General features: G+C 52.1%; 193 protein-coding genes, 1 other RNA gene, 4 pseudogenes and 2 riboswitches (1 of these 200 only partly in view). Of the genes and pseudogenes, 118 read left to right on the forward strand and 80 right to left on the reverse strand.

Annotated features, from left to right (window positions below; translation table 11 throughout):
- On the reverse strand, positions 1-464 hold the 5' portion of the coding sequence (mutH, locus tag IE054_RS05610; RefSeq protein WP_189404191.1) for a DNA mismatch repair endonuclease MutH. 211 nt of this gene lie to the left of the window's left edge; 464 of the gene's 675 nt are visible here — the first part of the coding sequence; the start codon lies at positions 462-464; its stop codon lies beyond the left edge, outside the window.
- Between the two features lie 94 nt (positions 465-558).
- Here mutH and rppH point away from each other — a divergent pair, with 94 nt between their 5' ends.
- From rppH to IE054_RS05650, 9 genes and pseudogenes are all read left to right on the forward strand, one after another.
- Entirely contained in the window at positions 559-1083 is a 525-nt protein-coding gene (gene rppH, locus IE054_RS05615) for an RNA pyrophosphohydrolase (RefSeq protein WP_189404193.1), read from the forward strand.
- Positions 1084-1092: 9 nt separating this feature from the next.
- Positions 1093-3411 (forward strand): phosphoenolpyruvate--protein phosphotransferase, encoded by a 2319-nt coding sequence (gene ptsP, locus IE054_RS05620; RefSeq protein ID WP_189404195.1) that lies wholly within the window; start codon positions 1093-1095, stop codon positions 3409-3411.
- A 239-nt stretch (positions 3412-3650) separates the two neighbouring features.
- Positions 3651-4418, forward strand: a pseudogene (locus IE054_RS17940) (PAS domain-containing protein); the annotation flags it as partial.
- 117 nt (positions 4419-4535) lie between these two features.
- Complete coding sequence (locus IE054_RS17945; protein ID WP_268245060.1) at positions 4536-4946, forward strand: methyl-accepting chemotaxis protein; 411 nt, start codon at positions 4536-4538, stop codon at positions 4944-4946.
- A gap of 164 nt (positions 4947-5110) precedes the next feature.
- Positions 5111-5917, forward strand: a complete 807-nt coding sequence (locus tag IE054_RS05630) for a sulfite exporter TauE/SafE family protein (protein ID WP_189404199.1) — start codon at positions 5111-5113, stop codon at positions 5915-5917.
- A gap of 3 nt (positions 5918-5920) precedes the next feature.
- The gene (gene lgt / locus IE054_RS05635) at positions 5921-6745 is read left to right on the forward strand and encodes a prolipoprotein diacylglyceryl transferase (RefSeq protein WP_189404201.1); all 825 of its coding nucleotides are present in this window, start codon (positions 5921-5923) and stop codon (positions 6743-6745) included.
- Positions 6742-7575, forward strand: a complete 834-nt coding sequence (locus IE054_RS05640; RefSeq protein WP_189404203.1) for a thymidylate synthase — start codon at positions 6742-6744, stop codon at positions 7573-7575. Before lgt ends, IE054_RS05640 begins: the two co-directional genes overlap by 4 nt.
- Before the next feature lie 11 nt (positions 7576-7586).
- Positions 7587-8606: a response regulator gene (locus IE054_RS05645; protein WP_189404205.1), complete on the forward strand. Its 1020-nt coding sequence runs from the start codon at positions 7587-7589 to the stop codon at positions 8604-8606.
- Complete coding sequence (locus IE054_RS05650; protein WP_189404207.1) at positions 8603-9574, forward strand: sensor domain-containing diguanylate cyclase; 972 nt, start codon at positions 8603-8605, stop codon at positions 9572-9574. The genes IE054_RS05645 and IE054_RS05650 overlap by 4 nt, the downstream gene beginning before the upstream one ends.
- A gap of 9 nt (positions 9575-9583) precedes the next feature.
- Here the strand turns inward: IE054_RS05650 and IE054_RS05655 are convergent, their stop codons facing one another.
- The 6 genes from IE054_RS05655 to rapA all read right to left on the reverse strand — a co-directional run bounded on the left by IE054_RS05655 (position 9584) and on the right by rapA (position 18519).
- Complete coding sequence (locus IE054_RS05655; protein WP_189404209.1) at positions 9584-11758, reverse strand: response regulator; 2175 nt, start codon at positions 11756-11758, stop codon at positions 9584-9586.
- 145 nt (positions 11759-11903) lie between these two features.
- Positions 11904-13244, reverse strand: coding sequence for an AmpG family muropeptide MFS transporter (locus tag IE054_RS05660; protein WP_189404211.1), 1341 nt, complete (start codon positions 13242-13244; stop codon positions 11904-11906).
- 173 nt (positions 13245-13417) lie between these two features.
- The gene (locus IE054_RS05665) at positions 13418-13741 is read right to left on the reverse strand and encodes a hypothetical protein (RefSeq protein ID WP_189404213.1); all 324 of its coding nucleotides are present in this window, start codon (positions 13739-13741) and stop codon (positions 13418-13420) included.
- A gap of 282 nt (positions 13742-14023) precedes the next feature.
- Positions 14024-14935, reverse strand: coding sequence for a DUF3530 family protein (locus tag IE054_RS05670; protein ID WP_189404215.1), 912 nt, complete (start codon positions 14933-14935; stop codon positions 14024-14026).
- Between the two features lie 57 nt (positions 14936-14992).
- Positions 14993-15694, reverse strand: coding sequence for a bifunctional tRNA pseudouridine(32) synthase/23S rRNA pseudouridine(746) synthase RluA (gene rluA, locus IE054_RS05675; protein WP_189404217.1), 702 nt, complete (start codon positions 15692-15694; stop codon positions 14993-14995).
- The gene (gene rapA / locus IE054_RS05680; RefSeq protein WP_189404219.1) at positions 15694-18519 is read right to left on the reverse strand and encodes an RNA polymerase-associated protein RapA; all 2826 of its coding nucleotides are present in this window, start codon (positions 18517-18519) and stop codon (positions 15694-15696) included. Before rapA ends, rluA begins: the two co-directional genes overlap by 1 nt.
- A gap of 418 nt (positions 18520-18937) precedes the next feature.
- Here rapA and IE054_RS05685 point away from each other — a divergent pair, with 418 nt between their 5' ends.
- Positions 18938-20335, forward strand: coding sequence for a PhoH family protein (locus IE054_RS05685; RefSeq protein WP_189404221.1), 1398 nt, complete (start codon positions 18938-18940; stop codon positions 20333-20335).
- 96 nt (positions 20336-20431) lie between these two features.
- Here IE054_RS05685 and IE054_RS05690 read toward each other — a convergent pair whose 3' ends face one another.
- The 3 genes from IE054_RS05690 to IE054_RS05700 form a co-directional block, all read right to left on the reverse strand.
- A complete protein-coding gene (locus IE054_RS05690) occupies positions 20432-21379 on the reverse strand; it encodes a hypothetical protein (RefSeq protein ID WP_189404223.1) in 948 nt (315 codons plus the stop codon).
- A 136-nt stretch (positions 21380-21515) separates the two neighbouring features.
- Positions 21516-22910, reverse strand: coding sequence for a siroheme synthase CysG (gene cysG, locus IE054_RS05695; RefSeq protein ID WP_189404759.1), 1395 nt, complete (start codon positions 22908-22910; stop codon positions 21516-21518).
- Between the two features lie 112 nt (positions 22911-23022).
- Positions 23023-24735: a DEAD/DEAH box helicase gene (locus IE054_RS05700; protein ID WP_189404225.1), complete on the reverse strand. Its 1713-nt coding sequence runs from the start codon at positions 24733-24735 to the stop codon at positions 23023-23025.
- 213 nt (positions 24736-24948) lie between these two features.
- Here IE054_RS05700 and prsT point away from each other — a divergent pair, with 213 nt between their 5' ends.
- Positions 24949-27714: an XrtA/PEP-CTERM system TPR-repeat protein PrsT gene (gene prsT / locus IE054_RS05705; RefSeq protein ID WP_189404228.1), complete on the forward strand. Its 2766-nt coding sequence runs from the start codon at positions 24949-24951 to the stop codon at positions 27712-27714.
- 27 nt (positions 27715-27741) lie between these two features.
- On the opposite strand, the gene IE054_RS05710 is transcribed toward prsT, so the two are convergent.
- Positions 27742-28563 carry an ion transporter gene (locus IE054_RS05710; RefSeq protein WP_189404230.1) on the reverse strand — a complete coding sequence of 274 codons (822 nt, stop codon included), beginning with the start codon at positions 28561-28563 and terminating at the stop codon, positions 27742-27744.
- 93 nt (positions 28564-28656) lie between these two features.
- Between IE054_RS05710 and IE054_RS05715 the strand changes: the two genes are divergently transcribed.
- Entirely contained in the window at positions 28657-28806 is a 150-nt protein-coding gene (locus IE054_RS05715; RefSeq protein ID WP_189404231.1) for a hypothetical protein, read from the forward strand.
- A 101-nt stretch (positions 28807-28907) separates the two neighbouring features.
- Here IE054_RS05715 and tolC read toward each other — a convergent pair whose 3' ends face one another.
- Positions 28908-30299: an outer membrane channel protein TolC gene (tolC, locus tag IE054_RS05720; RefSeq protein ID WP_189404233.1), complete on the reverse strand. Its 1392-nt coding sequence runs from the start codon at positions 30297-30299 to the stop codon at positions 28908-28910.
- A 270-nt stretch (positions 30300-30569) separates the two neighbouring features.
- Here tolC and nudF point away from each other — a divergent pair, with 270 nt between their 5' ends.
- From nudF to IE054_RS05765, 10 genes and pseudogenes are all read left to right on the forward strand, one after another.
- Positions 30570-31196, forward strand: coding sequence for an ADP-ribose diphosphatase (nudF, locus tag IE054_RS05725; RefSeq protein ID WP_189404234.1), 627 nt, complete (start codon positions 30570-30572; stop codon positions 31194-31196).
- The gene (locus IE054_RS05730; RefSeq protein WP_229805016.1) at positions 31193-31633 is read left to right on the forward strand and encodes a DUF1249 domain-containing protein; all 441 of its coding nucleotides are present in this window, start codon (positions 31193-31195) and stop codon (positions 31631-31633) included. Before nudF ends, IE054_RS05730 begins: the two co-directional genes overlap by 4 nt.
- Positions 31630-32364: a metallophosphoesterase gene (locus IE054_RS05735; RefSeq protein ID WP_189404236.1), complete on the forward strand. Its 735-nt coding sequence runs from the start codon at positions 31630-31632 to the stop codon at positions 32362-32364. The genes IE054_RS05730 and IE054_RS05735 overlap by 4 nt, the downstream gene beginning before the upstream one ends.
- The gene (locus tag IE054_RS05740) at positions 32361-32975 is read left to right on the forward strand and encodes a YqiA/YcfP family alpha/beta fold hydrolase (RefSeq protein WP_189404237.1); all 615 of its coding nucleotides are present in this window, start codon (positions 32361-32363) and stop codon (positions 32973-32975) included. The genes IE054_RS05735 and IE054_RS05740 overlap by 4 nt, the downstream gene beginning before the upstream one ends.
- A 128-nt stretch (positions 32976-33103) precedes the next feature.
- The gene (gene parE / locus IE054_RS05745; RefSeq protein ID WP_189404239.1) at positions 33104-34999 is read left to right on the forward strand and encodes a DNA topoisomerase IV subunit B; all 1896 of its coding nucleotides are present in this window, start codon (positions 33104-33106) and stop codon (positions 34997-34999) included.
- 150 nt (positions 35000-35149) lie between these two features.
- Positions 35150-36538 (forward strand): annotated as a pseudogene (locus IE054_RS17950) (chemotaxis protein CheB); the annotation flags it as partial.
- Between the two features lie 1113 nt (positions 36539-37651).
- Positions 37652-39670: pseudogene (locus IE054_RS17955) on the forward strand (putative bifunctional diguanylate cyclase/phosphodiesterase); the annotation flags it as partial.
- Positions 39671-39675: 5 nt separating this feature from the next.
- The gene (locus IE054_RS05755; RefSeq protein ID WP_189404243.1) at positions 39676-41190 is read left to right on the forward strand and encodes a GAF domain-containing protein; all 1515 of its coding nucleotides are present in this window, start codon (positions 39676-39678) and stop codon (positions 41188-41190) included.
- Positions 41191-41234: 44 nt separating this feature from the next.
- Entirely contained in the window at positions 41235-41903 is a 669-nt protein-coding gene (locus tag IE054_RS05760; RefSeq protein ID WP_189404247.1) for an HAD family hydrolase, read from the forward strand.
- 65 nt (positions 41904-41968) lie between these two features.
- Positions 41969-43255, forward strand: a complete 1287-nt coding sequence (locus IE054_RS05765) for a hypothetical protein (RefSeq protein ID WP_189404248.1) — start codon at positions 41969-41971, stop codon at positions 43253-43255.
- Positions 43256-43322: 67 nt separating this feature from the next.
- Here IE054_RS05765 and IE054_RS05770 read toward each other — a convergent pair whose 3' ends face one another.
- Positions 43323-43637 carry a hypothetical protein gene (locus IE054_RS05770; protein WP_189404250.1) on the reverse strand — a complete coding sequence of 105 codons (315 nt, stop codon included), beginning with the start codon at positions 43635-43637 and terminating at the stop codon, positions 43323-43325.
- A 140-nt stretch (positions 43638-43777) separates the two neighbouring features.
- Here IE054_RS05770 and IE054_RS05775 point away from each other — a divergent pair, with 140 nt between their 5' ends.
- Entirely contained in the window at positions 43778-43978 is a 201-nt protein-coding gene (locus IE054_RS05775; protein ID WP_189404251.1) for a hypothetical protein, read from the forward strand.
- Here the strand turns inward: IE054_RS05775 and epmB are convergent.
- A complete protein-coding gene (gene epmB / locus IE054_RS05780; protein ID WP_189404252.1) occupies positions 43975-45000 on the reverse strand; it encodes an EF-P beta-lysylation protein EpmB in 1026 nt (341 codons plus the stop codon). The two genes, IE054_RS05775 and epmB, sit on opposite strands and share 4 nt — an antisense overlap.
- 33 nt (positions 45001-45033) lie before the next feature.
- Here epmB and efp point away from each other — a divergent pair, with 33 nt between their 5' ends.
- From efp to IE054_RS05800, 4 genes are all read left to right on the forward strand, one after another.
- Positions 45034-45603, forward strand: a complete 570-nt coding sequence (gene efp, locus IE054_RS05785) for an elongation factor P (protein WP_189404254.1) — start codon at positions 45034-45036, stop codon at positions 45601-45603.
- Between the two features lie 67 nt (positions 45604-45670).
- Entirely contained in the window at positions 45671-46645 is a 975-nt protein-coding gene (gene epmA / locus IE054_RS05790) for an elongation factor P--(R)-beta-lysine ligase (protein ID WP_189404256.1), read from the forward strand.
- 97 nt (positions 46646-46742) lie between these two features.
- On the forward strand, positions 46743-47378 hold the full coding sequence (locus IE054_RS05795; RefSeq protein ID WP_189404258.1) for a gamma-glutamylcyclotransferase: 636 nt from the start codon (positions 46743-46745) through the stop codon (positions 47376-47378).
- Positions 47379-47888: a GNAT family N-acetyltransferase gene (locus tag IE054_RS05800; protein WP_189404260.1), complete on the forward strand. Its 510-nt coding sequence runs from the start codon at positions 47379-47381 to the stop codon at positions 47886-47888.
- Positions 47889-48174: 286 nt separating this feature from the next.
- Here IE054_RS05800 and IE054_RS05805 read toward each other — a convergent pair whose 3' ends face one another.
- Positions 48175-48774, reverse strand: a complete 600-nt coding sequence (locus IE054_RS05805) for a peptidylprolyl isomerase (protein WP_189404261.1) — start codon at positions 48772-48774, stop codon at positions 48175-48177.
- A 64-nt stretch (positions 48775-48838) separates the two neighbouring features.
- The gene (locus tag IE054_RS05810) at positions 48839-50017 is read right to left on the reverse strand and encodes a methyltransferase (protein ID WP_189404263.1); all 1179 of its coding nucleotides are present in this window, start codon (positions 50015-50017) and stop codon (positions 48839-48841) included.
- A 30-nt stretch (positions 50018-50047) separates the two neighbouring features.
- Here IE054_RS05810 and IE054_RS05815 point away from each other — a divergent pair, with 30 nt between their 5' ends.
- From IE054_RS05815 to IE054_RS05830, 4 genes are all read left to right on the forward strand, one after another.
- Positions 50048-50668 (forward strand): alpha-ketoglutarate-dependent dioxygenase AlkB family protein, encoded by a 621-nt coding sequence (locus tag IE054_RS05815; protein WP_189404265.1) that lies wholly within the window; start codon positions 50048-50050, stop codon positions 50666-50668.
- Between the two features lie 10 nt (positions 50669-50678).
- Positions 50679-51005 carry a BolA family protein gene (locus IE054_RS05820; protein ID WP_189404267.1) on the forward strand — a complete coding sequence of 109 codons (327 nt, stop codon included), beginning with the start codon at positions 50679-50681 and terminating at the stop codon, positions 51003-51005.
- Between the two features lie 5 nt (positions 51006-51010).
- Positions 51011-51592 (forward strand): nucleotidyltransferase family protein, encoded by a 582-nt coding sequence (locus IE054_RS05825; RefSeq protein ID WP_229805017.1) that lies wholly within the window; start codon positions 51011-51013, stop codon positions 51590-51592.
- A gap of 198 nt (positions 51593-51790) precedes the next feature.
- Positions 51791-52504 (forward strand): substrate-binding periplasmic protein, encoded by a 714-nt coding sequence (locus tag IE054_RS05830; protein WP_189404269.1) that lies wholly within the window; start codon positions 51791-51793, stop codon positions 52502-52504.
- Positions 52505-52543: 39 nt separating this feature from the next.
- Here the strand turns inward: IE054_RS05830 and IE054_RS05835 are convergent, their stop codons facing one another.
- Complete coding sequence (locus IE054_RS05835; RefSeq protein ID WP_189404271.1) at positions 52544-52834, reverse strand: hypothetical protein; 291 nt, start codon at positions 52832-52834, stop codon at positions 52544-52546.
- A gap of 223 nt (positions 52835-53057) precedes the next feature.
- Here IE054_RS05835 and IE054_RS05840 point away from each other — a divergent pair, with 223 nt between their 5' ends.
- On the forward strand, positions 53058-54623 hold the full coding sequence (locus tag IE054_RS05840) for a SulP family inorganic anion transporter (RefSeq protein ID WP_189404272.1): 1566 nt from the start codon (positions 53058-53060) through the stop codon (positions 54621-54623).
- 111 nt (positions 54624-54734) lie between these two features.
- Here IE054_RS05840 and IE054_RS05845 read toward each other — a convergent pair whose 3' ends face one another.
- The 4 genes from IE054_RS05845 to ccoG all read right to left on the reverse strand — a co-directional run bounded on the left by IE054_RS05845 (position 54735) and on the right by ccoG (position 60253).
- A complete protein-coding gene (locus tag IE054_RS05845; protein ID WP_189404274.1) occupies positions 54735-55367 on the reverse strand; it encodes a thiol:disulfide interchange protein DsbA/DsbL in 633 nt (210 codons plus the stop codon).
- Positions 55368-55541: 174 nt separating this feature from the next.
- Positions 55542-57473 carry a TonB-dependent receptor plug domain-containing protein gene (locus tag IE054_RS05850; RefSeq protein WP_189404276.1) on the reverse strand — a complete coding sequence of 644 codons (1932 nt, stop codon included), beginning with the start codon at positions 57471-57473 and terminating at the stop codon, positions 55542-55544.
- A gap of 54 nt (positions 57474-57527) precedes the next feature.
- Positions 57528-57760, reverse strand: a riboswitch (cobalamin riboswitch).
- Positions 57761-57833: 73 nt separating this feature from the next.
- Positions 57834-58820 (reverse strand): serine/threonine protein kinase, encoded by a 987-nt coding sequence (locus tag IE054_RS05855; protein WP_189404278.1) that lies wholly within the window; start codon positions 58818-58820, stop codon positions 57834-57836.
- A gap of 2 nt (positions 58821-58822) precedes the next feature.
- Complete coding sequence (gene ccoG, locus IE054_RS05860; RefSeq protein ID WP_189404280.1) at positions 58823-60253, reverse strand: cytochrome c oxidase accessory protein CcoG; 1431 nt, start codon at positions 60251-60253, stop codon at positions 58823-58825.
- A 300-nt stretch (positions 60254-60553) separates the two neighbouring features.
- On the opposite strand from ccoG, the gene IE054_RS05865 reads away from it, so the two are divergent.
- The 5 genes from IE054_RS05865 (at position 60554) to IE054_RS05885 (ending at position 67150) form a co-directional block, all read left to right on the forward strand.
- On the forward strand, positions 60554-60913 hold the full coding sequence (locus tag IE054_RS05865; protein WP_189404282.1) for a hypothetical protein: 360 nt from the start codon (positions 60554-60556) through the stop codon (positions 60911-60913).
- A gap of 172 nt (positions 60914-61085) precedes the next feature.
- Positions 61086-61613 (forward strand): DUF3016 domain-containing protein, encoded by a 528-nt coding sequence (locus IE054_RS05870; RefSeq protein WP_189404283.1) that lies wholly within the window; start codon positions 61086-61088, stop codon positions 61611-61613.
- Positions 61614-61929: 316 nt separating this feature from the next.
- Positions 61930-65496 (forward strand): ExeM/NucH family extracellular endonuclease, encoded by a 3567-nt coding sequence (locus IE054_RS05875; RefSeq protein WP_189404285.1) that lies wholly within the window; start codon positions 61930-61932, stop codon positions 65494-65496.
- 22 nt (positions 65497-65518) lie between these two features.
- Positions 65519-66070, forward strand: a complete 552-nt coding sequence (locus IE054_RS05880; protein ID WP_189404287.1) for a hypothetical protein — start codon at positions 65519-65521, stop codon at positions 66068-66070.
- Positions 66071-66289: 219 nt separating this feature from the next.
- Positions 66290-67150 carry a tetratricopeptide repeat protein gene (locus IE054_RS05885; RefSeq protein ID WP_189404289.1) on the forward strand — a complete coding sequence of 287 codons (861 nt, stop codon included), beginning with the start codon at positions 66290-66292 and terminating at the stop codon, positions 67148-67150.
- A 238-nt stretch (positions 67151-67388) separates the two neighbouring features.
- Here IE054_RS05885 and IE054_RS05890 read toward each other — a convergent pair whose 3' ends face one another.
- Positions 67389-69149: an acyl-CoA dehydrogenase family protein gene (locus tag IE054_RS05890; protein ID WP_189404291.1), complete on the reverse strand. Its 1761-nt coding sequence runs from the start codon at positions 69147-69149 to the stop codon at positions 67389-67391.
- A 214-nt stretch (positions 69150-69363) separates the two neighbouring features.
- On the opposite strand from IE054_RS05890, the gene IE054_RS05895 reads away from it, so the two are divergent.
- Together IE054_RS05895 and IE054_RS05900 are read left to right on the forward strand one after the other, a co-directional pair.
- A complete protein-coding gene (locus IE054_RS05895; protein WP_189404293.1) occupies positions 69364-70116 on the forward strand; it encodes an SDR family NAD(P)-dependent oxidoreductase in 753 nt (250 codons plus the stop codon).
- Between the two features lie 2 nt (positions 70117-70118).
- Complete coding sequence (locus tag IE054_RS05900) at positions 70119-70967, forward strand: amidohydrolase family protein (RefSeq protein WP_189404295.1); 849 nt, start codon at positions 70119-70121, stop codon at positions 70965-70967.
- On the opposite strand, the gene IE054_RS05905 is transcribed toward IE054_RS05900, so the two are convergent.
- Together IE054_RS05905 and IE054_RS05910 are read right to left on the reverse strand one after the other, a co-directional pair.
- Positions 70957-72144: a mandelate racemase/muconate lactonizing enzyme family protein gene (locus tag IE054_RS05905; protein WP_189404296.1), complete on the reverse strand. Its 1188-nt coding sequence runs from the start codon at positions 72142-72144 to the stop codon at positions 70957-70959. The two genes, IE054_RS05900 and IE054_RS05905, sit on opposite strands and share 11 nt — an antisense overlap.
- Positions 72145-72173: 29 nt before the next feature.
- Positions 72174-72941, reverse strand: a complete 768-nt coding sequence (locus IE054_RS05910; RefSeq protein ID WP_189404297.1) for a class II aldolase/adducin family protein — start codon at positions 72939-72941, stop codon at positions 72174-72176.
- 374 nt (positions 72942-73315) lie between these two features.
- On the opposite strand from IE054_RS05910, the gene IE054_RS05915 reads away from it, so the two are divergent.
- From IE054_RS05915 to IE054_RS05930, 4 genes are all read left to right on the forward strand, one after another.
- Positions 73316-74377, forward strand: coding sequence for an efflux RND transporter periplasmic adaptor subunit (locus IE054_RS05915; protein ID WP_189404299.1), 1062 nt, complete (start codon positions 73316-73318; stop codon positions 74375-74377).
- Between the two features lie 2 nt (positions 74378-74379).
- Entirely contained in the window at positions 74380-77484 is a 3105-nt protein-coding gene (locus tag IE054_RS05920) for an efflux RND transporter permease subunit (RefSeq protein ID WP_189404301.1), read from the forward strand.
- A 19-nt stretch (positions 77485-77503) separates the two neighbouring features.
- Positions 77504-78664, forward strand: coding sequence for a topoisomerase IV (locus IE054_RS05925; protein WP_189404303.1), 1161 nt, complete (start codon positions 77504-77506; stop codon positions 78662-78664).
- A gap of 197 nt (positions 78665-78861) precedes the next feature.
- Positions 78862-80481 (forward strand): methyl-accepting chemotaxis protein, encoded by a 1620-nt coding sequence (locus IE054_RS05930; RefSeq protein ID WP_189404305.1) that lies wholly within the window; start codon positions 78862-78864, stop codon positions 80479-80481.
- A gap of 77 nt (positions 80482-80558) precedes the next feature.
- Here the strand turns inward: IE054_RS05930 and rpoD are convergent, their stop codons facing one another.
- From rpoD to rpsU, 4 genes are all read right to left on the reverse strand, one after another.
- Positions 80559-82388 (reverse strand): RNA polymerase sigma factor RpoD, encoded by a 1830-nt coding sequence (gene rpoD, locus IE054_RS05935; RefSeq protein WP_189404307.1) that lies wholly within the window; start codon positions 82386-82388, stop codon positions 80559-80561.
- Positions 82389-82698: 310 nt separating this feature from the next.
- Complete coding sequence (dnaG, locus tag IE054_RS05940) at positions 82699-84480, reverse strand: DNA primase (RefSeq protein WP_189404309.1); 1782 nt, start codon at positions 84478-84480, stop codon at positions 82699-82701.
- 53 nt (positions 84481-84533) lie between these two features.
- A complete protein-coding gene (locus IE054_RS05945; protein WP_189404311.1) occupies positions 84534-84980 on the reverse strand; it encodes a GatB/YqeY domain-containing protein in 447 nt (148 codons plus the stop codon).
- Positions 84981-85139: 159 nt separating this feature from the next.
- The gene (rpsU, locus tag IE054_RS05950) at positions 85140-85355 is read right to left on the reverse strand and encodes a 30S ribosomal protein S21 (RefSeq protein WP_012517258.1); all 216 of its coding nucleotides are present in this window, start codon (positions 85353-85355) and stop codon (positions 85140-85142) included.
- A 230-nt stretch (positions 85356-85585) separates the two neighbouring features.
- On the opposite strand from rpsU, the gene tsaD reads away from it, so the two are divergent.
- Together tsaD and IE054_RS05960 are read left to right on the forward strand one after the other, a co-directional pair.
- Positions 85586-86626: a tRNA (adenosine(37)-N6)-threonylcarbamoyltransferase complex transferase subunit TsaD gene (gene tsaD / locus IE054_RS05955; protein WP_189404313.1), complete on the forward strand. Its 1041-nt coding sequence runs from the start codon at positions 85586-85588 to the stop codon at positions 86624-86626.
- Between the two features lie 65 nt (positions 86627-86691).
- Positions 86692-87909, forward strand: a complete 1218-nt coding sequence (locus tag IE054_RS05960) for an alkaline phosphatase family protein (protein WP_373293846.1) — start codon at positions 86692-86694, stop codon at positions 87907-87909.
- A 14-nt stretch (positions 87910-87923) separates the two neighbouring features.
- On the opposite strand, the gene plsY is transcribed toward IE054_RS05960, so the two are convergent.
- Complete coding sequence (gene plsY / locus IE054_RS05965; protein WP_189404314.1) at positions 87924-88526, reverse strand: glycerol-3-phosphate 1-O-acyltransferase PlsY; 603 nt, start codon at positions 88524-88526, stop codon at positions 87924-87926.
- A gap of 125 nt (positions 88527-88651) precedes the next feature.
- On the opposite strand from plsY, the gene folB reads away from it, so the two are divergent.
- The 6 genes from folB (at position 88652) to IE054_RS05995 (ending at position 91834) form a co-directional block, all read left to right on the forward strand.
- Positions 88652-89005, forward strand: a complete 354-nt coding sequence (gene folB, locus IE054_RS05970; protein ID WP_189404316.1) for a dihydroneopterin aldolase — start codon at positions 88652-88654, stop codon at positions 89003-89005.
- On the forward strand, positions 89006-89509 hold the full coding sequence (gene folK, locus IE054_RS05975; RefSeq protein WP_189404318.1) for a 2-amino-4-hydroxy-6-hydroxymethyldihydropteridine diphosphokinase: 504 nt from the start codon (positions 89006-89008) through the stop codon (positions 89507-89509).
- Positions 89506-90303 carry an undecaprenyl-diphosphate phosphatase gene (locus IE054_RS05980; protein WP_189404320.1) on the forward strand — a complete coding sequence of 266 codons (798 nt, stop codon included), beginning with the start codon at positions 89506-89508 and terminating at the stop codon, positions 90301-90303. The genes folK and IE054_RS05980 overlap by 4 nt, the downstream gene beginning before the upstream one ends.
- Positions 90304-90331: 28 nt before the next feature.
- Positions 90332-90700, forward strand: coding sequence for a histidine triad nucleotide-binding protein (locus IE054_RS05985; RefSeq protein WP_189404322.1), 369 nt, complete (start codon positions 90332-90334; stop codon positions 90698-90700).
- 351 nt (positions 90701-91051) lie between these two features.
- The gene (locus IE054_RS05990) at positions 91052-91489 is read left to right on the forward strand and encodes a hypothetical protein (RefSeq protein ID WP_189404324.1); all 438 of its coding nucleotides are present in this window, start codon (positions 91052-91054) and stop codon (positions 91487-91489) included.
- Between the two features lie 123 nt (positions 91490-91612).
- On the forward strand, positions 91613-91834 hold the full coding sequence (locus tag IE054_RS05995; protein ID WP_189404326.1) for a 6TM ABC transporter family protein: 222 nt from the start codon (positions 91613-91615) through the stop codon (positions 91832-91834).
- A 218-nt stretch (positions 91835-92052) separates the two neighbouring features.
- Here IE054_RS05995 and IE054_RS06000 read toward each other — a convergent pair whose 3' ends face one another.
- The gene (locus IE054_RS06000; protein WP_189404328.1) at positions 92053-93759 is read right to left on the reverse strand and encodes a DUF8614 domain-containing protein; all 1707 of its coding nucleotides are present in this window, start codon (positions 93757-93759) and stop codon (positions 92053-92055) included.
- Between the two features lie 473 nt (positions 93760-94232).
- On the opposite strand from IE054_RS06000, the gene IE054_RS06005 reads away from it, so the two are divergent.
- Together IE054_RS06005 and IE054_RS06010 are read left to right on the forward strand one after the other, a co-directional pair.
- Positions 94233-95069 carry an HDOD domain-containing protein gene (locus IE054_RS06005; RefSeq protein ID WP_189404330.1) on the forward strand — a complete coding sequence of 279 codons (837 nt, stop codon included), beginning with the start codon at positions 94233-94235 and terminating at the stop codon, positions 95067-95069.
- Between the two features lie 248 nt (positions 95070-95317).
- Entirely contained in the window at positions 95318-97396 is a 2079-nt protein-coding gene (locus tag IE054_RS06010; RefSeq protein ID WP_189404332.1) for a collagen-like triple helix repeat-containing protein, read from the forward strand.
- Positions 97397-97421: 25 nt separating this feature from the next.
- On the opposite strand, the gene IE054_RS06015 is transcribed toward IE054_RS06010, so the two are convergent.
- Positions 97422-98594 carry a benzoate/H(+) symporter BenE family transporter gene (locus IE054_RS06015; RefSeq protein ID WP_189404334.1) on the reverse strand — a complete coding sequence of 391 codons (1173 nt, stop codon included), beginning with the start codon at positions 98592-98594 and terminating at the stop codon, positions 97422-97424.
- 120 nt (positions 98595-98714) lie between these two features.
- On the opposite strand from IE054_RS06015, the gene IE054_RS06020 reads away from it, so the two are divergent.
- Entirely contained in the window at positions 98715-99269 is a 555-nt protein-coding gene (locus IE054_RS06020) for a helix-turn-helix domain-containing protein (protein WP_189404336.1), read from the forward strand.
- 42 nt (positions 99270-99311) lie between these two features.
- Here IE054_RS06020 and rdgC read toward each other — a convergent pair whose 3' ends face one another.
- Both rdgC and IE054_RS06030 read right to left on the reverse strand, forming a co-directional pair.
- A complete protein-coding gene (gene rdgC, locus IE054_RS06025) occupies positions 99312-100223 on the reverse strand; it encodes a recombination-associated protein RdgC (protein ID WP_189404338.1) in 912 nt (303 codons plus the stop codon).
- A gap of 102 nt (positions 100224-100325) precedes the next feature.
- Positions 100326-102062 carry a sensor histidine kinase gene (locus IE054_RS06030; RefSeq protein ID WP_189404340.1) on the reverse strand — a complete coding sequence of 579 codons (1737 nt, stop codon included), beginning with the start codon at positions 102060-102062 and terminating at the stop codon, positions 100326-100328.
- 274 nt (positions 102063-102336) lie between these two features.
- Between IE054_RS06030 and phoB the strand changes: the two genes are divergently transcribed.
- From phoB to IE054_RS06095, 13 genes are all read left to right on the forward strand, one after another.
- A complete protein-coding gene (phoB, locus tag IE054_RS06035; protein WP_189404342.1) occupies positions 102337-103026 on the forward strand; it encodes a phosphate regulon transcriptional regulator PhoB in 690 nt (229 codons plus the stop codon).
- 78 nt (positions 103027-103104) lie between these two features.
- A complete protein-coding gene (phoR, locus tag IE054_RS06040) occupies positions 103105-104409 on the forward strand; it encodes a phosphate regulon sensor histidine kinase PhoR (RefSeq protein WP_189404344.1) in 1305 nt (434 codons plus the stop codon).
- 80 nt (positions 104410-104489) lie between these two features.
- Positions 104490-105410, forward strand: coding sequence for a PstS family phosphate ABC transporter substrate-binding protein (locus tag IE054_RS06045; protein ID WP_229805019.1), 921 nt, complete (start codon positions 104490-104492; stop codon positions 105408-105410).
- A gap of 11 nt (positions 105411-105421) precedes the next feature.
- Positions 105422-106231 (forward strand): prolyl hydroxylase family protein, encoded by an 810-nt coding sequence (locus tag IE054_RS06050; protein WP_189404348.1) that lies wholly within the window; start codon positions 105422-105424, stop codon positions 106229-106231.
- Between the two features lie 126 nt (positions 106232-106357).
- Entirely contained in the window at positions 106358-110422 is a 4065-nt protein-coding gene (locus IE054_RS06055) for a beta-helix domain-containing protein (protein ID WP_189404350.1), read from the forward strand.
- A 93-nt stretch (positions 110423-110515) separates the two neighbouring features.
- Complete coding sequence (locus tag IE054_RS06060; RefSeq protein WP_189404352.1) at positions 110516-113218, forward strand: TonB-dependent receptor domain-containing protein; 2703 nt, start codon at positions 110516-110518, stop codon at positions 113216-113218.
- Between the two features lie 210 nt (positions 113219-113428).
- Positions 113429-114184, forward strand: a complete 756-nt coding sequence (locus tag IE054_RS06065; RefSeq protein ID WP_189404354.1) for a DUF3450 domain-containing protein — start codon at positions 113429-113431, stop codon at positions 114182-114184.
- A gap of 13 nt (positions 114185-114197) precedes the next feature.
- Positions 114198-115562 (forward strand): MotA/TolQ/ExbB proton channel family protein, encoded by a 1365-nt coding sequence (locus tag IE054_RS06070; RefSeq protein ID WP_189404356.1) that lies wholly within the window; start codon positions 114198-114200, stop codon positions 115560-115562.
- 2 nt (positions 115563-115564) lie between these two features.
- Complete coding sequence (locus IE054_RS06075; protein ID WP_189404358.1) at positions 115565-116083, forward strand: MotA/TolQ/ExbB proton channel family protein; 519 nt, start codon at positions 115565-115567, stop codon at positions 116081-116083.
- Between the two features lie 29 nt (positions 116084-116112).
- Positions 116113-116520, forward strand: coding sequence for an ExbD/TolR family protein (locus tag IE054_RS06080; protein ID WP_189404360.1), 408 nt, complete (start codon positions 116113-116115; stop codon positions 116518-116520).
- 3 nt (positions 116521-116523) lie between these two features.
- Positions 116524-117132, forward strand: a complete 609-nt coding sequence (locus IE054_RS06085) for an energy transducer TonB (protein WP_189404362.1) — start codon at positions 116524-116526, stop codon at positions 117130-117132.
- A 5-nt stretch (positions 117133-117137) separates the two neighbouring features.
- A complete protein-coding gene (locus IE054_RS06090) occupies positions 117138-118463 on the forward strand; it encodes a tetratricopeptide repeat protein (protein WP_189404364.1) in 1326 nt (441 codons plus the stop codon).
- A gap of 203 nt (positions 118464-118666) precedes the next feature.
- Positions 118667-119689: an energy transducer TonB gene (locus IE054_RS06095; protein ID WP_189404366.1), complete on the forward strand. Its 1023-nt coding sequence runs from the start codon at positions 118667-118669 to the stop codon at positions 119687-119689.
- A gap of 140 nt (positions 119690-119829) precedes the next feature.
- Here the strand turns inward: IE054_RS06095 and IE054_RS06100 are convergent, their stop codons facing one another.
- The 3 genes from IE054_RS06100 to IE054_RS06110 form a co-directional block, all read right to left on the reverse strand.
- Entirely contained in the window at positions 119830-121713 is a 1884-nt protein-coding gene (locus IE054_RS06100) for an acyltransferase family protein (RefSeq protein WP_189404368.1), read from the reverse strand.
- Positions 121714-122000: 287 nt separating this feature from the next.
- Positions 122001-123572: an AMP-binding protein gene (locus tag IE054_RS06105; RefSeq protein WP_189404370.1), complete on the reverse strand. Its 1572-nt coding sequence runs from the start codon at positions 123570-123572 to the stop codon at positions 122001-122003.
- 84 nt (positions 123573-123656) lie between these two features.
- The gene (locus IE054_RS06110) at positions 123657-124106 is read right to left on the reverse strand and encodes a hypothetical protein (protein WP_189404372.1); all 450 of its coding nucleotides are present in this window, start codon (positions 124104-124106) and stop codon (positions 123657-123659) included.
- Between the two features lie 80 nt (positions 124107-124186).
- Between IE054_RS06110 and IE054_RS06115 the strand changes: the two genes are divergently transcribed.
- The 6 genes from IE054_RS06115 (at position 124187) to IE054_RS06140 (ending at position 132145) form a co-directional block, all read left to right on the forward strand.
- The gene (locus tag IE054_RS06115; protein WP_189404374.1) at positions 124187-125269 is read left to right on the forward strand and encodes a PQQ-dependent sugar dehydrogenase; all 1083 of its coding nucleotides are present in this window, start codon (positions 124187-124189) and stop codon (positions 125267-125269) included.
- A gap of 190 nt (positions 125270-125459) precedes the next feature.
- Complete coding sequence (locus IE054_RS06120; RefSeq protein ID WP_229805020.1) at positions 125460-126308, forward strand: hypothetical protein; 849 nt, start codon at positions 125460-125462, stop codon at positions 126306-126308.
- A gap of 255 nt (positions 126309-126563) precedes the next feature.
- Entirely contained in the window at positions 126564-129176 is a 2613-nt protein-coding gene (gene acnB / locus IE054_RS06125; RefSeq protein ID WP_189404376.1) for a bifunctional aconitate hydratase 2/2-methylisocitrate dehydratase, read from the forward strand.
- A 68-nt stretch (positions 129177-129244) separates the two neighbouring features.
- Positions 129245-129691 (forward strand): DUF192 domain-containing protein, encoded by a 447-nt coding sequence (locus tag IE054_RS06130; protein ID WP_189404378.1) that lies wholly within the window; start codon positions 129245-129247, stop codon positions 129689-129691.
- Between the two features lie 39 nt (positions 129692-129730).
- Complete coding sequence (gene lysC, locus IE054_RS06135) at positions 129731-131080, forward strand: lysine-sensitive aspartokinase 3 (RefSeq protein ID WP_189404380.1); 1350 nt, start codon at positions 129731-129733, stop codon at positions 131078-131080.
- A gap of 270 nt (positions 131081-131350) precedes the next feature.
- Positions 131351-132145, forward strand: coding sequence for a polysaccharide deacetylase family protein (locus IE054_RS06140; RefSeq protein ID WP_189404382.1), 795 nt, complete (start codon positions 131351-131353; stop codon positions 132143-132145).
- A gap of 58 nt (positions 132146-132203) precedes the next feature.
- On the opposite strand, the gene IE054_RS06145 is transcribed toward IE054_RS06140, so the two are convergent.
- On the reverse strand, positions 132204-132944 hold the full coding sequence (locus IE054_RS06145) for a glucosaminidase domain-containing protein (RefSeq protein WP_189404384.1): 741 nt from the start codon (positions 132942-132944) through the stop codon (positions 132204-132206).
- 200 nt (positions 132945-133144) lie between these two features.
- Here IE054_RS06145 and IE054_RS06150 point away from each other — a divergent pair, with 200 nt between their 5' ends.
- On the forward strand, positions 133145-135277 hold the full coding sequence (locus IE054_RS06150) for a TonB-dependent siderophore receptor (protein ID WP_189404386.1): 2133 nt from the start codon (positions 133145-133147) through the stop codon (positions 135275-135277).
- A gap of 58 nt (positions 135278-135335) precedes the next feature.
- Here the strand turns inward: IE054_RS06150 and IE054_RS06155 are convergent, their stop codons facing one another.
- The 8 genes from IE054_RS06155 to lptD form a co-directional block, all read right to left on the reverse strand.
- Positions 135336-135557: a transporter substrate-binding domain-containing protein gene (locus IE054_RS06155; protein WP_189404388.1), complete on the reverse strand. Its 222-nt coding sequence runs from the start codon at positions 135555-135557 to the stop codon at positions 135336-135338.
- Between the two features lie 60 nt (positions 135558-135617).
- Positions 135618-137642, reverse strand: coding sequence for a HAMP domain-containing methyl-accepting chemotaxis protein (locus IE054_RS06160; RefSeq protein ID WP_189404390.1), 2025 nt, complete (start codon positions 137640-137642; stop codon positions 135618-135620).
- A gap of 316 nt (positions 137643-137958) precedes the next feature.
- Positions 137959-138771, reverse strand: a complete 813-nt coding sequence (locus tag IE054_RS06165) for a symmetrical bis(5'-nucleosyl)-tetraphosphatase (protein ID WP_189404392.1) — start codon at positions 138769-138771, stop codon at positions 137959-137961.
- A 14-nt stretch (positions 138772-138785) separates the two neighbouring features.
- The gene (gene apaG, locus IE054_RS06170) at positions 138786-139166 is read right to left on the reverse strand and encodes a Co2+/Mg2+ efflux facilitator ApaG/CorD (protein ID WP_189404394.1); all 381 of its coding nucleotides are present in this window, start codon (positions 139164-139166) and stop codon (positions 138786-138788) included.
- Positions 139163-139987: a 16S rRNA (adenine(1518)-N(6)/adenine(1519)-N(6))-dimethyltransferase RsmA gene (rsmA, locus tag IE054_RS06175; protein WP_189404396.1), complete on the reverse strand. Its 825-nt coding sequence runs from the start codon at positions 139985-139987 to the stop codon at positions 139163-139165. The genes apaG and rsmA overlap by 4 nt, the downstream gene beginning before the upstream one ends.
- Positions 139984-140970, reverse strand: coding sequence for a 4-hydroxythreonine-4-phosphate dehydrogenase PdxA (gene pdxA, locus IE054_RS06180; protein ID WP_189404398.1), 987 nt, complete (start codon positions 140968-140970; stop codon positions 139984-139986). The genes rsmA and pdxA overlap by 4 nt, the downstream gene beginning before the upstream one ends.
- Positions 140971-140981: 11 nt before the next feature.
- Positions 140982-142265 (reverse strand): peptidylprolyl isomerase SurA, encoded by a 1284-nt coding sequence (gene surA, locus IE054_RS06185; protein ID WP_189404400.1) that lies wholly within the window; start codon positions 142263-142265, stop codon positions 140982-140984.
- Between the two features lie 60 nt (positions 142266-142325).
- Positions 142326-144563 (reverse strand): LPS assembly protein LptD, encoded by a 2238-nt coding sequence (lptD, locus tag IE054_RS06190; protein WP_189404402.1) that lies wholly within the window; start codon positions 144561-144563, stop codon positions 142326-142328.
- 464 nt (positions 144564-145027) lie between these two features.
- Here lptD and djlA point away from each other — a divergent pair, with 464 nt between their 5' ends.
- From djlA to mazG, 11 genes are all read left to right on the forward strand, one after another.
- Positions 145028-145864 (forward strand): co-chaperone DjlA, encoded by an 837-nt coding sequence (djlA, locus tag IE054_RS06195; protein WP_189404404.1) that lies wholly within the window; start codon positions 145028-145030, stop codon positions 145862-145864.
- Between the two features lie 2 nt (positions 145865-145866).
- Entirely contained in the window at positions 145867-146784 is a 918-nt protein-coding gene (gene xerD, locus IE054_RS06200) for a site-specific tyrosine recombinase XerD (RefSeq protein ID WP_189404406.1), read from the forward strand.
- Between the two features lie 227 nt (positions 146785-147011).
- Positions 147012-147728, forward strand: coding sequence for a bifunctional protein-disulfide isomerase/oxidoreductase DsbC (dsbC, locus tag IE054_RS06205; protein WP_373293844.1), 717 nt, complete (start codon positions 147012-147014; stop codon positions 147726-147728).
- A gap of 70 nt (positions 147729-147798) precedes the next feature.
- Entirely contained in the window at positions 147799-149523 is a 1725-nt protein-coding gene (gene recJ / locus IE054_RS06210; protein WP_189404410.1) for a single-stranded-DNA-specific exonuclease RecJ, read from the forward strand.
- Entirely contained in the window at positions 149516-149791 is a 276-nt protein-coding gene (locus IE054_RS06215) for a hypothetical protein (protein WP_189404412.1), read from the forward strand. The genes recJ and IE054_RS06215 overlap by 8 nt, the downstream gene beginning before the upstream one ends.
- An 8-nt stretch (positions 149792-149799) precedes the next feature.
- The gene (gene recO, locus IE054_RS06220) at positions 149800-150507 is read left to right on the forward strand and encodes a DNA repair protein RecO (protein ID WP_189404414.1); all 708 of its coding nucleotides are present in this window, start codon (positions 149800-149802) and stop codon (positions 150505-150507) included.
- A 135-nt stretch (positions 150508-150642) separates the two neighbouring features.
- Entirely contained in the window at positions 150643-151389 is a 747-nt protein-coding gene (gene pdxJ / locus IE054_RS06225; RefSeq protein WP_189404416.1) for a pyridoxine 5'-phosphate synthase, read from the forward strand.
- A 2-nt stretch (positions 151390-151391) separates the two neighbouring features.
- Entirely contained in the window at positions 151392-151775 is a 384-nt protein-coding gene (acpS, locus tag IE054_RS06230) for a holo-ACP synthase (RefSeq protein ID WP_189404418.1), read from the forward strand.
- Between the two features lie 14 nt (positions 151776-151789).
- Entirely contained in the window at positions 151790-153148 is a 1359-nt protein-coding gene (gene rlmD / locus IE054_RS06235; protein ID WP_189404420.1) for a 23S rRNA (uracil(1939)-C(5))-methyltransferase RlmD, read from the forward strand.
- Between the two features lie 8 nt (positions 153149-153156).
- Positions 153157-155337, forward strand: coding sequence for a GTP diphosphokinase (gene relA / locus IE054_RS06240; RefSeq protein WP_189404422.1), 2181 nt, complete (start codon positions 153157-153159; stop codon positions 155335-155337).
- Entirely contained in the window at positions 155315-156133 is an 819-nt protein-coding gene (gene mazG / locus IE054_RS06245; RefSeq protein WP_189404424.1) for a nucleoside triphosphate pyrophosphohydrolase, read from the forward strand. Before relA ends, mazG begins: the two co-directional genes overlap by 23 nt.
- An 8-nt stretch (positions 156134-156141) precedes the next feature.
- On the opposite strand, the gene IE054_RS06250 is transcribed toward mazG, so the two are convergent.
- A complete protein-coding gene (locus IE054_RS06250; RefSeq protein ID WP_189404426.1) occupies positions 156142-157038 on the reverse strand; it encodes a transporter substrate-binding domain-containing protein in 897 nt (298 codons plus the stop codon).
- Between the two features lie 273 nt (positions 157039-157311).
- On the opposite strand from IE054_RS06250, the gene rplM reads away from it, so the two are divergent.
- The 10 genes from rplM (at position 157312) to IE054_RS06300 (ending at position 164742) form a co-directional block, all read left to right on the forward strand.
- On the forward strand, positions 157312-157740 hold the full coding sequence (gene rplM, locus IE054_RS06255) for a 50S ribosomal protein L13 (protein ID WP_189404428.1): 429 nt from the start codon (positions 157312-157314) through the stop codon (positions 157738-157740).
- A gap of 12 nt (positions 157741-157752) precedes the next feature.
- Complete coding sequence (gene rpsI / locus IE054_RS06260) at positions 157753-158145, forward strand: 30S ribosomal protein S9 (RefSeq protein ID WP_189404430.1); 393 nt, start codon at positions 157753-157755, stop codon at positions 158143-158145.
- A gap of 374 nt (positions 158146-158519) precedes the next feature.
- Positions 158520-159152: a ubiquinol-cytochrome c reductase iron-sulfur subunit gene (gene petA, locus IE054_RS06265; protein ID WP_189404432.1), complete on the forward strand. Its 633-nt coding sequence runs from the start codon at positions 158520-158522 to the stop codon at positions 159150-159152.
- Between the two features lies 1 nt (position 159153).
- Positions 159154-160419, forward strand: a complete 1266-nt coding sequence (locus tag IE054_RS06270; protein WP_189404434.1) for a cytochrome b — start codon at positions 159154-159156, stop codon at positions 160417-160419.
- Complete coding sequence (locus tag IE054_RS06275) at positions 160416-161150, forward strand: cytochrome c1 (protein WP_189404436.1); 735 nt, start codon at positions 160416-160418, stop codon at positions 161148-161150. The genes IE054_RS06270 and IE054_RS06275 overlap by 4 nt, the downstream gene beginning before the upstream one ends.
- 108 nt (positions 161151-161258) lie before the next feature.
- On the forward strand, positions 161259-161891 hold the full coding sequence (sspA, locus tag IE054_RS06280) for a stringent starvation protein SspA (RefSeq protein ID WP_189404438.1): 633 nt from the start codon (positions 161259-161261) through the stop codon (positions 161889-161891).
- Complete coding sequence (locus IE054_RS06285; RefSeq protein WP_189404440.1) at positions 161888-162349, forward strand: ClpXP protease specificity-enhancing factor; 462 nt, start codon at positions 161888-161890, stop codon at positions 162347-162349. The genes sspA and IE054_RS06285 overlap by 4 nt, the downstream gene beginning before the upstream one ends.
- 163 nt (positions 162350-162512) lie before the next feature.
- Entirely contained in the window at positions 162513-163214 is a 702-nt protein-coding gene (locus IE054_RS06290; protein WP_189404442.1) for a spondin domain-containing protein, read from the forward strand.
- A 9-nt stretch (positions 163215-163223) separates the two neighbouring features.
- Entirely contained in the window at positions 163224-163937 is a 714-nt protein-coding gene (locus tag IE054_RS06295; protein ID WP_189404444.1) for a spondin domain-containing protein, read from the forward strand.
- A 58-nt stretch (positions 163938-163995) separates the two neighbouring features.
- Positions 163996-164742 carry a response regulator transcription factor gene (locus IE054_RS06300; protein ID WP_189404446.1) on the forward strand — a complete coding sequence of 249 codons (747 nt, stop codon included), beginning with the start codon at positions 163996-163998 and terminating at the stop codon, positions 164740-164742.
- On the opposite strand, the gene mgtE is transcribed toward IE054_RS06300, so the two are convergent.
- The 12 genes from mgtE to IE054_RS06360 all read right to left on the reverse strand — a co-directional run bounded on the left by mgtE (position 164735) and on the right by IE054_RS06360 (position 174065).
- Positions 164735-166093 (reverse strand): magnesium transporter, encoded by a 1359-nt coding sequence (mgtE, locus tag IE054_RS06305; RefSeq protein ID WP_189404448.1) that lies wholly within the window; start codon positions 166091-166093, stop codon positions 164735-164737. The genes IE054_RS06300 and mgtE overlap by 8 nt on opposite strands.
- Positions 166094-166273: 180 nt before the next feature.
- On the reverse strand, positions 166274-166546 hold the full coding sequence (locus IE054_RS06310) for an HPr family phosphocarrier protein (protein ID WP_189404450.1): 273 nt from the start codon (positions 166544-166546) through the stop codon (positions 166274-166276).
- Positions 166546-167391, reverse strand: a complete 846-nt coding sequence (rapZ, locus tag IE054_RS06315; RefSeq protein ID WP_189404452.1) for an RNase adapter RapZ — start codon at positions 167389-167391, stop codon at positions 166546-166548. The genes IE054_RS06310 and rapZ overlap by 1 nt, the downstream gene beginning before the upstream one ends.
- Before the next feature lie 27 nt (positions 167392-167418).
- Entirely contained in the window at positions 167419-167862 is a 444-nt protein-coding gene (gene ptsN, locus IE054_RS06320) for a PTS IIA-like nitrogen regulatory protein PtsN (RefSeq protein ID WP_189404454.1), read from the reverse strand.
- A gap of 13 nt (positions 167863-167875) precedes the next feature.
- Positions 167876-168163: a ribosome hibernation promoting factor gene (gene hpf, locus IE054_RS06325; protein ID WP_189404456.1), complete on the reverse strand. Its 288-nt coding sequence runs from the start codon at positions 168161-168163 to the stop codon at positions 167876-167878.
- A 29-nt stretch (positions 168164-168192) separates the two neighbouring features.
- Positions 168193-169671, reverse strand: a complete 1479-nt coding sequence (locus tag IE054_RS06330; RefSeq protein ID WP_189404458.1) for an RNA polymerase factor sigma-54 — start codon at positions 169669-169671, stop codon at positions 168193-168195.
- Positions 169672-169742: 71 nt separating this feature from the next.
- The gene (gene lptB / locus IE054_RS06335; protein ID WP_189404460.1) at positions 169743-170468 is read right to left on the reverse strand and encodes an LPS export ABC transporter ATP-binding protein; all 726 of its coding nucleotides are present in this window, start codon (positions 170466-170468) and stop codon (positions 169743-169745) included.
- A 2-nt stretch (positions 170469-170470) separates the two neighbouring features.
- A complete protein-coding gene (lptA, locus tag IE054_RS06340; RefSeq protein WP_189404462.1) occupies positions 170471-171034 on the reverse strand; it encodes a lipopolysaccharide transport periplasmic protein LptA in 564 nt (187 codons plus the stop codon).
- Positions 170991-171581: an LPS export ABC transporter periplasmic protein LptC gene (gene lptC / locus IE054_RS06345; protein WP_189404464.1), complete on the reverse strand. Its 591-nt coding sequence runs from the start codon at positions 171579-171581 to the stop codon at positions 170991-170993. Before lptC ends, lptA begins: the two co-directional genes overlap by 44 nt.
- Positions 171578-172132 (reverse strand): 3-deoxy-manno-octulosonate-8-phosphatase KdsC, encoded by a 555-nt coding sequence (gene kdsC / locus IE054_RS06350; protein ID WP_189404466.1) that lies wholly within the window; start codon positions 172130-172132, stop codon positions 171578-171580. The genes lptC and kdsC overlap by 4 nt, the downstream gene beginning before the upstream one ends.
- Entirely contained in the window at positions 172132-173109 is a 978-nt protein-coding gene (locus IE054_RS06355; RefSeq protein ID WP_189404468.1) for a KpsF/GutQ family sugar-phosphate isomerase, read from the reverse strand. The genes kdsC and IE054_RS06355 overlap by 1 nt, the downstream gene beginning before the upstream one ends.
- Complete coding sequence (locus tag IE054_RS06360; protein WP_189404470.1) at positions 173109-174065, reverse strand: calcium/sodium antiporter; 957 nt, start codon at positions 174063-174065, stop codon at positions 173109-173111. The genes IE054_RS06355 and IE054_RS06360 overlap by 1 nt, the downstream gene beginning before the upstream one ends.
- Positions 174066-174418: 353 nt before the next feature.
- On the opposite strand from IE054_RS06360, the gene IE054_RS06365 reads away from it, so the two are divergent.
- From IE054_RS06365 to murA, 7 genes are all read left to right on the forward strand, one after another.
- Positions 174419-175219, forward strand: coding sequence for an ATP-binding cassette domain-containing protein (locus IE054_RS06365; RefSeq protein ID WP_189404472.1), 801 nt, complete (start codon positions 174419-174421; stop codon positions 175217-175219).
- Positions 175216-175992: a lipid asymmetry maintenance ABC transporter permease subunit MlaE gene (gene mlaE / locus IE054_RS06370; protein ID WP_189404474.1), complete on the forward strand. Its 777-nt coding sequence runs from the start codon at positions 175216-175218 to the stop codon at positions 175990-175992. The genes IE054_RS06365 and mlaE overlap by 4 nt, the downstream gene beginning before the upstream one ends.
- Positions 175993-176001: 9 nt before the next feature.
- Entirely contained in the window at positions 176002-176475 is a 474-nt protein-coding gene (gene mlaD / locus IE054_RS06375) for an outer membrane lipid asymmetry maintenance protein MlaD (protein WP_189404476.1), read from the forward strand.
- Positions 176476-176579: 104 nt separating this feature from the next.
- Entirely contained in the window at positions 176580-177206 is a 627-nt protein-coding gene (locus IE054_RS06380; RefSeq protein ID WP_373293847.1) for an MlaC/ttg2D family ABC transporter substrate-binding protein, read from the forward strand.
- Positions 177203-177511, forward strand: a complete 309-nt coding sequence (locus IE054_RS06385; protein ID WP_189404481.1) for an STAS domain-containing protein — start codon at positions 177203-177205, stop codon at positions 177509-177511. The genes IE054_RS06380 and IE054_RS06385 overlap by 4 nt, the downstream gene beginning before the upstream one ends.
- Positions 177512-177545: 34 nt before the next feature.
- Positions 177546-177803 (forward strand): BolA family protein, encoded by a 258-nt coding sequence (locus IE054_RS06390; RefSeq protein ID WP_189404483.1) that lies wholly within the window; start codon positions 177546-177548, stop codon positions 177801-177803.
- Positions 177804-177821: 18 nt separating this feature from the next.
- Positions 177822-179084: a UDP-N-acetylglucosamine 1-carboxyvinyltransferase gene (murA, locus tag IE054_RS06395; protein ID WP_189404485.1), complete on the forward strand. Its 1263-nt coding sequence runs from the start codon at positions 177822-177824 to the stop codon at positions 179082-179084.
- A 188-nt stretch (positions 179085-179272) separates the two neighbouring features.
- Here murA and IE054_RS06400 read toward each other — a convergent pair whose 3' ends face one another.
- The 3 genes from IE054_RS06400 to IE054_RS06410 all read right to left on the reverse strand — a co-directional run bounded on the left by IE054_RS06400 (position 179273) and on the right by IE054_RS06410 (position 183775).
- On the reverse strand, positions 179273-180367 hold the full coding sequence (locus IE054_RS06400; protein WP_189404487.1) for a trypsin-like peptidase domain-containing protein: 1095 nt from the start codon (positions 180365-180367) through the stop codon (positions 179273-179275).
- A gap of 232 nt (positions 180368-180599) precedes the next feature.
- Entirely contained in the window at positions 180600-182624 is a 2025-nt protein-coding gene (locus tag IE054_RS06405; RefSeq protein ID WP_189404489.1) for a glycoside hydrolase family 97 protein, read from the reverse strand.
- Between the two features lie 149 nt (positions 182625-182773).
- A complete protein-coding gene (locus IE054_RS06410; RefSeq protein ID WP_189404490.1) occupies positions 182774-183775 on the reverse strand; it encodes a LacI family DNA-binding transcriptional regulator in 1002 nt (333 codons plus the stop codon).
- Positions 183776-183964: 189 nt separating this feature from the next.
- Here IE054_RS06410 and IE054_RS06415 point away from each other — a divergent pair, with 189 nt between their 5' ends.
- The 3 genes from IE054_RS06415 (at position 183965) to galK (ending at position 187320) form a co-directional block, all read left to right on the forward strand.
- Positions 183965-184972: an aldose epimerase family protein gene (locus IE054_RS06415; RefSeq protein WP_189404492.1), complete on the forward strand. Its 1008-nt coding sequence runs from the start codon at positions 183965-183967 to the stop codon at positions 184970-184972.
- A 156-nt stretch (positions 184973-185128) separates the two neighbouring features.
- On the forward strand, positions 185129-186181 hold the full coding sequence (locus IE054_RS06420) for a UDP-glucose--hexose-1-phosphate uridylyltransferase (RefSeq protein WP_189404494.1): 1053 nt from the start codon (positions 185129-185131) through the stop codon (positions 186179-186181).
- Positions 186178-187320, forward strand: coding sequence for a galactokinase (galK, locus tag IE054_RS06425; RefSeq protein ID WP_189404496.1), 1143 nt, complete (start codon positions 186178-186180; stop codon positions 187318-187320). Before IE054_RS06420 ends, galK begins: the two co-directional genes overlap by 4 nt.
- A gap of 172 nt (positions 187321-187492) precedes the next feature.
- On the opposite strand, the gene IE054_RS06430 is transcribed toward galK, so the two are convergent.
- Complete coding sequence (locus IE054_RS06430; protein ID WP_229805021.1) at positions 187493-190615, reverse strand: glycoside hydrolase family 2 TIM barrel-domain containing protein; 3123 nt, start codon at positions 190613-190615, stop codon at positions 187493-187495.
- A 192-nt stretch (positions 190616-190807) separates the two neighbouring features.
- On the opposite strand from IE054_RS06430, the gene IE054_RS06435 reads away from it, so the two are divergent.
- Complete coding sequence (locus IE054_RS06435) at positions 190808-192097, forward strand: alpha/beta hydrolase family protein (RefSeq protein ID WP_189404498.1); 1290 nt, start codon at positions 190808-190810, stop codon at positions 192095-192097.
- 55 nt (positions 192098-192152) lie between these two features.
- Here IE054_RS06435 and IE054_RS06440 read toward each other — a convergent pair whose 3' ends face one another.
- The 6 genes from IE054_RS06440 to glpK form a co-directional block, all read right to left on the reverse strand.
- Complete coding sequence (locus IE054_RS06440) at positions 192153-194282, reverse strand: alpha-galactosidase (RefSeq protein WP_189404499.1); 2130 nt, start codon at positions 194280-194282, stop codon at positions 192153-192155.
- A gap of 161 nt (positions 194283-194443) precedes the next feature.
- Positions 194444-195166, reverse strand: coding sequence for a SapC family protein (locus tag IE054_RS06445; protein ID WP_189404501.1), 723 nt, complete (start codon positions 195164-195166; stop codon positions 194444-194446).
- A gap of 12 nt (positions 195167-195178) precedes the next feature.
- The gene (locus IE054_RS06450) at positions 195179-196699 is read right to left on the reverse strand and encodes a tryptophan halogenase family protein (protein ID WP_189404504.1); all 1521 of its coding nucleotides are present in this window, start codon (positions 196697-196699) and stop codon (positions 195179-195181) included.
- Between the two features lie 21 nt (positions 196700-196720).
- A complete protein-coding gene (locus IE054_RS06455; RefSeq protein ID WP_189404506.1) occupies positions 196721-198157 on the reverse strand; it encodes an SLC5 family protein in 1437 nt (478 codons plus the stop codon).
- Between the two features lie 204 nt (positions 198158-198361).
- On the reverse strand, positions 198362-201136 hold the full coding sequence (locus tag IE054_RS06460) for a TonB-dependent receptor (RefSeq protein ID WP_189404508.1): 2775 nt from the start codon (positions 201134-201136) through the stop codon (positions 198362-198364).
- Positions 201137-201422: 286 nt separating this feature from the next.
- Positions 201423-202907 (reverse strand): glycerol kinase GlpK, encoded by a 1485-nt coding sequence (gene glpK / locus IE054_RS06465; RefSeq protein ID WP_189404509.1) that lies wholly within the window; start codon positions 202905-202907, stop codon positions 201423-201425.
- Between the two features lie 223 nt (positions 202908-203130).
- Between glpK and IE054_RS06470 the strand changes: the two genes are divergently transcribed.
- Both IE054_RS06470 and glpD read left to right on the forward strand, forming a co-directional pair.
- Positions 203131-203889, forward strand: coding sequence for a DeoR/GlpR family transcriptional regulator (locus IE054_RS06470; protein WP_189404511.1), 759 nt, complete (start codon positions 203131-203133; stop codon positions 203887-203889).
- Positions 203890-203974: 85 nt separating this feature from the next.
- Complete coding sequence (gene glpD / locus IE054_RS06475; protein ID WP_189404512.1) at positions 203975-205498, forward strand: glycerol-3-phosphate dehydrogenase; 1524 nt, start codon at positions 203975-203977, stop codon at positions 205496-205498.
- Positions 205499-205569: 71 nt separating this feature from the next.
- Here the strand turns inward: glpD and IE054_RS06480 are convergent, their stop codons facing one another.
- Both IE054_RS06480 and IE054_RS06485 read right to left on the reverse strand, forming a co-directional pair.
- Positions 205570-206934, reverse strand: a complete 1365-nt coding sequence (locus IE054_RS06480) for a DegQ family serine endoprotease (protein ID WP_189404514.1) — start codon at positions 206932-206934, stop codon at positions 205570-205572.
- Positions 206935-207036: 102 nt separating this feature from the next.
- Entirely contained in the window at positions 207037-207480 is a 444-nt protein-coding gene (locus IE054_RS06485; RefSeq protein WP_189404516.1) for a ZapG family protein, read from the reverse strand.
- A 272-nt stretch (positions 207481-207752) separates the two neighbouring features.
- On the opposite strand from IE054_RS06485, the gene zapE reads away from it, so the two are divergent.
- Both zapE and IE054_RS06495 read left to right on the forward strand, forming a co-directional pair.
- Positions 207753-208850: a cell division protein ZapE gene (gene zapE / locus IE054_RS06490; RefSeq protein ID WP_189404518.1), complete on the forward strand. Its 1098-nt coding sequence runs from the start codon at positions 207753-207755 to the stop codon at positions 208848-208850.
- Between the two features lie 113 nt (positions 208851-208963).
- A complete protein-coding gene (locus tag IE054_RS06495; RefSeq protein ID WP_189404520.1) occupies positions 208964-209686 on the forward strand; it encodes a YebC/PmpR family DNA-binding transcriptional regulator in 723 nt (240 codons plus the stop codon).
- A gap of 308 nt (positions 209687-209994) precedes the next feature.
- Here the strand turns inward: IE054_RS06495 and thiH are convergent, their stop codons facing one another.
- The 7 genes from thiH to IE054_RS06530 form a co-directional block, all read right to left on the reverse strand.
- Positions 209995-211101, reverse strand: coding sequence for a 2-iminoacetate synthase ThiH (thiH, locus tag IE054_RS06500; RefSeq protein ID WP_189404522.1), 1107 nt, complete (start codon positions 211099-211101; stop codon positions 209995-209997).
- Positions 211098-211868, reverse strand: a complete 771-nt coding sequence (locus IE054_RS06505) for a thiazole synthase (RefSeq protein ID WP_189404525.1) — start codon at positions 211866-211868, stop codon at positions 211098-211100. Before IE054_RS06505 ends, thiH begins: the two co-directional genes overlap by 4 nt.
- Before the next feature lie 2 nt (positions 211869-211870).
- Positions 211871-212071: a sulfur carrier protein ThiS gene (gene thiS / locus IE054_RS06510; RefSeq protein WP_189404528.1), complete on the reverse strand. Its 201-nt coding sequence runs from the start codon at positions 212069-212071 to the stop codon at positions 211871-211873.
- A complete protein-coding gene (locus IE054_RS06515; protein ID WP_189404529.1) occupies positions 212056-212814 on the reverse strand; it encodes a HesA/MoeB/ThiF family protein in 759 nt (252 codons plus the stop codon). The genes thiS and IE054_RS06515 overlap by 16 nt, the downstream gene beginning before the upstream one ends.
- Entirely contained in the window at positions 212804-214348 is a 1545-nt protein-coding gene (gene thiE, locus IE054_RS06520) for a thiamine phosphate synthase (protein ID WP_189404531.1), read from the reverse strand. Before thiE ends, IE054_RS06515 begins: the two co-directional genes overlap by 11 nt.
- A complete protein-coding gene (gene thiC / locus IE054_RS06525) occupies positions 214345-216033 on the reverse strand; it encodes a phosphomethylpyrimidine synthase ThiC (RefSeq protein ID WP_189404533.1) in 1689 nt (562 codons plus the stop codon). Before thiC ends, thiE begins: the two co-directional genes overlap by 4 nt.
- 79 nt (positions 216034-216112) lie before the next feature.
- Positions 216113-216225: riboswitch (TPP riboswitch) on the reverse strand.
- A gap of 393 nt (positions 216226-216618) precedes the next feature.
- Entirely contained in the window at positions 216619-217047 is a 429-nt protein-coding gene (locus tag IE054_RS06530) for a DUF4168 domain-containing protein (RefSeq protein WP_189404535.1), read from the reverse strand.
- A 282-nt stretch (positions 217048-217329) separates the two neighbouring features.
- Here IE054_RS06530 and rnpB point away from each other — a divergent pair.
- The 3 genes from rnpB (at position 217330) to IE054_RS06545 (ending at position 219248) form a co-directional block, all read left to right on the forward strand.
- An RNA gene (gene rnpB / locus IE054_RS06535) (RNase P RNA component class A) lies at positions 217330-217675 on the forward strand.
- A 132-nt stretch (positions 217676-217807) separates the two neighbouring features.
- Positions 217808-218653, forward strand: coding sequence for a transporter substrate-binding domain-containing protein (locus tag IE054_RS06540; protein WP_189404538.1), 846 nt, complete (start codon positions 217808-217810; stop codon positions 218651-218653).
- A gap of 106 nt (positions 218654-218759) precedes the next feature.
- Entirely contained in the window at positions 218760-219248 is a 489-nt protein-coding gene (locus IE054_RS06545) for a 3'-5' exonuclease family protein (protein WP_189404541.1), read from the forward strand.
- A gap of 1 nt (position 219249) precedes the next feature.
- On the opposite strand, the gene IE054_RS06550 is transcribed toward IE054_RS06545, so the two are convergent.
- On the reverse strand, positions 219250-219765 hold the full coding sequence (locus tag IE054_RS06550; RefSeq protein WP_189404542.1) for a hypothetical protein: 516 nt from the start codon (positions 219763-219765) through the stop codon (positions 219250-219252).
- 212 nt (positions 219766-219977) lie between these two features.
- A complete protein-coding gene (metK, locus tag IE054_RS06555) occupies positions 219978-221126 on the reverse strand; it encodes a methionine adenosyltransferase (protein ID WP_189404544.1) in 1149 nt (382 codons plus the stop codon).
- Between the two features lie 312 nt (positions 221127-221438).
- On the opposite strand from metK, the gene tkt reads away from it, so the two are divergent.
- From tkt to IE054_RS06580, 5 genes are all read left to right on the forward strand, one after another.
- Positions 221439-223430 carry a transketolase gene (gene tkt / locus IE054_RS06560; RefSeq protein ID WP_189404546.1) on the forward strand — a complete coding sequence of 664 codons (1992 nt, stop codon included), beginning with the start codon at positions 221439-221441 and terminating at the stop codon, positions 223428-223430.
- Between the two features lie 16 nt (positions 223431-223446).
- Positions 223447-224460 (forward strand): erythrose-4-phosphate dehydrogenase, encoded by a 1014-nt coding sequence (epd, locus tag IE054_RS06565; RefSeq protein ID WP_189404548.1) that lies wholly within the window; start codon positions 223447-223449, stop codon positions 224458-224460.
- A 30-nt stretch (positions 224461-224490) separates the two neighbouring features.
- Complete coding sequence (locus tag IE054_RS06570) at positions 224491-225666, forward strand: phosphoglycerate kinase (protein WP_189404550.1); 1176 nt, start codon at positions 224491-224493, stop codon at positions 225664-225666.
- Positions 225667-225786: 120 nt separating this feature from the next.
- Positions 225787-226686, forward strand: a complete 900-nt coding sequence (locus tag IE054_RS06575; RefSeq protein ID WP_189404552.1) for a fructose bisphosphate aldolase — start codon at positions 225787-225789, stop codon at positions 226684-226686.
- Between the two features lie 204 nt (positions 226687-226890).
- The gene (locus tag IE054_RS06580; protein WP_189404554.1) at positions 226891-228060 is read left to right on the forward strand and encodes a GGDEF domain-containing protein; all 1170 of its coding nucleotides are present in this window, start codon (positions 226891-226893) and stop codon (positions 228058-228060) included.
- A 317-nt stretch (positions 228061-228377) separates the two neighbouring features.
- Here IE054_RS06580 and IE054_RS06585 read toward each other — a convergent pair.
- Positions 228378-228779, reverse strand: a pseudogene (locus IE054_RS06585) (transposase); the annotation flags it as partial.

Raw genomic sequence — 228779 nt, forward strand, 5'->3', positions numbered from 1 at the left:
CAGTCTTGTCGCAGTAGCGCGTCTTCCTGCTCTGACGGCGACCATAGAAAGCCACTGGCAATGCGCCGCTGTGCGAGCGGGATCTGTCTGTCCCCCTCCAGCGGTAACCACAATACCTGCTGCAGTTTGTTGCGCACGTTACTGCTTTCCCAGGTGAGCCCCGGTTGCGCGATCAGTGGAGCGTAGCACACATAAGTGGTTTCAAGGACCTTTGCGCTGGCGTCAATAGGAAGGGTTTTAAGCTCCACGCCCAACGCCGGAAAATCCTGTTGTGGTTTTGAACCCGCGCTGGCACCCAGCCACAATTCAATAAGCATACCCGGCCAGCCTTTGTGACGCGACAAATCTGCGGGGATCTGCACCTCTGCGAGTTTTGCCAATTCGCCCAAAGACAGACCGGCTATAGCCTGGCAGCGATCAAGCAGTTCGTCGGTTGTGGCAGGAGGCGTAGCTGGTGGTTGCATGGTGGATTGCTCTTACAGCGATTAATGCTTTGAAAGGGCTATAGTTTATGGAAGAATGCAATAATAGATAAGTCTAGCATGCCCGGGAGTCTATGTGATAGATGCCGATGGATTCCGTGCGAATGTGGGCATAGTGATTTGCAACAAAATGGGTCAGGTATTTTGGGCAAGACGTTATGGTCAACATTCATGGCAGTTTCCACAAGGCGGAATTGATGAAGGGGAAACTGCGGAACAAACCATGTTCAGGGAGCTGCACGAAGAAGTAGGACTGACGCCAAAAGATGTCACTATTTTAAGTGTGTCGCGAAACTGGCACCGTTATAAGCTTCCCAAGCGACTAATACGCCAGGGAAGCAATCCGGTCTGTATAGGCCAAAAGCAAAAATGGTTTTTGTTGCAGCTTGACTGTGACGACAAAGATGTTGATGTACTGAAAACTGGTCATCCGGAATTTGATGACTGGCGGTGGGTAAGTTACTGGTACCCGATACGCAACGTGGTGTCGTTTAAGCGTGATGTGTATCGCCGGGTGATGAAAGAGTTTGCCGGTGTGGTGATGAATCAGAACCAGCGACAACATGCTCCGCGACGATCGCGAAGGCGGCGGCGAGGATAGGAGTCAACAGTGGGTCAGACCGGCAGCAAAGGCACAACGCTGACAACGCTAAAAAGTATCGTGCAGGAGATGAATCAAATCCCCGAGCTCGATAAGGCGTTGTTTCGTCTGGCAACTCGGGTTAAACACACGGTTAATGTTGACTCGTGCTCTATCTATCTGGCCGACTATGAGCATCAGGAATTTATTCTTAAAGCGACTGATGGGTTACATCCCGATGCGGTTGAGCAGGTCAGGATTGGCTTTTCAGAAGGACTGATTGGTCTGGTGGGGCAGCGTGAAGAGCCGCTCAATATTGAAAATGCGCACCAGCACCCGCGCTTCAAACACTATGACGAGGTGCAGGAAGAAAACCTGAACGCCTTTCTTGGCACCCCCATTATTCATCAGCGCAAAGTGCTGGGCGTAATAACGCTGCAGCAGCAACAAATGCGCCGCTTCAGCGAAAATGAAGAAGCCTTTCTGGTAACGCTGGCCACGCAACTGGCGCTGGAAATCACCAATGCAGATATTCGCGGCGCGCTGGGTACCAATACCTCGTTTGGAACAGCCCTGCGCCAGAAAAACGTGGTGGGTATACCCGGCTCACCAGGACTGGCGGTAGGCAAAGGCTTCCCGCCGGATCGCAGCTTTTCTCTACGCACCTGGGTGGTACGCCGTACCAATTCGCCGCAGGATGAAATTCAGGTATACCGCAAAGCGGTTGAAATTACCCGTGAACAGGTCGATTCGCTTTCCAAGAGCCTGGATGACGGTATTCCGGACGATGTTAAGTCCATTTTTCAGTTGTATCACCATCTGCTGGATGCCAATAGCCTGGGGCGGGAAGTGGAAGAGAAAGTCCGCCAGGGCTGGGACGCCGGTTCGTCACTGAAAATGGTAGTCGACGCCTACGCCACGCGATTTCAGGAAATGGATGACCCTTATATGCAGGAACGGGCGATTGATATTGTCGATCTGTCTAACCGCATTCTGACCAATATCCTGATCGAGGCCAAAGGCAAGAAGATTGTCGAAAAGCAGCCTCTTGAAGACAGCATTCTGGTGGCCGAAGAAGTCTCAGCGACCATGCTGGCCGAATTTCCGCGGGATAAACTAAAAGGCATTATTTCAATTAAAGGCTCGGCCAATTCCCACGCTGCCATCCTGGCCCGGGCCATGGGCGTGCCGGCTGTGATGGGCTGTCAGTCATTGTCGCCAGCGCTGTTGGAAGAGAAAGATATATTACTGGATGGCTATTCCGGTGAAGTGATTGTATCGCCTGAACGTACTATTCGCAGTGAGTTTATTCACCTCATTGAGGAAGAAGAGGCCATATCTGAGCGCATTAATGCGGAGTCGGATCAGCCCTGCCAAAGTCAGGACGGCTGCCGGATGTCGCTGTTTATCAACGCCGGGCTATCAGCCGAAGCAGAGCTTGGTAGTGCCAATATGGGCGCGGGTATTGGTCTGTTCCGCACAGAAATTCCGTTTATGATGCGGGAGCGCTTCCCGTCCGAAAAAGAACAGGTTGAGCTCTACCGTCAGATACTCAGTGCCGCCCCGGATTTGCCCATCACCATGCGTACCCTGGATGTCGGCGGTGATAAACCATTACCTTACTTCCCCATTAATGAGGAAAATCCGTTCCTGGGCTGGCGCGGAGTAAGGCTGACTCTGGATCATCCTGAAATATTTCTTGTACAGATCCGCGCCATGCTTCGTGCCAGCATTGGCTTTGATAATCTGCAAATCATGTTACCAATGATTTCCTCGGTAGGCGAAGTTGAAGAAGCCAGGCGGCTGATTGACCAGGCGTTTTTTGAGATCCGCGATGAGATAAAAGACTCGGGCGAGCGCCTTAACAAGCCACGTATTGGTATTATGCTGGAAGTGCCCTCGGTGCTGTATCAGTTACCGCAACTGGCTAAACAGGTAGACTTTTTTTCGGTTGGCAGTAACGATCTCACCCAGTATCTGCTGGCGGTGGACCGCAATAATACGCGGGTGGCCGGGCTATACAACAGCTACCACCCTGCCGTGTTAGGGGCGTTATATGACATTGTGAAACAGGCGAATGTCAGCCAGGTTCCGGTAACTGTCTGCGGCGAAATTGCCGGCGAACCAGGCGGTGCCATTCTTCTGATGGGAATGGGCTACCGGCGCTTAAGTATGAATGCGTTTAACCTGCGCAAAGTAAACTGGCTGATACGTAACGTTAATCTAAGCGAAAGTAAGCACCTGCTATCAAGGGCGCTGACATCCTCGTCGCACCAGGAAGTGTTTCTGCATCTTAATCAATACTTGGAAAGCAAAGGTCTGGGCGGGCTGATTCGGGCCGGTGCCTGACAACGGGGAGCACGCATTCTCTGTATGTCTTGGGCACTGCTTTTGTAACAGTTTAAGCTACACTTGATTGTACATTCGTAAGGAACGTGAGCGGGTTATCCCGTCGTTTGTTCTGTCTTATGCGACAGACTGAGACAGGTAACGGCCTGCGTTTCGGTATTCAGGGAGAATGCGAATGCATCTGAGGCCGCAGTGTTACTTCTGGCCTGTTCGCATCTTTCTTAACACAAAGGACTGTTTTGAAATTATTCCGTCTATCACCCTCAAAAACTGACACCACCATCACTGACACCCAGGATAACGACAGTGCAGCCTTACAGGCGATCCGGGAAAATACCGGTATGATTGTATTTACGCCGGATGGCCACATCGAAGATGCGAATGCGTTGTTTCTTGATGTCGTGGGCTACCAGCGCGAGGAGCTGATTGGTCAGCACCACAGGGTGTTGTGTCCACCAGAGTATGCGCAGTCACCGGCTTACCGTGAATTCTGGCAGGCACTGGCAGCAGGGCGTCAGCAACGTGGCACGTTCCGGCGTGTTGATAAGCAACAGCAGTCTGTCTGGCTGGAGGCAACCTACTGCCCGGTTACTGATAATACCGGGGCGGTGACAAAGATCGTGAAACTGGCCAGCGATATCACTGACAATCACTACACTATGCTACGCAGCCAGGCCCGCCTCGATGCGCTTGACAGAAGCATGGCTGTGATAGAGTTTACCCCCGACGGTAAAATTCTGACTGCTAATGACAATTTTTTGGACGTGATGCACGTATCCATGGAAGACATTAAAGGCAAACATCATCGTATTTTTTGTGATGATCGCTTTTACACGGAGCATCCCGACTTCTGGCATAAGCTGGCACAAGGTGAGTTTTATTCGGGGCGCTTTGAACGCCGGGACGGACATGGTCAGACGATATGGCTGGAAGCAACCTACAACCCAGTGACTGGCGAGGACGGACAGGTTGAGCGTGTGATCAAGTTTGCGTCCGATATTACGCAACGCGTTGCCTCGGCGAGAGACGCCATTGAGCTTGCCAGCCAGACATCGGCAATCACCTCCCAACAGACCAGTGACGCCGTAAGTGCGTTACACCGGGCCATTGATATTTCTGAGCATATTCGCACGCAGGTCGATAAGACCACGGGCAGCAGTGAGCATCTTGCCAGACAATCTACTGATATTCGTAATATCGTTTCAACCATTCGCAGTATTGCAGAGCAGACCAATCTGCTTGCCCTGAATGCTGCCATTGAAGCGGCACGTGCCGGGGAAGCCGGCCGGGGCTTTGCAGTGGTTGCCGATGAGGTGCGGACTCTGGCTGCCCGGGCGGCGACAGCAACAGAAGAGATTGAAGACGTGGTGCTCACCAACGGTACCCTCATTAACGAAATTGACAGTCAGATTCGGCAAATTTATTCGGGTACCCAGGAAAGTGAGAAAGCCATGGGGTCTGTTTCTCAAAGTATCCAGGACGCGCGCCAGGGAATGGAACGTCTGGTCTCTGAAATTCAGAGTCTGATTAAGTAGTTTTTCAGGCGTTGGTGCGTGTCTGTCTTCGCTTAACGCCTGAATACGCACGGGGGGCTGACTTGATGAGTTGCCCGATTGTATGACGGGGAGGCCACCGACTTATTCGCACCCTTTTTCAACAATCTGTGGTAGGCTACCGGTGTTTTTCAGAAGGACGTCGCGTGGATCCAATAATAATAACTCTCGTGTGTTGCGCAGTGCTGGGCGTGGTCGTTGGACTACTTGCCGGTATGCTGGGTATCGGCGGTGGTGTCATTATTGTTCCCGCGCTCTCATACCTGCTTGTTCACCTGCATGATATGGATGCCAGCATCGTTATGCCGGTGGCGGTTGCAACGTCGCTATCCACCATTATTTTCACCGGGGCATCGTCTGCCTTTGCACACTACAAACTGGGCAATTTGCGCAAACATATTGTACTGTATACGGGCATTGGCATTGCTGTTGGCGCGATTATAGGCGCGCAGGTGGCCAGTCATATTGACGGCGATCTGTTACGTCATATCTTTGCCGGGCTGGTCATTCTTATTGCGCTGCAAATGATTTTTGGTAAAACCCGCGAGTCTGCGACGCCCGCAACACCGTCAATACTGATCACGGCAGGCGGCGGAACAGGCATTATCAGTGCGCTGATGGGGATTGGTGGCGGCGCAGTGCTGGTACCGGCGCTGGTCTGGTTTAAGGTCAATATGCGCCATGCCATAGGTTGCGCTGCGTTAGGCGGGATGGTGATTGCCGTATTTGGTACACTTAGCTTCATTATCGCGGGCCTGGGCAAGGTAAATCTGCCTGCAGGTGGCCTGGGCTTTGTCTATTTGCCAGCTACAGCCGGAATTGTGGCAACGTCAATCTTTACGGCCAGTATCGGTGCCCGGCTTGGCCAGAAAGTAAACACTAAATTTTTAAAGCGTCTGCTGGCTACATTGCTGGTGGTTGTCAGCATTCGCATGATCGCAGGAATAGAGTAACGGATGGTTGAAAGTAGTTATTTTGTTTTTCCCAGTATCGATCCGATAATTTTCAGTATCGGCCCGTTGAGTGTCCGCTGGTACGGTATGATGTATTTAGTCGGCTTTATTGCGGCTTATCTGCTTGCTCAGAAGCGTCTTGAAAATACCTCGTGGAGTCGCGATCAACTCAGTGATCTGCTGTTTTGGGGCTTCGTGGGTGTCATCATCGGCGGGCGTCTGGGTTATGTGCTGTTTTATCAGTTTGGATTATTTATAGATAATCCGCTGTATCTGTTCAAAATCTGGGCCGGCGGTATGTCATTTCACGGTGGTCTGCTGGGCGTGCTGGTGGCCTTGTACTGGCAGTCGCGGCGTATGAAAACCACGTTTCTGGCTCTGGGTGACTTTGTTGCCCCGCTTGTGCCCATTGGTCTGGGTGCGGGAAGAATCGGCAATTTTCTCAATGCGGAATTGTGGGGGCGTCCGACCGATGTGCCCTGGGCGGTAATTTTCCCTGACGCCGGTAATCTCCCTCGTCATCCTTCACAGTTATATGAGTTTGCGCTGGAAGGTGTACTGCTGTTTATTATCCTGTGGCTTTACTCAGCCAGGCCCCGTCCTACTGGGGCAGTCAGCGGTCTGTTTTTAGCGGGATATGGCAGCTTCCGCTTTATCGTTGAATACTTCCGCGAACCCGATGCGCATATTGGCCTGTATCAGCTCGGCTTGAGTCAGGGTCAGTTACTTTGTATACCTATGATTTTACTGGGCGTATGGCTTATTATTCGTGCATACACCAAGAACAGCAGAACAAACGCTAAGACCAAGAATTCGGCATCATCATGAAAGAATATTTAACGCTTATGCGCCATGTACGCGACCATGGCGTCGAAAAAACGGATCGTACCGGTACCGGCACCCGCAGTGTGTTTGGTTATCAGATGCGCTTTGATTTACAGCAAGGCTTCCCGCTGGTGACCACAAAAAAATGTCATCTGCGTTCAATCATTCATGAATTGTTGTGGTTTTTGAAAGGCGATACCAATATTGCCTACTTAAAAGATAATGGCGTATCCATCTGGGATGAATGGGCAAGCGACGAAGGCGAGCTGGGACCTGTCTATGGCCATCAGTGGCGCTCCTGGGATCGCGGCGACGGCACCAGTATAGACCAGATTACGGAGGTCATCGAACAGATTAAAACCAACCCGGACTCCCGACGCCTTATCGTTAGTGCCTGGAACCCATCGGTTTTGCCGGATACCCGTCTCTCACCTAAAGAGAATGCAGCGCAGGGCAAACAGGCATTACCACCCTGTCACACCATGTTTCAGTTTTATGTGCATGACGGCAAACTGAGTTGTCAGTTGTATCAGCGCAGCGCAGACATCTTTCTTGGTGTGCCTTTTAATATTGCCAGCTATGCACTGCTGACCATGATGATAGCGCAGGTATGCGGACTTGAAGCGGGCGACTTCATTCATACTCTGGGCGACGCGCACCTGTATAGCAATCACATGGAGCAGGTAGAAACACAGTTGTCGCGCGTGCCTTATCCAAGGCCGCATATGCGTATCAATCCCGAGGTGCGGGATATTTTCAGCTTCAGTTATGACGATTTCACTCTGGAAGGATATCAGGCGCACCCGCATATCAAAGCGCCAGTGGCTGTGTAGAGGAAGGCTGGATGAGTACCCATGTTCTGATCTGTGATGATTCATCGTTTGCCCGCAAGCAAATGGCGCGCAGTATCCCTGACAACTGGGACGTGTCACTTAATTTTGCCGAAAACGGTGAAGAGGCACTGACCATGATCCGCGAGGGAAAGGGTGACATCATGTTTTTGGATCTGAATATGCCGGTCATGGATGGCTATCAGACCATGCAGGTTATCCGCAACGAAGACTTACCCTGTCTGGTGATCGTGGTGTCGGGCGACGTGCAGCCTGAAGCACGTACCCGTATGGTCGCAATGGGGGCGCTGGACTTTATCCGCAAACCCATCGATAACGATAAACTCACCAGTTTGTTGCGTCAGTATGGTATTTACAGTGGCGACAGCGCCGTTTCGCAAACGCAAGATGCGGCCCTGACGCCCGGGAAGGCCAGCGATGAGGAAAAGCTCGATGCGTACCGGGAACTGGTCAACGTCGCCATGGGCCGGGCAGGCGAAAATCTGGCGAAGTTAATGGGTGAATTCATCCATCTGCCGATCCCCAATGTCAATTTGCTGGAAAGCAATGAGCTGCTCATGGCGGTGGCTGAAATTAACCACAACGAGAGCGTTTCTGCGGTTTCTAAAGGGTTTGTCAGCGCCGGGATAAAGGGCGAGGCGCTGGTTATTTTCAGTGATACCAATACGCAGAATATTGTGGAACTGCTGCGGTATGAATCGACCGTGGGCGGCCATCGTCAGGAGTTAGAGGCGCTGATGGATGTCTCAAATATTCTTATTGGCGCCTGCTTAAATGCACTCTCAGAACAACTTTCTCTGCGCTTTAGTCATAGTCACCCGATTTTGCTGGGTCGCCATCAGGGACTGGATGTATTGTTGAAAGATAATATTCGTCATCTGGATAAGATTATGGCAGTAGAAATTGGCTATGCCATTAAAAGTCGCGACATTAGCTTTGATCTGTTATTGCTGTTCCCGGATGATGCCATGGAGCGTATTTATACCCGGTTTGTTGATAAGGAGGGGGCATGAGCGAAACGCCAGCCACTGACTGGATGCAGGAGCTGTTCAGCTCCATTGAAGTTGGCATCGTAGTGCTTGACCGGGCGTTTACCGTCGAAGTCTGGAATCAGTTTATGGAAAACCACTCCGCTCTGACATCCGAGGCGGTATGCGGCGACTCGTTGTTTACGCACTTTCCTGAGATTGATGAAAAGTGGCTGCGCGCCAAGGCAGGGCCGGTGTTCGATTTAAATACACCGGTGTTTCTGATTTGGGAGCAGCGCCAGTACCTGTTTAAATTTGGCAGCACCCGCCCGGTAACGACAAGCACAGAATACATGTACCAGAATGTCACCATGTTTCCGCTGTTAAATGCTGACAAAGGCGTAGATCGGCTTTGTATGCTGGTGTACGACGTAACCGATCAGGCCCTGGGCAAAACCCGGGTAGAGCAGCTGAACGAAGAACTAAAGGTAATGAGCCGGATTGATGGTTTGACAGGCTTGTATAACCGTCGTTACTGGCAGGAGCGGTTCGACTACACCTTCAAGCTGGCGCAGCGTCGCAACAAGCCTATTACTGCCCTAATGCTCGACATTGATCACTTTAAAAAGGTCAACGATACCTACGGCCACCAGGCGGGGGATAAAGTTATTCAGGCACTGGCACAGGTGATTAAAAAGAGTGTGCGGGAAACCGACCTGGCGGGCCGGTATGGCGGTGAAGAATTTGCCATCATACTTACCGACTCAGACAGCACCAATGCCACGAAGGTTGCAGAGCGGATCCGCGCGCTGTCTGAAGCAGAAGTGGTGACGCATGAGGATGACACCATTCGCTTCACGGTCAGCCTGGGGCTGGCAGAGTACTGCCCGGACTGTCACTCGTCCATGCAGTGGCTCGAGCTTGCCGATCAGGCGCTCTATGACGCCAAGCAAAACGGCCGCAACCAGTTTTGCATTCGCACCTATGATGCCAGTCAGGGCGGCCAGCGCTAAATACGTAGCTTAGTCTGATAACGTCAGACGCAATGTGTTTTTTAATTCCTGATAGGTTACGGGTTTCACCAGGTGATAGCGGATCCCCGCCTGCCGGGTTTGTTCCTTTTCACTGGCAAAGGCATTCGCGGTGACCGCAATGATGGGAATTCTCACGCCTTTTTCTCGGGCGATTAACGCTAACTCTACACCATTCACGTCAGGTAAATTGATGTCCAGTAACACGGCATCAAACACTTCGGTGTTAAGTCGCTGCAGCGCATCCTCGCCGTTATGTACAACGACACTGTTGTGACCCATGCAGTGCACCATATGCCGAATAATATCAGCATTGATGGGCTCATCTTCGACGATCAGAATACGGGCGTCAGGGATGGGCGTCAGGGGACGGAATGCACGATTGGCAAGCTGCTGTAAGGTGTCGGACAGGCGGTGCTGGTCTAACGGTTTGACAAAGGCCTGCCACGCGCCAATCTCACTGTTGGCCATAATGTTGGCTATATCAGGCGTGGCGGACATCATGATCACCGGCGGTGTGCGCTTGCCAAACATGGCTGAGACGGTCGACGCGAGCTCCAGGCCATTAATCCCGGGCATGTAAAAGTCGGCAATAATTGCAGCATAGCCTGGAATACGGTCGTTGTTAGCCAAAAATTCAGAGCCGGAGGAAAAACAGTCCGCAGTAAATCCCTGTTGCTGAATAATGTTACTCACATGCAGCCGGCTGATCTCCAGATCGTCAACCACTGCAAAGCACACGCCCGGTTTGACTTGCGGCGCTGACGCGCGATGTGTACTGCGATTCAGCGGAAAGGTCAGGGTAAACTCGCTGCCAATACTTTGCTGGCTTGCCAGGTGGATTTCTCCGCCACAGGCTTCAGCGTACTTTTTGGCGACCGTCAGGCCAACGCCAGCGCCGGCATATTGCTGGTAGCCGGGTGCATCGACGCGGTAAAAACGATCAAATATCTTCTTCTGGTCTTCGTCTTTAATACCAATGCCACTGTCGGTGATCTTAACCGTCAGCTGGTAGCGCTTGTTCACCACGTGACAACTTACCAGTACGTTGATAAATCCATCTGACGTAAACTTAATTGCATTGTCCATGACATTTTTTATCACCCTGGTAATGGCATCAGGATAGCCGGTAACAAAGGTGGGCATGGTGGTCTCACACTGCATACTAAACTCAAGTTGTTTGGCGCGGCTGGGCGCAGACCAAGGTGCAATACACTCATCCAGAAGGGCAATCAGATCAAAGCTCTCCCTGGTGGGAGAGGGCGCTGCTGTATTACCCATAATATCCAGCAGGTTGTTGGTCAGATTAAGTAAGCGGTAACAGGCCTGTTCCGCCTGTTGGATCAGCTCATCCTGCCTGGCACGCATATTGGGAATGAGCTCCAGTGCGCCGACAATAGCGCTGATGGGGCCACGAAACTCATGGCTGATGGTAGTCAGAAAGTGCGCTCTGGTCTCGGCGGATGAATTGTTTTGCAGCTCCTGCTGATGTAACGCCAGATTCTCTCGGCATAGCGCATCAATTGCGGCACCAACGTGACGCCTGGCCGGGCGTAAGAGGAAGCTCCAGCAGAGTATATATACCAAAATAAGCAAAATGGCACCGGTTAACAGCCATTGGTTTTTGTCTCTCGCTTTATCTGCAATGAGCTGCTCAAACAATACGACGGCTCTATCCAGACGGTCGTACAGCGCTTCGACTTCTGCTGCGCTGGGCGTTGGGTAATCAGGCAGGGCATTGACCGGAAGCTTGCCCATCTGTTGGGCTCGAAGGGCAAAGCGTTGACTGCGCTCATCCAGTGACAAAAGATGGCTGGAATAGTAGTCATCAATAGCATTGCTCAGCGGTGTCGCGCGCTCATCACTGGGCTGCTTGCCGGTGAGTACTGCATGATTGTGTTGAAATGTCGTGGCGAGTTGACGCAGTTCTTCCTGTAAGGCCGCAGTATTGGTCCGGGGCGCAGACTTTAACTGATACGTCACGAATGCTATCTGGCGTGCAAGTGCGCGCTGCTTGCCCGCCATATTGACCAGTTGTGGTAAATACGCGTCATCCCGGGCTTGCCACGCTACACCGGCCAACAGCAATGCGGTTGCCAGTCCGATACAGACCAGGGTATTGATATGTGCTCGTTTGAGGTGACGGCGCGCGGCGTCTAACTTCATTATCAGCGGTTCCCTGCTAATTGTGTCTGCCCTGATTTATCCAGTTCGGTGTCTGAAGGGACATCCAGTCACCTGTCAAACATAGAGGCTCTTGTTGATAATTGCAAAGTAGAGGCGGGCATTTGCGATGAACAGCCAGTCAGATTTATCCAGCCCTCTGCTCGAGACGCACAATATGGTGACGGATACGATACAAAAAAATCAGGCTGGGAATAACCATGATGGCGGTGATAATAAAAAACAGACGCCAGTCGCCGTCCAGACCATCCACAATAAAGCCGCTGGAAGAAGCCAGTAAGGTACGCCCCGCTACACTCAACGATGCCATCAAAGCATATTGTGTTGCGCTGAAGGCGCGGTTACACAGCAATGATATAAACGCGACCATGGCAACCGTACTCCAGGATGCGGTAAAACCGTCAATGATTACCGCGGCGGCCAGTAGTGAAGTACTCGGCCCTGTGGTGGCCAGCCATGCAAACATCAAATTAGAGGAAGCCATTGCAATGCCGGCAATCATCAGGCCACGATAAATGCCGTAGCGAATATTGACTGCACCACCGATAATTGAAAAAACAATGGTTACCCACCAGTTGAGTAACTTGGAGTAGCTGCCAATATCGCTGTTAGAAAAACCAATCTCCTTGTAGAACACGATACTCATCCGGCCTAAAAAGGCTTCGCCAATTTTGAACAAAAACACGAATAACAAAATGGACAGTGCCAGGCGTACACCGTTGCGTACAAAGAAGTCACGAAAAGGCTCAACCAGGGTTACCATTATCCAGGTTGTTGTGGCGCGTAGCAGTGGGTGGCCGGTTATATCGGTAAGCCGTGACTGATAAGCCTTCGCCGCCGCAGCATGAATAGCGTCGCGATCGATCTGAGGCTCGTTGGCAAACAGTGTAGCCAGCGCCAGTATTACCATGCCTATACCTAATAAAAGGTATATTTGCGGCCAGTACCAGCTTGCCGAATCGGCGATGAAAAAAGGTACAGCGCCTAAGCCGCCATAGCCCGTCCACCAGCCAGCAGTGGCCATTGACGAACCTGATGAGAGCTTCTCTTTTTCATCCTCATCGATGATATCAATACGGTAGCCGTCAATGGCGATATCCTGTGTGGAGGACGCAATCGCAATCAGCAGGCCGGTGATGGCAATCGCATACAGATCCGCGCTGGCATTAAGTGAAGACATGAACAGGCAGCACGTTGCAATAACAAGTTGCATTGCAAGGATCCAGCCACGCCGCTGCCCCAGCCATTTTGGTCGGACTCTGTCAATCAGAGGTGACCACAAAAAGTTGACGGAGTAGACAGCGAAAATGGCACCAAACAGCCCAATGGCAGAGCGAGACAGCCCCTCATCTTTCAGCCAGGCCGACAGCACCGAGCCGATCATGACCCAGGGAAAACCACTGGAGATGCCAAACAAAAATATACTGACCAGACGACGGTCAAGAAATGCATTAAAGGCGCTTATCACAGCAACGACTTACCGACAGGCAAAACCGTATTGGGCCATGAATTCAGGCTGAGTGCAACGTTAGGAAGATGCGAATAAGTCTGTCATCACTCGACGAGTCCAAAAGTGCGTAGTCGCAAGGCAGGCTTTGTAAGTAATGGCCGTCGCCTAAGGTAAGAAAGCGCTTGCCTGATTCAGGGACGAATACCAACACAGTCGAACGGACAGTAGCCTTTGCCTTCCAGGTAGTGAATACAATTGGCCAGTTCTTCAATGAGGTAATTATCGTACATAAGCTTGTCTTCGTGCCAAAAATGCATTTGATGCAGCAGGTGCCAGAAAACACGCTCCTTCTGGCTGTAAGGCTGGTCGAGCTGATAGCTAACCTGACCCCATTCTTCCAGCGTATCCCAGAAGAACAGCTCCAGCTCCCGGAAGGGCAGATCACCCTGCCAGAACGCTCGAAGGTAAAAACACAACTGCCGGGCTTTTAGGTTTACAAATGCTTTAACTTTCACGCGTCGCCAGCCACCTTGCATAAAGACATATCCCTATTATAGCTAGCTGCAGCAACATTTCCTGCCCGTCCCCGGATTTTGGGGTGAGGCGATTGAAATTTCGGTTAAAAAATATTTTTTGTTTATAAAGTAGCCGGTGTGCATGCGTGGGAAGAGAATGCACAGGTGTCCTGACGCGCGCCGTGACTGCCAAATTAATATCATCAGGACAGGTATGGGCGGTATACATGCACCTATCGCCAGGTGATATCTGCTACAAATCTGTTTCAGGCTGAATAACCGTCACCAGCCAAGGTGTGTTGTCCAGCCGTAAATGCGCCCTGCAAGGCGCGTGGCAAAGGGCGACACCGCAGAAGCGGTTGACGGGGATGCGGTTGCTGGCACAGTTGTGCCAATCTGACGGCCGCCAAAGCTGGTCGAGCCGGCAATAGACGATGAGCCCAGTGCCAGCATAACCTGCTGCCGATAGAGCATTTTGAGTTCGGTTCGGGCTTTCTGACTACGGCGGTGACGGGTAGACAGCGCCCAGTTATTATAGTCGTCCATTCCCACATCCAGCACCGGATACGCCGATTGTGCAATGTTGTCAACGACGGCCTGGTTATGTACCCGCTCAGGCCAGAAGGGCGAGAGCACGATGGCAGTATCAGGCGGCGATACGTTTTCACTGTTGGTAATGTCCAGTAACAGTGCCGCGCCCATTCCCTGAGCAATCACCATACGAAATCCGTCTTTGTCAGCCGTATGCTGAAACACGGCGTTGAGCAGCAGGGTAAAGGTGTTACGCGAATCCGAATAACCAATGACCGGCGTCTGACTGTCAGCGCGGGGGTGAATAAGCGTGTCTTCAGAGGGAAGCGCAGGGGTTGCCGTAACGGGCGTAAACATGGCGGGTACGAGCAATGTATCCCAGCCCTGATCGTTGAGGCGCTCACTGATTTGTGCAGCCACATCAAAGGTCAGCCCCATACTTCCGGATTCGTATAACAGTACGGCAACGCCGCGCTTTAACGGGATCGCAGAGGGAGAAGGAAAAACCGCAACAGACTGTTCACCCACCATTAATGACTGGGTTTCGTCAGCAAAAAACTGCCGCGCTGTGTCATTGTCAGCCGGCGCTGCTGTCGTGTTCCCCACGCTGAAAAAGAGCGCTGTGACATACGCAATGATGGCTGATACTGCGTTGCTTTTCATGGCCTTTAGTACGTTTACATTCGGTATTAACAGATATCGGCAGGGGCAGGCATAACTTCACTGTTCGTCTGTTGTTAATTGTGCAGGCTGATAATCACTGAACGGCAGGGTACTGCAAAAGTGCATCCAGTTGCCTGCAACCGGGTGCTGCACAATGAGGGTTTGGGCATGCAGTTGCAGACGCGGTGCACGGGCTTTTGCCTCCGATGACGCGTACAGTCTGTCCCCCAGGATTGGGTGACCAAGGGCCAGCATATGGACCCGCAGTTGGTGCGAGCGACCCGTCACCGGATGCAATTCAACCAGGGTTTCTGCTGTGTCACGCTGAATGACCCGATATTGCGTGAGCGCCGCTTTGCCACTTTCATAGCAAATTTTTTGTTTAGGCCGGTTTGGCCAGTCAACAATCAGCGGCTCAGTAACTTCACCTTCGTCGTCACGGATCTGACCATCGACTCTGGCGTAGTAGCGCTTCTTTGGAATGCGTTCGCGGAATTGCCGCGACAACTCACTGTTGGCGGCTTTATTCATGGCCAGGATCAGCAAGCCGGAGGTAGCCATGTCCAGGCGATGGACGATACTGGCAGTGGGGAACACCCGCTGCGCGCGGGTGGCCATTGAATCGTAGTGGGCAGCACGTCGTCCTGGCACACTCAGCAGGCCGCTTGGCTTATCCACTACCAGAATGTCGTCATCCTGATAGATAATTGGCAGCAGTGGCGACGGGGGCGGATTGTAGACAAACTCAGGGTTTACCATCAGGGGTTGTTCACCACAATCCGCAGCGCATCCAGGTGTACGTCGGCACGCTGGATGGCTTTATCCAGCGCTGACAGCTGATGCTCAACAAAATCGATCTCACTGTCGCGAATCGCCGGATTGCGCTGTTGCAAATCACGTAAACGCTGAGCTTCTGCTCCCAGCACCTGATGCGCTTCTTCCAGCGCATCATGCTGAAGCTGGTTGGCTTTCTGATGCGCCAGCTTACGTGCCTTTTCAAGGTGCGTACTGACCGGCTGCTGCAATGCACCGAGTAGTTGTTTGGCTATTTTTCTGCCTGCCGGACGGCGTACATCGAAGTTAAGATCTACGTTGTTGCCTTGCGCATCTATACACAGACGAATTGGCGTGGTCGGCAAAAAACGCTTCAATTGCAGTGTTTTTGGTGCGTTGGCATCAAGCACAAACAGCGCCTCCAGCCAGTAGGCGCCTTTCGGTAATGAAGGATCAACCACAAAACCGATGCTGCTTTTACCGTGAATATCGGTCACTACCATATCAATCGCATGGTGCACCAGCGGGTGGTCCCAGCTTAAAAAGTGAACGTGTTCAAGGGCCGTGGCGACACGGCGCTTGTAGGTTACCGTCATCCCTTCTGCGGGCAGTCCGGGTAACTGATTGACCATGGATTCACCGGGCTTAAGAATGAAACAGTCGTGGCCTTTTTCCTCCTGGACAACACCTATGGCATCCAGCAAACGGCCCATAAACCGGGACAGACCAAGGTCTGAGTCTAGCTCGATTATTGACTCCAGCAGCCCTCCCACTTTACCGTCACCAGATGCATTAAGTTCCAGCAGACGATCGCGTCCGGCTTCAAGCTGCGCAGTGAGTTCGCGATTCACATGCTCGCTGCGATCGACAAGCTCTGCCCGGGTCACCGGATCGTCCGGTTGCAGACAGGCCGATAACAGCAGGGTTTTGACATCGTCAAACACGCCCTGACCGGTAGGGCAGGTATGACAGAACGCATCAAGCCCTTCGTCGTACCATTCTTTCAGAACATCCTGAGCACTGTCTTCAAGATAAGGCACGTGAATCTGTACCTCGTTCGTCTGGCCAATACGATCCAGGCGCCCAATACGTTGCTCAAGCAAATCCGGTGTCAGTGGTAAATCGAATAACACCAGATGATGAGCAAACTGAAAATTTCGTCCTTCACTGCCAATTTCGCTGCACAACAGTATTTGTGCGCCCTCTTCCTGTTGTGAGAAATAGTGGGCGGCTTTATCACGTTCAACAATTGTCATGCCTTCATGAAAGACACTGTGGCGAATGCCGGTCTGCTGCCGGATCACTTCCCCTAACTGTTGCGCTGTGGTTGCACTGGCGCAGATAAGCAAAACTTTTTCAGGCTTGATGGAGCCTAAGAACGACAATAACCAGTCAACCCGCGGATCAATGCTGGTCCAGTCTGAAACAAGCTTCGGCTGACGCTCCGGGTACAATGCCAGAGTTAAATCATCGCCAGCCACAGCATGTTCGTATTCATCAGGAAGTGGCAGCGGATACTCATGCATTACACGGCCCGGAAAGCCTTCAATGCCGGCCCGACGATTACGGAACAGCAGTCGGCCGGTGCCATGGCAATCAATCAGTTGATGTAACAGCGCATCCCGTGCGTTGGCATCATCCAGATCGCCGGTATGCGCCATCACCTCCGGTGCCAGCTGACGGAGCTGCTCGCGCTGACTGTTATCGGGCACCGTATCGGATAACAGCGGTGCGACGGCATCGGCCAGATCACTGTAGCGGGATTCTTCCTGCAAAAATGCCTGATAGTCGTGAAAACGCGCTGGATCCAGCAATCGCAACCGCGCAAAGTGACTTTCATGGCCAAGCTGATCCGGTGTGGCAGTGAGCAACAGCACACTGTCGATAGCATTGGCCAGTGCTTCCACACACTGATACTGAGACGACGGGGCATCGGCAGACCAGGCCAGATGATGGGCTTCATCCACAACCAGCATGTCCCAGCCAGCGTCTAATGCCTGTTGGTGGCGCATCGGATTATTGTTCAGAAAGTCGAGACTGCACAATACCAGCTGGTCGTTTTCAAACGGGTTGCCGTCGGTGTCTTCCAGCGCTTCGCAGCGGCTTTCATCGTAAATAGAAAAGGCCAGGTTCACGCGCCGGAGCATTTCAACCAGCCACTGATGAACCAGCGAATCGGGAACCAGAATGAGTACCCGGCTGGCACGCCCGGTTTGAATCTGGCGGTGAATTATCAGTGCCGCTTCAATGGTTTTACCCAGCCCTACTTCATCGGCCAGCAGTACCCGGGGGGCATGGCGGTCGCCGACTTCTGAGGCGATATGCAACTGGTGCGGAACCAGCGCGATACGCGCGCCACCCAGGCCGATAGTCTCAGAGCGGTAGTAATTGTACTGATGCTCGACGGACGACAGACGTAAGTCGAACCATTTAGGGTGATCAAGCTGATTGGCAAACAGCCGCTTTTCGGGTTGATTAAGACGAATATGGTGATCGATTAGCGGCTCAGGGAGTCGCACCTGCGCTTTGGTATCTTCACGCAGGCCGTGATAGATGAGTGTACCGCTGCTTTCTTCTACACGGTCAATGTTGCATTCCCAGCCGTCTTCGCTTTTCACGGTCTCGCCGGTTTCAAAGGTCAGCCTGGTCAGAGGCGCTTCCTGTTTGGTATATATCCGGCTTTCACCCACTGCCGGGAACATGACCTCGACTGAGCGAAAGTCTACATTTACCACGGCCCCAAGGCCCAGTTCAGATTCAGTGTTACTTAACCAACGTTGCCCGACAGCAAACGGCGTATCTGCACTCATAATTTACCCATCATTAAATCAGGAGGGTATTGTACGCACAGGCTTAGGGTGAGGAAAGTCTGGCTGCTCAAATTCCCTGATGATCGTATTAACTGGTATTCGGTTGTTGCTGCCTGAGGCACCGTGCTTAATACCAGGCACAACGTCTCCGGCAGCGCCTTGTTGAGTGTAGCACAGCAGAGAACCCTGGGGTCTGCGCATCTGACTCAGCCTGGCGATACGAAAAATTTTTAACAGAAAAACAGTGCTAAACCTCATAAACTGAATTAAGGTGAAGTTACGAGCTGCAAAAAACAGTTCGTCATGTCGATGCGATACCGTGTAGTGGTCGGTTCGGCTGATTCCTACACCTTCGCGAGACGCCTGACTGCGCGTCAGCTGAACTGACGGGCCCTGGTTTTGTTTACTGGAGCGAAGGATGCCACGAAAAAAATCCACCGAAACCAAGATCTACGTCCTGGACACCAACATCCTGCTACACGAACCCCACGCTTTCCTTTCATTCAAAGAACACGACGTTGTTATTCCTATGACGGTGTTAGAAGAGCTGGATTACATCAAAGACAGTAAGAAAGATGTGGCGCGTGATGCACGGGTATCGATTCGGGCGATGGAAGACCTGCTGCACAATGCCACACCGGAAGATATGCTTGCGGGCGTGTCACTTTCCGGAATTGGCGCCGGAGACACAGCGCCCACCGGCTCCCTGTCAATTTTTTCTGATCTGACCATGATGGACGCGCAGCAGGTGTTTACCAGTGACGAAAATGATAATCGCATTATCAATGTGGCACTGCATCTGCAAAAAACCTATATGCCACAGCAGGTCGTACTGGTCACCAAAGACCTGAATATGCGCCTCAAAGCGAAGGGAGCGGGTCTGGCGCATGTCGAGGATTACCGCACCGACCAGCTCATCAGTGATATTAAATATCTGTCAAAAGGCTATCACCGCTTTGAAGGCAATTTCTGGGAGCAGGTTAAGGATGTCGACAGTCGTACCGAAGGGCGCGACACAGTGCACACAATTCCCCGCAGTATGCTGTCAGAAGCTTACATAAATGAGTTTTTGCTGGACGAGACCAATCATTTTGCCGGGCTGGTGGAGTCGATGACGGACGATTCCATGGAGGTACTCGACTTAGGATACGAACGGCTAATGGGCCGGCATGCCTGGGGGATCACACCGAAAAATATCGGACAGGCGATGGCACTGCACGCGTTGCTCGACCCGCATATCGATCTGGTGATACTGACCGGTCCGGCGGGCAGCGGTAAAACCCTGCTGGCGCTGGCCGCCGCTCTTGAGATGGTGGTAGAGCGCAATATGTATGACAAGATCCTGGTCACCCGCTCTACGCCGGAAATCGCTGAGTCGATTGGCTTTTTGCCTGGCACCGAAGAAGAAAAAATGTTGCCCTGGCTGGCGGCGATTACCGACTCTCTGGAAGTGCTGCATAAGCATGACGAGAATGTGAAAGGTTCAATGAGTTACATCATGGAAAAAGCCAACATTCAGTATAAGTCAGTGAATTTTATGCGCGGTCGCAGTATACAGAACTCCATTGTCATTCTGGATGAGTCGCAAAACCTTACCGCGTCACAGCTAAAAACCATTATCACCCGCTGCGGTGAAGGCACCAAGCTGATTGTGGGCGGAAACCTGGCGCAGATAGACAGCAACTACCTGAGCGCAGTCACCTCCGGCCTGACGTACCTGGTTGAGAAGTTTAAAGACTTTTCAGGCAGCGCAACGATTAACCTTGATGGGGTAGTGCGTTCGCGTCTGGCTGATTTCGCAGAGCGTCACCTGTAAGCATTGCTGCCGGCCCGCGGGCCGGCAGGTATCAAAGTAGGAGAGCCATTTTCGGCGCCCTGCCTGGAATTTCTTCATTAACTTTGGGGCCCGCAACTAGTTAATCACTTCGGTGGTATATAACCCCGACGCCAGCTCCCGTTTGGTGGCTGAGGAAACCTGGCCAAACGGCATCAATGCCGGGCCGGTGGGGTCGAACACCACATAGCGGGTATTGCCCTGTGTGATGAGGGTTTCACCACTTAGTGGGGTCAGCGCAATGCCGAGCACGGCATGCTCGCGCAGCAGCACCAGCAGCATTGGCGTATCGGGCAGAAAGGCACGCGTAGCGGCCGCGGTCAGTACGGCTTTACTGTCACAGTCGCCTTTATTTTGGGTCAGCAGCGTCAGCGGCGGAGAAAAACCGGCACCGTTGCTTTGTGCCCGGTTTTCCAGTTCATCATAAGGTATAGACTGTACCCAGCTTAGCAACAGATTCAGGTACTGGCGCGCATCTGACTGCGCATCGACTTTTTCGTAAAAGGCCTGTGCCAGGGGGATGAGTGGCTCAATACTTTCCTGTATATAACGCAGGTGGTCGGGTTTTACAGCCTGTTGCCGGTATGGCGTGGTGAATCGGGCAAAGTAGTGTTCATGCAGGTAGGCAGTGAAGGCGTCTTCCTGTGCCTGTCGCAACTGTGTTTGTACGTCCTGTTGCAGCGACGCGTTGCGGGCCCGGATATTGAGCAGGATATCCTCACCGCGCGGTGTGATTTTAATGCGAGCCGTACGCGGGTCAATACGCTGAGCTGCCTCCATCATTTTCACCCATACGTAGCGCTGCGCGATGGCTTTACGGTAATTGGGCTGAATGGTAGGTAACTGTTGCAGACGCTCAACAGGCAGGGCAAAACGCACGTTCTCCGCATTATTACTGAAATCATGCCACTGGTAGCGAAACAGGTGGCTGTTCCCGTCACGGCTGTAAGAGAACTGCTGTTGCTGCGACCAGGCCGGTGCACTCAGCAATATGGCAGTGAATAAACAACAAAAGAATTGGCGCATTACATATCCATAGATTCCCTCTCTACAGTATGTGCCAATGCGGCAAAAAGGCAACAGCGATTGGCGCAGGGCGGATTATCCGTTCAGCGCCACGTTCTGGGAAGCGGCGAAGCGTGTGCTGCGCACACGCATTGTGTTATGAGCCGTTAAACCAGTTTAGCTGGCGGTGCAGTGAAACCACGGAGCCGACAATAATAAGGGCTGGCGGTGTCACCGTGGGCAGGTCCGGATGCGTCGGCATAGTCGACAGCGTGGCGGTCAGCACCTGCTGTTGCTCAGTGGTGGCTGACTGCACCAGCGCAATCGGGGTCGTTGCGTCCAGACCATGGGTAATCAGTTGCTCGCAGATCTGAGCCAGCCCAGTAAGCCCCATATAAATGACCAGCGTCTGATTACGCTGAGCAAGTGCGGGCCAGTCAAGATCGACCGTATCATCTTTAAGATGACCGGTAGCGAAAATCACTGACTGAGCATGATCGCGATGGGTAAGCGGGATCCCCGCATAACTGGAGGCACCGCTGGCGGCCGTAATACCAGGCACTACCTGAAAGTCGATACCTTCGCCAAGCAGTGTCTGAATTTCCTCACCGCCGCGGCCGAATATAAATGGGTCTCCTCCTTTGAGGCGGACCACACGCTGACCATTTTTAGCGTGCTCTACCAGCAATGAATTAATATCCTGCTGCGGTAAGGTGTGATTACTGCGCGCTTTGCCGACATAAATTTTTTCTGCATCGCGGCGCACCAGCTCAAGAATTTGCGGCGACACCAGACGGTCGTAAATGACTACATCGGCTTTTTGCATCAGACGCAGCGCCCGAAACGTTAACAGGTCAGGATCGCCAGGCCCGGCGCCGACCAGATAAACCTGGCCGGGGCTGCGTGTTTTGTCCTGGTCAGCAGCCTGTGCAAGGGCGGCATCGAAGGCGCTGACAGCTTTATCATCCTGGCCTTTCTCCACCATTTCAGCGATATCGCCGTCAAGCACATCTTCCCAGAAGTTTCGCCGTGCCGTTACGCCAGACAATGTCGCTTTTACCCGCTCCCGAAAACGTTCGGAAAATGCCCCCAGGCGGCTTAAATTAGCAGGCAGCAGGGATTCCAGTTTTTGTCGCATATAACGCAACAGAACAGGCGCAACCCCGCCGCTGCTCATAGCAATTACCAGCGGGGAGCGGTCAACAATAGACGGCGTAATAAACTGGCACAATGGCGTATTGTCGACCACGTTAACCAGTACTTTGTGCTGCCGGGCAAGATCGTGCACATGCTGATTAACCGCCGGCTTATCGGTAGCTACAAATACCAGCGTGTGACCGGTCAGATCCTCATCTTCAAATTCACGTTCGAGCAAGGTGATGTTGGGACTTGCCGCCAGGCGTTTAATGGTGTCACACACCCAGGGCGCGACGACGGTGATATGCGCCTGCGTTTTAAGCAAAAGTTCCAGCTTGCGTGCGGCAACTTCTCCGGCCCCAACCACCAGACAATGCATGTCCTGACTGTCGATAAAAAGCGGAAAGTATTTCACCATTCACTCCGGGCGCAGATAAAAAGAATGGCGCCATTGTGCGCCATTTCTTATGAATTAGAAAAAACAATTTTAGAATTGTTATTCCTATTTGTTATTTAAAGCCGTGGCATTAATTTGGCTTGCGCTTTTTCGAATCGCGACGCTTCGGCGGTGTGTCTGACCACTCGCGGATCCCCAGACGCTGACCGGCAACCCGGGCTTTAGTCAGCACATCACGGGTTTCCGGTGGCATACCTTCAGGCAAATCCACGGTGCTGAAATTATCATAAATTTCAATGGCCCCGATGTGTTTGGAGCTGATATTTGCTTCATTGGCGATAGCGCCAACAATATTACCGGGTTTGGCACCATGGGCATGACCAACATCGATGCGGTAACGCTGCATACCGGCCTCAGGTTTACTTTTGCCTTTAGCAGCTTTCGGGCGACGTTCCTTACCATCGCGGCGCGGCTTATCGCGGCTGTCCCGTGGCGGTTTGCTGTGCAAATCAGGCCGGTCGCTCTCTTTAAGCAGTAGGGGCTCATCACCCTGTGCCAGTTTAAGCAGCGCTGCCATCAGTGTTTCCGGTGCGACCTCGTTTTCTTCTTTGAGCTGCTCAACGACCGGCATCAGCGACTCCAGTGACGCATCACTGACAGCCTCAGAGACGGCCTGTTTAAAGCGGTTCAGACGGGTTTCGTTGAGCTGCGTGATCGACGGGATCGGCATAGCTTCGATCGGTTGCTTAGTGGTTTTCTCAATTGAGAACAGCAGCCGTTTTTCACGGTGTGAAATCAGCAGAATAGCTTCACCACTGCGCCCGGCACGCCCGGTACGACCAATCCGGTGCACGTACGATTCACTGTCATACGGAATATCAAAGTTGATCACGTGACTGACGCGCTCAACATCAAGACCACGGGCAACCACATCTGTCGCTACCAGAATGTCGATCTTACCCTGCTTGAGTTTATCAACCGTGCGCTCTCGGCCCTGTTGCGGAATGTCACCGTTCAACGGCTCAACATCAAAGCCCCGCGCGGCGAGTTTATCCGACAGCTCTACGGTGGCCGTCTTAGTACGCACGAAGATGATCATGCCATCAAAGGCTTCAACTTCCATTATGCGAGTCAGTGCCTCAAGCTTGTGATGCGGCGCAACCTGGCAGTAGCGCTGACGGATAGTACTGGCGGTGCTGACTTTTGACGCAATTTTCACCTGCTTGGGTGACTTCAGGTAGCGCTCAGTAATTTTCTTGATCGGGCCTGGCATGGTCGCCGAGAAAAGTGCAGTCTGACGCTCTGTCGGAGCATGACTTAAAATGGTTTCGACATCGTCAATAAACCCCATACGCAGCATTTCGTCAGCTTCATCTAACACCAGAAACTTCAGTGCGCTTAAATCCAGCGTTTTGCGTTTAATATGGTCAATTACCCGTCCCGGGGTACCTACCACAACCTGAACGCCCCGTTTGAGCTGCCGTATCTGATTGTCATAAGCCTGCCCGCCATAAATTGGCAGTACTTTGATTTTCTTGCTAAAACTTGCATATACCTGAAAGGCTTCTGCAACCTGAATGGCCAGCTCACGGGTTGGTGCGAGGACCAGCAGCTGGGGCAGCTTTGCCTCAGCATCGATGTTGGCCAGCATAGGCAGTGCGAAAGCTGCTGTTTTACCGGTCCCGGTTTGTGCGGTGCCCAGCAGGTCGTGCCCGGCCAATAGCAGTGGGATACTTTCAGCCTGAATTGGCGAAGGTTTCTCGTAGCCAACCTTTTCCAACGCCTGTAGTATAGGTTGTGGAAGGTTGAGATCGTTAAATGTCAAATCGACAGTGGTGGTCATTCAGGGTCCTGATGCGTGGGCGGGCGCGGCATACTTAGTGCAACCATGCTTAGTACTACATAGTCACGGGTTGTGAGCACTTACATTGTGCCGGCTGAATTGCAAAACCCGTATTATACGGGATTTCATCGCTGGTTGCCATGATAATTATGGGCCTGCGTTAACGATCCTGCGTTCAACGACAACAACAAGAAACCGGGAGATTATACGGACATGTTACACCCCAGAATGTTGAAAAAAATAACCAGCCTTATGTGTGTCATCGTGCTTGCTGCTACCACAGGCTGCAGCGAAAAATCGGTGGATACGTATCTGGAGGAAGCCCGGGCAAAAGCCCAGCAGGGCGATGTTAAAGCGGCCGTGATCGAATATAAGAATGCCATCAAGCGCGACCCTGAGGCTCCGTTGCCACGCTTTGAACTGGGTAAGCTGTACCTTGAAAATAAAGATTTTGCGAGTGCCGAGAAAGAATTATCAAAAGCCCGTGAGCTGGGGTATTCGGCATCTCAGGTACTGCCATTACTGGCCCAGTCTTACCAGCAGACTGGTGCAGAAAACGCGTTGGCCGATGTGGATCATACCACGCAGGGAATGAGCAGTGCCGAGCGTGCTGAGGTCGGATTTTATAAAGTCCAGGCATTACTGGAGCTGGAAAAAGAAGAAGAAGCCCTGGCACTGATCGAAGAGTTAAAAGCGCTGGATACGACATCCGTATATAAAGGGTTGCTTAGTGTTTTTGAAGATGCGGTAAACGAGAATATGGAGGCCGCGCGGGATCGTGCACTGGCACTTTATGAGCAGGCTCCCCTCAATAAGGATGTACTCGTTCAGCTTGCCCGTCTGCACCTTGCCAATGACGATATGGACAAGGCAACGGCAACTTACAAGGAATATGTACAGGCGTTTCCGGACGATCTCCCCCGCCAGTTTACTCTGGTGGCATTGCTGATAGAGCAGCGGAAGCTGGATGATGCTGAACCATATGTCGATGATCTCTTAGCGGCCAGTGAAAATCACCCAATTCTGAATCAGTACAAAGGCCTCATAGCAGCCTCGCAGGGCAACTATGAACTTGCGCTGTCACGGTTTGAGACGGCAGTTCAGAATGGCAATGCGGATCCGGTGGTACGGTTGGTTGCCGGCTATGCGGCATACCAGTTGCAAAACTTTGCAGGGGCGAAAAAGCACTTGTCGATGATCGCCAGTAACCTGCCCGACAATCATCCTGGACTACGCATGCTCGCACACAGTTTATTGCAGCAGGGTGACAGTGAAGATGCCTACGAAGTGATGTCGCGCTTTGAAGGTAATCTGGAGAATGATGTTGCGCTGTTTTCCAGTGCCAGTCTGCAATTATTGCGTGAGGGCAACGTGGTAGATGCCAGAGCACTGGTAGATAAAACTGCGCCTCTGTCTGACTCGCCACAGGAGCTGGCGAAACTTGGCGTTTTGCAGTTGTCTTTAAACGATGTCAGTGGACTGGTTAATCTGGAAGCGGCAGTAGAGGGCGCACCGGACTCGGTAGCAGCACAAAGCGCACTGATTCGCGCCTATCTGATGGCAGGCGATACCGCCAAAGCGCGTGATGCGGCCCAAACCTGGCGTACGAAAGCGCCGGACAGTATCGAGCCGTTACTGGCGCTGGCTAATATTGCTATTGACGCTGGCCAGACAGAGCAGGCTGAAAGCTATATCAGTGAAGCCATTCAGTCAGAACAGGATGCACCGCAACTGACATATACCCAGGTGCGACTGGCGATTGCTACTGACAGCCGAAAAGAAGCAGCGACCTTACTGACGCAACGACTTGATGCGGCACCAGACGATGTGACGGCGCTGGCCATGCTGTATGCGCTGAAGCGTGAAGACGGAAACACGGCATCGGTGATTAGCCGCGCACAACAACAACTGGCCCAGTCAGATGATTTACGTTTGCGTTTATTGCTGGCCCGTATGCAGATGGCCGAGCAGAAACCGAAGCAGGCGCTGACACTGCTAAAAGATATTGAGGCTAGCAAAGACAAACCGCTGTTGTTCTGGCAACTGAAAGGCCAGTTGCTCATTGCACTGAACGACGTGGACGCGGCAAGTGCCCACTATCGCCAGTGGCTGGATTATTATCCACAAAATGAAAATGCCGTCAGCGGTATGGTGCTTATCCTGGATGCGCAGCGTCGTTACCAGGATGCGCTGATGTTTGTTGAAAAAGCCCTGGCCAAGCAGCCAAATCCGCAATTGCTTATCCTTAAAGCCTATTTTCATACCATGCTCAATGAAACGCAGGCGGCCTGGGATATTATCAAGCCACTGTCACAAGAGGCGCAGTCGCTGCCATTTGTGCGTGGCATTCGCGCCCGGCTGCTGGTTAAGGACGGCCAGCCAAAAGCGGCTATTCCCCATGCGCTTGCCGCCTATGAAAGCCGCAGTAACCCAATGAATGCGGTACTTGTCACCGCAGCTTACGAACTCTCTGAGCGCCCTCAGGACGCCTTCGCTTTTCTTGAGCAACATGTAGACGGGCATCCTGACGATACCCGCGCCGCCATGCTGCTGGCAGAGCGCATGATCGCGCGGGATAAGGACGAAGCCATGAGCACCTATGAAACCATCCTGCAAAAGACGCCGGAGAATTTCGTAGTGCTGAATAATCTGGCGTATCTGTATTTTGAGAAAGGCGAGACTGATCGCGCAGCAACACTGGCCCAGCGTGCGGTTGAGCTTCGTCCTGAGAACGCCGATGCGGTGGACACGCTGGCTCAGATTCGCCTTGCTCAGGGACGTGATAAAGATGCACTGGCGTTATACAAAACCATTTCAGGTAAAGACATTGCCAACGAAGAAGTGTACTTAAACCATGTTGAGTTGTTGCTGAAGACCGGTAATACGGCGCTGGCTAAACGTCGGCTGGAGGAGCGCAAGTTTACCTTGCCGGCATCACAGCAGCGGGCCAGAGCACTGTCAGAGCGCTATTCGCTGTAAGCAGGGGCTCAGCACTAAAACGGGGCATCATGCCCCGTTTTGCCTGTCAGAAGGCGGCGTCTTAAGACGCGACTCAAGCTCATTAAGCTTGGCCATAATATCACCCAAAGACGGCTCCTGACTGGTATCATCGGCTTCCCGCCGCGCTTTCTCATTTTCCTGCTCCATCACATTCACAACAATGCCGATCACCATATTCAAAAACGCAAACGCGGTAAAAAAGATAAATGTCAGATAGTACATCCAGCTAAGCGGGTAGACCGCCATGGTTTCGTACATAACATCTGTCCAGTCTTCGAAGGTCATCACCCGGAACAGGGTCAGTAGCGAGATGGTGATATCACCCCATAGCTCCGGGTTAATGGCCTCAAACAGGGTACTGCCAATTGCCGCGTAAATATAAAAAATGATGAACATCAGCAGCATGACATAGCCTAGCTGAGGAAGCGCCTTGACCAGCGATACCAGTAAAATCCGCAATTCGGGAATAATGGAGATCATACGCAGGACCCTGAATACCCGCACCAGTCGCGCAATCAGTGCAAGATCGGTATTTTCAGCTGGGATCAGGCTGACAACGACAATCAGGGTGTCAAATACATTCCAGAAACTTTTAAAAAAGTGTCGTTTGCGTTTTTCCCCTAAAAAGCGAATGGTGATTTCAGTGAGAAAGAATGCACTGATAAACCAGTCCATCAGCAAGGTGACAGAGCCAAATCCGGCGGGTAGCTCATAGGTTTTGGCGCCAACCAGCAAGGCGGAGGCAACAATTACGCTGACAACAAATATTTCGAACCATTTATTGGCACGAATTTTTTCAAACTTGGTTTGGAGCTCTGTGGCTTGCATTACGATTATTTCACTAAGTCTCAGATAAAGGACGGTTGTAGTTCGGGCAAAAATCAGACTACACTGGCCTTACTAATAAAAAAGAGGTTTATCATGGAAGACGAACTTGGCAAATTGCAAGGAAAACTGGCGCGGGTCGCGAACGCGCTTCACCATTTTGTCCCGTCAAGTGCACATGCGCGGCAACTTCGTAACGACATGCGTGAGTTGCTGTCTATGTTAGAAGCCAGGAAACGACAGTAGTCATAGCGGACTTTCCGCGTTCTGTTCGCCTTCAGTACAAAAAATAAAAACAGCCTGGCGAGACCAGGCTGATTTCATTATTTACGACACAGGGTACTGATTTAGTTATCAGTATTGTCCTGTGTCGTACCGGCGTTATCCCGGGCAGCAGTAAGGCCCCGGTTAACCATGGCAACATCTTCGCCGCTAAGCGTACCGGCCGCCTGTTTAAGCGCAACAACTGCCTGAATAAAGTCATAGCGTGCGCCTGCCAGATTGCGACGCGCGTCGAACAGGTTGCGGGTACTGTCCAGCACATCCACAATGGTTCGGGTACCAACGTCAAATCCCGCTTCGGTCGCCTTCAGTGCACTTTGCGCTGAGACCACGGCCTGCTCTAGTGCGCGAATACTGGAAATTGAGGCTTTCACGTCATTGTAAGAGCTGCGAACGGACTGTACGGTCTGGCGATAGGTCTGCTCAGCCTGCTGACTTGCAGCGACATACTGATACTGGGCCTGATCGGTTTGTGAGGATACGCGCAGCCCCTGAAAGATAGGAACATTCAGGGTGACACCGATAGATTCATTATCCAGATAGGGCGTTTCGTTGTTAAACAGAATTGACGATGTATCTGTTTTTGTGCGGCCTTTAGAGGCACTCAGGTTCAGCGTAGGGTAGTGACCTGAACGCGCAGCAGAAATGTCTTCTTTGGCAATGTCCATAGCCAGGCGATCTACCAGCAACGCCAGGTTTTGATCCTGCGCCATTTCAAGCCATGACTCGACACGCTCTGGTGCCGGCTGAGTGGCAGAGAATTTGTCAGTGTCCAGAGAATATAGCTGGTCATGGTATTTGCCGGTGATTACCCGCAGCGTTTCCAGAGCAAACTCAAGATCATTTTCTGACTGAATTTCCTGAGCAACGGTGCGGTCGAAATTCGCCTGGGCTTCATGCACATCAGTAATCGCCGTCAGGCCCACTTCAAAACGCTGACGGGTTTGTTCTAACTGACGTTCAATGGCCCGTTTTTCAGAACGGACAAACTCCAGGCTGTCACGTGCCCGTAACACATCAAAATAAGCGGTTACGGTGCGTACTATAAGTTCCTGCATGCTGGCGGCATACTGGGCATCGCTTTGCTCAGCCACTTTTTCTGCGCGATCCAGTCCGACCCAGTTGGCATAGTCAAACAGCGACATATCCAGCGAGATCCCGTAGCGGCTGGTTGTGGTATCTGACTCAAACTGAATAATTTCAATTTCCTGAGAGCTACCAAAGGTTTGCTGACGTTCGGAGGTGGATTCTTCGTAGCTGACGCTGCCCGATATCTGAGGTAGCAGGTTTGCCCGGCTGACACCGATGCCTTCATAAGCAGCGTCGCGCTGTGCTTTGGCCTGATTGACCTGAGGATCATTCGCCAGCGCCCGCTGATAAACCTGCATCAGGTCGTCTGCAAAAGCTGATGTGGACACGCTAATTCCAATGATCAGCGACAGTAGTGTTCGTTTCATGCTTGCGCCTTTTACTTTATAAGGTGTTCGTCCTGAGGACTGTCATGACGTTAAGTGTATGAAAAATAATTAGTCAACCGGTAGCACACTCTGGTAACAGTCCGTGTTTAACTGTAACAGAATATGTTTCTGCTGCGGGTTTTCTGTATCTCAGTACGCTGTATCTCGTCGAGTATGAACACATTGCAACCAGGCAACCAAATCGTGTACACATACTGACGCAGCTTATACCATGGATGATAATCGTAATTAACCTCAATGTGGCTGTTAATGAGCAAGAAAAAACCTGCTTTTACCTCAAATGACGTAGAAATTCTGAATATCGAGCCGGTATATGACGGATTCTTTACCATGCAGCGCTATCAGTTCAGGCACAAACTGTTCGATGGTGGGTGGAGTGACACCGTGACCCGGGAGATTTTCGAACGCGGCCATGCGGTGGCCGTATTGCCCTACGATCCGGTTACCGAAGAGTTTGTGCTTATTGAACAGATAAGAATAGGGGCACTTGCTACCGCTTCAACCCCCTGGCTGATAGAAATTGTTGCGGGTATTATCGATGAGGGTGAAACGGCTGCCTCGGTCTGTCATCGTGAAGCCATGGAAGAAGCAGGAATAACCCTTGAAAATCTGACCAAGGCCTTAAGTTATCTGTCGAGTCCCGGCGGCACCAGCGAACGACTGCATATCTTTGTTGCGCAAACCGATGCCAGTGCTGCCGGCGGTATTCACGGGCTGGATAATGAGTCCGAAGATATTCTGGTGCACCGCGTTGCCGAACACCAGGCGCTTGAATGGCTCGAAAGCGGTCATATTGACAACGCAGCAAGCGTAATTGCGCTACAATGGTTTTTCTTGCACAAAACATCCTTACTGGAGAAATGGCGGACACCGTGACGTACTCAAAACGAAAATACGTGCCTGACTTGCCCAAGCTGCAGGCGCTGTGCGAACTCAATTACACGCAGTTTCTTCAGATCCTTCCTGACTGCGACGCTGAGCATTTATCTTACGCCTTTTCAGTGAGTGCTCACTTACGCTATGTGGTTCAAATCACTGAGGCAGCGCCCTATACAACGACGGTTTCAATTGAGCAGCAGGCGCCCGATACGCCCACTTTTCTTAAACCAAAAATGACGGTTCGACTGTATCATGATGCAAGGATGGCAGAAGTCCTGAGCAGTCAGAATACCGGGGCACTCAATGCCTCGTATCCGTACCCGAATCAGCGGATGCGACAGCGTAATGAAAAGTTCCTGGTCAACCTGTTTCTGGCTGAATGGCTGGACTTTTGTCTTAAACAACAACCCAAAGCAGTGTCCGAGGTGCAATGAAATTAATTCAGATTAGCGATTGTCATCTGTTTGATGACACCGAAAAAACCGGTAACGGTGATATTAATCCCTACCATACCTTGTCACGTGTACTGGACGATGTGATGCAGCAGGGCTGTGATGCGGTGATTGTCACCGGTGACATCAGTGAGGACGATAGTCATGCCAGCTATAGTCACTTTATGCTGATGATGGAAGAAAAGCTTGGTGAACTGCCGTGGAAAATGATCCCAGGCAACCATGATAACAACGACCATTTTGAGGAACTGTCTCAACGGCACCTGGTTGCTGGCGATCCCTGGGACCTGGAGAAGTGGTGCCTGCACGGCCTGGATTCGCGGACATCCACATCGCAAGGCAATGTTGACCAGAAGCAACTGGCGGCGACAGAGTCGGCACTGGCGCAGTACACGTCAAAATACCATTTGCTGTGCCTGCACCACCATCTTATTGATACCAATAGCTGGATGGAAAAGCACAATATGACCAACGCCGAGGACGTTCTGGACTGGATAACGGACCAGCCGCAACTCGAACATGTGATTCACGGCCATATTCATTCGCCTGTAGAGTCTGACTATCAGGGTAATAAGATTTACGCAGCACCGGCCACATGCTGGCAATACGCGTTGTCAGAGGAATTTGCGCTGGCGGATGAAGCGCCAGGTTACCGTATTATTGAACTTCTGGATGACGGCACCTTTACAACGTCTGTGAGGCGGATTTCGTGACGGAGATACTGTACCTGCATGGTTTTCTGAGTTCTGAGTTGTCTGTAAAAGCCGTTGCCACGCAGCAGTTTTTCGCGTCGCATTATCCACACGTCAATCTGCAGGTGCCGCGCCTGACCAATTACCCGTCTCAGGTGCAGGATCAGCTGGAAACGCTGATCGCGGCCAGACCCGCACTGACAGATGGCGGGTTGCGCGTTATTGGCAGCTCCATGGGTGGGTTCCTGGCAACGTATCTTGTCGAAAAGTACGGTGGCCGGGCCGTGCTGATTAATCCGGCCGTACGCCCTTACGCGCTGTTGCAGGATTATTTAGGCCAGCACCAGAATCCCTACACCAGGCAGGACTTTGAGCTGGTCGCATCAGACATCGAGGCGCTGGTTGCGCTGGATACTCCGGCGGTCAGGCAGCCCAGTCATTACCGCGTTTTGTTGCAAACCGGTGATGAAACACTCGATTACCGGGAAGCACAGAATAAGTATGCTGGCAGCAGTTTGGTTATCGAACAGGGCGGCGATCATAGTTTTACCTCCTATACCTCGCACCTGCCTGAAATTGCTGACTTTTTGCTAGCCCGAGACGCAGTGATTGCCGCGCCTGAGAACCCCTGATACCATCATCTGTAGAATAGGAAAGGTGCGGGCTTCACAACACCTGTGTTATACCGGTTTCCTTACTTTCTGTAGAGCCTTATGCATTCCTGCATCGGGCGATGTCATCGAGTACACAAATAACGCTTATGTCGACACAATATAATTCCGATGCAATTGAAGTTCTCAACGGACTGGAGCCTGTTCAGCGCCGTCCCGGCATGTATACCGATACGGTCAGACCTAATCACCTCGGGCAGGAAGTCATTGATAACAGTGTGGATGAGGCGCTTGCTGGCCATGCTTCAACCATCAAAGTGGTGCTGCACCAGGACCAGTCGCTGGAAGTAACGGACGACGGACGGGGGATGCCCGTTGATATTCACCCGGAAGAGAATATGTCCGGCGTCGAACTGATTATGAGCAAGCTGCATGCGGGCGGCAAGTTCTCAAACAAAAACTATGCGTTTTCCGGCGGTTTGCACGGGGTCGGTATTTCGGTAGTCAACGCGCTGTCTACGCGGGTGGAAGTGACCATCCGCCGCGGTGGCAATGTGTACCAGATCGTCTTTGCCAATGGCGATAAAATTGAAGAGTTGCAGGTCATTGATACCTGTGGTCAGCGAAACACCGGCACGCGTGTTCACTTCTGGCCGGATCCGCAATACTTTGATTCGGCGAAGTTCTCGGTAAGCCGTCTGAAGCACAACTTACGCGCCAAAGCGGTATTGTGCCCGGGGCTTAAAATTCGCTTCGATGATAAAATTTCCGGTGAAACTGAACAATGGCACTACGAAGACGGGTTGCAGGACTATCTGCATCAGGCGGTTAAAGACTACGAGACGTTGCCGCAGGATGTGCCGTTTGTGGGCAACTTCAGTGGTAATACCGAAGCCGCTGACTGGGCGGTAATGTGGTTGCCGGAAGGCGGTGAGATGATCACTGAAAGCTACGTGAATCTGATTCCCACGGCACTTGGCGGGACCCATGTGAATGGCCTGCGACAGGGGCTGCTGGAGTCGATGCGTGAATTTTGTGAGTTCAGAAACCTGTTACCACGTGGCGTAAAACTGACCCCGGATGATATCTGGGATCGCTGCGCGTACATCCTGTCTACCAAAATGCAGGATCCCCAGTTTGCCGGTCAGACCAAAGAGCGACTGTCCTCGCGGCAGGCATCCGCCTTTGTCTCAGGTGTGGTCAAAGACGCCTTCAGTCTGTGGCTGAATCAGCATACCGATATCGCAGAAGCGCTGGCTGAGATGTGTATCAGCAATGCACAGCGCCGGCTCAGACAAAATAAAAAGGTAGCGCGTAAAAAAGTCACTCAGGGGCCGGCCCTGCCCGGCAAGCTTACCGATTGCGCCTCGCAGGACACCGCCATGTCTGAACTGTTTCTGGTTGAAGGTGATTCGGCCGGCGGCTCAGCCAAACAGGCCCGGGATCGTGAATATCAGGCCATCATGCCACTGCGCGGAAAAATCCTGAATAGCTGGGAGGTCGACAGTTCGCAGGTACTTGGCTCACAGGAAATCCATGATATTTCTGTGGCACTGGGCATTGATCCCGACTCTGACGACTTAGGCGGACTTCGCTATGGCAAAATTTGTATTCTTGCCGATGCGGACTCTGACGGTTTGCATATCGCGACGTTACTGTGCGCGCTGTTTGTCCGGCATTTTCGTGCGCTGGTTGCAAATGGCCATGTGTATGTGGCCATGCCACCTTTATTCAGAATCGATGTAGGTAAAGAAGTGTTTTACGCCCTTGACGAGGGTGAAAAGCAGGGGATCCTGGATCGTATCGAAGCCGAGAAAAAACGCGGCAAAGTCAACGTCCAGCGTTTTAAAGGTCTGGGAGAGATGAACCCCATGCAACTGCGTGAAACCACGATGGACCCTAACACCCGTCGACTGGTCAGGCTAACCATTGATGATGCGCAGGATATGCTGGAAATCATGGATATGCTGCTCGCTAAGAAACGGGCCGGTGATCGAAAGACCTGGCTTGAAAGCAAGGGGAATCTGGCAGAAGTTGTTCAGTAAACGCACTGCCAGCGCCCAACAAGATGACAGCACACGGACAGGCTGTTTTACCTTCAATTATTAAATCTTCGGTGACCACCATCATTACATCAATCGATATGGTAGAGTCGCCGCGGTTTAGCCTGTGAAACAGCGGAGATGAAATCGCGTATGGATACAGATCAGAAAAGCAATGAGCCGGTGAAAAATGACTCGCCTTTTGTCGTAGGGCTGGGTTCATCGGCTGGTGGTATTGAAGCTTTAATCAATCTGGTTTCCGCATTGCCAGACGATCTCAATGCGTCCATTGTCGTGGCGCAGCATCTGTCACCTACCCATAAAAGTCAGATGACAGATATTCTGTCGCGTGAAACCGACTATAACGTCGAAGAAATCAGCAATAATATCCGGGTCAGAAAGAGTACCATTTACGTCGGGCCCCCGGGCTATCATATTGTGTATAAAGAGGGAAAGCTGCTTTTAGACAAGCATCCCGAAGAGGTCGCACCAAAACCGTCTGTCAATATTCTGTTTGAGTCGATGGCGGATGAGCTGGGTGATCATGCGATTGGCGTTGTTCTCTCAGGCACCGGTAATGACGGCTCGCGTGGCCTCAAAGCAATTAAAAGTGTCGGCGGTTTCGCACTGGTCCAGGATCCCGGCTCGTGTAAGTACGATGGCATGCCACGTTCGGCACTGGAAACGGTAGAAGTTGATCGGATCCTCGACGCTGAGGACGTAGGCCAGGAAGTGGCGAATATTACTCAGAATATCGCCCGCAGCCTGTTTCCGCCATCGGATGAGGCGCGCAATGAGCTTATGCAGGCGCTGTACAGCAAAATTCGCGAAGCCACGAAAATTGATTTTAGCTTTTATAAACAATCAACACTGTTAAGACGTGTCAATCGTCGCCTGATAGCCACGCAGAAGACCAGCCTGTCAGATTATCTCAGCCATCTGGAAAATAATCAGGATGAAGTTCTGGCTTTGTCTAAGGAGCTACTGATTTCGGTCACGGACTTCTTCCGTGACAGTCATGCATTTAAAGCCATCAAACTGTACGTTTCTGAGATCGTTGAAAAGAAGAACACGGGGGAGTCGGTACGGCTGTGGGTGGCTGGCTGTGCGACCGGTGAAGAGGCATATTCACTGGCACTGCTGTTTTTGGAAGAGATTGAAAATCAGCAAAAAGATTTGTCATTACAGGTGTTTGCTACTGATATTGATGATCAGGCACTGGCCGTTGCGCGAAAGGGCGCGTACAGCCCGCACGCCGTTAATTCACTGGATTCACGCTATATTGAAAAGTACTTTCAGTTTGTTAACGATGCCTACGTGCCGAAAAAACGATTACGTGATGTCATCACCTTTTCGCGACAGGATATTACCCGCGACCCGCCCTTTTTGCATCTGGACATGGTGTCGTTCAGAAATGTACTGATTTACTTCAATTCCGACCTGCAGCAACGTGTACTGTCATTGTTCCGCTATTCGCTGCTTAACGACGGGATCCTCTTTCTCGGTAAATCAGAGTCCATTGGTCTCAAAGAAGATCTGTTTGTCGCCATGGATCGCCGCTCGCGTATTTTCAAGGTCAGCGAAAACTCCAAGCGCCCGGCGATCCCTAAAATGCTGAAAAACAATATTTCAGCGCCACGTTCAAAAGACGTTGTCAGCAACAGTTATGAACGCATTTTCACACGCGCCGTGCTCGATCAGTACGGGCCGGCATTACTGATCAACAAAAGTTTTACCATCCTGCATTCGCACGGCACCCTGCATCCGTTTATTAACTTCCCGTCGGGTGTGCCGGACTTTAATTTGTCCAAGCTGATTACACCTGAGTTTTCCGCAGAACTGATTTCGTCTATGAATAAGGCGAAGCGAAGTGCACAGATCACGAAGGGGCGTGTGCGTCGTCTTGAAAGTGACAAAAGCAAGCGCTGGGTGCTGATAATTGTTCCGATTGAAGAGAAAGATCCTGAGCACTTTCTCATCAACTTCAGACCGGCCACTGATGACCGGCCGGTTGAGGAAAAGGAAGTTACAACCAAAGAAACGGAAGAGGCCGATGTCGCAGAGCTTATTGCGGCACGGGAGCAGCTTCAGACACTGACCGAGGAAATGGCGGCTTCTGCGGAAGAAATGCAGGCGCTGAATGAGGAAGTGCAGGCTGCTAATGAGGAACTGCAGGCCAATAACGAGGAACTCGAGGCGACCAACGAAGAGTTACAGGCCACCAACGAAGAGCTTATCAGCGTTAACGAAGAGAGTATGCGTAAATCCTCTGAGCTGGCCGCGATCAATTCCGAACTGGAAAGCGTCTATAACACACTCGACTTTCCGATCCTGGTGTTCGACACCGATCGCAGGCTCAATCGCACCAACGAAGCGGCAAACCGGCGTTATCACTTAAATACCGGCTCTTTTGGTCAGGCAATGCACGAGCTAAACCTGCCGGAATATTTTGAAGATATTGAGCAGCGTATTACCGGTACGCTGCGGACCGGGAACAAAGCCAACATCATCATAAAGCCCTCGGTTAAAGAAACCTACAATATCTTTGTTACGCCAATTTTTAATAACCGCGAGCGGATCACCGGCGCTATTCTGGTGATTATTGATAACTCGGAGCTGGTGCTGGCACACGAACGGATTGAAAAGAGCCAGGAACAACTGTTGTCGATTATGAACAACTCGCTGGCACTGATTGCGCTTAAGGATAACGCGGGTCGCTACGAATTTGTAAACACCCGGTTTGAAGAGCGTTTTGGTGTGAATGCACAGGATGTTATTGGCCGCACTGACGCCCAGGTGTTCGACAAACATATAGCCTCGCTGTTTCGTGAGCGCGACTTAGATACAATGCGCTCGCTGGCACCGCTGGAAACCGTCGATGAACTGGAAATAGACAGTGGAAAGGTTACGCTGGAAAGTGTGCGTTTTCCTATTTTCGATGCTGAAGGTACGATCAAATCCATCTGTACCCAGGCCACGGATGTCACCAAATCCCGCCATGCTAATGAACAGTTGCGTCTGGCAGGTAAACTGTTTGATAAAGCCAGCGACGCCATTCTGGTGACCGACAGTGACTGTAATATACTTACCGGTAACGATGCATTTACCGAGCTTACAGGCTACGAAGTCAGTGAGTTGATTGGTAAGCCGCCTTCCTCGCTGAAGTCTGATGACCACTCCAAAGCATTTTTCGATGAAATGAATGACAACCTGCAGGCATCGGGTTTCTGGCAGGGCGAGGTCATTAATCTGTGTAAGAACGGCGAGAAAAAACGGTTATGGCTGACCATGAGCGCCGTTCGCCATGGCGATGATAAGCCAGTGAATTACATTGCTACCTATAGCGATGTAGACGAAATAAAAAGTGTGCAGCGTAAAATTGAGTTTCTGGCTACCCATGACGAACTCACCCGCCTGCCCAACCGCACGGCGCTGCTGGAGCGTCTGGAACTGATGGTCAGCAACGCACGCCGTGCCGATACGCTGTGTGCGGTGTTGTTTATCGATCTGGACAACTTTAAAGATATCAATGATACCTTCGGCCACACTATCGGTGATCAGTTGCTTAAGCAGGTAGCCCGCCGTATCCGCGATAATTTACGTGACGTCGACTTACTCGCCCGCTTGGGCGGCGATGAATTTGTTGCGCTGGTAAGTGCCACGGCCATTGCTGAAATTGATGATGTTGCCAGCCGTATATCAAGCGCAGTCAGTACTGCCTTTGAGGTGAATGAACACGCGCTGCAGGTCTCGGCCAGTATCGGTATCAGCGTCTACCCGCAGGATGGCGATGATAGTCAGACACTGCTTAAGCACGCCGATGATGCCATGTACACCGCCAAAGATGCCGGCAAGAGTCAGTACCAGTACTTTACCGACGATATGCGTGAACAGGCCCGGGCGAAACACGCTACCCAGCAAATGCTTAAAAAGGCGCTGGACAACGATAGTTTTGAGCTGGAGTTTGAGGCGAAAGTTGATATTCCGAGCAACGCAATTGTCGGTGCCGTTGCGCACTTAAAGTATGACGGAGCCTGTATTCGGGGTGAAGAAGTCAGGCGTTTGCTGGACGCCGCAGAGCGCAGCGATGTGATCGCTTCACTGGACTTACACACCGTTGAACTGGTCATTCGTGCGATGCTTGACTGGCAAAAGCAGGGCGTAGCATTACCGCTAATCACCGTGGTGGTGTCGGACCGGCAATGGCATAAAACGGACTTTGCCAGCAGCGTGGCAAACCTGATTGATGCACATAAAGTGCCGGCAGAGAAACTGGTGTTTGAAATCAGTGAAACCTGTCTGGCAGAAGTAGACGAAACGGTGCAGCAGGAAGTAATGCAACTGCATAAAATGGGCGTCGGGGTCAGTGTCAGTGAGTTTGGTGGTGCGTCCTTTGCGCTACAAAACATGATTCATTCCGGGATTACTGAGATCAAACTGCCGGCTCAGTTAGTACAAAAACTAACACAGCAAAGCAGTGACGAAGCGCGCTTTATCACGGCAATTATAAGCTTTGCCAAGGCAATGGCATTAAAAGTGGTTGCTCCGGGCGTCACAAGCGAAGAGCAGCTTGATGCGTTAAAGCAAATGGGCTGTGAACTTGCCGAAGGCACCTATTTTGCTGATGGTATGGACAGGGTCCAGGTTGCAGAGAAGTTAAAACGGCAAGGCTAGGTGTTATGACAAGTGAAATCCAAAATCAGGAAGCGCTTACGGCCAACTGTGAAAAAGAACAGTTACATCTGAGCGGACAAATTCAGAACATTGGCTATATGATCGTAGCCGATGCCGACACGCTGGATATTGTTGCCGCCAGTGACAATATCAGCGGGCTTACCGGTGCTGACCCACAGCAGATGTTATCGCTTAGTCTGTCTGCCATGGACTGGCTGCCAGAATCGCTGTTAATTGAACTGAACAGCTCACCAGGCAGCAGAGCCTACGCCTTTAATCACTACATTCATAAAGAACGCATGCATCTGCGCAGTTTTCGTGCAGAGTCACGTATCATTATCGAAGTAGAGCCGGCCCGCAGCGAACACAGCTTTTCCTATGCGGGAAATAATGGCAAATTTCCTGGCTCGTCCCGGGACACAGACTGGGATGAAACTGACTACTGGAACCATCTGCTGGACGAACTCATGGCGATTTTGCCGTTTCACCGTTTTGTCCTGTATCGTTTCAGTGATGATTTTAGTGGCGAGGTCGTCGCTGAACGGGCAGAAGGCGGCGATACCCAGTATCTGGGCCTGAAATTTCCGGCATCAGACATCCCTGCGATTGCCCGTCAGATGTACTATGAAAACCCATCGCGGCTGATTGCCGATGTGAATGCGTCTGCGACAGACCTCATTGGCAAGGATGAAGAGACGGTCAATCTTACCTGGTCTGAGCTTCGTAGTGTGTCGCCTGTACACAATCAGTATCTGAAGAATATGGGGGTCTGTACGTCCTACTCCATTCCGCTGATGATCTCAAACCGGTTGTGGGGCATCGTGTCCTGTCATCATCCAACTGCTTTGCCCTTAGATGCCCAGTTTCGCTATGAAGCCGAGCAGTCTGTACGTCGTTTCTGTTCGACCTATGCCACCTATTTATCGCGGCGTAAACTGGCGATGCTGCGTGACTACGATGATGTGCTAAGCAGCCTGTTGGCACAGATGACGCTAACGGACGATGCAGACGAAGCCAACCAGTTTTTCGTCGACGCGCTAAAAGCGCGCTATGAGGCCAGCCATGTTGCGCTGCGGGTGAAGGACGGCTGGTATCACAGTGACCAAGAAGATGCGTTCAGTCAGGATTTAGATAAAATTGATCGTAAATACCGCCAGGATATCTCCGACTATATACTGCATACCCAGTCAGTACGGGACATCGACGGGCTCGGTGACATCACCGCTTCGCAGTTGCGTGGCCTGATGACGATTCGGGTTAGTTTTGAGCGCAATGCGCCGCGGTTGTATCTGTTCAGGCCGCCTGAAGCCCAGATCACGAACTGGGCGGGGAATCCGGATAAAAATAAACAGGCGCAGTCAGGCAGCAATGTGCTGTCGCCGCGCACCTCATTTGAAAAGTGGACACAAGTCAAAGGGGAGTCAAGCATGCCCTGGAGTACCGGCGACATTCTGTTTGCCAAAAAGGTCCGGGTGTCCATGCTTAACCTCATCAACCAATCGCATGGTAACTGGTCTTAAGGCCCTCCAGGGGCCTGCCAGTCACAGTCTGAAGAGAAGAGCGAATGACCGCAATAACATCACAGACCCGCGCCATCCTGTTTGATCATGATGGCACCCTGATTGATTCAGAGCGTACCCACTTCGAACTCTGGCAGGCCATTGCCAGAGAACAGGGGGTAACGATTGATCATGACTTTTACTGCCGGGTAATGGCAGGGATCCCGGTGAAACAGAATGCACAGGACCTGGTGTCGCATTTCTCTTTGTCGGTGGGTGCCGATGTACTGGCTGAGAAGAAATATGCAGCCATGCGTGACTTTCTGGCTACCCAGGCGTTCCCACTGATGCCGGGCGCAAAGGCCGTCATTCAGGCCAGTGTCGAAGCAGGTTATACGCTTGCTATTGTAACCGGCGGCAGCGGCTTATCGGTGCGCCGCACGATAGAAAAACACGGACTGGACGGGCTGTTTAGCACGGTCGTTGCAGCGGAAGACGTGGTCCGCTCCAAACCAGCCCCGGACTGTTATAACCTGGCACTGAAGCAACTGAAGTTTAGCAGTGAGCAGGCTATTGCGGTTGAAGATACAGTACATGGCATGCAGGCAGCGCTGGCGGCGAAGCTGCGCTGTGTGGCGATCCCGGGCGATTATTCTGACGGTCAGGACTTTTCGGCCGCAACCGTGACTTATGCGTCACTGCAAGACTGGTGTGCGGCGGAACTTAATGACTGAATAAGGCGTCTGACACCGCATTATACCGCCCGGAACCACAAACCTATGCTAAAGAGAGTCTCGACGTGAAAGTTGTCCGCGGTTTACTGATCATCGTAATACTGTTTGCGGTAGCCATGTTTGCGCTTGGTGTGCTGATGGTAGAGCGCAGCCCGCTTGTGACGGTGAGTGCATCGACTCAGGTCAGCCAGGCGGACACCGTAAACCCGCTGCTAAGGCAGGTAGAGCTTGCGTTACGCGACCGCCATGAGCGACATGTTATTACCGTATCTCAACAGCAGTTTGAGAGTCTGGTTGGGGTGGTCCAGCGCGGCATTCCTGCATTTCGTGGTGCAATGAAAACGACACCCGAGGCAGGCGAGCTGACATTCAGTATCGCACTGGCCGAATCGGACTGGTATATCAATATTGAAACCCGGGTTTTACCGGGCGATGAGCTAGCGCTGGACTATCTGCGCATTGGCGATCTTGTGATGCCGGGCAATCTGAGTCTGTCAGTGATGGAGTTTGTCCTCAATACCTGGACACGCAGTGACATTGCTACTCAAGCGCGTTCCCGTATCCGGCGTGTCATGTTGTTACCGGATACGATTAAAGTCCACCTCGCGCCACTTGATAGTCTGCTGAAGCAACTGAATGAGGTGAAAAATGGCTTATCGGTCGACCAGGACGATGAGCTAAAAGAACTGACGGCCTATTATTTTCGATACATTGCCGGTCGCGAACTGGCGTTGCGTGACACGCCGCAATCACTGCTGGCCTATATGAAAGAGGGCATGGCGCGTGCCCGGGAACGCAGTAATTCGCAGAATGCGGCACTGCATAATAAAGCGGTGATCCTGGCGCTGTCCGTGTTTGTCGGGCACCACCGAATCGCGAACTTTATTGGTGATATTCATTCAGATCCGCTGCGCGCACTAAAACCCAAAACACCGGCGATTTTACGCGACAGGCCTGATCTTGCTCGACATTTCATTATCTCGGGGGCGCTGAAACTACTGTCTCAGGATGACATTTCACTGGCGATTGGCGAGTTCAAGGAACTGATGGACCGGGCGATGGGCGGTAGCGGCTACAGCTTTGTCGATTTGTCGGCGGATATGGCGGGGGTGGCCTTTGCCAATGTTGCTACGGATCCGGCCTACGCCGCACATGTGCAGTCCGTAATCATCAATGCCAGTGATGAGTCGGTCATCATGCCGGAAATTGACGGCTTACCGGAAGGATTCAGCAAGCAGCAGTTTGAAGCGCAGTACGGACAGGTTGACAGCCCGGCGTATCGGCAGCAGGTGGCGCGCATCAATGCACGCTTGCGCCGCATTGACATCTACAGGCCGGTGCTGGGTAACTAAATTTGCCGCTTTTCCTGCAAAGGGCACTGTACGGTTACCCCAGCCACCGGCCACGCTTCAGGCCTGATCAGCCCTTTTTCAGTGTTTCCTGAAATTGACTTAAGGTTCTAAGTGCAAGTTCTATTTTTGTCACCAGTAACGGCAGTGCCTGTTTAGCCGTGTCTTCATCCATGTCTTTGAGGGCCTGCCAGTCACTGGCAATTTCCTCTACATACGGGCCGAACCGCTTGGCGTTGGTAGTAAAGGGGCTGTCACTTGCAAAAATGGCCGCAAACTTGCCCTGCTGCGACTGTTGTAACTGATCAAGTGCGCGATCCGCATCAATCGATTTACGGTGAAGTACAGAAAGGGTGTCCTGTAACTGTTGATGAATTGCCTGCATGTTTCTCCGGATAAAAAAGACTAAAGATTTACTAAACCATGTCGATACAAGGGGAGATGCGGTTAAGTCTGTCGCATCTTCCTTAAGCGGGTAATTTTGCCCGCTTTTGATTGTAGCTACAAGCAACTAAGGAAACTGGTATGGATCTACAAGGTGCTAACGCCTCTGGAACGTCCGGTGCGTCGCTTGAGTTGGCCTCTCTTAAAATGGCAAAAGACCAGCAAAAACAAGAGGGACAAGCAACGCTTCAGCTATTGGAGTCAACCGCTTCATCTGCTGACGTACCAAAATCGACATCTGCAAACCCGGCCATAGGTGCCAACATTAATACCTTCGCCTAAGGATGCAGCTGTAAATCGACAGGCGTTTTGCCAGGCTGGCCGCCAATCTCCCTGACGAGTTTTGGTACCAGAAAACCTGGCAGGCGCTTTATAACTTCTGCCATGATCGCCCGGGCGGTCTCATCATCCAGATAAAAGTGCGACGCCCCGCCGACTTTATCCAGCATATGCAGGTAGTACGGCAGAATTCCAGCCTCAAACAGCGCTTCACTCAGCGCCACCTGCGCCTGTCCTGAATCATTGACCCCTTTAAGCAGCACCGCCTGATTTAACAGTGTCACTCCAGCCTCACGCAACCTGACAAGCCGTGCTTTCAGCTCATCACTGACCTCACTGGCATGATTAATATGTAATACCAGAATGCGCTGCAGTGGACTTGATGCAAACCAGTCGAAAAATTCGGTGTCCAGACGCGCAGGCAGCACGACTGGCAGGCGGGTATGGATCCGCAAACGCCGGATATGGCTGATGCCGGCAATTTCGTCTGCCAGCCAGGCCAGGTGGCTGTCCTTGGCCATCAGCGGGTCGCCACCGGAGAGGATCACCTCATTGACCTCTGGTGTGGTACGCAGGTAGTCCAGAGACTGCACGAACTGCTTACGACTGGCGGCATTATCTGCATAAGGGAAGTGGCGGCGAAAGCAATACCGGCAGTTTACGGCGCAACCGCCGCGCACAATCAGCAGCACCCGGCTCTGGTATTTATGCAGTAAACCGGGCAACTCGGTGTCGTGCTCATCCAGCGGATCGCTGGTAAATCCCGGTGCCTGGGTGAATTCATCACGCAGTGGCAGCACCTGACGCAGCAACGGATCATGTGGGTCGCCTTTGCGCATCAGTGAGGCAAAGTGGCGGGGCACACGCATCGGAAAAAGCTGGCGGGCCTGGCTGTCTTTTAGAAAGTCTTCCGGGTTTAATGACAGGTAGCGAAGCAGGCTGGCCGGGTCGGTAAAACTCATTGCCAGTTCTTTTAGCCAGTTATGCTCTACAGAAATCGTTTTTTTAGGTATCATTTGCCCCACAGATTTTTACTCTAATGCGTTAACAGAGGAACTATGGCGAATATAAGCACCAACGAGTTCAAAGGCGGCCTGAAAATCATGCTGGACGGCGAACCCTGTACCATTATGGAAAACGAATACGTTAAACCAGGCAAGGGACAGGCGTTCAACCGGGTTAAAATCCGTAAGCTGATTTCAGGCAAAGTGCTGGAAAAAACCTTCCGCTCCGGTGAAACGGTAGAAAGCGCAGACGTGGTGGATACTGAGCTGGCTTACCTGTACACCGATGGCGAATTCTATCACTTTATGAATAACGAAACATTCGAACAAATCGCAGCAGATGAAAAAGCGGTGGGTGATAATGTGAAATGGCTGGTGGAAAATGACGTGTGCACCATTACGTTGTGGAACGGCTCGCCAATCACTGTAACCCCCCCGAACTTCGTTGAACTGGAGATCACTGAAACTGATCCGGGCCTGAAAGGCGATACTGCCGGTACCGGCGGCAAACCGGCGACGTTGAGCACCGGTGCCGTGGTACGTGTGCCATTGTTTGTGCAAACCGGTGAAGTGATCAAGGTTGATACCCGCAGTGGCGAGTACGCATCACGGGCACAAAAATAACGCTGCAATCACACTTTTCTGTCCATACTATGCTGCCGCTCGGGCAGCATAGTGTTTCGGTGACGTTATGACAGACTCTACCTGGCAACCCACCAGCTCCCATCAGGCGCGCCTGGCACGGGCGACACTGTTGCGCCGTGTCCGGCAGTTTTTTGATGAGCGCGACGTGCTTGAGGTTGAAACACCGCTGTTGTCTCATGGTACGGTTACCGACGTTTATCTGGATGCCTTTGCCACCCAGTTCGATGGCGGCGGCGGGCAGCCAGCGACCCCGCTGTTCCTGCAAACTTCACCTGAATATGCCATGAAGCGCTTGCTGTGCGCGCAAAGCGGTCCAATCTATCAGATTTGCAAAGCCTTTCGTCATGAAGGCGAAGGACGCTGGCATAACCCGGAGTTCACGATGCTGGAGTGGTACCGCCCGGGCTTTGACCATCAGGCGCTGATGGACGAGGTGGACGCATTGCTGCAGGTCTGCCTGGATACGCCAGGGGCCACCAGGCACGCCTATCAGGCACTTTTTTTACACTATCTGAATATCGATCCTCTGACGGCAGATAAGTCTGTGCTAATTGACGCGCTTGATCGCCACAGTATCGATATCGATAGCCCGCAATCACTGAGTACCGACAGCCTTCTGCAACTGCTGTTTGGCGCTGTGATTGAGCCACAGATTGGCCACAACGCCCCCGCTTTTGTGTACGGCTTTCCCGCTTCGCAGGCGGCACTGGCACGGCTAAACAGCGATGATCCGCGCACCGCAGACCGGTTCGAGCTGTATTATCAGGGCGCAGAGCTTGCCAATGGTTTTTTTGAATTAAGCGATGCCAGCGAGCAACAACAGCGCTTCAGGCAGGACAACGCGCAGCGCAACACACTTAACCTGCCAGAGAGGCCAGTCGATCATCACTTGCTTGATGCATTAAAAAGCGGGCTGCCATCCTGCGCGGGCGTGGCACTGGGTCTCGACCGGCTGCTGATGATTCAGCTAGGTGCCAGCCACATTCATGATGTGCTGAATTTTCCGCTGAGCCGCGCCTGACTGTCCTATCTGAATAATTCCCCCGAATGGGGGGGATGACTTGCACCACCCCAGGAAAAACGCGTAGCATAGACTGTTATTAGTCTCTGGAGGTGGCATGCAGCAGGCAATTCTGGACACGTGGTTTGAACAGGTTTCGCAGCCTTACCTGGTGCTGGGTTACGGCAGCCTGATGAGTGCCGACAGCCGTCAGCGCTTTTCTGAAATACAGGTGCCAGGCTTACCGGTGATGGTCGAGGGCTTTTACCGGGCCTGGGTAACCCGCAGCGAAACCGAACAGCAGACGTACGTCGGCGCCATCGCAGAACGCGGTGCCTCGCTGAATGCCCAGTTGATCCCTGCTTCGATAGATCCTGCTCTGGAAGACCGGGAAAAAGACTACCGGTTTGTGCCTGTCAGTCTGGCGTCGGTTGATTTTTCCTTACCTGCAGAGCAGGCGCGGGCATTAGGCGACTGGCTGTCAGAAAAAACACTGTTTATCTGCGAAACCCTTGATAGCCAGCCGGCAGATACATCGTTTCCGGTCAGTCAGACCTATATTGATACCTGTCTGGCAGGCTGCCTTGAGCATGGTGGCACAGGCGAGGCCAGACGATTTATTCAGACCACACGGGGCTGGCAGCATCCACGCCGACAGGACCGCGACAGGCCGTACTATCCACGGGCTGCCCACGTCGCGCCAGCGGTTCTTCAGCAAATCGATGCCTTGCTCTCAGGTGCCGGAGGCGCATAAATGAAATCGCCTGTTATTGATACGCCCCGGTTAATCTTGCGGGGGCTGGTTGAAGATGATGCAGACTGGGTACATACCCTCAATCACGACCCTCTGTGGCTACGGTATATTGGCGACCGTGGTGTGGCGTCGCTGGGTGACGCGCATGATTATATCGCGCGTAGCCAGCAGCAAATGCACGAGTGGGGGTTCAGTATACTGGCGATTATTGACAGACAGAGTGAACGTCCGGTGGGGATGTGTGGCTTGCTCAGGCGGCCTTATTTTGAAGTGCCGGAACTGGGGTTTGCACTCTTGCCTGAAGGTCGGGGGAAAGGAATAGGGCAGGAAGCTGCCCGTTACGTGGTGAACTACGCAAAATATACGCTTGGCTTTCACCAGGTCCTGGCGTCGGTCAATCCGGCCAACGCGTCTTCTATTAAGCTGTTAGAGAATACCGGGTTTATCCGGCTGGGACAGCTGTTTGCGCCCCAGTTATCCGGTCAGCTTCTGTACGCGCTTTCAGACTAAGCCACGCCCATTTTTCGTGCTGCCTCGGTGAGTGGTCTGAGACCTCGGGCAATCTCATCATCCAGGCTGTTCGCCAGCCTGATAAGCCTCCAGATTCTTCTCACCGCACAAGACTGCCAGTTTACCGAACGCTTCTGTTGTCGGCAGAAAAAACCAAAACCAGGTCGTTTCAAAAAAATATTCGTCAATAGACTCACAGTCCTCACACCACATACTACTCTCATACACATATTAAAAAGTAATACGGGTACGGCACGCTAAAATATTCAGTTCTATGAATATTTTTTCATAATGGCGGCAGTATCTCAGCCTTTTTCAGAATGACCGATTCTTTTGGCGCATGCGGGGCATTCAGGGTAATCTCATACTCGGTTTCGACCTCGGAGATGGCCTCAATCACGTCTTCGCCTTCCAGGATCGTACCAAATACCGTATAGCCCCAGTCTTTACCCGGATCGAGGCTGGTATTATCGTTGAGATTAAAAAAGAACTGCCGGGTAGCGGTATGGGGATCGTTCTGACGCGCCATGGCAATAGAATACAAGGTGTTCTTCAGGCCGTTACCGGACTCGTTAAAAATTTCGCCAAACGATACTTTTTCCTCAAGGTCAGTATTGTACCCGCCGCCCTGAACTACAAAGCCGGGGACGACACGGTGGAAAATCGTGTTGTTATAGCTGCCGGTATCGACATAGGTCAAAAAATTGTTCACGGTGATAGGCGCGCGACGACGGTACAGTTCAACCACAATCTCGCCCATGGTGGTGGTCAGCTTAACCCTAGGGTAGTAATTATCGGGCTGGATATCCGCGCCGTCTTTTTTGTTTTTTGCTGACACTGAGGCCGTGAGCGTCAGTAACAGTGTCAGTAGCATAATGCGAAGCATAGGCTTTCCTCGTGAAAGGTGCTGGCAAGGCCGGATCACTGTTGTGATGTGCCTGCCACACAAATTAACGTTTAGCTGCTCCCAAGATAACGAACTTGTTGTGGCTTGCAAGCACTTTTACCCCGCCAAACAGGCGCTTAAGCTTGGTGTGGTAATCAAGGTGACGGTTACCGACAACGATCAGCTGGCCACCCCTGGTCAGCAGTTGTCGTGACTCACTGAACATTTGCCAGGCGATATGATCAGTAATGGTATTGTGCTGATGAAAGGGTGGGTTGCAAATTACTTTGTTTACGCTGTTTGCATGCGTCTTCAGCAGACTTTCAAGGCAGTTGCTGATATGAAAGGTACAGTCGTCTAACTGCTCAGGCAGATTGCGGCTTACGCTTTCTCTGGCACTGGCAAGCGCCATGTAGGATTCGTCCACAAAATGCACCTCTGTACCGGGTGCCATGTCCAGTGCACTGAGTCCCAGCACGCCATTTCCACAGCCCAAATCAATCAGGGTGTCTGACGGCCTAATCTGCATATGCTCCAGCATAAAACGGGCGCCGATATCCAGCGATGTACGTGAAAACACATTCGCGTGATTGTGCATGGTCACAGTGCGCCCTGATGTAAGCGAACACTGCCAGGTGGTCGGGTAGGGAGAAGAGAGAGTCTGGGCCTTGCCCGGCGTGGCGAAAATTAGTCGTGATTTCTTTTTCGCCAGTGAAGTGCGCGTCGTGCCAATGTACTTTTCGAACAACGCCAGTACTGACGACGTAACGCTTCTCACTTTGCCGGTAGCGACAATGACAGTGTCAGGTGTCATTACGCCAGCAAGCTGAATAAGCTGATGTTCAAGCAGCGCCAGTGTACGCGGAACACGGATAAGCACCAGTTGTGGTGAGGCTGGCAGCGGCGTCATCACCGAATGTGCACTGACCGGCGCGGTTACACGCTGGTCACTGACCTGCACGTCGTGGCCGTTTTGTGCCAGGTTCACCGCCAGTGAGCGGTGCGAAATATGAGAATCGGAGAGCCACACTGGCGAACGGTCGGCAAACCAGCACCCCAGCGCACCAAAATCGTCATTGAAAATGATACACTTGCTGTGTAGCTGTGGGGCAATATTCTGCTCAACATAGTCGATCAGTAACTCATCGGCACCGTCCCACGCCTGCAGGCTTTTATGCTGCTTTTCCTGCGGATAGCGAACCAGGGTAAGGTGGCGGTTGTTTAAAGAGAATTGTGTATTCATGGTCACCAATTACAATGTGGAGTGAACAGCATGCAGATGTCGCTGTTTTCAGATCCGGCACCAGCTTCGCAGTCGTCTGTCAGACTGCCATTGCCTGATGCAGACGTGCAGTATTATCCGCGCTGGCTGACCCAAGCGCAAGCCACCGCATTACAGCATGAGCTTGAAACAACGCTGCCCTGGCGTCAGGATACGGTGCATCTGTTTGGTAAAACCATGCCGATTCCGCGATTGCAGTCATGGCACGGCGATCCTGGCTGTGAATATGGCTATTCGGGCATGCGCCTGTCACCGAGTGCTTGGACAGAGGCCCTTACGACGCTGCGTGAACGCTGCCAGCGTACTACCGGCTGCCCGTTTAACAGCGTGCTGGCAAACTGGTATCGGGATGGCGCCGACAGTATGAGTCTGCATGCCGACGATGAACCGGAGCTGGGGCCTGATCCTGTGATCGCCTCTGTCTCTCTGGGGGAAGCCCGGCCCTTTATATTCAAGCACAAGCACAGCAAAGAGCGCATTACTCAGGTACTTGAGCACGGCAGTCTGCTTGTCATGGGGCACGGGACACAAGCACATTACCTGCATGGGATAAATAAAAGCCGAAAGTTACTGAGCAGCAGAATTAATCTGACTTTCCGATACCTTCGCTGAGGAGCAAAAAGTGGAAAATGTAAAACAGTTTATTCAGGACACCCTGACAAGTGAACTGTCACCGGTATTGCTTGAGGTGACAGACGAAAGCTATATGCACAATGTACCGGAAGGCGCGCAGTCGCATTTTAAGGTAACGGTTGTCAGCGAACATTTTACTGGCAGTCGGCTGATTGCCCGGCACCGTCAGGTAAACGGCCTGCTCAGTGAGGCACTTGAAGGACCGGTACATGCACTGGCGCTGCATACCTTTACACCACAGGAGTGGGAGAAGCGCGGCGGGCAGGCCACAGCGTCTCCGGCCTGTCTGGGTGGCAGTCGCCTCGACAACCGGTAGCGTCGGTGCCTGACCAGATCCAGGGGGCCTCGACCTCGCAACTGCACCGTACCTGCGCGATCATTCGACAGGACCCCTTTCGCATGCGTTGCCTGCGTGCAGTCCGGGAGCTTTCGCTGCCGGACTGGTTTATTGCTGCGGGCTTTGTGCGCAATGCCATATGGGATGCGCTGCATGAGCAGTCTTCCACGCCTTTAAATGATGTCGATCTGGTTTATTATGATAAAGACAATGTCAGCAGAGACAGTGAAATGCGTTTACAGGAAAGGCTGACATCCCTGTGCCCTGACGCAGTCTGGCAGGTGAAGAATCAGGCGCGAATGCATACAAAATACGGACGAGCCCCTTATACCGACTGCAGCGATGCGATTGCTCACTGGATAGAGCTGCCCACCTGCGTTGGCGTGCGATTACAGCCAGATGATGGGTTACTGGTGTGCGCACCATTCGGACTAAGTGCTGTTTTTTCACTGCAGGTGGCGATCAATCCACGTTATCCGCAACCGGCCGTTTTTCGGCAGCGTGTAAAGCAGAAAAACTGGCAGGCAAACTGGCCGCAACTGCACATCGTCTCAGCACAAGCCTGACCATCCGAGGCGCCGATTATCGCAGCCGTTGCGGTATTAATCGTAGTATGGGCCAGTCATCAATGACGGGCTGTTATCATAATGTAACTAAAGGATTGAAAAGCCAGTAGTATGCTTTTCAATGCGCAGATATACACAAGGACAGGGGAAAAACACATGTGGCTTGCGCCTTCCCGCCGGAGCGGCGTCATCAGAAAAATGCTACGTATACTAGTAACGCTGTGCATCAGCTTTCCTCTGACTGCTCAGGCTGCACAACCGGTGCTGCAAAGCTCGGTGTCGCCGGAGTTTCCTGATGGCCTGCACGCAAAATACCTTCGTTATATAGCGCAAAAAATGGACAGTGACCTGGCTATCTACCCCATGCCGTTTGCCCGTCGTATTGATGCACTGAAGCAGGGGGAAATCGATATCATGGTAGGGCTTAAAAACGCCTACGAAGAGGACGGCTTTGTGTATTTAAAGCCAGCCTATGAAGACCTTAGAAATACCTACTTTATTCGTGCAGATCATGGCGAAACCCTGCAATCGGCGAAGGATCTGTCTTCACTGGTTGTCGGGGTGACGATTGATAATCCGGCATCGATGCTGGACCTGAAAGGCATGTACCGGGCGGTGGTCCGGGTATCCAGTCTGCGGCAAAAAATTCAGTTGCTGCATTTAGGCCGAATCGATGCGTTTACACACTTTGAAAGTAGCACCCGTCTTGAACTTAGGGAGCTGGGGCTGGATGACGAAATTATTGTTGCAGACTATCAGCCAGGAAAAATACGCAGCTATTATGTTGGCCTGAGTAAACAGTCAGACTTCTACCCGGACCGACAAAAGCTCAACCGGATTATTGAGCAGGGTGTTGCCAACGGCGATTTCGCCGCCCTTCGCCGTGCCCATGAAAACGCCGCTCAGCCGTAGCTACGCGCCTGCGGCGATATGGCAACAGGTAGGCCGGTTTCAGGGGGCGCGCATGACACGTAAAAACCAGCCAACAAACACAGACACCAGTAACCCAAAAAAACCAATACTGACAGTAATAAAAAGCAGGTGACCAGAAAAATCGACGTTTTCGCCGGTGCGTTCACTGATGAGTACGCCTGAGGCCTGAAAAATGTATAGCGCAGCAATACTGAGCAGTAAAATTACCGCGCTTGACATAAGCGTTGCACCCCAGAAAGATTTCGGGGCAAACCAATGAATGATAAAGGCAACAACGACGGCCAGGCCGGTGAGTAAATAAGGGACCACGCATACTCCTGTGAAAGTGCAACTGGGTGTCTACAGGCGCGTATTATTGCTGAGTCGGCAGGGAATTAAAACCATCATACGCGTTACCAATCCCCCAGGCTGGCTCATCAGTGCCTCACTGATATATCTGCATTGTGCCTTTTTACAATCTGTTAAAAGACTTAAATTTCGTTTGGTGATAGAATCGCCGCCCGATTTTTAACCAACAAACACTTGGAAAAGCATGTTTGACATCATCACCAATAAAGACAGCAACGTCAAAAATGATGTGCTGTCCGGAATAACGGTTGCGCTGGCACTGGTCCCCGAAGCGGTCGCCTTTGCCTTTGTTGCCGGTGTAGAGCCGATGGTCGGTCTCTATGCGGCCTTTTTCATGGGCCTGATCACCTCGGCAATCGGTGGCCGGCCGGGTATGATCTCCGGGGCGACCGGTGCCATGGCCGTGGTCATGGTCGCGCTGGTTGCTCAGCACGGCGTACAGTATTTATTCGCCGCCGTACTCGTAGCCGGGTTATTACAGATATTGTGTGGTGTGTTCAGGCTGGGGAAATTTATCCGTCTGGTGCCCTACCCAGTCATGCTGGGCTTCGTAAACGGTCTGGCGATTGTGATTTTCCTGGCGCAACTGGGGCAGTTCAAAGTTATTGATGCGGCCGGTGAACTGACCTGGATGCAGGGCACCATGCTTTACTGGATGTTAGGGCTGGTGGCGCTGACCATGGCTATCATTTACCTGCTGCCTAAGCTGACTACCGCCGTACCGGCGTCGCTGGTTGCTATTGTAACGGTTACGTTGCTGGTTCATGGCCTCGATCTGGAAGCGCGTACGGTACTGGATTTTGTGCGCGATCTGCTGCCAGCCGGACAAAAAGAGAATGCCACCCTGGCCGGGGAACTGCCGTCGTTCTCTGTACCCATGGTGCCCTTCACCTGGGAAACGCTGATGATTGTGCTGCCAACCTCGGTGATCCTGTGTCTGGTGGGCCTGATTGAATCACTGCTGACGCTGTCGCTGATTGATGAAATGACCGATACCCGTGGCCGCGGTAACAAAGAGTGTGTAGGTCAGGGTGTTGCCAATACCGTTAACGGTTTCTTCGGTGGAATGGGCGGTTGTGCCATGATTGGTCAGAGTATGATCAATATTAATTCCGGCGGTCGCGGACGCTTATCCGGGATCACGGCGGCGCTGGTTTTACTGGGCTTTATTCTGTTTGCTGCACCGCTGATTGAAATGATCCCGCTGGCCGCCCTGGTCGGTGTAATGTTTGTGGTTGTGATTGCAACCTTCGAATGGGCGTCGTTCAGAATTATCCGTGGTGTGAACAAAGAAGATGCGTTTGTGTTGTTTCTGGTTACTGCGGTCACCGTTGCAGCCGACCTGGCCATTGCGGTGGTAGTGGGTGTAATCGTGTCAGCGCTGGTATTTGCCTGGAAGCATGCGACGCACATTGCGGCGAAGTCACGGATTGATGATGACGGCTGGAAGGTTTATCACCTGGAAGGACCGCTGTTCTTTGGCTCTGTGTCGCATTTCAGAGATCTGTTCGATGTTGCTAATGATCCGACGGATGTGGTTATCGATTTTGAAGAGTCGCGGATATGGGACTCGTCGGGCGTTGATGCGCTGGACTCGCTGGCCGATAAATATGAGCAGAACGGCAAGAAGCTACATATTCGTCATATCAGCAAAGAGTGCCGGTCGCTGTTGCGCAAAGCGGATAAGTTTGTGGAAATCAACGTTAACGAAGATCCGCGCTACCGGGTTGCCACCGATGAGCTTGGATAATAAGCACACTGTGGTACAAACCGCATAAGGTAAAAGTGGAAACAAGAAAGGGGCCAGAACGGCCCCTTTCTTATGCATGACTGTGAGTCACCTCACAACTGCCTGTAGCGGTTACTGGTTTGACAACCAGACAATCAGGTTAACCATATCATCCTGGGTCATTTCGCGGGTAAACACCGGCATATATTTGCCATTGATAATAAACGTCGGCACGCCGTTTAAGTGCGAACGGTAGTCGTCGATCATTTTCTGGTTTTTCTTCACCATGCTGTTCACGCCGAAGCTGGATGCCAGCTTGTCGAATTCAGCCGTGTCGACACCGTTGACAGCAAAAATACTGCGCAAATCTTTCATGCCGGTAACCGACGCGCGCTGCTCGTGGATGTAATTGAAAATCGCTGCATTAAGCTTTTCACTCTGCTTAAGTGCACGACCAATCATCATCGCTTTGGTGGCATCATCCTGAACGGCCTGGCCACCGCCTACCCGCATAAAATTCACATGGACTTTATTGAACCGGGTATTGTCACCCATGTTGTTTTTTATCTGGGCGACAATGGGTTCAAAGTTGTAGCAGTGCGGGCACCAGAACGAAAAGTACTCGGTGATGGTTGGCTTGTCGGTCGCGTCTTCATCCAATACTTTATAGTGTGTTCCTTTTTCCCATTTCGCACCCTGTTCCTGGGCACAGGCCTGTAATGGTAATAACAGCGCCATGATGAGCAATACGGCAAACTTTTTCATGTGACGAACTTTCCTCAGTCAATCTGAATTAAAACGATTTGAGCCTACCACAGAGAAAAGGGCGCGCCTAGCGTCTATATCTACGCAGTCGGGGCGTTTGCCGCAGAGAGCAACGGGTACACCACGGCGAGCGACATCGGTGACACAGCGACCGCAGCAGCGGCCGCAACAGGTTTAGAGGGTATAGGATAAGGTCAGACGTGCGCGCCGCCGTTCACCAGCATAGCCCACAATATCCTCATAATCGGTATCCAGTGCATTATCAATGCGCAAGGCCAGCTGCCAGGCAGGGCTTAGCGTATAACGAATGTTGACCGATGCCAGCGTGTAAGGCCTGAGTGCGATGCGACGGGCAGACTGAGGATAAGGGGGATAAAACATATCCTGACGGCTGCCGGTATAGCTGAGTTTGAGGTAGGTGCTCAGCTTTTCAACACCCAGGTCAGAGCGCAGACTCAGTGCGCCCTGGTGCCTGGCCCGGCGCAGCTCGGCCAGCGTGCTGTTGCCGCTTTGCTCATCTGCATCCAGGTAGGTATAACTCACACGCAATGTCGCCAGGCTGGTGGCATAATCCAGGCTGCCTTCAAGCCCACGCCGGTGACTGTCGAAACGCGCATTCTGTGCGGTTGCACTACCTAGTGCGGGCACAAATACGTATCCCAGGATCTCATCGGTAAGTGTTGTATCAAAGGCGCTGATACTGATATCGGTATCGCTGACCTGCGTTCGCACCCCTACTTCCCATTCGCGGCTGGTTTCGACGTTAAGATCAGGGTTGCCCACGAAGCTGCCGGGAAAATAGCCAAATCGCTCTGTGAAGGTTGGCGTTTTCACCGCCTGCCCGACACTGACAAACAGTGCCGTGGCCCGACTGACATCCCAGGTGAGGCCTGCCCGGTAACTTACTGCATCGTCGTACTCGCTGTTATCGTCATAGCGGGCGCTCAGAGAGGTATGCCAGTCGGTAACCGGCGAGCCGGCCACCTCGGCAAACAGCGCACGTGTGGTATCGTGACGGGTCTGGTTGGGATCGCCAAAATTAACCGGGCCGCGCTGTTCAAACTCGCGGCGCTGATAGTCGAGGCCGGCGGCGACCTGCCAGGTATCAGACACATCGTAACGATTGAGCCAGGTCAGTTGCTGGCGCCGGCCTGTGGTGCCACCCGCGTCAGCCTGCGCGACACGGTTATCGTTTTTGTCCTGATGGTACTGCCAGCTCAGCTCACCTGAATAATCGCTGTTGACCGGCGTGTAGCGCCAGCGCACGTTACTGGTGAGTTGCGTACCATCAGTCACATTGTCGGAGTCGGCAGGCAGGCCGGTATTAACCGAGTCAATGCTGTCATAGTCATTCTGGTAGTCGGTATAGCGCAGGCGCCAGTCGAAGGCATGCTCCGGCGACAAGGCGTAGGAAAACGCTGCGCCAGCGGTCAGGTTTTCATAGCCATCGTCTTCCGTGCCGGTGCGCGCAACATTGTCACCGTCGGTTTCAAACCGGTTGAGGTAGCCACGGAAGGCCAGTTCATCATTGCCGGTTGCGACATTGAGCGCGGCCTGCGTTGTATTCCGGGAACCTGCGCCGACCCGGCCACTTACGTGTGTTTGCCCGTCCTCGGTTGAGGCTGACAGGGTGGTAATACTTAGCACACCGCCAATTGCGCCACTGCCCCACAGTGCACTCTGCGGGCCTCGTAGCAATTCTATGCTGGCAATATTAGCGGTGGTTAAATGGGCCAGATCAAGCAGACTACCCTGGCCAATATCGTTGGCGACGACGCCATCTATCAGTACCAGCAGATGGTTAGACTCACTGCCGCGCAGACGGATTTCGGTCAGTGCGCCAGGGCTGCCGGACTGCGCAATACTCACGCCGGGTAAACCGCGCAGTAAATCAGTAACCTGTATTGCGCCACTGGCTGTGATGTCCTCACGTGTCAGTAGCGTGCGCGCTGCCGCCAGTTGTGCCCCCGGCAGGGCCAGGCGCGAACCGTTTACGGTAATGTGCTCGAAGTGTGATTCGGTTGGGGCAGCGATAGCAGGTTGCAAAAACGCGCAGCCCGCCAGGGCAGCAATACCCGCTGCCTTGTAAAAGGTCGTATTTGTCATTGTGTGTTCCCGTTTGGCACTCCACCCGAGTGCGTGACGTAAAAAAATGTGTCGAATGACACCTGATGGGTGGCCGGTATCCGGGCTCGCGAACGCAGGTGCGCTATTTCCGCCTTCCCAGGCTGATATCTGGCACAGGGTTACCTGTGCGGTTTATCGGCCCAGTGACTGTCTGGCGACTGGAAATAAAGAGGTGACTCTTCGCTTACCGTTGCGGGGGCAGCGTCAGTTTTTCACTGACTTCCCGTTTAACTCATAAAATGAGCACCACAACCGCGGCTGAGTATACCTGCAGTAACGGCATTATGAAATTGTCAGGTAGTTATAAGGTATTGATAAAAAAGGTTGCGTAGAGGCGGATCACCAATTCCCGCCCTGCGGCGACAGGCTCAGCGGCGGTTCATCCAGTGCCGAGCGCTGCTCTTTTAAGGCCAGTATCTGGTTCTCCCAGTATTTGTCTTCTGCAAACCAGGGAAATGCCCGGGGAAAGGCGGGATCTTCCCAGCGTCTCGACAACCAGGCCATATAATGCACCATACGCATTGCGCGCAGCGGTTCGATAAGCGCCAGTTCCCGACTGTCGAAGGGCTGAAATTCTTCATAGGCCTCAAGCAACGTGTCGAGTTGCAGTAGTTGCTGTTGCCGGTCTCCGCTGATCATCATCCACAGATCCTGAATAGCCGGACCCATCCGGCAGTCGTCGAGATCAACGAAGGTCGGGCCGTCGCGCCACAATATATTACCGGGGTGGCAGTCGCCATGCAGGCGAATAGGACGGTAGTCGGTATACTGTGCACGGGCACAGTCAATGACCGGATCAAGAATAGCAAAAAAGGCTGTCTTAAGCTGATCAGGAATCAGCTGGCTGTCTTCCAGTGTACCTCGTGACGCATCCAGAAAATCCGCCGTGGTAATACTGGGGCGTTCACTGAACGGACGGCTCTGGGCAACGCGGTGAATACGCCCAATAAAGCGGCCCATCCATTCCAGCTGGTCGAGGTTGTCATTTTCAAACTGACGACCACCCACAGACACAAAGACTGCAAACCGGTACCCCTGCCAGTGGTGAAGCATGGCGCCATCAATCTCCAGTGGTGCCACAACCGGGATATCCGCATCTGCCAGCTCGCGCGCAAACTGATGCTCTTCATTAATTTGCGCATCGCTCCAGCGTAATGGCCGGTAAAACTTAACGACCAGGCGCCGGCCGTCGTCAGCGACAAACTGATACACCCGGTTTTCATAGCTATTCAGTGGCAGCAGGCCGGACTCCGGAAAGATGCCGCAGTGTTCCAGTGCATCCAGTATCATGCCCGGCCCAAGGCCGGAAAAAGCAAAATCAGACATACTCAGCGATACAGGAACTTGCTGGGTTCATCGACCTCTACCACACCGCTGTCGGTGCTTTTGGTACGAACATGGAAATAAATTTCAGTCACTGCCTGCTCCAGGTTGTAGGCGTCCGTCGCAACGGAAACCGGCATGCTAAACACCTCCCCGCCATCAACGGTCACCGTTTGCTCTCCGGTGTAGCGATAGTCAGGCAGCCCTTTTACGGCCACCGTATAGGTATGGGTCTGTTGCGATTTGTTCAGAATTTTCAGCGTATACACATTTTCGATGAGGCCATCACCGGTCTCACGGTAAAGGGTATTACGGTCGCGAATTATATCGACTTCCAGTGGTACCCGCAGCATGATATTGGCCAGTAACAGACCTATCATGATCACAAGGACAATCAGATACCCAAGCAGTTTTGGCCGTAATATGTGGGTTTTACCGCCTGACAGCGCTTCTTCAGAGGTAAAGCTGATGAGCCCCTTGGGATACCCCATTTTATCCATGACCCCATTACAGGCATCCACACAGGCACCACAGTTAATACACTCGTACTGCAGACCGTTGCGAATGTCTATGCCGGTCGGGCAGACCTGCACACACAGGGCACAGTCAATACAATCACCCAGGCCCTTCTCCTTAACCTGATTATGCGTGAGTTTACGTGGTCGCGGTCCGCGTTGCTCGCCCCGCTTGGCGTCATAGGCTACGGTGAGTGTATCTTTATCGAACATCACCGACTGAAAACGGGCATACGGACAGATATGGGTGCACATGATTTCGCGCATATAGCCCGCGTTGCCGTAGGTACATACTGCGAAAAACAGCACTGAAAATGCGGCCCAGAAGCCGGTGTTAAACGTAAAAAAGTCTATAAACAACGCATCAATGGGCGTGAAGTAACCGACAAAGGTGAGTGATGTCAGCAATGAGACCAGCACCCAGGCAGTTTGCTTGGCGGTTTTACGCCAGAATTTATCCCAGTCCATTTTGCGTTCATCGAGCTTAATACGTTTGTTACGCGGGCCTTCACATTTTTTTTCAAACCAGGTGAAAATATAGGTCCAGGTAGTCTGCGGGCACATAAAACCGCACCAGACACGGCCTGCAAACGTGGTCACAAAAAACAGGGCAAACGCCGACACGATGAAAATGTAGGCCAGTAAGGTCAGATCCTGCGGCCACAGGGTCAGTGAAAAGATGGTGAATCGCTGCTCGGCAATATCAAGTAACACTGCCTGATGGTCGTTAAACCGAATCCAGGGAATAAGTGCAAACAACGCCAGAAAGAAAAAACCGAAAAAACGGCGGAACGTTTCCAGAGGCCCCTGTACCGCGCGAACATAAATACGGTTTCGGTTAGCTGATTTGGCAGCATCCGCTGAGGAAGGTTTGTGGACTTTAACCGGTGCGACATTTTTAACCGGGATCTTTTCGTTCATGAGTGACCAATCCGTTTCTGGCAAGACAGCGCGGGCAAGTATAACAAGCGATGCACTTCGTTGTTTAATTTAGATCAATGTTCGGGGTATGATCGCTGTTTATGAACTTTCAGTCAATACTGAAAGTTTTGAAATAGTATGAATTTTATACCTATGACGTGTGGCGCATAAGCATTATTGGTAGGTTTGGGCCAATACCGCAGGTATAGTAACGATTACGTTTATGAGATCACATACGCACGGTATCAGACAACAGGCAAATTCGTGCAGGTCAGTTCAGCAAGTAGAGGTCAGGCAGTCATGTTTCGCTGGTTAATCATCCTATCAGAAGTCGTAATACTGATAATGGCGCTGCAGTCTACCTTTGCGCAGTATTTGTTGTCTGATGTGCAGGGAAAAGTGTCCGGCTGGATTGAACATGTTGCGACTATTCCTGAAAAGGTGGAACTCAGACAGGTTCACGAAGCGATGGCGGGGCCAATGGAAAGCATGCGTCCTTATCAGCGTGAATACCTGAACGACGTGTTGAAGAACAAAGGCAGTGTTCGCCATTTTCACAAGTATTACTGCAAGGGTGATGACAAAAACCCCTTCGTCAATGGTGCCTCGCTGCACTACTTCTGTTCACAGATCGAAGCCTCTGAATTACTCACGATTTGACCTACCCTGATAATGAAGGCCAGAGAATATCTGATTAACCGGCCTGCTCTGCCTGAATAATGAACTGTTCAGGTTTAGTTCAGTAAAAATACATTAAGGTAACGTAAAAGTGCAGATAAAGCTGACGGCTGCTGTCTGTGCTTTGTAACTGATACTGAATGTGGAGGTGAACATGAAACCTGTCTACAGCAAACTGGCCACAGCAGCGCTGCTGTGTTCGCTTGGCACGACACTCCATGCCGCAGAGGTGAAAGTGACCTGGCAGGAGCCTGATGAATACCGGGATATTGATCCTGCTAATCAGTCCCGGGGGGCGTTCCGAAAACAGGTATTTACTAACCTTGAGGAATACTTCAACGAGCTTGCGCAGGACTTACCTGACGATGCGGTCTGGGATATAACCGTTACCAATGTTGATTTGGCCGGGCAGGTCTGGCCCGCGTCATTCGTGGGCTTCGGCTCTACAGGCGGCGAAGTCAGGCTGATTAAAAGCGTTGATATTCCACGTATAGCTTTTAGCTATACACTGACCAGCGGCAGTGGTGAAGTAATGAAAAGCGCCGATGTGTCGATAAAGGATATGGGGTTCATGGATGGACTCACGCAACGTAATCACTGGGACAACCTGCGTTATGAAAAGCGGATGCTGAAAGACTGGTTTAATGAAGAATTAAGCCAGAAACAACTGTCCAGACAATGAATTTTTTATGACAGTTTATTTAAAACTGTCAGGTCTTTTTACATCCTACCACAATGGAAGCAAAACCCACTAAGGCAGAAGGAATAAGCCAAAGTGGGTTTTTTTTCGCTTTCTGCCAGCCCTGCAGGCGTCAGAAAAATTTACAAGAAAATGGCGCTCGATTTTGTTCAAATCCTCAAGTGTCTGTTTTTAATGAATATTTAATGTATTCCTGAACATCTGGTCAGTGTCAAGAATCTGTCATTTATCCCTGTTACGTTTCAGTTCCTTTAGCGCCCCGAATGCGCGCCGAAAATAAATCAAAAAAGGAATGCCCATGAAACTGGCCTATCCCGCACTGCTAACTGCACTTGTCAGCAGCACTGGCATGTCGACGCCTGTATTTATTAATGAGTTTCACTACGATAACGCTGGCAGCGACCGTAATGAATTTGTTGAAATTATTGCCCCACAAGGCACGGATCTGAGTGGCTATCAGCTCATCCGGTACAATGGTGCCAACGGCGAGCCTTATGGCACCGATTCCCTGTCCGGCCTGGTAACCTCGCTTGGCACAGGCGTAGGCACCTACCTGCTGACATACCCTTCAAATGGAATTCAAAATGGTGCACCCGACGGCCTGGCGCTGGTTAACAGCGCAGGCGAGGTGATTCAGTTCATCAGTTACGAAGGAACGCTGACTGCCAGCGCTGGGCCGGCGGCCGGAGAAACCAGTGTGGATGTAGGCGTCAGTGAAGACGGTAGTACCTCAGACAGCATGTCGGTACAGCTACGTGGTGACGGTGCAGACTATACAGACTTTACCTGGACAACCGGCATGGCCACGCAGGGCGATACGAATGAACAGCAAACTTTCGATTTTAGCCGCGAACCGTTTATCAATGAGCTGCACTATGACAATACCGGCGGTGATGTTGGCGAGTTTATTGAGGTTGCGGCGCAGGCCGGCACGGACCTGGGCGGCTATACCCTGGAGCTGTATAACGGCAGCAATGGCACACGCTACGAGACCCTCGTATTAAGCGGCGTCGTGCCGAATGAGCAGGCGGGTATGGGAACCCTGGCTTTCTTTCAGCCCGGTATTCAGAACGGTGCACCGGATGGTGTTGCTCTGATTAACCCTGCTCAGGAGGTGGTGCAGTTCATTAGCTATGAAGGTACGTTTACCGCATCAGAAGGGACAGCCGCAGGCATGCTCAGCACCGACATCGGTGTCAGTGAAAGCGCTGTTGCCGTTGGCGAATCACTGCAGCTAGGTGGTGAAGGCAACCGGTATGAAGACTTTTCCTGGCGTGACGCGGCAGCACAGACACCCGGCGAGAAAAATCTTACTCAGGTATTCAGTAACACATCTGATGAAGACGGTGGCGATGACGGTAGTGACAGTGGTACAGGTGACACATCGTTGTTGTTTATCAATGAGTTCCATTATGACGATGTGAGCACAGACAATGACGAGTTTGTTGAACTCGCAGGACCTGCCGGTACCGATCTGAGTACTGTCTCTCTGGTTTTTTATAATGGCTCAAATAATAGCGTGTATCGCACTGAGCAGCTGTCCGGCGTGATAAGTGAAGCGCCAGACGGCAACGGCTTTGGTGTGACGGTACTGTCGTTACCCACGAATGGCATTCAGAATGGCGGACCTGATGGTATTGCACTGGTGGCAGACGGGCAGGTGCTTGAATTTATCAGTTATGAGGGGGTCATGACGGCCAGTGGTGGTCCGGCGGATGGCATGACCAGCACAGATATCGGCGTTCAGGAGAATGGCGAGGCGGAAGGCTTCTCGTTGCAGCGCACCGGCACGGGCTACAAGCGCTGTACCTTCACCTGGGACGGACCGGTGGCACAGAGCGCCGGAAGTATCAATGCGGGACAAACCTTCACCGATACCGATGTCAGTGACTGTGACCAGGGGCCTGGCGACGACGGGGATAATGGTGACAATAACGCCCAGTTAGGCCAGTGCGGTGAAAACGCAACTCTGATCAGCGCCGTGCAAGGCAATGGCTTTGTCACGCCACTGGAAGGGCAGCAGGTTGTTGTCGAGGGGATCGTGACGCATGTCGCCCCAGGGCTGGACGGCTTTTATCTGCAGGAGGAAGCCACTGACACTGATAACGATCCGGCCACGTCTGAGGGAGTGTTTGTGTATGCGCCCGGTGAGTCCGTTTCACAGGGTGCGCAACTCCGCGTACTGGCGACAGCGGGCGAGTACTTCTCCCAGACCCAGTTATCTGATATTGCAGGAGTGAGCGAGTGTTCAGCGTCCGCAGATACCATCGAACCGACGGCATTGAGTCTGCCGGTGACCTCAGAGGCTGACTTTGAAGCGCTGGAGGGCATGCTGGTAGCTAGTGAGCAGGCGCTTACTATTACTGAAACCTACAACTATCAGCGGTTTGGGGAGCTGGGTGTGGCGTCTGAACGATTGTATAACCCCAATCAGCTCTATGCACCGCGCAGCGACGAAGCGCAGGCTCTGCGACAAAGCAATGCGCTCAACAGTCTGCTGGTGGATGACAGCGACACGGCGCGCAATCCCACGCCGTACCTGCCTCCAAACCTGTCACCGTTTAATACGCTGCGTGCAGGCGATGCACTTAGCAATATTCAGGGTGTCATGGGCTATGGCTTTGACCGTTACCGGGTACAGCTGACCGGTTTGCCGGATGTGGTTAACCTTAATCTGCGCAATGAAGCGCCAGTGCTGACAGACGCGGATATGCGCATTGCCAGTTTTAACGTGCTTAACCTGTTTAACGGTAATGGCGATGAAAGCGGGTTTCCAACGGCACGTGGAGCAGACACCTACAGCGAATACCAGCGCCAGCTTACTAAGATTGTAAATGCCATTGTTGCTATTGATGCAGATGTCATCGGATTGATGGAAATAGAAAACGATGGGTATGGTACACAAAGTGCGATTGCACAGCTGGTAAATGCTCTGAATAGCGAAGTCGGCAGCGACAGCTACGCCTACGTGAATGCGTCGGCGCTGACCAATGATCAGGGCACGCTGGGAACCGATGCCATTGCGGTGGGTATTATCTATCAGGTAGAGCGTGTCACGCCTTTGAATGCGCCTAAGCTACTGGATAGCAGCAACAGCATTAGCGATGAGCGTGGTGTACTGTTCGATGATGGTAAAAACCGTCCGTCGCTGGCTCAGGCCTTTACCCACAGCAGCTCAGGCAAGACCTTTGTGGTTGATGTGAACCATCTTAAATCGAAAGGCTCAGGCTGTGGTGCAGGCGATGACGATACCGAGTTCGGCCAGGGCAACTGTAACCTGACCCGGACCCGCGCTGCCCAGGCGCTTGACGCCTGGCTTGGCAGTGAGTTTGACGCTATGCCGGCGATTATGCTGGGCGATTTGAACGCCTACGCCAAAGAGGATCCCATTCAGGCACTGCTGGATGCCGGCTGGATCGACAGCGCAGCCACCGTGTTAGGGGAGTCGGCTTACAGCTACACCTTTGATGGTCAGCTCGGCACGCTGGATTACCTGCTGGTGAACAAGGCGGCCCATGCCTGGCTTACCGATGTCACCGAGTGGCACATCAATGCCGATGAATTGTCACTGCTTGATTACAACGAAGAAGACAAGGCGTCATCCCTGCTTAACACACTGGTTTACCGTGCCTCTGATCACGATCCGGTCATTGCTTCATTTTCACTGCCAGCCGCGCAGGTGCGGGGTGACTGGGATAGCGATGGCGATGTCGATATCAACGATATACGTGGTCTGATGACCGCAATAGCGGCCAGGCAAGCCATTGATATGGCCTTTGATCTCAATAGTGACGGTGTGGTCAACATGCTGGACATTTACACCCTGTACAGCCTTTGCACCCGCCAGATGTGCGTTGCTGAATAACTAAGAAAACGGAGTATTACCTATGAAAATCTTAACCGCACTATTGTTGCTGCTTGCCAGCGCGAATACCTCGGCTGCGATGATAACGCTAGATATCAGTGGCGCTGATGACGCCCTGACAACACCACTGACGCTTTCGGCTATCCTTGATGTAGACGAAGGCAGCGGTGAAATGGTGGCATTCAGCAGCTTTAATCTTAACGTATTGTTTGACAACACACTGTTTGACTATGTGACTGACAGCGCGTCGTCTTCACTGCCTATGGGCGTTATTGCTGCGCAAAACCCGGCGGGGGTGGGGGTCACCTATTTCAATTTAGGTGATGTAATGGTGTCGGCAGATACAACCCTGTTCTCACTCCAGCTGCAGGCGCTTTCGGCAGGTACCACCAGTTTATCGCTAATGCTAAGTGAGCTGTACAGCGGTGGCTTTATGACGCCAGCAATGCCAGTGGTACTGGCGCAAAACACGGCCAGTCAGCAGGTCACGGTGGCGCAGTCTGTGCCGGTACCACACACGCTGGGACTATTTGTACTCGCGCTTGGCCTGATGCTGCGTCGTTTCAGACGTTAAACCCTTTCCGCTGGCCTTCGCCAGCAGTACGATCCCGTCGCCCTCTGACCGCCAGGTCAGGGGGCTTTTTTCACTAAGTGTGCGCCAGCACATTGATATAATTATAAAAATTTAGACTGCCGATGAAAATAGTTTGCAACATAAAAGTTGGAAATATGTAAATTTTTGATTTATGTTACGACAGGAAGATTAAAAAAATTTCATTCAGGGATGTATATCATGATCAAAAAAATGCTACTCCTTCCTTTACTGACTGCGGCTTTCTACACGACGGCCGAGCCTGTGAAAATGGGCGAATGTGATACGTCAGAATGCCGCGAATACTTCAAGGATTATAAGCGCTATGCGAAATCGCACATTGATGCCTCGTCAATGGTCGGCGATATGTATCTGAATGGCTATGGTACTGATGTAGACAAAGAAAAGGCGCTGGACTACTACAAAAAAGCGGCGCGCTGGGGCTCGGTATTGGGGCGCTACAAAATGGGCCTGCTGATGCTCCAGCACGGTGAGCAGGAAGAACGGGAAGAAGGCCTGGTGCACCTGTCCGATGCAGCCAAGCGCGACCATCCCACCGCGATTTACTTTATGGGCGAAGTGCTGAGTACCGATAAATACGGACTAAAAGATTTGGAGCGTGCGGATGAATGGATCGCACGTTCAATCAAAGAGCAGAATCATAATGTGATTTATACGCTGGGCCGGCTAAGTGACGAGGGCGAACTGACCGAAGCAAATTTGCCTGCCACCATTGCCGCCATAAAACGCGCTCCAGACTCGATGATCCCTGGCCAAAGTCCTGAAACACTGGAAACGTATCGTCTGCCACCTCCCGATGAGCGTTATGAGGTGATCACGGTTAACGGGCCAAATCTGGCAGAAGTACTGGATTATGGTCTGAAACTGTTTAAGGCCGCGCCCAGTGATATCCACAAAAAGACCACTGGTACCCGTATCAGAGGCAGGGACTGCGAAGATGTCTTTAGCTGCTCCACGGTCCCGGTGGCCAACTGGCAGCGTTACATGGCTTACCAGTTTCACACCCCATTTGAAGTCGAGTTATTCAACTCACGTTTCTAATGTCAGATGCGCCAGTCTTCATCAGGCTGGCGCACTACACTGAAGTCGTCAGTTCAGAGCGCGTAACTGTGGAGAGCGGCTGGCTCCGCCAGCGCTAAGAAGGCTGACGTCCTGCGCAGTGTTACTGGCCGTTGCCAGATATCTATCTTACAGTAATCATTGAGAATATAACGCGCGGACATGCTGATTGACGAAAGCAAAACACCCCTGTCCGGGGTGTTTTGTTGTGGTGAGGGGATTACAGGTAATCGAACTCACTGCCAGCTATTGCAAGCACATCCTCGCAGCCAGCCTGAAAGGCAGCTTTGTGTGCATCACGGCGGGGCAGTACCCGGCTTTCATAAAACTGACAGGTTTTCATTTTTGATGAGGCAATGGTGGCATTGTCACCGCGCGATGCCGCATCCGCCATGCTGTACCACATCACGCCAATCAACGAGTATGCGCAGTAGGCCAGGTAATCGCAGGCAGCGGCGGCAGCATCCGCTGCATCCATCGACAGGCAGTCTTTTGAGCTTTGATGCCAGTCATCCAGAAGGATGCGGGCTTTGTCTGTCAGGGCCTCATCGGTCATCGTGTCAATAAGCGCAGCGAAAGCCTCATAGGTCGCATCGAGCATCTTGCCGCCATCGCGGGTCAGTTTACGGCCAATCAGATCCAGCGCCTGAATACCATTGGTGCCTTCGTATAACTGCGCGATACGGGTATCACGCATCAGCTGTTCCATACCCCATTCCCGAATATAGCCATGACCGCCATAAATCTGGATACCTAAGCTGGTGGTTTCCAGTGCCATATCGGTCATAAAGGCCTTGCAGACCGGGGTTAAGAACTGCAGGACCTTATCAGCATGTACTTTTTCATCATCACTGCCGAGTTTTTCAATGTCCATGTATTTGGCATAGACAAGTGACAGCGCCCGGCAGCCTTCCGTCAGAGACTTCTGGATCAGCAGCATACGGGCGACATCCGGCTGAAAGACGATGGCATCCGCCTTTTCATCCGGTTGCTGAACGCCTTGCGGGGCACGTGACTGCAGGCGCTCGCGGGCGTATTCCAGTGCGCCCTGATAAGACGCTTCTGATGCGCCCAGACCCTGCAAGCCAACCTGGAAACGTGCATCATTCATCATGGTAAACATGCACGCAAGACCCTGGTGCTCGCCACCCACCAGATAGCCAGTGGCACCGTCGTAGTTCATGACACAGGTGGGGCTGGCTTTAATGCCCATTTTGTGTTCGATACTGCCAACGGACACGGCATTGCGTTCACCGGCATCGCCATTAGCATCCGGCAGAAATTTAGGCACCAGGAACAGGCTGATCCCTTTAACGCCTTTGGGGGCGTCAGGTAAGCGCGCCAGCACCATATGAATGACATTGCTGCTCCAGTCCTGATCACCGCCGGTAATAAAGATTTTATTGCCGGTAATTTTATAGCTGCCATCACCTTGCGGTTCCGCTTTGGTGTTCAGCAAAGACAGGTCAGTACCGGCATGGGGCTCGGTTAGGTTCATCGTGCCTGTCCATTCACCGCTGATAAGTTTCGCCAGATACGTCTGTTTTAACTCATCCGTTGCATGCTTTGTGACGGCCAGAACAGCACTTTCGGTCAGCATGGTAGTTAGCCGCCAGCTTAAGTTAGCCGAGTTGAGCATTTCATGCACCGGCACCGCCATAGTATAGGGCAGATCCTGCCCCTCATACTCAGCCGTGCCAAGCATGGCATTCCAGCCATTCTCAACATACTCCTGATAGGCTTTGGCAAATCCGTCGGGGGTCGTGACTTCACCGTTTTCCAGACGACAGCCCTGCTCATCACCTTCACGGTTAAGGGGCGCTACCACGTCGGTAGCAAATTTAGCACCCTGTGCCAGTACTTCACTGGCCAGTTCCATATCGAACTCACCGATGCCCAGGTGTTGATAGTGTTCATCCATCGACAGCCAGTCTTTCATCAGAAACTGAAAGTCGGCCAATGGCGCCTGATACTGAGGCATGCGCGTCTCCTCTTTTCAAACAAGTGTTTTAATTTTTCCAGTATACGCCGAAACGAAGCACGATGTAACGCGCAACGGTGAAAACTTAATGCAATTTAACCAATACGGCGAACCACACAAAACCGGGTAAGCTGCAGAGGTGTCGCATCCAGTCTGATTTACTGGCATGCTTTGCGCTATGAAATGAAAGCGCATGAAAACGTTGGAGTAAGAAATGACAGACACCAGTCAGCCACTGTGTATTGTAACCGGCGGCAGCAAAGGGATTGGTCTGGCCGTGTGCCAGCTTTTTTCCGCACAGGGATACCAGGTTGTAAACCTGGATCTGGAAGACTTTTCTGAAAAGGTGGCAAACGCCACCTGGCTGCAATGTGATGTCAGTGATGTGTCTGCGGTCGAGCGCTGCATAACCGAGGCCGGGCAGCAAAGCGGGCGCATTGATGTGCTGGTGTGTAATGCCGGTTTTCATGTCTCTGCCACCATTGAAGAAACCGATGAAGCGCTGCTCGACCGGGTATTTAATGTGAATATTAAAGGCGCGTACAGCGCGATTCGTGCCGTGTTACCGCGCATGCGTGCCCAGCAACGCGGCGCCATTGTGGTGATGGGATCGGATCAGTCGTTTGTGGGGAAACAAAGCTCGTTTGCGTATGGTATGAGCAAATCGGCCCTGGCGTCGATCGCCCGCACTACCGCGCTGGATTACGCCTCTGACAACATCCGTGTAAATGCGGTGTGTCCGGGCACTATCGAAACGCCGCTGTTTCATAATGCTATCGACAACTATGTGGCGCGTGCGGGTGTAGATAAACAGGCTATCGTTAAAGAGGAAGCCGCTGCGCAGCCAATAGGACGTCTGGGACAGCCTGAAGATGTGGCAGAACTGGTTTACTTTCTGGCCAGCGACAAGGCCAGTTTTATTACCGGCAGCTTACATGCGGTTGATGGCGGTTATACCGCGCAGTAAGTATGAAAATTGTCGATCCGCACCTGCATTTCTTTAATCCCGACGAGGGGGACTATCACTGGCTAGCGCCACAAAACCCGCCATTCTGGCCGGACAAGCACCGGCTGTGGGAACCGGCGCTGCCGCACTTATTGCCTGTTGCTGGTGAACCGGCAGTAGCGGGCTTTGTCCATATTGAAGCCGGCTTTGACAATCAGCGACCGTGGCGTGAAATCCACTGGCTTAACCGGGTATGCCGGTTGCCATTTAAAGCCGTGGCGGGCATTGATCTCACGGGCTCGGCATTTAACGCGCAGCTGGCGGCCCTGTGCCAGATGAATTCTGTGGTGGGAGTGCGCTATATTCTGGACGACAACGCGGCGCAGATACTCTCTGCTCCCCAGACTATCCATCGCCTGCAGGCGATTGCTGCAGCCGGGCTCTCCTTTGATGCCCAGTTTGCACTCAGTGATAGGCACGCTGTAAAGGCACTGTGTCATGTCCTTGAAAAAACGCCGGCGTTACGCGTTATTATCAATCACGGGGGCGTGCCCGTACCAAAGGGCGGGGCACAGCGAGACTGGCGTGCAGGGCTTAAAACCCTGGCTCAGTATCCGCAGGTGGCTATTAAGTTATCTGGCTGGGAAATGCAGCAGCGTGACTGGCAGTGGCAACATGTACAGCATGTGCTTGAGACAGTACTGACACATGTTGACACCTCGCGAGTGATGCTGGCTTCCAATTACCCGCTGTGCCGCTGGCGTATGCCCTACGCGTCATTGTGGCAGGGTTACCGGCGGCTGCTGCCGCCAGCGCTGCAGCAACCCCTGCTGGCGGCGAATGCCTGTCACTGGTACCAGCTTAACCTTTAAGCTCGGTAACGGTCATATGGGGTGAGCGGTAGACAACCTCATCATTCAGTTCAATGCCGATGCCCGGCGTGTCTGGCGCTTCAATATAGCCGTTGACGGGCTGTGGATCCTGAATACACAGCTCCCGGTTCCAGTCCTTGGTGGCATAGGTGTGATGCTCGTGGATCAAAAAGTTAGGGATAGCCGTTTCCAGGTGCAGACTGGCTGCCGTGGCCACCGGGCCACCGCACACGTGGGCCTGAATACGCACATCATAAATATCGGCATAATCACAGACCTTCTTGGTCTCGGTAAAGCCGCCACACAGGCCAACATCAGGCTGCAATACATCAATCGACTGCTCTTCCAGATAAGGACGGATATCCCAGCGGTTGTACAGGCGTTCCCCACCGGCAATAGGCACATTGACCTTACGGGCAACTTTGTCATGCAGGCGTGCATTCAGGTAATTGACCGGCTCTTCGTAATACAAACAGTCCATTTCCTCAACAATATCGCCTAACTGTACGGCGGTCGTTGCACCTAACAGGCTGTGACATTCAAAAATAATGTCACCGTCATCGCCCATCACATCGCGCATGGCTTTTAGCCGTGCGCGGAACAGGTTCATTTCCTGACGGGTAAACAAGCGGGTGCGATCATAGTGCGTGACGCCGTCTTTGTCGTAAACAATAGGGTCGACCTTGACCGCATCGTATCCGTCCTGCATGGCTTTCTCGGTAGCGCGGGCATAGTCAGCCGGCGCATTCAGTTTGGTGATCTCATCATCCCAGTCGAATTGCAACTGACTGGCGTAACAGCGCAGCTTACCGTTGGTCTTGCCACCCAGCAGGTTATATACCGGCTGGTTTAAGGCCTTGCCGCGAATATCCCACAGTGCGGTATCGATGGCACTCATGGCCGCATATATCACCGGACCACCGCCTAATCCCCAGAAACTTTCCCGCAGCATCTTGGCCCACAGGGCTTCTGTAATGAACGGGTCGAAGCCAATCAGCATGGCTTCAGCAATCTCTTTGATCATATGCGCCGCGGCGCTGTGACCAAGATCATACGCCAGCCCCGCTTCGCCGGTGCCATGGATCCCTTCATCGGTATAGATGCGCACAAATACCGGATTCCAGACTGGCCGTTTCGGGCATTCAATATCAAATATTTCTACTTTGGTTATCTTCATATTCTGCGTCCTTTAAGAAAAGTAAGTGGTTACTCGCAAAAACCGGGATCAAGACGATATGCTTTGCGCAGCATGGCAGGCCAGGCTTTTTGTCCGCCGGTTTCACCACTGTGTACTTTGCTTGCCTGGGCATAAATGTTATCCACGATGGTCTCTGGAATTTCGATGACGGGCGCATTCATTTGCATCAGCTCTATCTGGATTTCACAGGCACGCTGTAAGTCATAAAAGCGCATAAACGCATCCCCGACAGTTTCGCCGAGTGTCAGACCACCATGATTATGCAACAGCATATGATTAGTCTCGCCCAGATCAGACTGCAGACGGGCACGTTCGCCATCTTCAACCGCCAGGCCTTCGTATCCGTGGTAGCTCAGAGAGGGCAGGGAAAACAGAGAATACTGACTCCATGGCTGCAAGCCCCCCTCACAGGACGCAACCGCAATGGTGGCTTTGGTGTGTAAGTGCAAAATGCAGTGTGCGTCCTTACGTGCTTCGTGAATGGCGCTGTGAATGGTAAATCCCGCGGGGTTAATGGAATACGGAGAATCACCAATGATATTGCCACTGAGATCGACTTTTACCAGGTTAGAGGCTGTGACCTCTTCAAACGCCAGGCCAAACGCGTTGACCAGGTAGTGCTCGGTACCCGGTACTTTGGCAGATATATGCGTGTAAATCAGATCGCCCCAGCCCATATCGGCAACCAGCCGGTAACAGGCGGCAAGATCGACTCTGATACGCCACTCCTGTTCAGATACGGTGTCTTTTATGTGTAATGATGGTAATTCAAACAATACAAACCTCTCTTTACGAGTAAAAACAGACGGGTAAGCAAACTTCTCGTTTGTTTAAGATTATTGCGTACTTTGCCGCGCTTTGGCCAGAGACGTCATGACGGGCTGTTGCACACGGCGGGTGCTCAGTCACTGCGTTTTGCTGGCGACTTGCCATCCAAAAAGCGGTAAATCCCCTAAAATCCCTGATAAGTCTCCCGTTATATGAGCCAGAACTGCGTACACTCAAAGTATAACAACCCACGTTGTTGTGTGATGGTGACGGTTATTCCAACCAGGCCCCACAATACGACGGATCCCTATATAATAACAATGCTCAATCGGGTGAGCTACGGTCGGTACACGCCGGCTTTGCTAAAAAGGAAATAAAGCGTATGCGTCTCGCGGGTAAACTATCGCCACTGATCCTCGCCGTTATCGCACTGGGAGCGGTGCTGGCTTACATCAATCTGCCACAATCAGAGCAGGGCAATCAGCAACAGGCACAGGCCACACCGGTGCGCGTGGCAACCGTTACACGGCAAAGTTTTCCAGTAACCATAGAAGCGCTGGGTACTGCGACAGCTAACGAGTCAGTGTCCATCACCGCTCAGGTAACCGACACCGTGCACAGTATTCATTTCGACGATGGCGACACGGTAGCCGCTGGCGCGCTGTTAGTACAACTTAATAATGATGAAGAAAAAGCGCGCATCGATGAATTGAAGGCCAATATTGCTGAGGCACAACGTCAGCGTGACCGTATCCAAAACCTGCGTCAGTCCAGCGCCGCCTCAGAGCAGTTGCTGGATGAACAGCAAGCCCGAGTAGAAGCACTGACTGCGCAACTGGATGTGGCGCGCGCGCAGCTTCAGGATTTGCAAATTGCGGCCCCGTTTGCCGGGCTGCTTGGCATCAGAGAGATAAGTAAAGGCTCGCTGGTGCGCCCAGCGGATATTATTACCACGCTGGATGATATCAGCGTGATCAAGGTCGACTTCAGTGTTGCCGAGCGGCACCTTGCCAGCCTTTCTGCAGGCCAGCGTATTTCGGCAACCTCTGCGGCTTACCCGCAGGCGAGTTTTGAAGGCAAGGTGAGTACCATCGGCTCCCGGGTCGATCCGGTAACGCGCTCGGTCATGGTGCGGGCCCTTATTGATAATGCTGACAGTCGCCTGCGACCGGGTATGCTGCTTACGATTGTAGTTGAAAAGCGCGTGCTGGATACGCTGGTTATCCCGGAAAAAGCCCTGGTGCCGGTGCAGGATAAGCAGTTTGTGTTTGTGCTGGAGGGAGACACGGTAACACAGCAGGCAGTGACTATAGGCATCAGAAAGCCCGGCCAGGTGCAGGTCACAGAGGGGCTTGATGAAGGAAGTCAGATTGTGACTGAAGGCACACTGCGGGTGCGTGATGGCTCCAGGGTCAGTGTGCTTAATGCCGGTGAGGACGCATAACCATGTTGTTATCTGACGTCTCTGTTAAGCGGCCGGTTTTTGCCACGGTAGTGAATCTGCTGCTGATTATCTTTGGTGTTGTTGCATTCAGCATGCTGTCGCTGCGTGAATACCCTGACATCGATCCGCCTATTGTGTCGATAAACACCAACTACCCCGGTGCCTCGGCCAATATTATTGAAACCCGCATTACTCAGTTGCTGGAAGACAGGATATCCGGCATTGAAGGCATTAAAAATATTACCTCCAGCAGTCGCAACGGGCGCTCAGACATCACTATTGAGTTTAAGCTAAGCCGGGATATTGACGCCGCAGCCAATGACGTTCGCGAACGGGTCAGCCGGGCTCTGAATAATTTGCCTGATCAGGCCGATCCGCCGGAAGTTGCCAAAGCGAACTCTGATGAAAGTGTGGTGGTCTGGTACAACTTACGAAGCACCAATCTTAATACCATGGAGCTGACGGATTACGCCGAGCGATATCTGGTAGACAGGCTGTCGATTGTTGATGGGGTCGCCCGGGTCAGGGTCGGCGGCGGACGTACCTATGCCATGAAGGTCTTCCTGGACCGTAACGCCATGGCCGCCCGTGGCATCACTGTGGCCGACGTAGAGTCTGTGATCCGTTCAGAAAATGTTGAGCTGCCCGCCGGTGAAGTTGAATCCACTGACCGCAACTTTGAAGTCAGAGTGGCGCGCAGTTTCCTGACACCCGATGATTTCGCCAGTCTGACGGTGGCCGTTGGCGACGATGGTTATCTGGTGCGGCTTGGCGAGATTGCCAATGTCAAGCTGGCTGCCGTTGACGATGAAACCGAATTTCGGGGTGACGGCGTCAATATGATTGGGCTGGGCGTGGTGAAACAGTCAAAAGCCAACACACTGGAAGTGGCGCGAGCGGCGAAAGCGCGCATCAATGAAATCAGCCAGACCCTGCCCGATAACATCTTTATTGTGCCGAGTTATGACTCCTCGGTATTCATTGAAGAATCCATCAGTGAGGTATACAACACGCTGGGTATTGCCATGCTGATGGTAGTGATCGTGATTTACCTATTCCTGGGGAACATCCGCGCCACGCTTATTCCAGCCGTGACAGTCCCTGTGTCGCTGATTGGCGCATTCATTGTGATGTATGCGTTGGGCTTTTCGATCAACCTGCTGACGTTGCTGGCCATGGTGCTGGCGATTGGTCTGGTTGTGGATGATGCAATAGTAGTGCTGGAGAATATCTATCGGCGAATCGAGATGGGCGAGCCCTCGCTACTGGCGGCGTATCGTGGCGCTAAAGAAGTAGGCTTTGCTGTTATTGCGACCACCCTGGTGCTGATTTCTGTATTTGTGCCACTGGTATTTCTGGAAGGTAACATCGGTCGGCTGTTTACTGAGTTTGCGCTGGCGATTGCCGCAGCCGTCGCGTTTTCCAGTTTCACGGCACTCACCCTTTCTCCCATGATGTCGTCGTTGCTGCTGAAAAAAAGGGAGCGGACCTCGGGCTTCGGCAGCTGGATGGACGCCAGGTTTACGGCGCTGGAAACTGGCTATTTTAATAGTCTGGCAAAAACGCTGCATCAGCCTGTGGCGATGGTCTTACTGCTCCTCATTGCTATTGCCGCAATTATTCAGTTGTCTAATCGGGTACCCAGTGAATTTGTGCCGCGCGAGGACAGGGGGAACTTTTTTATTCTGATGCAGGCGCAGGAAGGGGCCAGCTTTGAGAGTAATGCCGATAATCTGCGCAAAATTGAGGCGATTCTGATGCCTTACCGTGACGACGGCACAATCAGCCGGCTGCTGGTCAGAACACCGGGCTTTGGCGGCAATGCGGGGATTGCCATTGTGGGAGCGGCAGCCTGGGACGAGCGCGAATACAGCACCTTTGAACTGATGGACGAGATCAGTGAAAAGCTCAATACCGTGCCCGATGTGCGCGCTTTCGCCATTATGCGAAGCGGCATTGCCGGTGGCTTTGGTCGTCCAGTGCAGTTTGTTTTGCAGGGCGATACTTATGAGAATCTGGTGGCCTGGCGCGATACGGTCATGCAAAAGGCCGCAGAAAACCCCAATTTGGTGAGACTGGACTCAGACTACAAAGAAACCTCACCGCAGCTGTTGGTAAATATCGACCGAGACCGTGCCGCTGACCTGGGTGTATCTATCTCTGATATTGGCCGCACGCTCGAGGTCATGCTGGGCCAGCGCCGCGTCTCGACGTATCTGGACCGGGGCGAAGAGTATGACGTGATCATGGAAGGCATTGAAGCCGATTACCGCAGCCCGAGCAGCATTGATAATCTTTATGTTCGCTCAAATCGCACCGGTGAACTGATCCCCATGGATAATCTGGTGTCATTCACTGAGCAGGCGACGTCAGCACAACTGAACCGTTATAACCGCATGCGCGCAATCACAATATCCGCAAATCTTGCTGAAGGATATACCGTAGGCGAAGCACTCACTTACCTGGAGAATATTGTCGCAGAAGAGCTGCCCGAGGCAGTGTCGATAGACTATAAGGGAGAGTCCCAGCTTTACCAGGAGGCCGGTAACTCCTTTATTTATGTGTTTATACTGGCGCTGGCAGTGACTTACCTGATACTGGCCGCGCAGTTTGAAAGCTGGATCCATCCGCTGGTGATTATGCTGTCGGTGCCGCTGGCACTGGTCGGCGCGTACATCGGACTCTACCTGGCGGATATGTCGGTGAATATTTACAGCCAGATAGGCCTGGTCATGCTGATCGGTCTGGCGGCGAAAAACGGCATTCTCATTGTTGAGTTCGCCAATCAGTTGCGGGATGCCGGTATGGCCTTCGAAGCCGCACTGAAAAAAGCAGCCACACAACGCTTGCGACCTATCGTTATGACCGGTTTTACCACTATCTTCAGCTCACTGCCGCTGGTGCTGGCAAGTGGTCCCGGCGCAGAAAGCCGGATGGCCATAGGTATGGTGATATTTTCAGGGGTACTGGTATCGGCGTTCATGACGTTGTATGTGGTTCCAACGGCATACCTATGGATGGCCAAACATACCAATTCGCCGCTTAAACGCACCAAGCGCCTGGAAGCGCTTAACGCTTCCATTCCCTACAATAAAGCGGACGACTAAGCAGCCCTTGCCCGTGCTGATGCGCGGGCTTTTCCGCTGTTACTTTCCTGGCATTGCAGACACTCAAATTAACGGTTTCGCTAATTTTATCGGCGGCATGACACTGGACGATGATGAGGCAGTGTATGGTTACGACAGCGACTTTGGCTTTAAGCCAGCGTCCGTTTTTGGCCTGCAGGTGCGCGGCGAAATCAGCGACAAGCTATCAGCCACTGCGCAGCTGGTAGGGCGCGGAAGTGAAGACTACGACGCTGACTTTGAGTGGGCATATATGACGTATTCAGTCACGCCCAATACCAGCATCAGTGCTGGCCGTTTACGGGTTCCGCTATTTAAATATTCATCCTCACTGGATGTTGGCTATGCCTATCACTGGATAACCCCGCCTCAATCGGTCTACAACATTGATTACAACAATATTGACGGGGTCCGGGTAGATTATCAGAACTACGTTGGCAACTGGGAGTACAGCGGTCAGCTTACGGCCGGGCGCATTGAAACTGACACACTGATTGCCGGTACGCCGGCAAACCTGACTCTGACGAATGTGGTGAGTGTCTCTATGGACGTTACCCGTGACTGGTTTAGCGCCAGAGCCCTTTATGGTGTCGGTAGTGTCAGCGCACAAAACGATGATTACGAGGGCTTTATTGCCGGACTTCGTCAGTTTGGGCAGGTCGTCAGCACTGCGCCAGGCGTTGCAGACAACCTGAATATCGACGATGACTCAGGCACCTTCTTTGAACTTGCAGTCGACATTGATAAGTATGACTGGTTTTTGGGAGCCGAATACACCCGAGTAGACGTGGATGAGTCTGTGATTGCAGTTAACGATGCCTGGTATGTAACGGCCGGTATGCGTATAGGCAAGTTCACGCCGCATATTACCTATGAGCGGGAAGAGGCAGACAACAGCGATCAGTTTGGTTATCTGGCTGGGTTGCCAGGCACGATTTCCACCGGAGATACCGCACTGGATGCCGGCTGGGCTCAGCTCTATCAGACCGCACAGGGTATCGTGGCCACCCAGGCTGCAGAAACTGCGGCCGTGACCGCTGGCGTGCGCTACGATGTCCAGCCGGGACTTGCACTCAAAGCTGGTATGACCTGGTATGAGGATAAGCGAAATGCATTAAATGATGCCACACTACTGAGAGTCGGAGTAAATTATACCTTTTAAACGAGTAAGGCGGCACAGGGTGAGTGTCGCCTTACTACTTACTAAAGGTTTAGCAAAATGTGGGGATATAACTAGGAAAGGGTGAACAGAACTGTCGTCGTTTAACTGTCATGAGCGGTGTAGCGATGACAAAATCATCCCAAGGTGCCAGGTTGCGCACATACTGGTATATCCCATTACAAAAGGAGCAGGTGCGGATGAGTTTTTTAACGAGAATGCCGATAGCAACAAAGATATTTTTAATTCCCGGCATTGCTGTCCTCAGCTTTGTGGTTTATCTGCTGATAACCATTTACACCGCACTTGATAATGGTGAGCTGCTTGATCGTGCGCAGAAGGTTCAGTTTCCCGCACTGCAGCTGTCGGCGTCGACGCTGGTGGATATGCGGGAGGTGCGTGATACGCTGTCCAGTGCTGTGACGACAGGGGATGAAGACACGCTCTTGCAGGCCGAGCAGCTGGCAGAAAATGTTGATACCGGGCTTGATCAGATTGTCGCTATCAGCGGCGGTTTCAGCGGCGAAATAAGCCGCATTCGAGAGGGCTTTAACGACTACTTCTCTGTTGCGCACGATGTTTCCCGATCCATGATTGACGGAACCGCAGATTTTAGCCGTATTGGTCAGTTGTCAGAACAGATGAATGCCTCCTTTGACGACGCAGTTAGCGCGATGAGCGTGTTCAGAGATAAGCAGCAGGCAGAGTTTGAACAGGCCTTCAGTGATACCGAGAGTGCCAATACCTCGCTGATCAGCACTGGGATAGTGATTAGCATCGTGATGACGCTGATACTGTTTGCGACAGCCATTCCGATCGTGCGCGGCATTACCCAAAGCATTGTTGATGTGGTTCGCTCGCTAAAAGATATTGCACAGGAAAACGGGGATCTGACCGTACGTATTTCAACTAACAGCAAAGATGAAATCGGCGATTTGGTCTACTGGTTCAATCAGTTTATGGATAAACTCCAGGGCGTGGTAAAAGATGTGGTTGAGGCCAGCTTACCGTTGTCCAACCTGGCGCAGGACCTGCGTGGCCTGACCGAAGAAACCGGACGGACGATTGATGTCCAGCAGGCTGCGGCGGGGGATGCCAAGCACGCCGTTGACACCATGAGTCACTCGGTAGACGATGTCGCACAAAGTGCCGCACAGGCTGCTAACGATGCCGGTGAAGCAACCGACGCGGCAACGGAAGGCAAACAGATTGTTGAGCAAACGGTAGCAAGTATTCAGCAACTGGCAGAGAATGTGCGGGAAACCGCGGGGGTGATTGGCCGGCTTGAACAAGACAGTAATAAAGTCGGCTCTGTTCTTGATGTCATCAAGGGGATTGCCGAGCAAACCAATCTGCTGGCATTAAACGCCGCAATTGAAGCCGCTAGGGCCGGCGAGCAGGGCAGAGGCTTTGCCGTGGTTGCCGATGAAGTCAGAACGCTGGCCTCGCGCACGCAACAGTCAACAGAAGAGATTCAGAACACCATTGAGCAGTTACAGAGCGCTGCAAAATCTGCCGTGGATGTGATGGCGCGGGGGACCGAGCAGGCCGGCGCCAGCGTCGATACTGCCAACCGGGCAGGTGCCAGCCTGGAAACCATCACCAGTACCATTGGCCGTATCAATAGCATGAACGAGCAAATTGCGCGTAATACCGAGGACCAGCGCAATGTGGCATCTGACATTGTTAAGCATGTTGATGTCATTCATGTGCGTACCGAGGAAACCGCTGAACGCTCTGATCAGTTGGGAAGTATGTGTAACGAGCTGGCCGATCTGGCGCAGAACCTGGAAGCTATTGCCAAGCAGTTTAGGGTGTAAAGTAAAACAGACATAGCGTCAAAAACAAAAAAGCCGGCATATGCCGGCTTTTTGCGTATTACCCAATGCAATTCGCGCTACTCGTCGAGGAAGCTGCGCAACTGTTCTGAACGGCTTGGGTGGCGAAGCTTACGTAACGCTTTCGCTTCAATCTGCCGGATACGCTCACGGGTAACGTCAAACTGCTTGCCCACTTCTTCCAGCGTGTGGTCCGTGTTCATATCGATACCAAAACGCATACGCAGTACCTTAGCTTCACGGGCGGTAAGACCGGCCAGTACTTCTTGTGTAGCATTTTTCAGGCTGCCTCCGGTAGCAGAGTCCAGTGGCTGAATAATGGTACTGTCTTCAATGAAGTCACCCAGATGCGAATCTTCGTCATCGCCAATGGGGGTTTCCATTGAAATGGGCTCTTTGGCAATTTTCAGCACTTTACGGATTTTGTCTTCAGGCATTAGCATGCGTTCGGACAGCTCTTCCGGCGTTGGCTCGCGCCCCATTTCCTGAAGCATCTGACGGGAAATCCGGTTCAGCTTGTTGATTGTCTCGATCATGTGCACAGGAATACGGATCGTACGGGCCTGATCTGCAATAGACCGCGTGATTGCCTGACGGATCCACCAGGTGGCATAGGTTGAGAACTTATAACCACGGCGGTATTCAAATTTATCTACCGCTTTCATCAGGCCGATGTTGCCTTCCTGAATGAGGTCAAGGAACTGCAAGCCACGGTTGGTGTACTTTTTGGCGATTGAAATTACCAGACGCAGGTTGGCCTCGACCATTTCTTTCTTGGCCCGGCGTGCTTTGGCTTCACCAATCGACATGCGACGGTTAATGTCTTTAATATCGGCGATCACCAACCCGGTTTCCTGCTCAACCTGGTTCATTTTGGCAATACAGCGCTCAATTTCTTCGCGGTGCGCTTTTAACACGTCGGTATAAGCGTCGCCGGTATCAATGGCTTCGCTCAGCCAGTCTGTTGAAGTTTCGTTGCCAGCAAATGCGCGAATGAATTCTTTCTTCGGCATCTTTGCGTTCACAACGCAATATTTCATCACCAGACGTTCCTGAATACGGACCTTGTCCATCATGGCACGCATGTTTTTAACCATGCGGTCAAATTGCTTCGGTACCAGGCGGAACTCTTTGAAAATATTGCTCAGCGCTTCGATTTGCTCACGCGCTTCTTTGTGCGAACGGCCTTTCTTCTCGATAACGCCACGGGTTACGGCATACTGGTCACGCAGCTCCTGGAACTTGGCGCGCGCATGCTCAGGATCTACGCCGGTATCTTCTTCTTCGTCGTCCTCGTCTTCGTCGTCATCTTCGTCTTCAAGCTCTTCTTCTGACAACTCAGAGCCGACATGCGTTGCCGTTGGTGCCATATCCTGCTCGTCATCAGGATCAACAAACCCAGAGATAATGTCGCTTAGACGAATCTCTTCGGCTTCATACAAATCCCACTGATCCAACAGGTAGGTAATGGCCTCCGGATACTCGGCCACGGAGCACTGAACCTGGTTAATACCATCTTCAATGCGTTTTGCGATTTCAATTTCGCCTTCGCGGGTCAGCAGTTCTACGGTTCCCATTTCCCGCATGTACATGCGGACAGGGTCGGTGGTTCTGCCAATTTCGCTTTCGACGGTGGCCAGCGCCTGTGCGGCAGCTTCCGCTGCATCCTCATCGGCGGTGGCTTCCTGCATGAGCAGTTCATCAGAATCCGGAGCGGCTTCTGACACCTGTATGCCCATGTCATTGATCATGCGGATAATATCTTCGATTTGATCAGAATCGATGATGTCTTGCGGCAGGTGGTCATTTACTTCCGCAAAGGTCAGATACCCTTGCTCTTTACCTTTTGCAATCAGGAGCTTAATCTGAGACTGCTTGCTTTGCGCCATATACCCTACACTTCTAACATTCAATTAAGTTGCACGAATAGTGGATGCTTACTTCAACACTTTCGCTATCGTATCGATGCCGCTTCCGCCTGGTGTCATATTTGCTGACACCTGCACGGGTCTTGCTGCCCGCTATCCGGCTTATTGATTTACTTTGCCGCGATGATTGCAATGGTTGTCTAAACCAACACGCGGTCATAAGCGAATTAGCCAGTATAGCAGATTTAAAGCTATTTTGACCAGAGGCCGCCTCACATTGCTGACTAAAAAAGCGTCGCCAAGTGCAATGTATGATATATACGGATCTCTCTTAGCTGCGCTGACGCTCTTTCATCAGCAGGTTGAGTTCCTGTTTTTCAACCTGTGTTAACGATTGCACCCTGGCCCGTGACAGCAAGGTGTCGATTCGGCTGTCAAAATGCCAGTCCAGTAAACGGGCAAAACTGTCCACGTAAACCTGTTGTGCGTCGTCGTCGCTAACTAAATGTTCCTGTCCTAATAACTTACCGATAGCCTGTGAATGGGGATCAGCGCGAAAGTTTTCAATCAACTGGGCGGTGGAGGAGGCTGGGTGCTGCTGGCAATATTGATGTACAGCGATCAACACCGGCATACCGGGTAAACCAGAATCCGCCAGAATAGCGGGGTCGACATCTGGGCACTCGCTTGCCAGTGGCGGATGTTCTACCAGCAGGCGTACCATCATACGCAGTGGCGAGACCCGTGATTTATTGGTGTACATAGCAGATGGAGAGGGCGCTGCACGGGAACTGCGGGTGTTGGCCTGCTTAATGTCGTGCTGTAAACGAAAGCGGTCATACTCTTTCGTATGTTTGGCCAGTTCTTCTTCGAGCAACAGGCGTTGATCGTCACCGTCTATCTGGTCTATTAGTGGCTGCGCCGCGGATTTCAGTGCCAGTTTTCCTTCGGGCGTACCGACATTGTGATTTTTTAACAGCGAGTCGAAGAAAAACTGCGACAACGGCATGGCCTTGCTGAGTAGTTCTGTAAAACCATCCTGACCGACTTTTCTCACCATGGTATCAGGGTCTTCGCCGTCAGGCAGAAAGAGAAACGACAACTGGACACCGTCTTTCAGCGCTGGCAGCGCATTCTCAAGTGCTCGCCAGGCCGCATCGCGACCGGCGCGATCGCCATCGTAGCAACAAACGACCTGTGAGGAACTGCGCAGCAACATCTGAATATGCTCGGGCGTAGTAGCGGTACCAAGGGCGGCAGTAGCATTATTGATGCCGAACTGACTTAAGGCCACCACATCCATATAGCCTTCAACCACCATTACGGTATTGAGCTGCCGGTTTTGCTGACGCGCCTGATAATACCCGTACAATTCCCGGCCTTTATGAAAGATGCGGGTTTCCGGCGAGTTCAGGTATTTCGGTCCGCCGTCTTCCAGTACCCGGCCACCAAAGCCAACCACGCGACCCCGCCGATCACGGATGGGGAACATAATGCGGTTGCGGAAAAAGTCATACTGCTTACCGCTGTCATTGCGGTTTATCAGCTTCAGATCGATAAGTTGCTGTATGCGTTGTTCCGATGTACCAAACGTACTCAGCACGGCATCCCAGCTCTCTGGCGCGAAGCCTATTTCCCAGTGTTTGACCACTTCGCCGGACAGCCCCCGCGACTTCAGGTAATCAATCGCTTGCTGCCGGTTGTCGTGCGAGCGCAGCTGTTGCTGATAAAAGCGGGCGACCTGCTCCATGAGGGCATAATCATCCTGCTGCTGCTGGCGCTCCTGTTCAGTGCGTTGCGGCAGGTGTCCTTTTTCGCGGGGCACCTCAAGGCTGTGGTAGCGGGCCAGCTCTTCGATGGCTTCGACAAAGTCGAGGCGGTCAAATTCCATCATGAAAGAAATAGCATTGCCATGTGCGCCACAGCCAAAACAGTGGTAGAACTGTTTATCCTGACTTACGGTAAAGGACGGCGTTTTTTCATTGTGAAACGGGCAGCAGGCCTGGTAGTTTTTACCGGCTTTCTTAAGTTTTACACGGCTGTCGACGATATCCACGACATCGGTGCGCGCGAGTAGATCGTCAATAAAGTCGCGGGGGATCTTTCCTGCCATCTGGGTTATCACTATTTGCAGCGTACCGGATGCGCTGCATCCGGTCGCCGTCGTTACTGGTTAAGCCGGGCTTTAATTTTCTGACTGACAGCACCCATATCGGCGCGGCCCTGTACCTGTGGCTTGAGTGTGCCCATGACCTTACCCATATCCTGCATGCCGCTGGCGCCTGTGGCTGTGACTGCATCATCAATCAGCGTATCAAGCTCTGCATCACTTAGCGGCGCCGGCATAAAGTCTTCAAGAACGGTGATTTCTTCACGCTCTTTACTGGCCAGATCATCACGGCCAGCGTCATCATACTGAGCAGCGGCATCCTGGCGCTGCTTGACCATTTTAGTCAGGATCGCCAGTACGTCAGTATCGCTCAGCGTAATTTGTTCATCAATTTCGCGCTGCCGGATGGCAGCCAGCGCCATTCTGATTGTACCTAAGCGGGTTTTATCCTTTGCGCGCATTGCTTCTTTCTGTGCAGCGCTTAATTCATCTTTTAATGCCATGACTATGCTAACCCATGTGATTATTTGATTTAGGGGAATGAATAACTAGGATACCATGGTGATTTCACCAAGAAGAGACAACTTTCACTTTTTTCAGGGCGCAGAAACACGAAAGGTGCTGCACAAGCAACACCTTTCGGGATAATAATGAACCCTGTCTTAGTAGAGTTTCACGCGGCGAGCGTTTTCGCGAGCCAGCTTTTTAAGATGACGCTTTTTAGCGGCAGCTTTTTTACGCTTGCGTTCCCACGTAGGCTTCTCGAAAAATTCGCGACGACGTACTTCAGACAGAACGCCTGCTTTTTCACAAGAACGCTTAAAACGACGAAGCGCAACATCAAACGGCTCGTTTTCTCTTACTTTAACGATAGGCATTAAAAAATCACCTCAAAACTTAACAGTTGTTCCGGGTTAATTTATGCACGAAAAGTGGCACCCGGGCTAAAAATGGTGCGAAATTCTAATCATATCTGGATCCGATGTAAAGTCTGATTTGCCAAAAAATAAACAATAATTGCCCTTAATCCTGCGTCTGCCATTCACGATACGCGTAGAAAACGATACACTCAGCGGGTTTGAGAAAAAGCCCAGCAAAAGGCAGTGGTATGCGAATATTAGGTATTGAAACGTCCTGTGATGAAACCGGCGTGGCGGTTTATGATGATAAACATGGCTTATTGTCACACGAGCTATACAGTCAGGTGAAGCTGCATGCTGACTATGGTGGCGTAGTGCCTGAACTGGCGTCGCGGGATCATGTCAGAAAGCTGTTGCCACTTATTACCAAAGCGCTTACCGATGCAGATACCCATCACAGCGAGCTGGATGGTATTGCCTATACGCAGGGGCCCGGTCTGGTCGGCGCGTTACTGGTCGGCTCGTCCGTGGCGCGTTCACTGGCCTATGCCTGGGGACTGCCTACGGTGGGCGTGCATCATATGGAGGGGCATCTGCTGGCGCCTATGCTGGAAGACAATGTCCCGGCATTTCCTTTTGTGGCGCTACTGGTCTCTGGCGGCCACTCCATGCTGGTCAAGGTGGCAGGTATCGGCGAGTACGAGGTGCTGGGCGAGTCAATCGACGATGCTGCCGGCGAAGCCTTTGACAAAACAGCCAAGCTGTTAGGGTTGGATTACCCCGGTGGCCCGCTGCTGGCAAAGCTTGCTGATCAGGGCGAGGGCGGCCATTATCAGTTTCCGCGTCCGATGACAGACCGTCCCGGTCTGGACTTTAGCTTCAGTGGACTAAAAACCTTTGCTGCCAATACTATCCGTGATGCTGATGACAGCGAGCAAACCCGCGCTAATATCGCCTATGCGTTTCAGGAGGCGGTGGTCGATACGCTGCGCATAAAGTGTCGCAGGGCGCTTAAACAAACCGGACTTAAACGACTGGTCATTGCAGGCGGCGTCAGTGCCAACCGTGCACTGCGCCAACAAATGCAGGCGATGATGGATGACTTGAGGGGCGAGGTGTTCTATCCGAAACTTGAGTTTTGTACCGATAACGGCGCCATGATTGCCTATGCCGGCATGCAGCGACTTAAAGCCGGCCAGACCAGTGACCTGTCTGCCAAAGCAACACCCCGGTGGCCGCTGGACAGTCTGGCGCCGGTAGCAACCGCGCAGTCGGAGACGGCATTGTGATCGTGCGTGCACGCAGCGCTATCACTCACATCCGAAAGTCAGCACTGGCATTACTGCCTTTATTGCTGCTCTGGTCAGGGCTGACCTGTGCAAACGCCACGGCGGCCGGCACTGACGTTAATGAGCAACATGTGGTGCTTATGTCGCTGGACGGCTTCAGGCATGACTATATTGAAAAGCACGACGCGTCGTCGCTGGCTGCCATGGCGAAAAACGGCGTGCGCGCCGAACGTCTGACACCGGTGTACCCGGCCAATACCTTTCCCAATCACCTGTCGATTGTCACAGGCCTCAGACCGGTTAATCATGGCATTGTGAATAATGACTTTTATGATAAACGCCGCCCGGATGGTGACGGGTATGCCCACTACAGCATGGGTAAAGGCCGGCAGGACAGTACCTGGATACATGCATTGCCGTTCTGGAACTTAGTTGAGTTTCACGGTAAAAAAGCCGCCACTTTTTTCTGGCCGGAATCGGATGCGCGGATTAACGGCGCACTGCCAACCTATCATTATGCCTATTCCAAGTATGCCGATTATCAACAGCGGGTCGATCAAATTGTCAGCTGGTTGTCGTTGCCGGACGCACAGCGCCCGCGCTTCGTGGCCGGGTATTTTTCTCTGGTCGATTCGGTCGGTCATGACGCAGGCCCCGACGCGCAGGAGACCCGCGACGCGGTCAGGCAGGTCGACGCACTGATTGGCCAGCTTCAGCGGCGCCTGGCCGCACTACCTGTTGCCGTGAACCTGATCATTGTCTCTGATCACGGTATGACTGAGCTCAACCCGGATGCGGTGATAGGTCGTGACAGTCTGGCGATTAACAACAGCGCGTTTATTGCAGAAAATAACGATGCCCAGATGATGCTCTATGCGAAACCCGGTACCGATGCAAAAACGATTGCCTGGCAGGCCGATGTACTGAAGGAAACCAGTCAGGGGGCGTATCGTGTGTTAAGTCCGTCGCAGCGCGAGCAACGCCACTTCAGTCAGGGGCCAAGAACCGGCGATATTATACTGGAGGCCATACCGCCGGCACGCTTTACCGACGCTGATAATACCTACACTAGTCTGGGCGGCCATGGTTATCCCCCCCAGCACCCGGATATGGGCGGGTTGTTCGTGGCGACCGGGCCGGCGTTTAAGCAGGGGGCAACGCTGCCGCCGGTGAGCAATCTGGAGGTGTATCCGGCAATGGCAGAAATACTGGGTCTGCCTCTGTTAAGTGAGATAGACGGTGAGGTGTCCGTGCTTCGTGAGGGGCTTACGGCAGAGCAGTAAAAGGGCAGGGCGGCTTATTCTTTTATACGGCCTTTATCCCAGATCCGGCTTTCTGTGCGATTTAGCAGGCGCACAATATTGCCTCGATGCCGCGCGATAATAAGAATCGACAGCATGGCCACGGGCAGTGTATACAGCGGCTTAATAAAGAAGGTAAAAAGCGGGGCCAGTGATACCGCAACCAAGGCCCCCAGTGAAGAATAGCCACTGATAAACACCACGACCGCCCAGCTCAAAACGAGTAATCCCGCCAGATCCAGGCCGATTGGCAGCATCGCACCAAACGCCGTGGCAACGGCTTTGCCACCTTTAAAGCCGAAGTACAGCGGAAAAATGTGCCCGAGGCAGGCGGCAATCGCGATAACGCCAAGGTAGAGGGGCTCAATACCCAAAAAGTAACTGCCGTACACCGGCAGCGTACCTTTTAATATATCCATCACCAGTACCAGCAGTGCCGGGAAACGGCCACCGAGACGCAGCACGTTGGTAGCGCCGGGATTACCGGACCCCGCGGTACGCGGATCGGGCAGTGCAAACATCCGGCATATCACTACCGCACTGGAAAGTGAGCCAAACAGGTAGGCTACACCTATCATCAGAATTATGGTTGCAATCATGTATTACTGCGAAGGTTCAGGGTAAACTGCGTCTCACAGTACTAAAAACCGGCAGATTGCACCAGAACTGTGCTGATTTTTCCTGGTTGGTTCGACCAGGTGCCGGGCCCGCGAACGGGAGCGTCATGGAACAAATACATATAACAGGGCTGGGGGTAGATACACTGATTGGTGTTTACGACTGGGAACGTAAGCGCCAGACCCGCCTCAAACTTAATCTTGTCCTGTCGGTTGATCTCAGTGATGCGATGGCAAGCGATAAGGTCAACGACACCATTGACTATGCGGCTGTTGCAGCCCACTGCCAGAGCTTCGCCGGAGATAGCCGGTTTGAGTTACTTGAGGCGTTTGGTTCGGCACTGATGACCTCATTGCTGGATACGTTTTCTGTGGCAGAAGTGGCACTGACAGTTGAAAAGCCCGGCATTCTGCCCGATGCCGAGATGGTCGCTGTGTCGATGGCAAGAGCTGCAAACTAGATGAGTACGCACGAAATTCTGATAAGCGTTGGCTCCAATATCCAGCGCAGCTATCATACCCGGCAAGCCAGAGAGGCCCTCGAAAGCGCGTTTTCAGATATTCGCTGTTCGTCGGTGTACGAAAGCGAAGCGGTTGGCTTTGACGGCGACGCGTTTTATAACCTGGTGATCAAAGCCCAGACGTCACTGCCGCTGAAAGCGGTCTGTGATGTGCTTAAACGCATCGAGGCGGATAATGGTCGCGTGCATGGCGATAAAAAGTTTTGCTCCCGCACGCTGGATCTTGACCTGCTGACCTACGATGATGTCGTTACCTCTACACCGGTAGTACTGCCACGTGAGGAAATTCTTTACAATGCGTTTGTGTTACTGCCGCTGGCTGAGCTGGTCCCAACGCATCGCCATCCGGCAAAACAAACAACCTACCAACAGCTGTGGGATGAGTTTGACAAGTCCCGGCAACATCTGCGTCCTGTTGAATTTTCATGGAGAGCGGCACCTTGACGTTATTTGAAATCATTATACTGGCAATTATTCAGGGAATTACGGAATTTTTGCCAATCAGCAGTTCGGCACACCTGCTGCTGCCTTCTGCGTTACTGGGATGGCGGGAACAGGGGCTGGCTTTCGATGTCGCTGTGCATGTGGGCAGTCTACTGGCAGTCATCCTGTATTTTCGCAACGACATCATCAGCATGAGCGGGGCCTGGCTGACGCAGGGGTTTAGACGTCAGCAATCGTCAGACAGTAAGCTGGCCTGGTTTGTGATTCTGGCCACCCTACCGGCGATCATTGTCGGCTTTGCGCTAAAAGATCTGATCGAACTTTATGCCCGCACCCCGCTGGTTATTGCCATCACCACCATTGGGTTTGGGCTGCTGCTTTGGTACGCCGATGCGTTTGCGCGCCGGGCCCAGCAGTTAGAGACACTGACTCTGCGTCAGGCTATGGTCATTGGTATTGCTCAGGTGCTTGCGCTTATTCCGGGCACGTCACGCTCTGGGATCACCATGACGGCCGGGTTAATGCTGGGCCTTGACAGGGAAAGTGCTGCACGCTTTTCGTTTTTACTGTCTATACCGGTGATTCTGGGCGCAGGTACGCTGGCAGTGGCCGATTTAATCGGTCAGAGTGCGCCTGTTGACTGGATGGTGCTGCTGTACGGCGCGGGCTTTTCATTTATCAGTGCTTACGCCTGTATCTATCTGTTTTTAAGCTGGATCTCTCGCATTGGCATGCTGCCGTTTGTAATCTACCGGCTGATCCTGGGCGTAGGTCTGCTATGGTTTATCATCTGAGCAGGGACAGACTTTAAGGAGAGCTTGAATGGCTGACACAATTTTTACCAAAATTATCAATAAAGACATACCGGCTGATATTCTCTATGAAGATGAGTTATCGCTGGCATTTAAAGATATCAATCCGCAGGCACCGGTGCATTTTCTGGTGATCCCCAAAAAGGCCATTGCTACCATCAATGACATTGGAGAGGACGACCGTGAACTGGTGGGGCATTTGTCTTACGTTGCTGCCAAAGTTGCCGATGAGCTGGGCATAGCAGAAGAAGGGTATCGCACAGTCATGAACTGTAACGAGTTCGGCGGCCAGTCGGTTTACCATATTCATCTGCATGTCATGGGCGGAAAGTTACTGGGCTGGCCCCCGTTTACCGACAAACCAAAAACTCTGGAATAAAAAATTCAGGCCGAACCGGTATGTATTCGTGGAGCTCGTTGGTCACGACATTTTCATTATAAATAAAAGCAACAAGGGGAGGCGTTGTGCTCTCCTTGTTGTCGTTCAACAGCCGGCCTGACGCCGTAACCAGCCCGTCAACCTCGCGCAGCCGAGGGTCTTCTTCGTACGTAAAGCGCCCCCTCAGACAGCTGTTCTATCTGTTTACTTTTTATTTCACTTATCAGTTTTTGCGAACTGCCTAAGTTTATGATTTGAATGCGTAAAGCTGTACTATGCCAACAGTGAATTATTTATATGCGCCTCTTGGGGGCCGCATTATTGAAATGTTAGGTGCCAATAGGAATTTGAATGCGCAAGAATAATCAACTATTAATCGCTGGCAGTTTAAGCATCTTGGCTGCATTACTTCATATTAGTTGTATTTTCGGCGGCCCTGACTGGTATCTCTTTTTTGGTGCTGGTCAACGAATGGCTCAACTCGCTGCTCAGGGAGATCCGTACCCCACAATTGCAACTTTGGTTATTGCTTCAATTCTTACCGGCTGGGGCTTATATGCTTTTTCTGGTGCAGGCATCATCGTTAAATTACCATTACTAAAAACGTGTCTGGTTTTAATCACTGCCATCTATTTGTTACGAGGCATCGCAGGCTTAGTTGGTCCATTTCTCACTTCAGACCCTGTGGTACATCAAAACTCAATAACCTTTTGGTTAGTAAGCTCAATTGTATGCTGTATTTATGGAACGTTTTATTTATTGGGCACAGTAAAGTTATGGCGGCAGTAAAAAGCGCGCTGGCACATAAAAAAATTAAGTTCGCCTGCTTCGCGGGCTGGGACGCAAACATGTGGGCAGCTCACATGCCTGCGCCCGTTAGTTAAAAGTGAGGTTTTCAAAGGAGAATAAAATATGGAAGGTGTTTTCGAAGGTGTTGGCGCAGTAGGTGCTCTATTTTACCTCGCCCTCATCATGTTATGGGTTTTGGTCCCGGTATTTGTGTTTCTCATATCAAAACGAGTTAAAGAGATGCGGGATATGGCAAGAGAATCTCGCCTGGAAATAAAAGAGCTCAATGCTAGCCTCAAGTACTTAAAGCGAAAATTCAAAGAATCTAATGAACAGCAAACCTAGCAATACGCGATTGACGCTCACATCGCTCGCTGCCACGGCAAAGTAATGCACAACATCCTGTATAAGTGAGGTGCAAAATGAGAATTGTCGCATTTACCGAAGCCCGAAATGGTATCCAAAGCTTGTTCCTGCTCCTCAACCAGAAATAAGAAAGCCGGTCCACGAATGCGGACCGGCTTGCGCTCAGGTGCGGGTTTTCTTACCCATTATCGGAACGATTACTCAAGGCCGAGCACTGCCTTACCCTGATCGAAATGGATATCAACCGGTATATTGGCTTTTTCAAGGCGGGCCAGATCAGAAGCCAGTACAGGCTTAATAACGCCTAACTCACTGACCAGCTTTGCCACACCGTCGTAGTCGCCATCGCCCTGTAGAGTAAGAATACGCTCAGACAGTGCCTCAATCGCATCGCCCATTTTGTCCATATTGACGCGGTACAGCCCGTCTTCGGTTTTTTCAAACGCGCCCTGATTGGCAAAAAAGTTAAACCGGATCATATTGGCCTTGCCGTGGGCACTGGATGCGCCGAAACGCACTGAGCGGAAAATACCGGCCATAAACGTCACATAGTAGTCTTCCAGCGTCCCTTTATCGATTTCGCCTTTTTCGAGCAGGCTTTCCACCATATACAGCCCGAGGATATCTGCCTTGCCTTCTTCCAGTGCCGAGGCATGTTCTTTCAGCGCCTCGCGCACGGTACCTTTGCCGTTTAAGGTATTCTTGATACCCAGGCCATGCGCAACTTCATGGAACATGGTGTTAGCAAAAAACGCATCAAAGGTAATATGCTTGCGCTGTTCGGGCACAATCAGTTCGTCCGCAATGGGCAGCAGGATGTTATCAAACTTGGCACGCATGGCGTTTTTAAGTTGCAGGCGGCGGGTGCCTTTTTCCAGCTGGACTCGCTCGTCATTCGGCAGATTGATCGCAATGGTTTTGCTGCCGGCATTGGAGTGTCCGGCGTAGTAAATGACATCGTAGGCGTTAAGGTCGGCATCTGAGCCAGGCATTTCTGCCTTGTAGTCCTCTGCTACGGGCAAGCCACGCTGCAGTTCCGGTAAAAACTGTGCGTATTTAGCCAGCTTGTCACTCCACGCGACATCTTTAATCAATACATACGCTTCAAATGCAGCCCGGTAACCGTACAGCTGATCTTCGTAGGTTTCGATGGGGCCGATAACCAGCTCCACAGGGTTTGACTTCATATCCATCCATGCCATATCGGACGCCAGATAGTCATCGGTTGTCAGCGCCTCTGCCCGCAGGGTCAGGTAATTGGCAAAGTCTTCATCCTCGGCCAGTTCAGCGGCCTGACGCAGCAAGTCGGCGGCTTTTTTCAGTTTGCCAGCATACGCCTCAGAATAAGGCACGGTGGTAAGCTCGCCCTGCTTGTTACGCCGGACTAGCGAATAAAGGCCTTGCTTTGACTCAGAGTCCCAGGCTTCGAACTCTTCTTTGGTCATATCGTGGGGATAGAACTCTGCACCCAGCGGCTTTTCTTCAAAGCCGGACAAAAACGGTGCCTCACCGTTTAAGCGATCCCAGGGGCCATAATTGATCATGGCAAAGTGGTTAACGTCGTCGTTTTTCAGGCCAGCCAGAAATTCTGACTTGTCTTTGTAAAAGGCCTGTTGCCAGAATAAATCATCCATTATCTTCGCGGCATCAATTAAAATACTCAGCATTTCATGCTGGTCACTGCTTAAGTGTGAAAGATCACTTTGTAATGTGACGGGTTCGTAAATTGACAGGCGGCTCTCATCAATGAGTAGTTCATGGCCTGTCTGTTCAGACGTCTGCGCCGATGGTGCCGGCTGTGCGCCTTTGTCTGTTGATGATTCCGGTGCCGGGCTGCAGGCACTCAGCAGGAGTGCTGACATTGCAGCAGTCAGCGCAGATAATGGAAAAGATCGTGATTTCATAGCGTTCTCTGTCTGTTAATTATTATAAGTACAGTGCGAATCAGGGCGCGGCGCGGGCGTTTTATCGCGCAAGCGATTGACGACGCTTTACCGCACGGCGCACGTCTAGCCAGGGTTTCTTCGCATCTTTTGTGTAAGTGATACACTTGCGCATGGGTACATAAAAGGTAGCCATACTCAAAACTTAGGCTTTTGGATAATAGCAATTTATCAGGGAAATTGTTAAGTATGGAAAAAGTGGATAAATTTGTCGTCATTTCTGCTACCCCTGCCTTGTAACGACGCATGTCAGGATGTGCACAGTGACGACAGACTTGTGCATCTTCTCTGGTGTAGCGGCTATCATTAGTCGGCAGGCCTTGCTACGCTTATTCAACACTGATTAATCAGCAACAGGGATGATCCTGACCGCCCGCCTGATATCGTATTAAGGCGCGACTATTTACGGCGGGGTTCAACAATAAGGTAAGACTATGTCTACACAAAATGCGCTATTGACGATTCTGGTCGAAAAAATTAATAACGATACGCTGGTGTTGCCAACACTTCCGGCTATCGCACTTGAAGTACGCAAGGCGGCCGATGATCCGGACATTAACCTCAATCAGATGGGGTCAGTAATAGAAAAGGATCCTTCCCTTAGCGCGCGGATGATTAAAATTGCGAACAGCGCTTACATGGGCCGTTCTGTCAAGGTGAACTCGGTTAGTCAGGCGGTAACCCGTATCGGCTTGCGACAAATCAAGAGTATCGCAACTGCTCTGGCGATGGAGCAACTGTTTGTCTCGAAAAACGAGGTGGTGCGGCAGTACATGGAGCGTGAATGGACCAATACCGTGGCAGTGGTTGGGAACGCGATGTCAGCGCTGCAGCTTTTCACGCAGCGCACCCGTAATCGTGAGCTGAGTATGGACACCATGACGCTGGCTGCACTTATTCACAACATAGGTGTGTTGCCTATTCTGACAGAAGCGGAACGCCATGAAGAAGTCTTCGCTAATCCAACCTTCCTGGAAGTGGCGATAGAGAAGCTGGCGGGGCAAATTGGTGCCAGTATTATGCGCGAGTGGGGCTTCGGCACACAGTTCGCCGACATTGCCGAAAACTGGCGTGACTTAGCCGTGATCCCGGATAAGCTGTCCTACATTGATTTTGTCAGGGTTGGCGCCGCTCAGGCTGGCCAGCTGGAAAAACAAAAAGATGCCGTAATGAATCTGGCTGTTCAGCGAGGCGTAATTGAAGAGGTCAGCACACTAAGTTCTGATGAATTTAAAGCGCTGTCTGACTCAGCGAAACAAATCTTCAGTTAAATACAACATGGTCGGGCTACGCGCCCTTCAACGTATACTGAAGTGAAGTAGTAACCACTATGGGGCTGGCGGGAACATTGCCGTCACCCCATAAGAAGGCCTGCCTGTACAAGTCTTTCATTTCCGGCACATCCACTGTTGTATCACTTTTCTTGCATCCAATGTATTTCGTCAGTCGTTTGGCTGATAAGAGCTGACGCGGGCAGTAAAAGTCGTCCTCTTCACTTTTAGCTAAATGGAGATAGAAAATGAAGATACTTTCCAGCCAACGTAAGCCTGTGATGATGAGTGCAATTGCCGCGTCACTGGTATTAATACTTAGCGGTTGCAGTGGTGACGATGGCGATACCGGCCCTGCCGGTCCGGCAGGAGCCGACGGCGCTGACGGCGCCCCCGGCGATGAAGGTACACCTGGCTTTGCTGCCGGGCGGTTTCTGATTGCGAACAATGGCGATGACAATCGCGGCACCGTCGATCTGGTTGATCAGAATATCGCACCGCTGAATCGTGCCACCACGGGTGCTAATGAAGGTATTGCACTAAACAATGCTGGTGACTTATGGCAGGCCGGGGACGCGCAGCAGGGCATGCTGCGTACGATGTGCAGCTTTACCGATCGCACCGGTGGCATGTTCAGTGACAGCCGGGACAGGATGATTGCTGGGTCGCAGACCGGGTTAACTAACCCCAAGGGTATCGCAGTAGCGCAACAATCCGGGATGATCTTCGCGGCGGATTTTAATGGCATGCGGATCAGCGTATTTGGGAGTCAGGCAGCAGGTAATGTAGCGCCAGTGGCTGAGATTATGACCCCGGTTAAACCCTGGGATGTGGCGTACGATGAAAATGCCGACCGCCTGTTTGTGGCCCTGACAGATGGCTCAGTTGCGGTGTACGACGATGTTATGATGTCTGACTATGCACCCAGCGTTATGCGCCAGATTGTGCCTGCTGACAGTGACGGTAACCAGCTCTCGGTGAATATGCACGGTATTGTGTATGACGAGGACAGCGATCGTCTGGTGCTCTCTGATGTTGGCGATGCAGCCGTGGCCGATGACGGGCAGTTGTTTGTGATTAACAACGCCTCAATGGCGGATGGCAATGTCGAGCCGCACCGAACGATAGGCGGGCCTGATAGTATGTTAGGGAACCCGGTCGATATTATCCTTAGCGGCACGACGCTGCGTGTGGCAGAAAAGTCGAACGATGCCATCCTCACGTTCACCAACATCTTTAGTGGCGAAAGCGGCGATATGGCACCCGCTCTGTCGGTTGCCCAGTCCAAGCCAGAATCGCTGGCAGAGGTCATGGAGCATGAGCCGCGCAATGATATCTCTGATACGGCACTCACCAGCATGGTAGTGCAGGGCGTCAGTGTCAGCAGTAATCCGTCATCCGACGGCGCCACAACCGGCCAGATTGCTCAGTTTAGCTCTGTACTTAACAGTCAGTTGCACAGCTTCGATGCATCAATGAGTATAGAAAGCACGACTTATGACACGGCAGGGAATGGCTACACAACATTCGCTGACGCTGATAGCGGCAGCGGTGGCATACTTGTCCTGAACCGCGCGGCGTCAAACCGTACCGGCGGCATGTACTCGTCTTCACAGGATCGGATGATCATGGGCAGTAATACCGGACTGGTGACACCTAAGGGGCTGGATGTGGCCTCGGACAAAGGCCTGGTTTTTGTCGCAGAATTCAGTGCTGATGCCGCAGCCATTCAGGTCTTTTCGCGCTGTGCCAGCGGCAACGTCATGCCTGTGCTGACGATGACCATGTCGGGCGGTGCCCGGCCCTGGGATGTAGACTACGACGCCAGTACAGATCGCGCCTATGTAGCGCTCACTAATGGTACGGTGGCGGTGTTTGATGAAGTGACCCGTCGCATGCAAGGTGGTGAAAGTAGCATCACGGGTGAAGACCGGCTGATTACACCGGCAATGGCAGGCACAGCGATTGCTGCGCCCACCAATATTCACGGTATTGATTATGATGCGCAAAGCGATGCGCTGGTGATCACCGATGTTGGCAGCGCCAGTGTTGCTGACGATGGCAAGTTGTACGTCATACCGGGCGCCAGTATGGCGCAGGGGCTGACCGATATGACAGTCTCGGTGTCAGGCCCTGCGTCGATGCTGGGTAATCCGGTCGATGTAATGCTAAGCAATGGCCACGCTTATGTCGCAGAGAAGTCCAATAACATGGTCATGCGCTTTGACAATATACTGAACAGCGCTGGCGGTGATATTGCGCCAGGCTACTCGGTAAGCTACACCGCGCCAGAGTCGGTGGCTGTGCTTCCGGCATATTTCTGGTAACAGAGTAGTGCAGGGCGGCTGCGCCTTAGGCGCCCGCCCTGTTTTTATACCTGACTGACTTTTTTTCAATGGCGTAGGCAATAACGCCGAGTATCAGCCCCCATACCGGGCCTGACAGGCCTGCCACCGTAACACCTGAAGCACTGCACAGTAACGTAATCACAGCCGCTGTGCGGGCTGACTCGTCCTCCATCGCTTTTGCCAGTGCGCCGTAGAGTGTCGGTAACAGTGCCAGACCTGCCAGCAGGTGCACGATAACCGCCGGTAACGCCATGAATACGATGACCACCAGTGACGACAACAGGGCCATCAGCAAATAGCCGACACCTGCCACAATGGCTGCTTTATAGCGTTGTTGGGGATCGGGATCGGCGTCTTCGCCCATGCACAGGGCAGCGGTAATTGCCGCAAGGTTAAAGGTAAAGCCGCCAAAGGGCACCAGCAGCGCCTGGATGACCGACATACTGCGCAATACAGAACGGTGGTCGGGCTTATAATGATGCATAAGATGTATGGCAATACCAGGCAGGTTTTGCGACAACATCGTCACCAGAAACAAAGGCACGCCCAGTGATATTGCTGCAGCGACAGAAAATGTCGGTGACTGCCAGACCAGTTCGGGCCACTGCACGGTGACAGACTCAAGCGGGGCCATCAGGTAGCCGGTGATGACTGAGACCAGCAGCATCACCAGCATCAGATAGCGGGCAAAAAGCCGTCTGCCAGCGACATACAGCAGTACAAACGCGGCAACCAGCCACGGTGACTGGGTCAGGTCCTCAAACATATTGAGGCAAATAGGCACAAGGATCCCGGCCAGCAGCGCCGCACAGAGGTTGGCAGGGATCCGCTCTATCAGAACAAATAACTGACGGAAGCTAACACAAAGCAGTGTCAGGGCGGTGCTGACCAGACAGGCTCCGATCACCTCACTCAGACTAAAGCCCTGAACGCTACCGATGAGGAACGCCGCACCTGGGGTAGACCAGGCTGTGACAATTGGCATTTTACTGAACCAGGAGTAGGCAATGCAGGTTACCCCCATACCAATGCCCAGCGCCATCAGCCAGCTGATCACCTGACTGTCGTTGGCTCCTGCTGCCCGGGCGGCTTCGATGACCAGTACTACGGCCGAACTGTAGCCGACGATGACGGCGGTAAAACCGGCGGCAAGGTGTGACACGCTGACGACTTTCATGCAGGCTCCTTATTAAAAAATCAGGTACACTGGGCAGGCAAATTCACCAATGTGCGCTATAACGCACAGCGTGAACGTTGAACAGTAGCATTGTGCGTTATAACGCACAAGAGGAGAGTGATGGCAGTTCCACAGATAACTGAGCATATTGCGGCACATTTGCGCGCACAGCGTCAGGCCAGAGGCTGGTCGCTGGACACAATGGCCAGACAAAGTGGTGTCTCAAAAGCCATGTTAGGACAGATCGAGCGTCAGGAATCGAGCCCGACCATTGCCACGTTATGGAAAATAGCGGCAGGGCTGGAATGCTCATTTTCCTCGTTTCTGGCGGTGCCGCCCACGCAGGAACGACCCGATAACGAAGCCTTCGAGCATGATCCGAATATGCAGATTAAAACGCTGTTTGGCTTCTCGGCGACCACGCAGTTTGAAATGTTTGAAATTACCTTAAGCGAACACCACGAGCAACGCTCACCCCCACACCAGACTGGCGTGACCGAACATCTTTATGTGCTGCAAGGACAGCTGAGTGTGTTGTCAGACGGACAGTGGCAAGCCGTTTCGCAGGGCGCGTCATATTTACTTGCGGCTGACAGCGAGCACGGTTACCGGGATGACAGCGGACTGACCCGGTTTATCAGTGTTATCCACTATCCATTGCCGGATTTTCCTTAAAAGCTGCAGCAGCCGACTGCCAGGCTGCTGCATCAAACGGCCTTAGATCCCGTCGGAGTCCAGGTTAAGCGCCTGTTTAAGGTAGTTGAGCAATTCACAGATTTCCGCAGACATTAGCGCAAACTCCGCATCCAGACGGGCTTCGACCTGATCTTTGGGAATATCGTCGGTTTCTTCCTTGATGCGGTCGCTGAACTTAAGCCGCTTCACCGCGCCGTCTTCTGTCATTACCGCATTGAGTGACTCCGCGTACTCAAATGCGACCTTTTGGATAAGTTTGCCACTGTCTAAGTGAATGCGTATTTCATCGCTGTCGAGCGGTACGTTCTTACAACGGATCACACTTTGTGTATCGTCCGTAGACTTAAGTTCGGCCTCTTCCAGCAACGTGATTTGCTCTGGTGGCGCATCGGTCAGCCAGTGCGTCAGCTCACTTTGCAGACTGCTGCGACTCAGAGGTACCACTGGCAGCGAGCCAAGTGCTTTTCGTAGCAGCGCTAAAAACGCCTCTGCCGTGCCATCGGCGCTGGCGTCAATGACCACCAGGTTATCACCCAGCGAGATAAAGCCATGGGTAAAGGAGTTTTTGGTAAACGCCTGGGGCAGCAACCGGGTCTGGATTTCCTGCTTAAGGTCACTGCGCGCCTTTTTGCCAACCGGCGAGCCAGTTTCCATTTCGATCTGTGCCACTTTTTCATCCAGCTCGGCATTTACCACGGCCGCAGGGAGAATTTTTTCCTGCTTTTTAACCGTAAACCAATACCGTTGCTGGACCTTGTGGAACATAGCATTGCCACCCCGCGCCTGAGAGAACGGCGAGGCAAAGCCCATGGTGGCCAGATCCTGACTGCCACAGGGACGAAAAGCATGCTCGTTCAGTAACCGGGTCAGATCCTCGTCATCCAGCGACAGGGGTTGGGTTAATTGATAAGGTTTTACGTTTTTAAACCACATGTGAAACGCATCTTACGTGAAAAAAGGGGCGGCAAGCGTACCAATCGCGTAGCGCCCGCGCAATGCTAATCTGGTCTCCGGTTGTACGCCCCGGACGCGGCGTTACGCACTCGTATCCCGTTTGGGAAAGCGAATGGTATAGGTGAGTCCCTGACCCGGCTGGCTGGCGGCTTCAATACGTCCGGCCAGTGTCTGGGTCACCAGGTTATACATGATGTGTGTGCCCAGGCCGCTGCCGCCCTGACCGCGACGGGTAGTAAAGAAGGCATCAAAAACCCGGGAAAGATGGTCTTCACTCATGCCTTTTCCGTCATCTTGGTAGACAATCTGAATATCGTCCGCCTCTTCTGTTACTGTCAGTGAGATATGCCCTTCATCATCGTCATCAAAGGCATGGACCACCGAATTCATGATCATGTTAGTGACAATTTGCGCGATGACACCCGGCGCGCAACGTATTTCAAGCGTGGCCGGGCAATCGATGACGATTTCGTGCTGACAGTGTTTGAAGCTTGGCTGCAACGATTGCAGCACTTCATGGAGGTAATCATTGAGATTAAAAACCCGTTCAGCTTCGCTGGTCTGGTCCACAGCGACCTGTTTAAAGCTGGCAATGAGTTCTGAGGCCCGGTTGAGGTTGGTCATCAGCAAGAGCGCGGTCTGCTCGGCCTCTTCAAAAAAGGTTGCCATAGATTTATTGGTGAGGGCTTTGTTCTCATAATCTGTGTGCAGGTTCTGAAGACGTTCCTGCAGAAAGCTCGCTGCGGTCACGCCTACACCTAGCGGTGTATTTACATCGTGGGCAATACCGGCCACCAGGCCACCTAAAGATGCCATGCGCTCTGAGTCGAGCAACTGGTCTTTGGCCAGTTGCAGCGTTTCCATCGAACTGGCGAGTTCGGCGTTGCGCTTTCTCAGCTCGTTTTCAATGTACTGGCGATTCTCGTTCTCCTGACGCAGCTCGCGCTGATTAGCAATCAGTTCATCTTTCTGCTGTTCCAGGTCGAGCATAATTTGCGAGAGGGACGCGGTTTTCTTTGCCACCTCCTGCTCAAGGATGAGGTTCTGGTCGTCCAGCTTTTTGTTGGCAAACTTCAGTTCTTCCTGGGTGCCGTGCAGCTTCTTCTGAGAGGCAATTAAATCATCAATAACCTGGTTATAGGACTCCTTAAGCTGCTGTAATTCATTGTCATCTTCCAGTTGTACCCGAACTCGCCCTTCTTGGGGATGCTCAGGATTAAACATGCTCATCTGATCGGTGATTTCCGCCAGCGGCACTGACAACATATTGCGAAACGCCGTCATAAACAAAAAAACCAGAAACGCAGTTTTGACGATGGCGTTGCCTACCAGAAAGAATATGCCAACTTCAATGCGGCTGAAAATAGTATCAAAACTGGAATAAAGGGTGACATCACCCACGGTTGACTCACGTCCGGAGAACTCAAACACCAGTGGAAAGCTGAAGCTGAACACGCCGCCGGCATGATCGCGCAAGACATCTTCTTCAATCGGCTCACGGGACAAGGCAATGGTTAACCCGTATTCGGCAATATAATCGCCATTTTCATCACGAACCTGAACGCCCTCAACAATAGGCAATTCCATCAGGCCTTCGGCAATGGAACGTGCCTGAGGGTGGTTGAGTTCCCAGATCGCGCGGGTCAGGCTGGTGGAAAACGTATTGTTGAGGGTTTTTAGCTCATCTTCGACATGATCTTTGGTGCTTAAGTATTCCGTGAATATCTGGCCGACAGTCACAATCAGCGTCAGGACAAAGTAGACCGACAAAACACGCGTCAGCAGCTTTCTCGACAATCCAGTTTTTACGGCCGTCATCTACCCAATCACCTGTAACACGTCACTAATATTCGAATTATTCAGAGTGCATCGCCAAAATAGTTGTGCAGGTATACAGGCCCGGCACAGAGTCTGATTACACCCCGCTAGCCTCAGAATATGCGTAAAGTGTTGAAGAAACAAGCATCCGTGCTGAAAGTTTCGTTTACAGATATACTCACCTCTCTTGACATATTAATGTCATGCATTTAATAAAACTGTCACAGACCCATTTAATAATAACGGCGTTTTTGTGATGAGCAGGAAAATTGGAATGTCTCGAACAGTATTGGTTGTTGAGGATGAAGCGCCTATTCGTGAAATGCTGAAGTTTGTGCTTGAGCAGTCCGGTTTTAATACGGTGGAAGCGGAAGATTTCGATATTGCACAGGATAAAATTTGTGAACCTTACCCCGACCTGATTCTTCTGGACTGGATGCTGCCGGGAGGCAGTGGTGTGCAACTGGCGAAGACGCTCAAGCAACATGAGTTTACCCGTGACATTCCGGTCATCATGCTGACCGCCCGCGGTGAGGAAGAAGACAAAATCCGCGGCCTGGATGCCGGGGCAGATGACTATGTCACCAAGCCGTTCTCGCCCAAGGAACTGATTGCCCGCATTAAAGCCGTGATGCGGCGGGTCACGCCGACCTCTAATGAAGTGCCCATTGAGTTCAATGGCCTTAAACTTGAGCCTATTTCTCACCGCGTCATTGCCAATGATGAGCCGCTGGATATGGGGCCGACAGAATTTAAATTACTGCATTTCTTCATGACTCACCCTGAGCGGGTATACAGCCGCGAGCTGTTACTCGATAACGTGTGGGGAACCAATGTCTACGTTGAGGACCGCACCGTCGATGTGCATATACGACGGCTGCGCAAAGCGGTGTCAAAACACGGACATGATGCTATGATCCAGACTGTCCGTGGAGCAGGCTACCGTTTTTCCACCAAAATCTAGGTCATCTGACGCCGCAGTAACGCTCTTGTTGCTGCCTTACTGTCAGGGAGATTTCCCACAAGCACAGGTCTAATTTGTATGTACTATCCGTTCTCATGGTTGAGAAGCTCGATCCGATTAGCAATCTATTTGCTCATCTTCGCGCTCATCGGATGGTACCTTAATGACCTGCTGATGACCGTCGCCATCGGTGCCACTGTGCTGTTGCTGTTCAATTACTGGCAATTGTATAAGCTAAACCGCTGGCTGTGGCACAGCCGTAAAATGTCGCCACCGTCAGTACGCGGTGTCTGGGAGCATATCTACGAAGGGGTGTACTACCTGCAGCGGCGTAACCGCAACAAACGCAAAGAACTGGGCGCGCTGGTCAAACGCTTTCGTGAAGGCTCGGAGGCGCTCCCTGACGCTGCGGTGGTGGTCGATGCCAAGGCATGTATTATCTGGTGTAACCGCCTGGCCAGACTGGACCTGGGCCTTAAATGGCCACAGGACGCTGGACGGCGCATCGACAACTTGCTGCGTCATCCCGACTTTATTGACTATTTTCATGCCGGTGACTTCCACTATCCCATTGAAGTGCCATCGCCGAATAATCGCAATAAAACCTTTGAATACCGGATCATGCCCTATGGCGAAGAGCATCTTCTGCTCATAGCCCGCGACGTTACCCGTGTATCGCAGCTCGAGGAAATGCGAAAAGACTTTGTTGCCAATGTGTCGCATGAACTGCGCACGCCGCTGACCGTTATTAACGGGTACCTGGAAATCATGCCGCCCGGCGATGCCGACAATCCCTTTGTGCAAAAAGCCATGACCGAAATGACCGCGCAGACGCAGCGCATGCAGAACCTGATTGAAGATTTGCTGGTTCTGTCGCGTATCGAGGCCAGCTCAGAACGGATTTACGAATATGTGCTGAATATGCCCGCCGTGCTGGAGCAAATTGAGCGTGAAGCGCAGGCGCTGAATAAAGAGAAGCAGCACCAGATCCGTCTTGAGGTGGATACTTCACTGAAGGTGTTCGGTGTGGAAACAGAAATACGCAGCGCCTGCTCAAACCTGGTGTTCAATGCGGTGCATTACACGCCTGCAAATGGCGAGATCGTGGTGCGCTGGCAGCGAACTGAACAAGGCGCGCGTTTCTCGGTGACTGATAATGGCGACGGTATCCCGCAAAACCACTTAAGCCGGCTAACCGAGCGGTTTTACCGGGTCGACAAAGCCCGCTCCCGAAAAACCGGCGGATCCGGCCTTGGCTTATCCATTGTGAAACATGTACTGAGCCATCATAATTCACAGCTGGAAATTACCAGTACTGTCGGCGAAGGCAGTGAGTTTTTCTTTGTACTGGACAACGAACTGATAGCGGAGCAGAAACGATGATCAACAGCGACAGGCGTGCGCCGTGGCGCTGCCGCATAGCGCGATGTATCAGACTGGTCCTGCTAGTATCCTGTGGAGCGATGCTGACAGCCACTGCCAGCCAGCTGCTTGCCGCAGAAGTACCGGATTACAAGCGTCAACCGGGCGTTGCCGGTAAAATCACCTCGGTTGGCTCTGATACAATGGCCAACCTGATGACGTTCTGGTCGCAGGAGTTTAAGCAACTCTACCCACAGGTAAAATTTCAGATCCAGGCCTCAGGTTCATCCACGGCGCCCCCGGCATTGGTCGAAGGGACAGCGACACTCGGCCCCATGAGCCGTGAGCTTAAACCCAGTGAAATTCGTGATTTTGTCAAAAAGCATGGCTATCCACCGCTGGTCCTGCGGGTTGCTATGGATGCGATTGCCATCTTTGTAGAACGGCAAAACCCGCTGCCGGGCATGACATTGCAGGAAGTCGATGCGACGTTTTCGACGACCCGCTACTGCGGCGGGGGCGAGCCGGTGACACAGTGGCAGCAACTGGGTATTGCCGACCCCGATTATCCGTCGCCCATTCGCCTGTTTGGCCGTAACTCTGTGTCGGGTACCTATGGACTGTTTAAAATTATGGCCCTGTGTGAAGGGGACTTTCGTAACGCGGTGAATGAACAACCTGGCTCTGCGTCGGTGGTATTGTCGGTGGCCTCCAGTAAAGGCGCGATGGGTTATGCGGCATATGGCTATAAAACCGCCGGGGTGCGGGCGCTGCCACTCGGTGAAACCCGCGATACATTGATTCCGCTGACCATGGACACTGTGCGTGATGAATCCTATCCGTTTTCACGGTTTTTGTATCTGGTCATCAATAAAAAGCCAGGCGAGCCTTTGCCCACGCTTGAGCGCGAGTTTTTGCGTTTCGTGTTGTCAAAACAAGGTCAGCAACAGGTGCGCCGGGACGGGTATTTTCCGGTTCGCGAGGATGTGCTGTTGCGTCAGCGCAGGTTGTTAGACAATTAGAAGGCACAGTGATGGACGCCCTCAACACGAAGTGGAAAAACTGGGTATTGCAAAGCCTGCTGGCCGGTCAGCCTGCCAACACGATTGCCGCTACGCTTAACGACAACGGCTTCAGCCCGGCAGTAATTACACGTCTGCTGGGCGCAAACCTGAAGCAACCTGTCAGCTACCGCTGTCCGTCAGCGCGCTATCAGCAGCTAATGAACCCTGCTTTTTTGCGCGACGGCTGTGACTACCAGGTACGCGCACTGTGCGACAGCAATGACTTACAACTGTATGCTATCGATGATTTTATGAGTCCGTCCCAGTGTCAGGAAATTGTGGCGCTGGCCAGAGACAAGCTTAAGCCTTCCGAAATTGCAGGGGCTGCCTCAGCAACGGGGATCCGCACCTCAACCACCTGTGATCTGGCATTTCTTGATGATCCCAGTGTTGCCGCACTCAATGACCGTATTGTGGCGACACTGAAACTTGGGGTCGGAGAAAGCGAGGTGATCCAGGCGCAACACTATGCGCCGGGGGAGTACTACAAACCTCACTATGATTTTTTTCCGCCCGGCTCAGCACAGTTCAGAGAGCACTGTCGTAACCGCGGGCAGCGAACTTGGACCTGCATGATCTACCTGAATGATAACTTCTCCGGCGGTCACACAACGTTCACAAAACTGGGTATGTCGGTGCAGCCAAAACAGGGAATGGCGCTGCTCTGGAATAACCTTACGTCTACCGGCGAGCCCAATGTCAGTAGTATCCACTATGCGCAACCTGTTGAAAATGGAGAAAAAATGGTGGTTACCAAATGGTTCAGAGATGTCGGCTGAGCCTGTCAAACCGCGCTTTATGAATTTTTTTTGAAACCCCGCCGCCCTGTAACAATAGTGTCACTCTAGTCCTTTACCCTTCTCAGCGTTCATATAAAAGCAATTGAAAACAGACTGGAGAAATTGATGGAATTTCGTAACGTTTTCAAGGTAAGTGCTATCACGACTGCACTTATCCTTGCCGGCTGCGGCGGTGATATTAATATTAATGAAGGTGATGAGGTTGTACAGCCGCCAACAACGCCCACCACACCAACGACGCCGACGACACCCACTACACCGGACGTTGATACACCGGCATCTCTGGGTCTGGCAACGGACGTGTCCAGCGAATTTCCAGCAATCACGGATAAACCTGTTTACCGGTTGGATGCGGATCTTACCATTACCCAGGATATGACCCTGACCAGCAATGCGCACTGGATTGTTAAAGGGCGGACAGCGGTTGGTAATGACAACGAGGACGCAGCAACACTGACCATTGAAGCCGGCACTACCATTATTGGTGAAGAAGGCGATGATTTTCTGGTAGTACGCCGTGGCTCACAAATTGATGCCTCAGGCAGCGCGTCTGCACCGATTACCCTGACCTCGATTCAGGATGTAACCGGTGAAGAAACCTCTATCGGTCAGTGGGGTGGCCTGGTGCTGCTAGGTAACGCACCCACCAACCTGTGTAACACCGGTGACGATGCGGCAACCTCAGAAGAAGAGCTGACCAACTGCGGAGTGTCAGCCGAGGGCGATGCCGGTCTGTATGGCGGCAACAACCCAGAAGATAATTCAGGTACCCTGGAATACGTGGTGGTAAAACACGCTGGTCGTGCACTGGCTTCAGGGGATGAACTTAACGGTATTTCTTTCGCCGGTATTGGTTCAGGTACCACAGTGAATCACATTCAGGTTCACCAGAACCTGGACGACGGTATTGAGTTTTTCGGTGGCACCGTGGATGTTAGCCATGTCGTGCTGACCGATATTGGTGATGACTCTCTGGACTGGTCATTTGGCTGGACCGGCAGCGCCACCAATGTGTATATCCAGCAAAGCAGCGCCGGTGGCGACAATGCGATTGAAGCGGATAACAATGAAGATAACCCAGCCTGGACCCCGCTGACCAAGCCAACGATTTCTAACGTAACGATTGTCAGTGCCGATGGCACCAATGGTGTGCGTCTGCGTAACGGCACTGCCGGTAACCTGTCGAATGTGCTGGTGACGGGTTCTGCAACTGCGCAGAACTGCCTGCGGGTTAATGGCGACGAAGCTATTGCCAATGCAGAATCTGGCGAGCTGACTATTACCGACTCTGTCGTTGCGTGCGCCACGCCCGCAAACAACTTTGGCGATGATATGATTGGTGGCGAGAGCACCCGCGCCTGGTTTGAAGGCCAGACTGGCAACAGCGTACTGACACCGTCTGATCTGATGCTGGAAGACAATGGCTACTTCCCAATGGCGGATTCGCCACTGGTACTGGGCGGCGGCGATTACATCGGTGCCTTTAACCCTAACCAGCCAAACTGGACGGACGGCTGGACAGTGGCTGTCAACGGTGGCTTCCCGAATGATATTCAGAATGCCTTCCAGCAAGGGCTGGCTACGGATGTCTCCGCCGACTTCCCTGAGCTGACTGACAAGCCGGTTTATGAAATTGCACAAGACACCACCTTCACCAGTGATGTGACGCTGACTAATGACGCGCACTGGCTGATTAAAGGCCGCACTGCAGTTGGTAACGATAATGAGAACAGTGCATCACTGTTTATTGAACAGGGCACTACCGTCTTTGGTGAACAAGGCGATGACTTCCTGGTTGTGCGCCGTGGTTCACAAATTGAAGCCGTGGGTACAGCCGGCGCGCCAATTACCTTTACCTCGGTACAGGATGTGACCGGCCAGGAGACCTCGATTGGTCAGTGGGGCGGTCTGGTACTGATGGGTAACGCACCGACTAACCTGTGTAATACTGGTGATGATGGCGAAACTTCCGAAGACGAACTGCTTAACTGCGGTGTTTCTGCAGAAGGCGATGCAGGCCTGTATGGTGGTAATGATCCTGAAGACTACTCAGGAACACTGCGCTACGTGGTTGTTAAGCACGCCGGGCGCGCACTGACAGCAGGCGACGAGCTAAACGGTATTTCTTTTGCCGGTATCGGCTCGCGCACCAAAGTAGAATATATTCAGGTGCACCAGAACCTTGATGACGGTATTGAGTTCTTTGGCGGTACGGTAAGCGTCCGTAACGTGGTTCTTACCGACATTGGAGATGACTCACTGGACTGGTCATTTGGCTGGACGGGTAACGCTCAGAATGTCTACATCCAGCAAAGTGCGGCCGGTGGTGACAACGCCATTGAAGCGGATAACAACGAAGACAATCCAGCCTGGACGCCACTGACCAAACCCACCATCTCAAACGTGACCATTGTGGGGGCCGAAGGCACTAACGGTGTGCGTCTGCGTAATGGTACTGCCGGTCTGGTCCGTAACCTGGTAGCAACGGGTGGCGAAGGCTATTCAAACTGCCTGCGGGTGAACGGTAACGAGTCTATTGCTAACGCCGAATCCGGTGAACTGAGCGTTGAAAACTCAGTGGTAGCCTGTGAACCAGACAATAACTTTGGCAGCGACACCATTGGCGGCGGCTCAACTGAAGCCTGGTTTACCGCGCAGACAGACAACAGTGTGCTTACGCAAAGTGAACTGGCGCTGTCGACCGATGGGTATACACCGCGCTCTGGTTCACCATTGCTGGGTAACGGCGTAGATATGTCAGAAGATAACCGCTTCTTCACACCAACCGATTATATCGGCGCGTTTGACGGTGATACTAACTGGATGGAAGGCTGGACTGTTGCAGTAAGCGATCCAATCCCGGCTGATGTAACCAATGCCTTCGAGCAGAACCTGGCGACAGACGTATCCGGCAGCTTCCCGGATATTACCGACAAGCCGGTTTATCAGGTTGATGCGGATATCGTCTTTACTGACGATGTGGCTTTCACCAACGACGCGCACTGGCTGATTAAAGGCCGCACCGCGGTCGGTGAAGACAATACCAACAGCGCGACTCTGTATGTTCAGCGTGGCACCACGGTATTCGGCGAAGAAGGCGATGACTTCCTGGTGGTGCGTCGTGGCTCTCAAATTGAAGCCAGCGGCACGGCAACGCTGCCAATTACCTTCACCTCCGTGCAGGACGTAACCGGTCAGGAAACCTCGATTGGTCAGTGGGGTGGTCTGGTACTGCTGGGTAACGCGCCAACCAACCTGTGTAACACCGGTGATGACGGCTCGACATCTGAGTCTGAGTTGGCTAACTGCGGTGTGTCAGCAGAAGGGGATGCGGGTCTGTATGGCGGCAATCAGCCAGATGACAGCTCTGGTACGCTGCGCTACGTTATCGTTAAACACGCAGGCCGCGCACTGGCTGCCGGTGATGAGCTGAACGGTATTTCGTTCGCCGGTGTCGGCAGCGGTACTGAGGTCGATTACATTCAGGTGCACGAAAACCTGGATGATGGTGTCGAGTTCTTTGGTGGCACAGTGAGCGTCAGCCACATTGTACTTACCGACATCGGTGATGATTCACTGGACTGGTCATTTGGCTGGACCGGCAATGCACAGTACGTAGTTATCCGGCAGGGTAGCGCCGGTGGTGACAACGCCATCGAGGCGGACAACAACGAAGACAACCCGGCCTGGACACCACTGACCAAGCCCACCGTGTCGAACGTGACTATTATCGGTGCGGATGGTACCAACGGTGTACGTCTTCGCAACGGCACGGCCGGTATCATTAAAAACCTGGTGGTGACCGGGCCTGCTGACTACGCCAACTGCCTACGGGTAAACGGGGCTGAGTCTATTGCCAATGCCGAGTCGGGCGAACTGAGTGTCACCCACTCAACGGTTGCCTGCGCGACGGATAACAACTTTGGCACAGACACCATTGATGGTGGCACTACCGAAGCCTGGTTCACCGCACAGGACGGCAATACTGTCAGCGCGGCATCCAATGTCGGCCTGAACGGCTATATGCCGGCAACCGGCTCTGCACTGCTGGGCTCAGGCTTTGACGCATCCTCTCTGTCGCCGTTCTTTGACAGCACGGATTACAAAGGTGCATTTAGTGCAGAAACTGACTGGACATTAGGTTGGGTAACTGTCGGTCTGAACGACTAATCGCGCTTCACGAAACAAAAAGCTAAGGCGCCGGGCGTCTTGGCTTTTTCTTGTGAATGAACCGACGATGACAGTTGCATAGGAGTTTGTGAAATGAACATCAAAGAAAAGTCTGTGCTGAAATTTGGTCGCCTGTCACTGGCCATTGCAACAGTACTTGGCACCGGCTTTATCAGTAGCCCTGCGTTCTCACAGCAGAGCGGGGACGAAGAAGAAGTAATTGACGAAGTCGTTGCCACGGCTACCCGTCTTAAAGGCACTGCAACCGCAGTCATGCAAGAGCGGCAGAATCAGGCTTTTGTTGCCGATATTCTCGGCGCCGAGCAAATTGCGCGTACCGGTGATAGTGATGCGGCCTCCGCGTTGCGTCGAGTGACGGGGCTGACGCTGGTAGACGGCAAGTTTATCTATGTGCGTGGTTTAGGTGAGCGTTACTCCAGTACTCAGTTAAATGGCATGAATGTACCCAGTCCCGATCCCACCCGCTCGGTGGTACCGTTGGATTTATTCCCGTCAAGTATCATTGAAAGCCTGAATGTGCAGAAGTCGTACTCGCCTAATATGCCGGGGCATTTTGGTGGAGGTAACGTCAACATTCGCACTAAGTCTATCCCTTCTGAGTTTGTGTTCGACATTCGCGGCGGGCTTGGCTGGAACACCGAAAACAGTAACGACGGCATGTTTTACTCGGGTGGTGATGATGACTGGACCGGACGTGATGACGGTACCCGGGCGCTGCCAGGGCTGATTGCATCAGGCCTGACCGAACAGGGCTCTGCCGGGTTTGAAGGGGACCGTTCGAGCACCCTGGCGGATACCCAGCAAAAGCTCTCGGCTTTCAACTGGAATATTGGCCCTGACGAAAAGTCAGTCGACCCCGACTTCAGCCTGGGTGCGACGCTGGGTAACAATTTCGAATTCGATAACGACAGCGTACTGGGCTTTTTGGCCACCGTGGCCTACAGCAATCAGTGGCGCGTGACTGACGAGCAACTGGGTAACGATATTGGTGGCGGTCAGGAAAATCCGCGCTTTACCAAGTACCGTGACATGGTGTCGACGGAGCAGAATGTCACCTGGAGCGGCATGTTCAACGTCGGATACGAGTACAACAGTAACCACAAAGTTGAACTGGTTAACATGATGCTGCATGACATGCGCGATCGCCTGCGTGACGGTTACTATTTTGATGATAGCGAAACGGTGACGGGGCGCGAAGAATTCCGCCGCATGGACATTATTTTTGAAGAGCGGGAAATGGTGTCGAGCCAGTTAAAAGGCACGCACAACTTCCTTAACTTTATGAATGGCATGTACCTGGACTGGTATGTGGGAACCGCACGTGCCTCGCGTGATGCACCGGATATTCTCGAGGCTACCTTCCAGCAGCTGTACGACGCTGACGGCAACCTCACCGTGGAGCGACTGGACAGCACGCCGGGCACTAACCTTAACCGCCAGTTCCAGAGCCTGGAAGATAACTCGGATACCTACGGGTTTAACGTTATTTTCCCGTTCTACGGCGACGGCTACGATATTGAAGTGAAAGCCGGGACTGACTATTACGAGAAAACCCGTGATGGCGAAAATATTGATCTGATGATCCGCAACTTTGGCATCAGCGATGAGTTCAAGGCAGGCTCACGTCTGGACAGCATTTTTACTGCAGATAACATCAATAACCCTGACTTTTATACCAGTACAACCGGTCGCAACCTGTTTCAGGATAATACCGGTGAAGGGGACAAGTACTCGGCGGTCAGCAAGCTGACGGCGGCCTATCTGATGGCCGATGCGTTTTTTGATAATACCTGGCGGGTGTCAGGCGGTCTGCGCTGGGAAGAGTTCCAGCAGGTTTCCATTCCGTTTATCGAGCACTCGAATAAGTTTGCGCTGGACACCGACGAGCTGACCTCCGCAATCTATAATAAAGATGACATTCTGCCGTCACTGGCACTGACTTATATTCAGAGTGACGAAATGCAGTATCGTCTGAATATCAGTCAGACGCTTATCCGTCCGGACCTGCGTGACATCAGTACCACCTTCTTTATCGATCCGCTGACTGAGTTTCTGGTACGTGGTTCACCAACGCTGGTGGAATCTGAGCTGACCAATGTGGATTTCCGCTGGGAATGGTACATGTCTCAGGGCAACAACCTGTCTGTGGCGGTATTCTACAAAGACATGGAAAACCCCATTGAGATGGTGCAGTTCGACGGTGGTGAAGGTGTGCCTCAGCTACTTACCGCCAACGCTGAGACCGGTGAGCTGTATGGGGTTGAGATGGAGTTTCTGCATGATCTGGCGTTTGTCGGTGACAATTTCAGTAACTTCTTTGTCTCCGGTAACCTCACGCTGTCAGACTCCAATGTGAAAATTGGCAGCGATGATCAGCAGTCACTGTTCTCCCAGCAGGCCCGTGCAGCGTATGGCGGTACGGTAACCGCCACCATTACCAACGATGAGCGCCGCCTGGTCGGTCACTCTGAGTGGGTTGCGAATATCCAGCTGGGCTGGGATTCGGCGAACGGTGAGCATTCTGCCTCGCTGGTATATAACGCCTTCGGCGAACGGATCATTGCACCTGGCGTACGTGGTTTTGAGGACGGTATCGAAAACCCGTTCCATTCCATCGATGCGGTGTATACCTACTACCCGGACTTCAATACCACCATCAAATTCAAGGCGCAGAACCTCTTAGGGGAAGACAAGGAAATTGAGCAGGAAGGACTGCTGTTACGCAAAGAGACCGTGGGCACCAGCCTCAGCGTGTCATATACGTATACGTTCTAGGCTAAACCCTGTGAGTCATTACAAAGCCCGGCAATTGCCGGGCTTTGTTGTTTAAAGATATCACTTTAGTAAACCGGACAGATGAAATGTGACACTCAGGGGCATTCTATGACAGTCACGTAATAAAACTGTCACAGAAAAACCCTATCCTACGCGCAGAATTTAAACGTCGGGACACCCGATTTCTTTTCACCAAAAAGGTTTGAATGTATGAAGCTTTTTAATTCGCTGCTAATTGCCGGGGCGCTGTTTGCCACACCGGTATTGGCACAAGATGACGACCTGAAGCCTGTTGTCGACGAGGCGGCTAAGATCAATGAATCTGCGGCCGAGTCTCAGGAAAAAATCAACGACATCAATGACCAGATTGATAATAAACTTCAGCAGTTCAAAACGTTGATGAAAGAAATTGATGGTCTGGAAGTTTATAACGCGCAGCTGCGCAAGCAGATCAACAACCAAAAACAGGAAATGGCAGACCTGAATGCCTCTATTGACGAAGTGTCGGTCGTCGAGCGTCAGATCACGCCGCTGATGATCCGCATGATTGACGGGCTGGAACAGTTTGTCGAACTGGATGTGCCGTTTTTGCCAGAAGAGCGTGCTAACCGTATCGCTGACTTGCGCAGCATGATGGACCGCGCTGACGTAGCAGCATCTGAGAAGTTCCGCCGCGTGATGGAGGCCTATCAGGTAGAGATGGACTATGGCCGTACCATGGAAGCTTACAGCGGCCTGCATGAGGTTGATGGCCAGGAGCGTGAAGTGGAGTTTTTGCGTTTAGGTCGTACCGCGCTGATTTATCAGACCCGTGATGCCAGTGAACAGGGCGTATGGAACAAGCAAACCCGTCAGTGGGAAGAGCTGGACAGTAGCTACCGTACAGAAATTACCAAAGGCCTGCGCATGGCCAAAAAGCAGAAAGCACCTGACATGCTAATGCTGCCAGTGGCAATTACAGACTAAGAGGTTGAGTAGAATGTTGAACTTGATGAATCGCATCGCAGTCGGTCTGGCCGCTCTTAGCATCAGCGCCGGCGCTGCAGCACAAAATGACCGCGCCATGGATCTGGACGCGTTGCTGAAACAGCTTGAAGAAGGGCAGTTTAAGCAAACTGAACAAAACAAAGCGCGTGAGCGTGAGTTTATGCAAAAGCGTGCCGAGCAGGATCGCATGCTTGAGGAAACCCGTGAGCGCCGTGACGCGCTGCTGCAAGCCTCTGAACGCCTTGAAACTCAGTTTGAAGAAAACGACTTTAAACTGGCCGATTTGCAGGGTGCCCTGGATGAGCGCTTAGGCTCGCTCAAAGAACTGTTTGGTGTGCTGCAACAGGTAGCAGGCGACACCAAAAACAAATTCTATAACTCAATGATTTCGGCGCAGTACACGGGTCGTTCGGAATTCTTAGATGGCATGGCGCAGGAAATGGGCTCAAGCTCAAAACTGGCCTCTATCGAAGAAATCGAGCGGGTCTGGTATGAAATGCAGCGCGAAATGACCGAGTCAGGCAAAGTGACCAAGTTTAACACTGACGTGGTCGAAGCCGGCGGTGAGAAGGTGAACAAAGAAGTCGTGCGTGTCGGCCCCTTCGCGCTGGTCTCTGACGGCAAGTACCTGGAGTACAACGGCGTGACCGAGACGGTATCGGAACTGGTGCGTCAGCCTGCGGACCGTTATATGGATTCGGCAGAAAACCTGCAGCAGTCAAGCGGCGAACTGGTGGAATTCGGTATTGACCCTACCGGCGGTTCTATTCTGGGTCTGCTGGTACAAGCGCCTACATTGCAGGAACGTGTTGAGCAGGGTGGCCCTGTGGGTTACATCATTCTGGTGGTCGGCGCGTTCGGCTTGTTGCTGGCACTGGAACGTCTGATTTCACTGACCATTATTAAGACTAAGGTCAACAAACAGCTGAAACGCAAAGAGATTAAAACCAATAATCCGCTGGGCCGGGTGCTGAAGGTGCGTGACGATCATCCGAATGCGGATACCGAAGCGCTGGAGCTGCACCTGACCGAAGCGATTCTGGGTGAAGTACCTAAGCTTAGCCGTAACCTGACCATCATTAAAATCATCTCGGTGGTTGCACCGCTGATGGGTCTGTTAGGTACCGTAACCGGTATGATCAATACCTTCCAGGCGATTACCCTGTTTGGTACCGGTGACCCGAAACTGATGGCCGGCGGCATTTCAACCGCGCTGGTCACCACGGTACTGGGTCTGGTGGTCGCCATTCCGATGACCTTGCTGTACGCGATGCTGAACACGCGCAGCAAGAACATTGTTTACATCCTGCAGGAACAGGCGTCCGGCGTTATTGCAGAGCGCGCTGAGCGGGGCTGATTATGATCGAGTTTCTGGAAGCAATTCGCGATTTCACAGAAGCAGGTGGCCAGGTTCTCCTGGTCATCGGCCTGCTGATCTTCGTTATGTGGCTTTTGATCCTCGAGCGTGCAATGTATCTGCTGGTTTGGCACAAGCAAGCCAAGAAAGACGCCATCAAGCGCTGGAAAGCGCGCGATGACCGTTCTTCCTGGCATGCCGCGCAAATTCGGCAGAAAATGATTTCACAACTCACCATTAAGCTTAACGGCAGTATCCCTATCATTCAGGCGCTGGTAGCGCTGTGTCCGCTACTCGGACTGATGGGGACCGTAACCGGCATGATTGAGGTTTTCGATGTTATGGCCATCTCCGGTTCGGGCAACGCACGCTCTATGGCGGGCGGTGTCTCGAAAGCCACGATTCCGACAATGGCGGGCATGGTGGGGGCGCTGTCCGGCGTATTTGCCGCGACCTGGCTGACCCGTATGGTGAAATCTGAACGCACGCATCTTGAGGATGCATTAATTGTTAAACGTTAATGCGTGTGCATTAAGGTAAGGTAAAGATTATGAAGCAGCACTTTCAAAACCTGGTCGATGAAGAAGAAGCGAACATCGACATGACCCCCATGCTGGACGTGGTATTTATCATGTTGATCTTCTTCATTGTGACCGCCTCGTTTGTGAAAGAGGCCGGCATTGATGTAAACCGTCCGGAGGCCTCGACGGCGACCAAGAAGGACCGCGCCAATATTCTGGTCGCAATCTCTGATGATGGTGAAATCTGGATCAATAAGCGTCGTGTGGATGTGCGCGCTGTGCAGGCTAACATCGAACGGTTACATGCGGAGAACCCGCAGGGTACGGTGGTGATCCAAGCCGACAAAGAGTCGAAAACCGACACGCTTATTAAAGTCATGGACGCATCCCGTGCCGCCGGTGTGTACGATGTGTCGATAGCAGCACAAGAGCAATAGGTTATGCCACGATTTATCATCGCTTTTGTCGTCTCCCTGGCGATCACGCTGGGGTTGTTCTTTCTGATGCAGTCGCTGATCAAGATGGGCGGTAGCGCTCTGACTGAGCCGCCGCAGGGCAGTGTGCTGGATTTTGTGCGGGTTAAGCAGGAGGAGCAGGTCGAGAAAAAAGATCGTAAGCCTAAGAAGCCGCCCAAGCCGAAAGAGCCGCCCCCGCAGATGTCGCAGCCGCAGATGGAGTCTGACAATCCCAATGCCGAAGGCTCGAGCATGGATTTCAGCGCCGATGCAGCCGGTGATGTATCACTGGAAGGCGGTATGGCGCTGGATTCCGGCGACGGTGAGTACCTGCCCATTGTGCGCGTTGCACCGGCTTATCCCCGTCGTGCCCAGCAGCGCGGCATTGAAGGCTTCGTGATTGTGGAATTCACCGTGACCAAGCAGGGCACCGTGCGTGACCCGGTGGTGGTAGAAGCCAATCCGCAGGGTATTTTTGAACAGGCGGCCATTGATGCAGTGCTGAAGTTTAAATACAAGGCGCGTGTGGTAAATGGTGAGCCCACCGAAGTATCGGGCGTGCAAAACCGCATTTCCTTCGAGATTGACGGGTAACTGATATGAGACTGAAAAACGCCAACTCATTACTCACCGCACTGACGCTGTGGCTGTCTCTGACAGTTGTGGCGCTGCCTGCGCTGTTCATGTCAGGCCAGGTAGCGGCGCAGGAAAGTAGTGCCAGCGACAAGAAAACCCGCAAGGTTCCCACGCTGCGCTCGAAAGTGTACGAGCAGTTGTCGCGCGCACAAAATGCTGCCGATGAACAGGGCGATACTGCTAAAGCCATTGAAATCCTTAAAGAAGTGGAAAGTAAAAAGGACTCAATGAACAGTTATGAACGGGCCATGATGTACAATTTCTACGGCTTCATTTATTACAATGACGAGCAGTACGAAAATGCCATCGCCGCGTTTGAATCGGTGGTCGAGCAACAGCCTATTCCGGTGAAGTTTGAAATGACCACGCTGTTCTCACTGGCGCAAATTCATCTTCAACAGGGCAACTATGCCGACACCATCGCCTTCATCAAGCGCTGGGAAGAGCTGAATTCAGGCGAAACGCCGGTAAAAGCCAAGGTCTTAAAGGCGCAGGCGTATTACCAGAATAAGCAGTATGACGAAGCGCAGGTGCAGATCACTTCTGCCATTGAGGATCACGAAGCCGAGGGCATGCTGCCTAACGAAGGCTGGCTAATATTACAGCGCGCGGTGTATTACGAGCTGAAACAGCCTGAAAAGGTCAAGGATGTGCTGATTAAGATGGTTAAGCTGTTCGACGAGCCTAAGTACTGGATCCAGCTGGCTGGCATGTACGGTGAACTGGGTGAAGAGCGCAAGCAACTGGCTATGATGGAAACCGCTTATCAGCGTGGCTTTATTGACAGCGCTGGCGATATCTTCAACCTGGCGCAGCTTTACTATTATCACCGTGCCCCTTACAAAGGTGCGCTGCTGATGCAGCAAGCCATGGAAGAGGGGGTTCTGGAGGAGAACCTGCGTAACCTGAAGTTTTTAGGGCAAAGCTGGTCGCTGGCCAAGGAGCAGGACAAAGCCATCCCGGTGATGATGCAGGCCGCAGAGCTGTCGGATGACGGACAGCTGGATGCACAGGTGGCGCAAATTCTGTTAAACGAGCAGCGCTGGGACGAGGCCATTGCGGCTGCTGACCGTGCCATTGAAAAAGGCGGGCTACGCAGCCCAGGTATGGCCCACTTGATCAAAGGCATGGCGCTATACAATACCGGGCAGTATGCGGTGGCACTAAATCAGCTTGCCGAAGCCGAAAAGCATCAGCGCAGTCGCGCCATGGCGCAGCAGTGGAAACAGTTTGTGCAGAACGAAAAGAACTCTGCCGAGCAACTGGACGCGTCGTTAAACGCGGGCTAGGTATCATTACCGCTGCGCACGGTCTATCAGGATTAACATACAACGCCTCCGGTTATGGGGGCGTTTTTTTACCCAGCCGTTACGGCGTTCGTATACTTTTGCTAAGTGAGGTACGGCAATAACACAGCCCCCGTCAGGCTCGATTGTTTCATGCTGCCGGGTTACGTATACTGGCCCCTCATTTCATCAGATACGGAAATCCCATGAAGCGTTACAGTCTTCTTTTTGTCGTCGCCAGCCTTCCGGCATTTTCGGCCCTGTCAGCCCCTACCTTTTCTGACGTTTACCGTGACTTTAAGTCAGCGGTAAGCAGTAATCAGCCCGAAAAAGCGGTTAACCTGTCAGAGCAGGTACTCACGCTTGGTAAAGACAAATTCGGTGAGCAAAGCAGCGAGTTTGCGATGCTGACCCTGTCCCATGGCAATATGTTATTGATGAACGAGCGTTTTGATGCGGCGTTTGAGTATTATGAGCAGACCGAGGCGCTGTATGAGGCGCGATTCGATGATGACTCGGTCGAATACGCGGGTATGCTGGTCACCATACTGGAAAATCTGCAAAATTATCAGCTGGATTTGTCGACATCGCAAAAAGTGCATCAGACGGCCTTACTAAAGGAACTGCTGATGGAATTGTCCGATGACGATAAAGCAAGCAAAGATTTTGCCGGACTTTATCACCGCGCTGCGCTGGTAGCGGTAGCAAAAGGGCAGATCCCTGTTATGCGCGGCACCTTACGACAGTTTGTCGATAATGCGCTTACCGCCGTGGTTGCTGCCTACGGTGAGGATGATCTACGGACCACTGAAACCCGGTATGTGGCGGCCATGGCATACCACTCAGCCAACAGGCGTGACAAGGCCATCGCGTCTTACGAGCAGGTCATTGCCTGGATTGACGAACAAACTGACTTCTCTCATCCTTATGTGCTGTCGTCACACGCTAAACTGGTAGAGCTGTATGAACAGCAGGGCGAGTCAGATCGGGCAACCGAGCACTGTATTGCGATTGGCAGCATGCAGCCCTGGGATCCTGATCAGGAGGCGCAGCCACTGTACCGCCAGGATCCCAAATTCCCTGCTGGCGTGCGTAACCAGCTACGTGAAGGATCTGCCGAACTGTCGTTTGACATCGATCCTCAGGGCTTTGTCACCAACATTGAAGTGGTCGATGTGGAAGGCGGCAACCGGTTTGGTTATTCCGCCAAAAAGGCCCTGGCTAAATAGCGTTATGCCCCGAAGTTTGAAGACGGCGAGCCGGTACTGGCCAAAGGGAATAAGGTCAGGATTGACTACCAGTTGCAGTAATATCTAAGGCAAGGTGGTGCGGTTTCACTACGTTTTCGCACCTTCCCTGGTGCTGACCGCTAACTGGCTAAAAATACCTGTTGTTTTAAAGACTCTGCGAGCTTCTCAATGCCCCGCTGAGACAAGTGACTGGTATCCCAGAAATAAGGGTATTTGTTGCGGAGCAGTTCACATTCGTCTTTTTCACAGAAAACGGCGTGTTTATCAAACACCTTTACTTTGTCGCTCAGTTGGTGAAGTTTTTCATTCTTTGACATTACTTTGTCATTACTGGAACCCAGCGTATAGGTTGTCTGTAAACTGCCGACTTGCGTAACCAGTTCGACGACAGGCACGTTTAACATAGGGCCGATCGTGGATACATAAATCGGTACATCAGCATACACCTCTTCTTCGAGGTCGCGGATGAAGGCATCCAACCCCGTTTCATCTAAAAACGCAGAAGCAAAGATAATCCCCTTTATTTTTTCGTTATTCTGGATAAATAGCCGGTTGATGTCGTCGAGCATATTGAAGCAGTCGCGTGTCGACGAGGCGCCAAGATTGTAGGCGGCCGGCGCACAACTACTTTGATACAACATGCTGAATTTAGTCTCAGGGTAGGCAATGTTTAAAGCGTTTAAAAAGTCTCTGCCATGGCTGTCGCCAATTATCAGAAAGCCTTCATGTTCAAAACCCTGTGCCAGGCAGTCTAAAACGTCTTCAAGCGATTTCTTTTTATTGTCCAGTACGCACAATGAGATAGCGCGATTATTTTGGTTTTCTTTCCATGACTGCCGGTAAATCTGCTCGGCGTCCTGCCTGTTTTTGACTAACACTTTTAAGTCTTCAGCCAGTTTAAACCGACTGGGGAAGCCCTGGTTGACATAAATAATACTGCCTAAAAGCGCCATAATTACTGGAAATTGCAGTGATTTCGACGTTATGAAGTCTTTCGCGACCACAGCGTCTTTTTTCTTTTTTCTGCGCTTTTCGAAAAGCTGGTAACTAATACACCCAAGAAACACTGACAGGAGAATGCCTATGATGCCCGAATAGCTGCCCGTAGATGCACTGTCGAACCAGATTGCCACTGGCCAGTGCCATAAATAGATAGAGTATGACCATCGTCCTACTTTCTGGAGTAATGGTTGTTCCATCAGTATGTTTTCAGAGTGGTTGGCCAGGATAAATAGTAGTGCCCCACTCACCGGCAGCAATGTAACTATGCCTGGCCAGTGAATACTCGTCCCAGGTAACATAAAGGCACCAAGCATGAGTAGTATTCCTGTCCATTGTAGCCATTTACTGCCAGCTGCCGGATTGCGCTCTCGCGTGTAAAGCCAGACGCATCCTCCCAGCATAAATTCCCACAAACGGCTGGGAAGCAGGTAAAAGTTTAGTTCAGGGGACTGCTGGCCCAGTTTAAGGCTTAGCCAAAAACTGGCCGCGGCGAAGAATAACAATACATATTTGAGCTTGTTTAACGAAACAAATTTGCAAACAAGAGCCAGGAAAACAGGAAAGAGTAAATAAAACTGCCATTCAACAGAAAGTGACCAGGTGTGCAGCAGCCACTTTTCACTGGACGCCTGATCAAAATACCCTGATTCATGCCAGAACATAACATTTGATACGAAGGTCACTGCCCCGACGGCATGCTTTGCAAGGGTAGTTAGCGCATCCGGGCCTAACTGAAACCACCCAATTGCCAACATGCTCAGACACAGGACACTCAATGCTGGCAGAATGCGTTTAATTCGAGACAGATAAAAGCTGGAAAATGAAAAGCTGTTAGTAGCGAGTGATGACGCAATAATTTTTGTCATTAAAAAGCCTGAAATGACAAAAAAGATATCTACGCCAGCAAATCCGCCCGGCAGCAGCGCTGGATAAAAATGGAAAATGATAACCGCTATAACCGAAATGGCGCGAAGTGCATTGATATCACTTCTGAATTCCATGCTTAAACGTCCTTATTAAGCCTGTTGTTTCTGTATCTGACCTTTAAATGCAATCGACAGGTGGCCAGACATTGACATCCTTTTCTAATTTCCGACATGGTGAAATGTCAAAAGCGCACTTACACCGAGAAGGGAATAGAATAAAAAAGTATAAAGCATCGTAAATCCCCAGGCCAGTATTCCTGAGTATTCGCCACTGCGTCCCTGCCCGGTGGTTTATTGGGGGGCGACTAATTACGCGCAGCGTATCGTCAGCAAGCAATAAATAATACCATGGTCACAGGCCTTTAATCACGAAGCGATCGCCGCAGTATTTTGCCAACCGTCGATTTGGGCAATTCATCCATTACAGTAATGCTACGCGGTAACTTATAACTGGTCAGCGATTCGCGGCAGTGGGTCATGATGTCCTCTTCACTGACGTCTTCACTGACTGTGATAAACGCACATACCTGTTCGCCGGTGCGCTCATCCGGTTTCCCAACCACGGCGGCTTCCATCACACTGGGGTGGGAGGTCAGCACTTCTTCTACCTCGTTGGGGTACACATTGAAACCAGACACCAAAATCATGTCTTTTAAGCGATCGACAATCTGAATGGCGCCAGACGCGGTGCGAACGCCGATATCACCGGTTTTGAAAAAACCGTCGGCGGTCATGACGTTGGCGGTTTCGTCGTCACGTTGCCAGTAGCCCAGCATTACCTGTGGGCCCCGGGCCGCAATTTGCCCAGGCTCGTCACCCTCAACCGGTTTGTCGTGGCTGTCCAGTAACCTAATCTCTGTTTCTTCCAGCGGCGGCCCTACCGTACCAATTTCTTCTTTACCCGGATGATTGAAACACAGCACCGGCGCGGTTTCAGACAGCCCGTAACCTTCGGTGATCATACAGCCGGTTACCTCTTTCCAGATATTGACGGCGGCCTGAGTGAGCGCCGTGCCACCAGACAGCGTCAGATGCAGCTTGGAGAAGTCGAGCCTGGCAAAATCAGGATGACGGCCAAGGCCGACAAACAGCGTGTTGATGCCGGCGAACGTGGTAAAAGTATGATTTTTTAGCGTGGCAATAAAACCATCAATGTCCCGGGGATTAGGGATCAGCACAATATGGCTGCCTTTGGCGAAAAAGGCCACCATACAGACAGTAAAGGCATAAATGTGATACAGCGGCAATGGGCAGATGACTACCTCTTTGCCGTCACGAAAATTGCCGCCTAGCCTCCCTAAGGTTTGCAGGCTGTTGGCCAGTACGTTGCGGTGGCTCAGTGCCGCCCCTTTGGAGACGCCGGTCGTACCGCCGGTATACTGAAGCATACATAATTCATCGAGATCGCTGTCGGGGCGCTTAGGCAGTGTGGTGTCTGCACCCTCTGCCAGCACCTGACTCAGCGCGATTGCGTCTTGTCGGGCTGGGGCCGTACTATTATCCAACAGTTCGGTGGCCGACGTGGTGATCACGGTTTCTATGGCTGTATCGACCTGGATTGCCTCGAACTTAGGCATCAGGTCGTCCAGGATCACCAGTGCCTTCGCGCCGCTGTCGGTAAACTGATGGCGCATTTCACGCTCGGTGTACAGCGGGTTAGTATTCACCACGACCAGCCCGGCACGCAGCGCGCCGTATACGGCAATCGGATTTTGAATAAGATTAGGCAACTGGATGGCAACCCTGTCCCCGGGTCTCAGGCCGGCTTTTTCAAGAAAGTACGCAGCAACTGCGCGGGAATGACGTTCTATCTCAGCGTATGTCAGGGTCTGGCCGAGCGCGGTGTAAGTCGCTTTATCGCCGTGGGCGGCGAACACCTCTTCAATGTAGTCGGCAAGTGAATGAACATGTTCCGGGTAGTGCAGCGTACTCATAGCGGTTTTCTATTCAGACAATGTGGACTTTCTACATTAGCAAAGCCCTGCACTATTTCACACTTTGTTTACATGAATCTTCATTTATTCATGTCGTTGATGATGCCATAACATCGCGTATACCAGGCCACCCAGTAGTCCGGCCAGACACTGAAGAGCCATTCCAACCGACGAACGGGCCCCGGCGATCAGTGTTACCTGCATGATGGGCTGCATAGCCAGTAACATCACCAGCATGGCCAGCGCTCCGGCACACATACACAGCACGAGTGTCAGCATGCGGGACTGATGTTGCACCAGCCAGGAGACGATGAGCATGGCAATCAGCATGGCGCCCAGTGTTGCGCTACCATAAGCAGGTAACAGGCCCCACAAGTCATAGGCAGTCATCGACACCCAGTCAGCAACGGGAATAGCGACATCGACCTGCACGAGTCCCGTCAGCACCATCTGAGTATGCAGAATACTGGCCAGGCAGTACGTGACGACCCAGCAGGGTATAAAGCGTTTAAAAAAAGCAAAGGTGGATGTCACAGTAGTTCTCCTGAATGACCTGTATGCAGTTTTTCATGCTATGGTGATAATAATCAAGTTGTTAGGGATAGGGTTGAACAATGCGTGTGGTGCTTTTTTTGGTCGGTGTGCTGCTGTCTCTCAGGCTTAGTGCAGTCCCGCAGCCGGTAAACATCGATACCCTTGCCAGCGGACTGTCCTCGCCCTGGACGGTGGTAACCTTGCCAGATGGCCGGTATCTCATTACCGAACGAACAGGTAGCCTGGTGACGCTGCATGCCGACGGGTCAGTTCATCGACAACAGCTGAACCTGCCACAGCTGTATGTTGCCGGGCAGGGCGGCTTGCTGGATATTGCGCTGACTCAGGATTTCCGGCTCTCCAACAAGCTGCTGCTTACTTATGTCAGCGGGTCGGCCGACGCCAATACGCTGGTCGTTGCCAGTGCGACCCTGCAGGAGAATGGTGAACTGACCACACCAGAGACCGTGTTTGAAGTGACGCCGGCCCGCGCGACCCCGGTGCATTACGGTGGGCGCCTGGCGGTGCTGAATGACGGTACCTGGCTGGTCACTTCCGGTGATGGGTTTGATTATCGCGAACAGGCTCAGGAATTGTCGTCGCAGATGGGCAAAATTCTCAGGTTCCGTGAAGACGGCGAAGCGCCGGCAGATAACCCATTTAGTGAGGCGCCCTACGTGTACTCACTGGGTCACCGTAATCCTCAGGCGCTACTGGTGAGCACCCAGCGAGGGGAAATCATCAGTCATGAGCATGGGCCGGATGGGGGCGATGAAATCAATCTTATCCGCGCCGGCAATAACTATGGCTGGCCGGTGGTCACAGACGGGCTGGATTACAGCGGCGCGAAAATTTCGCCGTTTTCTGAGTATGCGGGAATGACGCCGCCAGCCGTAAACTGGACGCCGTCCATTGCGCCATCGGGAATGGCACTGTATCAGGCGGAGCGGTTTCCCGAACTCACGGGCAAGTTGCTGGTCAGTACACTCAAAAAACAACGACTGCTGGCGGTCGACCTGATGACATCTCCTCCTAAACAAATGTATCTTTTTGAGGATATTCATCAACGGATCCGGGACGTTGCGGTGGACAACAACGGCGACATTCTGGTGTTAACCGACGGAAAAGAGGCAACACTGCTCAGAGTGACACCGGCCCGCTGAAAAGGTGGTTCAGGCATCGCTGATGGCTCGACACTTCTGTACTGAGCGTGTTTTTTCAGTGTAACAGTCTGCAAGCCGATAACACGCTTAGCAGACGCCATGAGACGGTAATAGACTACGGAAAAGGAGAGCGCTGAGGTAAAGGTCAGTCTATTTGAGGCTTAGTTCATCGCTACAAAAGGAGCAAAGTATGCTTAGACAAGCCGCACGAATAATGAAACAGACTGCGCTGACAGTGTGTTTACTGATGCTGATTTCCGGCTCTGTGTCAGCGAACACCCCCGCGTATTTTACCGACGCGATTGATAAGGAATACCGGGCGCTGCTGCAACATATGGCTGACACCTTACCGGCCACCGACCAGCCGCTGGTCTATTTATCCTCCTTTACGCCGTTTAGTCTTCTGGACATTCACGCGACAAAGCTGAGCAGCGCGAAGGACCGGGAAGCCTTTACTAACTTTAATCTGGGGGTATTGGGCCGTCAGTTCCTGAACATTGATAAGAAAACGCATTCACGCCTGCCAAATCTGTTCATTTGTAAAAATAAGGCGTGTACGGATAAACGTATTAATGCGATTAGGCAGTTTCTGGACGCCGCTTCGGCTGAACTTGACGCATTTGCAGACAACAGTGCCTTATTTATTGTTCAGCAAACGTCAGCGCAGGTATACCGGGTGAACAATACATTTTACTCGCCAACCCAGCTTATTACCTACTCGCCGTCGCACCACGCCGGATTCGTGCCATCGGCGACTTACACGCTCAGCGAACCGCAGCAAAGTCCGGGGCTGATGAGACTCGCTTCTGACAGCGCAGCGTTAAGGCAGCGTATGGCAACGTACAGTGTTGCCGCCATCACCAAAGTACATGATAAAAGTATCAATGTTATTTTTGGCGGTATCAGCGATAATCACTGGGGCGTGGTTATTAATTATAACGGCGCGACTCCGGAACACGGGGCAAACAATCATATTGGCTTAAGTTATGATGTGGTGCGGGAATTGTCTGAGACGCGTTTTTATTATCAAACGAATTAGTGCTCGAATGCGCTGAGCATTTTGTCAGACCATAAGTCAGCAAGGGCTGGCACTGATCGCACCGCACGCAATGCCAAAATAGTTTCCCGTTTGCTAACACAATAGCGCGGCTGAATAACCGCTATAAATGGCGAAAACAGCAATAAAATTTAAATTTATGCGCACAACCGTTATAATTCCGCCGATTTATCAGTCATGACCTGTCCCAAGACCGTTTTATACCAATAAGACAGGATTAACCAAGAGGAAGAGATCGTGTTACAAGACTATCGCAAACACGTAGAAGAACGTGCAGCCGAAGGTATTCCGCCGAAAGCGCTGAACCCAGAACAGGTAGCCAGTCTGGTTGAGTTACTGAAGAATCCGCCTGCTGGCGAAGAAGACTACCTGCTGGAGCTGATTTCTGAGCGCGTTCCTCCTGGTGTAGATGAAGCCGCGTACGTTAAAGCAGGCTACCTGAGTGCAGTGGCGAAGGGCGAAGAGAAGAGCGACCTGATTTCCCGCGAAAAAGCCGTGGAACTGCTGGGTAACATGCACGGTGGTTATAACATCGCCACCATGATTGATCTGCTTGATGATGAGGCGCTGGCGCCACTGGTAGCGAAGGAACTTAAGCACACCCTGCTGATGTTCGATGCATTCCACGATGTAGAAGAAAAGCACAAGGCCGGTAATAGCTACGCGACGGATGTCATCAAGTCCTGGGCTGAAGGCGAATGGTTTACGTCTCGTAAGAAAATGGACGAGAAAATGACCTACACCGTGTTTAAGGTGACCGGTGAAACCAATACCGACGATTTGTCGCCTGCGCCGGATGCCTGGTCACGCCCTGATATTCCGCTGCACGCCCGTGCCATGTACAAAATGAAGCGTGACGGCTTAAACCCGGAAGTCGACGGTGAAGTCGGCCCAATGTCACAAATTGAAGACGTGAAAAGTAAGGGCCACCCGGTTGCCTTTGTAGGCGACGTCGTCGGTACTGGCTCGTCACGTAAGTCGGCGACCAACTCTGTGCTGTGGTTCTTTGGTGAAGACATGCCTGGTGTGCCGAATAAACGCGGTGGCGGTGTCTGTATTGGCAGTAAGGTTGCCCCTATCTTCTTTAACACCATGGAAGATGCCGGTGCGCTGGTGTTTGAAGCCGATGTTGAAAAAATGCACATGGGCGATGTGATCGACATCTATCCGTTCGAAGGCAAAATCACCAACCATGAAACCGGTGAAGTACTGGCTGAGTACAGCTACAAATCAAAGGTCATTCTGGACGAAGTACGCGCTGGTGGCCGTATTAATCTTATCATTGGCCGTGGCCTGACCGATAAAGCCCGTGAAGCGCTGGGCCTTGGCCCAACGGATCTGTTCCGTAAGCCGGAACAGCCAAAAGACAGCGGCAAGGGGTATACCCTGGCGCAGAAAATGGTAGGTAAAGCCTGCGGCATGGAAGGCGTACGCCCTGGCACCTACGTGGAACCCAAAATGACCACCGTCGGCTCGCAGGACACCACCGGTCCGATGACCCGTGACGAACTTAAAGATCTGGCGTGCCTTGGCTTTACTGCCGATTTAACCATGCAGTCTTTCTGTCACACTGCGGCATACCCTAAGCCGGTAGACATTGAAACCCAGCATACACTGCCAGATTTCATCATGAACCGCGGCGGTGTGTCTCTGCGTCCGGGCGACGGTATTATCCACAGCTGGCTGAACCGTATGCTGCTGCCCGATACCGTTGGTACCGGTGGTGATTCGCACACCCGCTTCCCGCTGGGTATTTCCTTCCCGGCAGGCTCGGGGCTGGTCGCGTTCGCAGCGGCAACCGGCGTGATGCCACTGGATATGCCAGAATCCATTCTGGTGCGCTTTAAAGGTAAGCGTCAGCCTGGCATTACCCTGCGTGACCTGGTGCACGCGATCCCGCTGTACGGCATTAAAGAAGGCCTGCTGACGGTTGAGAAGAAAGGTAAGATCAATGCCTTCTCAGGCCGCGTGCTTGAAATTGAAGGTCTGGAGGACTTAACGGTTGAGCAGGCGTTTGAATTGTCTGACGCCTCTGCTGAACGTTCTGCAGCCGGTTGTACTATCAACCTGTCAGAAGAGTCGATTGCCGAATACCTGCGCTCTAACATCACTATGCTGCGCTGGATGATCAACGAAGGCTACGGCGATCCGCGTACCCTTGAGCGTCGTGCACAGAAGATGGAAGAATGGCTGGCCAGCCCTGAACTGATGCGTGCTGATAAAGATGCAGAATACGCAGAAGTGATTGAGATTGACCTTGATGAAATCAAAGAGCCAATTGTCTGCTGCCCGAACGATCCGGATGATGCCAAGACCCTGTCTGACGTTGCCGGTGACAATGTGGACGAAGTCTTCATTGGGTCGTGCATGACCAACATTGGTCACTTCCGCGCCGCCGGTAAGTTACTTGAGAAGTACAACAAGACGCTGCCGACCCGTCTGTGGATGTCGCCTCCGACCAAAATGGATAAAGCCCAGCTGATGGAAGAGGGGTATTACAACATTTATGGCCGTGTAGGTGTGCGTACTGAAATGCCGGGCTGTTCACTGTGTATGGGTAACCAGGCACGGGTTGAGCCGGGTGCGACGGTACTGTCTACCTCTACCCGTAACTTCCCTAACCGTCTTGGTGATGGTGCTAACGTGTACCTGACCTCTGCCGAACTGGCGGCGGTGGGTGCCATCGTAGGTAAAATTCCTACCGCTGATGAGTACATGGAATTCGCCGGTAAGATTGACTCAATGGCAGCCGATGTTTATCGCTATCTGAATTTCGATCAAATCGAGAGCTTCAAGAAAGCAGAAGACGATGCCAAGGCCAAGATCATTCCAACATTGAATGTTGCCTGATTTGGCGTATACACTGACAAGCCGGGCACCGTAAGGGCCCGGCTTTTTTTATGTCTGAAGGAAGGGTTATGAAACGAGTGGTTCATCAGAGTCTGGGGTTATGTATTGCACTGTTACTGTTTGCCTGTAGCGGTCATGCGCAGCAGGACGTGTCGTTCGAATCGGCCACGGTGACAATGGCGGGGAATACTTACCAGGTAGAGTTTGCCAAATCTTTTGAGCAACGTGCCCGTGGGCTGATGTTTCGTGAAACGCTGTGTAGCGACTGTGGCATGCTGTTTCATTTTACGCCGCCCAAGCGCGCCGGTATGTGGATGAAGAATACGCTCATCCCGCTGGATGTGGCATTTATTGATGAGCAAGGGGTAATCACTGATATTAAGCCGCTCCAACCGCATGATCTGACCTCGGTCAGCGCCTCTCAGACTGTATCCTACGCATTAGAAATGAATCAGGGCTGGTTTGCTACGCATAATATACAAGAAGGTGACCAGATCATTATCAATCACGAATAAGCAGTGCCGCACTGCTTTTCGTTGCTATCGGAGTTTATTGTGACCAATGCCTTAACCATCGCCAAATTTGGCGGAACCAGTGTTGCCAGTTACCCGGCGATGCAAAATTGTGCCCGTATCGTTGCTGGCAATGAGAACACCCGCATCGTGGTCGTCAGTGCCGCTGCAGGCGTGACCAATCACCTGGTGACACTGGCCCACACCGCGCTAACCCAGGAACAGATTGACGAAACCTGTGATGCGGTGCGTGATATTGAATTTGCTATTCTGAATGCGCTGAAAGATAAATCGGCCGTTGAGGACAAGCTGAACGATTTGCTGGAAGAAATGCGCGCACTGGCACTGCACGAGGAAATCCTGCATCGCCACGATCTAAAAGATCAGCTGTTATCCATGGGCGAACGGATGTCCTCACTGCTGTTTGCTGAAGTGCTTGCTGAGCAGGGCGCCAGCAGTATGAATTTTGATGTGCGCAAAGTACTGCGCACCGACAGTGAATTTGGTGCGGCCTCACCGGATATTGCCACCATTCAGACACTGGCTGGTCAGTTGCTGAAGCCTGAAATGGACAGTGCTGTGGTGGTCACTCAGGGGTTCGTCGGTGCCGATCAGCAGGGGCGTACCACCACACTTGGCCGGGGAGGGTCGGACTTTACCGCGGCACTGCTGGCCGAAGCCCTGGGGGCAGAAGCCTGTGAAATCTGGACCGATGTAACCGGTGTGTATTCCACCGATCCACGCATCACGGATGCGGCGCGGCCTTTGCCGGAACTGAGCTTTGAAGAAGCCGCTGAAATGGCCACCTTTGGCGCTAAAGTATTGCATCCGGCTACGATGGAGCCAGCACTGCGTAAAAACATAAAGGTATTTGTGGGCTCCAGCAGGGAGCCTGAAAAAGGCGGCACCTGGATCATGCGTGACTGCAGTGAAGAACCGCCCTATCGCGCGATTACCCGCCGTAAAGAGCAGGTCATGGTGACAGTGAAAACGCCGAAAATGATGTACGCACAGGGCTTTCTGGAGCAGGTATTTGCAATTATCGCCAAGCACCGCTTGAGTGTGGATTTGGTCACGACCTCAGAAATCTCAGTATCTTTCACCCTGGATAATCCGGCGAATTCAGTGGCGCAGCGTCTTAATAAGGAAACCATCGCCGAGCTTGAGACAATCTGTGATGTCAAAGTAGAAAGTGGTTTTGATCTGGTCACGGTGGTGGGTAACAACATGCAGTCAGCCCCAGGCATAACCAGCAATATTTTTGCGGCGGTGACCAGTTACAACCTGCGTATGATTTGCTTTGGCGCTAACCCCCATAATATGTCATTTCTGGTTAGCGAAGCGGTCAGCAGTGATGTCGTGAAGGATCTGCATACGGCACTATTTCAGTAACTAGCTGGCTGTCTGGCCAGCTTATGTCAGACGCAATACGTAGGTACGATGGCATGCCCGCATAGATTTAACGCGGGCATGCTGGATTAAATGGTCTGGTCGCGCGTTAGCCGAAGTGTAAGGCTGATTAGCATTGGTGTACCGGTGCAGGCTAGCGACAGTTCAGGGTCCATAGGTTAGCTGGCTGGTGGCTGGAGCAACCGGTCAGTGTTTATTGAGGGAGGGGGGATGCTCAGTCTGCGTCGGGCAACGGGACTTACAGGTCGCGCGATGAGCCTCCGAAAAGGACTGGCTTCGGCCAGTATGCTTGGACTGTTGGCGGTATCTGCATATTGTCCGGCGATAAGGGCGGCAGAGCCGGTCACGTTTGTCAGCCTGTCTTACGATGACGCTCTTGAAAGTCAGTTGGTTAATGCTGTGCCTGCTCTGGAGCGCGTTGACTTCAACGCTTCTTTTTATCTGGTGCCGTCTTACCCCGGGTTCAGTCAGTTCAGAGACCAGTGGGCGTCTTTGCCTGAGCTTGGGCAAGAGTTAGGAAATCACAGCTTTACCCACCCGTGTCGCGGAAGTCTTAACGGCAGAGAGTGGGTCGCGCCGGATAATGACCTGGACGCACTTTCGGTTAAGGAAATGCAACAGCAGGTGATAAGCGCCAACCATGCTTTGCGGGCACTGGATAACACGCAGACAAGAACCTATACCTTGCCCTGTGGGGATACGCGCGCCGCGGGTCATAATTACCTGAGTGCGATTTCGCCTTACGTGTATGCTATCAAGGGCCATACCCTTGCATCGCAAAATGAAATCATCATTGCGCCAGCCGGTGAAACGGGCGCTGAACTTATCGCGTTACTTAAGGCGCAGCCAGACTCCGTCCGGATCATCAATATCATCTTTCATGGCATTGGGGGAGATTATTTGTCCGTTAGCAGTCAGGCACATCAGGCGTTACTCACCTATTTAGACGCTAACCGGCATCGCTACCACGTTAATACCTATCTGAACATTGTCAGACAGATTAGAAAGAGTGATGAAGGCGCACCAGAATCGCCCAGCGCGCAGTAGAAAATCGTCGAAGGCGACGGGCGGCACGTGTTACGTTTTGCACTGCCCGTTTGCTTAATCAGGGTGTGGTCTCGTCGTATTGCGACAGCTCATTGTAGTTGATCATTGAACGCAGCTCTTCACCATACTCCTCCCCACGCTCTGAGTATTTATTCAGCCCCCAGGTCAGGGCCAGGCCGGAAACCGGTTTATCTTCATCACGAAGCGAGGACCTAATATCCCGAAGCGGCGCATAGGCATCGTGGCGATTGATATTCAGCATGTAGCTTTCAACAGAGTCGCTGGGTGCACGAAAATCAGCCACTTCATGGGTTTTACCCGTGTCCCGGCTGCTGGGAACAATGCCACAGCCCTTTTTAAAGCACCATTGCCCGAAAAAGTTATTGCCCTGCCGGGCAAAGCGGGATGTGCCCCACGCACTTTCGTTGGCTGCCTGCGCGAGGGCGAGCGAAACAGGAACAATATCAACGCGGTCCAGGAGGGCGTCACACGTGGCCGCTGGCGACAAGCTCTCACCATCAACCCGGTACGCGGTTGCCAGCTTTTTCAGTGATGCGGTGTCAGGGCTGTCCTTCGAACATGCTGTTTGTATTTGCTGCCGCTTTTCCATGATCTCCGTGTTGAGTTCGCTGACGATGGGCGCAAAGTAGCTAAAAAACGCGGCTTTACGTTCTGGTCCTGCCGGGTACTGAGAGAAGTCCGGCGCTGATTCTTTGGCGAAAAAGCTAAACCAGACAGCAATTAAAACAACAATAAATGCGACAATCGCGAGTAATACGGTATTTTTCTTTGTTTTCATTCTTTTCTTATCACCATTCTTCATTTGCATACCTATAACAGTAGGTAAGAAGCGTCCGGTCTGGCAAGTTAATCTTGTTTCATTCGGTCTGCCAGGCGTCGAAGCATTATAAATAGGAAATGGAAATAGAAATGGTTATCATTTGTGTTGTTTGTGGTAGGCTTGCCGCATTCTGGGGAAAACACGCAAAAGGAAACACTATGCCTCACATCAGATCCGCACTTAGCAAAGCGACGCTTTTATTATTCGCTGCATCAGCCACGGCACAAACACAATCATCCGATAACAATGAAAGCGAGCTGGAACATATTGAAGTCAACCCTTTGCAGTCGTACAGAAGCACCGCGACCAAATCGTCACTCAGACCGATTGATGCGCCGGTAAGTATTGATGTTATTGACCAGGAACTGCTGCAGCTTCGTCAGGCAGATAGTGTGAATAAAGCGTTGCGCTATGTGTCGGGTGTGACAACTGAGAGCCGGCCAACTATCACTATTTTTGACCAGTTTACTATCCGCGGCTTTACTACCTACCAGACGTTCTATGACGGCTTACCGCTGCTTACAAATAACAGCTGGAACCTGTACCCACAGGTGGATGCCTTTGCCACAGCCTCCCTTGAAATTCTCAAAGGACCCGCGTCTTCCCTGTATGGCCTGGTACCGCCGGGTGGGCTTGTCAATCAGGTAGCGAAATATCCGCAGGATACGTCCCAAACCCTCGTACGTGCGGTTGTCGGTTCCGACAGCCTTACCGAGCTCGGTGTGGATAGCAGCGGCGCGTTAAATGACGTCAGTCGCTACCGTCTGGTTGCTCTTGCGCGAGCACGTGATGGCTATCAGGACACGACAGAAACAGAACGTTATACGCTGGCACCATCCGTAACTATGGATATTTCAAAGGCGACAGAGCTGACACTTTCTGCGTACTATCAGGACGACCCTCAAATGGTACCGTCCACGCCGCTGCCAGGCATCGGCACGCTCTATGACGCGCCTTATGGAAAGCTGGCCCCTGACACTTATGCCGGTGATGAAAACTGGAACGAATTTTCACGTGAAGTGCTGATGCTGGGCTACAAACTTAATCATCAGATCAATGACGACTGGTCATTGTTACAAAAACTTCGCTACACCGATGCCGACGCATTGCAGCGAAACACATACCACAACGCACTTGCTGAGGACAATGTCACGCTGCAGCGTGCTGCCTACTCGACCGACGAGCATATTGATGGGGTAACCGTCGATACACAGCTGGCCGGCGCTCTGGACACCGCAGGGGTGTTTCATCAGGTGCTGGTGGGGGTCGACTATCAGAAGTCTGATTCACAGGTTGCGTACCGCGACACACTGGGAACGTCAACGCCAACTCTGAACCTGGCTGACGTGAACAATAACCTGTTTGATAAAGATGCACTGCCGCTTTCCTTTTATCAGGAAGATCATCAGATTGATATTCGCCAGCTCGGTATTTATGTGCAGGATGAAATGTCGCTGGGCAACCTGACACTGCTGTTAAACGGCCGGTACGATCAGTATGACAGCAGTGATGTTGTCGCCAATGTCTATGCTGGCAGTGCCTACGGAAGTCAGGCGGACATCGAACAGTCGGAGTTTTCAGGCCGGGCAGCGGCGATGTACAGCTTTGACTCTGGCTGGCGGGTTTACGCGAATTATGCCGAGTCGTTCGAGCCTGTAGCCGGCATGGATGCAGAAACGCAAACGGCTTTTGAGCCGACCACGGCCAGCCAGTTTGAAGTCGGTACTAAATTCCGCAGTCGCGGCGGTCAGACGACATTTACCGGCGCATACTTTATTCTTTCTAAGCAAAACGTGGTCGTGAATACGCCTGATTTTGCCCGCCGGACGCAAAATGGTGAGGTTGAGTCAAAAGGTGTGGAATTGGCAGTGGATACGCAGTTAGGTGACAACCTCACTGTCCAGGCCAATGCGACATTGCTGGCCATGGAGGTTACTGATAACCCGCTGGATACGGCGCTGGTGGGAAAGACACCGGTCTGGGTTGCTGAGGAAACGGCGTCACTGTGGGCTAACTACTTCTTTGATGGCGCGGCAAGCGGGCTTATGGTCGGTACGGGGATACGCTATGTGGGTGAGACGCAGGCGGATAAATATAACAGTGACACAGTCCCTTCATATACACTCGTTGATGCCGTAATCACGTACACCTTACCCCAGTACGACACCAAAGTGACAGGTAGCATAAGCAATCTGACAGACAAAACATATGTCGGAGCTTGCTTCGATACCGCTAACTGCTGGTATGGCGCACAGCGGCGAATAGAAGTTGGCATTGAAAAGCGGTTCTGAACAATTAATCTGGTAGTCATGACGTCACACGTGGTGTGATGATTGCCTGGCTCTGCAGCTACTCAGGCACTGTGGGGGCGTCGAAGAATGCTGGCGGAACCTTATAACGTTCGGCAATTTGTGCCAGTTCACCGCTAAGGCGCAGTTGCCGGACGCCATCATCAAGCGCGCTGGCAAGTTCCTGGTGCGCCGCTACTGCCGGAGAAAACGCGATATAGCATGGCTGAAACCTGAATGGGTTACGGCGCTGTTTCGGAGTTGAAAAAATAAAACAGGGCACCCTCTGGTGCCCTGTTTTGAAGCAGTTAAGTCAATCCCGCAGTCAATACCTGCGTGACTGTTACACTTTGAACTGGCGGATAGATTGCTGCAACTCGTCAGCCAGACGCGCAACCTCGTTACTGGAGTCAGACGTTTGTTGCGCACTGGACGTAGTTTCCTCGGCAATACCGACAATGGTTTCCAGCTTCTCGCTGATTTCCTGTGATACGGTATTTTGCTCACGGGCCGATTGTTCAATCTGCGAGCTGACATCATGGGCCTTATGCACTGCATCGGAAATAATATCCAGTGCTCTGGTAGCCTTATCTGTCTGCTCAACACACAGTGCAGTCTGCTCTTTACCCTGATCCATTACAGATACAGCTCGCTCTGCACCGGCCTGCAGAACTTCAATCATATCGTTGATTTCCTGCGTCGATTCCTGTGTCCGGCTGGCAAGCGTTCGTACCTCATCAGCCACGACGGCAAAACCGCGACCCTGCTCACCCGCGCGGGCAGCCTCAATGGCAGCATTCAGTGCCAGCAGGTTGGTCTGATCGGCAACGCCGCGAATAACATCCAGAATGCCGCCAATGCTGGCACTGTCCTGATGCAGTTTATTAATAACATCAGCCGCATCCTCTACATCGCGGGACAGCGTTTCAATGGTGTGCTTATTCTCAAGCGAAATCTTACGCACATTCTCGGCTTCAGTATCGGCATGGCGAATCTGGCTCAGGGTGTCTTCGGCATTTTGCATAACCAGCTGCGACGTGGAGTGCATTTGCGTGGTCGCCGTTGCTACCTGGGCAATCTGTGATTTCTGATTCTGAATCGAGTGAGTTGCCTGCGTGGTCACCGTCGAGGTTTCTTCCGATGCCGCAGCCAGTTGATCGGCCCGCGCATTGATGCCTGCAATCAATTCTTTAAGGTTACCAATCAGCTTATTACAGTTACGTGCCAGCTGACCAAATTCATCCTGCGCAGAATCGTCCATGGTGTGGGTCAAATCCCCGGAGGACGCGATATTGAGTAACTCATTGACCCGGTTAAGCGGGCGGGTAATCGCGCGCACTGTGATATAACCAATCAGGGTCGCAATGGCCACTGAGACCAGCACCACGACAATCACGAAAATATTGCCGTTTGACACTGATGAACGCACTTCGCTGTCGATACTTTTGGCCTTGGTGTTGGCCAGGGCCAGCAGTTTCTCAATGTCCTTGGTTGCTTCAGTGATGTTCTTGTCTGATGCATTCAGTGACTGCTCGGCAGCGTTACGGTGCTCCAGACGGTCAACGTGTAGCTGAACCACACCGTCAGAGGCGGTAATGGCATTAATGGCGTTATTCACCAGGTCATTGATTTCTGCCAGTGAGCCTGACGCATCGTCGCCATCGGCGGCGTCCATCATCTCAGAGAGTTGCTCGGCCACTTTATCGACAACCAGGTTCACTTCATTGCCAATGGTATCGGCACGTACCAGCGTATCGGTTTTAATGTATTCATACGAAACGGTGAGCAGTGACAACAATGATGTTTCAAGCTGGCTGCCAATCTCGGCGGCCTCCTGAAGGTTAGGGTTGTTTTCTACTTCTTCAAGGAATGAAAAGTCCAGCAGGTAGGTAGACGCATCATCGGCGCTGAATTCAGCTTCGTCCAGCTTATCAGTAATCGAGTTGCGCAGATTCATGTACGAGCGGTGATGGTCATACATCTGCTCCACGTTGCTGATGTAGTCGTCGTAGGAGGTTTTCACGTTAGCCAGTGATTTTTTCATATCCGCATCATTGGCCACTGCGCTGGCAAGCCGCCCGTATTGCTCGTCGAAGTTTTCCCGACTCTGCGAGTAGCTGGTATATTTTTCCTCGAGCCCGGCTAAATCCTCTTCTATGTAGGCTTCGAAGGTAAGCCTGCCCATATTAAGGAAACTGGCTTTCATCCCATTACTCTCTGATAAAGTCGGCAGTGCGACTGTATTAACCTCTTCAGTGGCATTACCCACATTATTGAGATTAACCAGAGAGACCGCACTGATGACTATAAGTAACAGGCTGATTGCAACAAACCCACCTATTACCCGCATCGCTATTGTAACTTTCATCGGAACTCCTGATGCTCAACGTTTTCTTTTTATGGAGATATTCTACCTGCCGGGAAAGACAAAATATACTGCTTAGTCGTGCTTCCCGAACAGACCGCCGGTTTACTGCGTCAGGCTTCCTGCCAATATCCTGCGGCTTTAGGGGGTGGCCAGAGCATGTGAATGGTTACCACCGTCATTATTATATCGTCAGCCCTGCGTCGTTCTTAAGCCGCAGATACCAAACTTATTCACATTGCGTTGCATACGGACAGTGTTGAAGTAAAAAGTTTTTATACAGTGCGCAGGCTGACTGGCGATAAAAGTGACATCGGGTTCAGGCGGCAACCTGTATCAGACGATTGTCTTCCAGTCGCAGCGCGGTCATTGTCTGCCCCCAAACATAACCAGTATCCAGCGCAATAAACTGATTATCCTGGGTGTTTCCCTCAAGGGCAGCCCAGTGACCGAACACGATTTTTTCTTCTTTTTTCAGGGAAGGGTTGGAAACAGCAAACCAGGGGGCAAGGTCCGCCGGTGCCTGAGCGGGGTTACTCTTCGTGGCGAACTCCAGGCTTTTATCCGGCCCGATGAAGCGCATGCGGGTGCAGGCATTTACAATAAACCGCTGACGAGAAACAGTGTCTAACTGTTCATCCCAGTGGCTCGGTGTATTGCCATACATCGTTTCCAGCATGGCGTTAAAATCATCGGCACGCAGCCGCGCACTAAGTTCGTCGCTCATCGCCAGTAACTGCGATATAGACCACCCCGGGTACAGCCCTGCATGAACCATGGTATGCGTATCATTGAGCCGGCAGGCAAGCGGGAACTGGCGTAGCCAGTCAATCAGCGAATCGAACTGTGGTGAATTGAGAAGCTGGGAAAGGTTGTCGTTGCTTTTCGCCTGACGGATCCCCTGACTGACCGCCAGCAAGTGCAGATCATGGTTACCCAGAACGGCATGAAAAGCATCGCCCAGGTCGCGCAGATACTCCAGCGTTGACAACGAGTCATCGCCACGTGCGACCAGATCGCCTACGGCATAGAGTTTATCCCTGCCAGGCTTAAAGCGGGCTTTTTCCAACAGTTTTTTCAAGCCGCTATAGCAGCCCTGTATGTCGCCGACTACAAGCGTCTGCGAACCCATACACACCTCAGAAGTTAGTTGATTAGATTAGGTACCGCGAGGCGGAACACATCAATATTGGCACGAAAAGGGGAGCCATCAGCGCGTTCCATTTCGTAGTAGCCCTGCATACTGCCTACCGGGGTATCCAGAATCGCACCACTGGTGTACTGGTATTCATCGCCTGCGTCGATTACCGGTTGTTTGCCTACAACACCATCGCCAGAGACTTCAGTGGTTTTGCCGTTGGCATCGGTAATAAGCCAGTAACGGGACAATAACTGCACGGGTTGCTGACTGCGGTTGCTAATCGTTACCTGATAAGCAAAGGCATACTGGTCCGGCTTTTCTGTTACGTGATCAGGTAAGTGCCGGGTTGCCACATGGATGAGGATCTGTGGATCGGTTGTGATCATAGACAATCTCCGCCCTGCTCATAAACAAAATTGGCCAGTGAGGCGAAGTCATGCAGCGTCAGCACTTCCGCGCGTACACCCGGGTCAATTTCCAGATTAGCAATGTCCTGCTCACTAATACAGTCTTTTAGCGCATTTCGGATAGTTTTCCTGCGCTTGTTAAAGGCCAGCGCACACACACGTTCCAGGGTGTCAACAGAATGTACATTCACCGGTGAGGTCGGGTGGGGCACAAGGCGCACTACAGCAGAGTCGACTTTCGGTGGCGGCTTAAATGCCCCAGGCGGTACGGTAAGCACCGGGATCACGCGGCAGTAATATTGTGCCATGACAGAAAGCCGGCCATAGTTTTTAGAGCCAGGACCGGCTGCCAGACGGTTCACCACTTCTTTTTGCAGCATGAAATGCATATCACTGATGTGTTCAGCATAGTCAAACAAATGAAACATCAGTGGTGTGGAAATATTGTACGGCAAGTTACCGAACACTCTGAGTTTCTTTTCCTTATCTGGCATTGCCGCAAGCAGCGATGAAAAGTCCAGTGTCAGGGCGTCCTGTTCAATAATGTTCAGTTTGTCAGCATGAAACGGATGGTGACGCAGGCGTTTTGCCAAATCGCGGTCTAATTCGATAACGGTGAGTCTGTCGACCTGTTCACAGACAGGGTCGGTCAGCGCCCCCAGTCCAGGGCCTATTTCTACCAGGTTGTCACCGTTGTCAGGTTGTATTGCAGAGACAATTTTGTCGATAACATAGTCATCGTGTAAAAAGTTCTGGCCAAAACGTTTTCGGGCCGTGTGCCCCAGATGAGTTTTGCTCATTGTTGATGCTGTGCCAGTTCAATTGCTTTTTGTAAGGCTTTGCTGAAGCTGCCTGAATCGGCCTTGCCACTGCCAGCCAGATCGAGCGCTGTGCCATGATCCACGGACGTTCGTATAAACGGCAGGCCAAGCGTGATATTCACCGAAGCGCCAAACCCTTTGTATTTTAATACGGGCAGGCCCTGGTCATGGTACATCGCCAGTACCACATCGGCCTGTTCCAGATATTTAGGCTGGAAGATTGTGTCCGCAGGGAGCGGGCCGGTGATGTTCAGTCCTTCTGCGCGCAGTTCGTCGAGCGCCGGATTAATGACCGTAATTTCTTCTTTACCAATATGGCCGTCTTCGCCGGCATGCGGATTCAGTCCGCAGACAAAAATATGGGGCTGACGGATCCCAAACTTTAGCTTGAGGTCGGTATTAATGATGTGGATCACTTTGTAGAGCCGGTCGCGGGTTATTGCGCGGGCTACATACTCAAGCGGAATATGGGTGGTTGCCAGGGCGACATTCAGGCCTTCGGTTGCCAGCAGCATCACCACATCCATGGTGTTGGACTGATGCGCAAAAAATTCGGTGTGGCCACTAAATGACACCCCTGCCTGATTAATAATGCCTTTATGCACCGGACCTGTGACTACTGCGTCGAAGTCTCCGTTGATATTGGCCTGACAAGCCTGGCGTAACGTTTCGACCACGTAAAGACCATTGGCACTATTCAGTTCGCCGGCAACCACCGGCTCTGCTACGTCTACCTGGCTCACAAATAACTCGCCGGGCTCCGGTAAGCGGGTCATCGCTGTGTCAAACGGTGTCAGGGTTAGCGGCAAGCCGAGCTCAGCTGCACGGGCCTGCAGCATGGAGCCGTCGGCAAAAACCACCGGTTGCGCAGTCCATGCGCCCTGCGCCAGCTGAATAATCAGGTCAGGCCCGATACCAGCCGGCTCGCCTGGCGTTACGGCTATTTTGAGAGGTGCTGTCATACTGAGTCCGCTTAACTATCCAGAACTTCAATATAAGCTGAATCTCGCATTTCACGCATCCAGGCTTCAGACTCTTCCGAGAATTTACGGTTAAAGATTAGCTGATAGGCACGGTCTTCTTTGCGTTTGTCTGTGGCATCATCAATGCGTCTGTCCAGTAACTGAATAAGATGCCAGCCGTGGCTCGAGCGAACGGGATCACTGTACTCACCCGGCTCAAGGTTAGCCAGCGCATCACGAAATGCCGGTACGTAGTTACTGGGATCGGCCCATCCAAGGTCGCCGCCGCGTAATGCTGACCCCGGATCTTCCGAGTGCTCTCTTGCCAGCTCGCCAAACTCAGCCTCTTCAGCTTTGACCTGCTCGCGGAAATCGGACAGCATTGATTTGGCTTTCTCTTCACTAAGAATGATGGACGGCTTGATCAGAATGTGGCGCGCATTGACTTCTTCGACGGTGACTTTCTCAATACCGCGCGTGTCTTTAACTTTTAGAATATGAAAACCGGCGCCACTGCGGATTGGGCCGATTAGCTCACCCTCGCTGTAATTTTGTACTGCTTCAGCGAACAGGGTTGGCATAGAGTTGATGTTCAGCCAGCCCATATCACCACCTTCCAGTGCCTCTGAGCCCGAGGATGAGGCAATCGCTATTTTGGCAAACTCAGAGCCGTTGTTTAACAGTTCAATGACTTTATCCGCACGGTCACGGGCACTGGCAATATCTTCATCCGTGGGATCTGGCGGGAAACCAATAAGAATATGCCCCAGACGGTACTCGGCCTGTTCCGCACCCTGTTCTTCAATAATTTTAACCAGGTTATTCACTTCCTGTTCGGTGATGTAAACGCGGCGGCGAACATTGGCGCGGCGAACCTCACCGATAATCATTTCTTCACGAACATCTTCCCGGTAATCTTCATAGGCAACCCCATCCTGACGCAACTGACGGCGCAGATCATCTAAGGTTGCGCCCTGGTTGGCGGCAATGTTAGTGATGGTTTGCTCAAGCTGTGGATCGCTGATTTGGATCCCCATACGCTCTGCCATTTGCATCTGCAGACTCTTGGCAATCAGGCGTTCGATGGCCTGGGTGCGCAGGGCGCGGTCAGAGGGCAGTGACTGATCGTTTTCTTTTGCGTTCTGTCTGACCTCTTCGATCAATGCCTGAATCTCACTCTCGAGTATTACACCCTGATCAACGATCACAGCGACGCGGTCAAGGCGGGTTTCCTGTGCGACACCGGAGAACGCTACCAGCGCCCCCAACAACATTGCCCGTATAATGAACTTCATAATCACTCTTTTTGTTGGTTAAGGAAGATGCGAATAAGTCTACCTGTTTAGGGTAGCGTTTTAGTTTAACGTGTAGGGCTGGCGATAACCAAACATGCCATCTCGCAGCATGGTACGGCTATTACCGCTGTTACCAAAGCCCTTAAATAAAAACTGCAGCGCAATACCGGAATCATAATCATCCACCGATTGCTCGCCAAGCGCGTTAAAACGGTTGTTCAGATGACGCTGGGCCACCACCCGTATCGCCCAGCAGCAAGATTCGTATTCAATACCGACGTAGCTTTCAATACTTCGCTCACGCTCAAGATCGCGGTATGTACGGCCTACCCACTGCCAGTTTTTAGCAATCGGCCAGCTCGCCGAAACCCCAATCTGATCAATGGTTTCGCCAGACAGCTCCCGGACATACCGGTGTGTAAGCTGAATAAAGCGCTGCGCATCGTGGCGGTACTCCAGCGAAATACTGCTGCGCTCTACCTTATCAGTATCGGTGCTGACCAAAGCCTCTGAGTGCAGATACCAGCGCTGTTCCAGACGCCAGTCTACTTCTCCTGCCAGCGCCGAACGGTCGTTACTACGCGACGCTTCAGACAGCTGGCTGTCATCAAGGTAGAATATCTGACCAAGACTAAGAACAAATTGTTCCCGGTTAGTTTCATCCAGTATGCGGGTAGTAACACCGATGGTCACTTCATTATTATCGCTGATACGATCCAGACCCGTAAACTCCTGCCCGCGAAATAGTCCTTCAGTGTCGGTTAACAGGGGGGTTGAGTCGTACATGCCGATATTGGTCTGATCCTCATACGAGGTATACAGATACTGAAATTTTGGCTCCAGCGTCATGGTCATGGCGTCACTGATCCAGGTGGTGTCTCGTTCAAAATACAGTGCACCAAACAGTCTGGCCTGTCCCAGCGTCCGGTTAACTTCTTCTTCCAGTGGCGTGTTTTCTGTATTTTGCTGGTGATAATAGGTATTCAGTAACGTGGCTTCTGCAGTCAGCTCGCCCCACTGCCGCTGATACGGTATTGCCAGTGTTGGGGCAACATGGAAGCGGGTCGCCGTAGGTGCCGATTCCTGGGTGTTGTCGAAATAAGCCAGTTCCGAGTCAAACCTGAACTCAAACAGTGAGCCCAGCGGCTGGGTATAATTGAGCTGAAGTTCAGGCAGCGCCCGGTAGGTGTTGGGGTGATCGCCAATCACTTCAAAATCACGGATGCGCATTGAAAGCAGCAGATTTTCTTCATAATAATTCAGATTGACGCTGCGATACAGGTGGGTGTCAGCCCGGTTATAAAAGTCTGAACCTAAATCAACGATATAGTTGTCGTCGCTAATGCCATTAAAGTCGACCCCCAGTAACCAGTTCTCTGACAATACGCCTTCATGTTCAAAATGGTAGAAGTAGCGATCGGGCGAACTGGCAATATCGCTGTCACTGGGCAAATATTCCAGATTAAGCTGGCCACGGTTGTTACGGGTCAGATAACGGAACTCAGTTTTGAGCTGCACGCCCCGGTTGGTCATCACTCTGGGAGCGATGGTCATGTCATAGTTCGGTGCAATATTCCAGTAGAAAGGCTGCTCAACATCAATGCCGGTATAACTGGAGCTGGTAATAACCGGCGTCAGAAAGCCAGTCTGTCGCTGGTCACTGACCGGGAATGCAAAATACGGTAAATAGAATACCGGCACATCGCCGACGTAAAAGCGCGTATGTTTGGCCTGTCCCCAGACGGTCCCCTTTTCAATACTGATTTCGCTGGCCCGGATAATCCAGTCTTCATCGCCCTGCGGACAAGTGGTGAAGCTTACGTCGCTAAGGCGCACACCCTCATCGCTGGCAAGCAGGATCTCATTGGCGGCGCCCTGGCCGGAAAATCCGGTCAGCTGATAGCGGGTATTTTTCATTCTCAGGCGCTGGTCGTTGGAATTAATCGCGACCGAGTCGCTGTCTACTTTCAGTTGCGCGTCCTGGTAGGTTACATCGCCCTTTGCAATCAGGTTGCGGCCATTATCACTGACTTGCGCCTGATCGGCACGGATGGTCGCACGATCAGAGGTGATACCGACATCACCACTAAATAAAGCAACTTTGTTTTCAACTATTTCGGTGCGCCGGGACTCTACTTTTACGTGACCGGGCGGCATCAGCTGACTGCTGGAAAACTGAATCGGTGCAACGGAGCACATCCCCATCGTTGGCACCGGATCGGCCGGGGCAAATTGCTGAGCACCGGCTGTTTGCATGCCGATGGTTGCCGAAATAAGAAGGGCGCAGGTTTTTTTCATGCGTTGGAGAATGGCCTGTTGTTATCTACATATTGTTGCGCAATGGCAGTGGCGACACGTGTGCGGCATTATGCCTGAAGCAATCACGTCGCTTCATGGCGAAATCACAGCCTCAATAAACGGTGACACGGTGACAAAACCCGCATCGAGCCATGCCAGAAACGGTCCGTCCACACACAAAGCGCCAATTCTAAGCACTTATGTACTATTTACCAACCATTGAACGTAATTTTTAACGAATTCACAGTGTTCGGGCCTGCTTCTCATTGCCACAGGCTTCCGATATAGTCAGCATAGCGTCGTGGATAAAGGCTACTGGGCTGTGTTATCAGTTCTACCGGTAAATTCACCATTTTGAGCCAGCGCAGTGAAGCAAAGGGCGTTACGTGGCAAAAAGCCATGCACCTGACCCACTGTTTTTGCGTAAAACTGACAGAGTAATTGCAGGCAAAGGAGATTCAGGCATGCCGTTTTGGGGCAAAATCCTCGGATTAGTATTTGGTTTTATGTTTCTGAAAATTCCGGGTGCCATTCTGGGGCTGATCGTCGGCCATTTTTTTGATCGGGCCTACAGTCAGGATTTTAGTCAACTGGGTGGTTTTGGGCGCTTTTTTGCCGACCAGGATAAGCTGAAACAGCAGGCTGTGTTTTTTCATAGTTTGTTTTCTTCCCTCGGGCACCTGGCGAAATCCGATGGGCAGGTAACCAGTCGCGAAATACAAATAGCCACGGCCCTGATGGATGATATGCAGTTGTCGGCGCAGGCCCGTAAAGAAGCGCAAAATGCGTTTCGCGAGGGCAAAGACCGCGACTTTCCGTTGATCGATACCTTAAAAAGTCTGCACGAGGCCTGCCACGGGCGGCGTGATATTTTGCAGGTGTTTCTGGAGATCCTGATCCAGGCCGCTTTTGCTGATGGCGAGTTATCGCAACAGGAATACAATGTACTTGAGAAGGTCGCCCGTCCGCTTGGATTCCGCCGCCGCGATCTCGACTACCTTATCTCAATGTATGAAGCTGAGATCCGCTTTCGGCAGCGCGGCCAGTCTTCTCAAAAGCAGCGTCAGAGTGCCACATACACGGAAAAGCAATCGCTTGATGATGCCTACCATATTCTTGGTGTCTCTGCTTCAGATGATGAGAAAACCATCAAACGGGCTTACCGGAAACGCATGGCCGAGCATCATCCGGACAAACTGGTGTCCAAAGGACTGCCGAAAGAAGCCATGGAAATTGCAAAAGGCAAAGCACAGGATATTCAGTCAGCCTATGAGATGATCAAAGAGCGCCGCGGATTCTGATCATGGCCAGAGCGCTAACCTACGTGCCTGCCGCCAGCCAGTCTCATATTGATGCGTTTATCGATATGCTGTGGCTGGAACGCGGGCTAGCCGAGCATACACAGAAAAGCTATCGCAGCGATCTCAGTAAACTGGCGATCTATTGCAATAATGCCGAGCTTAACGATATTGCCCTGGCCACCACCGAGATGCTGCAGGGCTATTTGCAGTACCGACACGCCAGGGGCTTGTCGCCACGCAGTACCCAGCGCTGTCTAAGTGCCATGCGTGCGTTTTATATCTACCTGATTGACCAGCGGGTCCGGATTGACAATCCAGTCTCTGTACTGACCAACCCAAAAACACCAAGGGCGCTGCCCTCCAGTTTGAGCGAAGCTGATGTAGACAGTTTGTTAGCCGCGCCTCAGACAGACGACCCTATCGAATGCCGGGACAAGTGTATGCTGGAAGTGTTGTATGCCACCGGGTTGCGGGTCAGCGAACTGGTGAGTTTGCGTCTGGATCAGGTCAGTCTGCAGCAAGGCGTTGTCAGGGTTACCGGCAAAGGCGACAAGGAGCGGCTGGTACCATTTGGCGAAGAGGCGCTGGAATGGATGGAACACTATCTTAAACAGGCGCGTCCAATGCTGCTTAAACGTCACAGTGAGGTTGTATTTGTCAGTCGGCGTGGCCAGCAAATGACCCGTCAGACGTTCTGGCATCGCATTAAGTATTATGCGCAGGTGGCCGGCATAAAACAGTCGCTGTCGCCGCATACGCTGCGTCATGCGTTTGCTACACACCTGCTCAATCATGGCGCCGATTTGCGCGTTGTGCAGATGCTGTTGGGTCACAGTGACTTATCCACCACCCAAATCTATACCCATGTTGCAACAGAAAGGCTGCAGTCACTGATTGCCCACCACCATCCAAGAGGGTAGCCTGTTTACCACCGCAGCCCGTGGGAATAAGATGCGAATAAGTTTATCGCCGCTCAGGTTCGCAGCAAGGCACCCGGTCCAGGCGGTCTTTTGCAGGTATGGCGGGTTCAACAACCTCTGTCCTGTCTTTGTGGCTGTGGTAGACTGCATGAATACAAATGTGAGCGTCGTGCAACGGCGCACAAATCCGGTATTTTGTCACCGGTCCATCGATGTCAGGAGTCAATGTGATTAAATCTGTATATTTGGCAGCCTTTGCTGTAATTGGAATGATGTCATTTTCAAGTGCTGCGGCGATGGACGAAGCCGCGCTGAAAGCCAAACTTGAAGATAAAGTTGGTCTTACCATTGAATCGGTGCGGACCTCACCGGTAAACGGCTTATATGAAATAACTACCAACCGTGGCTTATTTTATGTCAGCGAAGATGGTGGTTATCTGCTTCAGGCCCGTATTTTCAATGTGAATGAAGGGATGCGCAATGAAACGGAAGCGGCAATGAGCAAAATGCGCAGCGATGGCGTTGAGCAGTTTGCCAATGCTGGCATTGAGTTTAAGGCAGAAGACGAAAAGTACGTCATTTCGGTGTTTACCGACACCACCTGCGGCTATTGCCGCAAACTGCACAATGAGATGGATGCGTTTAATGACGAAGGCATTACGGTGCGCTATCTGGCCTTTCCCCGCGCAGGCCTGAACAGTCAGGCATACAACGATATGGTATCGGTGTGGTGCGCAGAGAACCCTCAGCAGGCCATGACCGAGGCGAAAGCAGGGCAGAGCGTTGCCACCGCCTCCTGTGAGAACAGCGTGGCAGAGCAGTTTACTTTTGCACAAAAAATAGGCGTAAACGGGACACCGAATATCGTCTTGCCCAATGGCGATCTGATTCGGGGTTATCAACCTGCCGACGTGGTGGCCAGAACGCTAAAAAACGCTGAGTAATGCAACAAACACGCAGCGGCATCGCCCTGCGTGATTACCTTTACTGTACCTGAGGAGGTAATTGTCAGTCATGATCCTGCCTATTGTCAGGCGTCAGTTGTGTCAGGCACAGCTTACCGATTCTCTGCACCCGGTTATTGAGCGTATTTACCGGGGGCGTCATGTCCAGTCCATGGACGATCTGGAAACAGGCTTACGTGCACTTCTTCATTATAACGACCTTAAAGACATGGACCGTGCCAGCGCTCTGCTGAGTGACGCGGTGCAGTCACAGCGAAAGGTGGTTATTGTCGGTGACTTTGATGCTGATGGTGCTACCAGTACTGCGGTTTGTATGCTGGCACTGCGCCAGATGGGCCTGAGTAACCTCGATTACCTGGTGCCAAACCGGTTTGATTTTGGTTACGGACTGAGTGAGCCACTGGTGGATGTAGCTGCCGGGCAGGGCGCAGAACTGCTTATCACCGTAGACAACGGCATTGCCTGTCTGGATGGCGTGGCACGTGCCCGCGCCCTGGGGATGCAGGTGATTGTCACCGATCACCATTTGCCCGCTGAAACCCTGCCTGATGCCAATGCCATCGTGAATCCCAATCAGACAGACTGTCATTTCGCATCGCCCAGTATTGCCGGGGTTGGCGTTGCCTTTTATTTAATGCTGGCAACTCGCGCACACTTACAGCAGGCAGGCTGGTTTGCGTCACAGGGTATCACTGCGCCGAATCTGGCAGAGCTTTTAGACATTGTTGCAGTGGGGACTGTGGCCGATGTGGTGCGTCTGGATAAAAATAACCGTATTCTGGTTCATCAGGGGCTACAGCGGATCCGCAGCGGAAAGTGTCGCCCAGGTATCAAGGCACTGATTGAAGTGGCAGGTCGGGTTCCGGCAAACCTGACCTCCACAGATCTTGGCTTTGTGATTGGGCCACGTTTAAATGCAGCGGGCCGGCTTGACGATATGGCGCTGGGCATAGCCTGCCTGACAGAAGACGACGCCATGCAGGCGCGAATGATGGCGGCCGAGCTGGACAGTCTCAATAAAGCGCGCCGGGATATTGAAAAGGGGATGAAGGAAGAAGCCATGCAGGTGGTGGATTCGCTTACCCTTGATTCTGGCGAGCTGCCACCGGCGCTGGTGGTGTATAAGCCTGACTTTCATCAGGGTGTAATTGGTATTGTGGCCGGACGTATTAAGGAAAAGTATCTGCGTCCCGCTATCGCCTTTGCGAATGCCGATGAGACCACGCTCAAGGGGTCTGCGCGCTCAATTGACGGGGTCCATATTCGCGATCTGCTCGATGAAATTAATACCCGTTATCCGGGCGTAATTGAAAAGTTTGGCGGCCATGCAATGGCCGCCGGCCTGAGTATTCCGGCTGAAAAGCTGAACGCGTTTCAGCAGGCCTTTGAAGAGGTTGCCGCGCGCTATCTGGCGCGACTCGATGACGAATCCGTGCTGCTTTCAGATGGCGAATTGAGCAGTGCTGAACTGACACTGCCGTTTGCCCGTCAGTTACGCGGCGAAGGGCCGTTCGGGCAGGGCTTCGAAGCGCCATTGTTTGATGGTGTGTTCGCGCTCGTATCACAACGTATTGTGGGGCAGCATCACCTTAAACTGGTGCTAAGGCATGCAGATGGTGAAGAAGTCGATGGCATCGCCTTTAATGTGGATACAGCGCGGTGGCCGGACAAACAGGTGGCGCAGGTGCGTGTGGCATACCGGCTGGATGTGAACCTGTTTCGTGGGAATGAAACCGTGCAGTTGCTGGTGGAGCAAATAGAACCCTATGCCTGATGATGCCAGACAGTTAACTGACAAACACCGGCAGTTAACGCAGACAGACAATGCCCGGGTCATTTCGCATGTTCAACGGGATGAAGACGACTGGGTACGACACACGCTTATGCTGGAAGGTATTGACGTGCCTTTTATATTTCGCCGCAAGCAACAGTATCAGAGTCTTAAAGGTGCCCGTGTTAATCTGACGTACTACCCGGTGGAACAGGAGGTAGCCGGTATTCCCTTCGAAGCCATGAAAGTGGTTCGGATTAAACGCAGCTAGGAAGTTATATGACGCATCCCTCCTGGCTTCAGGCCTTTGTCCTGCATCGGCGTGCCTACCGCGAGACCAGCTATCTGATTGATTTTTTCACCCTTGAGGCGGGCAAAGTGTCTGCAGTAGCCAAAGGGGTAAGAAGCGTGAAGTCTGATCGCAAAAGCCTGTTGCAGCCGTTTCAGTCGCTGCGCATTCAGCTCAGGGGCAAAACAGACCTGAAAAACCTGACGCAGGTCGAGAGCCTGACACCTGCCATTGCGCTGACTGGCAATGCGCTGTTTTGTGGCATGTATGTGAACGAGCTGACAAACCGAATTATGCCAGCAGGTCTTGAGAGCGAGGTGATGTTTACCGCCTATACCAAGGCACTGCAGAATCTGGCATACCAGAATGATAAAGAACTGGCCCTGCGAACCTTTGAATTTGCGTTGCTTGAGGAAATGGGGCTGATGCCTGAATGGGGGATTGAAGCGCGCACCCAAACCCCGGTTATTGCTAACCAGTGGTACCGCTACGCCAGTGATGAAGGTATGGTAGCTGCGATTGAGAGCGAGCCCGGTAGTATTCGCGGCGATATCTTACTGGCGCTGGCACAGGGCGAGTGGCATGGCGACAGTCAGCGCGCTGCGAAAAAACTCAGTCGTCAGATCCTGCTGCCGTTACTGGGCGCGCGACCATTAAAAAGCCGCGAGCTGTTTGTTGCGACCCGCAGAAAGCCGTAGTCAGTGCCGTACCCGCATGCATACCAAAGACAGGGAGCTGAGACAATTTACCGTTTCAAACGTCGCGCTGTAGCCCCTTCTCAGACGTTTATCTGTTACACTTAGGCGCAATCTTGCACGAGGAATAAGCTAGCTATGAAAGACATCTTACTGGGTGTGAATATCGATCATATCGCAACCCTGCGTAATGCCAGAGGCACCACTTACCCTGATCCTGTGCACGCTGCTGATATAGCAGAGCGCGCTGGCGCAGATGGGATCACCGTGCATTTGCGTGAAGATCGTCGTCATATCCGCGATCGTGATGTCCGCCTGCTGGCCGAGACAATATCCACGCGCCTGAATCTGGAAATGGCGGTGACCGACGAAATGCTGGCGATTGCTGAGCAGGTATCCCCGGCATTTTGCTGTCTGGTGCCTGAAAAGCGCGAAGAACTGACGACAGAAGGCGGGCTGGATGTGGCCGGTAATCAGGCGCTTATCAGTGATGCCTGCACCCGACTGGCCGATGCCGGTATTGCCGTGTCACTGTTTATTGATGCTGAGCAGCGACAGATTGACGCAGCGCTTGCCTGTAATGCACCGTACATCGAAATCCATACCGGTCAGTATGCTGAGGCCACCACTGAAGCTGCCAGTCATCAGGAGCTTGAGCGTCTCATCGATGGGATCCGCTATGCGCATCAGGCTGGGCTGAAGGTCAATGCTGGCCATGGCCTGCACTATCACAATGTTAAACCTGTCGCGGCCATCCCGGAGCTGGTGGAACTGAATATTGGTCATGCCATCATTGCCCGCGCGGCCTTTGACGGATTGGATCGCGCGGTAGCAGATATGCGCGCGCTGATGCAGGAAGCCAGACTGTCGGCACAGCGGGCTTAGCTGTGGCTGTTGCTGGATTAGGTACCGATATTGTTGAGATTGCCCGTCTGGAGGAAAGCCTGCGCCGCTCTTCACGTTTGGTGTCGCGTATTTTAACTGATAATGAGCAGCACCTATATGCCGCGCAGACGCAGCCAGTGCGCTACCTGGCGAAGCGATTTGCGATGAAAGAAGCGGCAGTGAAAGCGCTGGGTACAGGCATTGGCAATGGCATCGGCTGGCAGCACATCGAAACCATCAACGATGACATGGGCGCGCCGCAGCTAATCTTTCACGACCGGTTTAAAACACTGTGCGAGCAGCGCGGCATCATCCGGCATTTCGTATCGGTATCCGATGAAAAACACTACGCGGTGGCCACCGTGATTTTAGAGACTGATAATTAACAGGGGTAGACACCGTGGTAAGCTTTTACAAGCCCGGCAAAGGAAAATCAGCGCAATCTGCCAGGCCCACCCGGACGCACCTGACCATTGATGACTGGGACTGGCAGGGACAGGGTGTGGTGCGTGGTAAACCAGTGACATTTGTCAGCGGTGCGTTACCGGGGGAACGCTGCGAAGTGTCGGTCACACACCGAAAAAAGCAGGTAGCCAATGGCCGTGTCATTAATGTCGAGCAACAAAATCCGGCCCGCCAGCTGCCTTTTTGTCCGGTCGCCGGGACCTGTGGGGGCTGTCAGTTGCAGCATGTTGACAGCGAGGCCGCCCTGACCTGGCGTCAGCAGGCAATCGACAGACTAATCCGAAACGCCACCGGACAAGCAGTAACTCAGCACATGCACTGGAAGGCGCCACTCACCGGCAATAAGCCAGCTTACCGACGTAAAGCGCGTCTGGCGGTGGATGCGCGTAACCCAGACAAGCTGGCCATTGGCTACCGGGCAAGGCAAGACAACCGGGTTATTGATATAGAGGCATGCCCGGTGCTGGTGGAGCAGCTCAGCGTATTAATTGCACCACTGAAAAAGCTGTTGCGGTCACACAGTGGGGTGCGTCATGTGGGGCATATTGGACTGCTGGCCGGCGAGTCGGTCAGTCAGGTTACCATTAAGGCAACGCGCCCGCTGTCAGCGGCATTTACAACGGCCTTGTCAGTCTTTGCAAAAGACTGGCAGATTAACCTGTTGGTTGACGGTCATGATGGCGTTATACATACCCTGCATCAGCAGGCCCCGCTGCATTGTTATGTCTCAGATAATCGTTACATCAGCCCCGGACCTAATGATTTTATTCAGGTTAATCATGAGGTTAATCGCGCGATGATTGCTCAGGCTATCGACTGGCTTGAAGTAAAGAACGGCGACGTGATTGCCGACTGGTTTTGTGGACTGGGAAATTTTTGGTTGCCGCTGGCCGATCTTGGTGTCCGGGTTCAGGCTATTGAAGGCGTCGCCGATATGGTGCGAAAAGCAAAACACACTGCACAGGGACAGGGCATTAGCGGCATCGACTGGCAGCATCTCGACCTGGCTGATTATGAAGTGGTGTGCGAAGCGCTTGCCCGTGACATTCAGAAAGTCCTGCTTGATCCGTCCAGAGAAGGGGCATCAGTAGTATGTCAGGCGCTGGTGACACATCCTGTTGAACGAATTTTGTATATATCTTGCAACCCCAGTACCTTTTCCCGGGATGCCGGAACATTAACCGCTGGTGGCTATCAGCTTGAGAAGGCGTCACTGATTGAAATGTTTCCTTATACCCAGCATCTTGAAATGATGGCGTTGTTTACCCATCCGGCAATGATGAAGCGCGAGTAACTCTGCTTATGGTGTCTACAAGAAAAGTACATGAATCTACCCGTCCTTCCTTTGAGCGCTGGCTGGACAGCCTGCAGCTTAGTGAGACCACTAAAGACAAGCTGCGTGCTATCTCCGACCAGCCCGAACGCTTGCTGGTTGGCCAGGAAATGGTTGAGATCCTGCATCAGCTTAATATGGATGATGCGACGTTACAGGCCGCGCTGGTGTTTCCCTATTGTCAGGAACACAGCCTTGATGAAGAGCAAATTCAGGCGGAGTTTGGCAACGAGATTTGTCAGCTTATTGTAGGCGTGCGGCGCATGGACGCGATTAAGTCGTTGCACGCCCGGCAACTGGATCCGGACAAGACCAACGACAAGTCAGGTGAACAGCACATCGACAGCATTCGCCGTATGTTGCTGGCCATGGTAGAAGATGTGCGTGCCGTAGTGGTTAAGATGGCAGAGCGCATCTGTGCCCTGCAAAAAGTGAAAAAAGCCGAAGAGGAAACCCGGGTAATGGTTGCCCGGGAATGTGCGGCGATTTACGCGCCGCTGGCTAACCGGCTGGGCATCGGACAGCTTAAGTGGGAGCTTGAAGATCTGGCCTTTCGCTACCTTCATCCGACCACCTACAAACAAATCGCCCGTCAGCTGGATGGCAAACGAAAAGAGCGCGCCCTGTATATCGATAACATCGTTGGTGAGCTGCAGTCGTTGCTGAATTCTGAAGAGATCCGCGCTGACGTGTACGGGCGGCCAAAACACATTTACAGCATCTGGAAGAAGATGCAGAAAAAACGCCTGACCTTCGAACAGCTCTTTGATATCCGTGCGGTACGGATTATTGCCGATCGTCTGCAGGACTGTTACGCCGCACTGGGCACAGTGCACGCAAACTTCAAGCATATCCCGAATGAGTTTGATGACTATATTGCGACGCCGAAACCTAACGGCTATCAGTCTATTCATACTGTTATTCTGGGGCCGGAAGGCAAACCGGTTGAGATCCAGATCCGGACCAGCAAAATGCATCAGGATGCCGAGCTGGGCGTCGCAGCGCACTGGAAATATAAGGAAGGCTCAGCCGGAAAGCAGTCAGGTTATGACGAGCGTATCAACTGGCTGCGCCGCATTCTGCAATGGCAGGAAGAAGTTGCTGAGTCTGGTGATCTTGTCGAAGAATTACGTAGTCAGGTGTTTGATGACAGAGTTTATGTCTTTACCCCGCGCGGTGATGTGATCGACTTACCCTTCGGCGCCACCCCCCTGGACTTTGCCTATTATATTCACAGTAACGTTGGGCACCGCTGTATCGGTGCCAAAGTCAACGGCCGAATTGTGCCCTTTACCTATCAACTGCAAAGTGGCGATCAGGTTGACATTCTGACGGGCAAAGAGCTCAACCCCAGTCGCGACTGGATGCATCCGGGACTTGGCTATGTTCATTCTTCCCGGGCACGGGCCACCATTCATTCCTATTTCAAAAAGCAGGATCGTGAGAAGAACCTGAATGCCGGTAAGGAGTTACTGGAGCGTGAGCTTGGCCGCCTGCAGATTGAACTGCGCCATGCCGGTAAAGCCTGCGACAAGTTTAACGTAAACTCGACGGATGAATTGTTTGCTGCCATTGGTGCCGGGGATATTCGCATCATGCAGGTGGTGAACTTTCTGCACCATCTGCTCATTCCTGAGCCTGAGCCGGAAATCAGTCCCAAGGTGAAAACCCGCAGGAAAGCCAGTGCGACCGGTAAGCAGGACGCGGTGGTGATTCAGGGGGTAGGTCACCTGATGAGCCAGATGGCCAATTGCTGTAAGCCGGTGCCCGGCGAGCCAATCATGGGCTATATCACGCAAGGGCGCGGCGTCAGTGTGCACAAGGCGCATTGTGATCAGCTAAAAAACCTGCTGCGCGAGCACCCCGAACGTCAGATAGAGGTTAACTGGTCACAGGCATTGGACGTCGGCTTTGAGGCCGCTATTGATATCTATTGCAGCGATCGTACCGGTATTTTACGGGATATCACCACGGTACTGGCCAACGAGGGAGTGGCATTACTCGGTGTACACAGTCAGAGTGATACGTCCCGACAGACGGCGGTGATTGCGATATCGGTAGAAGTGCAGGATCTCAATAAGCTGACCCGGGTACTGGATCGTTTAAAACAACTTAAAGGAGTCGTTGATGCCAGACGAAAAGCGCAGTGAGGCGGGCTCACACATCGACAGACTCTGTCAGATCATGGCGCAACTGCGTGATCCCGAGCATGGCTGTCCGTGGGATGTAAAGCAGTCCATGTCCTCACTCACGCGTTATACCATCGAGGAAGCGTACGAGGTGGCCGAGGCAGTAGCACGGGACGACATGGACGATATTCAGGATGAGCTTGGCGACCTGGTGTTTCAGGTAGTGTTTTATGCGCAGATCGCGAAGGAGGCTGGCGAGTTCTGCTTTGACGATGTGTGCCGACGCATCAGTGACAAGTTAGTGCGCCGTCATCCTCATGTGTTTGCGGATGGCGACAGGCAGGCAGATTTGTCTGCTCAATGGGAGGCGATTAAAGCCGGGGAACGTGAAGCGAAGGGCAGGACGCCACAGAAGCTGCTCGATACCGTACCGAGCGGGCTGCCAGCCCTGATGTACGCACAAAAACTGCAAAAACGCTGTGCCACAGTGGGCTTTGACTGGGATAAGGTCAGCGATGTTACGGCTAAGGTTAAAGAAGAGGTAGGCGAGATTGAGCAGGAGCTTGCTGCCAGACAACCAAACCCCGACGCTGTAGAAGAAGAAATTGGTGATGCCCTGTTCGCCATGGTCAACCTCGCACGCCATTGTCAGGTAGATGCAGATACAGCGCTGCGCAAGGCGGCGCAGAAATTCGCCAGGCGGTTTAATGAGGTTGAAGCGGCGGCGCAGCAGTCAGGCTCTACACTAAATTCACTGACGCTGTCTGAAATGGAAGCGTTTTGGCAACAGGTAAAGGTACGCGAAAAGCAGGCTTAAGTGAACACCTACTTACTTTTAGTAAGTAATGCCGTAGCCGCCTTATGAGGTTGTAAATCCCAGCGCGCGTAGTCCAGCGAGTAAGACAGAGTGGGATTGGCAATATCGTGAATGGTGCGCGCATCGTCATTCAGTATTGTCATTGCCTGACGATGATTTTCATGCCGCATAAACAGCGCCTCCATTTCGCCAGATTTGATCATGCGGCTTAAGCCTACCGCAATACGTCTGGCCAGTTGCGGCGCGCTGGGGCGTACAAACAGGTACTCGTAAGTCGGGTAACGAATAATGTGGTAACGCTCAAGCGTCAGCACCTGACTTTCATAGCGGGCTAAATCCCGGCTAACTTCGATGATATTGCGTGGAAAGCTGTCCACTACACCACGCTCTACCATGTTAAACATCGCGCCGTACCACTCACTCCAGTCAATACCCTCGACACTGAACCCCTGACGTTTCAGGATTATTAAGTCCGGCCAGTCATTACCCTGAATGGCGGTTTTCTGTTTTAAGCCGGGTAGTGCCAGAGAAGCAGGAAAATCAGTTTGCCGGTCTTTTCTTATAATCAATAGCCGGTAACCGGCTAACCCTTTGAGCAAGGGGAGCCGCACGGGGATCAACTGTGCTTCGCGTTCATCACTGGTCATACTCCACATGACATCGGCCTGATTGCGCTTCAGCGTCACAATCTGACGGCCCTGCGGCATGGGATGCGAATGGGCGACGACGTCGGTGTCACCGAATTCCGGGGTGACGGCCAGTGCGTGACGTAGTAGATCGCGGTGATAATACCCGTATTCGCTGCCGTCGAAGGCGCGGGTATAGACAATCTCGTCTGCCTGCACATAACCCGTGATAGCAAGTAAAAAAAAGAGCAGTCTGTTTAAGCCTGGGGCGGGGGACATAAACACGTCAGTACGCATCTTTATTAAAATTAGTATGTAATTAACCCTAGCCGAAACCACTGTACCTGTCACCTTTGCAAAGAGCGTAATTTTTTTGCCTTACAGGGGTTCGCTTTTTATCCAATTGCTGTATAATTCGCGCCCTGCCCAGTTACGCCCGCCTTTGGGAAGGCGGAAGAATCAATCGGCTCGAAGGGGCTTCGGTATTGATTTTAAGGTGATTTTTCTAAGGTAGAAAATCAGTAACGACGATTTTATTCGGGTGAATGATAAATGAAAACTTTTGTTGCTAAACCAGAAACGGTAAAACGCGACTGGTATGTGGTAGATGCCACAGACAAAACTCTTGGCCGTCTGGCTTCTGAAATCGCGATGCGTCTGCGTGGCAAACACAAGCCAGAGTATACGCCTCACGTTGACACTGGCGACTACATTGTCGTAATCAATGCTGAGAAAGTTGCGGTAACAGGCCGTAAAGCGCAGGACAAAATGTACTATGCGCACACGGGCTACCCAGGTGGTCTGAAAGAGACAAACTTTGAAAAACTGATTGCTGAAAAACCAGAAATGGTGCTTGAGAAAGCAGTGAAAGGAATGCTGCCAAAAGGTCCTCTGGGCCGCGCAATGTTCCGTAAAATGAAAGTTTATGCAGGTAGCGAGCACAAGCATACTGCACAGCAACCACAAGTTTTGGACATTTAAGGAGCAACTGACATGGCAGATACTCAATACTACGGCACTGGCCGCCGCAAAAGTTCTACTGCTCGTGTGTTCCTGCGTCCAGGTACAGGTAACATCACAGTAAACAAACGTGCTCTTAACGAGTACTTTGGTCGTGAAACCGAGTGCATGGTGGTTCGTCAACCACTGGAACTTGTAGAAATGACTGAGAAGTTTGACGTTTATGTCACCGTTTCCGGCGGTGGTTCAAACGGTCAGGCAGGTGCTATCCGTCACGGTCTGACCCGTGCACTGATGGACTATGATGAAGCGCTACGCGGCGATCTGCGTAAGGCTGGCTTTGTTACACGTGACGACCGTCGCGTTGAACGTAAGAAAGTGGGTCTGCATAAAGCACGTAAGCGTCCTCAGTTCTCAAAACGTTAATTTTACATTTACGTTTTACGAAAAAACCCGGCCTTTGCCGGGTTTTTTATTGTCAGCCGGCAGCCCTGCCGGGCCGCTGCAAAAAATGACAGTAATTTAACCCCGCTCAAATCCCCGTGTAACCCTCTGATGACAGGCAGACTGTTGTACTAAGCGTGCGTTTTTGCGTTAGAAAATATCGGTTTAATTCCAGCAAAACCTTGTGTTTATAAGGGCTTTTCCCTTATCATTCGAGGTCGAAAAATATGACAAGATTCGTGATTCCTCAGACTGGTGTGTGAATACCGCCTGACACGCTTCACGACTAGCTGACATGGCCTCAGACTCATTGCCTGAGAATGGCGCCGTGACTATCCGAACCTGGAGAAATGTGGATGAGCAATGTATCCGTAGATGCAAATGAGCCTGCACATAATGACAACCAGCCTAAAAACAATAATCGCCGTCGCTTTTTAACGGTTGCAACGTCTGTTGTTGGTGGTGTGGGTGTCGTTGGTGCAGCGGTACCGTTTATTGCGTCCTGGAATCCCAGCGCAAAGGCGAAAGCAGCCGGTGCGGACGTTGAGGTTGATATCAGTGGCATTGAGCCCGGGCAACTGATTCGTGTGATGTGGCGGAGTAAGCCGGTATGGATTGTACGCCGTACACCCGAAATTCTGGAAGAGCTTAAGCAGCACGAAGATAACCTCAAAGATCCGAATTCCGAAGCGGAGCAACAGCCAGCCTTTGCCAAGAACTACTATCGCTCTGAAAAGGAAGAGTACCTGGTGCTGGTTGGCATCTGTACACATCTGGGTTGCTCGCCCACACACCTCAAAAATGGTGCATTTGAAGAAATCGTTGAAGGCGTACCGGATGGCTTCTTCTGTCCGTGTCACGGGTCAAAATTTGATATGGCCGGCCGTGTATTCCAAAACGTTCCTGCACCGCTGAACCTGGTAGTTCCGCCTTATCAATACGTTGATGATACAACCATGATTATTGGTTCAACAGCGGAGGAAGCGTAACATGAACGGATTTTTGAACTGGATAGAACAGCGCATTCCTATGATGCGTGTGGCGAATATGCACGCCCTTCAGTATCCGGCGCCACGCAACATGAACTTCTGGTATGTGTTTGGCTTTCTGGCCACCATCGTACTGGTTAACCAAATTATTACTGGTGTCTGGCTCACCATGAGTTACGAGCCGTCAGCCGATGGCGCGTTCCGCTCGGTTGAATTTATCATGCGCGAAGTCGACTATGGCTGGCTTCTGCGTTACATGCACAGTACCGGCGCCTCGGCGTTCTTTATTGTGGTCTATCTGCACATGTTCCGCGGTATGATCTATGGTTCCTACCAGAAGCCCCGCGAGTTGCTGTGGATATTCGGTATGTTTATCTACCTGGCGCTGATGGCCGAAGCCTTTATGGGCTATGTGTTGCCATGGGGTCAGATGTCCTACTGGGGCGCGCAGGTAATTGTGTCATTGTTCGGTGCCATTCCGGTGATTGGTCCGGACCTGGTCATTTGGATCCAGGGTGACTATGTTATCAGTGGCGCGACACTGAACCGCTTCTTTGCGCTGCATGTTATTGCCTTACCGCTGGTCATTGTGATTCTGGTATTCCTGCATATCATTGCGCTGCATGAAGTGGGCTCAAATAACCCGGATGGTGTGGCCATTAAGCATAAAAAAGGCTCATTGCCAGAGTCAGAAAAAACGCCGTACAAGATCCACGAGTACTACACCGATAAGTACGACATTGCTGATGACGTGGTGCCGTTCTTTCCGCACATCGTGCTCAAAGACCTGGTGGCCTTCTGTGTGTTCCTGGCTGCGTTTACGTACGTCATGTTCTTCGCGCCGGAAATGGGCGGTAAATTCCTTGAACATCCGAACTTTGAAATTGCGGACCCGCTGAAGACGCCGGAGCACATCTTCCCGGTTTGGTACTTCACGCCGTTTTACGCAATCCTCAAAGCCGTACCTGACAAACTGTTCGGTGTACTGGCTATGTTTGCCGCGATAGGCTTTTTGTTTGCCCTGCCGTGGTGGGACCGCAGCAATGTACGTTCATGGCGCTATCGCAGTGGTCTGCATAAAGTTAACCTGATCGTATTCGCAATCGTATTTATTTTCCTGGGTTACTTAGGTGGAACGCCGCAGGAAGCGTGGAAACTGATTGCGTCGCAAATCGCGACAATCATGTACTTCGGGTTCTTCATTGCACTGTTCCTGTACAGCAAAAACGAGAAAACCAAACCTGTACCAGAGAGGATCCCTAAATGAAAAAACTGATGTATTTTCTTGTATTTTTCCTTCCTGGGGTCGCGATGGCTGCGGGCGGTAATGTGCCTTTGGATAAGGCCCCTATAGATTTGACGGACAAGGCGTCACTGCAACGCGGTGCGAAACTGTTCATGAACTATTGTCTGGGCTGTCACTCACAAAAGTACCAGCGCTACAGCCGTACGTTCGAGGATCTTGGGATCCCGGAAGATTTGGGTGAAAAGTATCTGCAGTTTACCGGCGAAAAGGTGACGGACTACATTACCAACACCATGCCGGAGACAGGCGCGGCGAACTGGTTCGGTAACCCGCCACCTGACCTGACACTGGTTGCCCGGGTGCGCGGTCCGGACTGGATTTACACCTATCTTCGCACCTTCTATGTGGACGAAAGCCGTCCCTTTGGCGTGAATAACAAAGTCTTCCCTGATGTAGGTATGCCGCACGTACTGCAGCCGTTGCAGGGTACGCCACGCGAAACTAACGAAGAAATGCTGGTCGACGGTGAAATGGTCGAGCGTTACGTTGGTATTAAGAGCGATGGTGACGGTGCATTGTCGCCAGGCGAGTACGATCAGGCCGTAGGCGATCTGGTTAACTTTCTGGAGTATTCCGGTGAGCCATCGCGTCTTGAGTCTGAGCAGATAGGTAAATGGGTGCTGGTATTTATCGCCGTGTTGTTTGTCTTTGTGTTCTTGCTGAAGAAAGAATACTGGCGGGAAGTGCATTAGCCCCCCGAGTTAAGGTATACTATGCGAAGGGGCGTATGCCCCTTTTTTCGCATATGGGCTCAAGCGGCCCCTATGCCCTAAATTAAGTTTCTCAACGGAGGAAATTGAATGGCCGTTGCCGCGAATAAACGTTCTATCATGACGTTGTTCTCAGACACCATCGACATCTACAGCCATCAGGTACGCATCGTACTGGCAGAAAAAGGCGTAGGCGTGGAAATTAGCTACACAGACCCGTCTAATCTGCCGGAAGATCTTATCGATCTGAATCCGTATGGCACGGTCCCCACACTGGTTGATCGTGAGCTTGTGCTGTATCACTCGCACATCATTATGGAGTACCTGGACGAGCGTTTCCCTCATCCTCCGCTGATGCCTGTATATCCGGTTTCGCGTGGCCAGAGCCGCCTGATGATGCACCGGATTGAAAAAGACTGGTATGCACTGGCTGCACAAATCTTCCGTGGCGAAGGTAATGTTGACGCAGCACGTAATGAACTGCGTGAGTCGTTATTGTCTCTGGCACCGGTATTCGCGGAAGAGCCGTATTTTATGAACGAGGAGTTCAGCCTGGTTGATTGCTATCTGGCACCGCTGTTATGGCGTTTGCCTGCGCTAGGCATCGAACTGACCGGTGCAGGCAGTAAAGAGGTCAATGCGTATATGAAGCGTATTTTCTCGCGTAGCGCGTTTAAAGCGTCACTGACTGATCAGGAACGAGAGATCCACACACCGTTATGACATCTATGACGTCGAATCAGCCTTATCTGCTCAGAGCGTTTTTTGAGTGGATTGTAGACAATGAACTTACGCCTTACATTGTGGTTGATGCAACCAAACCTATGGTTGAGGTGCCTCAGGAATTTGTCAAAGACGGACAGATTGTACTGAATATCTCGCCATCAGCCTGTGTTAACTTCATGCTGGATGTCGATGGTCTGTCGTTTCAGGCTCGCTTTGGTGGCCAGCCTCGGCGCATTAGCATGCCCTGTCATGCTGTGATGGCGGTCTACGCCCGTGAAAATGGCGCGGGAACCGTGTTTGCCACAGAAGAAGACATGCAGGCCGACCCACAGACTTCGGATGACGATACAGGCGCTGGCAGCGCGCCTTCAGCGGTAGACGAGCATACCTCAGATGATGGCGATGCACCGGTGCCGCCGAAAAAAGGCAAGCCGAATCTGAAAGTCATCAAATAGCAATATCAGTGATGAATGAGAAAAGCCGTGCTCTGTGAGCGCGGCTTTTTTGTGTGCAGTAAGCGATAAAAATTGTGATAAAACTGTGACCTTTTCGTGACCATTTCAGGATAACTCACAGCCACACTCTTCTGTGCTGACAACACAAACACAGAGGATTGTTATGAAACACTACGCATACCTATTAGGCGCAGCCACGCTTGCTGCATCTCACCTGCACGCAGCGGAACTTACCGTTGAGGTGCAGAACCTGACGGGCGGCATTCACTTTACGCCGCTGTTGATTACTGCTCACCCTGACGGCTCCCAGCTATTTGAAGTGGGTGAAATGGCGTCGGCGGAGCTGCAGAGTATGGCAGAAGGCGGCGATATCGCCCCGCTGGCAGCTTTGGCTGACAGTCTCAATGCAGACTCAGTAACGAACCCCGCTGGCGGCTTGCTCGGGCCCACCGCGACGACCAGTGCGATGCTGTCTACTGCCGATGACAACGTTCGCCTCAGCCTGGTTGCTATGCTACTGCCAACCAACGATGGCTTTGTGGCGCTTAACGGCTGGAAGATCCCGTCAGAGCCCGGTATCTATACTGCGTACCTCAACGCCTATGATGCCGGAACAGAAGCGAATGATGAAATTCGTGGCAGCGGTATGCCGGGGCAGGCAGGTATGCCCGTTCCGCCGCCATTAGAAGACCTGGTGGGGACCGGCGGGAGCGGTGTAACCGCAACGACCACCAACGCAATGATTCATATCCATCCCGGTAATCTGGGTGATGCTATGCCAGATGGCGGTAACAGTGATATCAGTAATACCGTACAGCGCTGGCTTAATCCGGTGGCAAAAGTCACTGTGACAGTGGCAGAGTAGGGGGCACTTATGAAAACGACTCTTCGATTTACGCTGCTTAGCGTGACATCAGTGCTAATACTGGCAGGTTGTGGCAGTGATGACGATGATGAGGTAATGATGCCAGATCCCCCAGTTCCGGAGCCGGTTGTCATGACGTATGAGGTTACCATCACTAACCTGACAGCAGCGCAGCCGCTGTCGCCAGTTGCTGTGATGCTGACGGCCGAACAGCAGTACTGGCAGGTGGGGATGCCAGCCAGCGATGCGTTGGCACTGCTGGCAGAAGGTGGCGATAACAGTGAACTGGTGAATGCCGGTGGCGTATTAGCAGCGTCAGACTCCGGGATGCCAGTGGGACCGGGAGACAGTGCGTCAGTGACCGTTTCGGTGGACGATGCTGAGGGTGTGTGGCTGACGGTTGCCACCATGCTGGTGAATACCAACGACGGGTTTACTGGTATTACCGGCTACGACTTAAATACCCTTACCATTGGTGACAGTGTGTCGATGTCGGTTATGGTGTATGACGCTGGTACTGAAGCGAACACTGAGGCAGCAGGCACCATACCCGGACCGGCAGATGGCGGTGAAGGTGTCAGCGCCGGACGTGAGGAAGCTGATAGCGTATTCGTGCACGGCGGTGTGGTGAGTCAGGAAGACGGCCTTGCCAGCTCAGTGCTGGATCAGTCTCATCGGTTCGATAACCCGGCCGTTAAACTTTCTGTTACCCGCGTGGAATAAAAAGACCCGCTCCCCGGTCTGTTTCAAAAGCGTTAGATGAAGCAGGCCGGAGGCCCTCATGATCCTCGTCGTACAATCCGTTGCGATGTACCAGCAGCATATCAGTGAAAGTCTGAAAGAAACCGGCCTCGCTGTTGAGTGCGTCAGTTGCTTTGACGACGCACTAGGCATGCTGCGACAAACCCGGTATACGATGGTCATACTGGACTGTGATATTGGAAGCGACAGTGGTTTTACACTTTGCCAGATTATTCGACATGAGGATCTGGCGTCAGTTATCGTTTTCGTCGGCGCAACAAGCACCACGTCTGATCGCGTACTGGCACTGGAATTAGGTGCAGATGACTTTATCCGTTACCCGTGTCAGGCGAGGGAGCTGCAGGCCAGAGTCCACGCTGCGCTAAGACGCCAGCATCCCCGTTGCACAACGCAATCAGGCATGCAGCCGGACAGTCTGCGCTGCGGCTGTATTACTATTGATGAAAAGCGGCACCAGGTATGGGTCAACGAACAGCCTGTGAATTTGACGGCAACCGAGTTTACCTTATTGCAGTATCTGGCCTCGCATGCCAATCAGGTATTTTCGCGCGCACAATTACTGGCGGCAGTGTGGGACTATCACCATAGTGGTTATGAGCATACGGTAAATTCACACATTAATCGCCTGCGCAGCAAACTGGGGCCGGGCGCCGCCGCGATGATAGAGACAGTATGGGGCGTAGGCTACAAATGTTGTGATGGCAACACCCTGGACAGACAGCGGCATAAACCGGCCGCGGTCGTGCCGCTGCGTCAGTCTATATAAGAAACAGAGTTGCAGTGCCCAGAAAGGCAAAAATACCCACAACATCGGTAATGGTAGTAAGGATAACGCTGCCGGCAAGCGCCGGATCAATCTTCAGCTTTTTCATAATGATGGGCAAAAATGCACCGGAAAATGCAGCGGCAATCATATTAACCATCATCGCGAACGCGATGATCATGCCCAGTACATAGTCCTGTTTCCATAGCGCAATCACACTGGCGATCAGCACCGCCCAGATAACGCCATTTAAAAAGCCAATGGCCAGCTCTTTTCCAATAATCCAGCGCGAGTTGCCGGTATTCACATGACCCAGCGCCATGCCCCTGATAACCAGGGTGAGAGTCTGATTGCCGGCGACACCGCCCATACTTGGCACAATTGTATTCAATATTGCCAGCACGGCTAACTGGCTTAACGCCGCCTCAAATAAGTCGCTGACCATGGCTGCCAGCAAGGCGGTGACCAGGTTTAAGGCCAGCCACACCGAGCGTCGCCGGGTACTTTGCAGGATCGGTGCGAAGGTATCTTCTTCATCGTCGAGACCGGCCATACTCATCATTGAGTGCTCCGCATCCTCGCGGATAATATCGACCACGTCATCAATGGTAATGCGGCCCACAAGGTGGTGTTTGGCATCTACGACCGGCGCGGACAACCAGTTATAGCGTTCGAACATCCCGGCCACTTCATCGTCAGCCATGTTGTCCGGGATCGCTTCAGGCTCTTCATCCATTACTTCACTGACTTTGGACTGTGTATCAGCGGTCAGCAGCCGGGTAACCGGGACAATGCCGATCAGAATATCGTTGCGGTTTACTACATACAGGGTGTCCGTATTTTCCGGCAAGTCACCTTTTAAGCGGATATAGCGAAGCACCACATCAATCGACACATCCGGACGCAGCGTGATGGTGTCGGTGTTCATGATAAAGCCGGCGGTTTCCTCACCGTACGACAGCGCCTGCTCGGCGCGCAGTCGGTCCTGCGCGTCCATGGAGGCGAGAATATCCTGAAGTACTTCGTCCGGCAGGCTGCTGAGTGTTTCTGCCAGGTCGTCGGTATCCATTTCCTCCAGTGCGTCGACCACATTGGCAGGCATCATGCGGCTGATAATGCCGTTTCTTACGTCTTCTGAGAGTTCTTCGAGGATATCGCCGTGGAAATCCCCGTCGATCAGGTTCCACAGCTCCTCACGGGTACGTGAGGGGCTGGATTCGAGGATCAGCGCGACATCGGACGGGGGAAGTTCAAGCAGCAGCTTTCGAACGGACACAAACTGGCCACCAGATAATGCGGCATTAAGCTGCTTTAACTGACCCTGAGCTTGTTTGGAAGCAATGGCTTCGGCCACGGGCGTGTCCCTAACTTGTTGAATTTAATACTCGTTAGGATAGCGCAAATGCAGTGACTGTGTCATGACAAATCCGGGCCAGAAGGCGGCAATCTTTGGAAAGAAGGCGTAATGCCTGTGATCGCTCAAGCCGGTATATATCCCGGCTGGTCTGCTACACGCGAAGCACGTCGTTGCAGATTACTCTTCTTCGTTAAACTTACCGACGAACAACGACTCAATGGCGTCCATCGCCTGTTCAGCGTCCTCGCCTTCAGAAATTACTGTGACCTGTTCGCCCTGGTGGCTTTCCATCATCATCAGACCAAGAACACTGCTGGCATCAGCCTCTTTGTCACCTTTGATAAGCGTTACCTGGGCATCAAACTGATTGGCCAGTTGTACAAGCTGTGTGGCTGCGCGTGCATGCAGACCAAGCTTGTTAACAATAGTCAGGGTTTTCTCACACCGCATTATTTGTCCTGCTCCCGATGTCGGATCTGCACATCCGGGTGGGTGTTGCGAAAGCTTTTCGCCAGTGACTCGGCAATATATACCGAGCGGTGCTGGCCACCGGTACAGCCGATCGCCACCGTCACATAACTGCGGTTATTACGTTCAAGGTGTGGCAGCCAGGTGCTGATGAGATTTTGAATCTGCCAGATAAACTTGGTCACGATAGGCTGCGAGCCCAGAAAGTTTTCTACTGCCGCATCCAGTCCGGTCAGATGCTTTAAGTCGGGCTCCCAGTGTGGGTTTGGTAAGAAACGGGCATCAAAAACATAATCGGCATCTTTGGGAATGCCATATTTAAACCCGAATGACTCAAACACCAGCACCAGCCGTGAACTTTTTTTGCCAAGTATGCGTTCCCGAATGAGCTCTGCTAGCTGATGTACTGAAAGTTTATCGGTATCAATGTATAAATCGGCCCGCTCTGTAATCGGTGCCAGCAAGGTCGACTCTGCGCGTATGGCCTCGGACAGCGATCGATTCTTTTTGGCCAGAGGGTGCAATCGCCGGGTTTCGCTGAACCGCTTCACCAGCACATCGTCACTCGCGTCAATATAAACAATGGTCATCGACCAGGACGAGGGCAGGTAATCGAGAATTTCGACCAGCTCACTGGGATCTTTTGGCAGGTTGCGCACATCAATGCTGATAGCAACCTGATCATAGTCATCGGCAACCGTGTGGGTCAGGGTGGGCAACAGGTTAACAGGAATATTGTCGACGCAATAATAGCCCAGGTCTTCCAGCGCACGCAGCGCCACCGATTTACCAGAACCCGAACGTCCACTGATTATAATGAGCTTCACGGATCCTCTCCCTGATAACTGGCGCTGTCACTGCAGCGCGGTAATGATCTCATCGCTGTCATGCGCGCGACGAATAGCTTTGACGGTGTCTTTATCACTTAACTTACTGGCGACGGTAGCCAGTGTCTGCAGGTGGCCTTCGGTTTGTTCCTCTGGCACCAGCAGGGTAAAAAAAATGTCGACCGGCTGGTTATCAATGGCATCAAAATCGATGGCAGGCGTACTGGTCACTACAATAGCGATGACATTTTCCAGACCCGCTAGTCTGCCATGCGGCAGAGCAATACCATTGCCTATACCTGTACTGCCCATGCGCTCCCGCGCGACCAGGCTATTGAGGACTGTAGTCTGATCAATAGTCGGGTTATTTTTCGCAGCGATGCCGGCAATAATTTCGAGAATGCGCTTTTTACTGGCGCACTGAACCGCACACTCGGTGCGGTCCAGGCTGACTAAGGCTTGTATATCCATAATGCTGATAGGATTAATGTTTTTTCATTTTTTCCTTGTGCTTAATGACCTGCCTGTCAAGTTTATCAACCATGCTGTCGATAGCTGCGTACATGTCCGTATTTTCGGAAGACGCAAAGACTTCTGCCCCGCTAAGATGTACCGTCGCTTCTGCTTTCTGATTAAGCTTTTCAACATTGAGGATCACATGCACATTAGAAATGTGGTCAAAGTGACGCTCTAATTTGCTGAACTTGGTATCGACATAATTACGCAAAGAGTCGGTGATTTCGACATGATGACCAGTAAGGTTGATTTGCATATTTCGTCTTCCTTATTTTGATGAGCCAGTCAGATAAGGCTCTTACGTTGGTTAGACGGCGGGATCGCAAGCGATTCCCGGTATTTTGCTATTGTTCGCCGGGCCACCTTAATGCCTTGTTCGGCCAACAATTGAGCAATCTTACTATCACTGAGTGGCTTGCTTGGCGTTTCCGCTGCCACCAGCTTTTTAATCAGTGCACGTATCGCCGTGGAGGAACATTCTCCGCCTGATTCGGTTGCAACGTGGCTGGAGAAAAAGTACTTCAGTTCGTAGATGCCACGGGGGGTATGCATGTACTTCTGCGTCGTTACCCGCGAAATGGTCGACTCATGCATATCCACCATTTCTGCGACATCGTTAAGCACCATTGGTTTCATCATTTCCGGGCCATGCTCGAAAAAGCCCATCTGTTGCTGCACGATGCAGTTAGCCACTTTCAGCAGTGTTTCGTTACGGGATTCCAGGCTTTTAATAAACCATTTGGCTTCCTGCATGTGTGAACGAATAAACTGTGAATCGCTGCTGTTTCTGGCCTTACGACTCATGGCAGCGTACTGCTGATTGACACTCAGTTTTGGCAGGCTGTCGGGATTCAGTTCGACTGTCCAGCGACCATTTTTCTTGGCCACAGAAACGTCGGGAATCACATACTCAGAGTCGTTAGCAATCAGTGCACTGCCAGGCCGCGGGTTGAGTGTTTGCAACAGACGCATCGCTTCGCGCAACTGATCTTCCTTGAGGCGCGATTTACGCATCAGGGTACGGTAGTCTTTTGAGCTTAGCAGATCGCTGTATTCTTCAATCAGCATGCGCGCTTCTGCAAGCCAGGGCGTATCATCTGAAAACTGGCGCAATTGCACCAACAGACATTCCTGAGGAGTGCGGGAACCGGAACCAATCGGATCGAAAAACTGGATGCGCTTCAATACGCACTCTACTTCGTCCATTTCAACAGGCTCTTCCATGTCCTCTGAATTGACACTGACGAGAATATCGTCAAGTGTCACCGTCAGGTAACCTGATTCGTCAATGGAGTCGATAATGGCCGTGGCAATCGCCCTGTCAGTATCTGAAAAATGCGTAAGACGCATTTGCCAGAGCAGATGGTCCTGAATATTTTCGGTGGTCTCGCCCTGAAACACCTGATCATCATCGCCTGACGAGGCGGGAGCAGGGGCCGAAGAGGCTGAGTAATACTCGTCCCAGGTACTGTCTATCGGTAACTCATCCGGGAGGTCATTTTTTTCCAGCGCATCACCGCTCTCCAGGCTGTCGCTGCTGGCAGAGGCGGTTTCGGTGGCGCCGTCATCGTTGTCGAGGTTACTTTTCTCCGGCGGCTCATTGTCCTGCCCTTCATCCACCTCCAGCAACGGATTGGCGTCCAGCGCTTCCTGAATTTCTTGTTGTAAGTCAAGCGTCGACAGCTGCAATAGGCGAATGGCCTGTTGCAGTTGAGGCGTCATAGTGAGCTGTTGACTAAATTTTAGCTGTAACGATGGTTTCATCTACGTCTTAAAAGTTAATGCTGTTGATAGCGTCCTGAAAAGAGGAGAAGCGTGACAATTCAATACCCTAACTATAGCCTGAATTGTTCACCCAGGTATACATCCCTTACCTGTTGATTGCTTAGTACTTGCTCAGATGTTCCCTGAGCAATCAATTCCCCATGACTGACAATGTACGCTTTTTCACAGACATCCAGCGTTTCACGTACATTGTGGTCTGTTATTAATATACCGATCCCGCGGTCACAAAGATGCTGAATTATTTTCTTTATATCATTTACCGAAATAGGATCAACGCCGGCAAAGGGTTCATCCAATAATATAAACTGGGGGTTCGCTGCCAGTGCGCGGGCAATTTCCACACGCCGGCGTTCACCGCCTGAAAGACTCATCCCCGTACTATTACGTATATGGTTGATATTAAATTCATCAAGTAGCGCATCGGCTTCTGTTTCCTGGCTCGCTGTATCAAGATCTTTGCGGGTCTGCAAAATCGCCATCAGGTTGTCATACACAGTCAGCTTACGAAAAATAGAGGCTTCCTGCGGCAGATAACCAATACCCCGGCGTGCCCGTTCATGCATAGGCATGTGGGTCAGCTCGTCACTGTCGATATGGATTTTTCCTTTGTCCAGCGACACCAGACCGACAATCATGTAAAACGTGGTGGTCTTACCTGCACCGTTCGGGCCCAGCAAACCCACAATCTGACCGGTCGACACTTCCAGGCTGACATCTTTAACTACCTGACGTGTTTTATAGGATTTAGCAAGGTTCAGAGCGCTCAGCGTGGCCATAACTACTGCTTGTCCTCCCCTTTATCGACATTGTTGTCGTCACTGTCTTTCTCGCTATCCTGAGTGAGCTTCTTGACTGCCTCGGGCTGAAATACCGTCGTCACGCGTCCCTCACCATCTTCACCGGTAGCCAGTAGTTGTTCGGTAGCCATGTCGTAGGTAATTTTATCGCCACGCACCATGCTGGTATTTTGCCTGAGTTCAGCACTGCCATTTAGGGAAATAGTGCGCTTGTCGACTTCATAGCGGATCTCATTGGCACGGGCATTCACCGTAGCGCCGTCCTCCATTTTCTGAGAATAGCTGGCCGGGTTACCGCGCGCTACAAAGATTTCGCGTCCTTCACCCTGAGAGGCAATAACTTCAACTTCCTCAGCATCAATCACCAGTGTGCCCTGTGTAATGCGCACATCCTCTTTAAACAGTGACGTCTTGTTTTTGCCGTCTACGAATTGTGACTTGGAATCTACTTTAATCGGCTTCGAAAAGTCACTGTCTGTCGCAACGGCGAGTGGTACCGTACTAATCCAAAGGCTGATTGCCAGGAGAGTAAACCGTTTGTACATGGTCAATAAGCTCATACTGTTGGGTTTGGAGATCGGCATTAAAGCCGTTGCTTGATATAACATACTGCACGCCCCGAATTGTCACCGGCTGGTCGGAGACCATGGTTTTGGTATCGAGATTTATTTCGATAAACTCGGTCTCTATGGTCTCGACAAAGTCATTCTGTGTCTGATTCACAATTTCAACGTCCGAATCCAGCTGGATGGTGTCATTGTTATACAATGTGCCTTCCTGTGCTGTAACCAGCCAGGGAGCGCTGGCATCGTCGGTGTAAAGTGTGTACTCCGGCTGAGTAAACAACACAAAACCGAGCTGATCATAGTGTTCCATATTTCGTGCAAACACTCGATGATTAAGTTGTCCTTCCTGATTATACAGCGTGGTGGTCAGGTTCTTTGCCCGGTACGCAGGACGCAATGCATCAATCTGGTCTGCCTGGCGCTCCACTGGCGCTTCACTCATCCAGGTTGGGATATAGAGCAGCAACGCCAGAATGAACAGGATCAGAATACTGATCTGCAGACGACTGGTACCTAACAGGCTCATACACTGGCCCCTAAAATGCCATCCAGTTTACCCTGCGCTTGCAGTAATGTATCGCAGACCTCACGGACCGCACCCATACCACCGGCTAATGAAGTGATCCAGTTTGCCTGCTGACGAACCTGTGGGTGCGCATCTCTGACGGCAATTTTTACTCCGGCGTGCTGAAACATACCGGTATCGGGCATATCATCGCCCATGGCCGCTATCTGCTCTGGTGAAAGTGAGAACGTATTGCACAAAGCGGCGAGTGCCTGTGATTTGTTTTCTTCACCCTGAATAATGTGTGCCACGTTCAGTGCCTGCATGCGGTCGTGTACAATATGTGACCGCCGGCCTGTGATCACCGCCACCGAAATACCCTGCTTTGCCAGCGCTTTTACACCGTAGCCATCGCGGGTATGAAATGCTTTCAGTTCCTCCCCGTCATTGCCAAGATAAATGCGCCCGTCAGAAAATACACCATCAACGTCGCACACCAGCAGTCTGACATCGGCCAGTTTCTTAAACAGTGTTTCGTCCATTTGCGTATACAGGGTCGACACAGTCAGCATTACAACACTCCTGCTTTTAACAGCATATGCATATTGAAGGCGCCAACCGGGCGACCTGCATCATCGGTCACCATCAGTGCACTGATTTTGAAGGTTTCCATTATATTCAGGGCTTCAACGGCCAGTTCACCGGCGCGGATGGTTTTACCGCCACGGGTCATCACGTCGACAACCGGTGTGGTATGAATATCCACTTTCGCATCCAGTATGCGGCGTAAATCACCGTCGGTAAATACACCCATCAGTTGGGTGTCGGCATCAACAATTGCCGTCATGCCCAATCCCTTTCGGCTGATTTCAAGCAACGCGTCTGCAATCAGGGCGTCGTGCGCCGTCACAGGCACAGCATTGCCGGTCAGCATAATATCACTGACAGTAAGTAATAACTTACGGCCAAGACTACCGCCAGGGTGAGACAACGCAAAGTCATCCGAAGTAAACCCTTTATGATCAAGCAGCGCAACGGCAAGCGCATCGCCCATGACCAGGGTTGCGGTTGTGCTGGATGTGGGAGCTAAGCCCAGCGAACAGGCCTCCTGTTCAACGCTGATGTCAATCACCACGTCGGCATGACGCCCGAGCGTACTGTCGCGGCTGTTGGTCATTGCGATAACAGGGACACCGAGTCGTTTTACGACCGGCATCAGGTTCAGTAATTCAGCCGTTTCCCCAGAGTTGGAAATGGCCAGCAGAACGTCATTTCTTGCCAGCATGCCCAAATCGCCGTGATTGGCCTCGCCTGGATGCATAAAAAAGGCCGGAGTGCCGGTGCTGGCCAGGGTTGCCGCAATTTTATTGCCGACATGACCGGACTTGCCCATGCCGCAGACCACCACCTTGCCCTGACACTGAAACAGCAGTTCGCAGGCATTAACAAAGCCCTTGTCCAGCCTGGCGGCCAAATCGCTGACCGCGCGGGACTCAATATCAATAACGCGTCTGGCGGACGTGATAAAAGGTGAAGCGTGTTCTGTCATTATCCGAATAACCAATATTGATAACCAATAAACGCAATAAACAGAAGCGCGCCTTCGAAGCGCGAGATCTGGCGTTTACCGGTAAGGTTGAAGCTGAAGATAAACAGCAGGGCGGTCAGTCCCAGCATGACATACATATCCCGGCCGTAGGCATCGGGATCAAGCTCGCCCGGTGCCAGCAAGCCAGGCATGCCCAGTACGGCGAGCAGGTTGAAAATGTTCGAGCCAATAATATTGCCCAGTACCAGGTCATCTTCGCCTTTTCTGACGCCGGCAATACTGGCTGCAAGTTCAGGCAGACTGGTGCCCAGCGCAATGATAGTCAGTCCGATGACCAGGTCGGATACACCAAAATAGCGGGCAATATAAACAGCAGAGTCAACCATGTAGTGGGCACTCAACGGTAACAGCACCAGCCCGACGGCAACCCACATAACGGCCGCGCTGTTTGACACATCTTTGGGAATTTCATCTGACGTTTCCCTGACCAGCGGGTCGCCTTTTTCAACCTGCAGGGACAGCCACGCCATCATTGCCAGCACGAAGATGAACAGCGCAAACAGGATCATCCCTTCATAGTTTGCCAGCGTGCCATCCCACATAAAGGCGACCGCGATTAGGCTTATTACCATCAGCGCCGGCAATTCGCGTTTCAGTGTGGTTGAGGATACCCACAGCGGTTTGAACAGCGCGGTGATACCTAACACCAGCGCGATATTGGTAATATTTGAGCCCAGCGCGTTGCCGACCGCCGTGTTCATATTGCCATTCAGAGAGGCCATCGCAGAGACCACAATTTCAGGGGCGGAAGATCCCATCGCAACAATGGTCAGGCCTATCATCATGGGAGAGACGCCGATGTTTTTTGCGAGGGCAGAGGCGCCATAGACAAACCGGTCTGCACTCCAGCTCAACACCATCAGGCCGATGAGGAAAATTGCTATCTGTATTAGCACTGCGTCAATTAAAATAATGAATTTCAGAGGATTGTCGCAAAAAGCGCACCGTTTGCCTACGTTTATCCGCGTTAAACTTAGTGTTTATGCTATTTTGCGCGTAAGCATTCAGTCACGAAAACGGGGCATCAACTTGGTAAGGTGTGGTGAAGCCAGCGGGAAAGAAATGCGATCAATTCGTTTTTATCGAACATAACTTGTAACGATTTGATTTTGGCCCAGCCCTTGAATTTGCGTAAAATGCGCTTAGATTACCTGCCTGTTAACGTTGCACCAGCTGCCGACAGGAACCAAGTGCTGGTCAGCGAACCAGCAGCACGACTCACCACTTTGCCGGACCCAGTATCAACACTATGGATAATTTAGTCGAAGTAGACAATATGACGTTCAGCCGTGGCGACCGGCTCATCTATGAGAATGTGTCGCTGAAGGTGCCAAAGGGAAAAATTACGGCGGTCATGGGCCCAAGTGGTATTGGCAAAACAACTCTGTTGAAACTGATCGGAGGCCAGCTAACTCCTCAGCAAGGAGATATTCGCTTTGACGGTGAATCTCTGGTCAATATGAGCCGGCGGCGACTTTATGCGATTAGGCGGCGCATGAGTATGCTGTTTCAAAGCGGGGCGCTGTTTACGGATATGACCGTGTTTGACAATGTGGCCTTCCCTCTGCGGGAGCATACCCGCCTGAGCGAAGATATTATTGCCACCATTGTGGCGCTAAAATTACAGGCAGTAGGTCTGCGTGGCGCGGCAAAAATGACGCCCAGTGAACTGTCTGGAGGTATGGCCCGGCGCGCGGCGCTGGCCCGGTCTATTGCCTTAGACCCTGATCTTATTATGTATGATGAACCCTTCGCCGGACAGGATCCCATCTCTATGGGCGTGCTGGTTAAATTGATCCGGGCTTTAAATGATGCCCTTAACTTAACCAGCATTGTTGTTACCCACGACGTCTCAGAAGTACTGACCATTGCCGACTATATCTACATTCTGGCTGACAAGCGGGTCATCGGCGAGGGCACCAGTGAGCAAATCCGCAACAGTGATTCTGAGCTGGTACAGCAATTTCTCAAAGGCCAGGCTGATGGCCCGGTTCCGTTTCACTATACTGCCCCGCCTCTGGAAGAGAGTCTGTTTGGAGGTCAGTCATGAACAGTATTGCAGCAATAGGAGCGAGTACCTTATCCCGACTGGCGGCTGTAGGTCGCGCCGGCCTGATGCTTTTTGGTGCGTTGCTGGCGGTGCCACGACTCAAGAATGTTCCACTGACCGTTAAACAGTTGTACGTGGTAGGTGTGCAGTCGCTGCTGATTATTATGGTCTCCGGATTATTTATCGGCATGGTGATGGCCCTGCAGGGCTATACAATTTTGATCGATTACGGCGCAGAGGCCAGTCTGGGACCAATGGTGGCATTGTCGCTGCTACGTGAACTGGGACCTGTCGTTACGGCCTTGTTGTTCGCCGGCAGAGCAGGGTCGGCACTGACCGCTGAAATCGGGCTGATGAAAGCGACCGAACAATTAAGCAGCCTTGAAATGATGGCCGTCGATCCGCTTCGCCGTATCGTCGCGCCACGTTTTTGGGCCGGCATGATTGCGATGCCTATGCTGGCACTTATTTTCAGTGCCATTGGCATTCTTGGTGGTCATATGGTCGGCGTCGACTGGCTCGGCGTTGATGCGGGCAGTTACTGGTCAGTTATGCAGTCGACCGTAGAATGGGACAAAGATGTGGTCAACGGCATCATAAAAAGCCTTGTTTTTGCCCTGGTTGTGACCTGGATTGCCATATTTAAGGGGTACGATTCAGTGCCCACTTCGGAAGGGATCAGCAAAGCAACCACGCAAACCGTTGTTTTTTCATCGCTGGCGGTACTGGGGCTGGACTTTGTTTTAACGGCGCTGATGTTTGGGATCGAGTAGGGGGATTGGATGAATAAATATAAAACGGAATTGATGGTGGGTATATTTGTTGTGCTCACTGTGGCGGCGCTGTTATTACTGGCGCTGAAAGTGGCAAACCAGACTATGTCGAATGAAGGTGAAAGCTATACGTTATATGCCAAATTCGACAATATCGGGAGCCTGAAAACCCGCTCCGCTGTCAAGCTGGGCGGCGTGACAATAGGCCGTGTGGAGTCCATCAATCTCGATAAAGACGATTTTACGCCTGTTGTCGAGCTGAGCATTTTGGAAAAGTACACCGGTTTCCCTGAAACCAGCTCGGTGTCGATTCTTACCTCCGGGCTGTTAGGCGAGCAATATGTCGGGTTTCAGCCTGGCTTTAGCTTCGATGGTGTGGCAGAGCTGAAAGACGGTGACTATCTGCAGGATACCAAATCAGCGCTGGTCCTTGAGGACCTGATCGGACAATTTTTGTTTAATCGTGGCGGTGACGAAAACTAATTGTAATGAGTACGGTCTGATCCATGAGAGACGTAACGACTTCGTTACTAATGATTATTTATAGGAGATTGACGTTGAAAAAACTGATACTTGCCGCGGGCCTGATGATGTTCGCTCTGACCTCCGGGGTTCAGGCACAGGAAGTAAATGAACAAAACCCGTACGAACTGGTTAAAGATGTGGCGACGCAAACCTTTGATCGCATTAAAGACAATCGCGATGCGATAAAAGCGGATCCGGAAATGCTGCGTACCATTATGGAAGAAGAGCTGGTTCCGCATATCGATTATCAATTTGCGGCATTTATGGTGCTGGGCAAGCACTTTAAATCTGTACCTAAGGACAAGCTGGGTGATTATGTCAGTACGTTTCGTAAGTATCTGGTCACTACCTATGCCAGTGCCATGGGGTATTATGACAATCAAAAAGTGCTGTTTGAGCCTGAGACCGAGTTTGAAGATAAGAAGTCTGTGACAGTGCGGGCGGTGATCAAAGATCCCTCGCGGCCTGATATCAAAATTGCCTTCAAAGTGCGTAAAGATGGCCGCACTAATCAATGGAAGGCGTATGACATGGTTGCGGAAGGCATTAGTATGCTGAACAGCAAACGTAGCGAGTTTGAGTCTATTCTGCGTCAGGATGGCATTGATGAAGTCATAGCAATTATGCAGGACAAGATTTCTCAGCCTGTCGAACTGAAAGATTTAGGCTCCGAGGAAGATGCGGCGTGAGCCTCTTCGATCTTAACCAACAGGGCACGGTAAGCGTTCACGGCAACCTGGATCGTGATACACTTACCGGCAACTGGTGGCAACAGCTTAGCCCGGCACAGCAAAGTATGCTGAATGACCAGGGGCGTTGTACCTTCGACTTAAGTGATGTCGAACGCGTTGACAGTGCAGGTCTTGCCTGGCTTATCAACGCGGTGCGCGATGCCAGACAGCGCAGTCTCGAAATACGAATCAGTGAGCCTCCGGCAAAGCTGCTCAAGCTGGCAAAAATAAGCGACGTCGACACGCTTTTACCGCTAAACTAGCGGCATCATTCACTTTTCATCTTATTGGTAGTTTATGGATTTTTCTGATATCGAAACCCTGCTTAAAGACGCGCTGGATCTGGACGAGGTCCATGTAACCGGTGATGGCTCTCACTATACGATTATTGCAGTGAGCGACAGCTTTAGTGAGATGAGCCGGGTGAAACGTCAGCAGGCCATATACGGCCCTCTGTCAGAGAAAATCGCGGATGGTTCAATGCATGCCATTTCGATTAAAACCTTCTCAGTCAAAGACTGGGAACGCGAGCGTCAGTTTCACGTGCCTCAATAATCATCGGAAGTCCTGATTGTGGATAAGTTAGTCATCAAAAAAAGCCCGCCGCTGGATGGGCGTGTGCGTATATCCGGGGCAAAAAATGCGGCGCTGCCATTGCTTATGACCAGCCTGCTTACCAACAAAGCCTGTCGTTACACCAATGTGCCACAACTTCGTGACATCAATACCACCGTCGCGCTGTTAAAAGAGCTGGGCGTTGAGGTGTCACGCCCGGACAATAACGAGGTGATGCTAAACGCGGCCTCGCTTAACAGTGTTACCGCTTCTTACGAGCTGGTTCGGACCATGCGGGCGTCAATTCTGGTGCTGGGGCCGTTACTGGCCAGTCAGGGCAAAGCGAACGTCTCGCTGCCCGGCGGCTGTGCAATTGGCGCGCGACCTGTAAACCTCCACCTCAGCGGTCTGGAGAAAATGGGGGCCGAGATAGAAGTCGATGAAGGCTATATTCGAGCAACCGTTGACGGGCGACTGAAAGGCGCACGTATTTTCATGGACATGGTCAGTGTTGGCGCGACGGAAAACCTGATGATGGCGGCCAGTCTGGCAGAGGGCAAAACCATACTGGAAAATGCGGCCAGAGAGCCCGAGATTGTGGATCTGGCGAATTGTCTGAACCAGATGGGCGCGAAGGTGACAGGTGCGGGAACCGACAATATCCATATTGAAGGGGTGGCATCGCTCAATGGCTGTGATTACCGGGTACTGCCCGACCGCATTGAGACTGGTACCTTTCTGGTGGCTGCGGCGGCAAGCGGTGGCAAGGTCCGCTGTGAAGCAGCAGCACCGGACACGCTGGATGCGGTGCTGGACAAATTGGAACAGGCGGGTGCCCATATCACCATCGGAGACGACTGGATTGAGCTGGATATGCAGGGTAAAAAGCCACGGGCTGTGAAGGTCAAAACCGCCCCGCATCCTGGCTTTCCCACCGATATGCAGGCTCAGTTTGTCACTCTGAACTGTATTGCAACCGGCTCTGGTGTGGTCACCGAAACGATTTTTGAAAATCGTTTTATGCATGTGCCCGAGCTGCAGCGAATGGGGGCTGATATTGCGCTTGAGGGGAACAGTGCAATGTCGAAAGGCGGCTCCGAATTAAAAGGGGCGCCGGTGATGGCTACGGATTTACGCGCCTCTGCCAGCCTGGTAATAGCCGGCTTAATTGCTGAGGGAGAAACCGACGTTAACCGCATCTATCATCTGGATCGCGGATATGAGTCTATCGAAGATAAATTATCAGCGCTAGGTGCCAATATCCGGCGTGATAAAGAATAAAAAAAGCGCCGGTCGGCGCTTTTTTTTGCATGACTGACCCGCCCTAAATAGCGTTGACACTTTTCTGATTTAATCAGAAGAGTGTTGTTCAATCGAATGGCAAGAGAACGTAACGCAAAGAATCCCAATTATTAAACCTGGCTGTTGCAGACCAGGTCGAAAAGGACGAACCAGCCCTGCCAGCAGGCTCAGGGTCTGGCTGAAGGACGACTGAATTCCTGGGCGCCCAGTTCGGCGACAACCACGTTCATGGTCAGCAGGTCACCGTCGCGGCTGACTTCCAGCTCCAGTTCGGTGCCGGGATCCGTTTCAGCTATCATATCCAGCGTTTTAGAGGCACTCTCAAGACGAATACCATCAATGGCCAGAAGAATGTCGCCTTGCGTCAGCCCGGCTTTGTCGGCAGGACTGTTTTGTGCCACTGCCGTTACCTCAATACCCGGACGGCCCCGGTATTCGCTACCAATGAAGCCCAGCTGGCCGCGGGTGACTTTACCGTTGGTAATAATCTCTTCCATGACCCGTTTAGCCAGTTCATAGGGGACGGCGAAATTAATTCCATCGACATTGCGAACACGGTTACGGGAGTCTCTGATCTGGAAATTGGCATTGGTGATGCCAAGTAAGATGCCGTTACTGTCAACCAGAGCTCCGCCTGAGTTCCCCTGATTGAGGACGGCGTCAGTCTGAATAAAGTCGACATAATTGGATAAACCGTTTCTGCCAGCACGGCTAACAATACCATGTGTGATTGTCTGGCCGAGATCAAAAGGGTTGCCGATGGCCATTACCGTGTCACCCACATGGGTGTCAGGCTCATCCACCTGAGGAATTACATGCAGGTTGTCCGCCGATACTTTTAAAACGGCAAGGTCGGTGAGCTGATCACTGCCGGTAATCTGTGCTTCTAACACCCGCCCGTCCTGCACTGCTACAAAAATACTGTCGGCGTCTTTCACGACATGATGACAGGTAAGAATATAGCCATTGTCAGTCATGATCACACCTGAGCCCAGGCTGGCGCGCTCACGGGGCTGATTGCGAAATAGCCCGGTATCATTCTCAATACTGACACTGTAGATATTGACGACGGCGGGAGCACTGCGGCTCAATGCGTCAAAATGACTGTCGCGGGTGGCACTGACCGGTGGTTCGGAAAACCAGCCTTTGGTCAGACCCGGACCGCTGCGAAGCTCCGGCACAACGACAAGAATCAGGCCAGCAACAATGAGGCCCAAAATTACAGATTTGGTTAAAAACCAGAAAAACTGTCTTGATGACACAATCTACACTTCTTTATCGTTGCCCCTTTGCACAACGTGATGATAAAGAGGCGGATTTGATTATCAACGGGAAGCATAACACTGAACGCTTACGACACCAATGACGGCTTGTCGCCAAATATGGTCACTTAACCGGGGGGGCCAACCATTATGAACACGGTACGGAGCGGTAAGATTAAGACAAGATAGCAGCCCTTACCCAGGAGCTCGTGGCGGGTAAGGGCTGAAAGGGCTAATCGTTATGGGGAACGATTCTGGCGGTATAGCCGCCGCCAGGTGCCAGCGTCATATCAAGCACTGTGCTGCGATCAACGTTTTTTTCTATGACTTTATAGTCTTCTGCCCATCGATCAGCGTTTATACCATCCTGAAAAATCACTATGTCAAAGCGCCCCTCTGGCAGAAAGTCCAGTGACAATGGCAATGTTCTGGGGTGCTCGTCGTTCATTGCGCCAACGAACCAGTTGTCACCAGCACGCCGGGCGACTGCCACATAATCCCCAATCTTTCCATGCAGTGGAATGGTCTCATCCCAAACGGTAGGGACTTTAGCAATAAAACCGGCGCTTTCTGACTCTTCACGGTAGCGCGTGGGCGAATCCGCCATCATTTGCAAAGGGCTTTCAAATACGGTGAACATGGCCATTTGATGTACCCGCGTTGTCTGACTCATGGGGCGGTTAAAGCGAATGGCAAAGTCCTTGTGGTTCTCATCTTTACCATTATAGGTAACGGCCTCGAACGCTGCCGGCCCGACCGCATTAGACATTGCTCCTGGTGTATAATCCATTGGCCCGGCCACCATTCGGATAAATGGCAGGGTAGTATTATGCTCAGGGGTACTTTCGTCACTCCATTTATTCCACTCAAGACCTTTAACACCTTCGCGGGTGATGACATTGGGGTAGGTTCGACGAAGACCCGCTGGCTTGTATGCGCCGTGAAAATCTACCAGCAGGTTACGTTCTGCCGCCGCTTCGGCAATTTTCCAGTAAAAATTGACCATTTCCTGATCATCGCGCTGAAAAAAGTCCGGCTTGATGCCTACAGCGCCAAGGCTGGCAAAACGATCCATGGCCTCTTCAAACTGCTCATACAACGTAAGCCAGGTCGCCCACAGAATGATTCCTACACCTTTTTGCTTAGCATAAGCGATGATTTCCGGGACATCGAAGCCGTCTACAGAGCCCATTAAATCACCCAGTGGATACCAGCCCTCGTCCAGGATCACGTACTCAATGCCGTAGTCGGCGGCAAAATCGATGTAGTATTTATAGGTCTCGGTATTGAGCCCCGCCTTAAAGTCGACGCCGTGTATGTTATTGGCGTTATACCAGTCCCAGGCAACCTTTCCGGGTTTTATCCAGCTGGTATCTGCTATTTTTGATGGCTCGGCCAGTTGATAAGACAGCTGATTGGTGAGTAAGTCTGAATCAGAGCTGGCAACAGCCAGAATACGCCAGGGAAAATCGCGGGAACCAGTCGTTTCTGCTATATAATCAGCGCGTTCGGTTACTGGTTGGTTGCGGTCCTCCCAGGGGGGAGCACCCATTTCGGTTTTTGTTGGCAGACGGGGGAACGTACCTTTGAGAGCGTTATTGCCAGTGCCTGACAGCCACATTCCTGCGTAGTCTCGCAGTGCCGTTTCGGTGAGCAGTACATTGCCTGCATCCGTCTTGACCAGACCAGGCAGACTACCTAGCTGTGAATCACTTATTTCACTGGCTGGGGTAACTGTATAGCTTCGCTCGTTGTGTGAATAAAAGCTCTCTTCCTCAGCAAAGTAGACCTGCGCCTGGCCGGCAAAATTAAACTCAGCAAGTTCGCCGGTGACCACCAGTCGCTCATCCACGTCGGTACTGAAACGATAGGCCAGGCCATCATTGAACACCCGAAATGTGATATGTTTACCACTTTCGAAGCTGACAGAAAGTTCATTAAAGTGGTCTCTGATTGACTGGCTTTTAACTTTGACTTCCGGGCTGAGCACGCGGTCAATTTCGCGGCGGGCAATATTTTTTACCACCGCTGACTGTGTAAACGACGGCGTCTGCCGGGTTAACAAATCAATGCGGGAGGGGGCTAGCAAAGGTTTGCCATGGTAATCGACCGCATAGGTGACATCGTCATTCACGGTAATGCTCACTTTGATGTGGCTGTCAGGAGAAACAACCTGCAGCGTTTTGGCATTGCCTGTGGGGGTGCCAAGTAGCATTAGCAGTGCTACCAGACAAGCTGAGTAGAAGTTCTTATTCATGAAACCACCTGTAAATGTAATGAGATTTTACACTACATTAACACGTACCTGGATGAAGAAGGGTAAACGATTAACCTAAATTCCAAAATAATCTTAATCGATTAAGTTTTAACTGCTGCTGGAATAAAAAGTAAGCAGTCTGCTGGACCTCAGAGGCGGGCGACCGAGTCCCGTTTCACAATGGTCGGCGTATATTTGAAGGTCAGTCCTTCTTCAGGGGCAGTGCCTGATGCATATTTTAGCGCAAGTTCAGCGGCTTTGGCCGCCATCATCTCAATCGGGTAGCGCAAAGTAGTAAGTTTAGGGCGGCAATATTTGGCTAACAGGACATCGTCATAGCCAATAATCGACACCTGTTCTGGCACATCGATTCCGTGGTCCTGCATCACTGCCATGGCGCCGGCAGCCATGGCATCATTGTAAGCCAGCAGCGCTGTAAAATGGGTGCCGGTGGCGAGCAGGTTCTGCATGGCCAGTTCACCCCCTTCCTGATCAGGTGTGGCATATTCGATCATACTGTCTGGCAGCGTCAGACCGGCGTTACTGGTAGCCAGCCGGATCCCTTCAAGCCGCTGAGCAGGGTCATCAATCTGGTAGTGCGAACTGATGAGGGCTAAATGCTCGTGGCCCTGCCGAATGGCATACTCTGCCATCAGACGCCCGCCGGTGACATTGTCCAGCCACACGCAACGATTAGCGATGGCCGGAATATAGCGGTTAATAAGAACGAAACCGGGAATTTGATTAGCAAAGGCAATGAGCGTGTCGTCGTCTAGCGTTTTGCTGTGAACGACCATGGCTTCGACACGGTGCTCAAGCAATGTTTCAATCGCTTTGAGCTCGGTTTCTCTGGCAATGGAGCCGGCGCTGAGCAGAATTTGCACATTCTGTTTACGGGTAACGGTTTCTACACCGTGCGCCAGCGTGGCGAAAAATGGATCATGCAGCTCGGCAATCACGACCCCCAGCGAAGCGCTGCGCTGAGTAACCAGTGCCCGCGCGTTCGCATTCGGCCGGTAGCCTAATTCCTTCATGATCGTTTTAACCCGTTCACGGGTTTTAGCGCCGACTTTCGGGCCATCATTGATAACACGTGAGACTGTTGCCAGTGAAACACCGGCGGCCTGCGCTATGTCTTTTATTGTTGCCATACACTTCGCTGTCAGATTGTGGGGCGGGCGAGCGCTCAAACAGAATTGTTACTGCATTGTGGTAGAGTAACTCAGTCTGGGTCAGTTTGGTAAGACCTGAACTTAAAAAACGTATGTTCAATGCGACTGAAAACGTATACCCTGATTTTGCTGTTCCTAACTTACCTTTATACAAAGGAGCCTCAAGCGATGCAAGCCACACAGTCAACCTTCGGCACGCTGGACGGGGAGTCCGTGTCCTGTTTTACCTTACAAAACGCAGCGGGAATGCGGGTCAGTATACTTGACCTGGGCGGCATCATTCAGGGGCTATGGGTACCAGATCGCTACCAAAACCCGCATCGCTGTGTACAGGGTTTTGATTCAGTGGCGGCGTACCTGGAAGATACTGGTTATCAGGGGGCGATTGTCGGACGGTATGCCAACCGAATTGGTCACGGCACCTTTAGTCTTGATGGTAAAACCTATCAACTGGATATTAATGGCGGCGAGCATCACCTGCACGGCGGATTCAGTGGCTTTCATCAACGGCGCTGGCAATCGGAGCTCATCTCGGAAGCTGATGCGTCGGGTGTACGGCTTTCCCTGACCAGTAAAGACGGCGAAGCAGGGTTTCCCGGCACACTGAATATTACAGCAGAATATCGTTTGTATGAGGATTGTCGCCTGACACTGACGCTGCATGCCGATACCTCTGCGCCGACGCCGGTAAGCATGACTCAGCATGCCTACTTTAGCCTCAGCAATGAGGTTGTGACAGAGAGTTTTCTGCAGCTTAACGCCAATGCAATGACCGCAGTGGATGCATCACTGCTTCCCACGGGCGAAATTATTCCTGTTGCAGCGTCGCCCTTTGATTTCAGGCGCCTGACCCGTATAGGCGATAACGTCAGAGCTGGCCACCCATTATTTGATCAGGTGGGCGGTTATGATCACAACTTCGTTCTTAATGTGGGCAGCGGCGAGCCCAGTGCTACCTTATATGCGCCCGACACGGGCATATGTATGATGCTGTCAACCAGTATGCCAGGCATGCAGGTTTACACAGGCTCGCTGAAAGACACTCAGGGCTCCACAATATGCCTGGAGCCTCAGTTTTTTCCTGACACACCCAACCAGCCTACATTTCCAGACTGCATCGTGCGCCCGCAAACGCCTTATCAGGCCACTATCAGCTACCAGTTTTCCGTCAGGTAGGTCTGTTCAGAAGGCGTTAGTAACAACCGCGAAAAAAATCTTGTTAATAAATTGATCAGCATCCCGACTTGCTATAGTATCGAAGGGTAAAACGTTTAACCTTATGCTGCCGAGGCATCAGCCCGGCAGATCTCAAAAGAGGGTGGTAACACGATTATGTCACAGGCTGTTGATCTGACTAACGAACCGCACCGTCGCTATAATCCCCTGACGGGCGACTGGGTGCTGGTTTCACCGCACCGGGCCAAGCGTCCCTGGCAGGGACAGTCTGAGCCTTCTGCGCAGGAACAAAAGCCGGCCTACGATCCTGATTGTTATCTTTGTGCCGGAAATACGCGGGTAAATGGTGAAAAAAATCCCGATTATACCGGCACCTATGTGTTCGAGAATGATTTTGCAGCACTAAAGCCTGACACCCCCGAGGCAGCACAGGACGATCCATTATTCCGTTTTGAAACAGAGCAGGGGTGCAGCCGGGTGATTTGTTTTTCACCCGATCACAGCAAAAGCCTGCCAGAGTTAACCGCTGCTGAGCGCGAAGCCGTGGTAGTCTGCTGGAAAGCCCAGACACAGGAGCTTGGAGAACGCTTTACCTGGGTTCAGGTATTTGAGAACAAAGGGGCGGTGATGGGGTGTTCTAACCCTCACCCGCATGGTCAGGTCTGGGCGCAGCAACATTTGCCTACCGAACCGGCAAAAAAGCTGGCGCAGTTTTCTAATTACTATGACACACATGGCCGAACTTTATTAAGTGATTATGTTGCCAAGGAGCGTGAGAAAAAAGAGCGCATTGTGTGTGATAACGGCGACTGGGTCGTGGTAGTTCCTTACTGGGCAGCCTGGCCGTTTGAAACGCTGCTGCTGCCAACATTCAACATCTCCTCGCTGGCGGAGCTGGAAGATACCCAGGCAGCGTCACTGGCTGATATTGTCGGACAGATTACCACCCGCTATGACAATTTGTTTGAAACCTCTTTCCCTTATTCTATGGGCTGGCACAGTGCACCATCTGATGGACAGGCGCACCCGGAGTGGGGGCTGCACGCACACTTTTATCCGCCATTGCTGCGGTCAGCCAGTGTCAAAAAGTTTATGGTTGGCTATGAAATGATGGCAGAGGCGCAGCGCGATCTTACCCCTGAACAGGCCGCCACGCGGTTACAGCAGCTGTCTGATGTCCACTATAAGGTAAGTGGAGGGAGCGCATGAGTGACGCGATTCTCACACAGGGCTTTGCTACGGCGTTTGACCAGCAACCCACGGTGGTCAGTCATGCGCCAGGAAGGGTTAACCTGATTGGTGAGCATACGGACTACAATCAGGGTTTCGTGTTTCCGGCCGCCATTAATTTTGGTACCTGGGTTGGGGCGTCGAAGCGCAATGATCGAAATTGTGAGGTAGTAGCGCTGGATCTGGACCATCAGCGTAACCGGTTCGCACTGGATAGCATTACGCTGGACAAACAGCAGGGCTGGGCTAACTACGTGCGCGGTGTCATGAAGATACTGCAGGAAACCTTTGATGTGCCCTGTGGGATTAACCTGGCTGTGACAGGAAACGTCCCGCAGGGCGCCGGACTCAGTTCGTCAGCCTCGTTTGAGATGGCGGTGCTCAAAGCCGTCAGTGAATTACTGGACCTGGACCTTGATGGCGTGAATGCCGCGTTAATCGGTCAGCGTGCCGAAAACGAGTTTGTGGGCTGCTCCTGCGGGATCATGGATCAGCTGATTTCTGCAATGGGACGAAAAGATCACGCGATGCTGCTTGATTGTCAGTCACTCACCTTTGATCATTCGACCCTGCCAGACGCGTTACATATTGTCATCATCAACTCGAATGTGAAACGCGGGTTAGTGGACAGTGAATACAATCTGCGTCGGCAACAGTGTGAAGAGGCCGCTGCACTGCTGGGTGTGGCTTCGTTGCGGGAGGTCAGTCAGAGCATGCTTGAGGCCGCACGCGATACCTTGCCAGATGTGGTGTACCGCCGTGCCCGCCATATCGTGGCCGAGAACCAGCGCACGCACACCATGTTCAGTGCGCTAAAACGTGGTGACATTGCCACGGTCAGCGATGCCATGGCCGCCTCGCATGCCTCTATGCGTGATGACTTTGAAATTACCGTGGAACCGATTGATTATCTGGTGAGCCTGATTTCAGAATTCTTAGGTGAACGGGGCGGTGTCAGGATGACTGGCGGCGGCTTTGGCGGCTGTGTCGTCGCGCTGGTCCCGGTGGACCTGGTAGCAGATGTGAAGTCACTGGTATCACAACATTACTTTTCTCACAGCGGTCTGACCGCTGATCTCTATGACTGTACGGCAACCAAGGGCGCGTTTACGGTCTGATTCCCTTATTTTATGGTGTGTCCCTTGGGCGCTGCACTTACTTCGGTAGTCAGCGCCTTCTTTTTGTCTGCGTCTGGCACGCCCGCGGCATCTTCCCTAATACGTACTGTTATCCCTGTATCCGACTGACACCTATAAAAAAGGCAGCGCCAAGCGCTGCCTTTTGCTTGTTTTATTCACCCGGTGACACGGTGAACTGATAGAAGTAGTCGCGCCAGGGAAGCGTATATTTGAACAGGGGCGGTGTCATCCACGAGTCGGTACCTGCCACACCGCGTTGCTTATAGTCGATATTCACATAAAGGTTATTGGTTGACGGGATTTGATGGGGATGGGTGCCCGGCTTTTCGAACTGATCATAGTCCAGCATATCGTGATATTCTGCATTGAAGCCAATTAAGGGCTCACCGGCGAACGTCAAAGACGCACTGTCCTGGCCAGCAAATGTCACGTTATACACGTCCGAGCGGTGCCCATTTTCCTGGGGGCGCACGTAGTCATGAGACAGCGCCTCAATCGGCAGCTGGTAGCGGCCAAAATGGGCAGACCGTTTGCGATCCCAGTAACTTTCATGCGGTCCCCGACCAAACCAGCTGACCTGATCATAATCGCCCGCTAACACCAGGCGCTGGCCCAGCCGGGGTAGTTCAGGATAAAAATGGTTTGGTGCGGCAAGAAACGCAACATCCACCGTCATACTGCCATCGTCAGTGAAGTGATAGGTACTCTGGTAACGACTTTCTACCGGTGATAAGAAATGCTCAGTGAACAGTTCTATGCCGTCATCTTTTTCGCGTATTTCAAACGTGGTCAGCGACGCGTGGCGATGCAGTTGTTGCCAGACCCGGGCTTTTTCCGGAAAGCCTTCGCCAAAGTCATTATCTGTCGGTGCGCGCCAGAACCAGGGCACCATAGGCTCAGCAAGTAATGAGGCGCCGGCGGTACGGATGTCGGTTAACCAGCCGCTTTGCGTATTGAAGCGGTATTGGTTATTGCCCGCGCGGACAATCAGGGCATGTTTTTCCTGTTTTATGGCGTCAGGGCCTACCAACCCTGGCGTCTTTCTGAGCTCGGTGTAGGGCAGGTCAAACTGTGCCGAGGCCATCGTCTGACCTTTAGCAACGCCCACACTTTCCTGCGCCGCCTGTATTTCCACGTTCAGATGATATCGCTTGCCCTTTGCCAGTGTCGTGTCGAGCGGCAGCGTCAATGATTGCGCGTCACGCGGGCCGGCTGTCAGAGCAATGGGCTCGCCTTGTTGAACCGGGCGGCCATTTTCCAGTAGTGTCCAGCTCAGCACGCGGTCAGACAAGTCAGTGAAGAAACGGCGGTTAAAAATCTCGATAGTGCCGGTTGATGGATCCGCAGCGGTTACGTCAACATCCTGATACACATGCTTTACTTCGAATGCGTGTGGATGTAGTTCGCGGTTTGCGGTCAGTACACCATTGGCCGAGAAATTACCGTCATGATAAACCCCCTCGGCTTCAAAATCGCCGCCATAGCCCTGATACGTCTTGCCCTGTTCAGTGCGTGCGGTGATAGTCTGATCCACCCAGTCCCAGATAAATCCACCCTGCAGCGAATCATGCGTCCGGATAAGATCCCAGTACTCACCAAGGTTACCGACCGAGTTGCCCATCGCATGTTCGTACTCACATAAAATCATGGGACGATCGCTGCCAAGCTCGACAAAGTGCTCCATCAATCCAATGGTGGCGTACATCTGTGCGTACATGTCGGTATGCGGGCGCATTTGTGCCTGCTCAGACATAACCGGTAATGTGCTGCGCTGCTTCAGCCAGTGGTATAGCGCTTCGGTGTTGGGGCCATCGCCGGTTTCATTGCCAATCGACAGGATCACGACCGACGCATGATTTTTGCTGGCTTCGTACATATTACGAACACGGTCGATATACGCGTCGCGCCACTCGGGCAACGACACCATATGGGTCGCCTGCTCGTAAAAATGCCCCTGATTGGCAACGCCTATGCCATGAGATTCAATATTGGCTTCGTCGACCATGTACATGCCCACTTCATCCGCCAGGGCATACCAGTAAGGGTTATTGGGATAATGTGAGTTGCGCACGGCATTAATATTCAGGCTTTTCATCAGCGCCATATCCTGACGCATCGACTCAGGCGTAATGACATGCCCGGTATCCGGATCATGTTCATGGCGATTTACGCCTTTAAACAGAACTGGCTGCCCGTTAATCAGCACGTTGCCGTTTTTCAGCTCGCTGCGGCGGAAGCCTGCACGCAGCCAGACGGTTTGTGTGGCCTTACCCGCGGCGTTTAGCAGTTGCAGCCGCAACGGATACAGGGTCGGCGACTCTTCTGACCAGGCGTCGACATTGGTCACTGTGTGTGAGAGCGAGTCTGCTGCTGATAAGGCACTTGCCTGCTGCCATAGCTGACTGCCATCCGGGCTATAGAGTGTGGCTTCGATGCGGGCATCGGCAACAGCATTGCCTGCACCGGTTACATTAATACTCAGCTCGCCATGGGTATAACTGTCGTCCAGCGTGGCATCGGTATGAACATCCTGAATATAGGTGGCAGGCGTTTTGTACAGATACACATCCCGTTCAATACCATTGAGCCGCCACATATCCTGAAGTTCTAAAAAAGAGCCGTCAGACCACTGATAGACTTCCATCGCGATGACATTGTCACCGGCAGCGAGGAAGGGGGTCACATCAAACTCAGCGGCGGTCTTACTGTCCTGAGAATACCCCACATACTCACCGTTGACCCATACTTTCACCGCAGACTTGACGGCGCCGATATACAACACGACCCGTTCATCCTGCCAGTCGCCGGGCAGTGAAACGACTTTACGGTAGCGTCCGGTCATATTCTTATCCGGCGGCAGTTTGCCTACTTCGGGCTCCTCTATGGCCCAGTCAGCAGCCATATTAACGTAGTTGGGACTGGCAAATCCTTCCAGCTCCCAGTTTCCCGGCACGGCAATCTGCGACCAGCCGGAGGCATCGAAATCCGGCTCCATAAAATCGCCGGGGCCGGCCGACGGGTGGCGGGCCAGATCAAACTGCCACTGACCGTTCAGCGACAGATAATCATCGCTTTGCCAGGGCAAGTACTGAAAAGCGCCGGGGTCGCTGGAAAAAGCATAAAAGTGTGCGCGGGCCGGTAATCTGTTGTCTGACACTACACTGGGGTCGTTCCAGGAAAATCGTTGCATGGTCGTCTCCTTAGCCTGCGCGGCTGTGATAAATCCAGAAAGAATGATGAGTAACAGCAGTGCGCCCATCCGGTTGTATTTCATCGTGAGCTCCTGATTGATGTGACTGCATAGTTACAGGATGTTAACATAGGTAAAACGTTTACAAAATGAAATAATGGTCCGGCCTCAGGCATCAGAAAAGTCTGGCTGAGGCTGCCATATAAAGCGGGATCCCTGATGATAGTCGGTTCAAGAACCTAACAAAAACACTACACAGATAGAGAGGATGGTTGGATGAAAGTAGCAAAATTTCTGGCATTGTCTGCATGGGTAATTGCAGGCACATCGGCGGCAGGACAACAGCAGGGACAGGCGTTGTATAAGCCGTTCCCAGAGGACGTGACGCCTGAACTGAGCGCACCGGGTGAATACGCGGTGGGTGTGAAAACCATGACGGTTACGATACCCGACCAGCCGCAGGATCTGTCGGGCGAGCGTGGTCCGCGTGGGCTTACGCTGGAAGTCTGGTATCCGGCCACCGAGCGTGGCGCTGCCACCACCTATGAAGATCAAACGCGTTCCGGAAAAACCTTTGTTATTCAGGCTGACGCGACCCGCGATGCGCCTGTTGCCGCCTCAGATACCCCATATCCGTTGGTCGTACTGTCGCACGGTTATACCGGCTACCGGACCATTATGTATTATCTGGGTGAGCATCTGGCGTCACATGGCTATGTTGTGGCGGGTATTGATCACAGTGGTTCAACCAATGCAGATGTTGATATGAAAAACGCCCCGTATGCCGGCTTTCCCAACACACTGCTGAACCGCTCCCGTGACCAGTTGCATACGTTGCAGGCACTGAATGCTGACGAGACGTTTGGCAAGGCTATTGATGCGTCTGCAGCGGGACTCATTGGCTACTCCATGGGGGGCTATGGCGCAGTGAATACGGTGGGGGGCTGTTACGACTTTGGCGAGGGCGCGGTGAAGCGGCTCACCGGCGCCGATAACGCTGACGCGATTGGCGCGCTACAGTCGCAGCTCAATACCTGTGCCGGTGGTCAGTCAGACGTTGATCCCCGCTGGAAAGCCATGATGGCACTGGCACCCTGGGGTGGGCAGCTACGTGTTTTTGATCCGGCTGAACTGGCAGCGATAGCAGTACCGACGCTTTATGTGGCAGGCGAATTTGATGATATCTCGGGGTATGATGGTGTGCGCTGGCTGTTTGAGAATACCACGGGTGCACCGGGCTACCTGCTTACCATCCATAACGCACGTCACAATATTGCCGCGCATCCAGCGCCGGCCGAGGCGATGGGGACTGAACTGGATTTGGGCCATTATCTTGAACCAGCCTGGCGAACGCAGTCACTCAATGCCATTAATGAGCATTTCGCGCTGGCACTGATGAATTGTTATGTCAAAAATATCAATGCTGACTGTGACTACCTGAAAGTCCGTGGCAGCAGCGCCCAGGTCCCGGCGAATGGCGAAACGCCGCCTCCCTGGAAAGGCTTCGACAACCGCTTTGCACTGGGGCTGAGCATGGAGGCAAACGACTCCGCTGACGCGCAATAGCGTACGGTGGCAGAATGTGCGCAGTGTATAAGGCTGCGCACGCAGCACAGCGGTTTTATACCTCGCTGAGATGAAATATCAGCGAGGTTTGCGGGAACAGTACTGGCAGCTGCAGGCCGCCATGCAGTAGGACCTCACCGCTGAACACCTGGCCTTCAATCACACTTAACACCGACGGGGAGTATTCGGCGGGCTGCTCTGGCCAAATCAGGCTGAGCCGATAGCTTTTGTCGGCGGCAAGCCCGTGAAAACGAAATTTTCCCGGCGTAGTGCGCGTGGTTTCTTTGATACTGTTATAGGCGTACAGAGCGTCAGACTTGTTTTGTGAAACAATGCCGAAACAGACATTCAGGCCATCTTCATCGAAGCGATACATGTCGCCACTGTGAATAAGACTACGGTGTTGCTTGTAAAGCGCGAATGCGCGGGCTAGCACGTTACGTTCATGCCCGGTCAGCTCACGCGGATCCATTTCCATGCCCATATGACCAAATAACGCCACCGCTGCCCGGGTTTCAATAGGAATATGCCGGCCGGTAATATGACAGTCACGCGGTCCGACATGTGCGCCCATAATTTCAGGCGGGAAGAAGAAGCTGAAACCACGCTGTATTTCCAGCCGATCCAGGGCGTCGTTGGAATCAGACGTCCAGAAGCGGTCGGTATGGGCCAGAATGCCTAAATCTATGCGTCCGCCACCCGAACAACAGCTCTCAATTTCAAGCTGAGGATGCGCGTCGCGCACTCGGGCAAGCAAGCGGTACAGGGCGCGAGTCTGGGCATGCACCGCCGGTTTTCCGGCCAGATTGCCGGGGTGGTTTATATCCCGGTTCATGTCCCATTTAATGTAGCTGATCGCCGGGTACGTGTTCATGACATCGTCGATTTGTGCGAACAGGTAATCGACCACGTCGCTATTGGTCAGATCAAGCACGTACTGGTTGCGAAACGGCACCTGCGGGTGTGAATCTACAGACAGGACCCATTCGGGGTGAGCCCGGTACAGATCGCTGTCGGGGTTAACCATCTCCGGTTCAAACCAAATACCAAACTCCATGCCCAGCGACGTCACATGCTCAATAAGCGGTCCGAGCCCCTCAGGGTATATGGCTTTATCAACCTGCCAGTCACCCAGCCCGGCGTTATCTGCACGGCGTCCTTTAAACCAGCCGTCATCCAGTACAAAGCGCTCCACACCAAGAGGGGCAACACTATCGGCCAGCGCTTTTAGGGTGGCCGGGTCATGATCAAAATAAATCCCTTCCCAGGTGTTGTAATGTACCGGGCGTGGCTTAACGTCGGGTGTGTGAGACAGCACATTGGCGCGAATATAGTGATGAAACTGGCGTGAAAGATGACCAAAGCCGGCGTGACTGTAGCCCACATACAGCACCGGAGATGTATAGCTGTCACCGCTTGTCAGTGTCACTTCGCCAGGTAGCAGCAGCTCACCGAGCTGTGCATAGGCACGCCCGTCTGCCATAAGCTCGACGCGCGTGCGGTGGTTGCCGCTGGAACCTAAATGAAACCCATAGCATTCACCTTGCAGCTCACTGGTAAACGGGGCACAGGTTATAAAACCAGGAAAGGTATCGTGGGAGGTTTTGCCGCGGCGGTTTTCCCGCACATAACTGCCCATGAAAAGATCATGGTCCTGGGTTTGAAATTCTGCTGACCAGCGCCCTTCAAACGCCTTAAGCCGGGTCATTCCATCCGCAATGGGCACGGTAGCCGCGGACAGCCATGCCAGGGTTATGTCGGCATCTCCCGCGTTTTTGATATGGCTTTGAAAAGTTGCCAGTTGCGCGTATTCGTCCAGTGTTATGGTATGAATAAGCGTAAGCCCGCGACTGTCATCTTCGCTGTGCAGTTCAAGCCGGTCCTGGGACTGTTCTACGCGCTTCAGGGTGAAGGCTGCAGCCCACTGGTCCGCCGGACCATGCAGTTCAATGCCGGGCGCGCCGGTGAACCCTTCGCCATGGCTGGGGGTAATTGACAGCGGCGGCTCAACAGCGGGGGCACATTTTGCTTCCTGCCGGGTAAAAAGCTGTGACAGCATCGCCGGACTCTCGTCGCTATGCAGCCGGTGACCGTAATATAGGATCGCAGGTGCCCGGCCCTGGCAATCTACGATTAGGCTGGTTGTGCGGTTATGCAAACACGCGAAAGAAGGAAGCTGAGACATGGCTGACCCCGTTATTCGGAAGAGTAAAGTAGTAAGCATCCCTTGTTGTTATTAACGTGCTGTGATCAGTATGTTAAAAGCAGAAAGGGTAAACGTTTTCTTGAATGATACCGGCCCATACAGATTTATCAATAAAATGTCGTACGGTGATAAGCGGCAGTTTAACTCAGCTGTACAGACTGAACCGGCTGGCCTTTTTGCCTGGCAAGCTGAACTAACCGATTAAACTGCCTCAGTGATAACAGCATGGCATGGATCGCGGTCAGCATTCCATTGTCATGCAACTGCTTTAAAGTTTCGGCGGAAAGGTTTCCCAGACATGTCTCATCAACGGTGAACATGCCGGTAAGTTCGTTGCTCTGCCCATCAATGTCTGTGATCCTGACAGTCAGGGGCTTCAATAACTGCTGGTCACTCAGGGTCTTAATAAACTGCTCGGCGCGCGGTGCGCCACTGGCCAGTTCTTTGAGCAATGTCTGTCGTTGTTTTAGCAGTGGCGTTGGCGCATGATCCGCGCTGAACAGGCGTTGCCCCGAGGCCTGCCATAGCGGGCTTTTCTCATCGATCAGCGTGAGCAGGCGCTGGTCTTCCACGGCATAATTAAAGGGCGCGACCTGCACACTCATTGGAACCACATGCCCCTGCCAGCTTTCGCCGGCGAACAGGTTAGTATTTGCCGTTAACCCAAAAAGGGCGCTTAGCGCCGGCTTATCACTATCTGGCGCCAGCACGACGACCGGCATACAACTGGCAACCGCGACAATTTCCTGAAACACCAGCGCGGCAATCTGTGATTTTTCGGCATGTCTGAAACCGGGATCACTGATTAATGAAAGCGCATGATGCCGTTGCGCGTTGAGTACTACATAGTTAGGTGAGGTCACCGTTGTGCTCCGCTATCGTGTGAGGCTATCGAGCAGCGCGCGGTGTGACGGCAGCGCTGCGAGCAGCTTCTCAGTTAAAAGGGCATTGAAAGAAAATTGTTGACTGGCAAAATCGCTATCGGCGAACGTGCGCAGGTTATCCGGGCAAGTCCGTCCCTGCATGCCATAGAACACATAGCGGTAACTCTGTGCTGAAAATACGTCTGCCCGGTGCGCAAAATCGTCATCCATCGGCGGGCGGTACTGCCACTCTTCAAGCAGTTCCTGAAGCGTATCAGGCAACGTCGAGGCGCGTCGGTTCTCAACCCAGAACGCCTCAGGACGGTTACTCAGCGCATAATGCAGCTTCAGAAACCTGATGGCACTTTGCCATTGGTGAGACAGTGTCTCGTTGTAGCGTTTTGCAACCTGCGGCAGGGTGGTTGAATGCGCTGGCAACTGCGTCGCCAGTAGTGTAGCTCCCTGCTCAATCAACATCAGTGCCGAGGCTTCAAGTGGCTCCAGAAAGCCCGCTGACAAGCCAATGCCAACGCAGTTTTTCACCCAGGGCGTTTCATTGTAGGCGGTATGAAACCGAATCTTCCGGGTCGGTGGCATGGCCGTGTCATCAACCCCAAGATAACGACCTAACTGATGGTATGCCTCGTCATCACTGACAAAGTCTGAGCAATAAACATGGCCGACGCCGCGCCGGTGCTGCAAACCGATATCCCATATCCAGCCGGCTTGCTGCGCGGTTGAACCGGTATAGCAGGCTACCGGTTGTGAGGGGGACGCATAGGGTTGCTGACAAACCAGCGCTGTGTCTGCGAAAAGCACATCCGAAGCGTCTTTTTTACACGTTCCTAAGGCCTCATCAAGCAGCAAAGATCGAAAGCCCGAGCAGTCTGCAAACAGGTCGGCAGTTAACGCCCCCTGACGGGCTGTGACCACGCTGGCAATGCCGTGGTCAGCACAGTTGACACTAACCACGTCATCAACGATGTGGCGCACACCCAGCGCTCGGGTTGCGTGTTCCCGCAACAGGGCGATAAATTGCGTGGCATCCAGATGGTATCCATAATTGATGGCGGGCCCGCGCCAGGTCGGGTCGTCAGACTTCGGGGCGACCCCAGCCTCGCACAGTGCCGGCTGAAAACACACCGCGTCAGCATAGGGCGTGTGTGTATGGCTTGCCAGCCAGTGTGGCGTGATATCCGCGGTGGCCGAGCCTTGCGGCGCTGAAAATGGATGATAATAGCTATTGCCGGTGTCACGGCGATGCCAGTCGGTAAAGCGACTGGCCTGCTTGAACGTGGCTGACGCACGGCGGATAAGCGTGTCCTCGCTGATGCCTATTTTACGTAGCGTTTCCCGCATGGTGGGCCAGGTGCCTTCACCCACGCCTATTGGGCCGACCGTGTCGGACTCTACCAGCGTAATGCGAAGCGCTGCACCCGGGATGTGCTGCTGACTGGCGGCAAGCAGCGAGGCGGTTAACCAGCCCGCGGTGCCGCCACCGACGATCAGTACATGTTGAATGGGGGCCGACATGGCTTTTTCCCTACCTTACTGTCAGTCAACCAGTCGTCCCCGCCATTGCGCGCGTTGTCCAAACACCAGCCGGTTGGTGCAAAGCGCAACAGTGATACAGGCAAGCAGAGTGACCAGCATCAGATGAATATAATGCAGCGCAAACGGGGCGTGAACAAAACTGAAAAATGCATATAACAACACGCCAAACGCCACCGCAATGATCCCGGCATACGGGTTTACATTGTTAAACAGCAGTCCGACGATAAAAATTGAGAGAATAGGCATACTCAGCAGGCCATACAGTTCCTGTAGCAGATTGATAATACTCTCGGCCTGCGCATACAAAGGTACCATAAGCAGCGACACCACCGTCAGGATGGCCGTCACGATGCCGCCCAGGCGCGCCACTTTCGGCGATTTATCAATATAGGCTTCGTGAATATCGCACACATACAGCGCCGTGGCCGAATTCAGATTACTGTTATAAGTGGTCAGCACAGCGGCGGCCAGTGCAGCAGCAAATACGCCGGACAGCCAGTTTGGCAGCACATCGCCCACCAGTGTGCCGTACGCGGCATCATTGATATCGCCGTAAAGTTTATACGAGATAATGCCGGGAACGACAATAATCGAGGGAACGATGATAAAGCGAATCAGCGCAGCCGCATAGACGCCCTTTTGTGCTTCCTTTACATTTGGAGCCGCCATGGCGCGCTGGGTGATCGTCTGATTGGTGCTCCAGTAAAAGGTCTGAATGAAGATCATTCCCGTGAGCAGTGTGTGCCAGGGCAGCGGCGAATCACTGTCTCCGATCAGAGTAAGCCGGTCTGCAGGGATGCCGCTAAAATCAAAGTCGATAGCGACAAGTGCCAGTATCACGACCACAATCGCCATCACCAGCAGTAATACGCCGGAGTAGGTGTCTGATACGGCAACCGCACGCAGACCACCGAATATCGCGTAGAGCGCACCGATCAGTGCAAAGGTGGTCGCCACCGCCATCAGCGGCAAGTCCAGGTCGAACATGTTGATCATAAACAGAGAGCCTGAGTAGATCACCGCCGGCATAAAGATAAGGCTGCTGCCAAGGAAAAAAAGTAATCCGATAATTGCGCGTATATGCTTGTTTTTATATCTTTTTTCCAGCAACTCGGTGGTAGTAGTACAACCGTAATGGTAGTACACGGGAATGAATATTTTGGCAAGAATGAGCAGGCCGGCGACAGCGGCAAATTCCCACCATGCCAACAGCGCCATCTGGTTTCCATTCATGCCCACGAGCTGGTCGGTACTTAAATTGGTTAACGTGATGGAGCCGGCAACGAAAATCCACGTCAGGCCGCCCCCTGCAAGAAAGTACTCTTTATTTTCACTGGCCTTGCTGTGTCCGTGACCGCGGCATTTTAGGTAAGTTAACAGCCCTATGAATGCGGTAACGACAACGAAAACAAAAATCTGGATATTACTACCTGACACGCATATCTCCTTACCCGATGACACCACAAAATCAGGTGCCTGGCTTGATGGCAATGGGAAAGAGTAGGGGCTGAGCACTGAGGTATGCGTACGTACGTGATGACGCGTCAGACTGTTTATGACCTCTAGCTTTTTACCTTTGCCACGCTTATCAATAACATACACAAAAAGGGGGCATGGTGCCCCCTAATTTATGCCTAACACTTAAAAGGTGGCACGTACGCCCAGCGCGTACCTTGCACCGTCATCCACCAGTTGCACGAATTGTTCTTCGTAGCGACCATGGCGACGCAGCTCTTCGCCCGTCACGTTAATCCCTTCGAAGAATACTGTGAATGTTTCGTCAATGTCGTAGCTGGCGCTGACATCAACCTGGCCGTACGTCTCGGTATAACGAGGCTCTACACCACCAAGCGGACTGACCACATTTTGCATAAAGCCTTCACGGTTGTTGTAGGCAACACGCGCCTGGAAGCCGTCCTGTTCGTAAAACACGGTCAGGTTTTGCGAGTCACCAAGCCCTTCCAGTGCGAATACCTGTGAGGTATCGTCTTTGTCCAGTTCGGCATCACTGTTTACAACGGTAGCATTGGCCTGAATACCAAAGCCGTTTTCGAAGGTATGCAGCCAGGCCAGTTCAATACCGTCCACATTGGCGGTCTCGCCGTTACGCGGACGGCGTACATTGAACTCGTAGGCACCGGAATCCAGACTCTGGGTTTCAGGCTCTACGGTCGCTACTATGAAGTCCTCCACTTCTTTCTGGAATACCGCAGCAGCGATGTAGCTGGTGTCGTCATAATACCACTCCAGCGACAAGTCCCAGTTGGTTGACAAAAATGGCTTCAGCTCAGTATTACCGGCCTGCGCCTGGAGATTACCCGGGCGAGCGGTGGTCACATTGAATACCGGTACCAGGTCACCCATAGTCGGACGGGTCAGTGTCTGAGAATAGGCGTAGCGCAGCAGCAGATCATCGGTCAGGCTGAGTTTCGCGTTCAAGTTTGGCAGCAGGTTGGAGTAGCTGTTTGTTTCGCTGACCGGTGTCCCACCTTCAGTGGCGTAAATGGCATTCAAATCCGATGGATCGTTAGGTACCGGCTGCAGATCCTGCAGTACCCGACCAATACCATCGACGCTGGTATCGGTTTCGCTATAACGCACGCCCAGGTTTACATCCAGCAACATGTCAGAGATTTCCGTTTCAAAGAAAAACTGCATGTAGGCACTCATGACCTCTTCTTCTACGACAAAGGAGTCACTGGCACGCGTTGGATTTGCCAGGTTTGTGGCATCCAGTGCGGCGCGCACTTCGGCAAACGATTGCCCCGTCGCGTCAGCCACCTGTTGTGCAGCTTCATCTGACAATGCGTAGTCAAAGAAATCCTGCGGATCATAGGTCAGCCACTGATCTGGCACGCCGCCAAAGAAATTGTCGGCGTTGAACACACTCAACAGCTCATCCGGGAGGTCATGCTGATAGCCACAGTAGATGCCGCAGGAGTCGGCGGCCAGGCGGCTGTTGTCCTTTTCGCGATCCTGGAAGTACAGGCCGAATTCCATTTTGGTGAACGCGGTGATGGCATCCGGTAGCCATTCGAAGTCGACCCGGTATTCGCTGATGGTATCTTCGGTGTCAAAGCCGTTTCGTTCGTTGTAGTGCATTCGCCCCAGTGAGGGGTCGAGCAACGCTTCATTCCCGCCCTGTACCTGTAGCGAGGGGGTGCTGCCAGAGTAGTCGACGCTGTAAGCATTATTGTAACCCACCACGGTAAAGAAGTTGTTACCACCAGAATTGTCTTCTGCGGTGGACGTTGACAGGTCAAAAACGGCCGTCAAAGAGTCATTCACCAGCCATTCGAAGTTCGCACCGAAGGCCATGATTTCGACATCACGCCCATAACGGCGACGAATAAAGTCTGTGGCTCCGCCCACGCCATCAACCAGGGTACTGTCCAGCGTTTGCACGCTGCCGAGGTCTGTGAAGCTCAGGTTATCCAGGTTGCTGTCGGTAAACCAGTGGCCGACGCTGTGGGCATCAGAGTCTACTTCAAACTTAGAGTAGAGACCGTCCAGGGTCAGTGTCATCCGGTCGCTGGGCGCGTACTGGAATACCAGGTTGGCGCTGGTACGTTCGCGGTCAACTAAATCGACAATCTGGTCAAAGTTTTGAGGGACAAACACGTTATTGAACTGAGCGGAATCGGCGTAGGCCGGATTATCCAGTTCAGACCGGTTGGTAATGTTTACGCCGGGACGCCAGTAACGGGTCTCCAGCATATTAGTTTGCGCTTTACGTTGCTGAAAAGACGCAGCAGCCAAAAGGCCCATGGTGCCATCGGCAAACGTGTTAGAAATCAGACCCGACATTTGCGGTGTGGTTTCTTCTGAAATCTCTTCGTACATGCCTTTTACACTGGCAGCCGCAGTAAAGCCATCGTAGTTAAACGGACGGGCGGTGGAGACTTCAACGGTTGCGCCGATTCCGCCCTCCTGCATGGATGCCATCGGGCTTTTATAAACGGTTGCGCCGCTGATGAGTTCTGCGGGCAAGGTATCGAACGAGAACTCACGCCCCTGGTTTTCAGTTGCAATCTGGCGTCCGTTTACCAGCACCGTGTTAAATTCAGGGCCAAAGCCACGTACGGTAATGAACTGTCCTTCACCACCGCTGCGGTCAATCGCCACACCGGTAATACGTTGCAATGACTCTGCTACGTTCTGGTCAGGGAATTTACCAATATCTTCAGCGGTAATGCCGTCTGACACAACGCTGGCTGCTTTTTTATCCAGCATTGAGGCTTTAAGTGAACTGGTGAAACCGCGAACTTCGATGACCTCGACGTCATCATCGGGGGTATTATCAGCCGGTGTTTGAGCGAGGGCCGCAGGCGCATGCAATGCACAGGCGACAGCAGCACCTAACAACGTGCGTTTTGTAAACGGAATAGCATGATTTGTAGTGGTTTTATGTTTCACTGTGGTTTCTCCGTGTGTGTAGGCAACTTGTAGCCGTTACGCCAGGCAACGAAATGTTTCAAGCTACCAGGTAAGCTTGTTTAACAATAAGTTCACACGGTTTGGCCTGTATAGATTCGGTTATTATTGTTCGCATATGAATCTAAGGGCTAAACCGTTGTAAACCGTAAAGGTGAAACGTTTACCTTTCACGTGCATTAACACACAAAATTTATGTAATTACAATGTTAAATTAAACTTTTTTTGTACAAAAATATAACAAGGCAATAATGTCGGGTGAGCGCTGTTAACAGCAGCGAATACGTTCTACTGCGCTTTTCCAGCCTGCATAGAGGTGATCGCGTCGTGATGGCGGCATTGTCGGTTCAAATGTTTGTCCACATTGCCAAAGCTGGGTAAGCGTATTCATTGAAGTGAATGCGCCGGTTTGCAGGCCAGCCAGAAAGGCCGCTCCCAGTGCGGTTGTTTCTGTAACCTCAGGTCGGGTAACTGTCACACCAAGTATGTCAGCCAGTGACTTCATCAGGTAATCGTTGCTTGCCATGCCTCCGTCGACACGCAGGCACAGAGGCGAGACACCGTCACTTTGCAGCGCGCACTGTAAATCCCGGGTCTGATAGCAGACTGACAAAAGTCCTGCGGCAATAATTTCTTTTATCCCGGTATCGCGGGTCAGACCCAGAATTGCTCCCCGTGCCTGTGGATCCCAGTAAGGCGCGCCAAGGCCGGTGAATGCAGGGATCAGGTAAACACTGCTGTCAGCGGGCGCGTCCAGAGCCAGCTGTGCAGAATCGGCAACATTATCCAGCAGTTTAAGTCCGTCACGCAGCCACTGCATCGTGGCACCAGCCATAAAAATGCTGCCTTCCAGTGCATAGGTGACCTCTCCGTTAAGACGGTAGCCGACAGTTGTAAGCAGGCGATGTTGTGATGACACGGGCGTAGTACCGGTATTCAGCATCATAAAACCTCCGGTACCGAAGGTACTTTTGGTCATACCCGGTTCAAAGCAGGCCTGGCCGATCAGTGCTGCCTGCTGGTCACCCGCAACGCCGGTGACAGGAATTGCAGCGCCTAACAGCGATACGTCAAGCTCAGCAAACTGATCGGCACAATCCAGCACCGTGGGCAGCATGGCTGGCGGTATGTTGAACAAATCCAGTAGTTTTTGATCCCAGCACTGTTTGTGAATATCAAACAGCAAGGTGCGTGATGCATTGGTGGCATCGGTAACATGCGATGTACCACCGCTCAGTCGCCAGATTAAAAAACTGTCAACAGTACCGAACAGCAATTCCCCGGCCTCTGCCTGGGCTCTTGCACCAGGCACATTATCAAGGATCCAGGCAACCTTGGTTGCAGAAAAGTAAGGGTCGGGCAGTAAGCCGGTTGTGGCGCGTATATAGTCTGCTGCTGCCGGATCGTCTGCAATGGCATTACAGGTGTCCGCTGTGCGACGATCCTGCCATACAATTGCGGGATACACGGGTGAGCCGGTATCCCGGTTCCATACCAGGGTTGTTTCACGCTGGTTTGTAATGCCTATTGCATGTATCTGAGCCGCAGAAAGTGTCGCTTGTGCTAACACACCTTTCAGTGAGGACAGCACGCTTTGCCAGATAGCTTCGGGATCTTGTTCAACCCAGCCGTTTTCAGGACAGGACGGTGTGACGGGGTGCTGGTCCATGGCAATCATTTCACCATGGGAAGAACAAATGATGCTGCGTGAACTGGTTGTTCCCTGGTCTATGGCAAGAATATACTGCGGCACGGCGATTCTCCTGATTTGTTTTTGTTCGCAGTCTGCCTGATTTACACAGGGTTAACAATCTTAAATTTTCGAAAACGAAAATTCGGTGTTCGTTTTATACCTGATTTTGTTCAGATGCTGCCGTATAATCAGATTATTCGTTTGCACAGCCGGGACGCTGATTAACCTCTGCTCCCAGAGACTGGCTGTGCGACCCAGCAAATTATGGGATAAACCGGGAACTATGAACCAACCTCAACGTCATCAGAAAATTCTCAGTCTTATCACGCAGCGCGGCTTTATGACCATTGATGAGCTAGTCGAGCAATGTGCCGTGACGCCCCAGACAATCCGGCGGGATCTCAATCAAATGGCAGAAAGTGGTGCCGTGAGCCGCTATCATGGCGGGGCTGGGATCAATAAAAGCTGGGAAAACACACCCTACCAGGAACGTAAAAACCATAACCGTCATATAAAAGAAAAGATTGCGGATGCCGTGGCTGCCATGATCCCGGACGGTGCCTCACTGTTCATTAATATAGGCACCACAACGGAGATGATTGCGGCTAAGTTGCTTAACCATAAAAATCTTCACATTGTGACAAACAATATCCATGTCGCCAGCACGCTGTCAGTCAAAGAAGACTTCACCGTGATCATTGCTGCCGGTGAAGTGCGGTATCGGGACGGTGGTATTGTCGGTGAGGCAACCTGTGATTTTATCAGTCAGTTCAGAATGGATTATGGCATTATCGGAATCAGTGGGATCAGTGCAGACGGTGCGCTGCTTGACTTTGATTACCGGGAGGTCAAGGTTTCTCAAGCGATTCTGAAGCATACCCGACAAACCATTCTGGCCGCCGATCACAGTAAGTTCGATCGCCAGGCCATGGTTGAGCAGGGTCATCTGTCACAGGTTGACTGTATGGTATGTGATGTCACACCGCCACCGGCCCTAATGAAAATTATGGATGAAAATAGTATTCGCTTTGTGAAAGCATAATGTTCGTTTGTTTTCGTTTTTGTTGACACTAACCCATATTGATGTATAAATTACCGTCAACACTTTTTTCACAAAGAATGCAGCGATGTCTACCAATGCGACGTCTTCTGAACAATGTGATGTCCTCGTAGTTGGGGGCGGAATTAATGGTGCCGGCATTGCCGCAGATGCCGCCGGGCGTGGCCTTAAGGTTATGCTTTGCGAGCAAAATGATCTGGGTGGGGCGACGTCGTCGGCATCCAGTAAACTGATTCACGGGGGCCTGAGGTACCTGGAACATTATGAGTTCCGTCTGGTAAGAGAGGCACTGGCAGAACGCGAGGTCTTACTTGCGAAAGCGCCCCATATTATCTGGCCGTTGCGTTTCAGATTACCGCACCAGTCTCATCTGCGTCCGGCGTGGATGATACGGGCTGGGTTATTTCTTTACGATTCCCTTGCCAGGCGAAAGGTTTTGCCGCGCTCACGCCGGGTAAAGCCCGAAGCCGGAGACCCGCTTAACGCCGACATCAAGACCACCTTTGAGTACTCTGACGGCTGGGTTGATGATGCCCGGCTGGTGGTTCTTAATGCGATGGCCGCGCGCGACCAGGGGGCGGTAATTCTGCCTCGCACAGAGTGTGTGAGTGCCATTAAGCAGGGCAAGCGCTGGCTGGCAACATTGCAGTCTAAGGACGGCACAAAGCAGCAGGTGTCTGCACGGTGTATCGTCAATGCTGCTGGCCCCTGGGCCATTTCCTTTCTTGACCGGATGGCGGGAATCACTCCACCCGGTGCCATGCGTTTGGTTAAGGGCAGCCATATTGTCGTACCGAAAATGTATGACTCGAGCGAAGCTTACATTCTTCAAAACAAAGATAAACGTATTGTTTTTGTTATTCCTTATGAAGATGACTTTACCCTGATTGGTACTACCGATGAGGATTTTCAGGGGGATCCCGGAAGCGTGGGTATTTCTGACACAGAGACAGACTATCTGTTGGATATCGTAAACCACTACTTTACACATTCAGTGGCAAAGCAGGATATTGTGCACACCTACAGTGGCGTGAGACCTTTGCTGGAAGAGGCGAATGCGACAGCGCAGGAGCTCACCCGTGATTATAAAGTGGTACTAAGCGGCGACGCTGACTCGCCGCTGCTTCTGAATGTTTTCGGCGGCAAAATTACGACTTACAGAAAACTAGCCGAGCACGCGGTGAATACGCTGTCGGAGCAGTTCAAAAAAACCGGCCAGCCGTGGACAAAGAGCATGCCGCTGCCCGGGGGCAGTTTTAGCAGTCAGCAGCAGCTTGGTATGTCATTGAATGATAACTTTCCCTGGTTACCCGCCGCGCTGGCTCGTAGGTATGTGCGGCAATATGGCACGCTGTGCAAGCACTTCTTAGCCGGTAAGCATTCGCTTAGCGATATGGGTGAGCACTTTGGCGGTGCACTTTATCAGGCTGAAGTAGATTATCTGCGTGCTCATGAATGGGCGGTCACGGCCGAGGATATTTTATGGCGTCGGACCAAGCTGGGCCTTCGCCTATCGCCAACACAGAAGGCAGCGCTTGAAAGCTACCTTAGCTCTTACAGTACAGAAGCCTGTCACGGCAAGACCGCATAGCAACGCCCGGCCAATAAAAAAGCCGTTCACTATGTGAACGGCTTTTACTTTACTCAGCTAGCTTATGTGACTTAACGAATCACCAGATAAAGCGTGGATTTCCCGCGCTTCACGTTCAGGGCTATCACGCCCGATGACTCATCCAGTACGTTTCGGAATTCAGCCACAGTGTTTACCCGCTGACGGTTTACGCCAACAATCACATCTTCTGGCTGCAGGCCAATGCGTGCAGCGGGCGTCCCCCGCTCAAGTTCAGACACCACAACGCCGGTATTGCCCGCGTCATCGCTGCCATTGCTTAAGGTCGCGCCTTCCAGTGCAGGATGTATTTGAGCTGCCGTCACCGTCGATTGTGTGGCGTCATCGAGTACTACGTTCACATCCTGTGTTTCTCCTTTGCGCATGATGGTCAGCGTGACTTCGGCACCTGCCCCCATGCTGGCGATACGGGCACGCAGTTCCTGGAAGCTGTTCAGCTCACGCCCGTTGACGGCAGTGATAATATCCCCGGCCTGCAAGCCAGCTTCTTCGGCTGCCGACTCAGGTTGTACCTCGCTGACAAACGCACCCAGATTCACCTCGGCATTCATTGCCTCGGCCAGACCAGCGTCTACGTCGTTGCCCAGGATCCCCAGCAAGCCACGGCGGACTTCGCCAAACTCGGCAATTTGATCAACTAAGCTCTTCATCATGTTGGCGGGAATGGCAAAACCGATACCCACGTTGCCACCATTCGGCCCAAAGATAGCGGTATTAATGCCTACCAGTTCACCATTTAAGTTAACCAGTGCGCCGCCAGAATTGCCGCGGTTGATGGCCGCGTCGGTCTGAATAAAATCTTCATAGCCGCCAATGTTCAGCCCGGAACGGCCAAGAGCACTCACAATGCCAGACGTAACCGTTTGCGACAAACCGAAAGGATTGCCAATGGCTACCACAAAATCGCCGACCCGGGTTTTGTCTGAATCGGCAAGGGGTAATGCGGTGAGGTTATCAGGCGACACTTTTAACAGTGCAATATCGCTTTGCTCGTCGGCCCCCAGCTTTTTCGCCTGAAGCTCCCGGCCATCGGTCAGTTTGACCGTAATTTCGTCGGCATTATCAACAACATGATTGTTGGTCACAATGTAGCCCTTGTCGGCATCAATGATGACACCCGAGCCTAATCCGCGGAAGGGCCGCTCCTGCATCTGCTCCTGTGGGCCGCCGAAGAAATAGCGAAACATTTCCGGCACCCGCTGACGTGCAGTCTGTGTACCCTCAACAGCAATACTCACCACCGCTGGCGTCGCTTCTTCCAGCATTGGTGCCAGCGAGGGAACCTCCTGCTTTTTATCACCGAAAAATGGCAGGGCGGCACTGGCTGATACGGTCAGACCCAGTGAACTAACGACGACGGAAGTAACTACCGCCCATTGGCGAAACGTCTTTTTCATATCCGCTTACACTCCTCATGATGATTGCGATATGTTGTTAATAAGGAAGATTTATTCGCATATTCCTTAAAAAAAGACTCAGGAAGCCGGGTAAAGTTCCGGCTAGCCTTTTTTATCTGCGGCAGGCTGACTATTTCCTCCGACGAACAAACCCGACCCTTCTTTGGCAAAATCTCTGGGTTGAGTGTCAGCGACATGCGCGGGTTTGGCTTTTTCCTTACCCTGCAGGTTATTGCGCAGATAACTGGAGGCCTGCTCCCCGTAAAAAGGAACGCCGGGCGTATCCTCATCGGCATTTGGCCCCAGTAAGGCTTCATATTCTTCTACCTGCTGGCGCAACGTCTGACACTGGCTTTCAATGGCTGACAACGACTGCCGGGTTTGATGAATATGATGATCAGCCTGCTGTGCCATCAGCTCTTTGACGTTTTTCTCAGCAATTTCCACTGCCTGTTGTGAACTGGATTTGGTGTATATATATCGTGCAACGAAAAAGCCGATTATCAGACCGACTACTAACAGTGCCAGAGGAATTATTACGTCCATTCAGATCTCCGGTTAGACATTCTTTTAACGTTAGAAAGTTAGCGGACGCCGCTATACCACTTATTGCTGCGTCTATACGTTGACTATAGCAATAGAGCTTACTTTTCGCGTCTGATGTTATAAAACCACGCGAATTTATAACGATGTAGCCGCTCTACATAGAGGTTATACTGATTCTACCGTGATTTACTCGTAAATTAAGGTCATAATTGCAATTTTCAAGCAGGTCAGCGCAGCTGGCCTTCATTTTCGTATAAGGAGCAACACTGGCGATGACGCCATGGCAGAAATATCAGCAGGATTTGTCGGATCCTGAGTTTCATCATGATCCGTCACAGGAAAATGCAGTGCGCGAATTGCAGCGACTGTACGATGAACTGACCGAACCGTCCCGTAAAACCACCTGGCGGGTTAAAATAAAAGCTGCGTTTGGCAAAGGGCAAACGCGGCCGGGGATCCAGGGGATTTATTTTTACGGCGGTGTAGGGCGAGGCAAAACCTATCTGGTGGATACCTTTTACGAGTGCCTGCCTTTCGATAAAAAAATGCGCGTGCATTTTCACCGGTTTATGCACCGGGTGCATGACGAGCTGAAAGACTTGCAGAATAAGCAGGATCCGTTAAAGCTGATTGCCGCCAAACTGGCCGAAGAGACCCGGGTTATTTGTTTTGATGAGTTTTTCGTCTCAGACATCACCGATGCCATGATCCTGGGCACGTTAATGGAAGCTCTGTTTGGTCATGGCATTGTGCTGGTCGCAACGTCGAATATTGTGCCCGATGAGCTGTATAAAAATGGCCTGCAGCGTCAGCGCTTTCTGCCGGCCATCGACCTGATTAATCAGAATACCCGGGTCGTGAATGTCGACAGTGGCGTAGACTACCGGTTACGGACACTGGAGCAGGCTGAGATTTATCACTATCCGCTGGATGAAAAGGCAACGCAGAATCTGCATGATTACTTCACCCAGCTGGCCCCGGAAGCCGGAACCAAAAACGCTGTGATTGAGGTTAACCACCGCAAGTTACAAACCTGTCGCGACGCTGACGGCGTGATGATGATTGAGTTTAACGATTTGTGTAACGGGCCGCGAAGCCAAAGTGACTACATTGAATTAAGTCGCTGTTACCACAGTGTGCTGGTGGCCAATGTAACTACCATGGGCCGTAACAACGACGATGTGGCACGCCGTTTCATTGCGATGGTCGATGAATTTTACGAGCGTCACGTGAAGCTCATCATGTCTGCAGAAGTGGCAATGGAAGAGTTATATACCGGCGGCCAGCTAAGCTTTGAGTTCAGGCGTTGCCTAAGCCGCCTGAAAGAGATGCAGTCGCATGAGTACCTGGCAACCGAGCATTTGCCCTGACGGCGCTTATCAAGATTGTTATTGTGGGGTAGAATTCTGCCCACTTTTTGCCGGTTACCATGAAGAAAGCAGGCAACGGGCGTTGATTAGGAAAGAGTTAAGAGAAAAATACGATGGGAAGAGCGTTTGAAGTAAGAAAAGCGGCCATGGCCAAGACAGCCGGGGCGAAAACGAAAGTTTACTCAAAATACGGTAAAGAGATTTACGTGTGCGCTAAAAACGGGGGCACCGATCCGGAAACCAATCTGTCTCTGCGCCGCCTGATGGACAAAGCAAAAAAAGACCAGGTACCCAGCCATGTCATCGACAAGGCTATCGATAAGGCCGCCGGTGGCGCAGGTGAAGATTTTCAGCCGATGCGCTATGAAGGGTTTGGGCCGGGCAATTGTATGGTCATTGTCGACTGCCTGTCAGACAATGCCAACCGTACCATCACCGATGTCAGAAATTGCTTTACCAAAACCAATGCCAAGCTGGGCGCACAAGGTGCGGTCAGTCATATGTTCGATCATCAGGCCATTTTTCAGTTTGCCGGTGACGATGAAGACGCGGTACTGGAAGTGTTAATGGAAGCCGATGTGGATGTGACCGACGTCGAATGTGAAGACGGTAAGGTCACAGTTTATGCCCCGCATACTGAGTTTTATCAGGTAAAAACCGCGTTGAGCGATGCGTACCCGGAACTGGAGTTTGAAGCCGAGGAAATCAGCTGGATACCACAAACAGAAACGGAAATCAGTGAAGAGGATTTGCCTATGTTTGAAAAGTTCATGGATATGCTGAATGACTGTGATGACGTGCAGGACGTGTATCACAACGCCGTGACGCCTGATTAACTGTTCATAGTCATTGAGGCTTTAATTAAGTTTTTAATTAAAGATACGTTATTTAAATGTGTCAGAAGCCCAGATTGCTGGGCTTCTCTGCTCTCTCATTACTGTTAATCGCTTTGTATTTTTATCAACATTTCAGTCTTGGTTACGGCTGATGTTTCTGCCTTTGGCATAAGCGCGCAGCAAAATCTGCTGCGCATTTCTGAGTTAACCGGCTTATCCGCTAGCGGATAGAACCAATTACAAGACCGCCGATAACTTACAGACCAGAAGCCAGGTCAACATGACCATGACCGTATCAGGAAACCTGACTACCAGACGGGTAACCAGTCGCGCCAAACTGGCTGTAAACCGGCTCGGCGAATTGCGGTGGCAACCTCCGTCGTTGCCCGTGTGTCGTCAATGGCAAACTGCTCGAGCTCATCAGCGGGCTGCGAGTAGCCACCAGGCTGGGTACTTGATTCAGCACTGACAGCCGTCACGCCAAGCGAAAATAAACCATCCCGCATCGCTGCCTGTTCACGGGTAGACAGACTCATTTCCACTTCATGAAAGCGCAGCCGATAGGCACAAATCAGCTGTACCAGTTCTTTATCGCTGATTGGCATAACAGGGTTCACCCCACCTGCACAGGGACGCAGACGGGGAAAGGACAGGGAATAACGGCTGCGCCAGTAGCGACTGCGCAGATATTCAAGATGTAATGCGGTGAACGCACTGTCAACCCGCCAGTCTGCAAGACCGATTAGACTGCCAAGCCCAATTTTATCAATGCCTGCCGCGCCCAGTCTGTCCGGGGTTTCCAGTCGCCAGCGAATGTCCGTTTTCTGTCCACGAAGGTGATGTCTGGCGTAAACAAGTGCATTGTAGGTTTCCTGATACACCATCACACCATTAAGACCGGCCTTATTGAGCGTTGCGTATTGATGCTCTAACAATGGCTGTACTTCAAACATCACGTAACTGAAATACTGTTTAATAATTGACAGCGCCCTGCGGAAATACGCCATCCCGACTTTGGTTTCATGCTCGCCAGTGACAACCAGAATGGTGTCGTACCCTTTAGCTTTAATCGCTTCACACTCAGCCTGGATTTCTGTTTCACTGAGAATTTTGCGTCGAATGCGGTTGCTCATTGAAAAGCCACAATAATCACACTCGTTCGCACACAGGTTCGAAAGATAAAGCGGAATAAACAAGCTGAGTGTATTGCCAAACCGCTGTCGGGTAAGCTGGTGTGACTTCACCGCCATGGTTTCCAGGTAAGGCGCGGCGGCCGGCGATATGAGTGCCAGAAATTCATCATGATCGATGACACTGGCGTGCAGGGCCTTTTCTACATCTGCTGCCGTTTTACTGTATAAGGCCAGTCGGGTATCGTCCCAGCTAGTTTGCTTCCATTTGTCGAAAAAGCTCATAACGTGTCCAGAAACGATGTCATAGGACTGGTTGCACGGGCCTGGCCTGTGAACGCAGAGCCAAGTCCGGCGCTGTAGGCTCGTCGCCCGCAAATGATGGCCTCACGAAACGCCTGAGCCATTTTTGCAGGATCGCGGGCTGTCGCAATCGCGGTGTTAACCAGCACGGCATCTGCGCCCATTTCCATGGCTTCAGCGGCATGACTCGGGGCGCCTATTCCGGCATCTATGATGACAGGCACTCTGGCCTGCTCAATGATAATACGCAGAAAATCCCGGGTTTTAAGGCCCATGTTTGAGCCAATCGGCGCACCAAGTGGCATAACTGCCGCGCAGCCTGCATCTGTCAGCCGCTGACACAACACTGGATCCGCTCCACAGTATGGCAATACCGTAAACCCTTCTTTTACCAGTTGTTCAGCAGCAACCAGCGTTTCAATGGGATCGGGCAACAGGTAATTAGGATCTGGATGAATTTCAAGTTTCAGCCAGCGTGTACCTAGTGCTTCTTTGGCGAGCCGTGCCGCAAAAATAGCTTCTTCGGCGTTTCTAGCGCCTGAGGTATTGGGCAGCAGTTTCAGGCCCAGACTTTTCACCGGAGCGAGAATGTCATCATGCGCGCTGTCAGAGTTTATGCGTTTTAGCGCTAGCGTAACCAGCTCACTGCCAGAGGCAGCCAGGGCGGTTTCCATGGTCTCAGCGCTGGAAAACTTGCCACTGCCTGCAAGCAAACGGGAGTGAAACGTATGATCGGCAATTGTCAGCATAATTATCCTCCGGCTACCACAGTAACAATATCGACCTTGTCACCGCTGCTAAAGTGATATTCCGGCCAGTTTTCCCGGTGAATGATGTGCTGGTTCACCGCAACGGCAATGGCCTGCGTATTAAGATTTTGCGCCTTAACCAGCGCTGTAACCGTCATCTCTTCGTTAATTTCTATCGTCTGATTATTTACTGAAATTTGCATAAACTCTCCTGACAGTGTGAGCAGTCAACGGAAGCAGGAAGGAAAAAGCGTGACCACGTCATGCGCGTCCCGTCAAAGGTGTGCAACACGCCCCAGTCTGTGGTTTGTCCGGTTAGTGCGCGAATGGCCTGAAATGCCTGATACGCACCGATAATACCGACCAGCGGGCCGAGCACACCGACACGTTCACAGGAGGGGCGCTCCTCGGTGACCGGCGGATACAGGCAGGCGTAACAGCCATGGCTGTGGGATGGTTCCAGACTAAGCAGCTGGCCTTGCATGCCCTCAGCGGCGCCAGTTACTAAGGGAATCTTCGCCTGGTAGCAGGCTTTATTAATTACCCACCGGCTCGCCAGGTTATCAGTACAATCGAGCACTACATTGCTGTCGCCAATCAATTCGTGCACATTGTCTTCATCAACCCGCAATGTTTTTGCCTGGATATCGATGGTGTTGTTTAACTGCGCTAATGAACGTGCGGCATTGCGCGCTTTTGCTGTTCCGACCTGATAGGTGGTGTAAAGTACCTGACGCTGAAGGTTACTTAACTGGACGGTATCATCGTCAACCAGCATCAGTGTACCTGCTCCCGCAGCAGCGAGGTACTGACTGGCAGCGCAACCCAGGCCCCCTAAGCCAATCACTACGACCCGCGCATGTTTTAGCTTCAGTTGTTCTGCTTCACCGAAGGTCCCCAGGCAGGTTGACGCGCCGTAGCGTAAGTACTCCTGATCAGTGAGCATCAGACACCTCCCGGCTGGCACATCCAGTCGGCTTTTGATCTAATTTTTCTTTTAACGCCGCTACAGCCTCACGAACGTTCTCAGATTGGGTGATGGCCGTCACAACGGCAACACCATCCGGATTAGCCTGAACGACCTCATCAATATTACTTAGTCCTATTCCCCCTATCGCGACGGCAGGTATACCCGTACGCGTTAAGAGTTTCACATAGCGAGCCAGACGCTCGACGCCCTGAGGCAAAGAGGGCATGGATTTGGTCTGTGTTGGAAAAATATGCCCGAGTGCGATGTAGGAAGGGGAGTAGCGCAAGGCAATCAGAATTTCCGTGTAACTGTGAGTAGAAATACCCAGGCGCAGGCCTGCCTTTTCGATCGCAGTAAGGTCTGCGAGAGCCAAATCTTCCTGTCCCAGATGCACACCGAAGGCACCGTGCTTAATTGCAAGCGTCCAGTGATCATTGATAAACACCTGCGCGTTATACTGCTTGCCCAGCGCAATCGCCTCGCGAATAGCGACCTCCACTTGTGCGGTCGGTGGCGCTTTAATCCGCAGTTGGAGCGTGGTCACCCCCATATCCAGAAGCCGCACTAACCAGGGTACGGAATCGACGACCGGATAAAGCCCTGGTGGGGCAGTTAATGACGCAAAGCGTGGAGACACGGCAGGCAGTTCGCTTCGCCGGATTGCCGGAAATGCAGTAAGGGTGTCTGGCCACCCGGTATGCGCAACCGGCCCCGGCCCCTGTCCCTGGCCGGTTGCTTGCTGTAACCCCTGAGTCACATAGGCACTGGCCAGTACCAGGCAGTCGTCCAGTGGGTAATGATGTGCTGCAAATGCGGCAATGGCGGAAGACAGCGTACAGCCGGTGCCGTGATCGTGAGCAGTATCTATGGCACGTTTTTCTAAAACAAACTGGTCGTTGTCAGAAACCAAGTAGTCGCGTCTGCACGGATTGTCGCTCGCGCTGACACTGTTCCGTTTGTCCTCATTTGATGCGATCCCGGTCACCAGTATCGCAGTTGCGCCTTGCCGACAAAGCGAAAGCGCCGCCTCAATAAGCGCATCATCAGACGCTACTTTGCGTTCAGATAAGCGGGTAAGCTCTGACAGGTTCGGTGTAATCAGGTTGACCTGTCTGAGCAAAGCAGTGATATCTTCAGGTTGAAGTTCTGACAGTACGTCTTTCTGTGTTGACACTAACACCGGATCCCATACCACAAAGGGGCGTGGAATCTGCGCTGGCCAGTTTTCCATAAAACTCGCGACCGTGCTTAACTGGTCGCGGTTACTGATTAAGCCAATTTTAATCGCCGCAGGGGGAAGGTCATCCAGTAAACAACAAAGCTGACTGTGAAGCTGCTCGCCGGTCAATGGATGAAGGCTTCTGGTTGCTATAGAATTTTGCGCAGTTACCGTGGTGACCACTGTACAGCCGTGAACTCCAAGCGCCTGCAGGGTGTGCAGGTCTGCCTGGATCCCCGCTCCGCCGCCGCTATCTGACCCGGCAATACTCCAGACGACAGGGCGGCTCACGTGTCTGACTCCTTCGTAGCAGCATTCAGTACCTTAATATCGATCCGGTTACCGGAATACTGACGAACTTCATGGGAGATTTTCATTGAACAAAATTTAGGTCCGCACATGGAGCAAAATTGTGCCGTTTTGTTTGACGCCTGAGGCAGCGTTTCATCGTGATAAGCCCTGGCAGTCACCGGATCCAGTGCAAGATTAAACTGATCTTCCCAGCGGAATTCAAAGCGCGCTTTCGACATAGCATCATCCCGCGCCTGTGCTCCCGGATGGCCCTTGGCCAGATCCGCCGCATGAGCGGCAATTTTATAGGCGATTAGCCCTTCTTTTACATCGTCTTTGTTTGGCAAGCCCAGGTGTTCTTTGGGGGTGACGTAACAGAGCATGGCACATCCAAAGGCGCCTATCATTGCCGCACCGATGCCTGACGTAATATGATCGTAACCTGGCGCTATATCCGTCGTCAGTGGCCCAAGGGTGTAGAATGGCGCTTCATGGCAGTGTTTTAACTGCTCATCCATATTCTCTTTGATTTTGTGCATGGGTACATGACCCGGGCCTTCAATCATCACCTGTACATCGTACTCCCAGGCAATCTGTGTTAACTCGCCTAACACCCGAAGTTCGGCGAACTGGGCCTCATCATTGGCATCAGCAATGGAGCCAGGGCGAAGCCCGTCTCCCAGCGAGAGGGAAATATCGTATTTGGCACAAAGCGCACAAATATCCCGAAAATGCAGATACAAAAAGCTCTCAGCCTGGTGCGCCATGCACCACTTCGCCATAATTGAGCCACCACGCGACACTATGCCGGTTACCCGGTTGGCGGTAAGTGAAATAAAGTCATGCAGTACGCCCGCATGAATAGTAAAATAATCGACGCCCTGTTCCGCCTGTTCCTCCAGCACCTGACGGAAAGTGGGCCAGTCAAGATCCTCGGCAATACCACCTACCCGCTCCAGGGCCTGGTAGATAGGCACTGTCCCTACCGGAACCGGGCTGTTTCGTAAAATCCATTCGCGGGTCTGATGAATGTTTCTGCCCGTAGACAAGTCCATGATGGTGTCCGCGCCCCAGCGTGTTGCCCAAACCAGCTTTTCGACTTCTTCCTTAATGGACGATGTAACTGACGAGTTGCCGATATTCGCGTTGACTTTTACCAGGAAGTTGCGCCCGATTATCATGGGTTCAGATTCGGGGTGGTTATGGTTTACCGGAATAATCGCGCGGCCTGCAGCAATTTCGTTACGTACAAACTCGGGCGTCACAGGGTTGGGCAGATCTTCGCGGCCAAGATTTTCACGCAGCGCCACAAATTCCATTTCAGGGGTGATGATGCCGCGGCGCGCACTGGCTAACTGTGTCGGTCCATACTCCTGATTTTGCTTGCGCTTCTCTACCCACTTTGCGCGCCGTTTCTCAAGACCATTACGGACGTCAACTCTGACGCCTGGCTCGCCATACACACTGGACGTATCGTATACATCCAGCGGCGGGTTTGATGGCATGATACTGCCGGGCGTGGGCTGATGGAGCGTGTCGCTTAAATGAATGCGCCGGAATGGCACGCGGATATCTTCCTCTGAGCCACGAATAAATTCCCGTGTCGATTGTGGGAAATAACTGCCTGACAGCGTATTTAAAAATGATTCAGCCTGCTGGCGGCTCTGACGTTGCGTGATTGACATAGCATACTCTCATTGAAAAGTTAGAGTTGCTTGTCAGGAGTGTTGAACAGAGCTCTCGCGCTATCCGGGACAGGATATGCACGTGGACTCTCTTGTTCCCTTCGCAGGTATTAGCCTGATCAGGTTCAACGGATCCCGCAAATGCGGTCTCAGCCTGCTTCGATAAGAAGCGAGGCACTCCGACAAGATTCTTTATTTAGTCAAACAAAATAATGTTACTTACGCAAGGGGGCGGGGTGAACAGTCGTCGGATAATAAGCCAGCGAAATTTCCATTGCTTTGCTTAACCCATTGATCTGAGATGTTTTTACGCGTTAATTAGCGCACATTACTGAAAGCGTTACTTTCCTCATCGGGTTACGAACGAGCTTGACTAGAGCAGACCGGATCTGCGTGAGAATGAGGCTATTTAAGGGGAAATATCTGTGCAAGAATAAAGATTACTCTCACTTCTTACTACGTTTGTTGCAAAAGAGTCGTTGCTGGTCATACCCGACAGCTTAACGTGACTAAATCAAAGTCATTACTTTCACACACCAGGTTGTCAGGGTGTGCTGCGGGCCGCGCCCGCAGCAACATAACTAATTAGCTACCGGTTTGCTCGGCGCGCTTCGCCTGCACGACTTCGTTGATAGCTGTAGAAATGCGGTTGCGCAATGACTCGTCCTGATTTGCCGCCATTGCAATTTGCTTGTATTCGTCAAGGTCAAGGCCTGTGTCGGTGATGGCACTTTTCATTTCACCACGGGCTTGTTGCTGTAACTCTTGGGCCTTGGCTTTGTCACCCGCGCCCTGGATCTTGGCTTTGTACTGCTGACCGATGGTCTGCACAGCAACATAGGCATCGACAAAGTCGTCTACCTGTTTTTCGCTTACCTCAATCTGCGGGGCCTGCTGCTGTTTCATAGCAGGAGCCTGTGATTTGTTGGTGCTTTTCTCCTGCGCAATTGCTGCGCCTGAGACCAGACCGGTGGCAAGGATTGCACTTAGTAGTGATGTTTTTACAAGCTTCATAAGGAACTCCTCAGCGTTGTAGAAATGTCGTCGGTCAGGGCGAGCATGAAAAAATATCCACAGCGCACACTACCGATTTGTAAACCTGAACTACGTCGGGCAACAGTGTGTTTAAAAAGTTCGCACTTTTTTAAAACAGTCGATCACACTGTGCATCAGCCTGTTTTCATGCATATATTCCCGACGGTTGTGCGCCGCATGGTGACAGGTTTGCCTCCTTTTTAAAACCCAAAGCGCAGATTGCCGTCGCACACTATGCTGACATCAGGTAGAATGCGCCCCGGAGTTGGCCAGGCAACCGCCGCTTTTTTTAAGGGGAGGAAAGTCCGGGCTCCACAGGGCAGGGTGCCAGATAACGTCTGGGCGGCGCGAGCCGACGACCAGTGCAGCAGAGAGTAAACCGCCTAAGCGCGCAAGCGCCGGTAAGGGTGAAAGGGTGCGGTAAGAGCGCACCGCGCCCCTGGTAACAGGGTGTGGCACGGTAAACTCCACCCGGAGCAAGACCAAATAGGATCCCAGTACGTGCGGCCCGCATGGGGATCGGGTAGGTTGCTTGAGTCAGTGAGTGATTGCTGACCTAGAGGAATGGTTGCCCACGACAGAACCCGGCTTATGGCCAGCTCCACTTTTCCAGCCCCAGCCAAAAATATACCGATTGACAATCCTGCGTTGCGTTTTAGGATAAGAGCACGGTGTAGCCTTTTGGTAAGCAATGCGTTTCTACCTGAAGTATTTTTGCGCTGCATTAACAGGGAGTGTAATGCTGTTGCTGTGCGGCTCTGTCGCAGCCAGTGGTGACGAAGATGAACCACTGATCATTACGGTGCCTGCCGTCGTCGAAGGCAAGGCACCGCTGCATTCCTATATTGAGCAGGTATTGCGACTGTCTCTCATACGTTCTGCAGAAACGCAGAACGAGACGTTCATCATTAAACGCGACACACCCGCTACTCAGGAGCGTCAGCTGCGTGAGCTTGATCGTGACGCGATCAATGTCACCTGGAGTGTGCTGACACAAAAGCGGGAAGAACGCTACCTGCCTATCCCTTTTCCCTTACTCGGTGGACTGTTTAGTTACCGTGTTCTGGTGGTGAATGAATCTAACCATGAGATTGGCCCTGACACGTCGGTGACGACGCTTAAAAAATTAACGGCTATTCAGGGCTATGACTGGCCTGACAAAGCCATCATGGAAGCCAACGGCTACAAAGTCAAAGGAGCCGAATACCAGTTAGCGTTCACTCTGCTTCGCACAGGGTATGTGGATTATTTCCCGAGAGCTGCGGTGGAGGCGGGGAGCGAGCTGGCATTGCATGAAGATCTGAAAGTGGCAGAGGGACCTGCGCTTTATTACCCGAATAATCTGGTATTCTTCGTCAGTAAGAAAAACAAACAACTGCATGAACGGCTCTATCGCGGACTTCAAATTCTGCAGGACTCTGGTGAACTGATAGCCTTACAAAAAGAGCATGGCCTGTTTCAGTCTGCCTGCGCACTACTTTCCGGCAGGCAGGTGATTTCGTTGCATGTGCAGCCCAGTCCGCTGCTCAGCGCCTTACAGGCGCACGGCTTCAGCCTTAACTGCGCCGATATCCTGGCGAACTGACCCCATTGTTCATCGCATCGGCCTCTGGACTAAGGGCTTGCACATTGTGAGCGGCCCACGTAACGTAAAGCTATTCCCCTAACCTTTATTCAAACGGTGACAACCATTGGTGTCTCCCCCTCCTATTATTGATATTGAGGCAAGTGGCTTTGGTGCACAGAGTTATCCCATTGAAGTGGGTGCAGTAAATGCTGATGGTGAGCGGTTTTGCCGCCTCATCAGGCCGTTTCCTCACTGGCAGCATTGGGACGACAGCGCGCAGGCATTGCATGGCATTAGCCGGTGCCATTTACAGGAAAACGGCAATGATGCAAGAGACGTATGTCTGGCGCTGAACGATTTTCTCGGTTCACAGCAAGCCTATTCGGATGGCTGGGTAGTGGATCATCCCTGGCTGATTAAACTTTATAGCTGCGCGGGTGTCGCGATGTCATTCCGATTAAGTGCGCTTGAATATGTTTTGTCTGCAATACAGATGGAAAACTGGCGTGCGACCAGGCAGCGTATTCAACAGGGTTATCAGGAAGAGCGGCATCGCGCCAGTGTAGATGCCGAAATCATACAGCAAACCTTTGTGCATTCCGCCGCTCGATGACTTAGAAAAAGTAGTGGACGCCCAGCAACAGGGAAGTAATGTTTGTGTCCTGGCCTAATTCACGGTGTTCGACTTCAACGGCAAAGTTAAGCCGTCTCGGGTCACCAATTCGCCAGCCGATGGTGGCGGCCATACCCGCCTCAGACGGAATCAGTAACCAGTCGAGATAGTCATTGCTGTTGTACGGGCTTGCACGAAAACTGGCAAACAGATGCTGAGGAAAAGTAGACGGTAATGCGCGACTCGCAGACACCCGCAGGCTTTGTACCTGATACTGGTTGTCCGGTAGCAGACGTGTGGGCAGCGGTACGATGGATGATGGGGTTTGCTCGACATAGACTGTCCATGCCGGAACCTTTTTACTTTTAAAGCTGACGCTTTCAGGCGCACTCTGGTAAATCACTTCGGGATAGGTATTACTGGCAGCAATGTTTTTCTGACTGGCAAGCGACACCGGGCACCACAGTGTAATTGTGACCCATAGAACTCCTGCCAGTGGCGAGCGCCGGTTATTCATTATTACGTGCTTTTTTGAGTGTGCTTCATAGTAGAGTGTAGGTGAAGCGTGTCGAATCGCGACTTTTATTGAAGGCGTTTTAGCAATTTACTGTAAGGGGGCTTGACCACCTGCAAGAAGTGCAAAGTGTGTCTGATGTTCTGCCTGTCAGTGGGAAATACAGGGCCGGTCATTACCGGCCCTGTGCTACTTAAAACCGTTATCTGATTGGTTTAGCGCACGGATGCGCGCAGTGCGTCGGCTTTGTCCGTTTGTTCCCATGGAAAGCTGTCTCGGCCGAAATGACCATAGGCAGCGGTAGGGCGATAAATTGGACGTTCCAGATCCAGCATTTTAATCAGGCCAAAGGGGCGCAGGTCAAAATGTTCGCGGACCAGCGCTACAAGTGTAGACTCGTCAACCTCACCGGTGCCAAACGTCTCAATGCTGATAGAGGTGGGCTCTGCCACGCCAATTGCATAGGAAATCTGGATCTCACAGCGTCTGGCCAGGCCTGCCGCGACAATGTTTTTTGCGACATAGCGACCTGCGTAAGCCGCTGAACGATCAACTTTTGATGGGTCTTTGCCGGAAAACGCACCACCACCATGTCGGGCCATACCGCCATAGGTGTCGACAATAATTTTGCGCCCGGTCAGACCGCAGTCACCCACCGGCCCGCCAATCACAAAGCGCCCAGTAGGGTTGATATGAAACTGGGTATTGCTGGTAAGCCAGTGCGACGGCAATACCGGTTTAATAATTTCTTCCATGACCGCGTCGCGTACCTCGCCGGTACTGACGGAGTCGCAATGTTGCGTTGACAGTACCACCGCATCGATGCCGACGGGCTTGTCATTTTCGTACCGGAAGGTCACCTGGCTTTTCGCGTCAGGGCGTAAAAACGGGACTTTGCCGGTTTTACGTGCCGAGGCCTGTTGCTGAACCAGACGATGGGCATAAGTAACAGGCGCGGGCATGAGTACATCGGTTTCATCGCTGGCATAGCCAAACATCAGCCCCTGATCACCGGCACCTTGTTCTTCAGGTCGTTGACGGTCAACGCCCTGATTGATGTCAGCGGACTGCTTGCCGATCGCATTAAGCACGGCGCAGGAATCTGCATCAAAGCCCATGTCAGAATGGGTGTAGCCGATATCTTTGACGGTCTGACGGGTGAGTTCTTCAATGTCGACCCAGGCTGATGTGGTGATCTCTCCGCCCACTAACACCATACCGGTTTTAACGTAGGTTTCGCAGGCTACACGAGCTTTGGGATCCTGCTGCAAAATTGCATCCAGCACAGCATCTGAGATTTGGTCGGCAATTTTATCCGGATGACCTTCCGACACTGACTCGGAAGTAAAAAGTTGCGTGGCCATAATGTCTCCATCGAATTGGCACCAGTCATGGGCGCTATTGTACGGATTTAAGTCGCAAATGCCAGTCTTTACTTCTGGACGTCTAAAAGTCTATTTGTTACGTTTACTTGACAGTTTGTGACAATTAATTTGAAAAAATAACAGGGTCCTTGCCTGAAACCAACGACTGTCGGCTCAATCCCGTAAAACTCATTGAACTGAGTCAGTGCATGGGTAAGAATAACGGCCATTATAGCGAAGGGCTGCCTAAATCTGAGTGCGATAACGTGCAGCTAAACCTTGCTTCGCAACAACTAACTATCAGGAGATAACATGCCCTCTCGACGTGAACTCGCCAACGCCATTCGCGCATTAAGTATGGACGCGGTGCAAAAAGCAAAATCCGGGCATCCGGGCGCCCCCATGGGAATGGCTGATATTGCGCAGGTACTGTGGTGTGACTTTATGCAGCACAACCCTGCAAACCCTAACTGGGCTAACCGTGACCGTTTTGTCTTATCGAACGGGCATGGCTCAATGCTGCTGTATTCGCTGCTGCACCTGACCGGGTACGACTTGCCTGTTGATGAGCTTAAACAGTTCCGGCAGCTGCACTCGCGCACACCCGGCCACCCCGAGTATGGCTATACGCCGGGTGTGGAAACCACCACAGGGCCTTTAGGTCAGGGCCTGAGTAACGCGGTAGGTATGGCCATTGCCGAAAAAGTGCTGGCTGCACAGTTCAACCGGGACAGTCACACAATTGTCGATCATCACACCTATGCGTTTTTAGGTGACGGCTGTCTAATGGAAGGGATCAGCCACGAATCCTGTTCTCTGGCCGGCACTCTGGGGCTGGGCAAGCTGATTGCGTTCTGGGACGACAATGGCATTTCCATTGACGGTGAAGTCGAAGGCTGGTTCACCGATGACACGCCAGCGCGGTTCCGGGCGTATGGCTGGCAGGTCATTGAGGGCGTGGATGGTCACGACGCCGAACAGGTACGCACGGCCATCGAAAAAGCCCAGGCCAATACCGAGACACCCACATTAATTTGCTGCAAAACCGTAATTGGTTTTGGTGCTCCCAACAAGCAGGGCAAGGAGTCCTGTCATGGCGCGCCGCTGGGTGATGATGAAATTGTTGAGACACGCAAAGCACTTAACTGGGAACATGGCGCCTTTGAAGTGCCGGATGATGTGTATGCCGGCTGGGATGCGAAAGCAAAAGGCCAGCAATCTGAAGCCCAGTGGAATGAAGCGTTTGCCGCCTATGAGCAGGCATACCCGGAGCTCGCCAAAGAGTTTAAACGTCGTGTAGCCGGTGAGCTGCCAGCAGATTTTGACGCGCAGGCCAGTGACATCATCGCAAAACTGCAGGCGAATCCTGAATCGATTGCGACCCGTAAGGCCTCGCAGAATACCCTGAATGCGTTTGGGCCGATGTTGCCTGAACTGCTGGGCGGCTCTGCAGATTTGGCCGGATCAAATCTGACTATCTGGGATGGCAGTAAAGGGGTTGAACCTGGCGATGCCAGCGGTAACTACCTGTACTACGGAGTACGCGAATTCGGAATGTCGGCAATGATGAACGGTATTTCATTGCACGGCGGCTTCCGCGCTTACGGCGCGACATTCCTCATCTTTATGGAATATGCGCGCAATGCCGTGCGGATGGCGGCGCTGATGAAACAGCCTGCTATTTTTGTTTATACCCATGACTCCATCGGTCTGGGTGAAGACGGACCCACGCACCAGGCGGTGGAACAGGTCGTTGCGCTGCGGGCGACGCCAAATCTGGATAACTGGCGTCCCTGTGACCAGGTCGAGTCGGCAGTGGCCTGGAAAGCGTCCTTACAACGCACCGACGGGCCTTCAACGCTAATCTTTACCCGTCAGGGCCTGCCGCAGCAGGAACGTGATGATAAGATGCTGAAGAACGTCGAAAAAGGTGGTTATATCCTCAAAGACTGTGAAGGTACACCCGAAATTATCCTGATCGCGACGGGGTCTGAAGTGCAGTTAGCGGTATCAGCGGCGCAAACACTGACCGACAAAGGTCAGGCCGTGCGGGTTGTTTCTATGCCCTCTACCGATGTGTTTGATCGTCAGGACGCTGCGTATCGGGAAGCGGTACTACCTGCCTCAGTTACTAAGCGCGTGGCGGTAGAAGCGCTGGCCAAAGACTGCTGGTATAAGTATGTCGGGACGCAGGGTGCGATCATTGGTATGGACAGCTTCGGTGAGTCAGCCCCGGCTGCAGACTTGTTTAAGCATTTCAATATTACCGCAGAGGCCGTTGTCGACGCGGCATTGTCGCTGTAAGACGTACTGCGCTTCTATGCTGAGAGTGGCCATAAACGGGTTTGGCCGGATTGGTCGCAATGTGCTCCGCGCGCTGTTTGAAACAGCGCGCGACAGGCATATTGAGGTCGTGGCGATAAACGATATCGCCAAACCGGAAGGGATTGCCCATCTGCTAAAATATGACACTGCCCATGGGCGGTTTGCGTTTGATGTTGCTTTAAACGGCAACGAACTGATTGTCGCGGGTAAACCTATCCGGCTGTTGGCGCAACCTGATATTCACCAACTGCCCTGGGGCACGCTGGGAGTGGATATTGTGCTGGAGTGCACTGGCGTCTTCACAGACCGCGCGTCAGGACAGGCGCACCTTGATGCCGGTGCAGGCAAAGTATTATACAGCGCGCCGGGTTCGCCTGATTTGGACAGTACCATCATTTTCGGCAGTAATGAGGACACCCTGACTCAGGCCGATCGCCTGGTTTCAAATGGCTCCTGCACGACCAACTGTATTGTCCCGGTCATTCAGGTGCTTGATGAGGCGTTTGGGGTAGACAGCGGTACCATTACCACTATTCATTCATCGATGCATGATCAGCAGGTGATCGATGCGTATCACGATGACTTGCGCCGTACTCGTGCCGCCAGTCAGTCTATCATTCCGGTGGACACACGACTGGCAGCCGGTATCGAACGAATTCTGCCAAAGTTCGCCGGGAAGTTTGAAGCCATCGCCGTGCGAGTCCCGACCATTAATGTGACAGCCATGGATCTCAGTGTCACACTGAACTCACGGGTAAGCATTGCCGAGGTTAACCAGGCGCTTAAACAGGCGCGCTTAGGCAGGCTTAGCGGCATTCTTGATTATACTGAAGAACCCCTGGTGTCGGTGGACTTTAATCATGACTCGCATTCCGCCATTGTGGATGGTACGCAAACACGGGTCAGTCATGGTCAGCTGGTTAAGACGCTGGTGTGGTGTGACAACGAATGGGGCTTTGCCAACCGCATGCTGGATACAGCGTGGGCGATGCACGAGGCGCAAGCGTAATTTTTCATTCTTAACAGACAAGGATACATTATGGCAATTCCAAGTATGACTGAACTGCCCCTTAACGGAAAACGGGTGTTGATCAGACAGGATCTGAACGTGCCGGTAAAAGACGGTAAGGTCACCTCCGACGCGCGTATCAAGGCATCTATTCCGACGCTGAAAGCGGCGCTGGATGAGGGCGCAACGGTAATGGTGATGTCGCACTTAGGGCGCCCAACCGAAGGACAGCCTGAGGACGCGTTGTCTTTGCAACCTGTTGTGGATTACCTGAATGATGCCATGGATGTGCCGGTACGACTGGCAAAGGATTATCTTGACGGGCTCGATGCCAGTGCCGGAGAGCTGGTTATTCTGGAAAACGTGCGCTTCAACAAGGGCGAAAAAGATGACGACGAAGCGCTGGCAAAACAGTACGCAGCCCTGTGTGATCTCTTTGTCATGGATGCGTTTGGTACGGCTCACCGTGCGCAGGCCTCAACGCATGGCGTGGCAAAGTTTGCCCCTGAAGCGTGCGCCGGTCCGCTGCTTGCGGCTGAACTTGATGCGCTGGGCAAGGCGCTGGATAATCCCAAGCGCCCCATGGTCGCTATTGTTGGCGGCTCAAAAGTGTCTACCAAGCTAACCGTACTGAAAACCCTGGCAGGCAAGGTGGATCAACTGATTGTGGGGGGAGGCATTGCAAATACGTTTATAGCCGCAGAGGGCTACAATGTTGGCAAATCACTGGTAGAAGCTGACCTTATTGACGAAGCCAAGTCGTTAATCGCTGAGGCAAAATCAAACGGTGGATTTATACCAGTACCCACCGATGTGGTCGTAGGCGAAGCGTTTGATGAAGCAACTCCCGCGACAACCAAACTGGTTGAGGATGTTGCCGATGAAGACATGATTTTCGATATCGGACCGGACACCTCTGACCGTCTTGCGGAAATTCTCAAAAGCGCCGGAACCATTGTATGGAACGGCCCGGTTGGGGTATTTGAATTTGAGCAGTTCAGTGCAGGCACCAAAGCGTTGTCCGAAGCCATTGCTGAGAGCGATGCGTTCTCCATTGCGGGCGGCGGCGATACGCTTGCAGCAGTAGATAAATATCAAATCGCTGATAAGATATCCTATATCTCAACAGGTGGTGGCGCGTTCCTTGAGTTTCTTGAAGGTAAAACGCTGCCCGCGGTGGCCATTCTGGAGCATAAAAATAAATAAAAACCGGAATGTAAACAGCAATATCTGGATTAGCCGGCACTTAGTGAATTCTAGCGCCGGCACTTACTTCTAAACCCTACACCTGCCCACTGCGGGCAGCACACTTAAGGAGTGTTGCAAATGGCATCACAAGCACAACAGGCCATGCTGGATAAAGTAAAAACACAGAAGGGCTTTATTGCAGCATTGGATCAAAGCGGTGGCAGTACGCCTAAAGCATTGAAATTATATGGAATTGATCAGTCTGCCTACAGTTCGGATGAAGAAATGTTTGAGCTGGTTCATCAGATGCGTACGCGCATTATCACCAGCAATGCGTTCAGTGGAGAGCGGATCTTAGGCGCTATCCTGTTTGAAAATACCCTTGATCGCGAGGTTGAAGGTATGTCCACCTCCCATTACCTGTGGCAGAAAAAACGGGTTGTGCCGTTTCTGAAAGTGGACAAAGGCCTGGCAGATGAAAATGACGGCGTGCAGGTTATGAAGCCAATGCCAGAGTTACCAGCATTGCTGGCCAAAGCCGTTGCTCAGGATGTGTTTGGTACCAAAATGCGCTCGGTCGTAAAACTGGCCAACCAGCAGGGTATTAAAGCCGTTGTCGAACAGCAGTTCGAAATTGGCAAGCAAATCATTGCTGCCGGTCTGGTTCCTATCATTGAACCTGAAGTGGACATCCACAGTCCGCAGAAGGAAGAAGCAGAGGCGATGCTTAAACTGGAGATCCTGGCGCAGCTGAATATGTTGGAAGAAGGTCAGGAAGTGATGTTGAAACTGACATTGCCTAACCAGGCTAACTTCTACAAAGAGCTGATTGATCATCCTCGGGTATTGAAAGTGGTAGCATTGTCTGGCGGCTATTCGCGTGAAGACGCCAACGATAAGTTAAGTGAAAATCAGGATATGATTGCGAGTTTCTCGCGGGCACTCACAGAAGGAATTTCTGTTGACCAGAGTGACGAGGACTTTGAAGATGCCCTGGATCACGCTATTGAAAGTATCTATCAGGCTTCTCTGACCTGATTTTATTGAGCAGGCTTGGCTGCCTGCTCATTCCTTCCAGGCCCAGCATTTGAATAAGCGGCGCGTGGCCAGCCAGTTTCGGTTATACTGTACAACAATACACCTCCCAGAATCGACAGGGATGTACTGCAACACTGCAACGCTTTTTACACAAGGTAAGTAGTGTTCTTATAGCTAGGATGTGCAGATATAAGGTAGTGCGTTGTGAGTATTTCTGCGTTTATTTTATTTCAGGCTGCATTGTTGGTACTGATTGCGCTGGTTGGCGTCATCTTTACCTGTGCGCTGCCCACCCCCTCACAAAAACACAAAGCAATGGCTGCGCACTATGCAAGAGGCTTTATGCTGAGCATGTGTTTAGCACAGCTATGCCTGTCTATGCGTCATACAGACTATGCGATTATTTATCTGCTGGGTTACAACCTATTCTTGTTAGTAAGCGCTTACCTGCTCTTTGTGACGGTTGTTAAGAGATACGGACACGCACTTCGATACCAGCAAATGTGGTTGATTAGTATGCACATTGTAGTGCTGGAAGTGCTCACGCTGGTATTTGCGTTTTACTACGATAGCGAGCCAGTTCGGGATATGCTGATGCTGGTAAGTTGTGTAGTACCTATCGTCCTGGCTATGAACCGTGTTCGATTGGTGCTGTCACGAGACAGCGTCGGCGACAAAGTATTGCTGCTGGTACTGGCATTCACTTTGTTTACAATTGCCGTGGTTGCCCCGGTTTACCTGACACTCATTGCAGGTAGTGAATTCGAGCAAACCGTGATGGGTTTGCTAATGGTTGTCTTATTGCAGTTGTTTTTTATTGTCGGCTTTGCCGTCAGTGTTGTGCAGTCTTTGGTTAACCGACTCAATAAAAAGGTGTATACCGATGCATTGACCAAAGCCAGAAACCGTCATTACTTCTACAATATGGCCCCTAAAATAAGCGAAAACGCAGCCGCCTCGCGTCAGTCGCTGGCAGCCATTCTGTGTGACATTGACCATTTCAAGGCAATTAATGACACCCACGGACATGTAGTGGGTGATAAAGCATTGCAACACTTTACGCAGGTGTTACAAGCCGAGCTGCGAAAAAGCGATATGCTGGTGCGTATGGGCGGCGAGGAGTTTTTGGTGGTTCTACGCAATTGTGACATCCACCGTGCAACTCAGCTGGCTGAGCGCTTAAGGGCAAGCGTTACCGATAATTCACTGATTCATCAGGGTAAATCGGTTTCGGTAACCGCATCGTTCGGGGTTGTTGAGATTGTTCCCGGTGCAGACATTTTTAAAAGCCTTAACCTTGCTGATCAAGCGCTTTATAAGGCAAAGGCAACTGGCAGAAACCAGGTGATAGCCATTGAAAATAAGCCAGCCTAAGCAAACGACCACTAAGACACCCACCACTAAGACACCCACCACTAAGACACCCACCACTAAGACTGTTACCGCCCCCTTCAAGACACCCACACCCAAAAATCAAGAAAGAGCCAGCCTTTAGCTGGTCAAAAGATACCCACATTACAGACGCTTGCGTGATCCAGGCTTAAGTGTGCGTAAAGATACGCCAAATGGATTTAAAACCCTATTCAGAACGAATGAGAGCAGTGTAGCGGCGGCGGTGTTTGCGATGCATATCAGCACCATTGAGTGTGATGAACAGCTTGTATGCTGTTTGTTGAAGAAAGGGGGAATTCTTACGCAGAACTCTGCCTGTTCTCGCGTCCAAACCGCCGGTGTGCCAGTGTCAGACTCACCGAAGTAGAGAAGTGTGTTTCTATACTGCTTGCTAGCGCTGGCCAGCAAACGGTATCAAGTCCGGTGCGGGCCAGCACAGGCGCAATATCCGGTCTGATAACCCCGGGCTTGTCAGTGTGGGGGATGCGGCCGGTCATGTCGAGTAGTGTCAGGTAATCCTCAAAATGAAAGGGCAGGGCGTGTGTCTGCTCTTCGGCCAGGCCGCTGAAAGGCAACAGACTGGCAGGCTGGCGACCGTGGCGTGCTGCACGGATGCGCCGGCAGATACTGGTGTGGGCAGAGGCCTCCGGCGTATCAGCGATACCGGCGCGTATAGGATTTAAATCGACATAGGCCATACA

This window comes from Alteromonas halophila, assembly GCF_014651815.1.
Classification (GTDB): Bacteria; Pseudomonadota; Gammaproteobacteria; order Enterobacterales; family Alteromonadaceae; genus Alteromonas; species Alteromonas halophila.

Excerpts from the sequence above, each read along its gene's own strand:
- lgt (WP_189404201.1), top strand. The coding sequence starts at position 5,921 with ATGGTTGAAAGTAGTTATTTTGTTTTTCCCAGTATCGATCCGATAATT.
- IE054_RS05640 (WP_189404203.1), top strand. The coding sequence starts at position 6,742 with ATGAAAGAATATTTAACGCTTATGCGCCATGTACGCGACCATGGCGTC.
- IE054_RS05645 (WP_189404205.1), top strand. The coding sequence starts at position 7,587 with ATGAGTACCCATGTTCTGATCTGTGATGATTCATCGTTTGCCCGCAAG.
- IE054_RS05650 (WP_189404207.1), top strand. The coding sequence starts at position 8,603 with ATGAGCGAAACGCCAGCCACTGACTGGATGCAGGAGCTGTTCAGCTCC.
- IE054_RS05655 (WP_189404209.1), bottom strand. The coding sequence starts at position 11,758 with ATGAAGTTAGACGCCGCGCGCCGTCACCTCAAACGAGCACATATCAAT.
- IE054_RS05670 (WP_189404215.1), bottom strand. The coding sequence starts at position 14,935 with ATGAAAAGCAACGCAGTATCAGCCATCATTGCGTATGTCACAGCGCTC.
- rluA (WP_189404217.1), bottom strand. The coding sequence starts at position 15,694 with ATGGTAAACCCTGAGTTTGTCTACAATCCGCCCCCGTCGCCACTGCTG.
- rapA (WP_189404219.1), bottom strand. The coding sequence starts at position 18,519 with ATGAGTGCAGATACGCCGTTTGCTGTCGGGCAACGTTGGTTAAGTAAC.
- IE054_RS05685 (WP_189404221.1), top strand. The coding sequence starts at position 18,938 with ATGCCACGAAAAAAATCCACCGAAACCAAGATCTACGTCCTGGACACC.
- IE054_RS05690 (WP_189404223.1), bottom strand. The coding sequence starts at position 21,379 with ATGCGCCAATTCTTTTGTTGTTTATTCACTGCCATATTGCTGAGTGCA.
- IE054_RS05700 (WP_189404225.1), bottom strand. The coding sequence starts at position 24,735 with ATGACCACCACTGTCGATTTGACATTTAACGATCTCAACCTTCCACAA.
- prsT (WP_189404228.1), top strand. The coding sequence starts at position 24,949 with ATGTTACACCCCAGAATGTTGAAAAAAATAACCAGCCTTATGTGTGTC.
- IE054_RS05710 (WP_189404230.1), bottom strand. The coding sequence starts at position 28,563 with ATGCAAGCCACAGAGCTCCAAACCAAGTTTGAAAAAATTCGTGCCAAT.
- IE054_RS05715 (WP_189404231.1), top strand. The coding sequence starts at position 28,657 with ATGGAAGACGAACTTGGCAAATTGCAAGGAAAACTGGCGCGGGTCGCG.
- tolC (WP_189404233.1), bottom strand. The coding sequence starts at position 30,299 with ATGAAACGAACACTACTGTCGCTGATCATTGGAATTAGCGTGTCCACA.
- nudF (WP_189404234.1), top strand. The coding sequence starts at position 30,570 with ATGAGCAAGAAAAAACCTGCTTTTACCTCAAATGACGTAGAAATTCTG.
- IE054_RS05735 (WP_189404236.1), top strand. The coding sequence starts at position 31,630 with ATGAAATTAATTCAGATTAGCGATTGTCATCTGTTTGATGACACCGAA.
- parE (WP_189404239.1), top strand. The coding sequence starts at position 33,104 with ATGTCGACACAATATAATTCCGATGCAATTGAAGTTCTCAACGGACTG.
- IE054_RS05755 (WP_189404243.1), top strand. The coding sequence starts at position 39,676 with ATGACAAGTGAAATCCAAAATCAGGAAGCGCTTACGGCCAACTGTGAA.
- IE054_RS05760 (WP_189404247.1), top strand. The coding sequence starts at position 41,235 with ATGACCGCAATAACATCACAGACCCGCGCCATCCTGTTTGATCATGAT.
- IE054_RS05770 (WP_189404250.1), bottom strand. The coding sequence starts at position 43,637 with ATGCAGGCAATTCATCAACAGTTACAGGACACCCTTTCTGTACTTCAC.
- IE054_RS05775 (WP_189404251.1), top strand. The coding sequence starts at position 43,778 with ATGGATCTACAAGGTGCTAACGCCTCTGGAACGTCCGGTGCGTCGCTT.
- efp (WP_189404254.1), top strand. The coding sequence starts at position 45,034 with ATGGCGAATATAAGCACCAACGAGTTCAAAGGCGGCCTGAAAATCATG.
- epmA (WP_189404256.1), top strand. The coding sequence starts at position 45,671 with ATGACAGACTCTACCTGGCAACCCACCAGCTCCCATCAGGCGCGCCTG.
- IE054_RS05795 (WP_189404258.1), top strand. The coding sequence starts at position 46,743 with ATGCAGCAGGCAATTCTGGACACGTGGTTTGAACAGGTTTCGCAGCCT.
- IE054_RS05800 (WP_189404260.1), top strand. The coding sequence starts at position 47,379 with ATGAAATCGCCTGTTATTGATACGCCCCGGTTAATCTTGCGGGGGCTG.
- IE054_RS05805 (WP_189404261.1), bottom strand. The coding sequence starts at position 48,774 with ATGCTTCGCATTATGCTACTGACACTGTTACTGACGCTCACGGCCTCA.
- IE054_RS05810 (WP_189404263.1), bottom strand. The coding sequence starts at position 50,017 with ATGAATACACAATTCTCTTTAAACAACCGCCACCTTACCCTGGTTCGC.
- IE054_RS05815 (WP_189404265.1), top strand. The coding sequence starts at position 50,048 with ATGCAGATGTCGCTGTTTTCAGATCCGGCACCAGCTTCGCAGTCGTCT.
- IE054_RS05830 (WP_189404269.1), top strand. The coding sequence starts at position 51,791 with ATGCTACGTATACTAGTAACGCTGTGCATCAGCTTTCCTCTGACTGCT.
- IE054_RS05840 (WP_189404272.1), top strand. The coding sequence starts at position 53,058 with ATGTTTGACATCATCACCAATAAAGACAGCAACGTCAAAAATGATGTG.
- IE054_RS05845 (WP_189404274.1), bottom strand. The coding sequence starts at position 55,367 with ATGAAAAAGTTTGCCGTATTGCTCATCATGGCGCTGTTATTACCATTA.
- IE054_RS05850 (WP_189404276.1), bottom strand. The coding sequence starts at position 57,473 with ATGACAAATACGACCTTTTACAAGGCAGCGGGTATTGCTGCCCTGGCG.
- IE054_RS05855 (WP_189404278.1), bottom strand. The coding sequence starts at position 58,820 with ATGTCTGATTTTGCTTTTTCCGGCCTTGGGCCGGGCATGATACTGGAT.
- ccoG (WP_189404280.1), bottom strand. The coding sequence starts at position 60,253 with ATGAACGAAAAGATCCCGGTTAAAAATGTCGCACCGGTTAAAGTCCAC.
- IE054_RS05865 (WP_189404282.1), top strand. The coding sequence starts at position 60,554 with ATGTTTCGCTGGTTAATCATCCTATCAGAAGTCGTAATACTGATAATG.
- IE054_RS05870 (WP_189404283.1), top strand. The coding sequence starts at position 61,086 with ATGAAACCTGTCTACAGCAAACTGGCCACAGCAGCGCTGCTGTGTTCG.
- IE054_RS05875 (WP_189404285.1), top strand. The coding sequence starts at position 61,930 with ATGAAACTGGCCTATCCCGCACTGCTAACTGCACTTGTCAGCAGCACT.
- IE054_RS05880 (WP_189404287.1), top strand. The coding sequence starts at position 65,519 with ATGAAAATCTTAACCGCACTATTGTTGCTGCTTGCCAGCGCGAATACC.
- IE054_RS05885 (WP_189404289.1), top strand. The coding sequence starts at position 66,290 with ATGATCAAAAAAATGCTACTCCTTCCTTTACTGACTGCGGCTTTCTAC.
- IE054_RS05890 (WP_189404291.1), bottom strand. The coding sequence starts at position 69,149 with ATGCCTCAGTATCAGGCGCCATTGGCCGACTTTCAGTTTCTGATGAAA.
- IE054_RS05895 (WP_189404293.1), top strand. The coding sequence starts at position 69,364 with ATGACAGACACCAGTCAGCCACTGTGTATTGTAACCGGCGGCAGCAAA.
- IE054_RS05900 (WP_189404295.1), top strand. The coding sequence starts at position 70,119 with ATGAAAATTGTCGATCCGCACCTGCATTTCTTTAATCCCGACGAGGGG.
- IE054_RS05905 (WP_189404296.1), bottom strand. The coding sequence starts at position 72,144 with ATGAAGATAACCAAAGTAGAAATATTTGATATTGAATGCCCGAAACGG.
- IE054_RS05915 (WP_189404299.1), top strand. The coding sequence starts at position 73,316 with ATGCGTCTCGCGGGTAAACTATCGCCACTGATCCTCGCCGTTATCGCA.
- IE054_RS05920 (WP_189404301.1), top strand. The coding sequence starts at position 74,380 with ATGTTGTTATCTGACGTCTCTGTTAAGCGGCCGGTTTTTGCCACGGTA.
- IE054_RS05925 (WP_189404303.1), top strand. The coding sequence starts at position 77,504 with ATGCGCGGGCTTTTCCGCTGTTACTTTCCTGGCATTGCAGACACTCAA.
- IE054_RS05930 (WP_189404305.1), top strand. The coding sequence starts at position 78,862 with ATGAGTTTTTTAACGAGAATGCCGATAGCAACAAAGATATTTTTAATT.
- rpoD (WP_189404307.1), bottom strand. The coding sequence starts at position 82,388 with ATGGCGCAAAGCAAGCAGTCTCAGATTAAGCTCCTGATTGCAAAAGGT.
- dnaG (WP_189404309.1), bottom strand. The coding sequence starts at position 84,480 with ATGGCAGGAAAGATCCCCCGCGACTTTATTGACGATCTACTCGCGCGC.
- IE054_RS05945 (WP_189404311.1), bottom strand. The coding sequence starts at position 84,980 with ATGGCATTAAAAGATGAATTAAGCGCTGCACAGAAAGAAGCAATGCGC.
- rpsU (WP_012517258.1), bottom strand. The coding sequence starts at position 85,355 with ATGCCTATCGTTAAAGTAAGAGAAAACGAGCCGTTTGATGTTGCGCTT.
- tsaD (WP_189404313.1), top strand. The coding sequence starts at position 85,586 with ATGCGAATATTAGGTATTGAAACGTCCTGTGATGAAACCGGCGTGGCG.
- plsY (WP_189404314.1), bottom strand. The coding sequence starts at position 88,526 with ATGATTGCAACCATAATTCTGATGATAGGTGTAGCCTACCTGTTTGGC.
- folB (WP_189404316.1), top strand. The coding sequence starts at position 88,652 with ATGGAACAAATACATATAACAGGGCTGGGGGTAGATACACTGATTGGT.
- folK (WP_189404318.1), top strand. The coding sequence starts at position 89,006 with ATGAGTACGCACGAAATTCTGATAAGCGTTGGCTCCAATATCCAGCGC.
- IE054_RS05985 (WP_189404322.1), top strand. The coding sequence starts at position 90,332 with ATGGCTGACACAATTTTTACCAAAATTATCAATAAAGACATACCGGCT.
- IE054_RS05990 (WP_189404324.1), top strand. The coding sequence starts at position 91,052 with ATGCGCAAGAATAATCAACTATTAATCGCTGGCAGTTTAAGCATCTTG.
- IE054_RS05995 (WP_189404326.1), top strand. The coding sequence starts at position 91,613 with ATGGAAGGTGTTTTCGAAGGTGTTGGCGCAGTAGGTGCTCTATTTTAC.
- IE054_RS06000 (WP_189404328.1), bottom strand. The coding sequence starts at position 93,759 with ATGAAATCACGATCTTTTCCATTATCTGCGCTGACTGCTGCAATGTCA.
- IE054_RS06005 (WP_189404330.1), top strand. The coding sequence starts at position 94,233 with ATGTCTACACAAAATGCGCTATTGACGATTCTGGTCGAAAAAATTAAT.
- IE054_RS06010 (WP_189404332.1), top strand. The coding sequence starts at position 95,318 with ATGAAGATACTTTCCAGCCAACGTAAGCCTGTGATGATGAGTGCAATT.
- IE054_RS06015 (WP_189404334.1), bottom strand. The coding sequence starts at position 98,594 with ATGAAAGTCGTCAGCGTGTCACACCTTGCCGCCGGTTTTACCGCCGTC.
- IE054_RS06020 (WP_189404336.1), top strand. The coding sequence starts at position 98,715 with ATGGCAGTTCCACAGATAACTGAGCATATTGCGGCACATTTGCGCGCA.
- rdgC (WP_189404338.1), bottom strand. The coding sequence starts at position 100,223 with ATGTGGTTTAAAAACGTAAAACCTTATCAATTAACCCAACCCCTGTCG.
- IE054_RS06030 (WP_189404340.1), bottom strand. The coding sequence starts at position 102,062 with ATGACGGCCGTAAAAACTGGATTGTCGAGAAAGCTGCTGACGCGTGTT.
- phoB (WP_189404342.1), top strand. The coding sequence starts at position 102,337 with ATGTCTCGAACAGTATTGGTTGTTGAGGATGAAGCGCCTATTCGTGAA.
- phoR (WP_189404344.1), top strand. The coding sequence starts at position 103,105 with ATGTACTATCCGTTCTCATGGTTGAGAAGCTCGATCCGATTAGCAATC.
- IE054_RS06045 (WP_229805019.1), top strand. The coding sequence starts at position 104,490 with ATGCTGACAGCCACTGCCAGCCAGCTGCTTGCCGCAGAAGTACCGGAT.
- IE054_RS06050 (WP_189404348.1), top strand. The coding sequence starts at position 105,422 with ATGGACGCCCTCAACACGAAGTGGAAAAACTGGGTATTGCAAAGCCTG.
- IE054_RS06055 (WP_189404350.1), top strand. The coding sequence starts at position 106,358 with ATGGAATTTCGTAACGTTTTCAAGGTAAGTGCTATCACGACTGCACTT.
- IE054_RS06060 (WP_189404352.1), top strand. The coding sequence starts at position 110,516 with ATGAACATCAAAGAAAAGTCTGTGCTGAAATTTGGTCGCCTGTCACTG.
- IE054_RS06065 (WP_189404354.1), top strand. The coding sequence starts at position 113,429 with ATGAAGCTTTTTAATTCGCTGCTAATTGCCGGGGCGCTGTTTGCCACA.
- IE054_RS06070 (WP_189404356.1), top strand. The coding sequence starts at position 114,198 with ATGTTGAACTTGATGAATCGCATCGCAGTCGGTCTGGCCGCTCTTAGC.
- IE054_RS06075 (WP_189404358.1), top strand. The coding sequence starts at position 115,565 with ATGATCGAGTTTCTGGAAGCAATTCGCGATTTCACAGAAGCAGGTGGC.
- IE054_RS06080 (WP_189404360.1), top strand. The coding sequence starts at position 116,113 with ATGAAGCAGCACTTTCAAAACCTGGTCGATGAAGAAGAAGCGAACATC.
- IE054_RS06085 (WP_189404362.1), top strand. The coding sequence starts at position 116,524 with ATGCCACGATTTATCATCGCTTTTGTCGTCTCCCTGGCGATCACGCTG.
- IE054_RS06090 (WP_189404364.1), top strand. The coding sequence starts at position 117,138 with ATGAGACTGAAAAACGCCAACTCATTACTCACCGCACTGACGCTGTGG.
- IE054_RS06095 (WP_189404366.1), top strand. The coding sequence starts at position 118,667 with ATGAAGCGTTACAGTCTTCTTTTTGTCGTCGCCAGCCTTCCGGCATTT.
- IE054_RS06100 (WP_189404368.1), bottom strand. The coding sequence starts at position 121,713 with ATGGAATTCAGAAGTGATATCAATGCACTTCGCGCCATTTCGGTTATA.
- IE054_RS06105 (WP_189404370.1), bottom strand. The coding sequence starts at position 123,572 with ATGAGTACGCTGCACTACCCGGAACATGTTCATTCACTTGCCGACTAC.
- IE054_RS06115 (WP_189404374.1), top strand. The coding sequence starts at position 124,187 with ATGCGTGTGGTGCTTTTTTTGGTCGGTGTGCTGCTGTCTCTCAGGCTT.
- IE054_RS06120 (WP_229805020.1), top strand. The coding sequence starts at position 125,460 with ATGCTTAGACAAGCCGCACGAATAATGAAACAGACTGCGCTGACAGTG.
- IE054_RS06130 (WP_189404378.1), top strand. The coding sequence starts at position 129,245 with ATGAAACGAGTGGTTCATCAGAGTCTGGGGTTATGTATTGCACTGTTA.
- IE054_RS06140 (WP_189404382.1), top strand. The coding sequence starts at position 131,351 with ATGAGCCTCCGAAAAGGACTGGCTTCGGCCAGTATGCTTGGACTGTTG.
- IE054_RS06145 (WP_189404384.1), bottom strand. The coding sequence starts at position 132,944 with ATGAAAACAAAGAAAAATACCGTATTACTCGCGATTGTCGCATTTATT.
- IE054_RS06150 (WP_189404386.1), top strand. The coding sequence starts at position 133,145 with ATGCCTCACATCAGATCCGCACTTAGCAAAGCGACGCTTTTATTATTC.
- IE054_RS06160 (WP_189404390.1), bottom strand. The coding sequence starts at position 137,642 with ATGAAAGTTACAATAGCGATGCGGGTAATAGGTGGGTTTGTTGCAATC.
- IE054_RS06165 (WP_189404392.1), bottom strand. The coding sequence starts at position 138,771 with ATGGGTTCGCAGACGCTTGTAGTCGGCGACATACAGGGCTGCTATAGC.
- apaG (WP_189404394.1), bottom strand. The coding sequence starts at position 139,166 with ATGATCACAACCGATCCACAGATCCTCATCCATGTGGCAACCCGGCAC.
- rsmA (WP_189404396.1), bottom strand. The coding sequence starts at position 139,987 with ATGAGCAAAACTCATCTGGGGCACACGGCCCGAAAACGTTTTGGCCAG.
- pdxA (WP_189404398.1), bottom strand. The coding sequence starts at position 140,970 with ATGACAGCACCTCTCAAAATAGCCGTAACGCCAGGCGAGCCGGCTGGT.
- surA (WP_189404400.1), bottom strand. The coding sequence starts at position 142,265 with ATGAAGTTCATTATACGGGCAATGTTGTTGGGGGCGCTGGTAGCGTTC.
- lptD (WP_189404402.1), bottom strand. The coding sequence starts at position 144,563 with ATGAAAAAAACCTGCGCCCTTCTTATTTCGGCAACCATCGGCATGCAA.
- djlA (WP_189404404.1), top strand. The coding sequence starts at position 145,028 with ATGCCGTTTTGGGGCAAAATCCTCGGATTAGTATTTGGTTTTATGTTT.
- xerD (WP_189404406.1), top strand. The coding sequence starts at position 145,867 with ATGGCCAGAGCGCTAACCTACGTGCCTGCCGCCAGCCAGTCTCATATT.
- recJ (WP_189404410.1), top strand. The coding sequence starts at position 147,799 with ATGATCCTGCCTATTGTCAGGCGTCAGTTGTGTCAGGCACAGCTTACC.
- IE054_RS06215 (WP_189404412.1), top strand. The coding sequence starts at position 149,516 with ATGCCTGATGATGCCAGACAGTTAACTGACAAACACCGGCAGTTAACG.
- recO (WP_189404414.1), top strand. The coding sequence starts at position 149,800 with ATGACGCATCCCTCCTGGCTTCAGGCCTTTGTCCTGCATCGGCGTGCC.
- pdxJ (WP_189404416.1), top strand. The coding sequence starts at position 150,643 with ATGAAAGACATCTTACTGGGTGTGAATATCGATCATATCGCAACCCTG.
- relA (WP_189404422.1), top strand. The coding sequence starts at position 153,157 with ATGGTGTCTACAAGAAAAGTACATGAATCTACCCGTCCTTCCTTTGAG.
- mazG (WP_189404424.1), top strand. The coding sequence starts at position 155,315 with ATGCCAGACGAAAAGCGCAGTGAGGCGGGCTCACACATCGACAGACTC.
- IE054_RS06250 (WP_189404426.1), bottom strand. The coding sequence starts at position 157,038 with ATGTCCCCCGCCCCAGGCTTAAACAGACTGCTCTTTTTTTTACTTGCT.
- rplM (WP_189404428.1), top strand. The coding sequence starts at position 157,312 with ATGAAAACTTTTGTTGCTAAACCAGAAACGGTAAAACGCGACTGGTAT.
- rpsI (WP_189404430.1), top strand. The coding sequence starts at position 157,753 with ATGGCAGATACTCAATACTACGGCACTGGCCGCCGCAAAAGTTCTACT.
- petA (WP_189404432.1), top strand. The coding sequence starts at position 158,520 with ATGAGCAATGTATCCGTAGATGCAAATGAGCCTGCACATAATGACAAC.
- IE054_RS06270 (WP_189404434.1), top strand. The coding sequence starts at position 159,154 with ATGAACGGATTTTTGAACTGGATAGAACAGCGCATTCCTATGATGCGT.
- IE054_RS06275 (WP_189404436.1), top strand. The coding sequence starts at position 160,416 with ATGAAAAAACTGATGTATTTTCTTGTATTTTTCCTTCCTGGGGTCGCG.
- sspA (WP_189404438.1), top strand. The coding sequence starts at position 161,259 with ATGGCCGTTGCCGCGAATAAACGTTCTATCATGACGTTGTTCTCAGAC.
- IE054_RS06285 (WP_189404440.1), top strand. The coding sequence starts at position 161,888 with ATGACATCTATGACGTCGAATCAGCCTTATCTGCTCAGAGCGTTTTTT.
- IE054_RS06290 (WP_189404442.1), top strand. The coding sequence starts at position 162,513 with ATGAAACACTACGCATACCTATTAGGCGCAGCCACGCTTGCTGCATCT.
- IE054_RS06295 (WP_189404444.1), top strand. The coding sequence starts at position 163,224 with ATGAAAACGACTCTTCGATTTACGCTGCTTAGCGTGACATCAGTGCTA.
- IE054_RS06300 (WP_189404446.1), top strand. The coding sequence starts at position 163,996 with ATGATCCTCGTCGTACAATCCGTTGCGATGTACCAGCAGCATATCAGT.
- IE054_RS06310 (WP_189404450.1), bottom strand. The coding sequence starts at position 166,546 with ATGCGGTGTGAGAAAACCCTGACTATTGTTAACAAGCTTGGTCTGCAT.
- ptsN (WP_189404454.1), bottom strand. The coding sequence starts at position 167,862 with ATGGATATACAAGCCTTAGTCAGCCTGGACCGCACCGAGTGTGCGGTT.
- hpf (WP_189404456.1), bottom strand. The coding sequence starts at position 168,163 with ATGCAAATCAACCTTACTGGTCATCATGTCGAAATCACCGACTCTTTG.
- IE054_RS06330 (WP_189404458.1), bottom strand. The coding sequence starts at position 169,671 with ATGAAACCATCGTTACAGCTAAAATTTAGTCAACAGCTCACTATGACG.
- lptB (WP_189404460.1), bottom strand. The coding sequence starts at position 170,468 with ATGGCCACGCTGAGCGCTCTGAACCTTGCTAAATCCTATAAAACACGT.
- lptA (WP_189404462.1), bottom strand. The coding sequence starts at position 171,034 with ATGTACAAACGGTTTACTCTCCTGGCAATCAGCCTTTGGATTAGTACG.
- lptC (WP_189404464.1), bottom strand. The coding sequence starts at position 171,581 with ATGAGCCTGTTAGGTACCAGTCGTCTGCAGATCAGTATTCTGATCCTG.
- kdsC (WP_189404466.1), bottom strand. The coding sequence starts at position 172,132 with ATGCTGACTGTGTCGACCCTGTATACGCAAATGGACGAAACACTGTTT.
- IE054_RS06355 (WP_189404468.1), bottom strand. The coding sequence starts at position 173,109 with ATGACAGAACACGCTTCACCTTTTATCACGTCCGCCAGACGCGTTATT.
- IE054_RS06365 (WP_189404472.1), top strand. The coding sequence starts at position 174,419 with ATGGATAATTTAGTCGAAGTAGACAATATGACGTTCAGCCGTGGCGAC.
- mlaE (WP_189404474.1), top strand. The coding sequence starts at position 175,216 with ATGAACAGTATTGCAGCAATAGGAGCGAGTACCTTATCCCGACTGGCG.
- mlaD (WP_189404476.1), top strand. The coding sequence starts at position 176,002 with ATGAATAAATATAAAACGGAATTGATGGTGGGTATATTTGTTGTGCTC.
- IE054_RS06380 (WP_373293847.1), top strand. The coding sequence starts at position 176,580 with ATGATGTTCGCTCTGACCTCCGGGGTTCAGGCACAGGAAGTAAATGAA.
- IE054_RS06390 (WP_189404483.1), top strand. The coding sequence starts at position 177,546 with ATGGATTTTTCTGATATCGAAACCCTGCTTAAAGACGCGCTGGATCTG.
- IE054_RS06405 (WP_189404489.1), bottom strand. The coding sequence starts at position 182,624 with ATGAATAAGAACTTCTACTCAGCTTGTCTGGTAGCACTGCTAATGCTA.
- IE054_RS06410 (WP_189404490.1), bottom strand. The coding sequence starts at position 183,775 with ATGGCAACAATAAAAGACATAGCGCAGGCCGCCGGTGTTTCACTGGCA.
- IE054_RS06415 (WP_189404492.1), top strand. The coding sequence starts at position 183,965 with ATGCAAGCCACACAGTCAACCTTCGGCACGCTGGACGGGGAGTCCGTG.
- IE054_RS06420 (WP_189404494.1), top strand. The coding sequence starts at position 185,129 with ATGTCACAGGCTGTTGATCTGACTAACGAACCGCACCGTCGCTATAAT.
- galK (WP_189404496.1), top strand. The coding sequence starts at position 186,178 with ATGAGTGACGCGATTCTCACACAGGGCTTTGCTACGGCGTTTGACCAG.
- IE054_RS06430 (WP_229805021.1), bottom strand. The coding sequence starts at position 190,615 with ATGAAATACAACCGGATGGGCGCACTGCTGTTACTCATCATTCTTTCT.
- IE054_RS06435 (WP_189404498.1), top strand. The coding sequence starts at position 190,808 with ATGAAAGTAGCAAAATTTCTGGCATTGTCTGCATGGGTAATTGCAGGC.
- IE054_RS06440 (WP_189404499.1), bottom strand. The coding sequence starts at position 194,282 with ATGTCTCAGCTTCCTTCTTTCGCGTGTTTGCATAACCGCACAACCAGC.
- IE054_RS06450 (WP_189404504.1), bottom strand. The coding sequence starts at position 196,699 with ATGTCGGCCCCCATTCAACATGTACTGATCGTCGGTGGCGGCACCGCG.
- IE054_RS06470 (WP_189404511.1), top strand. The coding sequence starts at position 203,131 with ATGAACCAACCTCAACGTCATCAGAAAATTCTCAGTCTTATCACGCAG.
- glpD (WP_189404512.1), top strand. The coding sequence starts at position 203,975 with ATGTCTACCAATGCGACGTCTTCTGAACAATGTGATGTCCTCGTAGTT.
- IE054_RS06480 (WP_189404514.1), bottom strand. The coding sequence starts at position 206,934 with ATGAAAAAGACGTTTCGCCAATGGGCGGTAGTTACTTCCGTCGTCGTT.
- IE054_RS06485 (WP_189404516.1), bottom strand. The coding sequence starts at position 207,480 with ATGGACGTAATAATTCCTCTGGCACTGTTAGTAGTCGGTCTGATAATC.
- zapE (WP_189404518.1), top strand. The coding sequence starts at position 207,753 with ATGACGCCATGGCAGAAATATCAGCAGGATTTGTCGGATCCTGAGTTT.
- IE054_RS06495 (WP_189404520.1), top strand. The coding sequence starts at position 208,964 with ATGGGAAGAGCGTTTGAAGTAAGAAAAGCGGCCATGGCCAAGACAGCC.
- thiH (WP_189404522.1), bottom strand. The coding sequence starts at position 211,101 with ATGAGCTTTTTCGACAAATGGAAGCAAACTAGCTGGGACGATACCCGA.
- IE054_RS06505 (WP_189404525.1), bottom strand. The coding sequence starts at position 211,868 with ATGCTGACAATTGCCGATCATACGTTTCACTCCCGTTTGCTTGCAGGC.
- thiS (WP_189404528.1), bottom strand. The coding sequence starts at position 212,071 with ATGCAAATTTCAGTAAATAATCAGACGATAGAAATTAACGAAGAGATG.
- IE054_RS06515 (WP_189404529.1), bottom strand. The coding sequence starts at position 212,814 with ATGCTCACTGATCAGGAGTACTTACGCTACGGCGCGTCAACCTGCCTG.
- thiC (WP_189404533.1), bottom strand. The coding sequence starts at position 216,033 with ATGTCAATCACGCAACGTCAGAGCCGCCAGCAGGCTGAATCATTTTTA.
- IE054_RS06530 (WP_189404535.1), bottom strand. The coding sequence starts at position 217,047 with ATGAAGCTTGTAAAAACATCACTACTAAGTGCAATCCTTGCCACCGGT.
- IE054_RS06540 (WP_189404538.1), top strand. The coding sequence starts at position 217,808 with ATGCTGTTGCTGTGCGGCTCTGTCGCAGCCAGTGGTGACGAAGATGAA.
- IE054_RS06550 (WP_189404542.1), bottom strand. The coding sequence starts at position 219,765 with ATGAATAACCGGCGCTCGCCACTGGCAGGAGTTCTATGGGTCACAATT.
- metK (WP_189404544.1), bottom strand. The coding sequence starts at position 221,126 with ATGGCCACGCAACTTTTTACTTCCGAGTCAGTGTCGGAAGGTCATCCG.
- tkt (WP_189404546.1), top strand. The coding sequence starts at position 221,439 with ATGCCCTCTCGACGTGAACTCGCCAACGCCATTCGCGCATTAAGTATG.
- epd (WP_189404548.1), top strand. The coding sequence starts at position 223,447 with ATGCTGAGAGTGGCCATAAACGGGTTTGGCCGGATTGGTCGCAATGTG.
- IE054_RS06570 (WP_189404550.1), top strand. The coding sequence starts at position 224,491 with ATGGCAATTCCAAGTATGACTGAACTGCCCCTTAACGGAAAACGGGTG.
- IE054_RS06575 (WP_189404552.1), top strand. The coding sequence starts at position 225,787 with ATGGCATCACAAGCACAACAGGCCATGCTGGATAAAGTAAAAACACAG.